This is a genomic window from Pseudomonas sp. DF5 (genome assembly GCF_058148225.1).
On record NZ_JBYVYM010000009.1, the window covers coordinates 1 to 200,039 of the forward strand.

General features: G+C 59.3%; 180 protein-coding genes and 4 pseudogenes. 86 read left to right on the forward strand and 98 right to left on the reverse strand.

The genetic code is table 11. The features are described 5' to 3' along the window. Nucleotides 1–124: 124 nt before the first annotated feature. Entirely contained in the window at nucleotides 125–1,102 is a 978-nt protein-coding gene (locus AC30D7_RS10375) for a hypothetical protein (RefSeq protein WP_490133972.1), read from the reverse strand. Nucleotides 1,103–1,437: 335 nt separating this feature from the next. Here AC30D7_RS10375 and AC30D7_RS10380 point away from each other — a divergent pair, with 335 nt between their 5' ends. Next, entirely contained in the window at nucleotides 1,438–2,154 is a 717-nt protein-coding gene (locus AC30D7_RS10380) for a class I SAM-dependent methyltransferase (RefSeq protein ID WP_490133973.1), read from the forward strand. Between the two features lie 277 nt (nucleotides 2,155–2,431). On the opposite strand, the gene sseB is transcribed toward AC30D7_RS10380, so the two are convergent. The 4 genes and pseudogenes from sseB to AC30D7_RS10400 form a co-directional block, all read right to left on the reverse strand. Then, on the reverse strand, nucleotides 2,432–3,232 hold the full coding sequence (gene sseB / locus AC30D7_RS10385) for an enhanced serine sensitivity protein SseB (RefSeq protein ID WP_490133974.1): 801 nt from the start codon (nucleotides 3,230–3,232) through the stop codon (nucleotides 2,432–2,434). A 437-nt stretch (nucleotides 3,233–3,669) separates the two neighbouring features. Beyond that, nucleotides 3,670–4,149, reverse strand: a pseudogene (locus AC30D7_RS10390) (MaoC family dehydratase); the annotation flags it as partial. Between the two features lie 20 nt (nucleotides 4,150–4,169). Then, on the reverse strand, nucleotides 4,170–5,012 hold the full coding sequence (panB, locus tag AC30D7_RS10395) for a 3-methyl-2-oxobutanoate hydroxymethyltransferase (protein ID WP_490133975.1): 843 nt from the start codon (nucleotides 5,010–5,012) through the stop codon (nucleotides 4,170–4,172). Nucleotides 5,013–5,040: 28 nt separating this feature from the next. Continuing rightward, on the reverse strand, nucleotides 5,041–5,658 hold the full coding sequence (locus AC30D7_RS10400) for a LysE family translocator (RefSeq protein WP_490133976.1): 618 nt from the start codon (nucleotides 5,656–5,658) through the stop codon (nucleotides 5,041–5,043). Between the two features lie 189 nt (nucleotides 5,659–5,847). Here AC30D7_RS10400 and AC30D7_RS10405 point away from each other — a divergent pair, with 189 nt between their 5' ends. The 4 genes from AC30D7_RS10405 to AC30D7_RS10420 all read left to right on the forward strand — a co-directional run bounded on the left by AC30D7_RS10405 (nucleotide 5,848) and on the right by AC30D7_RS10420 (nucleotide 13,220). Further along, nucleotides 5,848–6,300, forward strand: a complete 453-nt coding sequence (locus tag AC30D7_RS10405) for an Lrp/AsnC family transcriptional regulator (RefSeq protein WP_490133977.1) — start codon at nucleotides 5,848–5,850, stop codon at nucleotides 6,298–6,300. A gap of 209 nt (nucleotides 6,301–6,509) precedes the next feature. Then, the gene (locus tag AC30D7_RS10410) at nucleotides 6,510–7,493 is read left to right on the forward strand and encodes a GlxA family transcriptional regulator (RefSeq protein WP_490134105.1); all 984 of its coding nucleotides are present in this window, start codon (nucleotides 6,510–6,512) and stop codon (nucleotides 7,491–7,493) included. 148 nt (nucleotides 7,494–7,641) lie between these two features. Then, entirely contained in the window at nucleotides 7,642–8,799 is a 1,158-nt protein-coding gene (locus AC30D7_RS10415; protein WP_490133978.1) for an HD-GYP domain-containing protein, read from the forward strand. A gap of 32 nt (nucleotides 8,800–8,831) precedes the next feature. Next, on the forward strand, nucleotides 8,832–13,220 hold the full coding sequence (locus AC30D7_RS10420) for a response regulator (protein WP_490133979.1): 4,389 nt from the start codon (nucleotides 8,832–8,834) through the stop codon (nucleotides 13,218–13,220). A 69-nt stretch (nucleotides 13,221–13,289) separates the two neighbouring features. Here the strand turns inward: AC30D7_RS10420 and AC30D7_RS10425 are convergent, their stop codons facing one another. Then, entirely contained in the window at nucleotides 13,290–14,339 is a 1,050-nt protein-coding gene (locus AC30D7_RS10425; protein WP_490133980.1) for a substrate-binding domain-containing protein, read from the reverse strand. A gap of 183 nt (nucleotides 14,340–14,522) precedes the next feature. Here AC30D7_RS10425 and AC30D7_RS10430 point away from each other — a divergent pair, with 183 nt between their 5' ends. The 4 genes from AC30D7_RS10430 to AC30D7_RS10445 are packed head-to-tail and all read left to right on the forward strand — an operon-like array spanning nucleotide 14,523 to nucleotide 18,102. Beyond that, the gene (locus tag AC30D7_RS10430; protein ID WP_490133981.1) at nucleotides 14,523–15,635 is read left to right on the forward strand and encodes a fatty acid desaturase family protein; all 1,113 of its coding nucleotides are present in this window, start codon (nucleotides 14,523–14,525) and stop codon (nucleotides 15,633–15,635) included. Between the two features lie 36 nt (nucleotides 15,636–15,671). Then, a complete protein-coding gene (locus tag AC30D7_RS10435) occupies nucleotides 15,672–15,992 on the forward strand; it encodes a MocE family 2Fe-2S type ferredoxin (RefSeq protein WP_490133982.1) in 321 nt (106 codons plus the stop codon). Between the two features lie 18 nt (nucleotides 15,993–16,010). Next, nucleotides 16,011–17,252: an NAD(P)/FAD-dependent oxidoreductase gene (locus AC30D7_RS10440; RefSeq protein WP_490133983.1), complete on the forward strand. Its 1,242-nt coding sequence runs from the start codon at nucleotides 16,011–16,013 to the stop codon at nucleotides 17,250–17,252. Between the two features lies 1 nt (nucleotide 17,253). Continuing rightward, nucleotides 17,254–18,102, forward strand: a complete 849-nt coding sequence (locus AC30D7_RS10445) for a sugar phosphate isomerase/epimerase family protein (RefSeq protein WP_490133984.1) — start codon at nucleotides 17,254–17,256, stop codon at nucleotides 18,100–18,102. A 120-nt stretch (nucleotides 18,103–18,222) separates the two neighbouring features. On the opposite strand, the gene AC30D7_RS10450 is transcribed toward AC30D7_RS10445, so the two are convergent. Then, complete coding sequence (locus AC30D7_RS10450) at nucleotides 18,223–18,705, reverse strand: cupin domain-containing protein (protein WP_349747333.1); 483 nt, start codon at nucleotides 18,703–18,705, stop codon at nucleotides 18,223–18,225. Nucleotides 18,706–18,875: 170 nt separating this feature from the next. Then, nucleotides 18,876–20,114: an SGNH/GDSL hydrolase family protein gene (locus tag AC30D7_RS10455; protein ID WP_490133985.1), complete on the reverse strand. Its 1,239-nt coding sequence runs from the start codon at nucleotides 20,112–20,114 to the stop codon at nucleotides 18,876–18,878. 108 nt (nucleotides 20,115–20,222) lie between these two features. On the opposite strand from AC30D7_RS10455, the gene AC30D7_RS10460 reads away from it, so the two are divergent. Both AC30D7_RS10460 and AC30D7_RS10465 read left to right on the forward strand, forming a co-directional pair. After that, entirely contained in the window at nucleotides 20,223–21,128 is a 906-nt protein-coding gene (locus AC30D7_RS10460; protein WP_490133986.1) for a LysR family transcriptional regulator, read from the forward strand. A gap of 128 nt (nucleotides 21,129–21,256) precedes the next feature. After that, on the forward strand, nucleotides 21,257–22,207 hold the full coding sequence (locus tag AC30D7_RS10465; protein WP_490134106.1) for a bifunctional helix-turn-helix transcriptional regulator/GNAT family N-acetyltransferase: 951 nt from the start codon (nucleotides 21,257–21,259) through the stop codon (nucleotides 22,205–22,207). On the opposite strand, the gene mug is transcribed toward AC30D7_RS10465, so the two are convergent. Further along, a complete protein-coding gene (mug, locus tag AC30D7_RS10470) occupies nucleotides 22,119–22,658 on the reverse strand; it encodes a G/U mismatch-specific DNA glycosylase (protein WP_490133987.1) in 540 nt (179 codons plus the stop codon). The two genes, AC30D7_RS10465 and mug, sit on opposite strands and share 89 nt — an antisense overlap. Before the next feature lie 8 nt (nucleotides 22,659–22,666). Further along, a complete protein-coding gene (locus tag AC30D7_RS10475) occupies nucleotides 22,667–23,293 on the reverse strand; it encodes a TetR/AcrR family transcriptional regulator (RefSeq protein WP_490133988.1) in 627 nt (208 codons plus the stop codon). A gap of 260 nt (nucleotides 23,294–23,553) precedes the next feature. On the opposite strand from AC30D7_RS10475, the gene AC30D7_RS10480 reads away from it, so the two are divergent. From AC30D7_RS10480 to AC30D7_RS10500, 5 genes are all read left to right on the forward strand, one after another. Next, nucleotides 23,554–24,681 (forward strand): HlyD family secretion protein, encoded by a 1,128-nt coding sequence (locus tag AC30D7_RS10480; RefSeq protein WP_490133989.1) that lies wholly within the window; start codon nucleotides 23,554–23,556, stop codon nucleotides 24,679–24,681. Beyond that, nucleotides 24,681–26,165 (forward strand): DHA2 family efflux MFS transporter permease subunit, encoded by a 1,485-nt coding sequence (locus AC30D7_RS10485; protein ID WP_490133990.1) that lies wholly within the window; start codon nucleotides 24,681–24,683, stop codon nucleotides 26,163–26,165. Before AC30D7_RS10480 ends, AC30D7_RS10485 begins: the two co-directional genes overlap by 1 nt. 19 nt (nucleotides 26,166–26,184) lie before the next feature. Next, the gene (locus AC30D7_RS10490) at nucleotides 26,185–27,675 is read left to right on the forward strand and encodes an efflux transporter outer membrane subunit (RefSeq protein ID WP_490133991.1); all 1,491 of its coding nucleotides are present in this window, start codon (nucleotides 26,185–26,187) and stop codon (nucleotides 27,673–27,675) included. Nucleotides 27,676–27,706: 31 nt separating this feature from the next. Then, nucleotides 27,707–28,657, forward strand: a complete 951-nt coding sequence (locus AC30D7_RS10495; RefSeq protein WP_490133992.1) for an aldo/keto reductase — start codon at nucleotides 27,707–27,709, stop codon at nucleotides 28,655–28,657. 67 nt (nucleotides 28,658–28,724) lie between these two features. After that, entirely contained in the window at nucleotides 28,725–29,669 is a 945-nt protein-coding gene (locus AC30D7_RS10500; RefSeq protein ID WP_490133993.1) for a LysR family transcriptional regulator, read from the forward strand. Between the two features lie 52 nt (nucleotides 29,670–29,721). On the opposite strand, the gene AC30D7_RS10505 is transcribed toward AC30D7_RS10500, so the two are convergent. From AC30D7_RS10505 to AC30D7_RS10515, 3 genes are all read right to left on the reverse strand, one after another. After that, a complete protein-coding gene (locus AC30D7_RS10505) occupies nucleotides 29,722–29,994 on the reverse strand; it encodes a DUF2790 domain-containing protein (protein WP_490133994.1) in 273 nt (90 codons plus the stop codon). Between the two features lie 270 nt (nucleotides 29,995–30,264). Next, nucleotides 30,265–31,980, reverse strand: a complete 1,716-nt coding sequence (locus tag AC30D7_RS10510) for an amidase (protein WP_490133995.1) — start codon at nucleotides 31,978–31,980, stop codon at nucleotides 30,265–30,267. 154 nt (nucleotides 31,981–32,134) lie between these two features. Further along, a complete protein-coding gene (locus AC30D7_RS10515; RefSeq protein ID WP_490133996.1) occupies nucleotides 32,135–33,085 on the reverse strand; it encodes a LysR substrate-binding domain-containing protein in 951 nt (316 codons plus the stop codon). 154 nt (nucleotides 33,086–33,239) lie between these two features. On the opposite strand from AC30D7_RS10515, the gene AC30D7_RS10520 reads away from it, so the two are divergent. Both AC30D7_RS10520 and AC30D7_RS10525 read left to right on the forward strand, forming a co-directional pair. Further along, the gene (locus AC30D7_RS10520; RefSeq protein ID WP_204124017.1) at nucleotides 33,240–33,653 is read left to right on the forward strand and encodes a tautomerase family protein; all 414 of its coding nucleotides are present in this window, start codon (nucleotides 33,240–33,242) and stop codon (nucleotides 33,651–33,653) included. A gap of 4 nt (nucleotides 33,654–33,657) precedes the next feature. After that, nucleotides 33,658–33,735: pseudogene (locus tag AC30D7_RS10525) on the forward strand (dienelactone hydrolase family protein); the annotation flags it as partial. A gap of 140 nt (nucleotides 33,736–33,875) precedes the next feature. On the opposite strand, the gene AC30D7_RS10530 reads toward AC30D7_RS10525, so the two are convergent. The 8 genes from AC30D7_RS10530 to AC30D7_RS10565 form a co-directional block, all read right to left on the reverse strand. After that, complete coding sequence (locus AC30D7_RS10530) at nucleotides 33,876–35,441, reverse strand: amino acid permease (protein WP_490133997.1); 1,566 nt, start codon at nucleotides 35,439–35,441, stop codon at nucleotides 33,876–33,878. A 127-nt stretch (nucleotides 35,442–35,568) separates the two neighbouring features. Then, nucleotides 35,569–36,729, reverse strand: a complete 1,161-nt coding sequence (locus tag AC30D7_RS10535; protein WP_490133998.1) for an iron-containing alcohol dehydrogenase — start codon at nucleotides 36,727–36,729, stop codon at nucleotides 35,569–35,571. A 3-nt stretch (nucleotides 36,730–36,732) separates the two neighbouring features. Further along, nucleotides 36,733–38,124, reverse strand: a complete 1,392-nt coding sequence (locus AC30D7_RS10540; protein WP_490133999.1) for an aldehyde dehydrogenase family protein — start codon at nucleotides 38,122–38,124, stop codon at nucleotides 36,733–36,735. 7 nt (nucleotides 38,125–38,131) lie between these two features. Continuing rightward, a complete protein-coding gene (locus AC30D7_RS10545; RefSeq protein WP_349747343.1) occupies nucleotides 38,132–39,505 on the reverse strand; it encodes a glutamine synthetase family protein in 1,374 nt (457 codons plus the stop codon). A 261-nt stretch (nucleotides 39,506–39,766) separates the two neighbouring features. Continuing rightward, the gene (locus tag AC30D7_RS10550; RefSeq protein ID WP_490134000.1) at nucleotides 39,767–40,129 is read right to left on the reverse strand and encodes a DUF6124 family protein; all 363 of its coding nucleotides are present in this window, start codon (nucleotides 40,127–40,129) and stop codon (nucleotides 39,767–39,769) included. A gap of 454 nt (nucleotides 40,130–40,583) precedes the next feature. Next, on the reverse strand, nucleotides 40,584–42,260 hold the full coding sequence (locus tag AC30D7_RS10555; RefSeq protein WP_490134001.1) for an MFS transporter: 1,677 nt from the start codon (nucleotides 42,258–42,260) through the stop codon (nucleotides 40,584–40,586). A gap of 226 nt (nucleotides 42,261–42,486) precedes the next feature. Then, nucleotides 42,487–42,867, reverse strand: a complete 381-nt coding sequence (locus AC30D7_RS10560) for a RidA family protein (protein WP_019580252.1) — start codon at nucleotides 42,865–42,867, stop codon at nucleotides 42,487–42,489. 119 nt (nucleotides 42,868–42,986) lie between these two features. After that, nucleotides 42,987–44,060, reverse strand: a complete 1,074-nt coding sequence (locus AC30D7_RS10565) for a LacI family DNA-binding transcriptional regulator (RefSeq protein ID WP_490134002.1) — start codon at nucleotides 44,058–44,060, stop codon at nucleotides 42,987–42,989. 138 nt (nucleotides 44,061–44,198) lie between these two features. Here AC30D7_RS10565 and AC30D7_RS10570 point away from each other — a divergent pair, with 138 nt between their 5' ends. The 5 genes from AC30D7_RS10570 to AC30D7_RS10590 all read left to right on the forward strand — a co-directional run bounded on the left by AC30D7_RS10570 (nucleotide 44,199) and on the right by AC30D7_RS10590 (nucleotide 48,758). Next, on the forward strand, nucleotides 44,199–45,122 hold the full coding sequence (locus AC30D7_RS10570) for a TIM barrel protein (RefSeq protein WP_490134003.1): 924 nt from the start codon (nucleotides 44,199–44,201) through the stop codon (nucleotides 45,120–45,122). Between the two features lie 25 nt (nucleotides 45,123–45,147). Next, nucleotides 45,148–46,317 carry a Gfo/Idh/MocA family protein gene (locus AC30D7_RS10575; protein WP_096479998.1) on the forward strand — a complete coding sequence of 390 codons (1,170 nt, stop codon included), beginning with the start codon at nucleotides 45,148–45,150 and terminating at the stop codon, nucleotides 46,315–46,317. A 99-nt stretch (nucleotides 46,318–46,416) separates the two neighbouring features. Then, nucleotides 46,417–47,637 (forward strand): helix-turn-helix domain-containing protein, encoded by a 1,221-nt coding sequence (locus tag AC30D7_RS10580; protein ID WP_490134004.1) that lies wholly within the window; start codon nucleotides 46,417–46,419, stop codon nucleotides 47,635–47,637. A gap of 50 nt (nucleotides 47,638–47,687) precedes the next feature. After that, nucleotides 47,688–48,320: a Vgb family protein gene (locus AC30D7_RS10585; RefSeq protein WP_019580257.1), complete on the forward strand. Its 633-nt coding sequence runs from the start codon at nucleotides 47,688–47,690 to the stop codon at nucleotides 48,318–48,320. Between the two features lie 258 nt (nucleotides 48,321–48,578). Next, nucleotides 48,579–48,758, forward strand: a complete 180-nt coding sequence (locus tag AC30D7_RS10590; protein ID WP_490134005.1) for a hypothetical protein — start codon at nucleotides 48,579–48,581, stop codon at nucleotides 48,756–48,758. Between the two features lie 18 nt (nucleotides 48,759–48,776). Here AC30D7_RS10590 and AC30D7_RS10595 read toward each other — a convergent pair whose 3' ends face one another. Further along, nucleotides 48,777–49,046: a hypothetical protein gene (locus AC30D7_RS10595; RefSeq protein WP_490134006.1), complete on the reverse strand. Its 270-nt coding sequence runs from the start codon at nucleotides 49,044–49,046 to the stop codon at nucleotides 48,777–48,779. 454 nt (nucleotides 49,047–49,500) lie between these two features. Between AC30D7_RS10595 and AC30D7_RS10600 the strand changes: the two genes are divergently transcribed. Beyond that, on the forward strand, nucleotides 49,501–50,592 hold the full coding sequence (locus AC30D7_RS10600) for a hypothetical protein (RefSeq protein WP_490134007.1): 1,092 nt from the start codon (nucleotides 49,501–49,503) through the stop codon (nucleotides 50,590–50,592). Between the two features lie 16 nt (nucleotides 50,593–50,608). Further along, nucleotides 50,609–50,962: a DUF1428 domain-containing protein gene (locus AC30D7_RS10605; RefSeq protein ID WP_490134008.1), complete on the forward strand. Its 354-nt coding sequence runs from the start codon at nucleotides 50,609–50,611 to the stop codon at nucleotides 50,960–50,962. A gap of 13 nt (nucleotides 50,963–50,975) precedes the next feature. On the opposite strand, the gene AC30D7_RS10610 is transcribed toward AC30D7_RS10605, so the two are convergent. Next, a complete protein-coding gene (locus AC30D7_RS10610) occupies nucleotides 50,976–51,170 on the reverse strand; it encodes a hypothetical protein (RefSeq protein ID WP_490134009.1) in 195 nt (64 codons plus the stop codon). 125 nt (nucleotides 51,171–51,295) lie between these two features. Between AC30D7_RS10610 and thpR the strand changes: the two genes are divergently transcribed. Next, nucleotides 51,296–51,835, forward strand: coding sequence for an RNA 2',3'-cyclic phosphodiesterase (thpR, locus tag AC30D7_RS10615; RefSeq protein WP_490134010.1), 540 nt, complete (start codon nucleotides 51,296–51,298; stop codon nucleotides 51,833–51,835). 175 nt (nucleotides 51,836–52,010) lie between these two features. Here the strand turns inward: thpR and AC30D7_RS10620 are convergent, their stop codons facing one another. The 5 genes from AC30D7_RS10620 to AC30D7_RS10640 form a co-directional block, all read right to left on the reverse strand. Further along, complete coding sequence (locus tag AC30D7_RS10620) at nucleotides 52,011–53,108, reverse strand: polyamine ABC transporter substrate-binding protein (RefSeq protein WP_096480001.1); 1,098 nt, start codon at nucleotides 53,106–53,108, stop codon at nucleotides 52,011–52,013. Between the two features lie 218 nt (nucleotides 53,109–53,326). Continuing rightward, nucleotides 53,327–54,211, reverse strand: a complete 885-nt coding sequence (locus tag AC30D7_RS10625; protein WP_490134011.1) for an ABC transporter permease subunit — start codon at nucleotides 54,209–54,211, stop codon at nucleotides 53,327–53,329. Further along, on the reverse strand, nucleotides 54,208–55,089 hold the full coding sequence (locus AC30D7_RS10630) for an ABC transporter permease subunit (RefSeq protein WP_167331203.1): 882 nt from the start codon (nucleotides 55,087–55,089) through the stop codon (nucleotides 54,208–54,210). Before AC30D7_RS10630 ends, AC30D7_RS10625 begins: the two co-directional genes overlap by 4 nt. A gap of 29 nt (nucleotides 55,090–55,118) precedes the next feature. Further along, on the reverse strand, nucleotides 55,119–56,261 hold the full coding sequence (potA, locus tag AC30D7_RS10635; protein WP_018930104.1) for a polyamine ABC transporter ATP-binding protein: 1,143 nt from the start codon (nucleotides 56,259–56,261) through the stop codon (nucleotides 55,119–55,121). Nucleotides 56,262–56,505: 244 nt separating this feature from the next. Further along, the gene (locus AC30D7_RS10640) at nucleotides 56,506–57,267 is read right to left on the reverse strand and encodes a gamma-glutamyl-gamma-aminobutyrate hydrolase family protein (protein WP_086944873.1); all 762 of its coding nucleotides are present in this window, start codon (nucleotides 57,265–57,267) and stop codon (nucleotides 56,506–56,508) included. 279 nt (nucleotides 57,268–57,546) lie between these two features. Here AC30D7_RS10640 and AC30D7_RS10645 point away from each other — a divergent pair, with 279 nt between their 5' ends. From AC30D7_RS10645 to AC30D7_RS10675, 7 genes are all read left to right on the forward strand, one after another. Further along, on the forward strand, nucleotides 57,547–58,923 hold the full coding sequence (locus tag AC30D7_RS10645; RefSeq protein ID WP_018930106.1) for a glutamine synthetase family protein: 1,377 nt from the start codon (nucleotides 57,547–57,549) through the stop codon (nucleotides 58,921–58,923). 209 nt (nucleotides 58,924–59,132) lie between these two features. Further along, nucleotides 59,133–60,623 carry an aldehyde dehydrogenase gene (locus tag AC30D7_RS10650; RefSeq protein ID WP_490134012.1) on the forward strand — a complete coding sequence of 497 codons (1,491 nt, stop codon included), beginning with the start codon at nucleotides 59,133–59,135 and terminating at the stop codon, nucleotides 60,621–60,623. A 52-nt stretch (nucleotides 60,624–60,675) separates the two neighbouring features. Beyond that, a complete protein-coding gene (locus AC30D7_RS10655; RefSeq protein WP_019648644.1) occupies nucleotides 60,676–61,971 on the forward strand; it encodes an NAD(P)/FAD-dependent oxidoreductase in 1,296 nt (431 codons plus the stop codon). 360 nt (nucleotides 61,972–62,331) lie between these two features. Then, nucleotides 62,332–62,880 carry a cupin domain-containing protein gene (locus AC30D7_RS10660; protein WP_008011722.1) on the forward strand — a complete coding sequence of 183 codons (549 nt, stop codon included), beginning with the start codon at nucleotides 62,332–62,334 and terminating at the stop codon, nucleotides 62,878–62,880. A 337-nt stretch (nucleotides 62,881–63,217) separates the two neighbouring features. Then, a complete protein-coding gene (locus AC30D7_RS10665) occupies nucleotides 63,218–64,924 on the forward strand; it encodes a ShlB/FhaC/HecB family hemolysin secretion/activation protein (protein ID WP_490134013.1) in 1,707 nt (568 codons plus the stop codon). Nucleotides 64,925–64,948: 24 nt separating this feature from the next. Then, complete coding sequence (locus AC30D7_RS10670; protein ID WP_490134014.1) at nucleotides 64,949–73,753, forward strand: two-partner secretion domain-containing protein; 8,805 nt, start codon at nucleotides 64,949–64,951, stop codon at nucleotides 73,751–73,753. Then, nucleotides 73,750–74,199 (forward strand): hypothetical protein, encoded by a 450-nt coding sequence (locus tag AC30D7_RS10675; RefSeq protein ID WP_490134015.1) that lies wholly within the window; start codon nucleotides 73,750–73,752, stop codon nucleotides 74,197–74,199. Before AC30D7_RS10670 ends, AC30D7_RS10675 begins: the two co-directional genes overlap by 4 nt. 177 nt (nucleotides 74,200–74,376) lie before the next feature. On the opposite strand, the gene AC30D7_RS10680 is transcribed toward AC30D7_RS10675, so the two are convergent. Both AC30D7_RS10680 and AC30D7_RS10685 read right to left on the reverse strand, forming a co-directional pair. Further along, on the reverse strand, nucleotides 74,377–74,940 hold the full coding sequence (locus AC30D7_RS10680; protein WP_490134016.1) for an RNA 2'-phosphotransferase: 564 nt from the start codon (nucleotides 74,938–74,940) through the stop codon (nucleotides 74,377–74,379). A 78-nt stretch (nucleotides 74,941–75,018) separates the two neighbouring features. Continuing rightward, the gene (locus AC30D7_RS10685; RefSeq protein WP_490134017.1) at nucleotides 75,019–75,291 is read right to left on the reverse strand and encodes a hypothetical protein; all 273 of its coding nucleotides are present in this window, start codon (nucleotides 75,289–75,291) and stop codon (nucleotides 75,019–75,021) included. A 403-nt stretch (nucleotides 75,292–75,694) separates the two neighbouring features. Here AC30D7_RS10685 and AC30D7_RS10690 point away from each other — a divergent pair, with 403 nt between their 5' ends. The 7 genes from AC30D7_RS10690 (at nucleotide 75,695) to AC30D7_RS10720 (ending at nucleotide 85,348) form a co-directional block, all read left to right on the forward strand. Continuing rightward, entirely contained in the window at nucleotides 75,695–79,099 is a 3,405-nt protein-coding gene (locus AC30D7_RS10690) for a DUF637 domain-containing protein (protein WP_490134018.1), read from the forward strand. After that, nucleotides 79,096–79,653 (forward strand): hypothetical protein, encoded by a 558-nt coding sequence (locus AC30D7_RS10695; protein ID WP_490134019.1) that lies wholly within the window; start codon nucleotides 79,096–79,098, stop codon nucleotides 79,651–79,653. Before AC30D7_RS10690 ends, AC30D7_RS10695 begins: the two co-directional genes overlap by 4 nt. A 203-nt stretch (nucleotides 79,654–79,856) precedes the next feature. Further along, the gene (locus AC30D7_RS10700; RefSeq protein ID WP_490134107.1) at nucleotides 79,857–80,519 is read left to right on the forward strand and encodes a transposase; all 663 of its coding nucleotides are present in this window, start codon (nucleotides 79,857–79,859) and stop codon (nucleotides 80,517–80,519) included. A gap of 91 nt (nucleotides 80,520–80,610) precedes the next feature. Further along, nucleotides 80,611–80,928: a hypothetical protein gene (locus AC30D7_RS10705; protein ID WP_490134020.1), complete on the forward strand. Its 318-nt coding sequence runs from the start codon at nucleotides 80,611–80,613 to the stop codon at nucleotides 80,926–80,928. A gap of 918 nt (nucleotides 80,929–81,846) precedes the next feature. Beyond that, the gene (locus AC30D7_RS10710; protein WP_111453411.1) at nucleotides 81,847–82,842 is read left to right on the forward strand and encodes an isocyanide synthase family protein; all 996 of its coding nucleotides are present in this window, start codon (nucleotides 81,847–81,849) and stop codon (nucleotides 82,840–82,842) included. Then, entirely contained in the window at nucleotides 82,842–83,558 is a 717-nt protein-coding gene (locus AC30D7_RS10715) for an HAD family hydrolase (RefSeq protein ID WP_490134021.1), read from the forward strand. The genes AC30D7_RS10710 and AC30D7_RS10715 overlap by 1 nt, the downstream gene beginning before the upstream one ends. A gap of 29 nt (nucleotides 83,559–83,587) precedes the next feature. After that, entirely contained in the window at nucleotides 83,588–85,348 is a 1,761-nt protein-coding gene (locus AC30D7_RS10720) for an isocyanide synthase family protein (protein WP_490134022.1), read from the forward strand. A 72-nt stretch (nucleotides 85,349–85,420) separates the two neighbouring features. Here AC30D7_RS10720 and AC30D7_RS10725 read toward each other — a convergent pair whose 3' ends face one another. Further along, on the reverse strand, nucleotides 85,421–85,714 hold the full coding sequence (locus AC30D7_RS10725) for a fructose-bisphosphate aldolase (protein ID WP_086946169.1): 294 nt from the start codon (nucleotides 85,712–85,714) through the stop codon (nucleotides 85,421–85,423). 509 nt (nucleotides 85,715–86,223) lie between these two features. Here AC30D7_RS10725 and AC30D7_RS10730 point away from each other — a divergent pair. Then, nucleotides 86,224–86,646 (forward strand): HD domain-containing protein, encoded by a 423-nt coding sequence (locus tag AC30D7_RS10730; protein WP_490134023.1) that lies wholly within the window; start codon nucleotides 86,224–86,226, stop codon nucleotides 86,644–86,646. Nucleotides 86,647–87,373: 727 nt separating this feature from the next. Here AC30D7_RS10730 and AC30D7_RS10735 read toward each other — a convergent pair. Continuing rightward, on the reverse strand, nucleotides 87,374–88,789 hold the full coding sequence (locus AC30D7_RS10735) for a purine-cytosine permease family protein (RefSeq protein ID WP_490134024.1): 1,416 nt from the start codon (nucleotides 88,787–88,789) through the stop codon (nucleotides 87,374–87,376). 358 nt (nucleotides 88,790–89,147) lie between these two features. Between AC30D7_RS10735 and AC30D7_RS10740 the strand changes: the two genes are divergently transcribed. After that, nucleotides 89,148–90,059 (forward strand): LysR family transcriptional regulator, encoded by a 912-nt coding sequence (locus tag AC30D7_RS10740; RefSeq protein ID WP_019648652.1) that lies wholly within the window; start codon nucleotides 89,148–89,150, stop codon nucleotides 90,057–90,059. A 15-nt stretch (nucleotides 90,060–90,074) separates the two neighbouring features. On the opposite strand, the gene argE is transcribed toward AC30D7_RS10740, so the two are convergent. The 5 genes from argE to AC30D7_RS10765 form a co-directional block, all read right to left on the reverse strand. Then, the gene (gene argE / locus AC30D7_RS10745; protein ID WP_490134025.1) at nucleotides 90,075–91,226 is read right to left on the reverse strand and encodes an acetylornithine deacetylase; all 1,152 of its coding nucleotides are present in this window, start codon (nucleotides 91,224–91,226) and stop codon (nucleotides 90,075–90,077) included. Beyond that, nucleotides 91,223–91,900 carry a DUF1028 domain-containing protein gene (locus AC30D7_RS10750; protein ID WP_433783114.1) on the reverse strand — a complete coding sequence of 226 codons (678 nt, stop codon included), beginning with the start codon at nucleotides 91,898–91,900 and terminating at the stop codon, nucleotides 91,223–91,225. Before AC30D7_RS10750 ends, argE begins: the two co-directional genes overlap by 4 nt. A gap of 156 nt (nucleotides 91,901–92,056) precedes the next feature. Continuing rightward, nucleotides 92,057–92,473, reverse strand: coding sequence for a RidA family protein (locus tag AC30D7_RS10755; protein ID WP_018930235.1), 417 nt, complete (start codon nucleotides 92,471–92,473; stop codon nucleotides 92,057–92,059). Between the two features lie 24 nt (nucleotides 92,474–92,497). Further along, a complete protein-coding gene (locus AC30D7_RS10760) occupies nucleotides 92,498–93,808 on the reverse strand; it encodes a flavin-containing monooxygenase (RefSeq protein ID WP_490134026.1) in 1,311 nt (436 codons plus the stop codon). 663 nt (nucleotides 93,809–94,471) lie between these two features. Beyond that, nucleotides 94,472–95,266 carry an NAD(P)H-dependent oxidoreductase gene (locus AC30D7_RS10765; protein WP_490134027.1) on the reverse strand — a complete coding sequence of 265 codons (795 nt, stop codon included), beginning with the start codon at nucleotides 95,264–95,266 and terminating at the stop codon, nucleotides 94,472–94,474. A gap of 85 nt (nucleotides 95,267–95,351) precedes the next feature. On the opposite strand from AC30D7_RS10765, the gene AC30D7_RS10770 reads away from it, so the two are divergent. The 5 genes from AC30D7_RS10770 to AC30D7_RS10790 all read left to right on the forward strand — a co-directional run bounded on the left by AC30D7_RS10770 (nucleotide 95,352) and on the right by AC30D7_RS10790 (nucleotide 98,242). Next, entirely contained in the window at nucleotides 95,352–96,245 is an 894-nt protein-coding gene (locus AC30D7_RS10770; RefSeq protein ID WP_490134028.1) for a LysR family transcriptional regulator, read from the forward strand. 93 nt (nucleotides 96,246–96,338) lie between these two features. Continuing rightward, nucleotides 96,339–97,127: a DeoR/GlpR family DNA-binding transcription regulator gene (locus tag AC30D7_RS10775; protein ID WP_490134029.1), complete on the forward strand. Its 789-nt coding sequence runs from the start codon at nucleotides 96,339–96,341 to the stop codon at nucleotides 97,125–97,127. 61 nt (nucleotides 97,128–97,188) lie between these two features. Continuing rightward, entirely contained in the window at nucleotides 97,189–97,425 is a 237-nt protein-coding gene (locus tag AC30D7_RS10780; protein ID WP_490134030.1) for a hypothetical protein, read from the forward strand. A gap of 123 nt (nucleotides 97,426–97,548) precedes the next feature. Continuing rightward, on the forward strand, nucleotides 97,549–97,779 hold the full coding sequence (locus AC30D7_RS10785; protein WP_490134031.1) for a hypothetical protein: 231 nt from the start codon (nucleotides 97,549–97,551) through the stop codon (nucleotides 97,777–97,779). Nucleotides 97,780–97,843: 64 nt separating this feature from the next. Beyond that, nucleotides 97,844–98,242, forward strand: a complete 399-nt coding sequence (locus tag AC30D7_RS10790) for a YfeK family protein (RefSeq protein WP_490134032.1) — start codon at nucleotides 97,844–97,846, stop codon at nucleotides 98,240–98,242. Nucleotides 98,243–98,258: 16 nt separating this feature from the next. Here AC30D7_RS10790 and chrA read toward each other — a convergent pair whose 3' ends face one another. Both chrA and AC30D7_RS10800 read right to left on the reverse strand, forming a co-directional pair. After that, nucleotides 98,259–99,617: a chromate efflux transporter gene (gene chrA / locus AC30D7_RS10795; protein ID WP_490134033.1), complete on the reverse strand. Its 1,359-nt coding sequence runs from the start codon at nucleotides 99,615–99,617 to the stop codon at nucleotides 98,259–98,261. Between the two features lie 35 nt (nucleotides 99,618–99,652). Further along, nucleotides 99,653–100,504 (reverse strand): CAP domain-containing protein, encoded by an 852-nt coding sequence (locus AC30D7_RS10800; RefSeq protein WP_490134034.1) that lies wholly within the window; start codon nucleotides 100,502–100,504, stop codon nucleotides 99,653–99,655. A gap of 183 nt (nucleotides 100,505–100,687) precedes the next feature. On the opposite strand from AC30D7_RS10800, the gene AC30D7_RS10805 reads away from it, so the two are divergent. The 6 genes from AC30D7_RS10805 to AC30D7_RS10830 all read left to right on the forward strand — a co-directional run bounded on the left by AC30D7_RS10805 (nucleotide 100,688) and on the right by AC30D7_RS10830 (nucleotide 109,099). Then, nucleotides 100,688–101,317: a cell wall hydrolase gene (locus AC30D7_RS10805; RefSeq protein ID WP_490134035.1), complete on the forward strand. Its 630-nt coding sequence runs from the start codon at nucleotides 100,688–100,690 to the stop codon at nucleotides 101,315–101,317. Nucleotides 101,318–101,820: 503 nt separating this feature from the next. Further along, entirely contained in the window at nucleotides 101,821–103,668 is a 1,848-nt protein-coding gene (locus tag AC30D7_RS10810; protein ID WP_490134108.1) for a potassium transporter Kup, read from the forward strand. A 71-nt stretch (nucleotides 103,669–103,739) separates the two neighbouring features. Beyond that, entirely contained in the window at nucleotides 103,740–104,621 is an 882-nt protein-coding gene (locus AC30D7_RS10815; RefSeq protein ID WP_490134036.1) for a LysR family transcriptional regulator, read from the forward strand. 228 nt (nucleotides 104,622–104,849) lie between these two features. Further along, the gene (locus AC30D7_RS10820; protein WP_490134037.1) at nucleotides 104,850–106,328 is read left to right on the forward strand and encodes a tyrosinase family protein; all 1,479 of its coding nucleotides are present in this window, start codon (nucleotides 104,850–104,852) and stop codon (nucleotides 106,326–106,328) included. A 10-nt stretch (nucleotides 106,329–106,338) separates the two neighbouring features. Next, nucleotides 106,339–107,115: a copper chaperone gene (locus tag AC30D7_RS10825; protein WP_490134038.1), complete on the forward strand. Its 777-nt coding sequence runs from the start codon at nucleotides 106,339–106,341 to the stop codon at nucleotides 107,113–107,115. Continuing rightward, nucleotides 107,108–109,099, forward strand: a complete 1,992-nt coding sequence (locus AC30D7_RS10830) for a hypothetical protein (RefSeq protein ID WP_490134039.1) — start codon at nucleotides 107,108–107,110, stop codon at nucleotides 109,097–109,099. Before AC30D7_RS10825 ends, AC30D7_RS10830 begins: the two co-directional genes overlap by 8 nt. A 254-nt stretch (nucleotides 109,100–109,353) precedes the next feature. Here the strand turns inward: AC30D7_RS10830 and AC30D7_RS10835 are convergent, their stop codons facing one another. Continuing rightward, the gene (locus tag AC30D7_RS10835; RefSeq protein ID WP_490134040.1) at nucleotides 109,354–110,253 is read right to left on the reverse strand and encodes a DMT family transporter; all 900 of its coding nucleotides are present in this window, start codon (nucleotides 110,251–110,253) and stop codon (nucleotides 109,354–109,356) included. 167 nt (nucleotides 110,254–110,420) lie between these two features. Beyond that, nucleotides 110,421–111,500: an SDR family oxidoreductase gene (locus AC30D7_RS10840; protein ID WP_490134041.1), complete on the reverse strand. Its 1,080-nt coding sequence runs from the start codon at nucleotides 111,498–111,500 to the stop codon at nucleotides 110,421–110,423. Nucleotides 111,501–111,574: 74 nt separating this feature from the next. Here AC30D7_RS10840 and AC30D7_RS10845 point away from each other — a divergent pair, with 74 nt between their 5' ends. Beyond that, nucleotides 111,575–111,964 (forward strand): MerR family transcriptional regulator, encoded by a 390-nt coding sequence (locus AC30D7_RS10845; RefSeq protein ID WP_490134042.1) that lies wholly within the window; start codon nucleotides 111,575–111,577, stop codon nucleotides 111,962–111,964. Between the two features lie 126 nt (nucleotides 111,965–112,090). On the opposite strand, the pseudogene AC30D7_RS10850 reads toward AC30D7_RS10845, so the two are convergent. The 5 genes and pseudogenes from AC30D7_RS10850 to AC30D7_RS10870 form a co-directional block, all read right to left on the reverse strand. Continuing rightward, a pseudogene (locus AC30D7_RS10850) lies at nucleotides 112,091–112,309 on the reverse strand (transposase domain-containing protein); the annotation flags it as partial. Continuing rightward, complete coding sequence (locus AC30D7_RS10855) at nucleotides 112,242–112,538, reverse strand: DUF7660 family protein (protein WP_490134043.1); 297 nt, start codon at nucleotides 112,536–112,538, stop codon at nucleotides 112,242–112,244. The gene AC30D7_RS10855 and the pseudogene AC30D7_RS10850, both read right to left, overlap by 68 nt. A gap of 159 nt (nucleotides 112,539–112,697) precedes the next feature. Next, the gene (locus AC30D7_RS10860) at nucleotides 112,698–113,075 is read right to left on the reverse strand and encodes a c-type cytochrome (RefSeq protein WP_490134044.1); all 378 of its coding nucleotides are present in this window, start codon (nucleotides 113,073–113,075) and stop codon (nucleotides 112,698–112,700) included. Nucleotides 113,076–113,316: 241 nt separating this feature from the next. After that, nucleotides 113,317–113,756, reverse strand: a pseudogene (locus AC30D7_RS10865) (IS5/IS1182 family transposase); the annotation flags it as partial. A 381-nt stretch (nucleotides 113,757–114,137) separates the two neighbouring features. After that, nucleotides 114,138–114,938 carry a GNAT family N-acetyltransferase gene (locus tag AC30D7_RS10870; protein ID WP_490134045.1) on the reverse strand — a complete coding sequence of 267 codons (801 nt, stop codon included), beginning with the start codon at nucleotides 114,936–114,938 and terminating at the stop codon, nucleotides 114,138–114,140. Nucleotides 114,939–115,342: 404 nt separating this feature from the next. On the opposite strand from AC30D7_RS10870, the gene AC30D7_RS10875 reads away from it, so the two are divergent. Continuing rightward, nucleotides 115,343–115,960 (forward strand): hypothetical protein, encoded by a 618-nt coding sequence (locus AC30D7_RS10875; protein WP_490134046.1) that lies wholly within the window; start codon nucleotides 115,343–115,345, stop codon nucleotides 115,958–115,960. Between the two features lie 207 nt (nucleotides 115,961–116,167). Here AC30D7_RS10875 and AC30D7_RS10880 read toward each other — a convergent pair whose 3' ends face one another. Together AC30D7_RS10880 and AC30D7_RS10885 are read right to left on the reverse strand one after the other, a co-directional pair. Further along, complete coding sequence (locus tag AC30D7_RS10880; RefSeq protein ID WP_028940975.1) at nucleotides 116,168–116,653, reverse strand: hypothetical protein; 486 nt, start codon at nucleotides 116,651–116,653, stop codon at nucleotides 116,168–116,170. A gap of 234 nt (nucleotides 116,654–116,887) precedes the next feature. After that, complete coding sequence (locus AC30D7_RS10885; RefSeq protein ID WP_259158138.1) at nucleotides 116,888–117,256, reverse strand: hypothetical protein; 369 nt, start codon at nucleotides 117,254–117,256, stop codon at nucleotides 116,888–116,890. A gap of 260 nt (nucleotides 117,257–117,516) precedes the next feature. Here AC30D7_RS10885 and AC30D7_RS10890 point away from each other — a divergent pair, with 260 nt between their 5' ends. Then, complete coding sequence (locus tag AC30D7_RS10890) at nucleotides 117,517–118,131, forward strand: hypothetical protein (protein ID WP_490134047.1); 615 nt, start codon at nucleotides 117,517–117,519, stop codon at nucleotides 118,129–118,131. 286 nt (nucleotides 118,132–118,417) lie between these two features. Beyond that, entirely contained in the window at nucleotides 118,418–119,467 is a 1,050-nt protein-coding gene (locus tag AC30D7_RS10895; protein WP_490134048.1) for an alpha/beta hydrolase family protein, read from the forward strand. Between the two features lie 136 nt (nucleotides 119,468–119,603). Here AC30D7_RS10895 and AC30D7_RS10900 read toward each other — a convergent pair whose 3' ends face one another. Beyond that, nucleotides 119,604–119,765: a DUF2986 domain-containing protein gene (locus AC30D7_RS10900; protein WP_007942091.1), complete on the reverse strand. Its 162-nt coding sequence runs from the start codon at nucleotides 119,763–119,765 to the stop codon at nucleotides 119,604–119,606. Nucleotides 119,766–119,993: 228 nt separating this feature from the next. Here AC30D7_RS10900 and AC30D7_RS10905 point away from each other — a divergent pair, with 228 nt between their 5' ends. Beyond that, nucleotides 119,994–120,716, forward strand: coding sequence for a tetratricopeptide repeat protein (locus tag AC30D7_RS10905; protein WP_490134049.1), 723 nt, complete (start codon nucleotides 119,994–119,996; stop codon nucleotides 120,714–120,716). Between the two features lie 99 nt (nucleotides 120,717–120,815). Here AC30D7_RS10905 and AC30D7_RS10910 read toward each other — a convergent pair whose 3' ends face one another. The 6 genes from AC30D7_RS10910 to xylA all read right to left on the reverse strand — a co-directional run bounded on the left by AC30D7_RS10910 (nucleotide 120,816) and on the right by xylA (nucleotide 128,085). Beyond that, complete coding sequence (locus tag AC30D7_RS10910; protein ID WP_490134050.1) at nucleotides 120,816–121,214, reverse strand: hypothetical protein; 399 nt, start codon at nucleotides 121,212–121,214, stop codon at nucleotides 120,816–120,818. A gap of 182 nt (nucleotides 121,215–121,396) precedes the next feature. Continuing rightward, complete coding sequence (locus tag AC30D7_RS10915) at nucleotides 121,397–122,692, reverse strand: peptidase MATCAP family protein (RefSeq protein ID WP_490134051.1); 1,296 nt, start codon at nucleotides 122,690–122,692, stop codon at nucleotides 121,397–121,399. 151 nt (nucleotides 122,693–122,843) lie between these two features. After that, nucleotides 122,844–123,980, reverse strand: a complete 1,137-nt coding sequence (locus tag AC30D7_RS10920) for a sugar ABC transporter permease (RefSeq protein ID WP_490134052.1) — start codon at nucleotides 123,978–123,980, stop codon at nucleotides 122,844–122,846. Further along, entirely contained in the window at nucleotides 123,981–125,537 is a 1,557-nt protein-coding gene (xylG, locus tag AC30D7_RS10925) for a D-xylose ABC transporter ATP-binding protein (protein ID WP_490134053.1), read from the reverse strand. Nucleotides 125,538–125,617: 80 nt separating this feature from the next. Continuing rightward, on the reverse strand, nucleotides 125,618–126,619 hold the full coding sequence (gene xylF / locus AC30D7_RS10930) for a D-xylose ABC transporter substrate-binding protein (RefSeq protein ID WP_490134054.1): 1,002 nt from the start codon (nucleotides 126,617–126,619) through the stop codon (nucleotides 125,618–125,620). 149 nt (nucleotides 126,620–126,768) lie between these two features. Further along, nucleotides 126,769–128,085, reverse strand: coding sequence for a xylose isomerase (gene xylA / locus AC30D7_RS10935; protein ID WP_490134055.1), 1,317 nt, complete (start codon nucleotides 128,083–128,085; stop codon nucleotides 126,769–126,771). Nucleotides 128,086–128,259: 174 nt separating this feature from the next. Here xylA and AC30D7_RS10940 point away from each other — a divergent pair, with 174 nt between their 5' ends. Then, a complete protein-coding gene (locus AC30D7_RS10940) occupies nucleotides 128,260–129,435 on the forward strand; it encodes a XylR family transcriptional regulator (RefSeq protein ID WP_490134056.1) in 1,176 nt (391 codons plus the stop codon). 40 nt (nucleotides 129,436–129,475) lie between these two features. On the opposite strand, the gene AC30D7_RS10945 is transcribed toward AC30D7_RS10940, so the two are convergent. After that, nucleotides 129,476–130,330 carry a LysR substrate-binding domain-containing protein gene (locus AC30D7_RS10945; protein ID WP_490134057.1) on the reverse strand — a complete coding sequence of 285 codons (855 nt, stop codon included), beginning with the start codon at nucleotides 130,328–130,330 and terminating at the stop codon, nucleotides 129,476–129,478. A 103-nt stretch (nucleotides 130,331–130,433) separates the two neighbouring features. On the opposite strand from AC30D7_RS10945, the gene AC30D7_RS10950 reads away from it, so the two are divergent. Continuing rightward, complete coding sequence (locus AC30D7_RS10950) at nucleotides 130,434–131,075, forward strand: FMN-dependent NADH-azoreductase (protein WP_490134058.1); 642 nt, start codon at nucleotides 130,434–130,436, stop codon at nucleotides 131,073–131,075. Between the two features lie 4 nt (nucleotides 131,076–131,079). Here the strand turns inward: AC30D7_RS10950 and AC30D7_RS10955 are convergent, their stop codons facing one another. From AC30D7_RS10955 to AC30D7_RS10970, 4 genes are read right to left on the reverse strand one after another with little or no spacing between them, the layout of a single operon-like run. Then, a complete protein-coding gene (locus tag AC30D7_RS10955) occupies nucleotides 131,080–132,270 on the reverse strand; it encodes an MFS transporter (protein WP_490134059.1) in 1,191 nt (396 codons plus the stop codon). 51 nt (nucleotides 132,271–132,321) lie between these two features. Further along, complete coding sequence (locus AC30D7_RS10960; RefSeq protein WP_490134060.1) at nucleotides 132,322–133,020, reverse strand: dienelactone hydrolase family protein; 699 nt, start codon at nucleotides 133,018–133,020, stop codon at nucleotides 132,322–132,324. Between the two features lie 47 nt (nucleotides 133,021–133,067). Then, nucleotides 133,068–133,583 carry an HvfX family Cu-binding RiPP maturation protein gene (locus tag AC30D7_RS10965; RefSeq protein ID WP_490134061.1) on the reverse strand — a complete coding sequence of 172 codons (516 nt, stop codon included), beginning with the start codon at nucleotides 133,581–133,583 and terminating at the stop codon, nucleotides 133,068–133,070. A 53-nt stretch (nucleotides 133,584–133,636) separates the two neighbouring features. Beyond that, nucleotides 133,637–134,278, reverse strand: a complete 642-nt coding sequence (locus AC30D7_RS10970; RefSeq protein WP_490134062.1) for a ferric reductase-like transmembrane domain-containing protein — start codon at nucleotides 134,276–134,278, stop codon at nucleotides 133,637–133,639. Between the two features lie 228 nt (nucleotides 134,279–134,506). Here AC30D7_RS10970 and glsB point away from each other — a divergent pair, with 228 nt between their 5' ends. From glsB to AC30D7_RS10985, 3 genes are all read left to right on the forward strand, one after another. Then, nucleotides 134,507–135,415, forward strand: a complete 909-nt coding sequence (glsB, locus tag AC30D7_RS10975) for a glutaminase B (RefSeq protein WP_018929762.1) — start codon at nucleotides 134,507–134,509, stop codon at nucleotides 135,413–135,415. 74 nt (nucleotides 135,416–135,489) lie between these two features. Beyond that, nucleotides 135,490–136,992: an aldehyde dehydrogenase family protein gene (locus AC30D7_RS10980; RefSeq protein WP_490134063.1), complete on the forward strand. Its 1,503-nt coding sequence runs from the start codon at nucleotides 135,490–135,492 to the stop codon at nucleotides 136,990–136,992. Nucleotides 136,993–137,235: 243 nt separating this feature from the next. Continuing rightward, nucleotides 137,236–137,586: a BON domain-containing protein gene (locus AC30D7_RS10985; RefSeq protein WP_490134064.1), complete on the forward strand. Its 351-nt coding sequence runs from the start codon at nucleotides 137,236–137,238 to the stop codon at nucleotides 137,584–137,586. A gap of 118 nt (nucleotides 137,587–137,704) precedes the next feature. Here the strand turns inward: AC30D7_RS10985 and AC30D7_RS10990 are convergent, their stop codons facing one another. Both AC30D7_RS10990 and cynS read right to left on the reverse strand, forming a co-directional pair. Further along, a complete protein-coding gene (locus AC30D7_RS10990) occupies nucleotides 137,705–138,364 on the reverse strand; it encodes a carbonic anhydrase (RefSeq protein WP_019579449.1) in 660 nt (219 codons plus the stop codon). 163 nt (nucleotides 138,365–138,527) lie between these two features. Next, nucleotides 138,528–138,995 carry a cyanase gene (cynS, locus tag AC30D7_RS10995; RefSeq protein ID WP_490134065.1) on the reverse strand — a complete coding sequence of 156 codons (468 nt, stop codon included), beginning with the start codon at nucleotides 138,993–138,995 and terminating at the stop codon, nucleotides 138,528–138,530. Nucleotides 138,996–139,113: 118 nt separating this feature from the next. On the opposite strand from cynS, the gene cynR reads away from it, so the two are divergent. Beyond that, nucleotides 139,114–139,998, forward strand: a complete 885-nt coding sequence (gene cynR, locus AC30D7_RS11000; protein WP_490134066.1) for a transcriptional regulator CynR — start codon at nucleotides 139,114–139,116, stop codon at nucleotides 139,996–139,998. A 1-nt stretch (nucleotide 139,999) separates the two neighbouring features. Here the strand turns inward: cynR and AC30D7_RS11005 are convergent, their stop codons facing one another. The 4 genes from AC30D7_RS11005 to AC30D7_RS11020 form a co-directional block, all read right to left on the reverse strand. Next, nucleotides 140,000–140,302, reverse strand: a complete 303-nt coding sequence (locus AC30D7_RS11005) for a hypothetical protein (RefSeq protein WP_490134067.1) — start codon at nucleotides 140,300–140,302, stop codon at nucleotides 140,000–140,002. Between the two features lie 150 nt (nucleotides 140,303–140,452). Next, complete coding sequence (locus AC30D7_RS11010; protein WP_028940228.1) at nucleotides 140,453–140,782, reverse strand: hypothetical protein; 330 nt, start codon at nucleotides 140,780–140,782, stop codon at nucleotides 140,453–140,455. A gap of 537 nt (nucleotides 140,783–141,319) precedes the next feature. After that, complete coding sequence (locus AC30D7_RS11015) at nucleotides 141,320–141,859, reverse strand: GNAT family N-acetyltransferase (RefSeq protein ID WP_490134068.1); 540 nt, start codon at nucleotides 141,857–141,859, stop codon at nucleotides 141,320–141,322. 62 nt (nucleotides 141,860–141,921) lie between these two features. After that, entirely contained in the window at nucleotides 141,922–143,871 is a 1,950-nt protein-coding gene (locus tag AC30D7_RS11020; RefSeq protein WP_490134069.1) for a DNA topoisomerase III, read from the reverse strand. Between the two features lie 232 nt (nucleotides 143,872–144,103). Between AC30D7_RS11020 and AC30D7_RS11025 the strand changes: the two genes are divergently transcribed. Next, nucleotides 144,104–144,466 (forward strand): DUF427 domain-containing protein, encoded by a 363-nt coding sequence (locus AC30D7_RS11025; protein ID WP_490134070.1) that lies wholly within the window; start codon nucleotides 144,104–144,106, stop codon nucleotides 144,464–144,466. A gap of 66 nt (nucleotides 144,467–144,532) precedes the next feature. On the opposite strand, the gene AC30D7_RS11030 is transcribed toward AC30D7_RS11025, so the two are convergent. Both AC30D7_RS11030 and AC30D7_RS11035 read right to left on the reverse strand, forming a co-directional pair. Next, nucleotides 144,533–146,155 (reverse strand): MFS transporter, encoded by a 1,623-nt coding sequence (locus tag AC30D7_RS11030; protein WP_490134071.1) that lies wholly within the window; start codon nucleotides 146,153–146,155, stop codon nucleotides 144,533–144,535. A 149-nt stretch (nucleotides 146,156–146,304) separates the two neighbouring features. Beyond that, nucleotides 146,305–147,969, reverse strand: a complete 1,665-nt coding sequence (locus AC30D7_RS11035; protein WP_490134072.1) for a GMC family oxidoreductase — start codon at nucleotides 147,967–147,969, stop codon at nucleotides 146,305–146,307. A 134-nt stretch (nucleotides 147,970–148,103) separates the two neighbouring features. Between AC30D7_RS11035 and AC30D7_RS11040 the strand changes: the two genes are divergently transcribed. After that, the gene (locus tag AC30D7_RS11040; protein ID WP_490134073.1) at nucleotides 148,104–149,000 is read left to right on the forward strand and encodes a LysR family transcriptional regulator; all 897 of its coding nucleotides are present in this window, start codon (nucleotides 148,104–148,106) and stop codon (nucleotides 148,998–149,000) included. A 235-nt stretch (nucleotides 149,001–149,235) separates the two neighbouring features. Here AC30D7_RS11040 and AC30D7_RS11045 read toward each other — a convergent pair whose 3' ends face one another. The 7 genes from AC30D7_RS11045 to AC30D7_RS11075 are packed head-to-tail and all read right to left on the reverse strand — an operon-like array spanning nucleotide 149,236 to nucleotide 155,540. Then, a complete protein-coding gene (locus AC30D7_RS11045; RefSeq protein ID WP_490134074.1) occupies nucleotides 149,236–150,612 on the reverse strand; it encodes a sensor histidine kinase in 1,377 nt (458 codons plus the stop codon). Next, nucleotides 150,609–151,271, reverse strand: a complete 663-nt coding sequence (locus AC30D7_RS11050; protein ID WP_490134075.1) for a response regulator — start codon at nucleotides 151,269–151,271, stop codon at nucleotides 150,609–150,611. The genes AC30D7_RS11045 and AC30D7_RS11050 overlap by 4 nt, the downstream gene beginning before the upstream one ends. Nucleotides 151,272–151,283: 12 nt before the next feature. After that, complete coding sequence (locus AC30D7_RS11055; RefSeq protein ID WP_490134076.1) at nucleotides 151,284–151,928, reverse strand: tetratricopeptide repeat protein; 645 nt, start codon at nucleotides 151,926–151,928, stop codon at nucleotides 151,284–151,286. Further along, the gene (locus AC30D7_RS11060; protein WP_490134077.1) at nucleotides 151,925–152,734 is read right to left on the reverse strand and encodes an SDR family oxidoreductase; all 810 of its coding nucleotides are present in this window, start codon (nucleotides 152,732–152,734) and stop codon (nucleotides 151,925–151,927) included. The genes AC30D7_RS11055 and AC30D7_RS11060 overlap by 4 nt, the downstream gene beginning before the upstream one ends. Beyond that, complete coding sequence (locus tag AC30D7_RS11065) at nucleotides 152,721–153,395, reverse strand: iron-containing redox enzyme family protein (RefSeq protein WP_490134078.1); 675 nt, start codon at nucleotides 153,393–153,395, stop codon at nucleotides 152,721–152,723. Before AC30D7_RS11065 ends, AC30D7_RS11060 begins: the two co-directional genes overlap by 14 nt. After that, nucleotides 153,392–154,873 (reverse strand): AMP-binding protein, encoded by a 1,482-nt coding sequence (locus tag AC30D7_RS11070; RefSeq protein ID WP_490134079.1) that lies wholly within the window; start codon nucleotides 154,871–154,873, stop codon nucleotides 153,392–153,394. Before AC30D7_RS11070 ends, AC30D7_RS11065 begins: the two co-directional genes overlap by 4 nt. Next, the gene (locus AC30D7_RS11075; RefSeq protein WP_490134080.1) at nucleotides 154,863–155,540 is read right to left on the reverse strand and encodes a thermostable hemolysin; all 678 of its coding nucleotides are present in this window, start codon (nucleotides 155,538–155,540) and stop codon (nucleotides 154,863–154,865) included. Before AC30D7_RS11075 ends, AC30D7_RS11070 begins: the two co-directional genes overlap by 11 nt. A gap of 186 nt (nucleotides 155,541–155,726) precedes the next feature. Between AC30D7_RS11075 and AC30D7_RS11080 the strand changes: the two genes are divergently transcribed. Next, nucleotides 155,727–156,299 (forward strand): cytochrome b, encoded by a 573-nt coding sequence (locus AC30D7_RS11080; RefSeq protein WP_064618341.1) that lies wholly within the window; start codon nucleotides 155,727–155,729, stop codon nucleotides 156,297–156,299. A 131-nt stretch (nucleotides 156,300–156,430) separates the two neighbouring features. Here AC30D7_RS11080 and AC30D7_RS11085 read toward each other — a convergent pair whose 3' ends face one another. Beyond that, nucleotides 156,431–158,239 carry a monovalent cation:proton antiporter-2 (CPA2) family protein gene (locus AC30D7_RS11085; RefSeq protein ID WP_490134081.1) on the reverse strand — a complete coding sequence of 603 codons (1,809 nt, stop codon included), beginning with the start codon at nucleotides 158,237–158,239 and terminating at the stop codon, nucleotides 156,431–156,433. A 191-nt stretch (nucleotides 158,240–158,430) separates the two neighbouring features. On the opposite strand from AC30D7_RS11085, the gene AC30D7_RS11090 reads away from it, so the two are divergent. Next, a complete protein-coding gene (locus tag AC30D7_RS11090; RefSeq protein WP_490134082.1) occupies nucleotides 158,431–159,345 on the forward strand; it encodes a LysR family transcriptional regulator in 915 nt (304 codons plus the stop codon). On the opposite strand, the gene AC30D7_RS11095 is transcribed toward AC30D7_RS11090, so the two are convergent. The 4 genes from AC30D7_RS11095 to AC30D7_RS11110 form a co-directional block, all read right to left on the reverse strand. Further along, the gene (locus tag AC30D7_RS11095; protein WP_018929737.1) at nucleotides 159,335–160,111 is read right to left on the reverse strand and encodes a substrate-binding domain-containing protein; all 777 of its coding nucleotides are present in this window, start codon (nucleotides 160,109–160,111) and stop codon (nucleotides 159,335–159,337) included. The two genes, AC30D7_RS11090 and AC30D7_RS11095, sit on opposite strands and share 11 nt — an antisense overlap. Before the next feature lie 32 nt (nucleotides 160,112–160,143). After that, complete coding sequence (locus tag AC30D7_RS11100) at nucleotides 160,144–161,436, reverse strand: MFS transporter (protein WP_019579428.1); 1,293 nt, start codon at nucleotides 161,434–161,436, stop codon at nucleotides 160,144–160,146. A 170-nt stretch (nucleotides 161,437–161,606) separates the two neighbouring features. Further along, entirely contained in the window at nucleotides 161,607–162,680 is a 1,074-nt protein-coding gene (locus tag AC30D7_RS11105) for a diguanylate cyclase domain-containing protein (RefSeq protein ID WP_490134083.1), read from the reverse strand. 216 nt (nucleotides 162,681–162,896) lie between these two features. Further along, nucleotides 162,897–163,358 (reverse strand): hypothetical protein, encoded by a 462-nt coding sequence (locus AC30D7_RS11110; protein ID WP_018929734.1) that lies wholly within the window; start codon nucleotides 163,356–163,358, stop codon nucleotides 162,897–162,899. Nucleotides 163,359–163,934: 576 nt separating this feature from the next. Between AC30D7_RS11110 and AC30D7_RS11115 the strand changes: the two genes are divergently transcribed. Continuing rightward, a complete protein-coding gene (locus AC30D7_RS11115) occupies nucleotides 163,935–164,399 on the forward strand; it encodes a hypothetical protein (protein WP_019648870.1) in 465 nt (154 codons plus the stop codon). Nucleotides 164,400–164,495: 96 nt separating this feature from the next. Continuing rightward, a complete protein-coding gene (locus AC30D7_RS11120; RefSeq protein ID WP_018929733.1) occupies nucleotides 164,496–164,834 on the forward strand; it encodes an FKBP-type peptidyl-prolyl cis-trans isomerase in 339 nt (112 codons plus the stop codon). Nucleotides 164,835–165,158: 324 nt separating this feature from the next. Here the strand turns inward: AC30D7_RS11120 and AC30D7_RS11125 are convergent, their stop codons facing one another. The 4 genes from AC30D7_RS11125 to AC30D7_RS11140 form a co-directional block, all read right to left on the reverse strand. Next, entirely contained in the window at nucleotides 165,159–165,494 is a 336-nt protein-coding gene (locus AC30D7_RS11125) for a hypothetical protein (protein ID WP_490134084.1), read from the reverse strand. A 25-nt stretch (nucleotides 165,495–165,519) separates the two neighbouring features. Beyond that, nucleotides 165,520–165,759: a pyocin S6 family toxin immunity protein gene (locus tag AC30D7_RS11130; RefSeq protein WP_490134085.1), complete on the reverse strand. Its 240-nt coding sequence runs from the start codon at nucleotides 165,757–165,759 to the stop codon at nucleotides 165,520–165,522. 15 nt (nucleotides 165,760–165,774) lie between these two features. Continuing rightward, a complete protein-coding gene (locus AC30D7_RS11135) occupies nucleotides 165,775–166,995 on the reverse strand; it encodes a colicin E3/pyocin S6 family cytotoxin (RefSeq protein ID WP_490134086.1) in 1,221 nt (406 codons plus the stop codon). Nucleotides 166,996–167,370: 375 nt separating this feature from the next. Then, the gene (locus tag AC30D7_RS11140) at nucleotides 167,371–168,489 is read right to left on the reverse strand and encodes a cytochrome P450 (RefSeq protein ID WP_490134087.1); all 1,119 of its coding nucleotides are present in this window, start codon (nucleotides 168,487–168,489) and stop codon (nucleotides 167,371–167,373) included. 81 nt (nucleotides 168,490–168,570) lie between these two features. On the opposite strand from AC30D7_RS11140, the gene AC30D7_RS11145 reads away from it, so the two are divergent. Then, nucleotides 168,571–169,332: an ArsR/SmtB family transcription factor gene (locus AC30D7_RS11145; RefSeq protein ID WP_490134088.1), complete on the forward strand. Its 762-nt coding sequence runs from the start codon at nucleotides 168,571–168,573 to the stop codon at nucleotides 169,330–169,332. Here the strand turns inward: AC30D7_RS11145 and AC30D7_RS11150 are convergent. Continuing rightward, nucleotides 169,329–169,937: a LysE family translocator gene (locus tag AC30D7_RS11150; RefSeq protein ID WP_490134089.1), complete on the reverse strand. Its 609-nt coding sequence runs from the start codon at nucleotides 169,935–169,937 to the stop codon at nucleotides 169,329–169,331. The genes AC30D7_RS11145 and AC30D7_RS11150 overlap by 4 nt on opposite strands. Before the next feature lie 105 nt (nucleotides 169,938–170,042). Between AC30D7_RS11150 and AC30D7_RS11155 the strand changes: the two genes are divergently transcribed. Continuing rightward, nucleotides 170,043–170,966 carry a LysR substrate-binding domain-containing protein gene (locus AC30D7_RS11155; protein WP_490134090.1) on the forward strand — a complete coding sequence of 308 codons (924 nt, stop codon included), beginning with the start codon at nucleotides 170,043–170,045 and terminating at the stop codon, nucleotides 170,964–170,966. Here the strand turns inward: AC30D7_RS11155 and AC30D7_RS11160 are convergent. From AC30D7_RS11160 to AC30D7_RS11185, 6 genes are all read right to left on the reverse strand, one after another. Beyond that, entirely contained in the window at nucleotides 170,956–171,297 is a 342-nt protein-coding gene (locus AC30D7_RS11160) for a hypothetical protein (RefSeq protein ID WP_490134091.1), read from the reverse strand. The genes AC30D7_RS11155 and AC30D7_RS11160 overlap by 11 nt on opposite strands. Before the next feature lie 135 nt (nucleotides 171,298–171,432). Then, nucleotides 171,433–172,452, reverse strand: coding sequence for a branched-chain amino acid aminotransferase (locus AC30D7_RS11165; RefSeq protein WP_018929727.1), 1,020 nt, complete (start codon nucleotides 172,450–172,452; stop codon nucleotides 171,433–171,435). Nucleotides 172,453–172,768: 316 nt separating this feature from the next. Beyond that, entirely contained in the window at nucleotides 172,769–174,154 is a 1,386-nt protein-coding gene (gene lpdA / locus AC30D7_RS11170) for a dihydrolipoyl dehydrogenase (protein ID WP_490134092.1), read from the reverse strand. A 3-nt stretch (nucleotides 174,155–174,157) separates the two neighbouring features. Next, the gene (locus AC30D7_RS11175) at nucleotides 174,158–175,432 is read right to left on the reverse strand and encodes a dihydrolipoamide acetyltransferase family protein (RefSeq protein ID WP_096480052.1); all 1,275 of its coding nucleotides are present in this window, start codon (nucleotides 175,430–175,432) and stop codon (nucleotides 174,158–174,160) included. Continuing rightward, nucleotides 175,433–176,491 carry an alpha-ketoacid dehydrogenase subunit beta gene (locus tag AC30D7_RS11180; protein WP_019579414.1) on the reverse strand — a complete coding sequence of 353 codons (1,059 nt, stop codon included), beginning with the start codon at nucleotides 176,489–176,491 and terminating at the stop codon, nucleotides 175,433–175,435. Nucleotide 176,492: 1 nt separating this feature from the next. Continuing rightward, complete coding sequence (locus AC30D7_RS11185) at nucleotides 176,493–177,728, reverse strand: 3-methyl-2-oxobutanoate dehydrogenase (2-methylpropanoyl-transferring) subunit alpha (protein WP_490134093.1); 1,236 nt, start codon at nucleotides 177,726–177,728, stop codon at nucleotides 176,493–176,495. Between the two features lie 185 nt (nucleotides 177,729–177,913). On the opposite strand from AC30D7_RS11185, the gene bkdR reads away from it, so the two are divergent. Next, entirely contained in the window at nucleotides 177,914–178,402 is a 489-nt protein-coding gene (bkdR, locus tag AC30D7_RS11190; RefSeq protein ID WP_017339472.1) for a Bkd operon transcriptional regulator BkdR, read from the forward strand. A 35-nt stretch (nucleotides 178,403–178,437) separates the two neighbouring features. Here bkdR and AC30D7_RS11195 read toward each other — a convergent pair whose 3' ends face one another. Beyond that, nucleotides 178,438–179,301, reverse strand: a complete 864-nt coding sequence (locus tag AC30D7_RS11195) for an MBL fold metallo-hydrolase (protein WP_490134094.1) — start codon at nucleotides 179,299–179,301, stop codon at nucleotides 178,438–178,440. A gap of 104 nt (nucleotides 179,302–179,405) precedes the next feature. Here AC30D7_RS11195 and AC30D7_RS11200 point away from each other — a divergent pair, with 104 nt between their 5' ends. The 5 genes from AC30D7_RS11200 to nahK all read left to right on the forward strand — a co-directional run bounded on the left by AC30D7_RS11200 (nucleotide 179,406) and on the right by nahK (nucleotide 185,977). Next, nucleotides 179,406–179,741 (forward strand): ArsR/SmtB family transcription factor, encoded by a 336-nt coding sequence (locus AC30D7_RS11200; RefSeq protein ID WP_026331709.1) that lies wholly within the window; start codon nucleotides 179,406–179,408, stop codon nucleotides 179,739–179,741. 42 nt (nucleotides 179,742–179,783) lie between these two features. Continuing rightward, nucleotides 179,784–180,590 (forward strand): sulfite exporter TauE/SafE family protein, encoded by an 807-nt coding sequence (locus tag AC30D7_RS11205; protein WP_490134095.1) that lies wholly within the window; start codon nucleotides 179,784–179,786, stop codon nucleotides 180,588–180,590. Between the two features lie 208 nt (nucleotides 180,591–180,798). Then, on the forward strand, nucleotides 180,799–181,983 hold the full coding sequence (locus AC30D7_RS11210) for a porin (RefSeq protein WP_490134096.1): 1,185 nt from the start codon (nucleotides 180,799–180,801) through the stop codon (nucleotides 181,981–181,983). Nucleotides 181,984–182,247: 264 nt separating this feature from the next. Next, nucleotides 182,248–183,411 (forward strand): nitric oxide-sensing protein NosP, encoded by a 1,164-nt coding sequence (gene nosP, locus AC30D7_RS11215; RefSeq protein WP_490134097.1) that lies wholly within the window; start codon nucleotides 182,248–182,250, stop codon nucleotides 183,409–183,411. Next, nucleotides 183,341–185,977 carry a hybrid sensor histidine kinase/response regulator NahK/ErcS' gene (nahK, locus tag AC30D7_RS11220; protein WP_490134098.1) on the forward strand — a complete coding sequence of 879 codons (2,637 nt, stop codon included), beginning with the start codon at nucleotides 183,341–183,343 and terminating at the stop codon, nucleotides 185,975–185,977. Before nosP ends, nahK begins: the two co-directional genes overlap by 71 nt. Before the next feature lie 144 nt (nucleotides 185,978–186,121). On the opposite strand, the gene AC30D7_RS11225 is transcribed toward nahK, so the two are convergent. From AC30D7_RS11225 to AC30D7_RS11250, 6 genes are all read right to left on the reverse strand, one after another. Further along, nucleotides 186,122–186,787, reverse strand: coding sequence for a response regulator transcription factor (locus tag AC30D7_RS11225; protein ID WP_018929713.1), 666 nt, complete (start codon nucleotides 186,785–186,787; stop codon nucleotides 186,122–186,124). Nucleotides 186,788–186,842: 55 nt separating this feature from the next. Beyond that, complete coding sequence (locus AC30D7_RS11230) at nucleotides 186,843–187,400, reverse strand: PQQ-dependent catabolism-associated CXXCW motif protein (protein WP_490134099.1); 558 nt, start codon at nucleotides 187,398–187,400, stop codon at nucleotides 186,843–186,845. Nucleotides 187,401–187,719: 319 nt separating this feature from the next. Further along, the gene (locus tag AC30D7_RS11235) at nucleotides 187,720–188,511 is read right to left on the reverse strand and encodes an ABC transporter permease (protein ID WP_019579405.1); all 792 of its coding nucleotides are present in this window, start codon (nucleotides 188,509–188,511) and stop codon (nucleotides 187,720–187,722) included. Then, nucleotides 188,508–189,251 (reverse strand): ABC transporter ATP-binding protein, encoded by a 744-nt coding sequence (locus AC30D7_RS11240; protein WP_018929710.1) that lies wholly within the window; start codon nucleotides 189,249–189,251, stop codon nucleotides 188,508–188,510. The genes AC30D7_RS11235 and AC30D7_RS11240 overlap by 4 nt, the downstream gene beginning before the upstream one ends. Next, a complete protein-coding gene (locus AC30D7_RS11245) occupies nucleotides 189,248–190,207 on the reverse strand; it encodes a YVTN family beta-propeller repeat protein (protein ID WP_086946230.1) in 960 nt (319 codons plus the stop codon). The genes AC30D7_RS11240 and AC30D7_RS11245 overlap by 4 nt, the downstream gene beginning before the upstream one ends. Before the next feature lie 33 nt (nucleotides 190,208–190,240). Then, nucleotides 190,241–191,425: an ABC transporter substrate-binding protein gene (locus tag AC30D7_RS11250; protein ID WP_490134100.1), complete on the reverse strand. Its 1,185-nt coding sequence runs from the start codon at nucleotides 191,423–191,425 to the stop codon at nucleotides 190,241–190,243. 250 nt (nucleotides 191,426–191,675) lie between these two features. Here AC30D7_RS11250 and pedF point away from each other — a divergent pair, with 250 nt between their 5' ends. The 8 genes from pedF (at nucleotide 191,676) to pqqB (ending at nucleotide 200,027) form a co-directional block, all read left to right on the forward strand. Further along, entirely contained in the window at nucleotides 191,676–192,137 is a 462-nt protein-coding gene (gene pedF / locus AC30D7_RS11255; protein ID WP_018929707.1) for a cytochrome c-550 PedF, read from the forward strand. Nucleotides 192,138–192,140: 3 nt separating this feature from the next. After that, complete coding sequence (locus tag AC30D7_RS11260) at nucleotides 192,141–193,019, forward strand: substrate-binding periplasmic protein (RefSeq protein ID WP_490134101.1); 879 nt, start codon at nucleotides 192,141–192,143, stop codon at nucleotides 193,017–193,019. After that, nucleotides 193,016–193,765, forward strand: a complete 750-nt coding sequence (locus AC30D7_RS11265) for a quinoprotein dehydrogenase-associated SoxYZ-like carrier (protein ID WP_490134102.1) — start codon at nucleotides 193,016–193,018, stop codon at nucleotides 193,763–193,765. The genes AC30D7_RS11260 and AC30D7_RS11265 overlap by 4 nt, the downstream gene beginning before the upstream one ends. Nucleotides 193,766–193,780: 15 nt before the next feature. Further along, complete coding sequence (locus AC30D7_RS11270; RefSeq protein ID WP_490134103.1) at nucleotides 193,781–194,719, forward strand: quinoprotein relay system zinc metallohydrolase 1; 939 nt, start codon at nucleotides 193,781–193,783, stop codon at nucleotides 194,717–194,719. A gap of 352 nt (nucleotides 194,720–195,071) precedes the next feature. Continuing rightward, nucleotides 195,072–196,847: a PQQ-dependent methanol/ethanol family dehydrogenase gene (locus tag AC30D7_RS11275; RefSeq protein ID WP_230172494.1), complete on the forward strand. Its 1,776-nt coding sequence runs from the start codon at nucleotides 195,072–195,074 to the stop codon at nucleotides 196,845–196,847. A 302-nt stretch (nucleotides 196,848–197,149) separates the two neighbouring features. Then, a complete protein-coding gene (exaC, locus tag AC30D7_RS11280; protein WP_019579394.1) occupies nucleotides 197,150–198,670 on the forward strand; it encodes an acetaldehyde dehydrogenase ExaC in 1,521 nt (506 codons plus the stop codon). A 317-nt stretch (nucleotides 198,671–198,987) separates the two neighbouring features. Then, nucleotides 198,988–199,059, forward strand: coding sequence for a pyrroloquinoline quinone precursor peptide PqqA (gene pqqA / locus AC30D7_RS11285; protein ID WP_081499480.1), 72 nt, complete (start codon nucleotides 198,988–198,990; stop codon nucleotides 199,057–199,059). Between the two features lie 53 nt (nucleotides 199,060–199,112). Further along, a complete protein-coding gene (gene pqqB / locus AC30D7_RS11290; protein WP_490134104.1) occupies nucleotides 199,113–200,027 on the forward strand; it encodes a pyrroloquinoline quinone biosynthesis protein PqqB in 915 nt (304 codons plus the stop codon). Nucleotides 200,028–200,039 lie beyond the last annotated feature (12 nt).

The following is a 200,039-nucleotide window of genomic DNA, read 5'->3' on the forward strand; positions in this document are numbered from 1 at the left end:
TGTGGCGATCGGCTGAAACCGACCCTCAACGGTCGTACACATTTCTCGTCAGCAGCAATTCAGGCTAGCACTGGTGTCGCCGCTGCACTCGGGGCCTTACCTAGAGGCGCATGATGCATCGCCTTCATCGGCCCTTGCGCCGGAAGGAGAACACGGTACCGCTGCAGCCGTTGTCGTCCCGCAGGTAGACGTCGAACGTCTTGCCGACGACGGCGTAGCTGACCGTCACGACGCCCACGTCGTTGGACAGATAATTGCCCGACATCGCCGGCGCGAAATCGATCGCGTCGCGGGCGAACAGGTAGAGATGCTCGTTATAGACGGTGGTGGCGGGCGACAGCGTTTTCAGGTGATCCTCCATTACGCTGTTGAGGGGCTGGCTGATCTCGTACTCTATGCCAGAGTTGTGGGGCTGGCTGATCTCGTACTGCATGCCAGCGTCGCGGTACGGGATCGACAGCAGCACCTTGCCATCGACGCTCAGGCGCGTGGCGAGCGAGGTGTCCAAAGTGACCGTCATGCTGTTGAGCCGGTGCAGGTTCCCGCGTGTCAGGCTCACGTCTGAGACCTCGCCGTGCCCATCCTCGACGACTGAGAAGTTCGATTTCCATCGGCCTTTGTCTCGCCACGACTCCCACACGCCGCTGGGGCAGCCCACGCCGCTGACGCTATCGAGCGCATAAGTGCCGATCGCCTGCGTGAGAATCTCGCGCTTCGAGCCAATGATGATTTCCGAGGTCTGATGCGCGTCAACGGGCAAGCGCCGGTCGCCACGGGCCGATGCCCAGTTGCCGTCGAGCGTGTCGCTGGCCACCTTGCCGGTGAAGGTGCCGGTGCGTTGGCCCGCACTCCCGAACTCGTTCATCGTAAAGGTTCCTGATGGGTCGATCTCGCCGCTCAGGTAGATATCATTGCGCTTGCCGACATGGCGATAGCTTCCCGTCAGCCTGCCGTCGACATTCTTGAGATTCATCGTAAACGCATAGCGATCGCCAATGCGGCCCGCGAAGGTCTTGTGGAAGTACTGAGGGTCGGCCAGCGCCGTGGTGGCGGTCATCCAGGACAGAAGCACGGCGACGATCTGCAGGGCAGGACGAAACATGGAGAGCGCTCGGGATTGAAGGTGGCGCAATTGTGACACTCCGTGCCGATCGGTGACACGCGACCACGCGCTGAAATCACTTGGCTGGAAGAATTCTCAGCCTAGTGATCGTCAGCAATTTCGCACCAGGCTTCGACGGACCGCTCCTAGCCGATTGCTGCCTGTCGTGGGGGAGCAATCGGTCCATCGGGGTGTCGATAAGGCTGAGTCAGCTTAAGCAAAAATCGCGATTGTTTGAGCCATTCATTCCTTACAGGAATGCAGCACATAAAATTAATGAATTTTTATTATTTCTATGTGTGGCGTAGCTTGATTTCAGGACATGGAGAACCGACTTGAAATCATCCCCTCTCAACGCTGCTGAAAAATTTGATATCTCACGAGCCAATGAATACGGCCGACAGAGCCGTATTGCACTGGCAGGATATGACGCCTGCCAAGACTTGGCTGCGTGCATGCTGGCGGCAAGCCTTGGCAATGCAAGCTCGGCAAAAATATTGGTGGTTGGTGCTGGTGGTACGGCACAGGAAATTATTGCCATGGCCAAGCTAGAGCCAGGTTGGCGCTTCACTGCCGTTGATCCATCGGAGCCGATGCTGGAGGCAGCGAAGCAGCAGTTAGAGGCAAACGGCTTGCTTGAAAGAACGGCCATGCATCTTGGGAATGTCGAAGACTTGGCGGCAGACCAGTCATATGACGCAGCCACTCTGATTGGCGTACTCCATCATCTCGAAGGGAATAGTGCCAAGCGACAAATTCTACGATCCATTCGGGCTCATCTGAAGCCGGGTGCACCGCTGATTGTCGCGGGGAATCAATATGCTTATGCCAGCCAGCCATTACTGCTGGCTGCCTGGGGGCAGCGATGGCGGCAGCATGGAGCCAGCCCGGATGAGGTGAAGGTCAAGCTTGGGAAAATTCTTCAGGGCGCTGATCCTCCACATTCCGAGGCGGTGGTTAAAAAACTTTTGCATGACGCCGGATTCGGGGACGTTACCCGATTCTTCAGCAGCCTTTTCTGGGGTGCCTGGCTGACATGCAAAACGCCTTGAACATGGTTGCGAATGGCTGTTTCTGGCCGCTTTTGTTGAAAAAGTCGACCATGGTGCTAGCCGCAGGTGAGTTCTATCTCCGACAGCCTGGCGGTTGAATCGCTGCTCGAGCCTTAGCCATAAAGGAAATAAATCGGAAATAAATCAGTCCCCTCTGCCGAAAGCTCACATGACTGAATGACAAAACGCTCAGGTTTGCCATCTCTCATGACGCCGTCAAACAGGCCAGGCACGATTTCGCAGGCCTGCTCTGCGGTTAGCACGGCGTTGATCTCTGTCACGCTTTGCCAAAGCCAAACAATGAACGCAGCCAGCCTGCCGACTTCCGTTCATAGAAGGGTGCGGTTTGCTTTAGGAAGTAATCGCTCAGGCCTGATTCCCCTTCGTGAACGCGATAGAGGTCAACGGGTTCACCATCCGGAGCGGTATCCCCGGCAACGTTACCGGCTTCGCGCATGACCAGTTCAATATCTCCGTCCGCTTCAATACCAATGATCAGATGAGGCTTTTGATCAGACGATGCGTCATGCATCAACGCCAGAAACGAACGCTTTACGTTGCGATGTTTGGCAAGTAATTGTGTGAGCGAATTGACCATCTTCGACGGATATTGCGACGGCTGTCCGAGCAGCACTTTGGTGTCTTTTTCGACCGTGCGCTGCACCGGCTTTTGGCCGATCTCGTCGCAGAGCAGATGGCGCACTTCCTCCGGGAAAAACTCTTTCCCGTAAGGAGACTTTGGATTGAGGAAAAGAGGGGTGCCCAGTGTGATTTCAAACAGCGATCTGGCTGGGATCTCTATGTAGGACTCTTCGCTATCTATGGATCTTTGTAGTGTTTGCAACGAAGAAAAAAACGGGATGACAGCGGAGCCGTCAGGCTTCTGCCAATGCGCGATGCTGATGTTGCTACCAGCCTCGAGGTTGACTTGACCTTCGCCAGTGCCGGCAGTGCCAAGGACGTAGATCGTGGAATTCAACAGAGTCTTGAAAAAGTCAGGCCGATGGGCCGGTTCATCCGCCGCCAGCCTGAGTGATTTTTCGAGGGTGTTTTCTTGCTTGGTATCCATGATGTCCATCGGTAGTTCCATCAAAACAGACAAAAAGTGAGCGGCAAAGAGCGCGCAGTTTTTCACGCAACTGTGAAAACAGGAAGAACAGGAGGCTAATAAATCTGAAGCATACGGAGAGTCACCCTGAACGGTTTTCCAAGGAGAACTCCTCCATATCAGTGGTGGAATTAAGTGTGGTTCGCCGCGAAGGGCTGCTTCTGGCCGATTACTACCCGATACCAAACAGTAAAACGGTCAATAACCTGGCTTTGCAACGATGAAGATCGCGCTGCTGGTGATGGGGCTGTGGACGGATTGAGGTTCAGGTGTTTGGTTAGTCATCGGGGTGAGCATTGTCATTGATAGGCCCACAAGCGGTAGAACAGAAAGGGAAAAGCGAACGTCACAGATAGTGGCGCTGCAGCAATCGAAGCTTTTATGGCTGGAGGTGGCTCATTAGCGATATCAGAGCGCGCTACCCCGTTTGTAGGATCACCCTCAGCCAGCATCTGCCTCATGATTTCTCGCTCCGTTGGGCCAGGCAAAACACCGCTGGTTTCTCCTTCCAGCACAGTAATACCGTCCTCGTTGGTCATCGTGATAACCGCCGTCGCATGACCTTTTTCATCCACGTCCTTGATGAGCCAATGGCAGGTGACGGTATCCCCTGGATAAACGGGGCGCTTGAAATGGAACGTCATCGCCGAGGCCAGCCAGCCAATCTGGCCACCGATTTCAGTCATCAGGCTGGCTGTCAGCAAGCCATGGGAGACTGGTGCCTTGAAGTGTCGCGCACGCGCGAAACGCGCATCGAAATGCACCGGATTGTAGTCGCGGGAGATCTGCGCGAAACGCTGGATATCTTTCGCCGAGAAGCAGCGGGAGAGGGTGAAGCTATCGCCTGTCTGGAGCCCTTCGGCTGCACGCTGTCTGAAGCTTTTCATTGAAGCGCCTTCTCCTTCGACTAAAAAGAATGCTCGGTCCCTGGAAAATCGCCCGTTTGCACATCGCCGGCGAAGTCGCGGGCGGCACCGAGCAGCACGCCTCGCAGGTCGGCGTATTGCTTGACGAACCTTGGCAGAGGTCCGGTGCGCAACCCCGCCATGTCCTGCCACACCAATACTTGAGCGTCACAACCGCTGCCGGCACCGATGCCGACGGTAGGAATGGCAACGGCGGCGGTGATCTGTGCAGCGACCTCTGCGGGTACCATTTCGATGAGCAGCGCGAAGGCGCCGGCAGCCTTGAAGGCTCGGGCACTGTCGATCAGTCGCTGCGCATCGTCACCTCGTCCTTGAACACGGTAGCCGCCCAGTTGATGTTCGGCCTGCGGTGTGAAGCCGATGTGAGCCATCACCGGAATCCCTGAGCGCGTGAGTTTTTCGACCTGCGGCAGCATCTCGATGTCTCCCTCGATTTTCACCGCATGGGCGCCACCTTCCTTCATGAAACGCACGGCGGTGTGGAAACACTGCTCGGCCGAAGCCTGGTAGGAGCCGAAGGGCAGATCGGCAATCACCAGCGGTCTGCGGGTTGACCGAGTGACGGCGCGTACCAGCGGAATCAGCTCGTCAACCGTGACGGGGAGCGTGGATTCATGGCCGTAGACGTTGTTGGATGCCGAGTCGCCCACCAACAGAACAGGGATGCCGGCTTCTTCGAAGATCGTTGCCGTGTACATGTCGTAGGCCGTCAGCATCGCCCACTTCTGGCCACGTACTTTCATTTGTTGCAGATGAGGGATCCGGATGCGTGCTTGCATATTCGACACTTCGTTGTTGCCATAAGGCGAGAACGTTTCACTCATTATCTTTTCCTCCGAGATGAAATAACGGTCAGCGCAAGATCTGCTCGATCAACAACAGCAGCGCGATGATGATCATGATCGCCCCCGAGAGCCGACTGACCACTTGAGCCGCAACGGGACGTGCCTGCAACACGACTCGAGAGCCGAACCCCACCAGCAAATAAACCACGCCACAACTGAACGCATGGAGCAGGCCTAACGCGATGATCTGCATCGGCACCGGCCAAGAGGCCGTCGGGTCAGTGAACTGAGGCAGTAACGCCAGAAACAGCAGAAAGACCTTGGGGTTGAGGCCGCTCACGCAGACCCCTTTAAAGGTCCAGCGCGCCCAGGAGCCGGATTGCTGGGTTTGCCCCGCGCGAGGAACCGAAGGATGCAGGAGCATGTTGATGCCCAGCCAAAGCAGATACGCAGCCCCGCCGACAGTGAGCACTGAAAGGGCAACGGGGTTGCTCGCAACAAGTCCGCCGACACCGGCCGCCACGACCAGCGTGGCAACCAAATGCCCGAGCAGCAGCCCGGTCACGGCGGGCATCACCACACGCCCGAATAACCCCGCCGATATGGCATACGCCCAATCCGCCCCCGGTGTAATCACGAACAAAAACGACACGGCCCAGAAAGCAGCGAAAACACTAAGGGTCATGATCGCCACCTTCTGATTTCAACGGGTTTTTGCATTTCTCTATCTCTCAGGCAGGGAAGGGCGACCGACTTGTTTCCAAGTGCGGACGACCAACAGCGCTAAAGTTCGAGAAAAAGAATAATTGAAACCGGCTAGAATATTTTCCCTATTATTCCAACGCGGATATTGGTTTGAGGGAGATTCTTCTATATGGACCGAATTGATCTGAAAATTCTTGCCGAGCTTCAGGCCGACGGTCGCCTGTCGGTGACTGAACTGGCGGAGCGGGTCGGTCTCAGCCTGTCCCCCTGCCATCGTCGAGTGCGTGCCCTGGAAGAGTCAGGCGTGATCTTGGGCTATCGCGCACAACTCGCCCCCAATGCACTTGGCCTTAACTTTTCGGCAATGGTGTTTGCGACGCTTCGCGAGGGCGATCATCGGGCGGTTGAAGCATTTGAGGTTGCGCTTCAGGAGATACCCCAGATCGTGGAGGCGCAAAGGCTTTTTGGAGAGCCCGATTACCTGCTCCACGTCGTCACCCGGGATCTGCCAGCTTTCCAGCAGCTTTATGATGAACGCCTCTCCACACTGCCCAACGTCCAGCGCCTGACATCCACCCTGGTGATGAAACGGGTCATTCAGGACCGTTCTCTTCCTCTGTGATTGAACCTGTCTGTTGGGTGGCGCCGGATCGGGCCACAACACCATTTTTGTCGATGACAAAGACCCGCTTCGTCACGGCTTTCAACTGGCTTGATCGGACGCATAATGGTGCTAGGGCTTTTTGCGCTTCTACAGTTAGCATTAGGCTTTATCTACGCAGTAACCGAGTGGGTCGAACATTGATCGAACGACGTCAATTCAGCGGAGGCATGAAGGGGAAAAATCTCCGCTATCTGAATGAAAACCCTGATGAGCCTGTTCGAATGACCCGAGCAGGCTTTGTGCTGCTCGAGCATTTTTCGCTCCCTGCGTTCACCCAGGCACTGGACACCATTGTCACCGCGAATCTCCTACGCCCCAGGTTGTTCTCTTCGCGAACGTTCGGCTTGAATGAGGGCGAGGTCATCAGCGATTTGGGCCTGGTCATCCGGCCGGATGCACGTCTCGATGCTTCAGCCATCCACGACCTGGATCTGCTGGTGATTTGCGGCGGCTACAGGACAGAGCTCAAGGCTAATGATGAGTTCATCAGCCTGTTGCGAATGGCGGCGGACCAGGGTGTCTGTCTGGCCGGGTTGTGGAATGGCGCATGGTTCCTGGGCAGCGCAGGTTTGCTCGATGGCTATCGTTGCGCCATTCACCCCGAACATCGCCCCGCACTCGCGGAAATCTCCAAGGCGACGCAGGTCACCAGCGAGCCCTACGTCATTGATCGCGACCGCCTCACCGCGTCCAGCCCTTCGGGCGCCTTCCATATGGCGCTGGACTGGATCAAGGGCTTGCACGATAAAGCCCTCGTCGAAGGGATCGAGGACATCCTGGCGTTCGAGGAGTCTCGTTATCGGCGCATCAAACCGGCTGAGAACATCTGTGTGAGCGCGCCCTTGCGCGAGGTGGTCAAGCTGATGGACGCCAACCTCGAAGAGCCTCTGGAGCTGGAGCAACTGGCGGCCTATGCCGGTCGTTCCCGGCGGCAACTGGAACGCTTGTTCAAGGAGCAACTCGGTACAACGCCGCAGCGGTATTACATGGAGCTGCGCATCACTGAAGCGCGGCGACTGCTCCAGCATACCGAACTGTCCCAGGTCGACGTGTTGGTGGCCTGTGGCTTCGTGTCGCCCAGCCATTTCAGCAAGTGTTATAGCTCGTACTTCGGGTACAGGCCTTCCAAGGAAAAGCGGCTCGTTAAATAACATATCGAGAAAGTCAAAGCGGCCGCTTTCGACCAGCGGCCAGCATCCGCTAAGTGTTGCCCAGCGATAGCGATAATAAGAGCTACGCTTCCATGCAATGGAGTGGCATCGCGCGGCCTCTCCTCACAGGGCAGGGGAGCCGATAGCCATGGCTAACGAACAAGACGTTTATCCTGCGGCCACTGTTCTGGTGGTCGATGACACGCCGGACAACCTGATGCTGATGACTGACCTGCTCAAGGACAGGTATCGGGTCAAGGCCGCCAACAACGGAGAGAAGGCTCTGCGCGTGCTGCAGGGTGATCCGCTACCGGATTTGATCCTGCTCGATATCATGATGCCAGGGCTATCGGGTCATCAGGTTGCGCAGCAACTGCATAAAGATCCGCGCACTCAGAGTATCCCCATCATCTTTCTCACCGCCCTGGCGTCGATGGAGGATGAAATCCAGGGGTTGGAGTTGGGCGCAGTTGACTACATCACCAAGCCCATCTGTGCGCCGCTGGTTCTGGCGCGGGTGGAAACCCAGCTGAAGATCAAGGCTGCGGCCGACTTCCTTCGCGACCAGAACGACTTCCTCGAGCAGGAAGTTCAGCGCCGCACCCAAGAGGTGATGGCTATCCAGGATGTCACCATCCAGGCCATGGCTTCGCTGGCCGAGACACGTGACAACGAGACTGGCAACCACATCCGTCGTACCCAGCACTACGTCAGGCTGCTGGCCGAACTGCTGCGCGATCACCCGCGCTTCAAGCACTTCCTCAACGAGGAAACCATCCGCCAGTTGTTCAAGTCAGCGCCGCTGCACGACATCGGCAAGATCGGCATTCCCGATCACATCCTGCTTAAGCCGGGGCGTTTCACTCCCGAAGAATTTGAGGTCATGAAGACCCACACCACCTTGGGACGCGATGCGATCCAGCATGCCGAGGATCAGTTGGGCATCTCGGTGGACTTCCTGCGTTTTGCCAAGGAAATCGCCTACAGCCACCAGGAAAAGTGGGATGGGAGCGGTTACCCCGAAGGACTGGCCGCCGACGACATTCCCATCAGTGCCCGGCTGATGGCGGTGGCGGATGTCTACGACGCGCTGATCAGTCGGCGCGTGTACAAGGCTGGAATGCCTCACGAACAGGCGGTGGAGATCATCCGGCAAGGGCGCGGTTCACACTTCGATCCGGACGTCTGTGAAGCGTTCCTCAGCAGTGCCGAGCAGTTTCGTACCATCGCCGAACGCTTTGCCGATAGCGATCAGGATATGGCCAGGCAACTGGCTGCCATTGAGCGCATCGCCCAGGAGCCTTGAGCGGCTAACGCTTGCATAAACGGGGAGCTGCAATGACCAGAGTGTTCGCGCTGCTGGAGCGCCTGTCTTTAAGCCATAAACTGGTCCTGGGCTTTGCCACTCTACTGGCGCTGATTCTGGTGCTCGGAGTGCAAAGTCTGCGTACCCAGGAGTCGCTAAAACGGGACATGCAGCAGCTGTACGGGCAGGAGTTGGTCGGCCTCGCGCAGCTGCACGAGGCGAGGGTGCAGATGCCGCACTGGGTACAGGCCTTGCAGCGCGCCGTCGGCACCAGCAACGGGGAGATTCGTGCCGAAGCGGTTGCACGGTTGCACGATGTTCAGCTGCGCCTTCAGGAAGCCCTGGCCCAGGCTCAGCCGACCCTGTGGCGTCAGGAAAATCAGGTGCGGCTGGCCAAATTCGAGGTGTTGCTGGAGCGGCTGCGACGTGATGGCGAGCAGGCACTGCAACTGGCTGGCCAGGGGCATCAGGAGCAGGCGCTGTTGTTGCTCGACAGCGACGGGTTCCAGAGTCTGGATCAACAGGGTGACGAGCTGCTTGATCAGATGGCCCGGATCAAGGAAGCCTCCATTTATGACACGGCCAAACAGATCGCCGAGTTCGCCGGACGCAGCACCACACTCACCTATGAATTGCTGCTGGGCGGTCTGACGCTGGCACTGTTGATGGCCTGGCTGGTCAGTCGTTCGATTCGCCAGCCGCTCAATCGGGTACGCGCCGCCGTTGACGAATTGGCTGCCGGCCGACTGGACCAGAGCATCCCCCATACCGATCTGCAGAACGAGACCGGCGACCTGGCTCGTGCTATCGCCAAGTTGCAAATTGAGTCCCGGCAACTGGAGCGGCAACGCTGGATCAAGGTTCAGACGGCGCAGCTACAGGCTGATCTGCCGCAAGCGGAAACACCCCACGAACTGGCCCAGGTCTTCCTGCAGCATATGGCGAGCATGCTCGGCATTTGTCGGGGCGTGCTCTACAGCCTGCAGGAAAGTGCCGACAGCTTGCAGCTGGTTGGCAGTTACGCCACCGATCCGCAGCACCCACCCGCGCCGACTGTGGCCCTGGGCGCCGGTCTGCTCGGGCAGTGCGCGATAGACCATGTGCCGCGTGAACTGCAGGGGGTGTTCGGCCACTTGTATTCGCAGCTGGGCGAGGTGTCGGCCACCCATTTATTGTTGCAACCGATTCTGCGCGGTGAGCGCTTGCTCGGTGTGCTCGAACTGGCTGGCTACCAGGCGCCTGGCGAGCGAGAGTTGTCGCTTCTGCAGGAGGCATTGCCACGGTTGGCCGGTGCCATGGCGGTCATGGAGCGCAACCTGGCGGTGCAATCTCTGTTGATCGAGACCCGGCGTCAGGCCGACGAGATGGGCGCGCAGGCGCTGCGGCTGGAGCAGCAATCCAAGGCGCTGGAGGCCCAGCAGAGTGCGTTGCGTTCCACCGAGGCCTGGTATCGCGGGATCATCGAGACGGCGCCGGACGGCATGCTGGTGATCGGTTCCGACGGGGTGATCCTGATGACCAATCCGCAATTGGACAATCTGTTCGGTTACGCCCCGGGGGAACTGATTGGCGAAGCCGTCGAACGACTGGTTCCCGAAGCAGCTCGCGAGCGGCATGTGGCCTTGCGCGATGGCTTCATCGTTCACGGCAGTACTCGGCAGATGGGTGCGAACATGGAGGACCTGAAGGGCGTGCGCAAGGACGGCAGCCAGTTCTCGGTGGAGATCGGCCTGTCGCACTTGCCGACCCTCGAGGGGCGGGGCACCTGCATCTGTGCGTCCGTGCGTGATGTCAGCGAGAGGCGCCAGTTGCAGGCGGCTCTCAAGTCCAGCGAGACGCAGCTGCGCGCTGTGCTCGATAGCAGTCCTGTGGCCATGTTGATCCGTGATGTTCACGATCGACTCAGCTACTGCAACCCAGAGCTTGAAAGCCTGTTCGGCATTGGCCGCGAGCAACTTGGCGAGGTGGATGAAAGTCGCTTTTGGTGCGATGCCCAGGCCCGCGGCAGCTTCATGGCCGCGGCAGCCGAGGGGGAGGTGCTGAATTTCGAAGCCAGCCTGCAACAGGAGGGGGGAAAACGTTTCGATGTGCTGCTCTCGACGGTACCGCTGACCCTTGGCGAGCGGCGTATCAGCGCCAGTTGGTATTACGACATCACCGACCGCAAGGCTGCCGAGGCAGAGGTGCAGCGTGCCCGGGAAATTGCCGAAGAGGCGACACGGGCCAAGAGCGAATTCCTCGCCAACATGAGTCATGAAATCCGCACTCCGATGAATGCCATTATCGGCATGAGCCATCTGGCACTGCGCACTGAACTGAACAACCGGCAACGCAACTACATCGAGAAAGTGCATCGCTCGGCAGAAAACCTGTTGGGGATCATCAACGACATCCTCGACTTCTCCAAGATCGAGGCCGGCAGGATGGATCTGGAACTCATCCCGTTCCATCTGGAGGACGTGCTGGAGAACTTCGCCGGCATGGTTGGCTTGAAGGCCGAGGAAAAAGGCCTGGAGCTGCTTTACAAAACGGTAGCCGACTTGCCCACCGCATTGATCGGCGACCCGATGCGCCTGGGGCAAATCCTGGTGAACCTGGGCAACAACGCCGCGAAGTTCACCGAGCGGGGTGAAATCGTGGTGGGGGTGGAACACCAGGGTGGCGATGAGGGCGAGGTGGAGCTGCATTTCTGGGTGCGCGACACCGGCATCGGCATGAGCGAAGAGCAGTGTCAGAGGATATTCCAGTCCTTCAACCAGGCCGATAGTTCAACCACTCGAAAATACGGAGGGACCGGTCTCGGCCTGGCTATCTCCAAGCGTCTGGTGGAGCTGATGGGCGGGCGCATCTGGGTGCAAAGCGCACTCGGCAGGGGGGCTACCTTTCACTTCTGTGTGAGTTTGGGCGTGCAGACCGACGCGCAACCGCGACGCATGTTTACCGCCGACGAGTTGCTCGGCATCCGCGTGCTGGTGGTGGATGACAATGCCAGTGCCCGAGAAATTCTCTCGGGCATGGCGCACAGCTTCGGTGTCGAAGTGGATGTAGCGGATAGCGGCCGCATGGCCCTGCGCATGCTGGGGGAGGCGGAGCAGAAGTCGTTGCCTTACGACCTGGTGTTGATGGACTGGCGCATGCCGGGTATGGACGGGGTGGAGACGGTACGCCAGATGTACTCTGCCAATCTGGTGCACACGCCTTCGGTAATCATGGTCACCGCGTTCGACCGCGAGGAGGTCCGTGAGCAGGCCGAGCGCCAGGGGCTGCAATTGCCGGTGGTGCTGACCAAACCGGTTACTCCGTCGACCTTGCTGGAAGCCATCGGCACTGTGCTCGGCAGGGTGGCGCGGACCGAAACCCGGGCCAGTGAGCGCAACGTGCAGAGTGCAAGCTACCTGGCCAGCCTGAAGGGCGCGCGCTTGCTGCTGGTGGAAGACAACGAGCTGAACAGGGAACTGGCCTGTGAGTTATTGCAAGGGGCGGGTATTGACCTGGTTCTGGCTAACGATGGTCAGCAGGCACTGGATCTACTGGAGCGTGACACCGACTTTGACGGCGTGCTGATGGATTGTCAGATGCCCGTGTTGGATGGTTACACCGCCACCCGCAGGATTCGTCAGCAGTCGCGATTCGCCGAGTTGCCGGTCATCGCCATGACCGCCAACGCCATGGCTGGCGACCGCGAACGAGCCCTGGCCTGTGGCATGAACGACCATATTTCCAAACCGCTGGACGTGGCCGTCATGTTCGCCACCCTTGCCAGATGGATCAAACCGCACGCTGACCGTCATAGCCTGGCGCCGGTGGTGACTGTGCCCGCAGTCGCTGATTGGTTACCCGCCAGGCTGGAGGGCATCGATTTGGCTGCCGGGTTAGCCACCTGCATGGGCAAGCGCGAGCTTTATCTGCGCCTGTTGCGCAAGTTCCACGCAGCCCAGACGAGCTTCGCCGTGCAGTTCCACGCGGCACTGGCCGACCCTGATGCAACAGCGGCGGCTCGGTTGGCCCATAGCCTGCGCGGCACCGCCGGGAACATTGGGGCCAAGGCCGTTGCCCAGGCTGCTTTGGAGTTGGAGAAGGCTTGCCAGGACGGTGAGCCCGGTGAGCGAGTGCAGGCTCGCTTGGCTGAAGTCGAGCAGCGCCTGACACCGGTATTGGCTGGCTTGGCCCGCCTTGGCGAAACAGCCCCTGTGCCGAGGACGCAGGTTCGGCAGTCCGGGGCGGATCTACAGGGACGGCTCGCCAGGCTCAAGCACCTGCTGGCCGAAAGCGACACCGCTGCCAAGGATATGCTGGATGATTTGCGTGGTTTGTCGCTCGACCAGGATCTGGCCAAGTGCCTGAGCCTTGTGGCGCAGCAGGTCGAACGCTTTGACTTTGACCGTGCACTGGAGTTGTTGCAGTCCGCTGTAGCGGACTAAGGCGACGGTGGCCAGCACGCTGTTGGCTAAAGCCGGAATGCGATTTGCTACGTCGCTGACGGGAAGTGTTCAGCCTCGAGCATTCTCCGAGGTAATGATCTGCAACGGAATATGCACCCGATGCCGGAGCGGATCGAAGTCCGGTGCGGTCTGCAACTCGACCAGTAAATCGATCAACGCCGCCGCCAGCAATCGCGGCTGGGAGTCGATGACCAGGTCGATCAACCCTTGATCCAGGGCTTGTCGCGACAGCTCGGTCGACTCCTGCAGGATGCAACACAGCGACGGCCGTTTCGGCAGCTGTGACAGGGCCCGGATGATGCCGTCGCCGCCACCGCCGACCACGCACAGCCCCCGCAAATCGGCATGGCGGGCGATGAGTTCCAGCGTCGCCTCTTCGGTGACATCGCAGTTGTCCAGGTTGATCACCGCTTCGAGTAGCCGCAACCCCGGTGCGCGCTCCGCCAGGTAACTGCGCAGCCCCTCGACCCGAGCCTGATGACCAAGAAAACGATGGCCGCCGAGCAATACGCCGACGCTGCCTTTGCGTGCACCGCAGGTGTGAGCCAGCAGCCAACCCATGGTGCGCCCGACCTCATGATTATCCTGACCGATGTAAGGTTCTTCTGCCGCCTCATGGATGTCCGACAGCAGGGCGATCACCGGCACGCCCGCCGCTCTGATCTGCGCGATGGCGGCATTGATCTGCGGGTGAGCGAAGCTGACCACCGCCAGGCCATCGCACTGCACCGCCAGTTGTTCGATCTGGGCAATGATCGCGCCGGGTGTGCGATCGAAGACGTATTCGAACTGGCAGCTCAGATTGGCCCCGACCTGACGCTGCGCTGCCTCGGTGATGGCGGCGGCAACGTTGGCATAGAACGCCTGGGCGGTACCGAGCAACAGGATGCCGAATCGATAGCTGGGGCGACGTTCGCGAATGCGCTGGCCGATCAGCCGGGCGGCGAAATAACCGACGGCTTCAGCAGCCTGGAACACTTGCTCGGCGGTGGCCGGGCTGACCGGAGCCCGGGCGTTGAGCACCCGGTCCACGGTGGCGACACTCAAGCGAGCGTGCTCGGCAACGGTGGCGATGGTGGGGCGTTTCTTGTTGTTCATGGTGGGCCCTTGAGTCGCTTTGATAGAAAACTATCAAGCTGCAATGGGCCTGGATGATAGCTTGATAGGGAATGTATTCAAGGGATTGAGGGTGGTTTGTGCGCTCTCTATATTTTCTCCAGCGATGTCATCCCGCATCGAAAGCAAGTGCTTAAAACCATCAAGCTTGCGGAGAACAATAAAATGCCCGAACACAACGCAGCCTTTAAAAAAACCGATAAACCCGTGCCAAGGGATTATCGATTGACCGGTCCCGAAGCCGCCCGAGCGGCGCAAAAAGGTCTGGTGTCGGCAACGTGGTACCAATCGCCCATCTCCCGTAAACGCATGAAAGAATTGATGCAGCGTCGCGATGGCCCAGCCCTGCGTGATACCGCCATCTGGCTGTCGGCGATGGTCGTCACCGGCTTCGGCGGCTACTGGTTCTGGGGCTCCTGGGCCTGCGTTCCGTTCTTCTTCGTCTATGGGCTGCTCTACGGCACCGCGTCCAATGCCCGTTGGCACGAAACGGGTCACGGCACGGCGTTCAAGACCCGGTGGATGAATGATGCGGTCTATCAGCTGTCGAGTTTCATGTTCATGTTCGAACCCCAGGTCTGGCGCTGGAGCCACGCACGGCATCACACCGACACCATTATCGTCGGTCGCGATCCGGAGATCGTCGAGCCGCGTCCGCCGAGCCTGATCATGATGGTGCTGAGTCTGTTCAGAATGCCTTACGCGTTGAAGACGATGGGGTCAGTTTGCCGGCATGCGGTAGGGCGCATGGGTGAAGAAGAGCAGACCTTCATCCCCGAACCCGAATGGCCAAAAGTGGCGCGAGACGCACGCGTCTGGCTGGTCATCTATGGGCTTACCGTGGGCACTGCGCTGTATCTGCAGAGCTGGTTGCCGCTGATGTTGATCGGTCTTCCGACTCTCTATGGCGGTTGGTTGTCTTACCTGTTCGGCCTTTCGCAGCATGTCGGCCTGGCGGAAGACGTACTCGATCACCGCAGCAACTGCCGCACGATTTACATGAACCGACTGCTGCGTTTCCTGTACCTCGATATGAACTATCACCTGGAACATCACATGTATCCGATGGTGCCTTTTCATGCACTGGCGCAGCTTCACGAAGAGATCCGTCACGACTGCCCGCCGCCTTACGGCAACCTGTCCGAGGCCTTCAAGGAAATCATCCCGACTATCTGGAGGCAGCGCAAAGACCCGAGCTATTTCGTCTGTCGTCCTTTGCCACAACGCGCAGCGCCAGCCGCCAACGTCCAGGCAGAACCTCAAGTAACGCCGGCCTGACACCTTCCTGTCTGTACCACTACCAGAGAAAACGCCATGACCGATCAATGGATCGATGTATGTGCCGTGGGCGATATCGATGATGAAGATGTCATTCGTTTCGACCATGGCCCGCACACCTATGCCATCTACCGCTCCGCCAACAGCGAGTTTTTCGCCACGGCGGGCCTATGCACCCACGAGTCCATTCACCTGGCCGATGGCCTGGTGATGGAGCATGTCATCGAGTGCCCCAAGCACAACGGACGTTTCGACTACCGCTCCGGCAAAGCCCTCGGCGCACCGGTGTGCGTCAACCTCAAGACCTATGAAGTCCGGGTCGAGGCGGGGCGTGTGTTGCTCGCCATCACGGTTTAACTGCACGGAGTCTGTGCCATGAGTCCTGCCAATGCTCCACTGGTTATCGTTGGCGCCGGGCATGCCGGTGGTCGCGCGGCCCTGACCTTGCGCGGTGAAGGTTACAGCGGTCGCCTGATCCTGATAGGTGACGAGTTTCACCCGCCCTATGAACGTCCGCCGCTGTCCAAAGGGTTGCTGCAAGGCACGGTCGATCTGGCGGGTTACAGCCTGTGCGATAGCGCTCGGCTCGCTGAACTGGACATCGAACACCTGGCCGGCAACCCGGTAAAAGACCTGGACCCGCAGCAGCATCGTCTGCAATTGGCCGACGGCAGCTGGCTGCATTACGCCCGATTGTTGCTGGCGACGGGAGGGCGTTCGCGCAGACTCGCTTCGGTGCCCGAGCATCTGCGCAATGTGCTTTATCTACGCACCCATGACGAGGCGTTGGCCCTGCGCGCTTCGTTGCAGCCCAACACTCGGCTGGTGATCATCGGTGGCGGCTTCATCGGCCTCGAAGTTGCGGCGACCGCCCGAGTCTTGGGCTGCACGGTGACCTTGCTCGAAGCGGGACCGCGCCTGGCGGGGCGGGTGTTGCCGGAACGGTTGTCCAGCGTTCTGTTGGAACTGCATCGCAGCCAGGGCGTGGACGTGCGGTTGAACGTGGCCATCGAGGCGGTGCAGGGCGCGACTCACGTTGAGTCCGTGCAACTGGTCGACGGCCAGTTGCTGCCCTGTGACCTGGTGGTGGTGGGCATCGGCATGCAACCCAACACCGAATTGGCCATGGCCGCCGGGCTTGAGGTCGGCCAAGGCATTCGCGTCGATGCCCAATTGCGCACCAGCGCGCCGGACATCTTTGCGGCGGGGGATGTCTGTGAATTTCGGCTGCACCCGCAAGGCGGTTTCCAGCGTCAGGAAACCTGGCGCAACGCCGAAACCCAGGGCCGCCATGCCGCCTTGAATCTGTTGGGCGGCGAGTTTCCTTACGAGGTCATTCCCGGTTTCTGGTCCGACCAGTACGACTGGGGATTGCAGACCGTGGGTGTGATCGCAAACACAGAACCCATGGCGAGCCGGACAACCCCAGGTGGCGGATTTCTGTTGTTCTACCTCGATGACGAACAACGTCTGCAAGGCGCTTGCGGCTGGGGCCAGGGCAATAGCGTCGCCAAGGACATCAAGTTGTGCGAACGACTGATCGCTTCCCATAGCGCCCTCTCGGTAGAGGCCCTGGCCGACGCCGAGGTATCGCTCAAACAACTGCTGAGGAACTGACATGCGTGAATTCCTGGTCTTCCAGTCCCTTTGGGCCATGCAAGATCACCGTGGTCAATGCGAGCTTGCGCTGGAAACGCAGCTGGAGAAAATCGCCGCCGCCGGTTTCGACGGAGTCACTGACCATTTCTGGGTGGCGAATCATGCCGCACGCTTGCATGCCGCCGCCAAGGCGCAGGGCCTGCAAATCGAAGGTCAGGTGTTCCCCCGCACCGTGGATGATCTGGCGGCAGCGATCGACGTCGCATCCCGCTACGGCTGCCACCACCTCACGCTGCAAGCCGACGTCCGGCCTCGCACGCTGGCGCAAGCCATCCAGTTGATCGAGGGGTGGCAGCGACTGGCCGAGCAGGTGGACTTTCCGATCCTGCTGGAAACCCACCGTTATCGCCTCACCAGTGACCTGTTGTTCACCCTCGACATTCTCGCTGAAATGCCCGATCTCAAACTGTTGGCCGACTTGTCCCACTATGTCGTGGGCCGCGAATTGCCAGAGCCGGCCGTAGCCGAAGACGACGAACAGATCCAGACCATCCTGCGCCACAGTTGGGGTTTTCACGGCCGTGTCGCCAACAGCGAACAGGTCCAGGTGCCCTTGAGTTTCGCCCAGCATCGACCCTGGCTGGAGCGCTTCCTGGGCTGGTGGCGCTATGGGATCGAGGACTGGCTGGCCCGACCGGACACGCCCACCAGTCTGTCCTTTACCTGTGAACTCGGCCCGCCACCCTATGCCATCACCGGGACTGACGGACGCGATATCGCCGACCGCTGGGCCGAGGCGTTGATGCTTAAGGAATTGATGCGTCAGGTTTGGAGTGACTGCCGGGGGCGACCTCGCGATGGCCTCTGATTGAGGCAGCGGCATGCCATTCCCCAGCAGTCACATACGGAGCTGTTCATTCGTATGAGCCAGGCCAAGGGCGGATACGACTCCGTTGTTCCACCCTTCCTGTGTCTCTGATCAGGGGCACTACATTTTGCGGTTTCTGGGATCATCCGCCGGGTTGAGGTAGGTGATCCCCCAGGGGCCCGTGCCGTGGAGTTGGAGCACGGTTTCCTGTTCTCGACTGGCGCCGTACATCGGCGTGCCGACTGGAATGATCAGAGTGTCACCTGGTCGATAGGCCTTGGCCTGTGCTGCATCGAAGGTGTTGCCGGTGGCAAAGTAGAAGGTGCCGGAGATAACGGTGACGCGTTCGGTCACGGGATGGGTATGCACGCCGATTTTTGTATTGGCTGGCAGCTTCAGGCGCAGGGTGAAGGGCTCGGCGGCTTTCAGGTCACCTTCAATCATCGCAATCATTACGCCGGGGCCCAACGCCGGCGCAGCTGTCCACTTGAGTTCGGATGGTGTGGCAGCAATGAAACCCGCTTCCCCAGCCAAGGCGGCAGGGGACAGGGAGGCTGCGCTGAGCAAGGCCAGCAAAACAGCGGCGACTTTGTGGGCGCTCATCATGGTTTCCTCGTATCTGGGAGCTAGAGCGGGGTCCGCGCGATCAAGTCATATAAGATGACGGTAGCTGAATGGTGGCGCGTGGATATATCCATTGTGAACCAGCGCTATAACGCACAGCTATGGAGTGTGGGCTGGCCCGGGTTGCGGGCGCAGCTGGTTCTGAGCGGCTATATAAGCGTTTTCAGGTCGATATCCTCGGCCATCGCCTTATTGCCGGCATCGCCGGGATGCAAGTGGTCGCCCGAGTCGATAGGCGGCAGTAAGCGACTTGGGTGTTCAGGGTCGCGGGTCATGAAATCAAAGTCGATCACGGCATCGAATGCGTGGCTGGTCCGTATCCAGTCATTAATGGCCTGGCGCAGTTGTTCTTTCTCCGCGCTGTGATAGTTCTTCACGATCGTTCCGTCCAGGGCGCCTTCGACCGGCATCAGGGTTGTTCCAATGATGCGAATGTTGTTCAGGCGCGCTTGATCGATCAGTTGCCGATAGCCCGCAATCAACTGTTCCTTGGCTGGCAGGCGTTCGTTCGGAGCGAAGGAGGAGCCTGGCCAACTGATGTCATTGATGCCGAGCATCACAATCACCGTTTTTACTCCGGGCTTGCCCAGCACATCGCGCTTGAATCGCGCCAGTGCGCTGACACCCATGCCATCTTCGAGCAGGCGAGCCCCGGATATCCCGGCGTTGAGCACCGCGAGCCTCTGCGCGGCCAAGCGTTGAGCGAGGAAGTCCGGCCAGCGTCGATTGCTGTCCAGGGTCGAGCCATTGCCATCGGTAATCGAGTCGCCGAGCACCACCAGGGCACCGGTGTCGAGCGGTGCATCCACCAGGATGTCGCTGAGAAACAGCCGCGCCTCCACCTGCTCGCTGCCTTCCAGTCGCTGAGCATCGACGTGTTTGCCGGGGGCGATAAATGCGGTTTGTTTGCCATCCCAGTGAAAGGTCGTTAACGGCGTGTGCTGCGGCAGATAAAGAGAGATCGCCAGCTCACTGAGCGCCGGCACTGCCAGTTCTATCGGATCACTGATCCGCGTTTCACCCGCGGCGAGGGTGACCTGTTCCTGATCGTTGAACTTCAGGCTGTGCCCGGAGCCTGCGCGAATCTGATCGACGCCCTCAGTGAAGGCGATACGCGCGGCACCGATGACCAGCGGTTGCTTGCCATATTCGTTGGAAACCACCACCCGTACCCGGCTTCCGCCGCTGCTGATGCGCACTCTCTGGTGAAGGGTGCTGTCGGTCAGCGCTTCCGGAATTCGCGTGGGCAGCGGCAGTTCGTTGCCCCAGGTGGGTTGAGGGCTGGCCATCCAGGTGGAGACCCAGTTTTCCGCCGCCATGACAGGGCTTGCGGCAAGCAGTGCAGCCAAGGCGAGAGGCAACGGTATTCTTGAGTGAAGGGCTTTCATTCAGGTGTCTCCTTGAGGGTAATGGATCAAGAAGGCCAGATTGGTCTATTCAAAATACGTGTGGTAGAAGAGGGAACTGCATACAGCCCATTCCAGAATCGAATGCCAATGGACAGTCTTAAAGCGATGCACTGTTTTGTCCGCGCCATTGAGCTCGGAAGCCTGTCATCTGCCGCGCGTGAGTTAGGCAGTACTCAGCCCACCGTCAGCAAACTGGTCGCGGCGCTGGAAAAGCAATTGGGAGCCCGTTTGTTGATTCGTGGCTCCACCGGGTTGACGCCTACCGAACAGGGAAAGCGTTTCTACGAGCGTGCCAAAGGCGTGCTGGAAGAGTACGGCGAGGCCGTTGCGGATGTGCGTGGTCTGACCGAACGCCCCGAAGGTTTTCTGCGCGTCAACGTTCCGGTCAGCCTCGGTGTGTTGCGGTTGAATGCGTTGCTGTTGTCGTTCATGGAGCAGTACCCGACCATCGAAGTTGAGCTGATCCTCAATGATCGCTTCGTCGACCTCACTGAGGAAAACGTCGACCTGGCTCTGCGCCTGGGGGGCAGCCTGCCGCCGAACGCCGTCGCCCGACGCATAGCGACTTCACCGCGCTATCTGGTGGCCGCACCTGAATACCTGCGCAACCATTCTCCATTGAAAAGCCCGGCGGACTTGAGCGAACACAACTTCCTGCGTTTTGCGTGGTTGACCGCGGGCGACCGTCTGGAGCTCAACGGCCCTCATGGTGAGCAGGTCAGTGTCACGACCCAGGGGCGCTATCGAACCAACAGTTCATTGGCCATTCGCGACGGGCTTCTGCAGGGCGCGGGGCTGTGTATCACGCCGGCCTGGCTGGTCAGCGACCTGCTTGAAAGCGGGCAGTTGGTCCGGGTGCTGCCCGACTGGAGCGGCCCACCGAACGACGCTTTTCTGATCTATCCCGAACGCCGCTACCGCCCGCTGCGCACGCGTTTATTGATGCAGTATCTGGCCGAACGGGTAGGGCAGTTGCCTGGTTTCTTGCCTTGACGGAGCACCCTTGATTTGACGGGTATTTGGTTGTGCTATACAACTAAATACACATTCTGTTCGAGGTGCTTGCCGTGACCCATGCCCAGTCAGACCTGATCAACCAGGTCCGTTCAGCGTCGCGCCTCATGGTGCGCGAGTTGGGGTTCATGCAAACCACGCTGGCGGCGACGGACTATTCGCCTTCGTTTGTTCACACGATCGTGGAGATTGGGGATCGGGGTTCGCTGACGGCGGGGGAGCTTGTGGAGCTTCTCGGCCTGGAAAAATCCACCGTGAGCCGGATGGTGCGCAAGCTCATTGAGGCCGGTGAGATCGAAGAAATTCCACACGAGGAGGATGCGCGCTCCAAGAAGCTGCGACTCACGGTGCAGGGCAAGAAAACCCTGCGAGCCATTGATTCGTTCGCCAGGCAACAGGTGGACGCTGCCTTGGTTTATCTGACGAATGAGCAACAACAAGCGGTGAGTGAGGGCATCGCCAACTATGCCGGTGCCCTGCAAGCCCATCGACTCGGTACAGCGCCGCAGCCCCCCGCGCAGCTGGATATCGCTCGGGGCTACCGGCCCGGAATCATCGGCCGCATTGTGCAAATGCACGCGGACTACTACGCAAGGCATTCGAACTTCGGTCAGCCGTTCGAGAGCCTGGTTGCATCAGACATGGCGGAGTTGATGGGGCGTTTGCACAATCCACGCAACGAGGTTTGGGTGGCGCTGGATGGCCAGCGAATTGTCGGTTCCATCGCGATCGACGGTGAAGGCGAGGGCGGCGAAGCGATTCTGCGCTGTTTCATTCTGGATGACTCGGCGCGAGGCAAGGGCGCAGGCAAACGCTTGCTGGCTGAAGCCATGAAATTCTGTGACGAACAGGGCTTTTGCGCGACGCGGTTGTGGACGTTCAAAGGCCTGGATGTGGCTCGCAAACTGTATGAAGACTTTGGCTTCAAGTTGGAACAGGAGCAGGAGGGCCAGCAGTGGGGCGCAACGGTTATCGAACAGTGTTTTGTCCGACCTGGCCCGGTTGCTGGGCCGCTAAATGGAGTTGGCGATACGCATCCACCAATTGAGCTTGCGTGAATGCGCGATTTCGCCCGCTGGGATTGGGCAGGACCCAGACCGAGGCATCACCAAAAGTTTTTGACTGAAGCCCCCACGCAATTTCCCGTTGACCGGACAACGCGCTGTACGCAGCTTTGCCGAGAAACGCCACAAAGCGTGGCGCATGGTGCGCGATTTTTTGTTCAAAATCCGCGGCGGCAGCGGTGAATTCATGCACGGACAGCTGATCCGCTCGCGCCGTAGGCCGTTCAACCACTGCGGTTAGTCCACACTGATACTGCAAGATCGTCCGATCGTTTTCCGGGCGCACCTCTGTAGGCGTAAAACCGGCGAGATGGAGTGTGCGCCAGAAGCGATTGCCTCGACCCGCAAAATGATGGCCCAGGGCGGCGGCAGTCACGCCCGGATTAATGCCACAAAAAATCACCGCAAGCCGTTCGGTGAGGATGTCTTCGAGTCCTTCACCCACCCTACACCTCACACACCGCAAATCACGTTGACCGCATTGCGGGCAAGCTCCGTCAATTCCGCGCGGGATTTGCCCGCCCGCGCCCGTATCGAAATGCTATGCAACAGGGATGACGCGAGTACGGCGAGGGCGGCTGGGTCGACATCGTCTTTCAACTCACCGGCGCTGACTGCCGCGCGCAGACGTGTTTCCAGATCGGCATCGAGCCGGCTGAGCCGGTCCGAAAGAACCTCTCGTATTGCAGAGTCCTCAACGGCTTCGGTCGTCGCCGTGCCGATCGCAAAGCAGCCACGCGGTTGCCCCTCGCCCGAGAAGTAGATCGACAACTGCCCCTCATAGAAGCCCATCAGCGCCTGCTCCAAAGTCAGGTCTTTGTCTGTAAGCGCCTCATGCATGGCAGCGGAGGCAGTCTCCCAATACTGCTCGAGCGCCTTGATGTAGAGCGCGTGCTTGTCACCGAATGCCGCATAGAGGCTTGGGCGATTCATGCCGGCGGCGGTGGCGATGCTGTCCAGGGAAGCGCCGGAATATCCAGTGCTCCAGAAAACCCCAAGTGCCTGTTGCAGCGCTGTCTGCGGGTCATATGCGCGGGGGCGGCCTCGGCCTTTGCCCTCTGTAATCTTTTTTTGTGCCATGTCGTACAAAATCCTTGTGTGGGGATGGACTGCTCTATATTCTTACATCATCGCACAAAATTAAGGAACCAGAAGTTCCTGAACGTCAGGTTTGTTGTAGCTGAGCTCGAACTGGGTGTTGCGGCGACGAAACCGGTGCGGTGGAGCGATCCTCCCTGACCGTGCACGGGTTTGCTTTCTCACAGCAATTTTTGCCATCAGGGCCGCAGGCGATTCTCGCAGGTGCTGGCCCGATTTCCCGGTTAAAGGTGTATTCGATCATGACTAAACAGTTCGACATCCCGGCTACGCAGACCTTCGAGCACGCAAGGCCTGATGCGCCCATCAAAAAACCGTTCAAGCAGAAATTTCGGCCCTTGTTGATTGTCGGTTTGCCGGTGCTCTTCGCAGCGCTGGGCTATGCCCGCTATCAAGCAGGCGAGGCGTTCATTTCGACCGATAACGCTTACGCCCGAGTGGCGAAGGCGTCGATCAATGCGCGTATTTCCGGACAAGTCGTCGAAATCGCCGTCGAGGACAACCAACCGGTTCACAAAGGCCAGATGCTGTTTCGGATCGACCCGAAACCGTTCCAGATCGCGGTTGACCGTGCGCAAGCACAGCTGAGCGTGGCGCAGCTGCGCATCGATGGGCTCAAGGCCGGTTACCGCCAGCAGCAGGCTGAACTGCAATCGGCCAAAGAGTCGGCCGATTTCGATCAGCGCGAGTTTGCCCGCAAAAAAGCGCTGGTCGCTACCGAGTTCGTCTCGCGGGCGATTTACGAGCGCGCCGACACCGACCTTAAAGTTGCCCGGCAACGCATCGCGTCGATCGAGCAACAGATCGCCAGCACGGTTGTCGCGTTGAACGGTAACCCCGACATCGAAGCCGATAACCACCCGACGGTTCGTGAGGCGAGGGCGCAGCTGGATGAGGCGCAGCTCTACCTCTCATATACGACGGTATATGCGCCGGACGATGGCATCGTGGCCAAAGTCGACGATCTGCAGGTTGGCAACTATGTCAGCAACGGTGCGCCGGCTTTTGCGCTGCTGTCCGATCGGCAGATTTGGGTCGAGGCCAACTTCCGCGAAACGCAGGTGACCCACATGCGTCCCGGCCAGGAAGCAACCATCAGCATCGACACCTATCCCGATCACGTTTTCAAAGCCCACGTGACCAGCATGAGCCCCGGTGCCGGATCGGACTTCGCCTTGCTGCCGCCTGAAAATGCGACCGGCAACTGGGTCAAGGTTGTCCAGCGGGTACCGGTGCGCCTTGAACTCGACGAGGCCGACCCTGCGTTTCCGCTTTTTTCGGGCACCAGCGCCACGGTCGAGGTCGATACCGGGTATCACACGCCATGGTGGCATCCGCTCAAGGCGCTGTTGACCGCAGGTAACTTCTGATGAACGCCAACATTGCCAGACCTCAAGGTGCGGGAACATTGAGGTTCGCCGCGCTGCTCGCCACTTATATGCAGTCGGCGAACCTGCCTTTGCCCAATGCGGTACTCAGGTTTATCCAAGGCAGCCTGTCGATGACTGACGACCAGGCAGGCTGGGTATTCACCTCGTACCTCGCGGCGAGCGCCATCACGATGCCGATTGCGCAGTGGCTGGCCGGGCGTTATGGCTTGAAGCGGGTTTATCAGGCCGCGTTAGCCTTCTTCGTTCTGGGCTTGCTGCTCGCCACGGTTGCGACGACTCCGCTGGAGTTCGTCGGTGCGCGGATTATCCAGGGCCTGGCGAGTGGCGTGCTGGCGCCGTTGTCGATGGCGATTTCAATGGAGACGTTGCCACTGGAGAAGCGTGCGAAATTTGGCGCGACATGGACGGCAATCGTGCTCTTCGGAATCGTCAGCGGCCCGAGCATCGGTGGTTGGGTCAGCGAGCATTTCGGCTGGCGGCCGATCTTCTACATCAGCCTTCCGTTGTCGGCATTCATCTTCCTGGTGATGGCGCTTTTGCTTGCCGAGAAGAAGGCCGAGCAACGTCCGTCGTTCGATTTCTTCGGCTTCGGCAGCTTCACGCTGGCGTTGATCAGCCTGCAAATGTTGCTCGACCGCGGCGAGCGCCTGGACTGGTTTGCCTCGACCGAAATCTGGCTGGAGGCGGCGGGCTGCGCGTTGGGGCTGTACCTGTTTGCCGTGCATCTGTTGAGCAAGAAGGTGCATTTCCTCAACAAGCGTCTGTTCAAGGACCGCAACTTCGTACTGTCGACGATTATCTTTTTCGCCGTGGGTTTCGTGCTGTTGTCGACCATGGCACTGACGTCGCCGATGCTGGACGAGATCCTCGGCTACCCACCTGATGCGACAGGTTCGCTGACGATACCGCGTGGTGTGGGGCTGGTAGGGGCTTTCCTGCTGATGGGCCGTGTTCCCGAGCGTTTCGACCGTCGGTTGTTCGTGGCGATTGGCGTGGCCGTGGTGATTTACGCCAACTGGCTGATGCTCGGTTATTCGCCGTTGATGGACTGGTCGCCGGTGGCGATTGCCGGGGCGATCCAGGGGATTGGCATCGGCATCTTGATGCCGTCGCTCACCAAGATCGCGTTCAGCACACTCGACCCCAAGTTACGCCCGGAAGGCACCGGTTTTTTCAATCTGTCGCGTGTTTACGGGAGCACCCTCGGCGTTGCGATTGTGCAGATTTTCTTCTTCAACAATACGCAAGCGATGCACCTGGCACTGGTCAGCCATCTGACGCCTTATCGCGCCGCTGCGCATGCCGCGCCGATGTCCTTGCGAGCACTGGCGGGGCTCAACGAAATGATCACCGGCCAGGCGGCTTTTATCGCGGTGATCGACCAATTCAAGCTGTTGATGGTGGCGATGCTGGTGGTCAGTCCACTGGTTGTCTTTCTTCGCAAGCCCGTTCCGACCAACTAGTTTTCGTGGAGTTTGCCCAATGAAATCCAATGCACGCTTCATCAACAGACAGACGTTAAAAACCACGTTCGGTGCGGTGTCGGTTCTTGCGTTCCTGACGGCCTGCACCGTCGGCCCCGACTATCAAATGCAGCCACCGAGCCTGTCGCAGCATTACGACCAACAGGCCGAGCAGCGTCTCGGCCAGGGCGGCAACCGGCCTGGCGAGCAACAGATCAACCTCGGCCAAAAGGTCAGCGGTGACTGGTGGACGGCCTTCCATTCGCAGAAGCTCGACCAGGTTGTGCGTCGCGCCATCGAGGGCAATCTAGAGCTCGTGGCGGCGGATGCAACGATCCGGCAAGCGGCGTCGTCCGTCGCGGCGGCGGAGGGGGCGCTTTATCCGCAGGTCGATTTTGGCGCCCAGGCAGGGCGTCAGCGGGTACACAACGCAAAAGAGCCTTCGATCTCCAATTTCTACGCGATCGGGCCGCGGGTCGGTTTCGACCTTGATGCGTTCGGCGGTAACAAGCGGCGGGTCGAGCAGCAGCAAGCGTTTGCCGATCTTCAGAAGCATCGATACGAAGCGGCGTACCTGACCCTGACGGGGAATGTCGCCAGCCAGGCATTGTTGGTGGCGTCTGCCAATGCGCAGATGGCAGCCGTCGAAAAGCTGCTCGCCAATGACGCCAAGAACCTCGACCTGGTGCGCAGGGCACACGCCAGCGGCGTCACCACGCAGATCGACGTTTCGCTGGCCGAGACCCGGCTCGCCCAGGACCGCACACTGTTGCCGCCCCTCGCCCAGCAGCGTGATGCCGCGCGCCATGCGCTGTCGATTCTCACCGGCAAAGGCCCTGGCGACTGGATCGCGCCGGACTTCGATTTTGCCGAGTTCGTATTGCCGGCCAACGTGCCGGTGAGTGTGCCTTCGGAAATGGCCCACGGCCGACCGGACGTCCTGCAAGCAGAGGCGGAACTGCACATGGCCAGCGCGGCAGTCGGTGTCGCGACCGCGAACCTCTATCCCCATGTAACGCTGTCCGCCTCGCTGGTACAGGCCGCTTCCGGCAATGGCGGTGCCGCGCTCTGGGGTTTGGCTGCAGGGTTGGCGGGGCCGATCTTTGACGGCGGAACGCTCAAGGCTGAACGTCAGGCTGCCGTCGACGGCTACAAGGCGACGCTCGCCGGCTATCAGCAGACGGTCATTCAGTCGTTCGGCCAGGTCGCGGACTCGTTGCAGGCAATCAATCATGACGCCGAGCAAAACCAGGCGCAGGAAGACGCGTTTCGCGCTGCAGAAACCAGTTTTCGGTTGAACCAGCAAGCCTACGCGCAGGGCGAGAACAGCATTCTTCAGGTGCTGGAAGCGGAACGTGCCTTTGAGCAAGCGTTGCTGGGACGAATCCAGGTGAAGACCGCGCAGTATCTCGACACGGTGCAACTGTATGTAGCCCTCGGCGGTAATTCCGTCGGTGCGTTTGAGCAACGGGTTGCCAGTCGCGAAGCACAGAACCCTTCGTATCAATAACGGCTACGGCCCCGAACATTGGAGTCAAGAGATGTCTTACGAAGCTTTTCACGATGCACTTCGCGATACCCGGTTTGCGCTGAACCACGGCTCAGGTGAAATGCCGGCCGTTGGGTTTGGCACGCTGTTCAGTGATCTCAGCGTCACCACACAAGCGGTCAAGGACGCGCTGGAAGCGGGCTTTCGCCATTTCGATTGTGCAGAGCGCTATCGCAATGAGGAAAGTGTCGGCGTTGCGATAAAAGAGGTGCTGGAGGCGGGCAAAATCCGCCGGGAAGACGTGTTCATTACCACTAAACTGTGGAACACCAACCATCGTCCCGAACGCGTCAAACCTGCCTTCGAGGCCAGTTGCCGCCGCCTCCAAGTGGACGCTATCGACTGCTACCTGATCCATACGCCGTTTGCCTTTCAACCCGGTGAGAATCAGGACCCGAGAGACGAACAGGGTCGCGTCATCTACGATTCCGGCGTGACACTGATCGAGACCTGGAGAGCACTTGAACGCCTGGTGGATGAAGGCCGCTGCAAGTCCATCGGCTTGTCTGATATCACGCTGGAAACGTTAAAAGAGATTGTGGCAGTGGCCCGGATCAAACCTGCCGTGGTGCAGGTCGAGTCCCACCCTTATCTGCCGGAATGGGAACTGCTTGAGTTCTGCAAACAGCATGGAATCGTCCTCCTGGCGTTCGCGCCACTGGGCCATGGCATGGAGCCGAAAGTGTTGGAAGATTCGGTGATTACAGGGATCGCCAAGCGCTTGCAGAAGACTCCGGCTCAAGTGGCATTGGCCTGGTCTGTACAACGGGGCGTTGCTTTTTTGACCACGTCCGCTACACCAAGTCATATCAAGGAAAACCTGGATATTTCCACCCTGCCGCATAGGGCGATGCTTGAGATCAAGGAAGATATTACGACCAGGGTACGATTCAACTCGGTCGTGGAAACCGGTGTGCCTGGATTTATCCCACGGAAGAAGTGACACACGACGAGGAGGGCGGTCTTCTGTAAGGCCGCCCTCTGTCATCCACGCCCTTGAGGTGAAAACGATGGACGTTTTCCAAACCATGCGGTTTTTCATGGCTGTTGCCCAGAGCGGCAGTTTTACGGCGGCAGCCGAGCTATTGGACACCACGACAACCAACGTCTCCAAAGCCGTTTCCAGTCTGGAGGCCCGGCTTCAAACCCGTCTGATTAACCGCACCACCCGACGCCTGGCGTTGACCGAAGCGGGTGTGCGCTATTTGCAACGATGCGAGAAAATTCTGGAGGAGGTACGTGAAGCCGAGGAGGAAGCAGGGACCGCTCACACCCGGCCCGTGGGCAGGCTGAAAATTCACGCCATGTCAGCCATCGGTAATCATTACGTGATCGATGCCATTGCCAAATACAGAGAGACTCATCCCTCGGTCATGTTTGATTTGACGCTGACCAATCGGCTACCTGACTTGCTCGAGGAAGGGTATGACATGTCGATTGTTTTAGCGCGGGATCTGCCCGATTCGGGGTTTGTCGCTCAGCGGCTTGGCATCACTTACAGCATTCTCTGCGCTTCGCCTGCTTATCTGAAGAAACGCGGGATCCCGGATTCTCCGGGTTCTCTTGGTACACATGATTGCTTGAGGATTGTTAATACGGTAATGCCGGTCGAACACTGGGCATTTGAGGGGCCTGAAGGTGCGGAGTCAATCAACGTCCCATTGTCTCCCTTTCACATCAATACGGCTGATGGAATGACCGTTGCGATAACAAACGGGATGGGCATCGGTATTCAGCCGATTGCTTCTGCGGTCAATGGCCTCAGGGCCGGGACGTTAGTGCGCGTGTTGCCGGAGTATCGGCTTGAAGAGTTGAATCTATTTGCAATCTACCCATCACGAAAATTCGTGGATGCGAAGACAAAGACTTGGGTGGAGTTTCTTAAACATCACATCCCGGGCATGTTGACATCCGATGAAAAAATCGTAGGTTCGGGAAGAAATATCAGTTATTGAGTGGGTTGCACCGCAGGCAAGGAGTGTCGACCCTCCATCGTCCGCACGGTACTCAACCGTTTGAACATCCAGTGCCCATCACTTGATATTGCATGACATGCCGTTGATTGTGAGAGTCTTCATAGGTCATTTGCACCGGAACCGGTTTGCACTCGTCCGGAATCTCTGAGAGGTAAATGACTTTCTTAATGTCGAGCTTCGTTTCGTACGTGTAGATCTCAACAGGTGTTTTGCTGGTCGCGTTAGTTGAATGGCCATCGTCTGCAAAGGCGTGTGCGCCTATACCGGCAAGTGCCAGAAGAACCGCAATTTTTAAAGTTTTCATTATCTTCACCGTATCGTCCAAGGTTTACTCTGGGGCCGAGATGATCGTAAAACTCATCTCGGTTTTTCGAGTGGCTACCTCGTGAGCTAATGGATACTGACGCTATTGGCTCACTGGGTAGAGACGATGTTAGGTGTTTGAGCTTCTTTCAAATAGCAGCCGACTGGACAAACACTGTTGCCGGAATTCGCATGAATGGGCCAAAGATCGCAGACTCCTACAGGGCATGGGTACGGGTGTACTCAACCTCTTCAGGAACCTGCGATCTTTCTATTTTTGGCTACCCGACAAGGGCGGGGTGCGCGGTGGGATCAAGCGTTTCGTCCCCGTCGACTCGAACGCCGAAGCCAGGCGAAGCAGCGTTGAATCGTCATAGGCGCGACCGGCAAATGTCAGCCCGACGGGCATGCCGATGTCCGGCATGACGCCCATCGGCACCGTGACCGTTGGAACGCCCAGGTGGCGGATGGCGAGATTGCCGTTGGCAACCCATACCCCGTTACTCCACGCGATGTCCGCAGACGTCGGATCGACATCGGCATTCGCCGGCCCAACGTCGGCTACCGTAGGGAAAATCACCGCGTCGAGCCCCAGCCGATCCATCCATTCCTCCAGATCGATTCGACGGGTCAGCTCCAGTGCACGCAGTCCATCCGGCAGCGTGTCGATCTGGTCCCACGGTGTAATGCCGCGTTCGGCCATCCGCACATACTCGTCCATGCCTGCGGCAAGATCACCCTCGCGGTTGGGCAGCGTCCCCGGGTCGTGGGGGAAAATCAGCGGCCCGTTCACGTCGACCAGGCGATTGAGTTTTGGATCGCCGTTGGCTCGCAGAAAATCATCGAACGCCCAGGCCGTCAGATCCCACAACTCATGGTGCAGGAACTCTTTGGACACCAGCCCGCGGTTAAACACCGTCGGTGCGCCAGGACGATCGCCCTCGCAATTGGTGACCAGCGGGAAATCGACTTCGAGCACTTCAGCACCGGCCGCTTCGAGTGCCTTGCGCGCCTGCTCCCAAAGCCCGATCACGGAAGGGCGGGTGTTGATGCGCTGGCCCGTCGGCCCACCGATGCCAGGCGCATCGCTGGTGCCCGCGTCGGGATCGGCGTTGATGTACATGCGAGGCACGCCGAAGCGCTTTCCGTTGAGCGTATCGCTTTTCGCGGCCAGCGATCCGTAGGAAGCGGGGCGCACCGAAGCGACACTCGGAATCGGCACCCAAGGTTGCATCCGCCATAGATCACCGCGTGTGTCGGGATCATCGGCCACCACCACATCGAGCACTTCGAGCAAGTCCGCCATTGTCCGGGCAAACGGCACCACCACGTCCATCGTCGGCGTCAACGGCCAGTTGCCGCGCACCGAGATCACCCCGCGCGAAGGCGTATAAGCACACAAGCCATTGTTTGAAGCAGGGCCACGTCCGCTCGACCAGGTTTCTTCCGCCAGGCCAAACGCCGAGAAACTGGCGGCGGTTGCCGTACCGGCGCCGTTCGATGAGCCCGAGGCGAAAGGGGCGGTGAGGTAGCCGGCGTTGTAAGGACTCTCCGCACGGCCATATACCCCGCGCTGCATGCCGCCGTTGGCCATCGGCGGCATATTGGTCTTGCCCAGGCAGATCGCCCCGGCGGCGCGAAGCCGTTCGATGGTGAACGCATCGCGATGAGCGATCAGGTTGGCGAAGGCAGGACTTCCAGAAGCTGCGGTCAGCCCCTTCACCAGATAACTGTCCTTGGCCGTGTAGGGAATGCCATCGAGCGGCCCCAGCGTCTCGCCCCTGGCCCGACGAGCATCGGACGCCTGCGCTTCCTTGAGCGCATCGGGGTTGCGCACCACCACCGCATTGAGGGCGGTGGGCGTGTCAGCGCCGTCGTAGGCGTCGATCCGGGCGAGATAAGCCTGCACAAGCTCAACCGCCGTGGTCCGGCCGGATTCGAGCGCAGCACGCAGCTCGGCAATGGAAACCTCGGTGACCTCGATCATGCTGTTACCACCGGCTGTTGATGGGGGGCGCGGTGGATGTTTCCATTGCGCTGGATTTTGGGCTCAGAGACATCATTTCTCTCAAAATGGGGTTTCATATCGGTTCTCGTTGTACTGCATTGCGCGACAGTATCGGAGAACTTATGGCCCTCTGTCATTCGCCGAACACCTCTGCGCTCTGAAAGTGATGAGGTGGCGTGAAGGGTTGACCGTTGAGAGATCCCGGGAAACTGTCTTGTTTGGCCTGGCACGCCAGCCAGGTGCAGAACAGGTCCAGCTTCTTGTTGGGTTCCGGACTTCGCTTGGCGATATAGGCGTAGTGACTTTGGTGGAAACCAAACGGTGCCAGCAAACGGCCAAGACGAATGTCATCGGCCACCAGATGCCACGGGGCGACACAAATCCCCAGGCCGGCAATCGCCGCCTCCAAGGTGAAATAGTAGTGTTCAAACTCCACGCCGGCCGGCGCGGTAGCCTGATATCCAATGGCATCACTCCAGCTGGTCCAGGCATCCGGACGCGTTTTTGTATGGAGCAGTGGATGCAAGAAAATGGAATCTAACTCAGTCAGTTGGATACGCGCGGATAACGCGGGTGACAACACGATGCCCAACCTTTCAGGAAACAGCAGGAGGGTATTCTTTTGACCCTCAACAGCCCCCTGTTCGGCAGTGATCATCACGTCATACCGGTCTCGGTCCGGATCGGTGGCGTGGACAAAGGAGTTCAAGCGAATCTTGATATCAGGGTACTGCGCATTGAAATCGAAAAGACGGGGTATCAACCACTTGACCGTAAACGTGCTGAAGCAAGACACGTCCAGAATACCCGTCGCGGTATCTCTGATTCGGCCTACAGCCGCCTCGATCCGATCCAGCGCAGCCGTCAATTCCGGCAGGAGTTCTTTCCCGGCAGCGGTGAGTTGCGGTTTGTTTTTCGGACCCTCGAACAGTTCCACCCCGAGACTCAGCTCTAACTGGCGTACCTGGCGACTCACTGCTCCGGGCGTGACAGAAAGCTCATCGGCGGCAGACGTCATTTTGCCCAGCCGGGCAGCGGCCTCGAAAGAGCGGAGTGCATTCAATGGGGGGAGACGACGTTTCATCAAGTGACTTTAACTCAATTACTTCGGGCGCATAAATCGATTTCAAACCCCATCCCAGTTTCGCAGAATCACCCCGCTGTCCGCATGCCTGGTGACCTGTTCGGTGTTGCCGGAGTGGTAGGCATCTATCCAAAATAAATTGAGAGAGTCTCACATGCCATTCGTTCGAACAGCCGTCATCAAAGGCACTGACCCGCAGCAACGCCAGCGCATCGTCGACGGCATACACCAAGCGCTAGTAGATAGCATTGGTATGCCCCAGGATGAACTGTTCAATCTGGTGGTGGACTACGATCCGGAACAATTTTTTTACAGCCGTACCTTTAATGGCGTTGCGCGCTCCGACCATTTGATCGTGATTGAAATAACGATGCGTAGAGGTCGCAGCGACGCGATGAAGCGGGAGCTATACAAAAAAATTGCAGACAATCTTGGCGCTCAAGCACAGGTACGCCCGCAAGACCTTTTCATCTTCATGCATGAAAATGACTATTCAGACTGGTCGGTGGGCTCGGGCAAGTTTGCAATGGAGCTGGTGCAACAACTCGGCAATACCTCTGCCGTGTAAGTCATATGACGCCACCACTGGGAAGGTCGGCATCACCGGCTTCTGTTATGGCGGCAGGGTCGCTTATGCGGCGGCCCTGGCCCTTTTACAGCCGTCAGCCAAAAACTTGTGGGAGCGGGCTTGCTCGCCAAAGCGGTGTGTCAGGCAACCTCAATGTTGACTGTGACGCCGTCTTCGCGAGCAAGCCCGCTCCCACAGGTCCCGTGTCTTGACTGACTGGCATTAACTTCCAGCCTGTTTATTCAACGCCTCTTCGACAGCCGCGATTTCTGCCTGACGCTTGATGATCATGTCGCCCACGGGCGGGCCCTGGAAGCGTCGTTTTTCGAAGCTGAACCAGATGATGGCCGTCAGAATCAGAAAGCCGATGGTGATGTACAGCGCCCAATCGTTCGGCGGCTGGATACCGATAGCGAAGATCAGCACCATCGAGAGGACCGAGAGGATGGCGAACAACGAGTAAAACGCTCGCCCCATGTTCCACGGTCCCATGGTCGGCCACTTCGAGGTTCCGTAGGTGAACAGGCCCAGCACGATGGGGATGATGAACGAGAAGAACAGGAAGATCACCGTGCAGGAAACCACAATCGTGTACACCGGCGTTTCGCCGATCGACACCAGCGACGATCCCCAGACGAACAGCACCGCGAGGATGGAGCCGGTCCAGATCGCTGCCACCGGGCTGCGATGGCTTGGCGAAACCGTGGCCAGCGCCTTCGAGAAGGGCAGGCCGCCGTCACGGGAGAACGCGAAGATCATGCGCGAAACCGAGGTCACGGTCGCCAGCCCGCAGAGGAACTGCGAGATGAAAATCGCCACGTAAAGCGCCATTTTGATCGCCGGGTTCACCTGGGTGTCCATCGCCCAGAAGAACACATTCCAACCCTGCTTCGCCGCTTCATCCATGTTCGGCAACATCAGTACAAACGAGCAGAGCATGACCCAGCCGAATATCAACGACCAGGCCACCGACGTAACCATGCCGATCGGCACCGACACGGCAGCCTTGTGGGTCTCTTCAGAAGTGTGCGCGGAGGCGTCATAGCCGGTGATGGTGTAGATCGGCAGGAGCAGGCCGAGCATGAACACCCAGCCGCTCGACACTTGTGGCCAGACGTTGCCGCCCGCCGCGCCGGAGTAGTTGCTGAAGGTCACCAGGCGGACGAATTCATAGCTGGGCGCGGCGATCAGGCAGACGATGGTCAGCGCGGTTGCCGTGGCGAAGATCAGATAGCCTGAGAAGTCGGTGAGCTTGGCGGTCAGGCCGATGCCGAAGTGGTTACACAAGGCCTGGATGCCGGTCAGGATCGCCAGGAAAACGATCCGTGTGGGGATTGTGTCTTGCATGCCCAGGGCCGGTCCGAAGGCTCCGAAAAAGAAGTAATAGGTACCGACGTTGATCGCGCCGAGCACCGTGATCAATCCCAGCAGGTTGAACCAGGCTGTCAGCCAGCCGGTGAAGCGGTTACCGAGAATCGAGCCCCAGTGATAGAGGCCGCCGGCGGTGGGGTAGGCCGAGGAAATCTGCGCCATGGCCAAGGCGAAAACCCCGGAGATCAGGCAGCCCAGTGGCCAGCCGATGCCGATGGCCGCACCGCCTGCACCCGAAGTGCCCTGTGCCAGCGAGTTGATGCCACCGGAGAGGATGCAGATGATCGAAAAGGAAATGGCGAAGTTGGAGAAAACGCCCATGCGTCGCGAGAGTTGCTGGGCATAGCCCATGTTGTGCAACACCTTGAGGTCGTCGTCTTGTGGCGCGGTCGCGCCGGGTTGGCTTACAGGACTCATAATGTGTGCCTTGTCAGGTTTGATACACATCCATCCGCGTTGTGCGTTGCCGGATGGGACTGTCTTCAACCCCCTGTCTTACTGCTCCTGCGTCTAATGGATAAAACCCATCCATGTTGTGGCCGTTCTAAAGACGGCCGTGATAAGCCGCTTCGAAAATTTCTGCCGCGCCATTTCGTGTCAATGGCAGCGGATTACCGCCGGCGCAGGGGTCGACAATCGCCATGTCGGCGATCAGGTCGGCCTGCTGATCATCCACCCCCAGCTCCACCAGCGTATGCGGCACGCCGATGTCCTTGCGCAGCTTGAGGACGAAGGCCATAAAGCTGTCGAAGCCCGGGGAGGGCAGGCGCAGATACGCCGCCAGACGGGTGATGCGCTCCTCAATGGCCGGGCGATTGAACTTCAGCACATAGGGCATGAACGTCGCATTGGTCATGCCGTGGTGGGTGTCATACAGGGCGCCCACCGGATGCGAGAGGGCGTGCATTCCTCCCAGACCTTTCTGGAACGCGGTGGCGCCCATCGCCGCCGCCGCCAGCATTTGCGCGCGCGCGTCGAGGTCGGAAGGGGTGTGCACCGCCCGCACCAGGGCATTGGCCACCAGGCGCATGCCTTCCACCGCGATGCCTTCGGCCATGGGATGAAAACCGGGAGCGCAGTACGATTCCAGACAATGGGAAAACGCATCCATGCCGGTGCCGGCGGTGACCTTGGCCGGCATGCCGACGGTAAGGGCGGGGTCGCTGATGACCACCTTCGGCATCATCTTCGGGTGGAAAATGATGCGTTTGGTGTGCGTGTGCTCGTCGATGATCACCGCCGCACGGCCGACCTCGGAGCCGGTGCCCGCGGTGGTTGGCACCGCGATGACCGGGGCGATGCGGCTTTCGTCGGCGCGTGTCCAGTAGTCGCCGATGTCTTCGAAATCCCACACCGGTCGGGTCTGGCCGCTCATGAACGCGATGAGCTTGCCCATGTCCAGGCCGCTGCCACCGCCGAACGCCACCACGCCGTCATGGTTGCCGGCACGCCAGGCGTCGAGCCCACCGGCCAGGTTGGCTTCAACCGGATTGGGCTTGAGGTCGCAAAACAGCGCGACACCGAGGCCGGCGGCGCGCAAGGATTCCAGCGCCGCCGTAGTGATCGGGGTGCGCGCCAGGCCGCTGTCGGTGACCAGCAGTGGTCGTTGGATACCTTGGCTGCGGCAGACTTCCGCCAGTTCGGCGATACGGCCGACACCGAAGCGGATGCTCGTGGGGTAGTTCCAGTTCGCGGTCAGGCTCATGGCTCAGATCTCATGGCGCAAGTGGAAGGATTTGGCTCGGGTCAGGTGCTCATAGCCAAGGCGCGACAGCGTTACGCCGCGCCCGCTGTTCTTCACCCCGGTCCAGGCCAGGGCCGGGTCCAGGTAATCGCAGCGGTTCATGAACACGGTGCCGGTGGCGATCTCGTTGCCGATACGTTCGGCGGCGGTCAGGTCTTGCGTCCAGATCGAGGCGCTGAGCCCGAACTCGCTGTCGTTCATCAAGGCAATGGCTTCGTCGTCGCTGGCCACCGGCATGATGCCCACCACCGGGCCGAAGCTTTCCTCGCGCATCACCGCCATTTGATGGGTGACGTCCACCAACACCTGCGGCGCGAGGTAGGCGCTGCCCGGCGGGCCGGCAGCGAAGTCCTTTGGATCGATCAACGCCCTGGCCCCTTGTGCCAGTGCATCGGCGATTTGCTTGCGAACGAACTCAGCGGCACCCGGTGTGACCATTGGCCCGAGGGTGGTGGCTTCGTCCAGCGGGTTGCCCAGCACGTATTGGCGGGTCAGGGCAGCGAAACGCTCGACAAAATCCGGGTAGATTTTTTTATCGACATAAATACGTTCGACGGCGCAGCAGCTCTGCCCGGAGTTGAAGAAACTGCCGTCCACCAGATTTTCCACCGCATGCTCAAGGTTGGCGTCTGCCCGGACGTAGGCCGGGTCTTTGCCGCCAAGCTCCAGCCCCACGCCGAGGAAACGTCCGACGGCCGCGTGTTCCATGGCCTCGCCGCCGCTGACAGAACCGGTGAAGTTCACCTGCTGCACCCGTCCGGAGGTAATGATCGCCGCCGCATAGACATGACTGAGCAGCAGGTTATGGAACAGTCCTTCGGGCAGATGGGCGCGACGAAAGGCTTCGGCGAAACGCTCCCCGACCAGCAGCGTTTGCGTGGCATGTTTGAGGATCACGCTGTTGCCCGCCATCAGCGCCGGAATGATCGTATTCACCGCCGTCAGGTAGGGGTAATTCCACGGCGCGACGACCAGCACCGTACCCAGCGGTTCGCGTTTGATATACCGCCGAAAACCCGCGACAGGCGTGGGCTCTACCGCTGCCAACGCTTCAGGCGCAATGGCGATCATATGCCGGGCACGTTCTTCGAAACCGCGCAGTTCGCCAGCGCCGAAGCGTATCGGGCGGCCCATTTGCCAGGCCAGCTCCGGCACGATCTCGTCCTTCATCGCCAGCATCGCGTCCACGGCAGCGCTGCAAAAGGCGGCGCGTTCGCTCAGTGGCCGGCGCTTCCATTGCGCCTGGGCGGTTTCGGCGGCGATCAGGGCTTGCTCGATCTGCGCCGCATCGGCACGGCGGCGTTCGGCATAGACCCGGCCGTCGACCGGGGAGATGAGTTGAACGGTCTCAGTCATGGCGTGCTCAATAGCGCTCGAAGCCGCGCTGCAGTTCCCAGTCGGTTATCCGTCGGTCGTACTCTTTCTGTTCCCAGTCGGCGGTGTGCACGTAGTGGTCGATCACTTCATCACCGAACGCCTCGCGCAACATGCTCGACGCCTTGAGCGCGGCGCAGGCCTCGCGCAGGGTTTTCGACACTTCAGGCAAATGCTCATCGACGTAGGCATCGCCCTCGAACGGCGCTGCGAGTTCGAGCTTCTCGTCGATCCCGGCCAGGCCTGCGGCGATCAACGCGGCGAAGGCTAGATAGGGGTTGAGGTCGGCACCGCCGATGCGGCATTCGATGCGGATGGATTTGCTGCCCTCGGCGCACAAACGAAAGCCGGCGGTGCGATTGTCCCGACTCCAGACCGCCCGCGTCGGCGCGAAGGTGCCGGCCTGAAAGCGTTTGTACGAATTGATGTAGGGCGCAAGAAAGCAGGTGACGTCGTTGGCGTATTTGAGCTGCCCGGCGACCCACGAGCGCATCAGCTTCGACATGCCGAACTCGGCCTTGGGGTCGAAGAACAGCGATTTTTTGCCGTTCTTGTCCCACAGCGAATTGTGGATATGGCTACTGGAACCGGCCGCGTCATAGCGCCACTTGGCCATGAACGTGATCGCCTTGCCTTGCAGTTGCGCGATCTCTTTGCAGGCGTGCTTGATGATGACGTGGTGGTCGGCCATGGTCATGGCGTCGGCATAACGAATGTTGATCTCTTCCTGCCCCGGCCCCCATTCGCCCTTGGAATTTTCCACGGGAATGCCGCAGGCCTGCAGGTGTTTGCGAATCGCCCGCAGCACCGGTTCTTCGCGGGTGGTCTGCAGGATGTTGTAATCCTCAATGTAATGGCCGGCGGTCTTCGGCTGGTGATAGTTGCGCTCGTGGATCGCCTGGTAGCTCTCGTCGAACAGATAGAACTCCAGCTCAGAGGCAAACATGCCGGTATAGCCACGCTCGCGCAGGCGCTCGACCTGTTTTTTCAGGATCGCTCGCGGGCTGTGGGGCAGGTCTTTTCTGTGGTGATGATCGAGCACATCGCACAGCACCAGCGCCGTGCATTCCAGCCACGGCACGCGTCGCAACGTGGACATGTCGGGTTTGAGCACAAAGTCGCCATAGCCTTTGCTCCAACTGGCAGCGGCGTATCCCGGCACCGGTTCCATGTCGATGTCGTCGGCCAGCAGGTAATTGCAGCAGTGGGTTTCTTCGTGGCCGCTGTCGATGAAAAACTCGACCTGGAAACGCTTGCCGACCAGTCGCCCCTGCATATCGACCATGCACACCAGCACGGTATCGATTTCGCCGGAGGCAGCGGCGCGTTTAAGTGCTTCGAAACTGAGAAGGGGCTCGGTCATCGCGTCAGTCCTGCGTGAATGATCTGGACCTGTCTGAAATAGCTGTTGCAGACGCTCTCCAGAAAAAACCAAAACCTGCAGACGCGAGCATCGTGAGCAATGAGCTGTTGAAAGCTTAGCCTACTGCGGGTATGCGCGAGTTTCGGTGAGCGCGGCTTTACCTGTGGGAGCGGGCTTGCTCGCGAAAGCGGTATGTCAGGCGACATCAATGTTGACTGTGCCGCCGTCTTCGCGAGCAAGCCCGCTCCCACATTGCATTAGTTATTCCTTCGGTTCGACGTGATCCAGCGCCTGGTTCACCGCCAGTTCACCGAGCATGACCACTTGCGCAATGCCCAGCAGGGTTTTGCGATGTGAGGTCTCCAGCAGCGCCGCGAAATTGCTGAGCATTTCGGTGGCCGAGCCGAGAGTTTCGCTGGCGTTAGCCAGCAAGGATTCGGTGTTGTACTTCGGATTGGCGAGGTACATGGGCTCGGGTTCGTGGGTGGAGGCCATGATCTGGGCGGCCGGGTTGAGGTAGTGGTCGAGGGCGCGTTCGGCGGCTTCGTGGAATTTCTTTGAATCGGGGGATTCGTAGGGGGATGTCGGGTCTGTGACCGGCGGATTGGGCGTAGGTTTGAACATGGATGAAACTCCTGGGAAAACTATTAGAGGAGCCATCACCCTTTGCTACCAAACGAAGGGTGGCGGCCATGCACAGGTTGGTAGACCGGTCCAGGAACCCGGCGCGCCCGAAGGAGCCCTACGCATGACCACCATAAAAACAGAGGTGAAAAAAAAACCTCTGCAAAAGGCGGCGCTATGCGCCTGGAAATACCGGGCTACCAAACCCGATCACTGTTTTTCAGTGACCGGGAAACGATAAAACCCGAGCCCAAAGCGCACAAGCCGGCGGATTCTGGCGTAGTCGTAGGCAATGACGCAAGGCGTTGTAGCCTTGATGAAGTAACACCGGGTGTCTTTAAACGCGCAGCTTAAACATCGTCGGTGTCGGTGGTGATTCGCCCCGTCAGGAAAGGACTGACGGGGCGTTTTTATTGCGTGGGGTGCAAATCTATCGCTGCTCGACCCTGAACGCTTACGTGTGATGAATCTCCCGATCCTTGGTTTCCGGCAGGAAGAAAGTGCCAAGGATGGCCGTCATCACGGCGATGACGATCGGGTACCACAGCCCGTAGTAGATATCACCAGTGGCCGCGACCATGGCGAATGCCACCGTGGGCAGGAAGCCGCCGAACCAGCCATTGCCGATGTGGTAGGGCAGCGACATCGAGGTGTAGCGGATGCGCGCCGGGAAGAGCTCTACCAGCCAGGCGGCGATCGGGCCGTAGACCATGGTCACGTAGATCACCAGGATGGTCAGGAGCAGCAACACCATCGGATAGTTGGTCTTGGCCGGGTCGGCCTTCTCGGGGTAGCCGGCGTCCTTGAGGGCGGTGCCGAGGGTGGCGACGAAGGCGTCATTGCGAGTCTTGAAGTCAGCGGCGGGCATGCCGGTGCCTTCGAAACTCGGGATCACCTTGTCACCGATGCGCACCTGCGCGACGGCGCCAGGCGCGGCTTTCTCGTTTTTGTAGGGGATGGCCTTCTTCGCCAGCACAGTCTTGGCGAGGTCGCAGGAACTGGTGAATTTGGCCTTGCCCACCGGGTCGAACTGGAACGAGCACTGGCCGGGATCGGCGACCACCGTGACCGGATTCTTCGCCTGCGCGGCAAACACGTCGGGGTTACCGAACTCGGTCAGCGCATGGAAGATCGGGAAGTAGGTCACGGCTGCGAGGATGCACCCGGCCATGACGATGCCCTTGCGGCCGATGCGGTCGGACAGGCTGCCGAACAGGATGAAGAACGGCGTGCCGATCAGCAGCGAGCCGGCAATCAAAAAGTTGGCGGTCTGCGGGTCAATCTTCAGCGTCTGCAGCAGGAAGAACAGCGCGTAGAACTGCCCGGTGTACCAGACGACGGCCTGGCCAGCCGTGCCGCCGAGCAAAGCCATGATCACAATCTTGAGGTTGTCCCAGCGGGCGAAGGATTCGGTCAGCGGTGCCTTGGAAGACTTGCCTTCTTCTTTCATCTTCTTGAACACCGGCGACTCGGCGAGTTGCAAGCGAATGTAGACCGAGACGATCAACAGCAGGATCGACAGCAGGAAGGGAATCCGCCAGCCCCAGGCCTCGAAGGCTTCGGTGCCGAGCAGGGTGCGGCAGGCGAGGATCACCAGCAACGACAGAAACAGACCGAGGGTCGCGGTGGTCTGAATCCATGAAGTGAAATAGCCGCGCTTGCCTTTGGGCGCATGCTCGGCCACATAAGTCGCTGCGCCACCGTACTCACCACCCAGGGCCAGGCCTTGCAGCAGACGCAGGGTGATCAGGATGACCGGTGCCGCCACGCCGATGGTCGCGTAGCCAGGCAGAAAACCCACGACGGCGGTGGAAACACCCATGATCACAATGGTAATGAGGAACGTGTGCTTGCGCCCGATCATGTCGCCCAGGCGGCCGAACACGATGGCGCCGAAGGGCCGCACCGCGAAGCCTGCGGCGAACGCGAGCAGGGCGAAGATAAAGGATGTTGTTTCATTGACCCCGGCGAAGAAGTGCTTGGCGATGATTGCCGCGAGGGAGCCGTAAAGATAAAAGTCGTACCACTCGAAAACGGTGCCCAGGGACGAAGCGAAAATGACCTTGCGCTCCTCCCTGGTGATCCCGCGGTTGGGCGTGCTGCCCGTGGCTGTAGTGTCAATCGTGGCCATGAGTCTTCTCCGTCTTGCTCTTGTTGAAGGCCGGAGTACCTCATCAACGTTGCCGCACCCAGGCCCTAGGGCTGATGTCGTCGGATTACCAATTGCGCGAATAATGGAAACAGGGCTGACGGCCTCGCATTGCTGCATGGTTTCTTGAAGCATAATCGGCTTCGCGCAGATATCCACTCGCCAACGTGCCCGGCGGGGGCCACTCCCACCGGGCACATTCGCGGATTTAGCCTTTGGCCGCCATCGCGGTGACTTCCACGCGCATGCCTTCGACCGCCAAAGCGGCCACGCCAACGGCGGCGCGAACCGGCCAGGGCTTGGCGAAGAAACGCTGGTAGACCTCGTTAAACGCGGCGCGGTCGGCCATGTCGGTGAGGTAGATGGTCAGATGCAGCACCCGGTCCATCGAACTGCCGGCGTTCTCCAGCGCGACCTTGAGCGCCTGCAAAGTGCACTCGCTCTGCAGGGTGATGTCGCCCAGCTCCAGGCTGCCGTCGGCGCGGGTAGGAATTTGAGTGGAGACCAGCAGGCCGCCGAAACCGGCGACGTCGGAGGAGATGGATTCCGCGTCGGGATCGGGGAGGAAAGTGATGTCGTGGTTTGCCATGGGGGTCTCTTGTTTGTGGGGGTGAAGGGGGGCTGGGGCATTCAATGGTGCGACGCCTTTTTTGCGCGGCCAGTTTACAGCCTCATCGTCAGGCCGTTCGTTCTGTTGTGTATCACCTGCTAAACACTTTCAGCCACATCAATCTGCAACGAAAGCATGCACTTCGCTGCGCTGTCCGACGCTGGATCTATCGCGGCATCCACCATGGCCCTGACCGCCGTTTGCGCCAGCGCCTCGACAGGGTGTGACAGCACGGCTTGAACGATGCCGTCACGCAGGGCTGCCCGGGTGATGGGGGTCAGGTCGTGGCACACCACGACGGGTAGCGCGATGTGCTGGGCTTTCAGTTCGCGCAAGGCGTTGATGACCCCTTCGATACCGCCACCTGCCACATACAGGCCGACCAGGTCGGGCTGGCTGGTGAGCAGGTCGAGCGTGCCGGCATAGGCGAATTCCTCGTCCTCCAGAGTCAGGCGCGTAGCCAGCAATTCCCAGTCCTGGGGTTGTTCCGACAGGAAGGAGCGAAAACTCATTTCACACAGTTCCTGGCACTGAAAGCGCTGGGTGCCGACCATCACGGCCACTGGCCCCGGTTGCGCTGCCAGGTGCTTGATGAACCAGCCGGCGGTGCGGCCCATGGCACGGTTGTCGACGCCGACATAACCGGCGCCGGCCGAGGCGCTCAGCTCGGACACCAGGGCGACCACGGGAATGCCGGCCGCTCGCAATTGCGCCATGGCCTCGCGAACAGCCGGATGGTCGGCGGCCACCACGCCCAAGGCATCGACTTCGCCTTGCAACTTGAGGATGCGTTCTGCGGTGGCGGCCGGGGCCAGGTCGTCGATGTAGTGGATCAGCACTCGAACCTGGGCCCGCACGCTGGCCGTCGCCGCCTCAGCCAAGGCCTTGGCCAGCCCCTGATAAAACGCCACGCCACGCTTTTGCAGCAGAAACCCCAAACGCACGGTCGGGCGCTGCTGCAGCACTCGTTGTTCGATCACATTACGCCCGTAGAAGCCCAGTCGGGCGGCAGCCTCGGCAATGCGTTGCGCGGTATCGGCGCGCACGTTGGCCCGCAGGTTCATCACCCGGTCCACAGTGGACAGGCTCACCCCGGCGGCCAGTGCCACGTCTTCCATGGTTGAACGACGACCGATCGGGTTGTCGGCTTTTGACGATGAATGCTCTGACATGAAATGAAAGCCTATCTGAAACTTTTGACGGGTTTTGACAGGTATCGCCGACCGACTATAGCAGCCATAGACCTGCCCGCCTTAGGATTTCTCCCAGCGAAACATCGCTACCCATAACAATAATCACCGGAGCCTGACATGACCCTCCACATCTCCACCGCGCCTTGTTGCTGGGGCGTCGACGACGTCAATAATCCTCATCTGCCGGCGTGGCAACAGGTTCTTGGCGAAGCGGCGCAAGCGGGGTATCGCGGCATCGAATTGGGGCCATACGGTTACCTGCCACTGGACGCCGACGCGGTGGGCTCGGTGCTGGTCGAACACGGCCTGCATGTGGTGGCTGGCACGGTATTCGACAATCTGGTCGCCCCCGCCAACCTGCCCAGCCTGCTGAATCAAACCCGCAATATCTGCGCATTGCTCAAGCAGTTGCCGGCAATTCCCCTGGAGCCGGGGCAACGTTTCGCCATGCCGTGTCTGGTGGTCATCGATTGGGGGCATGAGGAGCGTGACTACGCCGCTGGCCACTCTGACCGCGCGCCGCGCCTGGCGCCCGATGCCTGGCGGGGCATGATGACCCACATCCGCGCCATCGCCGAGTTGGCGTGGACGGAATTCGGTGTGCGCACGGTGATTCATCCGCACGCCGGGGGCTACATCGAGTTCGCCGACGAGTTGGCCCGACTGGTCGAAGACATCCCCTACGAAGTGGCCGGCCTGTGCCTGGACACCGGCCATCTGTACTACGCCGGCATGGACCCGGTGCAGACCCTGCGCCAGTACGCGGACCGCGTGGATTACCTGCATTTCAAAGACATCGATCAGGCCGTGTTCGATCAAGTGCTGGGCGAACACATCACCTTCTTCGCCGCGTGCGCAAGAGGCGTGATGTGCCCGATCGGCCAGGGTGTCATCGACTACGGCGCCTTGCGCGAGCTGATCACCGAGATCGGTTACCAGGGTTACATCACGGTCGAGCAAGAGCGTGATCCACGTAACGCCCATGGCAGCCTGCGCGACGTGGCTGCCAGCCGTGACTACCTGTCCCGGGCGGGTTTCTGATTTCTCTCATGCGAAGGACATTTCGATGATCAATGGCAGCAAGCGAATTCCTCAACCAATCCGCTGGGCGATGGTGGGCGGCGGGCGTGACAGTCAGATCGGCTACATCCATCGTTCGGCGGCCCTGCGTGACCAGTCGTTTGCACTGGTGGCCGGTGCCTTCGACTTGGACCCGCAACGCGGTCGCGACTTTGGTGTGCAACTGGGGGTCGACCCCGAGCGTTGCTACGCCGACTATCGCAGCCTGATTGAGGGCGAAGCCGGGCGGGCGGATGGTATCCAGGCTATTTCCGTGGCGACGCCCAATGGCACTCACTTTGAAATCACCAAGGCCGCTCTGGAAGCGGGGCTGCATGTGGTCTGTGAAAAGCCGCTGTGCTTCACCCTCGAGGAGGCGCAAACCCTGCGCGAAATCGCGTTGTCGCGAAACCGGGTGGTGGGGGTGACCTACGGCTATGCCGGGCACCAGTTGATCGAGCAGGCGCGGGAAATGATCGCCCAGGGTGAGTTGGGTGAGGTGCGCATGGTGCACATGCAGTTTGCCCATGGCTTCCACTGTGAGGCGGTCGAGGCGCAGAGCGAGGCGACCAAATGGCGGGTCGATCCGCGCCTCGCTGGCCCCAGTTATGTGCTGGGAGACGTTGGCACTCATCCGCTGTACCTGTCGGAAGTCATGCTGCCCGAGCTCAAGATCAAACGGCTGTTGTGCACACGCCAGAGCTTTGTCAAAAGCCGCGCACCACTCGAGGACAACGCCTACACACTGATGGAATACGAAGGCGGGGCCATGGGCAGTGTGTGGTCGAGCGCGGTGAACGCCGGATCCATGCATGGCCAGAAAATTCGGGTGATCGGCTCCAGGGCCAGCCTTGAATGGTGGGATGAGCGGCCGAACCAGCTGTCATTCGAAGTCCAGGGTAAACCTGCCCAGGTGCTGGAGCGCGGGATGGGCTATCTGCATCCCCATGCGTTGCTTGATGACCGGATCGGTGCCGGGCACCCGGAAGGGCTGTTCGATGCCTGGGCCAACCTCTATTACCGTTTCGCCTTGGCCATGGACGCCGCCAACCGTGGTGATCATGAACAACTGGCAACGCTGCGTTATCCAGACATCAATGCCGGTGTCGAAGGCGTGCGTTGGGTCGAGCGCTGCGTCCATTCCGCGGACCTGGGTGGGGTGTGGGTCGATTACTGAGTAACGGGTGCCCCTGGCAGATCGGCGTGCGGCTTAGCAGTCGTGAGATAGACTGATCAGCGGACATCGGACGGTGGGGTCACCAGTGGCGCAATTCCCATGGACTCGCTGATCACCGCAGCAGCGCGTGCGCTTGCGGCGGGTGATCCGCTCGGCGCGCTGAACCGCATCGCCCTGCGCAACGACGCACCTGCACTTGCCCTTCGTGGCATCGCGATGGCGCAACTGGGTGACCTTGTGCGAGCGAAGGCGCTGGTGCGAAGTGCCGCGCGGGCGTTCGGTGCGAAGGAGGCCTTGGCCCGCGCGCGGTGTGTGGTCGCCGAAGCCGAGATCGCGCTCGCCTCCCGTGATCTGAACTGGCCGGTGAAGGTACTCGACGCCGCGCGGGCGACGCTTCAGGCACACGGCGATTGGGTCAACGCCGCCCATGCGCGCTATCTCGAGATTCGCCGCTTGCTGCTGATCGGGCATCTCGACGAGGCCGAGGGCCGTCTCGCCGAACTCGACCCGACGCCATTGCTGCCCGCGTCGAGGGCCGCTTACGAACTGGTTCTGGCGGGCATCGCGATGCGTCGTCTGCAAACGAAAGCGGCGCGTGCTGCACTTGTTCGGGCCGAGCATGCCGCGCAGCACGCGGGCATTGCGGCACTCACCGCCGAGGTCGAAAGCGCCTCGCATATCCTCGATACGCCAGCGGCGCGGCTGATTATCGGCGGGCAGGAACAGCCGCTGCTGCTCGATGAAATTGAAGCGCTATTGGCATCTCCCACGCTGGTGGTGGACGCCTGTCGATACATTGTGCGCGATGCAGACTCGTCAGTATCACTCGCCAGGCGACCGGTGCTGTTTGCGCTCGCCCGGGCGCTGGGCGAAGCGTGGCCCGCCGACGTGCCAAGGGAAACGCTGATTGCGCGAGCCTTTCGGATGAAGCACGTGGATGAGTCCCATCGCGCACGGTTGCGCGTCGAACTTGGGCGGCTGCGCAGGGCGCTGCACCTGATCGCCGACGTGGTCGCGACCCCGCGAGGGTTTGCGCTGGTGCCACGCATTGCGCCTGACGTCGCGGTGTTGGCGCGGCCTGTCGAAGAGCAGCATGCGACGCTGCTCGCCTTTCTCGCTGACGGCGAGTCGTGGTCGAGTTCGGCCCTGGCGTTGGCGCTCGGCGCCAGTCAGCGCACCGTGCAACGAGCCCTCGACACGCTGGCGGCGACCGGCAAGGTGCAGTCATTCGGTCATGGTCGGGCTCGTCGCTGGATGTTCCCGCCGGTTCCGGGATTCGCGACGGGATTGTTACTCACGGCGTTGCTGCCCAGTGATTAGCATCCTCATCACTACCCCAGTGATCGCAGTCAGTAAACGAGGAGCAAGACATGAAACATTCAACGGCTGAAATCATCCGCGAATACGGGCCTTTTCCAGGCATCGACCATGTGCATGGTGTCACCCATGACGGTCAGCGTGTCTGGTTTGCCTCCGGCGACAAACTCAACGCCCTGGACCCGGCCAGCGGCAAGACCCTGAAATCGATCGATGTCGCCGCCCACGCCGGCACAGCCTTCGACGGCCAGCACCTGTTTCAGATCGCCGAGGATCGCATCCAGAAAATCGACCCGCAGACCGGCCGCGTGATCTCCACCATCCCCGCGCCCGGTGGCGGTGGTGACTCAGGGCTGGCGTGGGCCGAAGGCACGCTCTGGGTCGGTGAGTACCGCGAGCGCAAGATTCATCAGGTCGATCCCCAGACCGGAGCGGTGCTGCGCACCCTGGAGTCCAATCGCTTCGTCACCGGAGTGACCTGGGTCGAGGGCGATCTGTGGCACGGCACCTGGGAAGGTGACGAGAGCGAGCTGCGACGAGTCGATCCGGCCACGGGCGAGGTGTTGGAGAGCGTCCAGATGCCGGCTGGCGTCGGCGTGTCGGGGCTGGAGTTCGATGGCCACGACCGGTTTTTCTGTGGCGGTGGCAACAGCGGGAAGGTGAGGGCTGTGCGCCGGCCTGAATGAAAGGCTGCGACTATAAAACGGCTTTGTATCAGAGCGCTTGCAGAGGCGGCGAGTGTGACTGCCGCCTTTGGGACCGTGCCCTATGGGGGAACTTGGAAATAGCCGATTGGTCCGCTCCCTGAAAAATCTGTGGAATATGAGTCATTTACGATACAACCATTACCCATTCTTTACACTGGAACGGTGCTCAAACCCCCGCAAACACTGTCTGAAAGGGCGAGAAAGGTTGTTTTTCTCGCCTAAACAGAGAGTGACGTAATGAAGTTGAACAAAGTTGTAAAAGCGGCGGTGGTCTTCGCCTTGTTGTCGTCCCTGTCGGGCTGCTGGATGTTCTTCCCGCCAGGTGGTGGTGGTGGTGGTGGTGGTGGTGGTGGTGGTGGTGGTGGTGGTGGCCATCATGGAGGTTTCGGCGGTGGGCCCGGTGGCGGACCACGCTGACCCGCATCGCTCAGTGTTTCAAAAGGTGAACGCTTGCGCCGAGCGTGACGAACGCTGAGTCATCTCGGTTTCCAGCAGATGCTCAACCAGCACATCATTCAAAAAACGGAACTGATCGTTGAGCCCGACCACTTCGTTACTGAAGTGGTTGGTGGCTGCCGGCATCAGCAAGGTCTCGAATTGTTTGTCGAACACCAGCGCGACGGCTTTGCGAGAGACGACCTGCTGCGAATAATAGTTGCTGCCGAACACCGGAAAGCTCACGGCGAGGCTGACGGTATAAATCATGATGTCGGCTCCTCGGTTTGATCGATATCCAGCACGAAGCGGGAAAACAGGGTCAGGGTGATGGCCGTCAGGGCCAGGCAAGTCAGGAGATGGATCAACATGGTGTGCCCCTCCGATGCGGGGTTTGAGTGGCGATGAATTGATCCTGCGCCTGACGGTTTTTTTGCGGAAGGCATTCGCGGCGATGGTGAATATCGACGTGGATGATGGTGGTGATTTGCGCTGATCTTGAGGGCCTCTTCGCGAGCAAGCCCGTTCCCACACTGGATCTGCTGTGTGCACGAATCTTGTGTCCGACAGTGATCCAATGTGGAAGCGGGCTTGCTCGCGAAGGTATTTTTGAAGGCGCCATCAGCTTCCTGACGGACGGCCACCGCCCCCGACCTATACTCAAATCAACATGCTACTTAGCGTCGGACACTCCGTTCGGCGAAGTCTGTAGGACACCGCGATCTTGAACCTGCGCTCGCTGATCGCCGCTGTGTTGGTGGTACTGGCGGGATGCGTCACGCCCGCACGTGCCCCGGTAGTGGTGGCGCCGCCGGTGGTGGTTTCCCAGAGCACTTGGCAGCAGGTGGACCGAGAAATCATCGCCGCTTCCCAGCAGGCCACCGAACAGGCCCGGGTGTATGCCCGCGGGTCCATGGAACATTGGCGCACGCGGGTTTACGAACAGACCGAAGAAGTCTTCATTCCGTGGTTCAGCAGCTATTGGACCCAGGAATGGCTGTCGATGAAGGTCAGCTGGTACACCATCACTGCCGCGGGCGAGCAGGATGCGTCGGCCAAACGCCTGGCCGCCTATCTGTTGGAGGAATATCACCGGCAAGTGCTGGAGCCGGTGGCGGTGGAGATCGATCCCGACGAGATTCTCGGGCAAGCGACAGAGTTTTACGTGCAGACCCTTGGCCAGCAACTTCAGGTCATTTCCCAGCGTCATGGCGTGCCGATGGCGCAGCTCAACGACCGTATCCAGAAAATTCCGGCAATTTCACTCGGCCCGCCGCCCGCGCGCGACGCGTCGTTGTATCAGGTGGTGCACAGCGAACGGCTGACTACGCTGCCGGCCTATGCGGCATTGATCGACAAGATTCACACGGCGGGCGGCGAAAAGGGGATCGCCTCGACGGACGCCGGCATGGCGCCAGTGGCCAGGCGTGCCAGCCAGCGAATGGAAGCCGAAATGGCGCCGCGAGGTGCGGCCAGTGCCGTGGCGGCAGCAGCGGGGAAACTGGCCGGGGCGTTGATTTCCCTGGGAGTGGCGGGGGTGCGTGCGGTTATTCAAGCCAACGACCGGCCCGATAGCGAGGCGCTGATCCGCAGCAGCCTTGGCGATTCATTCGACAAGGCGTGGCTGAAACTGGTGCAGAACCCCACCACCGGCGTCATGGCCGGAACGCTGTACATGGCCGGGCAGATCGAGGGCAGCCTGGCGCAAACCGCCGAGCGATCGGTCGAGCCATCGGTCGAACCGTCGGTCGGCGTGGGCACGGAAACTGTCGATTGGAGCCACGCTGGATCGACTACCCAGCAGATCAACCCATAACCCGAGGAGAACGATCATGGCTTACGTTGATGGTTTTGTTGCAGCAGTGCCCACTGCCAACCGTGAAAAATTCAAGCAACACGCGCAAACCGCCGCCACGATTTTCAAGGAAAGCGGCGCGCTCAGCCTCGCCGAATGCTGGGGCGATGATGTGCCCGATGGCAAAGTGACGTCGTTTCCCATGGCGGTAAAGCTCAAGGAAGACGAGACCGTGGTGTTTTCCTGGATCGTCTGGCCCGACAAGGCCACCCGTGACGCCGGCATGGCGAAACTGATGAGCGATCCGCGGATGCAACCGGACGTCAATCCGATGCCGTTCGACGGCCAGCGGGCGATTTTTGGCGGTTTCGAAATGCTCGTCAAAGCCTGAAGGGGTGGCAGGATCACTCCGGTGTCGGGGTGATCCTGCAGCTTTTGCGATTGCGAATCTCGCTGTTCGACGGCCGCTCCTTGATGAACTCGAAGCGCGGCTCGCCCTCGTTGTAATGAACCAGCCAGCCCCATTCCAGCTCGGACTCATCCTGGCCGGGCTTCGGTGGTACGGCCCACCATGGCTCTTTGCTGATGACCTGACGCATGGCGTCCTCCCGTCAATTCGGTTGCTTCAACTATAACGCGCATGCCGACAGGCGCCAGAAATGGGCTTGCTGGCGTGGTATCTCTTTGTAAAATCAAAGGGTCCCCGAGCATTGAGGTGCCAGACATGAGCGATGAAACCCGCGAGCCGTTCAAACGGCTGTTCTTCGCCCTGAACTGCGCCCCCGAACAGCGTCGGGCCATCGCCCAATGGCGCGCCGCGCTGGGGCTCAACATAGGGCGCCCGGTGCCGGCGGAAAACTTTCACCTGACCCTGCTGTTTCTCGGTTCGGTCGGCATGGCGCAGATAGCGGGTGTCTGCAAGGCCGCCGCCAATATCCGCACGTCCGGCGTGCCGTTGACGGTGGTGCTGGATCGGCTGGAGGTCTGGCGTCGCTCCGGGGTATTGCTGCTGGCACCCGCGCAGGCGGCACCGGAGTTGCTGCGCCTGGTGTATGCGCTGGAGCAGGCCATGCTGCCGTTCGGTTTTGAAGACACCCATCGGGAATTTCGCCCGCATTTGACCCTGATGCGCGACTACCGGGCGCCAGTCCCCGAATCCGCGACGCCGCCGGAGTTTTACCTGCGCGCCGATCGCTTCAGCCTGTTCGAGTCCCATAAAGGCCGGTACATCGCGCTGGCCGAGTGGCCGCTGGTCACTTCATAAGCCCACAAAAAAAGGCGCCCGAGGGCGCCTGAATTCACCTTAACCGAGGAAGCCAGGTGAAGCCGTTCTTCAGAGAGGAGTGCAGCGGTGGTAAGGCGCTGCGTGAACGGAAAAGGGAAAGCTGTAATGGATGATCGTTCCCACGCGGAGCATGGGGACGATCAGTGAGGCGGGATTACTTGCCCAGCTTCACCCGCGTCCAGCCCCGGGTCATGATCCGCTGGGTGGCGATCGGCATGTCAGGAATGGCATACAACGTCGCCATCACCGCTTGCGGCGGGTACGACCCCGGGTCGTCGCGAATCGCTTCATCCACCAACGGCGTGGCCGCCGCGTTGGCATTGCTGTAGCCGATGCTGTTGGTGACTTCGGCAATGATGTCCGGGCGCATCAGGAAGTTCATGAACAGGTAGGCGTTGTCGACGTTGGCGGCGTCCCGTGGGATGGCGACCATGTCGTAAAAGCTACCGGCGCCTTCTTTCGGGATGCTGTACTCGATCTTGACCTTGTCGCCAGCTTCCTGGGCGCGGGCCTTGGCTTGCAGCACATCGCCGGAGTAACCGACGGCGACGCAGATGTTGCCGTTGGCCAGGTCGGAGATGTATTTCGACGAATGGAAGTAGGCCACCGACGGTCGAATCTTCATGAACAACGCTTCGGCTTCGGCGATTTGCGCCTTGTCCCGGGAGTTCACCGGGTAGCCCAGATAGTGCAGGGCAGCCGGAAGCATTTCCGTCGGCGAATCCAGAAAGCTGATGCCGCAGGCTTTGAGCTTGGCGGCGTTTTCCGGTTTGAACAGCAAGTCCCAGGAGTTCACCGGCGCATTGGTGCCGAGCACTTCCTTGACCTTGGCCGGGTTGTAGCCGATGCCGATCGAACCCCACATGTACGGGAAGGCGTGGCCGTTATCCGGGTCGCTGGCCGAGGCGTTTTTCAGCAGTACCGGGTTGAGGTTTTTCCAGTTGGGCAGCTTCGATTTGTCCAGTTCCTGGTAGACCCCGGCCTTGATCTGCTTGGCCAGGAAACTGTTGGACGGCACCACGATGTCATAGCCCGATTTTCCCGCCAGCAGCCGTGCCTCAAGGGTTTCGTTACTGTCGAACACATCGTAGGTCACGCGGATGCCGGTCTCGTCTTCGAACTTCTTGACGGTGTCCGGAGCGATGTAATCCGACCAGTTGTAGACGCGCAGTACCTTGTCATTGGCCTGGGCGCCAGCGGTGATTGCGCCCAATAAGGACAGTGTCAGCAGAGTCCTGCCAAACATTTTCATCGGTACAACTCCATTCTTTTTATTCAAATCACATAAAACAAAAAAGCGGTGAACACAAAACCAGTGGCTAGCGGACTTACCTGTGGCGAGGGAGCTTGCTCCCGCTGGGCTGCGTAGCGGCCCCAAAATTCTGGCAACCCATACCTATTTGTGAGTGCTGCGCACTCAAGCGCGAGCAAGCTCGCTCGCCACAGGTCAGTGCTCACTTGACAGTGGCGCTAGACCGTTGCTTCTACCAATTGCTTTTTCGGTTGTTGCCAGGACTCGCTGGCCGTCTGGTCCATCGCTTCCTGAATCGCTCGTTTGCGGGTGGCTTCGGCCCTGCGGCTGAAATACCAGACCATGAACGTGACGATCGACACCGCCAGCAGAATCAGGCTGGCCACGGCATTGATCTCAGGCTTCACGCCCAGACGCACCGCCGAGAACACTTCCATCGGCAGGGTCGTCGACCCTGGCCCCGACACAAAGCTCGCCAACACCAAATCATCCAGCGACAAGGCAAACGACATCATGCCGCCGGCCGCCAGTGATGGCGCGATCATTGGAATGGTGATCAGGAAGAACACCTTGAGCGGCCGTGCACCGAGGTCCATGGCGGCTTCTTCGATGGACAAATCCAGCTCACGCAAGCGCGCCGATACCACCACCGCCACATAGGCTGCACAGAATGTGGTGTGGGCGATCCAGATGGTGACGATGCCGCGTTCCTGCGGCCAGCCGATCATCTGCGCCATGGCCACGAACAGCAGCAACAGCGACAGACCGGTGATCACTTCCGGCATCACCAGCGGCGCCGTCACCAAACCGCCGAACAGCGTACGGCCCTTGAAGCGCGTCACGCGGGTCAGCACAAACGCCGCCAACGTGCCGAGCGCCACCGCGGCAATCGCCGTGTAGCAGGCGATTTCCAGCGAGCGCACCACCGAGCCCATCAGTTGCGTGTTGTCGAGCAGGCCGACGTACCACTTCACCGACCAGCCGCCCCACACCGTCACCAGCTTCGAGGCGTTGAACGAGTAGATCACCAGAATCAGCATCGGCAGGTAGATAAACGACAGGCCGAGCACCAACATCAATCGTGAAAATCCGAAACGGTTCATCCCCGTCCCTCCATCTCTTTGGCCTGGCTACGGTTGAACAGCAGAATCGGCACAATCAGGATCGCCAGCATCACCACCGCCAGGGCGGACGCCACCGGCCAGTCGCGGTTGTTGAAGAACTCCTGCCACAGCACGCGGCCGATCATCAGGGTTTCCGGGCCGCCCAACAGCTCCGGAATCACGAACTCACCGACCACCGGAATGAACACCAGCATGCAACCGGCGATGATCCCGTTCTTGGCCAGCGGCACCGTGATTTTCCAGAAGTTGTTGAAGTTGCTCGAGCCCAGGTCTGACGCGGCTTCCAGCAGGCTGCCATCGTGCTTCACCAGGTTGGCGTACAGCGGCAGGACCATGAACGGCAGGTACGCGTAAACCACCCCGATGTACACGGCGGTGTTGGTGTTGAGGATCTCGATCGGCTGCGACGTGAGCCCGGTCCACATCAGGAACGCGTTGAGCAAACCGTTGTTGCTGAGGATGCCCATCCACGCATACACGCGGATCAGGATCGCGGTCCAGGTCGGCATCATGATCAACAGCAGCAAGACGTTTTGCGCTTCCTTGCTGGCCTTGGTGATCGCATAAGCCATCGGGAAACCGATCACCAGGCACATCAGTGTGCTTAAAAACGCGACCTTCAACGAGCCGAAGTAAGCCGAGATGTACAACTCATCTTCAGTCAGCAGCGAGTAGTTGCCGAGGTTCAGCAGCAGCTGAAATTTCTGTTCGGCGAAGGTGTAAATCTCGGAGTAGGGCGGAATGGCCAGGGCTGCTTCCGAGAAGCTGATCTTCATTACCAGGAAGAACGGCAACAGGAAAAACAGGCACAGCCACAGGAATGGAATGCCGATGACCATTTTGCGGCCACTGGGCACCAGGCGCAGGAACTGCTGATTGAAGGTTCTCATGAGCGCAGTACCACGCCGCTGTCGTCTTCCCACCACACGTAGACCTGATCGTCCCAGGTCGGGCGTGCGCCACGGCGTTCGGCGTTGGCCATGAACGACTGGACGATCTTGCCGCCAGGCAGCTCCACATAAAACACCGAGTGGCCACCGAGATAGGCGATGTCATGCACCTTGCCTTCGGACCAGTTGTAGCGGGTCTCGGGCTTGAGGGTGCTGACCAGCATTTTTTCCGGGCGGATGGCGTAGGTGATCGACTTGTCCTGCACCGAGGTACTCACGCCGTGGCCGACGTAAATCTTCTGCGCAAGGTCCGGGCTGTGAATGATCGCGTGACCTTCCAGGTCTTCCACAACGGTGCCGTCGAAGGCGTTCACGTTACCGATGAACTCGCAGACCATGCGGCTGACCGGCGCTTCATAAATGTCGACCGGGCTGCCGATCTGGGCGATCCAGCCCAGGTGCATGATCGCGATGCGCTCGGCCATGGTCATGGCTTCTTCCTGGTCGTGGGTCACCATCACGCAGGTCACGCCGACGCGCTCGATGATTTCCACCAGCTCCAGTTGCATCTGCGAACGCAGCTTTTTATCCAGTGCGCCCATCGGTTCATCGAGCAACAACAGCTTCGGCCGCTTGGCCAACGAACGCGCCAGTGCCACACGCTGACGCTGACCGCCGGACAACTGATGCGGCTTGCGTTTGGCGTATTGGGTCATGTGCACCAGGCGCAGCATTTCTTCGACACGGGCGTCGATTTCGCTGGCGGGCAAACGGTCCTGCTTGAGGCCGAAGGCGATGTTCTGCGCCACCGTCATGTGCGGGAACAGCGCATAGGACTGGAACATCATGTTGATCGGCCGTTCGTAGGGCGGCATGTCGGTGATGTCGACACCGTCGAGCAGAATCCGCCCTTCGGTCGGGCGCTCGAAGCCGGCGAGCATGCGCAGCAGCGTCGATTTGCCCGAGCCGGAACCACCGAGCAAGGCGAAGATTTCGCCTTGATGGATTTCCAGGGACACATCGTCCACGGCGGTGGTTTCGTCGAATTTCTTGGTGACGCGGTCGACTTTCACCAGCACCTTTTTCGGTGCCTGGTGACCATCAAGAGCCTTCCTGTAGATGCTGGAGGCGTTTGCCATATGAAACTCCCAACAGGTTTCAGTCGTCGGGCCAACACGGCCTGACTTAAGAGTGGATTGCAAACCCGGGCCGGGCGATGCCATTGAATTCAACGCTTACCGCTCGGGCTTATTCGGCACCGCCGTCCTGGCTGCCTGGTCGTACTTGTTGTTATTGCGGTTCATCTATTACGTGAGCCACCGGCGCGCAAAGGCACGCCCGCCAGACTCACGGGGGCAGTCAATCGATTAGAAATGTTTGAAGTCAGCGCGTATTACGCAGCGCCGCCCGTTGTCGGCACGCCTCGCCAAACGCCTGGAAAATACTCAAGTAAGGAGGATTCGAAAGCACCTGCCATTCCGGGTGCCATTGCACGCCGACGGCGAAGGTTTTGCTGTGCTCGACGGAGATCGCCTCGATCAAACCGTCCGGCGCGATCGCCTCAGCGCGCAGGCCGGGTGCGAGTCGGTCGATGCCCTGGCTGTGAATCGAATTGACCTGGAACACCTGCGGCAGGTCCAGTGCTTCGAACACACCGCCCGGTTGCACAGTCACCGCATGGGCCGCTGCGTACTGCACGGCCAGATCGGGACTGTCCGCTTCCCGGTGATCGAGCATGCCGGGCAGTTCGTGCACCTTCTGATGCAGGCTGCCGCCGAACGCCACGTTCATTTCCTGAAAGCCCCGGCAGATGCCGAGCACCGGAACACCGGCGGCGATGGCTGCGCGCAATAAGGGCAGGGTGGTGGCGTCCCGTTGCGGATCGTGATCCGTACCGGGAGCACTGGCCGGGCCTTGATAGTGGAAGGGCTCCACATTCGATGGCGAGCCGGTCAGCAGCAGACCGTCGAGCTGCGCGAGCAGCGCGTCGGTTTCGGTCAGGTCGCCTAAGGAAGGAATGACCACTGGCAGCCCCAATGCCGCGACGCTGACAGCACGCAAGTACTTGTCGCCGCTGACGTGGTAGGGGTGCAGGCCAATCTGTTTGACGCACGCAGTAACGCCGATCAATGGCTTGAATGCCATTTTTATCACCTCGAAGTTTCACACTTGAACGAGCTTTTCCGGAGCTTAGCCTTGTTGATTTTAATTAACAACTCTCATGTAAAAAATTCTAAACGCCGAACGTCCGATGCTGAGGATCTACGCGGTGCTCAAGCCTGATGTGGCACTCTGACGCCCAAAAAAGGCCAGAAAATAAAGGCTGAAAGGCCATGTGTTCGCTATTGACTTCACTTTGCCGTTCGGGTTGACTGGCTCTCGCAAGTGAAGTGAACATAATAATTAACAGCTAATAGGTGCATCATGTCGGTCCCTCTGCGTGCCGTTCAACTCAACGAAGCAAACGCATTCCTTAAGCAACATCCTGAGGTTTTGTACGTCGACCTTCTGATTGCGGATATGAACGGTGTGGTGCGCGGCAAGCGCATCGAGCGCACCAGTCTTCACAAGGTCTACGAAAAAGGCATCAACCTGCCGGCGTCACTGTTTGCCCTGGACATCAACGGTTCCACGGTGGAAAGCACCGGCCTGGGTCTGGACATCGGCGACTCGGATCGCATCTGCTATCCCATCCCCGATACCCTCAGCATCGAACCCTGGCAGAAGCGTCCGACCGCGCAGTTGCTGATGACCATGCACGAGCTCGAAGGCCAGCCGTTCTTCGCCGACCCGCGCGAAGTGCTGCGTCAGGTGGTAAGCAAGTTCGATGACATGGGCCTGACCATTTGCGCGGCGTTCGAACTGGAGTTCTACCTGATCGACCAGGACAACGTGAACGGTCGTCCGCAGTCGCCACGCTCGCCGGTGTCGGGCAAGCGTCCGCACTCGACGCAGGTGTACCTGATCGACGATCTGGACGAATACGTCGACTGCCTGCAAGACATCCTCGAAGGCGCGAAAGAGCAGGGCATCCCGGCTGACGCAATCGTCAAGGAAAGCGCCCCGGCGCAATTCGAAGTCAACCTGCATCACGTCTCCGACCCTATAAAGGCCTGCGACTACGCGGTGCTGCTCAAGCGTCTGGTGAAGAACATCGCCTACGACCACGAGATGGACACCACGTTTATGGCCAAGCCATATCCGGGTCAGGCGGGCAACGGTTTGCACGTGCACATTTCGATTCTCGACAAACAAGGCAACAACATTTTCGCCAGCGAGGATCCCGAGCAGAACGCCGCGCTGCGACATGCGATCGGCGGTGTGCTCGAGACCCTGCCCGCGCAGATGGCGTTCCTCTGCCCGAACGTCAACTCCTACCGTCGCTTCGGCGCGCAGTTCTACGTACCGAACTCGCCAAGCTGGGGCATCGACAACCGTACCGTGGCGGTGCGCGTGCCCACCGGTTCGGCGGATGCCGTGCGCATCGAGCATCGTGTCGCCGGCGCCGATGCCAACCCGTACCTGCTGATGGCTTCGGTACTGGCCGGTATTCACCACGGCCTGACCAACGAAATCGAACCGGGTGCCCCGGTGGAAGGCAACAGCTACGAGCAGAACGAGCAAAGCCTGCCGAACAACCTGCGCGATGCACTGCGCGAACTGGACGACAGCGAAGTCATGGCGCGCTACATCGACCCGCTGTACATCGACGTGTTCGTGGCGTGCAAGGAAAGCGAGCTGGCCGAGTTCGAGAACTCCATTTCAGACCTTGAGTACAACTGGTACCTGCACACGGTTTGATGGGCCTGAACGGTGGGTCAATGCCATTGATGTCGAATGTGAGGCCCCCTTCGTGGGCAAGCCTCGCTCCTACAGGGATGATGCGTCCCTTGTAGGAGCGAGGCTTGCCCGCGAAGGCACCAGCACAGCCACCATCGAGATCACCTGACACACGACATTCGCCAGCACAAATAGAACGATCAACTATTCCTCTGCGTAGAGTCACAACCATGACAAACACTCGCAGCGACTGGGAGCAACGCTTCCAGTCCTTGACACTAGAAGGCCGCGCATTCATCGACGGCCAATACTGCCCGGCACTCAGCGGCGACACCTTCGAATGCATCAGCCCGGTCGATGGCCGCTTTCTGGCGAACATCGCCAGCACCGACGAAGCCGACGCTAACGCGGCAGTCGCCGTCGCGCGCCGTGCATTTGAATCCGGCATCTGGGCGCGGTTGGCACCGACAGAACGCAAGCGCATCTTGATTCGTTTCGCGGACTTGATTCTGGCCAACCAGGAAGAACTGGCGCTGCTGGAAACCCTCGACATGGGTAAACCGATCAGCGATTCCATGGCCATCGACATTCCAGCGGCCGCCAACGCGATCCGCTGGAGCGCCGAAGCCATCGACAAAATCTACGACGAAGTCGCCGCCACGCCGCACGACCAATTGGGCCTCATCACCCGTGAACCCGCAGGTGTGGTCGCCGCGATCGTGCCGTGGAACTTCCCGCTGATCATGGCCAGCTGGAAGTTCGCCCCAGCCTTGGCGGCAGGCAACTCGTTCATCCTCAAGCCTTCGGAAAAATCACCGCTGACGGCGATCCGCATCGCGCAACTGGCCCTCGACGCCGGCATCCCCAAAGGCGTGTTCAACGTGTTGCCGGGCTTCGGTCACACCGTCGGCAAGGCGCTGGCGTTGCACATGGACGTCGACGTGCTGGCCTTCACTGGCTCCACCGCGATTGCCAAGCAACTGATGATCTACGCCGGGCAAAGCAACATGAAACGCGTCTGGCTGGAAGCGGGCGGCAAGAGCCCGAACGTGGTGTTCGCCGATGCGCCGGACTTGCGCGCAGCAGCTCGGGCAGCGGCCAGTGCGATAGCCTTCAATCAGGGCGAAGTCTGCACCGCCGGCTCGCGCTTGCTGGTGGAACGCTCGATCCGCGAGCAGTTCATTCCGCTGCTGCTGGAAGCGCTGCAAGCCTGGAAGCCAGGCCATGCGCTCGACCCTGAAACCACCGTCGGCGCCGTCGTCGACCAGCGCCAATTGGACAATGTGCTGCGCTACATCCAGGTCGGCAAAGACCAGGGCGCGCAACTGATTGCTGGCGGCAATCGTGCCCTCGAAGGCACCGGTGGCCTGTACGTGGAGCCAGCGATTTTCGACGGCGTGACCAATGCCATGACCATCGCCCGGGAAGAAATCTTCGGCCCGGTGCTGTCGTTGATCACCTTTGACACCGCTGAAGAAGCCCTGCAGATCGCCAACGACAGCATCTTCGGCCTCGCCGCTGGTGTGTGGACCAGCAATCTCAGCAAGGCCCACACCTTCGCTCGCGGCTTGCGCGCGGGCAGCGTCTGGGTCAACCAGTACGACGGCGGCGACATGACCGCGCCGTTCGGCGGGTTCAAGCAGTCGGGTAACGGTCGGGACAAATCGCTGCACGCGTTCGACAAGTACACCGAACTCAAAGCGACCTGGATCAAGCTCTAACACTTTTACAGCGGCGGTCGCCGGCATAGGCCGGCGGCCCTCGGAGAAATGTATGAAACACAGCTCTACACAAAATCATGTAAACAGCTATTACGCCGCAACCCGCAACCAGACCGGCGATTACCCGGTGCTTGAAGAACTGGTGGAATGCGATGTCTGCGTGATCGGCGCTGGCTACACCGGGCTGTCCTCGGCGCTGTTCCTCAGCGAAGCGGGCTATAGCGTAACGGTACTGGAAGCCGCCAAAGTCGGCTTCGGCGCCAGCGGTCGCAACGGCGGTCAGCTGGTCAACTCCTACAGCCGCGACGTCGATGTGATCGAAGAGCGCTACGGCGACAAGACTGCCGAAGTGCTCGGCAGCATGATCTTCGAAGGCGCCGACATCATCCGTTCGCGCATCAAGGAATACGACATCAAATGCGACTACCGCCCCGGCGGCATCTTCGCAGCGCTGAACAAGAAGCAGCTCAATGGCCTGGCCGAGCAGAAGCGTAACTGGGAACGCTACGGCAACAACAACCTGAAAATGCTCGACGCCTCGGACATCCAGCGCGAAGTCGGTTGCGACAACTACGTCGGCGGCCTGCTGGACATGCAGGGTGGCCACATCCACCCGCTGAACCTGGCCCTGGGCGAAGCCGCTGCGATCATTCGCCTGGGCGGCAAAATCTACGAACAATCCGCCGCCGTGGACATCTCCTACGGCGAACCGATCACCGTGCGCACCGCCAAAGGCGTGGTGCGGGCCAAGTACCTGCTGATCGCCGGCAACGCCTACCTGCCCCAAGACCTCGACAACCGCGTGACCCGCAAAAGCATGCCTTGCGGTTCGCAAATCGTCGTCACCGAGCCGTTGTCGGAAAAGGTCGCCCGCAGCCTGATCACCAATAACTACTGCGTCGAAGACTGCAATTACCTGCTCGACTACTACCGCCTCACCGCCGACAACCGCCTGCTGTACGGCGGCGGCGTGGTCTACGGCGCCCGCGAGCCGGACGACATCGAACAACTGATCCGCCCGAAGATCCTCAAGACCTTCCCGCAATTGAAGGACGTGAAAATCGACTACCGCTGGACCGGCAACTTCCTGCTGACCATGTCCCGCATGCCGCAATTCGGCCGCATCGAGAAAAACGCCTATTACATGCAAGGCTACAGTGGCCACGGCGTCACTTGCTCGCACCTGGCCGGCAAACTGATCTCGGAAATGATCCGCGGCGACGCCGAACGCTTCGATGCCTTCGCCTCCCTGCCACACATGCCGATGCTCGGCGGCCGCACCTTCCAGGCCCCACTCACCGCCATGGGCGCGGCGTATTACGCGTTGCGAGACCGCTTCGGCATCTAGCTGTAACCTTACCGGCGGCCTCCGCCGGCCAAGGCTACGCATCACCCCTGTGGCGAGGGAGCTTGCTCCCGCTGGGGCGCGAAGCGGCCCCGCTTTTTGCCATTAATGCAATCCATGCGGGACAAACCTTCGTGGCGAGGGGGCAAGCCCCTCGCCACAGTTTCTAAACCAGAACTGACTGACATCAGAAACCGACAGCTTTTTTGCCAGCCGTTTATCGAACCTGCTGAGCAACACCCACAAACGTGATTTAATACCCGCCTTCCACGGTTCCGGGACGGGAAACGGCGTAATCCGCGGCCACCAGTCGCCCGCCACCCACCCCCATTACCCCTTAAGTAGTGCTCACATAAGGCTGTCATGGACACGGGCTCACGACTCAAATTAGTACGCGAAAGCTACAAACTGTCCCAGCGCGAGCTGGCCCGGCGTAGCGGCGTCACCAATGCCACCATCTCCCTGATCGAACAGAATCGCGTCAGTCCCTCCGTCAGCTCCCTCAAAAAACTGCTCGAAGGCATCCCCATGTCTTTGGCGGACTTCTTCACCTTCGATCAGCCGCCGCGCGAGCATCAGTACGTGTTTCGCGCCAATGAACAGCCGGACCTCGGGCGTCATGGGCTGCGGTTGTTGCTGATTGGCGCTTCGGTGCCGAGTCGGCAGATGCGGCTGTTGCGCGAGCAATACGCGCCTGGAGCGAGCTCTGGGGAAGAGCCAATCGTGCATGCTGAGGGGGAGGAGTGTGGGCTCGTAACCCGTGGCACGGTTGAGTTGACGGTGGATGGGCAGATTAGTGTGTTGAATGCCGGGGATGGGTATTACTTTCCGACGACACTGCCGCATCGGTTTCGCAATATTGGGGCAGATGAGGCTGAAATCATCAGCGCCAACACCCCGGCTAACTTCTGATACCTAAAGCAGACATTAAACCTGTAGCAGTCGATAGCAGCCGTTCATGGTCGCTATCAATGAAACCCGGACAGAGTCCGGGTTTTTTATTGCTTAAAAAAAGATCCTGCCGTTTGGCACTTGGCTTTTTCTCTGTGGACTACAGCGCCTTGGTGTTGTGAGCATTTTTCTACACCACATCAGGAAACGTCCTGCGCTCTCGTCGGAAGCGCCCGATTTAGCCATTACAAGTTGTCCCTTAACCTCCGTCGAATGGATCCATTCATTGACGCCAGAATAATGGCCATCTAATATCGCGCCACCATTGTGCCATTACTCTCCATTCGAGGGATCGAACATGTACCCACCCGCCCTCGTGGCGAGGTTGTGCCTGGCTTTGCTGTGCCTTTCTCCGCTGAATCTTGCTCACGCCGCCCCCACCCCCGGTGAAACCGATCTGATCCGCGAACGTCAGGATCGCTTGCTCGACGAGCAGCGTCGGCGTCTTGAGGAGCTCAAGGAATTACCCGGCAAGGCAGCCAAACCCGCGCCTCCGACAGCCCCGGCCGACACCCGTTGTTTCCCCATCAAGGACATCGAGCTCAAAGGCGCCGACAGTCTTTCGGACGGCGAGAAAAATCGCCTGCTCAAGCCTTACATCGGTCAGTGCCTGGGCGTCACGCAGCTCAACGAGTTGCTGAAAGTCATCACCGATCTGTACATCGAGAAGGGCCTGGTCACCAGCCGGGCCTACTTGCCGCAGCAGGATTTGTCCGGTGGGCATTTGAAGGTGCTGGTGGTCGAGGGCAGGCTTGAAGGGTTGAAGGGCGCGGAGGGCAGCAAGCTGTCGGACCGTGAATTGGGAATGGCTTTTCCTGGCAAGAGTGGTGACTTGGTCAATCTGCGGGAAATCGAGCAGATGGTGGATCAGCTGAACCGTTTGCCGTCGAATCAGGCGCAGATGGAATTGTCGCCGGGCAAGAACGTCGGTGGCAGTGAAGTGCTGGTCAAGAACACGCCGCAGAAGCCGTGGCGTGCCGGGTTGTCGCGCAGTAACGACGGCCAGCGCAGCACCGGCGAGCAGCAGTGGGGCACGACGTTCGATTGGGACAGCCCGCTGGGCCTGGCCGATCAGTTGATGCTGCGTGGTGGTCACGATGCGATGAGCGATCACCAGCACACCTCCAACAACGCGCTGCTCAATTACAGCGTGCCGTGGGGCTGGTGGAACTTCAGTTACACCTACAGCCAGAGCGAATACCGCTCGCAAGCCCAGGCCAACGGTTTCAATTTCAAGCAGACCGGCGACAGCGAAAACCATCAGCTGCGCGCCGAGCGGGTGATCCATCGCGACGCCCTGAGCAAGACGTCGCTCAGTACCGGCCTCTCGTACCTGCGCACCAACAACTTCATCGAAGACAGCAAGCTCAAGCTGAGCAGCAACCGCATCAGCGAAGCGCAGTTCGGCATCAACCACGGTCGGCGGGTCGGCAGTGCCTTCGTCAACCTCGACCTGGGCATGCAACAAGGCATCGGCGCGTTCGACGCCCAGGGTAACGGTGATCCGGGCCCCGGCGAGCCGAACGCGCGTTACCGCAAATACACCGCCACCGCGAGCTATCTGCAGCCGTTCAAGCTGTGGGGCGAGTCCTTCAGTTTCAGCAGCCTGATGACCGGCCAGCGCAGTGAAGACGTGCTGTTCAGCCCGCAGCGCACCAGCCTCGGCGGGCAGTCGTCGATTCGCGGTTACAAGGACCAGTCGTTGTCCGGCGACAGCGGCGGCTACTGGCGCAACGACCTGCGCTGGAGTCGTCCGGTGACGCTGGAATGGCTGCGCCCGGTGTTCGCTGAATACGGCACCAGCCTGGGTTACGACCAGGGCGTGATCCGTGGCGACCGCTACAACGGCGATCAGCACGGGCGCATGTCCAGCGACTCCGTGGAGCTGTTCGCCCGGGGTCAGCATGTGGCCGCCAGCGTGACTTTTGCCCATTCCCTGGAACGCCCTGACGTGCTGACCGAACGCGAAGCGCCGATCTATTTCCGCGTGGATTTCTTTCTCTAAATTCTGCTTTAACGAGATTCGATCATGGATGTTCGCCAACTGGCCTTTCTGGCCGGCCAGCCCGCTGCTGCCTTAAAAAACCGTGAACACTCCTGGGGCATGCCCAAGCGCGGGCTGGCGTTCCTGTTGGCCAACGTCATGTTCTGGCAGCCGATATGGGCCCAGGCCGACGGGATCGTGGTGGCCACGCCCGGCACCAGCCTCGGGCAGGCGGGCAATGGCGTGCCGATCATCCAGATCGCCACGCCCAACGGCACGGGCCTGTCGCATAACCAGTTTCACGACTACAACGTCGGCACCCAGGGCGTCATCCTCAACAACGTCGCCGCGCAGACCGGCGCCACCCAGTTGGGTGGGATCATCGTCGGCAACCCGAACCTGACCAACGGGGTCGCCGCGCAAACCATCCTCAACGAAGTGGTCGGCGGCAGCCCCAGCCAGTTGCGCGGTTACACCGAAGTGGCGGGGCAGTCGGCACGGGTCATCGTCGCCAACCCCTACGGCATCAGCTGCAACGGCTGCGGCTTCATCAACACCCCGCGCGTGACCCTGACCACCGGCAAACCGGTGCTGGACAACGGTCGTCTCGATCGCTTCCAGGTCGATCAGGGCAGCGTCACCATCGACGGCGCCGGGCTGAACGCCAACAACGTCGACCGCTTCGAAATCATCACCCGCAGCGCGAAGATCAATGCCGAGATTCAGGCGAAGAACCTGACCATCGTTGCCGGTCGCAACGACGTCAACGCCGACAGCCTCAACGCCACTGCTCGCGCCGATGACGGCAGTGCCAAACCACAACTGGCGATCGACTCTTCCGCGTTGGGCGGCATGTACGCCGGGGCGATCAAACTGGTCGGCACCGAGGCCGGGGTCGGGGTGAAACTCGACGGCAACCTGGCCGCCAGCGGTGGTGATATCCAGCTCGATGCCAACGGCCATCTCAGCCTGGCGCAAACCTCGGCCGCAGGCGCCGTCAATGTCAAAGCCGCCAGTCTCGATGCGCGTGGCCCGGTCTACGCCGGCACCGCCGTCAACGTGCAAACCCAAGGCAATCTGACCAACCAGCAAACCCTCGCCGCCCGGGACAGCATCGCGCTGACGGCCGGTGGTGTATTGACCAACTACGGCATCATCGAAGCCGGGGTCAACGCCGATACCAGCCGCAATGCCAGCGGTGATGTGAACCTGAATGCGCAGAATTTCACCAACACTGGCAAGAGCGTGGTGGCCAGCCGCAACCTGACGGTCAATACCGCGCAGACGTTGAATAATCAGGGGGGCACATTGAGCGCCGCGCAAACCGCCAACATCACCGCCGGGACCCTGGACAACCAGAACAGCGGTCGGGTGTTGAGCAGCGGTGCACTGAACGTTACGGCCAATCAAGTCTTCAACACCAACGGGGTGATCACCAGTACCGGTAATCTCAGCGCCACCCTCGGCCACCTGAACAACCGCACTGGCGAACTCTCGAGTCTGGCCACCGCGACGCTGCGCATGGCCACTCTGGATAACGTGGCAGGGCTGGTGAACGCCGGCCAGACCTTGAGCATCACCGCCACGGGGGCGGTGAACAACCAGGGCGGCAAACTGGCCAGCCTCGACAGCCTGAGCCTCAACGCCGGTCAGGTCGATAACAGCAGCAAAGGCCGGATCGCCAGCAACAAGGCCCTGACAGTCAGTGTCAGCAGCCTCGACCAACACGATGGCGGGCAGCTCACCAGTAACACGTCGCTGACCCTGGACCTGAATCACGGCGAGCTGAATAACCAGAACGGTTTGATCAATGCCCCGGCACTGGTGCTGAAAAACCTCGCCCAGGTGAACAACCGCAACGGCGAAATATCCAGTGCCCAGGCGTTCACGCTGGCGGCCGACAGCCTCGACAACAGCAACGGCAAACTGCTCGGCAATCAGGCCGTGACCCTGCGCGTGCAGCAGGCGCTGACCAACATCAAAGGCTTGATCGCGGCGGCCAACGTCGATGTGCAGGCCGGTAGCCTGAACAACAACGGCGGCACCCTGACCAGTCGCACCGGCCTCGAACTTCGGGTTACCGGCCAGCTCGACAATCAGGACCAAGGACTGATCAACGCCACCCAAAACCTGAACATCAACGCGGCGAGTTTGAACAATCAGAACGGTAGCTCGTTGCTCGGCAGCGCCATTACCATCGACTTCAGCGGCGTCATGGGCGACCTGAACAACGCCAACGGCCTGATCACCACCACCGGTCAACTGAGCATCCGCAACCTGCGGGACTTGAACAACCGCAGCGGTGAACTCTCCAGCAGCCAAAGCTACACCCTGACGGGCCGTAACCTGGACAACAGCGACGGCAAACTCATCAGTCGTCAGCAACTGGACCTCACCGCCGATACCACCACTAACCTCCATGGACTGATTTCCGGTTGGCAAAGCCTGAGCCTTCTAGGCGGCAGCCTCGACAACCGTAATGAGGGCACCTTGTCGAGCCGCGACGGTGACGTGCTGGTGGACCTCACCGGTGCCGTGCGTAACAGCAACGCCGGCGCTCTGGTCAGTCACGGCACGCTGAAGGTCACGGCGGCCAGCCTCGACAACAGCGACAACGGCATTCTTTCCAGTGCCGGTGCGCAAACCTTGGTCATTGCCGGAACACTGAATAACGCCCAGGGCGGTTTGATCGACAGCGGCGCCGCTCTGGATATTCAGGCCCAAACCCTCAGTAACGCCAATGCAACCATCAATGCCCAGCAGGACATCAGCTTCACCGGCACCGTTCTGAACAACAGCGCCGGTACCTTCGCGGGCAAGGGCGCGATCACCCTCGATCTGCTCGGCACCCTGACCAATACCAGCGGAAAACTGGCGAGCAACGGCCCGCTGGTGATTCAGCGCGCGCGGCAGATCGACAACCAGGGCGGCCAGCTTGCAAGCCAGGGTTTGCTGAACCTGTTGACCGGTGGCCTCGATAACCGCAATGGCGGCACTGTCGCGGCCACTGATTGGTTGACGCTCACGGCCAATGGCGTCGTACAGAACAGCGCCAACGGTCAGATCTTCAGCAGCAACGCCGGCCTGACGCTCAACGCCGCCAGCCTCGATAACGCCAAGGGCACCCTGCAAAGCCAGGGCGACTTGACGGTGAAAACCAGCGGCGCCATCGATAACCAGAGCGGGCGCATTGTCGCCAAGGGCGGAAACCTCGACATCACCGCCGCCAGCCTCGACAGCCGCGGCGGTGTGCTCTCCAGCCTGAAAGGCGCCTTCAGCAGCCACATCACTGGCGTACTGCGCAACGGCTATGACCTGAACAACAATCGTCAGGGCGGGATCATTCAGGCCCAGAGCCTGAACCTCAAGGCACTGGCCGGCCTCGACAACTACGGCGGGCGGATCACCGCGCAAACCGGTGACGCCATCGTCGACACCGGCACCAACGGCAACTTCGACAACCGCAATGGCGGCCTCTACGCCAAGGGCCGGGTCAGCGTCACCGGCAATAACTTCGACAACAGCGGCGACAACGACGGGCAGATCGGCGGGCAACAGATCGACCTGAGCCTGCGCGGCGCATTGAACAACCGCCTGGGCATCATCGAAAGTGAAAGCACGCTGACCATCACCGCCGCCAGCCTCGACAACCAGACCGGTCAACTTCGCGCACTGGGCGACAATGGTAAAACCGCGTTCGCCATCGGGGGCCTGTTCGACAACCGCAATGGCACCGTGGAATCCGCCAACACCAACCTGACCCTCACTGCCGGTAGTTTGCTGAACGTCAGCGGCAACGTGCTGCACGTCGGTACCGGTATTTTCGACATCGCCACCGGTCAACTCGGCAGCGCCGGCGGCAACTTCATCACCCGTGGCGGCCTGACCCTCACTGCCGACAGCTGGACCAACAGCAGCGTGATCCAGGCCGATCGCCTGACCGTCAACGTCAACAGCCTCAATCAGACATCCGGCGGCCAATTGTTGGCGGTCAGCCAATTGACCGGCAACGGCGGCAATTGGAATAACGATGGCTTGATCGCCAGCGATGGCAAACTCAATCTGACCCTCTGGGGCAACTACAGCGGCAATGGTCGCACCAGCAGCCTCGGTGATCTGACACTCAAAGCCAATCAACTGACCCTCAACGCGGCGACCAGCATCGCCGGTGGTGGCAACACCACGGTTAACATCAATGGCGAGTTGAACAACCAGGGCCGTTTGACCTCCAGCGGCGACCTGATTATCAGCGCCGCCAACCTTAACAACTACGGCACGATCGGTTCCGGTAAAGACCTGACCCTCACCACCGGCGCACTGCTCAACAGCCGCGGCCTGATTTCCAGTGGCGGCGATATGCGGCTGCTGCTGTCCAGCTTCACCAACGCCTATGGCCAGGTCTATGGCCTGAGCAACGTGCACATTGGCCGGGACCGCGACAGCGGCAAGGCCGACTTGCTGGACAACCGTTCCGGCGATATCTACAGCGCGCAGGACCTGACCATCAATGCCCTGACCGTGAACAACGTACGGGACATTCTGGAATACACCGCGCATGAGAAAAGCTCGGTGGTTATCACCGAGCTGGATTGCAATCTGATCCCGATTGCGGGGTGCGACTTCCGTAGCGGATCGCGTCGTAACGGCCATTGGGAGATTGCCGAGACCGACCGCCTGAAGGTCTCTGACAGCAGTGCGGCCGCGAGTCTGACCAGCGGCGGCGACATGACGATCAACGCTCAGGCGTTGAACAACACCAGCAGCACCATCGCGTCCACAGGCAACATCACCGTCACTGCCGACACGATCAATAACACCGGCCTGCAAGAGCAGGACATCATCACCAAGCGCACTTTCTGGAACTACGTCGACCAAATCTTCGCCACGGTGCCCGCGGCGGCGGCTTTCAACGATAAAAACAGTCCGACACCCTCGGCCACTGTCGAGTCGGATCTGAGCTATTTCATCAGCCTGCTGGGCGGCGGCATGCTGACCGAAAGCACCACCACGGTAGCGGGCTCCGGCAGTTCCTATGATGCGGTGATCCAGGCCGGCGGCAGCATTTCACTCAACGCGACGCAAACCATCGACAACAGTGTGGTGCGTCCTTATTACAGCTACGTCGCTGCTGGAAAGACCAACACTGACACGGGGGCCGGCAACGGCTACTCCACGCCGGTAACTATCAACGCGCAACTGTCGCCGGATCTGGCCCAGCAACAAGTCAACCCGCTCACGCTTCCCGGCTTCAACCTGCCCACCAGCCAGAACGGTCTGTTCCGTCTGAGCCAGGAAGGCAGCAGCGCCCCGACCTCGACCGGCCCGCAGAGCTGGACGCTTAGCGGCGGCAAAGTCACCGCCGGTGCATCGTCTACGCCGGTCACCCTCAACCGTGTCCAAGGTCTGCCAAGCAACGCCGGCAAATCCCAACCGCACAAATACCTGATCGAAACCAACCCGGTACTCACCGACCTCAAGCAATTCATGAGTTCGGACTACCTGCTGTCCGGCCTGGGCTACAACCCCGACCAGAGCGCCAAGCGCCTGGGCGACGGCCTCTACGAGCAGAAACTGATCCAGCAAGCCGTGGTCGCCCGCACCGGCCAGCGCTTCATCGACGGCCAGACCTCGGACGAGGCGGTTTTCAAGTACCTGATGAACAACGCCATCGCCAGCAAGAGCCAACTCAACCTGAGCCTCGGTGTAACCCTCACGTCACAGCAAGTCGCGGCCCTGACCCACGACATCGTCTGGCTCGAAGAACACGAAGTGAACGGCGAAAAAGTCCTGGTGCCGGTGCTGTACCTGGCCAACGCTAACAACCGCCTGGCGGCCAACGGCGCGCTGATCCAGGGCCACGACGTGACCCTGATCGCCGACAAGGACCTGCACAACGCCGGCACCCTGCGCGCCAGCCAGAACCTGGAGGCGACGGCCAAGAATGATTTGGTGAGCAGCGGGTTGGTGGAGGCGGGGGAACGGTTGAACTTGCTCGCCACCAATAACCTGACCAACAAGGCGGGGGGCATCATTGCCGGGCGAGACGTGACGCTCAAGGCCACGAACGGCGACGTCGTCAACGAACGCACGGTGACCTCCCACGACAGCAGCGTCGGCGACTACAGCCACGCGCGCGACTTCGTGGACAGCGCCGCCCGCATCGAGGCCGCGAACAAACTGGTGATCAACGCCGGGCGCGACGTTCTCAACACCGGCGGTGTGTTGAAAAGCGGTGGCGACATGACCATCGATGCCAAGCGCGACGTCAGCATCACCGCCGTGGAAGAGCGCAAGTCCGAAAGCCGTACCGACTTCCTTGACTCAAGCCTCACCCAGCACGGTGCCAGCGTCAGCGCGGGCGGTAGCCTGACGGTCAACTCCGGCGGCGACGTGACCGTGGTGGCGAGCAAGCTCGACGCCAAGGGCGACGTGACGATCGACGCCAAGGGCGACCTGCTGTTCGCCACCGCCGCCGACGAACAACACAGCTACTTCAAGGACAAAAAGGAAACCCGCCAGGAAGACCACGTCAGCCAGATCGGCACCACACTGGAGGCCGGCGGCAAACTCACCCTCAAGTCCGGCAAGGACATGACGCTGGTTGCCAGCGATATCAGCGCCGGTAAAGAAGCCTACCTGCACGCCGACGGCGACCTGCAACTGCTGGCTGCACAGGACCGCGACTACACGCTGTACGACATGAAAAAAAGCGGCAGCTGGGGCAGTAAAAAGACCCAGCACGATGAAGTGACGCAGATCACCCACATCGGTACGCAGATCAAGTCCGGTGGCGACCTGACGTTGTCCAGTGGTGGGGATCAGCGGTATCAGGTGGCGAAGCTGGAGAGTGGCAAGGACATCACGCTGGACAGTGGCGGGGCGATCATCTTTGAAGGGGTGAAAGACCTGCATGACGAGAGCCATACCAAGAGTGATGGCGACGCCTTTTGGACCTCATCGAAAGGCAAGGGCAATACCGACGAGACATTGCGCCAGACCCAGATGATTGCCAAAGGCAACATCACGATCAAGGCGGTGGAAGGTCTGCGAATCGACCTCAAAGAGGTGAATCAGCAAAGCGTCAGTCAGACCATTGATGCGATGGTCAAAGCAGACCCGCAACTGGCCTGGCTGAAGCAAGCCGAAGCACGGGGCGATGTTGATTGGAAGCTGGTCAAGGAAATCCATGAGTCGTTCAAGTACCAGAACTCGGGACTTGGCCCGGCTTCGCAACTCATCATTGCGATTGTCATGGCAGCCTTTGTCGGCCCTGCGGCACTGAGTGCTTTTGCCAGCATGGGGACCATCGGAGCCGCAGGCCTTGCTGCAGTGGCTTCTGGTGCGGCAACGAATGCGGCCACCAGCTTTATCAACAATGGTGGGAATCTTGGAGCGGTGTTCCAAGACGTGACGTCCTCGGAAGCGCTCAAAGGGTATGTGATTTCGGGTGTGACGGCTGGTCTGACGGCTGGTTTCTTTAAGGACATTCTGAAAACAACGACCAATCCGCTTACAAACAAAGTAACCATTGATCTCAGCAGCCTGGAAGGGATTGGTCGGTTTGGCGTAAATCAGGTATTGCAGGGCGGAACGTCCGCGTTGCTGGGCAAGGCGCTGGGCCAAGAGGGTAGCGTCAGTGATGTGCTGAAAACAGCACTGTTCAACACTTTGGCGGCAGCCAGCTTTAACGCTGTAGGTGACTTCACCAAGGGAGTAGCCGACGGTTCCCCGACTAAAGTCGTCATTCACGCCATGGTGGGTGGGCTGCTCTCAGAGGTAACAGGTGGTGATTTTGCAACCGGAGCCTTGGCGGCTGGCGCGAATGAGGCGCTCATCGTAGACCTGAACAAACTGGTTGGTGGCAATCCTGACCTGCTGTCGATGGCGTCGCAGATCGTGGGGGTGCTAGCGGCATCAACGACAGGCGATGTTGATGCGGGGACTTTGCAGACTGGGGCTTGGGTTGCCAACAATGCGACGCTGTACAACTTTCAGGCCCATTTTGATGAGTTTCAGGAAAAGTACGAAGCTTGCTCAAAGGATTCGAGCGGAGTTGGATGTTCAACGATATTAAAGATGGTGGGGGAGCGGTCTCAGAATCTCGGCAACGTTATTCTTAATACCGATGCTGATTCAAATGCAGTTAGCTACACGTTGCTGGATGAGTCGAGTAAACCATGGATGATCATGGAACCCGCGGAATACAACGCCTGGGTGACGCTTCCTACGGAGATGCAGGACGCTTTCAAATACTCGACTCAGTGGCAGCTTGATCTGTCCTCAACATTGCTTTACGCAAACAAGGGGGAAGGTGCCAAGGCTCTAGAAAGCTACGGTATGATGTTGAGCGAACCTGAGTATTGGGGCCAAATGGCCGTCGCCCTAATGCTCTCGGCAGCAGGCGGGGTTGGAGCGTTTAGGGGCATCGGCGGAACTGGTGCCGTTGCCAATGCAGAAAGAGGAGTGTTGGCTGAGGCAAATTTTGCTCAGAATACAATCAGATCTGACCGATCCTTTAGCCCTGATGGAGTAAAGCTTTACTCGGCTTTGGCAGGTAAACCTATAAAGACAGTAGAAGATTTAGCTGGTGCGTTGAAGATCGGAGCCATTACTCCAAATCAACTCCCGCTTGACTATGTGGAAATTAATGGAACTCGGCTTATTTTGAATACGAGAACCTCGACAGCACTTGAACAAGCAGGAATTCCTAGAAGTCAGTGGTTTGGGCGAAATCAGACTAATGTTGAAGCCTATCCAGGTAAAACATTTAATGATCTTGCAAAAGATCAACTAAAGAATAACCATCTGCCGTCGACCGGGGCAGATCAACTGAAATCGGTACGTCCATGAAAATAAGTCAACCGAAGCTGGTGCTCAATCCTTATGAATGGTTGCCAGGATTTGGCGAGTCAAAAGTCTCCTTCCGCTCTGTTGGAGTGGATCTCGTACTTGATGTCGAGTATGAGAAAGATGTTTTTGACGCTGATGGTAATGAGGAACTGTCAATTGTTAGACGAGAGATGGTTTTTAAAAATGCCCACTCCTTTATTAAGCTTCCATTTCCGGGAAGCATTATTTTCAATTTTTTGGGTGACGCAAGTGAATTTGGGTTGGGGGAGTTGACTGAGTTTAGAGAGTCTGAGTTTGTACGAAACAGTTTGGATTCTTGGCGTTTGTTAACAAGTCTTGAACCGCCAAGGTTGAGGCACTTTAGTATTCAGTTTTTAGCGGAGAATATAGCTTTTCATGTGCTGGCTGAAGAGGTCTTTTTGTCAGGTGAGTTGTCGGTTATATAGTTATTTAAAGGGCGATTGTGGTTAGGTGCTAGTTGGGGTGTTAATGTTTTGAAAGCGGTAAATCTTAAAGGTGTGCCTCCTGGGCCTTTTTATTGGTTTGGCATGATATTTGGCAGTGGCTGTAGCGATTATATTCACTGAAAAATTATCGCTGCTTTTTTACGTCTTGCAGAGCTGTCAAGGTGGGTAGGGTTGGTTCTCGTGCAGAAAAATCAAAGGGACATGCTCTGTCAACCAAACACCATTTTCAGCTTGAAAGAATTTGAAGCCTTGTTGGTGCATTCGCAGGGCTTCAATCTTCAGTACTACAGGAGTTCCATAGCGTTGTCCGACAGCGATAGCGGTTGGTATGTCATGCGACAGATGCACATAGTGGCGTGAGCCGGCAATCAGTCCTTGTCGATGAATTGACTCTAGGAAGCGTATTGCAGTGCCATGGTAGAGAAAGTCTGGAGGGGCTTTCTCAATGTGCTGAAGGCTAACGGTGGGCGTTGAGTGCCCCTGTACTGCACGAATACGCAGTCCGTCATCGGAAATACTGAAGCGTCTTTTATCGCTGCTGCTAACAACTGCTTGAATGAGCGTCAGATCTAAAATTAGCCCTTCTTTAGCGGCGCCTGCGATCAATGAGTCAATATTACCCCAACCTTCGCTATCCAATTGTAAACCTATAGCGTGTGGTTCATGCCTGAGGACATAACTAAGGAACTTGCTGGTTTCATTGATCTGTTTGGTTTTCATGCGATTTCCAGTTAAAAGTGTGGCAGATTATTTTATTCATGACATGAAGTGGACAACCCGCAGGTCGCCCATTTCCATTTACTCCGCAGCTTGCGCCCGCAACCGCCTACCAATCACATCCATCAAATCACAACCATCGCGCAACGGTATGGCCAGCAGTTTGGAAAAGTCTGAAAGCACCACCGTGTCACAACCAATCTCGGCACGAAAGGCGATGTTCTCCAGTACCTGAGTGACCGCGCGAATGCGGTAATCCGCCATCGCGCGCAGGACGTCGAGTGGCGCTTGGGTATCAATAAGCAGAGAAGCCGGGACCAGGTCGATTCCGGTGAGGGGCATGTATCTATCCATAGTTGAAGCCTCGTTTAGTTTGCTGAGACTGCCAGCCGATCGTCGCCAAACGAAATGGGGTGGCAGCTGTACGCAGGTTGGCGAACCGGAAACGAGTAACCGGCAGACCCGAAGGTCTCCCGCGCACAACTGCCATAAAAACAGTTTTGCGGATGCGGAGGCGCCTGCAAATAAGCAGACAGCTCTCGCACTCGTTCGTCAGGTCGCCAAACCCGGTCGCCATGTGGACGACGGGCGGACTATAAGCCTCATCGTTCCAGCGGTGCAAGGTGCCCGATTCTGAGGTTGGCGTAGGATCTTTACGATCAACCGCGTCCAAGGTCTGCCAAGCAACGCCGGCAAATCCCAACCGCACAAATACCTGATCGAAACCAACCCAGTACTCACCGACCTCAAGCAATTCATGAGTTCGGACTACCTGCTGTCCGGCCTGGGCTACAACCCCGACCAGAGCGCCAAGCGCCTGGGCGACGGCCTCTACGAGCAGAAACTGATCCAGCAAGCCGTGGTCGCCCGCACCGGCCAGCGCTTCATCGACGGCCAGACCTCGGACGAGGCGGTTTTCAAGTACCTGATGAACAACGCCATCGCCAGCAAGAGCCAACTCAACCTGAGCCTCGGTGTAACCCTCACGTCACAGCAAGTCGCGGCCCTGACCCACGACATCGTCTGGCTCGAAGAACACGAAGTGAACGGCGAAAAAGTCCTGGTGCCGGTGCTGTACCTGGCCAACGCCAACAACCGCCTCGCCGCCAACGGCGCGCTGATCCAGGGCAGCGACGTGACCCTGATCGCCGGCAAAGACCTGAACAACGCCGGCACCCTGCGCGCCAGCCAGAACCTGGAGGCGACGGCCAAGAATGATTTGGTGAGCAGCGGGTTGGTGGAGGCGGGGGAACGGTTGAACTTGCTCGCCACCAATAACCTGACCAACAAGGCGGGGGGGATCATTGCCGGGCGGGACGTGACGCTCAAGGCCACGAACGGCGACGTCGTCAACGAGCGCACGGTGACCTCCCACGACAGCAGCGTCGGCGACTACAGCCATGCGCGCGACTTCGTGGACAGCGCCGCCCGCATCGAGGCCGCGAACAAACTGGTGATCAACGCCGGGCGCGACGTCCTCAATAGCGGCGGTGTGCTGAAAAGCGGTGGCGACATGACCATCGATGCCAAGCGCGACGTCAGCATCACCGCCGTGGAAGAGCGCAAGTCCGAAAGCCGTACCGACTTCCTTGACTCAAGCCTCACCCAGCACGGTGCCAGCGTCAGCGCGGGCGGTAGCCTGACGGTCAACTCCGGCGGCGACGTGACCGTGGTGGCGAGCAAGCTCGACGCCAAGGGCGACGTGACGATCGACGCCAAGGGCGACCTGCTGTTCGCCACCGCCGCCGACGAACAACACAGCTACTTCAAGGACAAAAAGGAAACCCGCCAGGAAGACCACGTCAGCCAGATCGGCACCACGCTGGAGGCCGGCGGCAAACTCACCCTCAAGTCCGGCAAGGACATGACGCTGGTTGCCAGCGACATCAGCGCCGGCAAAGAAGCTTATCTGCATGCCGACGGCGACCTGCAACTGCTGGCTGCACAGGACCGCGACTACACGCTGTACGACATGAAAAAAAGCGGCAGCTGGGGCAGTAAAAAGACCCAGCACGATGAAGTGACGCAGATCACCCACATTGGTACGCAGATCAAGTCCGGTGGTGACCTGACGCTGTCCAGTGGTGGAGATCAGCGGTATCAGGTGGCGAAGCTGGAGAGTGGCAAGGACATCACGCTGGACAGTGGTGGGGCGATTGTTTTCGAAGGGGTGAAAGACCTGCATGACGAGAGCCATACCAAGAGCGATGGCGACGCCTTCTGGACCTCATCGAAAGGCAAGGGCAATACCGACGAGACACTGCGCCAGACCCAGATGATTGCCAAAGGCAACATCACGATCAAGGCCGTCGAAGGTCTGCGAATCGACCTCAAAGAGGTGAATCAGCAAAGCGTCAGTCAGACCATTGATGCGATGGTCAAAGCAGACCCGCAACTGGCCTGGCTGAAGCAAGCCGAAGCACGGGGGGATGTGGACTGGAAGCTGGTCAAGGAAATCCACGAGTCGTTCAAGTATGAAACCTCGGGGCTTGGGCCGGCTTCTCAGATGATCATTGCGATTGTCATGGCCGCTATTGTCGGCCCCGCCGCGCTGAGTGCTTTTGCCAGCATGGGGACCATCGGAGCCGCAGGCCTTGCCGCGGTGGCTACGGGTGCTGCGACGAATGCGACGACCAGTTTTATTAACAATGGTGGGAATCTTGGGGCGGTATTCAAGGATGTGACGTCCTCGGATGCGCTTAAAGGCTATGTGATATCAGGTGTGACGGCCGGATTAACGGCTGGTGTCTTTGACGGCATTTTGAAAACAACGACTAACCCGGTAACAGGGAAAGTAGTCACTGACCTCAGCAGCCTGGAGGGGATTGGTCGGTTTGCCGGTAACCAGCTACTGCAAAATGGTACATCTACTGTCTTGAGTAATGCGCTCGGCCAAAACGCCAGCTTCGGTGATGCGGTGAAAGGAGCCCTGCTCAGTACCCTCAATGCTGCCGCGTTCAATGCGGTAGGTGATTTTGCTTTGAAACAGGGGTGGGCAGATGGTAGTCCGCAAAAAATAGCGTTGCATGCAGTTGTTGGCGGTTTATTGAATGAAGCTGCCGGCGGAGATTTCAAAACTGGCGCTTTGGCTGCGGGTGCTAATGAGGCGCTGATTGACCAACTGGCTGTGTTGGTGAAAAACGATAGCAATTTGTTGTCGATGTCTTCACAGCTGGTGGGAGTGGCTGCGGCGGCCGTGAGCAATGGCAACGTTCAACAAGGCTCGACCATCGCACGGGATGCTACCAACTATAATTACTTGCTACACCATGAAGTGGTGGAAATGCTCGATGAGCAGGCCAAGTGTAAATCGGATTCCTGCAGAGATAATGTGCGGGAAAAATATGCATCCTTGGACGAGCAGCGAAATAAGGAGCTCAGCAGTCTTTGTCAGACGAATATCAGTGCATGTAACGAAATATCCGCGCAACTCCAGGCTGACGAGCCAAAAAATCGCCAGCTTGCTGAGCAGCTTCGACACAATGGAGACATCGGCGCTGCTGTCAACGTAGGATGGATCATTGCGGAAAATAACCAAGCCGCTCAGAACATCATTACAACCGAGGTGGTTGTTCAGCGCGACGGTCCTGAGGCTGGTTTCTGGTCACAGGCGGCGGAAACGTTGGCTGGCATTGCTGGAACGGGAAAGCTGGGGAAATCGGAGGCATCGGGCACAAAAGTGACAGTGGCTGATGAAACACCTGCCACTTCTGCTACAACGCGGGTAGGATTGCGAGAGGATCTTGCAGGACAAGCAGATATTCCGCGCAATCTCGTTGAGAATCCCTCTAGCATCTGGGGGAAATCGATTGACGATATTAAGCAGTCATTTACGATGGATGGAGCAACTGCAACTATCTCAACGAAAGCTAAATCGTCAGGTAATGCCCAAGTGTACAAAATCGATGGTAGTGCTACTGGGATTAAAGAGATTCAATATAGTCCGTCGACTGTTGATAGCGTAAATCAGTCGACTCATATTGGTGAGTACTACAAAATCACTTATGGAGATGGGAGTAAGATTAAAGTGGTTGATCCTGCGGCGTATAGGCCGAAATTTTATGAGGGTAAGCCTATTTATGATGTAAATACAGTTTACTTGAATCCACAGGGTCAAAAAGTAATGTTTAACCCTGCTAACAATACGTGGGTGCCAAAATGACCCTGTCTAAAGAGTTTTCAATATCGTGGGTGGCACCAATTGTGCCATCTGTGTCACTTGCAGGAATACCGTTGCATGTCGATGCGGATGTATTGAAGTGCGTGTTGTTAGGGTATTTGGTTGATGAGAGTAACTCTCTATACCAATTCGATGGCTCTCCAGTGCTTCGTTTAAAGTTTTATAGTTTGGACGAAAGCGGAAGTGGTGGCTATTCTTTTGCTCTGGCGGATGTAAGTGTTGTTAATGATTTAAATAAATTTATCCCTGCTTTATCAGTTGTGATTAAAAGTGGTGAGGTGTGCGCTGTTAAAGTTTATGATTTTAGCTTTTCTGGTGAGCAGGCTCAAAGTTTAATTTATAAGGGTACCTTGCCGGAAAGTATTGGTTTGGGTGGTTTGGTTTCGGATTTATTGCCATTTACAACTTTGGAGTTTGACGAGGCTGAAGAGTGGTTTTATACCGACGAAAACTATGGTGGGCTTGAAGTTACCGGCTGGGGAGTTTCTCTGGAAGATCATCCCAATCAAGTTATTACTGCTTTATGTGTGATATAGGAAAAAAGGAAAAACGGGGACAGACCACGTTTATCCTGAGAATGGCGGAGAATGGGGGCAGACTACATTTTTCTGTGTCGCACTTTAGCGATCTGAAATAGTGTGAAATAGATAGGTAGATTGTTTTTCATAGAATTGACTAGGCTATTGGCATCATTAATTGTGAACGGATTCACCATATGCCACGCAGAGCACGTCTCTTGATGCCAGGTGTCCCCTTGCATCTGATTCAACGAGGAAATAATAGATCAGTTTGCTTTTTTTCAGAGGATGATTACCTTTTTTATTTAGAGCTGCTTGCTGAACAGGCCAACAAAAATTCGTGTGAAATTCACGCATGGTGTCTTATGACTAATCATGTCCATTTGTTGATTAGCCCTCATGAGCACAGTAGTACCAGTTTGCTTATGAAAGGAATAGGGCAACGATATGTGCAATACATAAATCGTACATATGGACGTAGTGGGACTTTATGGGAAGGACGCTTCCGTTCGTGCCTTGTTCAAAGTGATAGTTATGTATTGGCCTGTTATCGCTACATTGAGATGAATCCTGTCAGAGCCAAAATGGTGACGCATCCTGCGGAATATCGTTGGTCGAGTTATCGTGCTAACGCACAATCAGAGTTTTCGCATCTCATTACCCCGCATGCTCAGTACCTATCGCTTGGGGACACAGATGTATCGACTGCTGAAGTCTATCGCGAGCTTTTTAGAAGCGAGTTGGAGATAGGATTGGTTGACCAGATTCGGGCTGCCACCAATGGCAACTATGTACTTGGTGGTTCGCGATTTGCAGCCGAAATTGAAGCTATAATTGGGCGACGAGCTCGGCGGGGATGCCCGGGCAGACCGAAAAAGCACTAGATTTTTTAGATGGAAAACGTGGTCTGTCCCCGTTTATATGTCCCCGTTTATACCCGTTTATATACCCGTTTATACTCTTGGGATTGATTTAATGAAAGATTTCGGACTGATGGGTATTAAGCTGGAGCCGACCCTGCTCTGGGGGGGCACGCCTCTATTTAGCTTGGATGATGCGATTAAACTGTTGGGGTTTTGCGAGCAAAATGACGCCGCAGTGCTCGGAATTGAAGGCTTTAAAATAGCAGGAGGCAAAAGAGTTCCTGATATGGACTGTATTGCTGACTTTTCCACTCTGGTTGCTGTAGCCGGGAGAGAATTTCCGACAGCATCCAGAGAAGCAGCTAAATTGTTTATTGAATCGATCGCAGATAGCGATGTGTTTTTGGAGTTTGTTCTAGTCAAAACTTAATAAAGCAAGAGAGGGCGGATCTAATTGTTTGTTATGTCCCATCTTCAATAAATATTGCGACAAGAAAGTGGGCGGATTTATTTATTTGGTTGTGGTGCGCGCCCCAAAAAATAGATCTGTCCCGGGGAATAAACGGGGACAAATAAACGGGGGCAGACCACGTTTTTTGGGAGCAGGGCAGTGCTCTTTCGATTAAACGTGGTCTGTCCCTGATTTCCCCGGCGATTTAGTCCAAAGCATGCGGACTAATGGTTGGAAAGGTGATCCAGTTGACGTTGTTAAAATGCCTGATGGCAAGCTGACTAGCATGGATAACACTCGAATCGCCGCAGCCAGAGAGGCAGGGATCGATGTTAAAGCTAGCGTTCGTGGATTTACTAAAGGGGACGGATTTATTTGTCTGGCTTGTCAGAAAATAAATCCGTCCCCTTTGTTCGGTCCCCTTTGTTCGGAAGAAAAAGTGCATTTCCCAGGAAGCGTCCCGGAGATGGTTATTAAATCAATTCCGACGGTTGATTCAAGAGATAAACGGGGACAGACCACGTTTATCGAGGGTTGGATACTGCTCCTTCAATTTATTTGTGGTCTGTCCTTCGTCTCAGGAGGAGGGATTTCTAACTCGGGGTGAAAACGGGGACAGACCAGATTTATCGAGGGCTGGATAATGCTCCTTCAATTTAATCGTGTTCTGTCCCCGTTTCCTTCTCCCGTTTCCTTCTTGTGTGGCCGCAGTATGGCCTTGCCAGCCTGGACGTTGCATGAGCCTGTGTGAGGGTTTTCGGTGATTTTGGTGCCGTAATATTCCGGATTGCCACGATTGACAGCCCTCACAACTTGTAGGAATTTAGCCGCCCGCAGGTAAGGGATATCTGCTGATGGCCAAAAGATGGCCGTTGTTCACCACACAAGGGATTGTCTATGCAAGGTTCAAACACCGTTGCTCAACAGGTGTGCGGTCAGCTGGTGCACGAGCATCAGAACACCCCACACATGAACATTGCCGAGCAAATCCTTGAATGCCTGTTTCGCCGTCGTAGCCTCGCCCCGGGGCAGGATCACGAACTGTCGTCGCAGGTGCTGGAACCCCATCTGACCAAGGTCATGCAGGCGGTCGAGAGCGGTCGCAAGATTGAAATGGTCTTGCCAGCCTTTCCCGGCAAGTCGCCCAGCCGCAAGAAAACCCTCAGCCATCTGCCTGATCTTGCGGAACATCATGCAATCGACGAGTTACATCGCCTGTGCAAGGAGATCCAGGAGATCTACGCACCGGGCGCGCTGATTCATATCTGCTCCGATGGCTATGTGTTCTCTGACTTGGTGCATGTTCCCGATGCGGACGTTAAGGCCTACACCGACGCTATCCAGGACTACGCCGAACAGCACTATCCCGGCACGTTCGCCCATTTCGACCTCCAGGATGCCTACCCTCAGCTGGATTGTCTGGACGCCATGCGTGAAGAGATGATGATCGAGCACGGTCAGTCATTGATCTTGTTGCAGCAGCGCTTCAAGGATGATCCGCACATGATGTTGATGTACTGCGGCATCCATCGCTTTCTTTCCGAGGATTACTCGGGACTGAAAGTATTCGCTGGCATGAGCCTCAACGCAGTGAAGAAGGTCGCCAAACCGGCCTCGCAGCGGGTGATCCAGCGCAGTGAAGCCTGGGGTGCGCTGTTGCAGGCGCGTTACCCGCATTGCCTGCGCCTGTCGATTCACCCGCAATTGGCGGTCTCGACGAAGATCGGTATCCGGTTGGTGCCAACCAGTGACCTGTGGCGTACGCCCTGGCATTCGGTGGCCATCAAGCGACGGGGTGTGGTCACGCTCGAAAAACGCAGCAATGTCGATGAGCGCTATCACCGCCTGGTGTTCCGCAAGGGGCGTCCTTGTCACTACGCCAGTGCTCAATGATGACGTCTCGGTTATGGGTCGAAGCCGTACTCTTCGATTTGGACGGGACTCTGGTCGATACCTTGCCCGATATCACCTGGTGCTTGAACCAAGTGCTGCTCGAACACGGTTGCCCGGGGCTGACCTCGGAAACAGTGCGCGGATACATCGGCGGCGGCACCACGGCGATGAGCGAGCGGGTCGCCGCGCAGTTCGGCATAGTCGATGCGGTCGCCTTGCACCAGCGCTATGTGGCGCTCTATCAGCACAACCTGGTTCAATTTTCCCGTCCATTCAGCGGTGTCTTGGAATTGCTCGAAGGCTGCCGACAGTTACAGCTACCGCTGGCTATCGTGACCAACAAGGCCGAGGAAATGGCGTTGCAGGTTTCCAGAACGTTGCTGCCGCAGAATGCTTTCGGGCCAATTCTGGGGCATCGCGCAGGCAGGTCGCTCAAACCGCAACCGGATGTGGCATGGGAAGCCGCCCGGCGGTTGTCGGTTGATCCGCACCACTGCTTGTTCGTCGGTGACACGGAGATCGATCTGCAAACCGCGCGTGCCGCAGGCATGCACTCGGCGGCGGTCACTTGGGGCTATGGCCTGACACCTGACTTGCAGGCCCAGGCCCCGAACCTGTGCTGTGAACACCCGGCCGAATTGCTGCGCAGTTTGCGGCAAGCCTGCGGGGCTGCGCATGCGTTTACCGAGCATGGCGACACCGTCAAATCCTATTGATACACACACACCCTCAAGGAAATTGTTCTATGGAACATAGAGACGCCTGGATCGCTGCCGTCAGCGATTTGCTGGCCGGTTATCTGCTCAAAGGCACGGATGATTGTTTCGACACACAAGGCCGGGCGCATCTGGCGCTTCGATTGGGGCACTGCTTCGATCAGGGCCTGCCGGTGCGTCTGGTTTTGCCAGGCTTTCCCTGCAAGTCGCCAAACGCCAGCGACCAGACCTTCGGCGTGCTGCCGGACTACGGCGAGGTCATGGCCATCGAGCGCCTCGACCAACTCGGCCAAGCCATCGCCGCGTTGCACGCACCGGGCTGCGTGGTGTCGATCCTCAGCGACGGCACGACCTTCAATGACATCGTCGGCGTGGCCGACGACGTTCGCGCCGCTTACAACCGGGCGTTGCGTGAACTGTGCACCACCCACACGATTGAGTGGGTCAGCATGGAAGACCTGTTTCCCCAGGCCCAAAGTGCCGAGTCGGTTCGCGCCAGCCTGATCAAGCAGGCCCGTCTACCGTGGAAAAACCTTGGTGACCTGATCGAGCAGAGCCGCGACGATGAGTCCCTCAGCCGGGCGCATGACAACCTCTGCAGTCACCTCTACAACGACCTGCGTCTGTGCCGCGAAGAAGGGCAGAGCGAGGACGAGTACCTGCAACAAATCAACTTCAAAGCCTATCAAATGATGTATCGCGGGCACGCATTGAACGCGGCGGTGGACCGTTTCTTTGGCGATGACATTCGCCTGTCGGTCCATCAATACAACAATGCCGGCCCCAAATTCACCTTCGGCCTGGCCGAAGGGCTGACCCGCGCGGACAGCCCTTGGCATGCCGTGCCGGTGTGCAACCTGGATGGCGGCCAAACCCTTCGCGCCCGCGCCCAGGTCGACCTCGACCACCATGTGCTGGTCACCTATGAGGGGCGGCCATGGCTCTACCATCAAGCAGAAAACCCGCAGGCCCAAGGCTTCGAGTACGAACTGCAAAAACTTCCGCTGTTTGGCCTGGTGGTGCGAGACCCGTTGGGGCTGGGTTTTGAACGACTGTCCACCGGCCTGCTGGAAGCTCTGGTGGAAACCTTCGGTTTCGTCTGCCTCAAAGGCTGCCGTTTCGACGACCAGGATAGCTTTGCTCGCAGCTGCGAACGTTTCGGCACGCTCTACGAATGGGCCTTCGGTGCCGTTCACGTGGTCAAGCCTGCGGACAAACCCCAAGGTGTGGTGCACTCGCTGGAGAAAACACCGTTGCACTGGGACCTGAACATGCTGCCCGACAGCGACGCACAAGTTCAACGCAACCCGAAATTCTGCGCCAGCAAATTCATGCTGTACTGCAAGACCGCGCCGCAGCCGGGCGAGGGCCAGACCACCATCGTCGACAGCCGCAACGTACTGCGCAAAGTCGGGCAGCAAGTCGCCCGACAATGGCAGGGCGTGAACATCACCTACTACACCAAAATGACCTACTTCGGCGGCTCGCCGCGCATGTACAGCCTGGTGGACCACCACCCCCGCAGCGGCGAGCTCATCCTGCGCTACCAAGAGGGCACCGACTCGACATTGCAGACCTTGAGCCAGTCAGTGCAGGACCATGACGAGCAGGCTCAACAGGCGTTGCTGGAACAGGTCAATGCGCTGGTTTATGACCCGGAGTGTTTGATTGCTCATCAATGGAGTGAGGGGGATCTGGTGCTGATTGATAACTATCGGACGTTGCATGGGCGGCTGCCGATGTCGGCGGGTTCTTCATCGCGGGAGTTGTGGCGGGTGCAGGTTTACTGATTGTTGTTGTCAGAGTCGGAGCAGGAAGCAGAAAAACCGCAGTAATGCGGTTTTTCTACGACTGAAATTAAGTCACTGACCCTTGGGCGTATCAAACCCACGCTGCTCAATCACCCGAAACACATCGCTCACATCCTGAACCATGATCCGGGCGATGTTGGTGACGGTGTTGATGTCGTGTTCGGCGTAGTCGGGGAGGCTGGTGCAGGCCATGAGGTTGAGGTATTTGAGGACGGCGTTTAGGCGTTCGCTGAGGCAGCTGTGGAGTTCGCGTATCGGAGCGTCGGCGTCGATGAGGAGGACGGGGTGGTCGGTGGCGAAGTGGGACATTGGGGAGTAGTGGCGGAGCGGTTTGTTCATAGTCATAAGGTTGAACTCTTCAAAGGAAAATGAAGTGCCACCTTTCTGCTGCGAAACAAATGGGTGGCAGCTATGTGCGGGTTCGCAGACCGGAGAAGAGACAAAACCGGCAGACCCGAGGGTCTCCCACACACAGCCGCCATAAAACGTAACGGCGGCAAATTTTGCCACAGTTGTCATTTAACGGTGTGTGTCATCTTCTGCAGGGCTGCGAAACCCTATCGCTGAATTCGCTCAGCGACAGACCCACTCTAGGCAGTGATTTTGGTAGCCGCAACCGGGCTGTAGGACCACGCGCGGTCACTGTGGCGAGGGGGCTTGCCCCCGTTCGGTGGCGCAGCCGCCGCAAAACCGGGCGCTGCGGTGTGTCTGAGGAAACGGGCTAGCAGGGTTTGGGGCTGCTTCGCAGCCCAACGGGAGCAAGCTCCCTCGCCACAAAGGGCAAATTCCTACATATTTTGCAGACTTCAAAATCCTGACCGCGACGTCACGGCATTTAACCCAAGGAGAACCCCATGAGTCAGTCACTGGAACGCGCCATTGCCATCGCCGCCGCGGCGCATGAAGGGCAGGTGGACAAGGGCGGGGCGCCTTACATCCTGCATCCGCTGAAAGTCATGCTGCGGGTGAACACGCTGGAAGAGCGCATCGTCGCGGTGCTGCATGACGTGGTCGAGGACTGCGGCGTCAGCCTCGACGATCTGCGCAAGGAAGGCTTCAGCGAAGTGGTGCTGACGGCGATTGCGTCGGTAACCAAGGTGCCGGGTGAGTCCTACGAGGCGTTCGTCGAGCGCGCGGCACAGAACCCGATCGGGCGGGTGGTGAAGCTGGCGGATCTGGAAGAGAACAGCGACTTGTCGCGCATTGCCCAGCCGTCCTGGGACGATCTGGAGCGCGTTGAGAAGTATCGGCGGGCGATGGGGGTGTTGCGTTCGTAGCGGGTATTGGCAACGCGGGCGTTGCGGACGTCAGAATCAAAAGACCGGCAACCCTTAAGCGGATCGGGACTCGGTAGTTATTTTGTGCCCTGACAACCTCGCGAGCGGTCTTAACGTGATTCGACTCTGTCTGTCGACTGCCATTGCCTGACCATTGGATTTACGGATGAAACCAACGATGCGACTCCCGTTCCATACCAAGAAAATCATTGCCATAACAGCCATGTTCCTGTCTCTCTCTGGTTGTGTCGGGGTGGTGGTTACAACGCCGGAACCGGAAAGAGAACGCATTCCCCTGACCTATCAGAAAACAGATGGCGACCTGACTACGCGGGCGTGGTGTGGCGTAACGTTATGGGCGGTGATTGTACCTGTCCCCTTGAAGTTGCCCGTCTGCAAGCTTCACGAGGGGCAGTCTTTAACATCATCCTTTTCTGCTTGCGGTCCACTGATGACCCTGGGACCTATCTCTCAGGGTTATAAGGGAAATGCCCTATGTGGGACATTTCACGGGTGGTGAACATGACGGTAGGAGATACCGGGGGACAGTCCAAGATTTCTCCATTCAACGATTTTTTGAAATCGTGGACTGTCATGTGCTGAAGATCAAAAGATCGCAGCCTTCGGCAGCTCTACCGGGAGAAGTGGAATAGCTTGCCGGCGATGGCGTTTTTGAGGACGTCTTCGCCGGCAAGCCTGGCTCCTATAGGGTTTTGCGGTGCTTCGGTTATAGGCTGTTGGCCAGTTTCCCAGTCGCCAACCGGCGCTTGTAGGCGCTGTCGCGGTTGGCCAGCCAGTAATACAGCGGAGAGCTAATCAACAACCCCACCACCCAAGACAAATCCGCCCCATTGATGTGCGCCGAGATCGGCCCGACATACAACGGCGTGTTCATGAACGGAATCTGCACCGCAATCCCTATCGCATACGCCAACAACGCCTGCGGGTTGTATCGGCCATAGATTCCGCCATCGACCTGGAAGATCGAATCAATGTCGTACTGACCTTTATGAATGGCATAGAAGTCGATCAGGTTGATCGCGGTCCAGGGCACCAGCACCACGAGCAACACCAACACCATGTCGACGAAGTGGCCGATGAAGTCGGCTGATGCACCGACGGCGGCGAAGCAGCAGGCGGCGAGGACGATGACCGAGAGGACGGCGCGGCTCTTGGCGGTGGGGATCCAGCGATAGGCGAAGGTTTGCACCAGGGTGATCAGTGACAGTACAGCGCCGTAGAGGTTGAGGGCGTTGTGGCTGATGACGCTGAGCAGGAACAGCACCAGCATCAGCGGGCCGATGGAGCCGGTGGCGAGTTTGACCGCGTCCATGGTGTCCATGCCGACGGGGGTGGCGAGGACTGCGACGGCGCCGAAGATGAACGACAGGCTGGAGCCGAGGGCCGAGCCGAGGTAAGTGGTCCAGAAAGTAGCGGCGACGGGCACGTCTTCCGGCAGGTAGCGCGAGTAGTCGGACACGTAAGGGGCGAAGGCGATTTGCCAGAGCGCGGCCAACGATACGGTGGCCAGCCAACCGGAAATATTGAAGCTGCCGCGGGTAAGGAAGTCGGCGGTTTGCACGTGGGTGAGGATGTAGCCGAAGCCCAGCACGATGCCGATGCCCAGCACCCAGGTGCCGATGCGGTTGAGCACGTGGATGAAGCGGTAGCCGATGATGCCGATGATGCCCGACCCGAGCGCGCCGATGACGATGCCCACTGGCACCGGCACGCTGTCGACCACGCCGTGCAGGGACTTGCCGGCGAGGACGATGTTGGAGGCGAAGAAACCGATGTACATGATACCGGCGATCAGCACCACCAGCAGGGCGCCGAGGGAGCCGAACTGGGCGCGGCTCTGGATCATTTGTGGAATGCCCATCTGCGGGCCTTGCGCCGAGTGCAGGGCCATCAGCACGCCGCCGACCAGGTGGCCGACCAGAATGGCGACGATGCCCCACACCAGGTTCAGCTGAAACAGTTGCACGCCGAGGGCGCCGGTGACGATGGGCAACGGCGCGATGTTGCCGCCGAACCAGAGGGTGAACAGGTCTCTTACCTTTCCGTGGCGATCTTCCGGGGGGACGTATCCAATCGTGTGTTTTTCGATGAGCGGAGCGGAGGGTGTTGTTGCGGTGGACATGGTGAACTCCAAGGCAAGGATGAGTACGTGGACGTACTTCGGTGAGCGCCGCGCGAGCGACGCTTTTCTTGTTGGAGCGATGATGTGCAATGCATCGGGATAGATAAATTAGTAAGTTTGTTGCTTCAGGCCTTAAAAAATATATGCCCGGGGTTTTGGTGTGTCGGGTATGTTCAGCCTTGAACGTGTGCCCGGTTTTACGGCGGCTGCGCCGCCACAGAATCGCGCGTCGACCCGATACCTGTAGGAGCGAGGCTTGCCCGCGAAGGCGGCGTATCAGCCGACAACGATGTTGAATGTCAGCGCGTCTTCGCGGGCAAGCCTCGCTCCTACAATGTTGTGTTCTCTGGAGGTCTGCATGGCCGCTTACAACCTGCGACAGCTCAAGTATTTCGTCACCACCGCCGATTGCGGCAGCGTGGCGGAGGCTTCGCGCAAGCTTTATATCGCGCAGCCGTCGGTGTCGACGGCGATCAAGCACCTTGAAGAAAGTTTTGGCGTGCAGCTGTTTATCCGGCATCACGCCCAGGGTGTTTCGCTGACGCCGAGCGGGTCGCGGTTTTATCGCAAGGCGCTGGAGCTGCTGCGGGTCGCCCATGAGTTTGAACAGAACGCGCTGGCGGACAACGACGTGGTGGCGGGGCAGATCGATATTGGCTGTTTTGAAACGGTGGCGCCGCTGTACCTGCCGCGTTTGATCGCTGGTTTCAAAGAGCGCTGGCCGGGTGTGGAGATCCGTATTCGCGATGGCGAGCAGCAGGAACTGGTGCAGGCACTGACCGCCGGCAGCATTGACCTGGCGATGCTGTTCGAACACGATCTGGACAGCACGATTGAGACAGTGCCCCTGATGCCGCCGCAGCAACCCTACGCCTTGCTGCCGGCGGACCATCGCTTTGCGCAACAGGCGAAAGTGTCGCTGAATGACCTGGTGCTGGAGCCGATGATATTGCTGGACGTGGTGCCGAGCCGGACCTACTTCGTGAGCATCTTTGAAGAGCGCGGACTGACGCCACACATCGTGTTCAGCTCACCTTCGATCGAGATGGTGCGAGGGATGGTCGGGCGCGGTTTTGGCTTTTCGATTCTGGTCACCAAACCGTTTTCCGAATACACCTATGACGGGCAGAAAGTCGTGTGCATACCGCTGGCCGAAACCGTGACCGGTTCGGGTCTGTCGGCGGCATGGTTGAGAAGGTCGCAGCTGACCAAACCGGTACAGCTGTTCGTGGATTACTGCCAGGAAGAACTGGCCCGACTGTATACCTGAGCGTCGGGCCAACCATCAGCGGCTGATTGATAACAGCATCCGTTGCAGCATTTCATCGCAGCCGTTCAATTGTTCGAGGCTGACAAATTCGTCCGGCTTATGACCCTGATCCATGCTGCCCGGACCGCACACCACTGTCGCAATTCCCGCCGCGTCAAACAGACCGCCCTCGGTGCCAAATGCCACCGTACCGAACTCCCCAGAACCGGAAAATGCCGCGATCAGCTCAGCGGCTTCGCTGTGCGCATCGGTCGCCAAACCGGGATAGGCCGACAATTCACTGAAGCGGATTTCACTCTGATCACTCACGGCGCGCATGCGCGGTAGCACTTGTTGCTCGGCGTAGGTCTGCAATTCCTGCGCAACGAGGCCAGGGTCTTGTGAGGGCAGGGCGCGGATTTCAAAGTCGAAGCGGCAATCGGCGGGGACGATGTTCAAGGCCTTGCCGCCGGAGATGACGCCGGTTTGCACGGTGCTGAACGGCGGATCGAAACGGGCGTCGTGATGCTCCGGTGCCTTGAGCCGGTGGCCAATCCGCCCCAGTTCGCCGATCAGTTCGGCGGCGTATTCAATCGCATTGACCCCGAGTGGCGCGTACGCCGAATGGCAGGCTTCGCCATGAATGTCGCAGCGCATCGCCAGCTTGCCCTTGTGGCCGAGCACCGGTTTGAGCTCGGTCGGTTCGCCGATGATGCAGAGCATCGGTTTGACCGGGCGCTGTTCGAGGGCCTTCAAAAGCGAACGAACGCCGAGACAGCCGACTTCCTCATCGTAGGACAGCGCGATGTGCACCGGCAGTCGCAGCGAGGCTTGCACCAGTGAAGGGACGAGGGCAAGTACACAGGCGATGTAGCCTTTCATGTCCGCAGTGCCGCGGCCGTACAGTTTGCCGTCATGCTCGGTGAGCTTGAAGGGCGCAACCGTCCATGGCTGGCCGTCGACGGGCACCACATCGGTGTGCCCCGACAACACGATGCCCGGCTGATCCGCCGGGCCAATGGTGGCGAACAGATTGGCCTTGCTGCGCTCGTCGTTGTAGATCAGTTCGCAAGGTACTTCGAAGCGGGCGAGGTAGTCGCGGACGAACTCGATCAGCTGCAGATTTGATTCGCAGCTGGTGGTGTCGAACGCCACCAAGGCTTTCAGCAAATCGCGGCTGTGGCTCATCGGTCGTCTCCGGCGACACCGTAGCCTGGGGACTTGTCGGGGGCGAGGGCGCGGTCGATGTAGTCCTTGACCTGTGGGCGATAGGCGTCCCACAGCTTTTGCAATTGCGTGATCGGGTCGTGATCGGCCCAATCGACCCGCAGGTTGATGATCGGCCAGGTCAGTTCGCCGACCACCACCATCGCCGCCGAATGCACCGGCCCGGCTTCGCCACCCGTGGCGATGGCGGCGTTCATTGCAGCGAGCAAGCGGTCGGCCAGTTGCCCCTCGCCATGCTCGAATGCCTCGACCATGGCCGAGATCACGGCACGGTCCGCGAGCATATTGCCGGCGGCCACGCATTGCTCACCCGACACGGCATTGTGGTTGCCCAGGGTTTCTGAACCGCTGAAATGCGCGGTGCGGCCGAGGTGGTCAATCGCCGTGATTTGTCGGTATTGGCTGTAGCCGTTGCGGGTCAATGCCTTGTCCAGCGCCTCGGCAGGTGCGAGGCCTTGTTCCATGAGGGCGAGGGTTTCCGGGCCGAGGGATGGCAGGGTGATATTTTGTGTGGAGACCGCGCCGACACCGGGCAATAGCCAGGGGCAGCGGGCGCCGACGGCGATGCTTGAGGAACTGATTGCAATGCCGAACTGACCGGTTTCGGGGCAACGTGCGGCGATGGAGAAGGTCATGGTTTTGCTCCTTGGTTGGCCTTGGCGAAGTTGTTGTCTGTGCGGGCGTCTTCGCGAGCAAGCTTCGCTCCTACAGATGATCAGGGTCGTTCATGAAACAGCGATCTACTGTAGGAGCGAAGCTTGCTCGCGAAAGCCGCGACTCGGTCTACCTGCTTACTCAGGAATCACCGCAATCACATCAATCTCCATCAGCCACTGCGGCTGCCCCAGTGCCGACACCACCAACCCGGTGGAAATCGGAAACACCCCTTTGAGCCACTTGCCCACTTCACGATAAACCGGCTCGCGGTAACGCGGGTCGATCAGGTAAGTGGTGGTTTTGACGATGTGGCTGAGGTCGCTGCCAGCTTCTTCCAGCAACTGTTTGACGTTGCGCATGGCTTGCTCGGTTTGCGCACGCGGGTCGCCGAGGCCCACCAGGTTGCCTTCGAAATCGGTGCCGACCTGGCCGCGAACATAAACGGTGTTGCCGGCCCGCACGGCCTGGCACAGGTCATTGTCCAGGCTCTGGTTCGGGTAGGTTTCCTTGGTGTTGAACATGCGAATACGGGTATGGGTTGGCGTGGACATCTGAGGCTCCTGAAGAACTATTCGTTAAGCGCTGACGGTGGTTTTATGCGCGACGGGGGCGGTTTCAGCTTCGCGTTGCAGGGCATCGCGGTAGTCGTGGTATGAGCGCTGAATGGCGATCTGATCAGCCACGTACTTGGCGTCGTGCCAAACACCCCAGATGAACGAAGAGCCGCGACGGGACTGCCACGGCAGGCCGAGGAAATACACCCCAGGCTCGCTCGACACTCCGCGCTGATGCTGCGGCTTGCCGTTGTCGTCGAAGGCGTTGACCTTCAGCCAGCTGTAATCCGTGGCAAACCCGGTGGCCCAGATGATCGACGTCACACCAGCCCTGGCCAGGTCGAGTTCAAGAATCGGGTTAGTGACGCAATCCGGATCCGGGAAGGTATGCCGCGCCTCAGGTTCTTGCGGCAGGTCCAGGCCATTGCGCTCGACGTAGGCGTCGGCGGCATTGAGCAGCGCCAGGTAGTTCTCATCGCCGCGTGCCAGGTTGTCGGCAAGGTTGGGCTGGAACGTCGCCACGCTGCCATTGAACGATTGGGTCAGACCCACCAGCGTCATTCCGCGATGGGCCAGCTCGCGGAAGTCCACGGTACGACCGCCATGGGCGCCGCTCACCGCGATGGTCACGTGCTCCCGGCCGGGCTTCATCGCCGCCTGATCCCACTCACCGAGCACGCCCAGCCACCAGCAGAAATCACGGTTGCGATAGGCGCGAGGAGGACGATCGTGGGCGCCGACCGAGAGGTAAACCTGCTTGCCGGCACGCTGCAATTCATCGGCGATCTGCACCCCGGACGAGCCGGCGCCCACCACCAGCACAGCGCCCTCGGGCAGTTGCTGCGGGTTGCGGTAGTCGGCGGAGTGGATTTGGGTGAATGGCTGATCTTTCGGTGCGATCGGCGGAATAACCGGGCGCTGGAAGGGGCCGGTGGCGGCCACTACGCGGTTGGCCTCGATCACGCCTTCGGAGGTTTCAATGGTGAAGCCTGGACGACCGACATTGCGTTCGACTTTCTTCACGTCCACGCCGGTGCGGATGGGGGCGTTGAACTTCTTCGCGTAGGCTTCGAAATAATCCGCCACCCGTTCTTTCGGGGCAAAGCCGTCGGGGCTGAGATCGTCGAACTCAAGGCCTGGAAACCGATCGTGCCAGGCCGGACCATTAGCCACCAACGAGTCCCAGCGGCCGGTGCGCCAGCGCTCGGCGATACGGCTGCGCTCCAGCACCAGGTGAGGCACGCCGAGTTTGCTCAGGTGTTCACTCATGGCCACGCCAGCCTGGCCGGCACCCACAATCAGCGTGTCTGTTTTTGTTATTTCAGTGGTCATGTCTTTACCCTTCGAAGTTGGAATCAGGTCGGTTGTGGCCTGCCATTTCTTGGGTCAAGACTAGGGATCACCCCTGGATCGGTAAAATATTATTAAGTTGGTATTTGAATACAAATAACCGATGCAGAGCCTGCAAAGAGGTGTTGGAGACGGTACGGAAGTCCGTCCCCACCTCGTTAGTATTTTTCCATTTACCCATCATTCCCCTTGAAAACAATCAGTCTAAAAACCCCGACCCAGGCCTCGAAGGGTTTGCTATTCTGAGGTTGTAGGTGAAGACGCAGACTGATGCGCAAAGGGATAGCGAGGAGGCGTGGGGCGCGCTCCCAAGGGTACACGGTTAGAAAGATCTCCGCGCTGAGATCCAGCCCTTATGCCGTGTGAGGCAGAACAGCCCAAAGCTAAAAATCCTGTTCTGTGAGAGGCCCGATAAATCTCGTAAGCCAGAGACCAGCGCTGGCCACCTACATCGAATTCCAAAGCCCGCCTTGTGCGGGCTTTTTCGTATCCGCCGTAGCAGCTGTAGCAGCTGTCGAGCTTGCGAGGCTGCGTTCGGCTGTGAAGCAGTCGTGAATCCGGCTGACGCGGTCTGCCTGATACACCGCGAGTTCTGGTTTGACGACTGCTGCGCAGCCGAACGCAGCCTCGCAGGCTCGACAGCTGCTACAACGAGTGTGTTGCCTGTTTGATGTGAGCCGCAAAGCCCGTCTGGTCTGCAGCAATCTCATCATGCAACGTGAGTTGCGGGATGTCATACGCCCCTGAATTTTGCGCCCGGAAAGCAATCGGCGCGGTTTCCCAGAGGTCATCCAGCCGTTGGCCGAGCGCCTCACAAGTTGCTGAAAATCTCGCCTCATCCATTCGGCTGGTCCGATAGATCACGAACGGTGGCAGCACGTCGAAGCCGGGGTAGAACAGTACGCCATGCTGGATCGGGAATAGCACATCGTCGATCGGCCCATTGATGCCCCGTGGGCTGTAATGAGATTCCCAGCCTCCGGTGGTGACGATCAGCATCGCCCGTTTGCCCGCCAGCGTGCCTTCCCCGTAACGGTCGCCCCAGCGCGCATCGGAATGCTCCCCTACGCCGTAGGCAAAACCATAGGCATAGACGCGTTCCACCCAGCCTTTGAGGATCGCCGGCATCGAGAACCACCACAGCGGAAACTGCAGAATGACGGTATCGGCCCAGAGCAGTTTTTCCTGTTCGAGGACGATGTCCTGCCGTTGCCGGCCTTCTTTGAAGGCACGCTTGGAGTCTTGCGACGGATCGAACCGTGCGTCGGCAGGCCGGCCGAAACTGTCATCGGCGTCCAGCGAGGCTTTCCAGTCCATCGCATACAAATCGGAAACCTGTACCTGGTGGCCGGCAGCTTCCAGGCGTTTGACGGCAAAGTCCTTGAGCGAACCGTTTAGCGATTTGGGTTCGGGATGGGCGTAAACGAGCAGAACATTCATGGCTGAGTCTCCGTTGTCAGAAGCCAGCAGAATCAGGCCTTACCCGGTATATTGGAAATGAATAACCAATATGCCAGGTATTGTCATGAATAATCTGCGACGTCTGGACATCAACCTGCTGCTGACGCTTGATGTCCTGCTCTCGGAACACAACGTGACCCGTGCGGCGCAACGTCTGAATCTGTCGCAACCTTCGGTGAGCGTTCATCTCGCCAAACTGAGGGATATTTTCAACGATCCACTATTACTGCCGGGGCCACGGGGCATGCGGCCCACGGCTCGGGCGGATGAGTTGCGCGAGCCGTTGCGCCAGGCTCTGGAAGCCCTGGAGCGCGCGGTGTCGCCCGCCAGCCCTTTCAATCCGGCCGAGGCACTGCAGACGTGGAACATCATGGCGTCGGACTACGGCGAGTCGACCATCATCTTGCCCGCGTTGGCCGGGCTGCGTTCGGCTGCACCCGGTACGCGTCTGGCGGTGTTTGACCTGATGCCGTCACAACTGGCCAAACAAGCGGAGCAGGGGGCAATCGACCTGGCGTTTCATACCACCGAGGATGCTCCCCCAGGCTTGCGACGTCGTGCATTGTTTACCGAACGCTATGTGTTGGTGGGGCGTACTGGCCATCCGCTGTTGAGAAAGCGACCGACACTCGCGCAGTTCTGCGAACTCGACCACGTCATCGTATCCCGGGATGGCGGAGGCTTTCAGGGTGTCACCGATCAGGCGCTTTCTCAGCTGGGCATGACGCGCCGAGTGGTGCTTTCGCTCCCCCATTTTCTGTTTGTCCCGTCGGTGGTGGAGAGCACCGACATGGTCGCGATGCTGCCAGCGCGCCTGGTTCGCGATACGCACGCCTTGACCATGGTCGAGCCTCCCCTTGAAGTGCCGGGATACGAGATGTCGATGCTCTGGCCCGAGCGCGCTCATCGCGACCCTGCGCATAGGTGGTTACGTGAGTTCATTGTGAATGCGTTGTGAGGAACATCAGCTGACCACAATCCTGTGGGAGCGCCTTGTGTTCATTGAGGTGTTTGGCTAATCTCGCACAAACACGCAAAAACAGGCATAACCATGCACGCCGAGCATTCCTCCGCCGAACTCCCCCAACTTCGCCGCCAAAAAATCCTGCTGATCCTCGAACGTGATGGCAAGGTCATGGCTTCCGAGCTGAGTCAGCATTTCGCCGTATCCGAAGACACCATTCGCCGGGACCTGTCGGAGCTGGCCAGCGCCGGGCTGGTGCAGCGGGTGCATGGCGGGGCGTTGCCGCGTCCCAAGGACACGGGCAAGGATTACTTCACTCGGGTCAGCGAAACCGACGAGGTGAAAACCCGGTTGGCGCAACTTGCCGCGCGCCGGGTCAAAGACGGCCAGATCGTGATGTTCGATTCCGGGAGCACCACGCTGCAGATCGCACGCTCGCTGCCCGCTGACATTGTCATCACGGCCGTCACCGCTTCGCCGATGATTGCGATCACCTTGACCGAATACAAAGGCATCACGGTGATCGTCGCCGGTGGTCAGCTCAACCCTGCGACGATGTCTTCCAGCGGGCATGAAACCCTGCGGTTGATCGAGGGCATCAAGGCCGACCTGGTGTTCACCGGGGTCTGTGCCATTCATCCGGAAGTCGGCCTCAGTTCGCTGCATTTCGATGAGGTGCCGGTGAAACAGGCGATGCTCGCCAGCGCCTCTCACGTGATTGCCGTGACCACCGCGGACAAACTGGGTGCCGTGGAGCCCTTTGTGGTTGCGCCTTGTGCCCGTGTGCACACGCTGATCACCGAACGTCATGTGGCCTCGGGCAATCTTGAGGACTATCAAAGACTGGGGATCGAGGTGGTGCAGGCAGACGCCTGAGCGTCATCGCGCCTGGCGCTGCATGGGTTACGCTGATAGCAACAACGGGAGGAATGCAGTCATGACTGAGCGTCATATAACCCACTCGGAAACGCTGTCGAACGGATGCACGATTGAAGTTAAAGCCGAGATTTTGAGGGACGGCTCGCTGAAGATGTTCATGGGGGTCTATTGGCCGGACGGCTCGCCCATCGTCGAGGACAAACACCCCTCGCCGCATCTGCTGGACATGGAAGCGGCGATGGAGTGGGCCATCGAAAAAGCCAAAACCATCGGTAACAGCCAGAGAACGCTTTAAGGCCCGGCGATAACGGAATCATTGACCGGCTTGAAGGTCGTAATTATGGGTTTGAACGCACTGCGATCGATTCGCCGCTAGCGTCACCTCATCCCCGTAGTTCTGACCTTTTAGGACGTTAAAATGAAGCGCACCGCGATAATGACCCTGGCCATTGCAAGTACTCTCCTGCTGGGAGGTTGCTTTCCTTACTGGGAAGAGGGGGACAGGTACGATCGGGATCACCGTGAATACCGTCGCGACCATGACCGTGGCTATTATTACCGTGATGATCGTGGGTACGACCGGGATTACGATCGTCGCGATGATCGCCGTCGGCACCGCGACCGTGAAGACCATCAGGGCGATGATTGACGCTCGATCGCCAGGCTTCAGAGCGGGGGCATTACCGCTCTGAACCTCCTCCTGAGGAATAATCATGCGAATGCTGACTGGGCATATTATTGCACCCCTCACTCAATGGTTGATGGCTGCGGGTATCGGCCTGACCGCCGTGGCGTTCAATGCACAGGCACAAACCTCACCTCAAGCCACTCAGGAAATCAACAGCTTGCTGGACTTTGTCGAGCACAGTGAATGCCGGTTTGTGCGCAACGGCAGCGAATACGCCGGCCCTCAAGCCCGAGCGCATCTGGAGAAGAAGTTGGAGTACCTTGAAGAACAGGACAGGGTGAACAGTGCCGAAGACTTCATTGAGCTGGCGGCCACCCAAAGCAGCATGAGTGGCCGCGCCTATGAAGTGCGCTGTCCGGCAGGCATACAACCGGCCAACCTCTGGTTGAAGACCGAGCTACAGCGGCAACGGAAACTTCATTGATGGTCTTGTCGGCGCGCTAGCGCAGCAGATGCACCGCCAACCCGATCAACCCGCAGCCCATCAGTACCTCGATCACCCCCCGCTTGAAGCGGAACAAGGCGATGGCCGCTGCAATGGCGATCAGCGCCGAAGGCCAGTCGAGTTGGCCACTGAAGCCCTTGGGCCAGAGCACGTGGTAGCCGAAGAAACAGGCCAGATTGAGGATCACGCCGACCACCGCTGCGGTTATCGCGGTCAGGGGGGCGGTAAGCCTGAGTTCGTTGTGCGTCGACTCCACCAACGGGCCGCCGGCGAGGATGAACAGGAACGATGGCAGGAAGGTGAACCAGGTGACCAGCGTGGCGGCGAGGGCGCCGGCCAGGAACAGTTGATCCGCGCCGAACACTTGATGCACATAGGCACCGACAAAACCGACGAAGGCCACCACCATGATCAACGGCCCTGGGGTGGTTTCGCCGAGTGCCAGGCCATCGATCATTTGCGTGGGCGTCAGCCAGCCATAGTGGCCGACAGCGCCCTGATACACATAAGGCAGCACGGCATACGCGCCACCGAATGTCAGTAACGCCGCTTTGGTAAAGAACCAGCCCATCTGGGTCAGGGTGCCGTCCCAGCCGAACATCGCGGTGAGAATTCCCATCGGTAACGCCCATAGGACCGCGCCCACCAGTAACAGGCGCAGGAATTTGAAACTGCTGAAACGGGCGTGTTCGGGAGTGGGGGTATCGTCATCGATCAGGGCCGGGCCGAAGGACTTTTTCGCCGCGCTGTGGCCCCCGGTCCGGAACCGTTCAGGCGCCAGGCGTCCGCCGAAGTAACCGATGATCGCGGCGCCCAGCACAATCAACGGGAACGGTACATTGAACACGAAGATGGCCGTGAACGACGCTGCGGCGATGCCCCACAGCCAGTTGTTCTTCAATGCCCGTGAGCCGATCCGGTGGGCCGCCTGCACCACAATCGCGGTCACGGCCGGCTTGATCCCATAAAAAAGCCCGGCCACCGCCGGCACTTCGCCAAAGGCGATGTACACCCACGACAACCCGATCAGAATGAACAGCGACGGCAGCACAAAGAGCCCGCCGGCAATCAGGCCGCCCCACGTGCGGTGCATCAGCCAACCGATATAGGTCGCCAGCTGCTGAGCCTCCGGTCCGGGCAGCAACATGCAGTAGTTGAGGGCGTGCAGAAAGCGCCGCTCCGAGATCCAGCGTCGGCGCTCCACCAACTCCTGGTGCATGATCGAGATCTGTCCGGCCGGCCCGCCGAAGCTGATGAAGCCGAGCTTCAGCCAGAACAGAAACGCTTCCCGCAGGCTGATCGCCTCGGGCTTCGACAGTGCCTGTTCGACGGTCGAAGAGGGGGCCTTATTCAAATGGCGATTCCTTTTTCAACGGATTATTCAGGCCATTACGGCGTGCCAAACATCGCCGTCCAGTAAATACCGGCGTCACTCTTCGGGTCCACCGCATAAGCTGCACCCAATTCGCGAAATTGTGGGTTCATCAGGTTGGCGCAGTGCCCCGGGCTGGCTAGCCAGCCATCGACCACCTTGCGCACCGTGTCCTGCCCTGCGGCAATGTTCTCACCAACCTGCTGACCGGCGTAACCCGCCAGTTCAGCCCGATCACCCGGTGTGCGGCCGTCGCGGTCCTTGTGATCGAAAAAGTTTTGGTTGGCCATGGCCCGGCTGTGGGTCTCGGCGGCTGACCCGAGCGTGGCGTTCCAGGCCAGCGGCGTGGTGGCGGCGAAGGATTGGGCACCACATTGGCGCGCCTGCTTGCGGGCGCTGTTCATCGCTTCGAGCAGTTTCTGGCCCTCCACCTGCCAGTCGCCCAAGCGCCCCGTCAACAGCGGGCGCGCCAGCACGATGCGCCACTCGCGGCCCTCCCGGCTGACGCCGATATCGACAAATTGCGGGTCCAGCACCACCCGGCAGAAGCTCTCCTGAATCGCCTTCATCGCGGCTGGCGCGTCACGCGGGCCGGACAAGCTGATCGCCTGCACGTTAACCATCGGATATGCCGCGCGGGCCAGTGCCTGCTGCAAGTCGCCGATGCTATTGGCGGACAGCACCAGGCGCGGATCGCTGGCCAGCGGTGGCAACTCCGACGACGCCTGACCGGCACAGCGCTGCACCTGGCTGCGGTAAACATTGATCGACTCGACCAGTTGCTGTTCATCGGCTGCCGACGCGATGACGCTGAACACCAACCCGAATGACAACACGCCAAGATGCAAAACGGATGACAGGCTGCGCATGAAAATCTCCCCCTGAACGGACTGCGCTCATGATGCGCGAATACACCCCTCCGGATGCAATGCCTTTTCGCATCCAAATGCAGTTTATTGCCTGCCTGTCGGTATGAATTCCGGCTACTACAATCAATCCAGGTCTGCGATGGTTTTGTTGCTCACGAAGGTTTCAATCAGAAGGGTCTGTACATGCGATTCAAAGGGGTAGCCACCTGCTTCGCAATCATCCTTCTGTGCGGCCAGGTGTGGGCGACGGATCAGACGGATCAAGAGCAAAAAAAGGAAGTGGCCGAAGAGAAGGCGCAGGTTCTGGAGCAGAAAGCAGCGGAGAAGGGCAGTGAAGTTCCAGTGCCCAAATCCGAGGTCATTACCCCCTCTGAAGTGCAGGCGGTCGATCCGGCCGGCGCCGCGCCGCTGGACGATGCCATTACATGCCTTGCACGCAGCATCTACTGGGAGGCCAAAGGGGTGACGGGTGCCGATATGGAGGGCGTCGCCAGTGTGGTCATGAACCGGCTGGGCCATGAAGGCTTTCCGGATACGGTGTGCGCCGTGGTCAAACAAGGTTCTGAAAAGCATGCCTGCCAGTTTTCCTGGTGGTGCGACGGGCGTGCGGATCAGGTAAAGGAGGACGACGAATATGCCCTCGCCAAGGAAATTGCGCGCAAGGCACTCAACAAGCAGCTCACGGATCGCACCCATGGAGCCTTGTATTTCCACGATAGAACGGTGAAACCCGATTGGGCGAAGGAGTACATCAAGACCGGCGAGACCCGGAAGTTTTTGTTCTATAAGCCTCATGGCGAGACGGCGCGATAGGTGCGAATCGCTTTACACCACCGATCCCCGGACGCAACTAGCGGGCAACACCAGGTAGCTCGTGCTTCCAGCTACGGTGGATTTCGCCATGAAGGTGAGCAGGTACGGTCACTTTTTCGAGAAGCGTTCTACCGTATATTTTTACGGTTTCTTTACGGTAGGCATTTCTTCCGGCGACGATACTTGCCGCGTTTTTTTGATCATCAACAGGCCTGCACATTCGTCCCGGTTGACCCGAGGTGTTCAGCGTTGTCTCTTCGGCTCAGCAACCTTTTGTCGTACCTCGCAGGTACGCTGAGCGAACGGTATGACGACGCATGGGCTAATCTCATTAGCAAGCTGTTGGGTCTTATGGCAGTTGAGTCGAAGCGTTTACCCGGTGACCCCGCAAACCCTCTTGCTCGAAGGTGGCATGCCATTCCTTTCCTTCAATCTCAGAGAAGCTTCCCGTGAGCGAAACAGCGATCCCTGCCCATGAAAATTCCCACGCCAAAACATCTGGAATGGGCTTGCTCGTCGGCGCGGTCGGCGTGGTTTATGGGGACATTGGCACCAGCCCCCTTTACACCCTGAAGGAAGTGTTCGCCGGCCACTATGGCGTCCAGGCCAATCACGACGGTGTGCTGGGCATTCTGTCGTTGATTTTCTGGTCGCTGATCTGGGTTGTCTCGATCAAGTACGTGCTGTTTATCCTGCGCGCCGACAACCAGGGCGAGGGTGGCATCATGGCCTTGACGGCACTGGCACGTCGGGCCTCGGCGCCGTATCCGAAAATGAGCAGGATCCTGGTGTTGCTCGGGTTGTTTGGCGCCGCGCTGTTTTACGGGGACAGCATGATCACCCCGGCCATCTCGGTGCTCTCCGCGGTTGAAGGTCTACAACTTGCGTACGAGGGCATCGGGCATTGGGTCGTTCCGCTGTCCGTTATCGTTCTGGTAGCACTTTTCCTGATCCAGAAACATGGCACGGCGCGCATCGGCATTATGTTCGGCCCGGTCATGGTGCTGTGGTTCGTGGTATTGGGGATTCTCGGTACCTACGGCATTCTGCAACGCCCGGAAGTGCTGCAAGCACTCAATCCTGCATGGGCCGTGCGATTTTTCGTGGTTCATCCGGGCATTGGCATCGCCATTCTGGGCGCCGTGGTATTGGCATTGACCGGTGCTGAAGCGCTGTATGCCGACATGGGCCATTTTGGTCGCAAACCGATTGCCCGTGCCTGGTTCATGCTGGTGTTGCCTGGCTTGGTGCTCAATTACTTTGGCCAGGGCGCGTTGATCCTCGGGAACCCGGAAGCGGTACGTAACCCGTTCTATCTATTGGCACCCGACTGGGCGCTGCTGCCGATGGTCGCGCTGTCGACACTGGCCACCATCATCGCCTCCCAAGCGGTGATTTCCGGGGCGTTCTCCCTGACTCGCCAGGCCATTCAGCTGGGTTACGTGCCGCGTATGTTTATCCAGCACACCTCCAGTCAGGAGCAGGGGCAGATTTACATTGGAATCGTGAACTGGGCGCTGATGGTCGGCGTCGTGTTGCTGGTCATCGGCTTTGAATCGTCCAGTGCGCTGGCAGCGGCGTACGGCGTAGCGGTGACGGGGACCATGTTGATCACGACCATTCTGTCTTCGGCCGTGGTCCTGCTGCTGTGGAAAACACCGCGTTGGCTGGCGATTCCGGTACTGTTGGGTTTTCTCATGGTCGACAGCCTGTACTTCGCCGCCAACGCGACGAAGATCTTGCAGGGCGGTGCGTTCCCGGTGATTGCCGGTATTGCCCTGTTCATTTTGATGACCACCTGGAAACGCGGCCGCAAGATCATTGTCGAGCGACTGGACGAAACTGCTCTGCCATTGCCGTTGTTCATCAGCAGTATCCGCGCGCAACCACCCTATCGCGTGCAAGGTACGGCGGTATTTCTGACGGCCAGATCCGATGCTGTCCCCCATGCCTTGTTGCACAACCTGTTGCATAACCAGGTGCTGCACGAGCAAGTGGTGTTGCTCACCGTGGTGTCAGAAGACCGTCCGCGGGTGTCCGACGATCAGCGATTCGAAGTCGAGTCCTTTGGTGAAGGGTTCTTCCGGGTCAATCTGCACTTCGGCTTTATAGAGGAGCCCGATGTGCCGCTGGCACTGAGCCTGTGCCATTTGAAAGAGCTGGATTTCAGCCCGATGCGCACCACCTATTTCCTAAGCCGGGAGACAGTCATCCCGACCAAGCGCATCGGCATGGCCCGGTGGCGCGAAAGCCTGTTCGCGTTCTTGCTGAAGAACGCCAACAGCAACCTCAAATACTTCAAGTTGCCGCTCAATCGTGTGATCGAGCTGGGTACGCAGGTTGAGATGTAGCCACTCATCCTTGTGGGAGCGAGCCTGCTCGCGAAGATTGAAATGACGGATCCACTGATGGAGCAATGGCTTTGGAGTTTCTCAACGACATGGCGCTGTTCGTCGAGGTTGTGAAGGCGCGCAGTTTCCGTCGCGCGGCTGAGGCGATGGGTATGCCGAACTCAACATTGTCGCGCCGGATAAGTGGCCTGGAGAAAGAAATCGGGCTCAGGCTTTTGCATCGCACCACGCGCAAGATCGAGCTGACCGAAGCAGGGCAGTTGTACTTCGATCGCTGCAAGCGCATCGTCGAAGAAGCCCGGCTCGCGCACGAGCAGCTCGGCGAAATGCTGGCCCGGCCCAGCGGTGTACTGCGGGCCTCGTTGCCGGTGGATTTCGCCAATATCTATCTGGCGCCACTGATAGCGGAGTTTGCCCGGCTGTACCCCGGCATCAGCTTCGAGTTCGACCTGACCCCGCGTCAGGTAGATCTGGTGAGTGAGCCGATTGACGTGGTCATCCGCATGGGGGAGCTCGCGAACTCGAACCTGATCGCCCGCAAGCTCGCCAGTTTGCGCCGCGGTCTTTATGCCTCACCCCGTTATCTCGAACAGTACGGCGATCCCGTCCAGCCCTCGGACCTGACTCACCACGAATGTCTGCGTCTTCGCGGGAGCCGTGCCGAGCGCTGGACACTCTCCGGTAGTGAAGGGGAGGAGTCGGTTGAGGTGGGCGGTCGATTTGAACTCAACAGTGTGGGAATGATCCGGCGTCTGGCGACGCTGGATATGGGGGTCGCGTTACTGGCCGAAGGCATCGTTGCGCAAGACCTCGCCGATGGCACGCTGCGCAGAGTCTTGCCACAGTGGCAGGCTTCGCCCGTCTCTGTTTACGCTCTCACCGAGACGCGACTGTTACCGGCGAAAACCCAACGGTTTATCGAGTTTCTGCGTGAGCAACTGCAGGATGCTTAGCGGGTGGTAACTGCCTTTCATCGCTTGCGGCAAATATCAGGTGAATTCGCCATGACAATTTTGCCGGGCTTCTATACTGAATCTCGCAGAGGCGCGCATCACCGCAACTCAGCGAGCCTCGTGAGCGCAGTTCCGCCCTGAACATGACGTCGCGAACTGCAAAGGATTGCAATCGGTGTGACGACACAGTCGCCACACCGGCGAAATGTTGCAAGGGAGGGTGCGGTCATGAGTACGGCTCGACAAGATGTCGCAACACTCGGTTCCGGATGGAACAAGGTTCTGCTCAACTATGCGCTGGCGATGCGCGAGCTGGACAAGCTGCCGATCACCGATCACAACAGTTGGAAATTCCTGGGCGCCATCCACGGGTTCGATCGGCAATTGTGGATTGACGAAAACGTGCTGGGTGTGGACGACCCGATTCCAAAGGATCTGACCAACTATACCTACGGCAGTCAGTGCCAGCACGGCAGCTGGTATTTCCTTTCCTGGCACCGCGGTTATGTGTATGCATTCGAGGCGATCGTCGCCGCGAAAGTGAAGGAACTGACCGGCGACGAATGGGCGCTTCCGTACTGGAACTACCTCAACAGCGGCAACCCGGATGCGCGGCGTGTTCCAGATGCTTTCCTGGAAAAAACCTTGCCCGACGGCAGCCCGAACCCGCTCAGCAAATATCCCCGTCGACAAGGACTTACCAAGCTGCGGCCAGGTCCACGCGATGCGTTCAGCCTCGCCGCGATGGAGGAGAACGATTTCCAGGTCGGCAATGATGGCAGCATCGGATTCGGCGGCGGAGTCACCGGCGATTTCGTTCAGTTCGCCCGCTGGACCGGCGATCTGGAGAACAACCCGCACAATACGGTCCATCGTCTCATCGGCGGTGACCAGGGATTCATGGCCAATCCGTATCTCGCGGGCCTGGACCCGATCTTCTGGTTGCACCATTGCAACATCGACCGGCTCTGGGAGGCGTGGATGAGCACGCCGGGCAAGACGATGGTTCGTGATCCGCGCTGGCTCAACGGCCCGGCTGACCGTTCCTTCATCATGCCGGTGCCCGGCGGCACTGCTGGAATGAAGTTCTCCGGCCGCGACACACTGAAGGATGGCAAATTGCACCGTAGCTATGCGGACTTGCGCATCGGCACCGGTGTAACACCTGGAGCAGAAGCTGTGGCACGGGTCAAAATGGGTGCACCGGATCAACAAAGCATCGAGCCAATCGGTGCCAATGCGGCGGCGGTCAGGGTTGGCGGGGCGCCGGTGCGCACGCAGGTCGACCTCGACCAGCAAGCCACCACCGCCGGCATCGCCGCGATGGGCGCGATGGAGCCGGGCAAGGAGGTGACCCGGCTTTACCTGGCGCTTGAATCGGTGCGCGGCTCCGCGCCTTCTCCTCTGTTGGAGGTGTACGTCAATCTGCCGGAAGGCGTCGATCCGCAACTCCACCCCGAGTGCCATGCCGGCAGCCTTACGTTGTTTGGCCTGAACGTTGCTTCGCGGCCAGACGGCGGCCACGGCGGTAACGGGCTTGGCTATACGATCGATATCACCGACCTGGCCCAGCGACTGACGGATGCTGGCGACTTCGATCCGAACCATCTGCGGGTAACCCTCGTTCCGGGCGAGCAGATATCGGAAGCCAAGCCCGTGACCGTGGACCGAATCAGTGTTCTCAAGCGAAGTGGCGTCGTGAGTTGAGTAGCCGCTCATGGAGCCAGGCTCGGTAATGCGCAGCTTCACCCAGGCACCCTGGCCGTTGCTGTTCGCGACGGCTGGGCTCGGTCTGGCCCTTGGCATTTACAACGCCGGGCACGCTGCGCATCCAACCTTCTGCAGCTCGGTGACGGGGCTGTCTATCGTGACGCTTTGGCCCACCGCGCTGGAGGCCGAGTTCGCCCTCAATCCACTGAACCGCCTGCTGGCTGACTGGGCGCTGATGCTTGTTGCGATGATGCCACCGCTGCTGGCGATGCCGCTCATGCATGTCTGGCGCTCCAGTCTGCCGCGCAGGCGCCTGCGTGCATCGGCAGGGTTCTTGCTCGGTTACGGTGCGCTATGGATGGCCGCCGGGCCGATCCTGACCGTTCTCGCTTTGTTGTTGCAGCTCACCGTCGCAGACGCGGCCCTCGCCGGGGCACTGCTGATTGCGATGTTGTGGAGTGCCAGCCCGTGGCACCGCGCGGCGCTCAATCGCGGCCACCGGATGCAGCGGATCGGTCTGTTTGGTTGGGCGGGCGACAGGGACTGCCTGATCTTCGGCATGACGCATGGGCTCTGGTGCATTGCGTCGTGCTGGGCGTGGATGCTGGTGCCACTGCTTGGCGGCGCGTGGCACATTCCGATCATGCTGTTTGCAGGCGCAATGATGCTGGCTGAGCGCCTGACGCCTGCTGATCGGCCGCGCTGGCGTTGGCCGGCGATTTTCCCCCGACTTGATCTCGTCTCTGTCCTCGTTGCGCGAAAGGCGGCGCGCCCGCATGACTAGGCGGGCCTGCCTGGCGATCGGGGTCAGCACGCTGACTCCGACCTCAAACCAGACGCTGCGCTTTGCGTACCTGGACGGTGCCGTGCTCGCCGCCCGTTCAATAGGCGACTGGGCGCTCCGCTCGGGCTTCGGCACCAGCAACGTAAGAATCGTCGACGACGGCCTCGCTGGCGATATTCCAGTCACCCGAGAACGGGTGCAGCAAGCGGTCGATGAACTGTTCCCGAGCGACGCCGAGGTGGTCGAGCAGTTGATCCTGGCGTTTTGCGGTCATGGCCTCACCGATGCGAATATCGGCTCGATCTCGTGGCTGTTCAGCGATTCCCTGCGCCTGAAGTACCGTGTTCTGGCCGACTTGTTCTACACCGAGTTGTTGCTGCATGGCGTGCAGCGCATCACGCTGATTACCGATGCATGCCGCGAAGCGCCGAAGAATATCGACCTGATGCGCCTCGATGCCGTGCGCGGGATCGTCGTGCAGGGCACACAAGTCGACAGCCCCAGGTTTGATCGCCTGGCCTCCTGCCAGGACGGGCAGCTCGGCTATATGGTGTCTGATCCGATGTCCGGTGCTCCGGGCAAGTGTGTGTTTTCTGGCGTGATCGCCGACGCGCTCTGGGGCATCGAGCCGGCCGCCATCATCGACGGTGTGATCACCACGGAGACCCTGGGCAAGTGCGTGCGGTCGCGCACCACCGAGCGAGCGAAAGAGTATCGCCTGAAACTCAACCCGCAGTGCCTGGTCGATCCGGAACCAGCCGTGCTCTATAACGCCGCCAATCCACTACAGGGCGCCGCCGAATTGCAGCCCTGGCCGCGTACGGGGAATGCCACCACTCTGGGCGCGGTCGAGGCGGGTGGCGCACCGGGTGCCGCCGAGCAAATTCTTGAACGGGTGCACACCGACACGGACTTCCGCGAGCAGATACTCGGCACCGGTTTTGGCTTCAAGGGGCGCGATCTGGCGGTGCCCGCCGACCACTTCATCACCATCCCCGACGACAGTAAGGATCTGCTTCAGGATCTGTTCGAACTGCGGCACCAGAACACTCACACACCTGAAAAAACGCAAAAGGTACAGTCACTGGTTCAGCGGCTGGAGGCAGATGCGGCTGCCGATGTCCGCAAGACTGCGGCTGGAGAGGTTCGGCGCAGGCTGGAACAGGTCAACGATCCAGGCCAGGCGAACGTGATCGTCTGGGGCGGTCAAGCGAAGCTTTTGTCCCGGGAGCCGATTGAGCGACTGGGCGCAATGCCCGGGTTCAATACCTTCCGCATCAAGGGCGATCCGCAGGGGATGCCGGCGTTGGTCGAGTTGGCCGATGGCACATTTATACCGGTTGTTCCTTACGATGACCTGTACGCCGTCGTGGCGCCCAGCAACGCCGGTGACGTTTTCCTGGCCTATGGCACGCGCAATGCTCCAGAGAGCTATCAAGGGATGCTCGGTGCAATCGACGATTTCGCCGCCGGCCGGCTCCAGGCCGACAGCATCGACCGACTCGCTGCCGAACTGCGCAACCAAAAGCACGCGGATCCCATGCTGGGTGTGATCTGTGCCTACCTGTATCGCGCCGTTGCCGACTACGACAGCATCCGTCGCATGGCGTATTTTTATGTTACCCATGGCCAACCGGTGCCCTTTGACATCGCGCTACTCGGGGCGATGCAAGTGACCCGAGAAGTGAACGGTGCTCTGCAGCTACACGTGCCGACTGTAAAAGCGCGGCAACCCCGACCGGATGCGCCCGCGCTCCCTGACTACGTCATGCAAGCGACCCCGGCCGTGCAGGCCTGGATCGGTGGGCGATGCCCGTGGTTGGGACTGGGGTGGGACTATGTCAAAGACCCGCGCCCGGAATGGGCTGTGCTTGTTGAAGGACTTGCTGATTATGTTGGGATGGTTCGCCGTAGTGGGGCGACGGTGTTGCCTGATAAGGCTGCGTATGAGCTTGCGGCGGTTTGGAATCTGCAGCCGCGTTGAGGTGGTTTTGGTGGGTTTCCTTAGGTCGTCTATGTTGTGTTTTTAACTTCGGGTTTTGGGGGGAGGGGGTATAGACGTGATAGGTAGGAATCGACCAAACGTGGCGGAAGGCTTCGCTGAAGCCTGGCTTGATTTCTCCAGCGGTTGAATCCACAACCCATAGCGGCTGGTGGCGACTGGCAGAGGGGGGGTGTCAGTCGCTCAAAACACGTAAAAACCACTGATTGCTAAAGTAATCAGTGTCCGAAAATAGCTCACTCGGTCGAAGGAACGGATGCTTTGCTGCCCAAGCGGATTAGTTCATTGGAGAAACACAGGCCGACGATGATCAGTGCCGCTCCCGCGTACAGGCTTTCGCGCGGTACTTCATTGAGCGCCACAAACGCGAGCAGCGCCGCGAACAGTGGCTCGGTCAGCTCCAGCGCTTGCACTTGGGATGGCTTGAGATACTCGATGGCCTTGGTGGTGCAGAAAAAGCCCAGGATTGTCGGCAGCGTGGCCAGCGCCAGCAGTGCGGCGATCGCAAGCGGCGACAACTCGCCGATCGCAAAACCATCGGCCGCAGCCGGCATCAGCAGATACAGGCTGCCAAAGAACAACAATTGTCGAGTGAAATGCAGCCCACCCGACACTCCCATACGCTTCATGGCAACCGAAAAGGCTCCATAGCCGGAGCCAGCCATGGAGGCGAGCGCAGCACCTTGCAGGGTAAAGCCCTGCTGCAGGTCGCCGCCGAAGATCACCGAGATCCCAGCGATAGCTAGTGCGGCACCAACGGTAGCGTTCGCGGTGATGGCATCCTTGAGGAAAATGCGCCCCAGAATGATCGAGGAAATTGAGGCACTGGCCATCAACACCACCACCACACCTGCCGCAGCGTAGTGTCGATAGGCGGACGTTTCGAAATGGAACAGCACAAAGATGCCAAGGAATGCGCAGATAGCCGCCTGAGTCCATTTGGTCGACGCCGCCGGGCGCTTGAGGAAAAACAGTAAGATCGAGAGAAGCACGCAACCCAGTACGGTCTTGATGACAGCGACACTGCTAGCGGTGAAACCATTACTCATGAGTACTTTGCTGAGTACACCGATCGTTGCGTTCAGTGCCGCAGCGGAGAGTGCAAATATGACGCCTTTGCTGAAAGTAGATTGCATTGATGACGATCCCTGTCGCTGAATTGTCGTTCGATAGAGTGCCGCCCTGCATCGACGGCGCTAAGTTTGAGGATACGAAGGTCCCACCAACCCCACTGTTTATTGTGGCATAAGCTGGATCGCCCAGTAGGATGCTATTCGCCTTCTTGTCACCGCCAAGGGAGAAGTCAGAGGGCCTGGCCCTTGGCTATGCAATATGAGTTGACGAACGTTGCAGTGTGCTGCAAAGACTGACGTATATCCGGTTTGACTATTCCATTCTTGTCGGCAAATTGCTCGACCGTCGCTGTATCAAAACGAGTGGTCTGGATAAAGTCCAAGGCTTCGGGTTTTGTATTCAAAAACCACGCGACGGGAGGAATACTCAGTAGCAACCTCAGCAATCGGAGTGAAATGTAATGCTTGGGAGACTTTAAGCCCAAAGGTTGTGCCACCTGTACCAGGAGTTCTCGCAAGTTGGGAGTTTGGTCATCAAGCACCAGCAGTTCCTGACCCACCATGGCAGGATCAAAAGCACAAACCGCCACCAGTTCAACCAGGTAATCCACGGTGACCAGTGGCAGCCAGTGCTCGGCGGTACCGGGCACTGCAGTCAACTTTCCCTGCACAAGGTTGCGTATCAACTCCACCAGTGGCTGACCGTCAAGGATATGCCCCGTGCGGCTGTGGCCACAAACCGTCGCGGGGTGGACAACGGTAATCTCCCCGCCCTTGGCGGACATGACCTCCAGGGTCGCAAAATGCGCCTCCAGCTTGCTCCCCTCGTAACCACCGACATGCCGGTAGACGGCAGGCCAATTCGTTAGCTCCGGATAAAGAGGATCAATTCCGATGCGTTGCAGATGTTCATGATTTTTCAGCATGTAGCCGCCGATCATCACTAACCGGCTTTTTTGCTCAGCCGCCAACAGCGCCACGCACTTTGCCCCTTCTACATTCACCGCACGTGAGTGCTCCACTGAAAGCCCCCATGCGAAGTGGGCACCCAGGTGGAATATGACTCTGGCGCGCCTCAGCACTTCTCGGTCAGCAAGACTCAGCCCGAGGTTGACCCGTTCCAGATCGCCAGCTACGGCAAATACCCGGGCTGCGCACCCCCCCAATTTATCAACTTGCTCCCGCAGTGCAGCTAGTCGCTCTGGTCGACGCATCAACACCCGAATGGTGTGACCTTTTGCACTCAGGTTCGCCACCAAATGTTGACCGACGAAGCCAGTCCCGCCCGTGACAAAGCACTCCACGTTCATTTCCCTGTTCCTTGTTTAAGGTGAGAAAACAAGCGTAAACTATCGACCAAACTCTATAGTCAAGCGGTGTTTTCATGAAAATCGGCGAACTCGAGGCCTGCAGCGGCGCCAGCCGCCATACGCTGCGTTACTACGAGCAAATCGGCCTGATCTCATCGGTGCGGCAAACTAACAACTATCGCGTTTACACAACGCAAACTCTGCAGGATCTGGACTTTATCCAGCGCGCGCAAAGCATGGGGTTTTCCCTGGGGGAGATAGGCGAGATTCTGGATGCGCAGCGGAACAAGCTGATTGATTGTGCTGACGGCGCTAAGCTAATTGAAAAAAAGATGGCAGAGATCAAACAGAAAATCGCCAACCTCCAAAGCATTTATCGGTATCTGGATGAAGAGCGTGCAAACCTCGAAGCCAGTGCTGCCAAGCAACTTGAGCTTCAGCAGCTGAACAATTCTTCCAACTGAACTGTCAGCATCTGGGAAATGGAATCTGCAGCCTGCTTCCAGTTTCAAGCCCATCGCTTACGCATTTTCTAAAACCTTGTGGCTAGGCCCTGGACAGTAAGCGTCCGTCCAAAAGACCTTGCGTGGTTAAACGGGCGCCCATCTATGCGGCAGCAACTCGATAATCTCACTCAGTCGCGTGAGCACGCCCTTTGAATACGCATACGGATCATGACCGTTAAGCCGTGTCGACGAGTTCAAACTCATAATCGCAGTCGCCGAACAGCAATGGCTGGGCTCACTCATAAAATTTACCAGCCAGCAAAATGGCCGCACAGCGTTGCCATACGTTTGATCTACTGGCACTCACTGGGGAATTGCGTGAGCTGGCAGTCGCCCACGCTGCGGCAGCATCAAGAAAGGTATCAATAGAGCCGTTTTCCCATCCCAACGCCCCCGGTCCATAGGGAGACGACGGAGAGGTCTCCTCCAGCAAACGTTCCTCGGCGAAATCCATACCTAGAGCCTCAATGAAGCCGATGAATGATTGTTCGTCGTCTACGGTTTTCAGTAGCTCATCAAGATTTATGGACATGGTGACCTTGGAAGTGCGTGATAGGTGATAGCGAAGGAGTAAATTCTCACTATGCTGCTATGTGCCAGCGAGAGGTCGACTGGCTTACCGGCATTACCCCACAAGCCCTCAAACTTGAAATGTCTTTTAGACTTCAGTGCCTACCTCTCATCTCAAAAATCATCGATTTTTTGAAATCACACCACTCATGTATTGATTTAAATCGCGCAGATCTTCAATCCTCCATGAGTACGGCGATAGCTTTACACCATTCTCTCGCAATGTTTTTGGAATCAAGTCCCCATTTGGATGAAGTATTATCGATGATACAATTACGCCCGGATAATCATTTAATCGTTTTTTGAAAGCGGATGTTGTTAGATCAGGTGTAGGAGGATTGCTTTTATTGGCCAATGGTCCTGTTGCTTTGAGATCTATTCCGTGGCACATGGTGCATCGCTTTAAATAGAGATTTTTTCCATTAATATTATCTGCGAAGGATAGTGATGTTTGAATTAACGATAAAATTCCTAGCGAAGCGATGAATAATATTTTCATTGTTTTTTATCTTCCTTGATGGGATCAGCGTTCACTGGACGCGATTTGATGCGCGGGAAAGATATCAGCCATCGTGTTGGCACGGACAGTCATTTTTGATGCCCATTGAATCAAGTCGTTTTCCAGGCGCATCCCGGGGCCGCTTCTGGCCCAGAGTGTGTAAAAACGCTCATGGCCTCATCGTCTTGGATCATCGACGTTATTGGCGGAACGATCACAAGGCAAATGCTGCGTGTCGTATCAGTCGTGACCTCAGGAAGTGCGTTGCACCCATCCACTGGTTGAGCGTCCCGAAGGGATGCTCAACCGTCCGTTTTCGGACTTGCATCATCTCCGGGGCTTTGCTCAGCCGAAGCTGCATTGCCTCCAATACGGCTTCATGGCGCAGCCTTGGCAATTCGAACTCCAGTAACGGTGTAACTTCAGGCCTTTTTCAACGCTGGAAAAACGCCAAATCAATACCTCTCCAGCCGGACAAATGTATTCATTTTTTGAAGCGTCGTAGATGAAGACATCATTGTTGAAACGCCCATCGGCTTTGGCTGCTGAGGTCATCGGCTTGGGCACGTAGGCGGTGATATTTGCATCGTGACAAGCCAGGATTTGTTCGCTTTTGAAGTAACCTCGATCAGCCACTACCGACAGCGTTTCTGACGCCATCGCCTCGCGGGCCTGCTTGGCCTAGCCGTAGATGTAGATCTCTGCGCAAATCAGCATGAGCAGATGTTGCGTCATCATAGCCAAAATGCGTGCCGCAGGACGGGCACATGCCAAACGAAGAGCAACCAACGTCGTCGTATGGAGGCTCTTCAAGCCCGGCGTATCCACAAACCGGACAAAGATATGAAACGTTGCCTGCAATCATCCAGCTCCCAGATTTCTAGCCTCTAGCCCAGTTTGTCGGCGTGCCTGCTGATCTCTGGAATTTTATGCTGATTCTGAGCAACTGATGTCTGACCTGACCTAGGCTGAGTAGGGCAAAACATTCCGGAGTGGAAACGGCTAACAAGGGTTTTGACACACTCTGGGCCAAGAGTGGACGGTCGTGTTCAGCCGTTTATCTTAGTCAGCTGCGAGGCGGTACAGTGCTTGGGCATGAGATGTCGTCAACCCGGCACGTTGCAGATTTCGGCGACTTTGGGAGCTGGCCAGCGCGGTCGCGGCGATCAAGTGACAGCCATGCTTCTTCGCTTGCTCAATTCGATGAGATATCAGTGCTCCATGGTAGCCAAGGCCCCGGGCATCCTTTCGGGTGGCAGCCGTTCCAAGGTAGGCAATGCCATTACTGGCCAAATACATTGAGGCTCCTGCCACGACTTTCCCATCAGCCTTCAGGACGCAGATTTTCAGACGTTCGCTCGACGTCTGCTCTGCGAAGGATGCTTGATTCAGCAATTGGTACTCTGGTTTGGTATGAAAACCACCCGCATGCACATCTGCGAACTGAGCAAGCGTTGTTGACGTGACTTCCTCGATTTCGAATGAGTGGCGACTCAATACCACCTTCTCGATGGCACACGCGAATTGCAAGTGAGTCCAGCCCCTCAAACGCTCAAGCTGCGCTTCGCCCACAAGTGAGTACTGCCCCAACGCGGAAGGTTTCCCGATAAGGGGAGTTACGACCGAATGTTCCGCTGAATCTTTGAGCAACTTCAACAGTGCCTGGGGATCACGGGCGCTGTCGCCGTAGATGCGGTTGAACATTGGGCTAGGTGATGCGTTCACCTGAAAGCACGGAAAGTCTCCGTTGGAAAAAACACGTGCGCCATAAGGATTTCCACTTATCCCTGCCAAGTTCTGAACACGCGAACGCAAATACTCGCTTTCTGCGGCCTCAATCTGATGTGCCAGTTCAACATCCATGTAAGTCGTCCTTTTTTGAAGATTTCCAAGGGAGGGAAAGCGCATCGAACAATACGCTTGCGTCCAAGTACGTACCAGTAGTTGGCTCTGCTTCACCGTCAGCTAAGGGTCGATTGCTGTCTATCGCGACCGGCTGAAAACGATCAGGTAGCTGCCGCCTGAGCTTTTGTGGTCGTTGTCGAATGGATCCTGTGAGCTACGCTCTAAGGCAAGCTGCTTTTCTGACGAGGTGATGTGCCGAACTCGAGCATAGCCCTTCGCCATTTCCTGCCAAATAGGGGTCATAGCAGTTACAGCAGCCTTGCCAGGAATTAGTCTCATCAGAAAGGGTCGGTTACGCCCAACTTAGTGGCTACAGAGTTCGAACCTGGTTTCATCGTTGTCATGACAAGGAGAAAGTAACGATGCCGATGCCACAATTCAATCTCCATTTTCGTCAAGGTTCCTACCTTGGCAATCTTCCACCTCGGCACGAACTACGGCAACTTGGCGTATGCAATGCTTTGTGCTACGACTGGATTCGGACACGCCTCGCTGGTGGAGAGCCAAATTACAATGAACTTGATATTTTCAATCCCGAGTCCACCAGTCTGCCTCAATATATTTTTTCGCTCCAGAGAGGTTATAAAGCTTTTCGTGAAGTAGGTAAGACAAATGAGCAGGCGATGGAGCAGATAGCTAAAGGCGATGGTCTTGGCTTTCGATATTGGAGCCAGATGTATCTAATGACTTTTGGGAATGCACTGTGGCAGGATATTGCCCGTGTGAGTGATCAGTTCAACAGTTATGCACATATCATGTGGTCTGGACCAAGAGGTGGCCATGCGTTCGCGATAAAAACAACAGTGCCATGCTTATTGTTTGACCCCAACTTTGGTGAGGCAGAATGTGCAAGCCTTGACCAATTAGGAATCGCCTTTGCCAGTTTGATTGATGAAGTGCCTGTTTATAATCAAAAGCTCGGGCCGAATCTTACAATTGCCACCTACACAGGAGTTCCCAGGAAGCCAGGTGCACATTGACGATCGACCCGACGCTCGCGTTACCCGCACGTTGTTGATCAGCTTGCATCCATCTGCTCCTGGAGGCGATGAGCTGCGCAGTTACCTTGGGTGGCGCTCGATTTGAATTGGTCGGGACGGAGAAGGGCTATCAAGCCGGTGACCTCACTTTGCCCTCTGGACCGACCGCTTTTGGCCGATCTCTGCCTGTCACGACCCGCGGTAAATTTAGGTATGAATAATTTTTTCGGGGCTCTCCAGGGCTGCAAGGAAGTCGTGTTCACCCTCAGCTCCCCACCATGGGATAGATATAACGCCGCCGAGGTCTCTTAGCTGCCGCAGTAGCTCCAACAATGAGTAGATCTGATCTTGTCCCCACTGAGCCCCCATCCGATAGTCCAATGTGAGGCTATTAGTGAAAACGTAAACACCAAGGTCAGGTATTTGACCCCGGGTGCCGTACAGCCCACCGAGAACGACGTGGAATGCCTCTGCTGCTCCTGAGCTTACAAGCAAAGCATCCTGAGGGCCGGAGAATGGCTTCCCACTTTGGGATGCTTTGATCCAAAGGTAGCCGCCGTCAACAGTGACATTTTTCGCGCCATGATCGAACAGATATTGAAATGCCTGCGGTACAAACGACGAATCTGAATACGTCACCACAACCTCAGGGAGCGATCCATCGTTAGTTGCAAAGTATTCGGAAAAATTCACGTGGCGTGCCTATCGTTTGCAAGGGACGAGGCATTTCCGATGAGCCGATGCCCCCTAGATGATTGTGAGGTGTTGGCCAAGGTTGAGCCAATCTGTCGTTATTAACCCAACTGAAAACTGATTGCGAGCGGATGGTCAATGCTTTGGGCGGGAAGGGATGGCTCTGAGGGGTAGCTTTCGACCCATAGCAGTCATCTGTACCGCATTGATCGACAGAAATGTCCACCGCCAATCCTAAAATCGTGATGGTGGCTCTTTTCCGGCCTTGATATGCGAAAAGACCTGATCTGGATCTGCTTGGCACCAATATCTGAACAGAAGGCGAGGTTCGGTATTTCCGAAATATTGATCCACGATGCTCTCGGGCGGCACGGTCAATTTAGGTTCTGGCCATTGCTGCGCTAAAACACCTATTGGTTTGTCAGACGAAAAAATAATCCAAGTAGCCTTGCCTCCATTGATACCAGGTAAGTAGCCCGCATCTTGTATCACTTCGATTAAGGCACGCAGCGTTGCTGATGGATCGAGTGTGATCGACGTCGCATGGCCTCCCAGATCGTCTCCTGCATGAACGCTATCTCGATCAATGGCAACTTCCAACATGACTACTCCTTTTTACCGCTGTGCTGTCACTGGATCGCCCAGCGTAGAGACATCAGCGGCTACCTGTCCACAGTCTGCTCTTGGCCGACTGCTGCCTCTTGCCAGACGCAGGGAATAGGGAACGAGCCTTAAAAAGAAACTTCTCCGTTCTCTACCCACTTACATTATTCAAGCTTCAGCCAGAGCCGCCGACAATGGCTGTTTACATTTTTAAATTCGACTAACGGCTCCCGCCTGTAATACTCAATGGACGACCCCCGATGCTCAAATGCTTACTACCACTTGCTGTTGTCTTGTCCCTGGCTGGCTGCTCAAGCAATTCACAAAATCAATACATCGATCAGGTCCAGTCCAGCAATACACCAATCGCTCATTCATTCCAGGAAGCCATTCACCAGGCACCGGTCACTCCTCTGCCGATCAATCGTGGCCTGTTTCCGGTGCGATGGGAGATCAGCCCAGCAGAGCCACGCGTTGTCATGGGGACGCAGCAAGGCAACTATCGACTGTTCAACTTCCGTTTGCTCAAGGGCCAGACCTACATGATCAACGTCAGCTCAATGTGCAACAACATGTGCATGGGGTTTGCGAAAAGTGCTCTGAAACCCAAAGCAGTGGTGCTCGATGCACAAGGTAATATCGTGGCCGATAATTTGGTCGGCCCCAATGCTCTGGCAATTGAATGGTCCGGCGTCGCGCCCGCCGATGGCACTTACTTTTTGCTGATCGCTGCGGATAACCGAGCCCCGGGGGAGCAGGTTTCAATCATCAATACACCGATAGCAGGCTACCCAGGTGTGAATATGCCGATAGGTATGACAAGTGCGCCTTTCGGCAAAGTCATCGCTTATGTCGAATTTCCAAACGAGCCATAAGAGGGGGCATGGGCCAATTTTTTCAGGGGTATACCAAAGGGTTGGCCTTGAATCGCTATTGGTTTCTGGCATCAGTCAAGACACGCGGAAAAGGGGATGTTCAGCCTTCTCCCTAAAAAACCGCGAACAGAGTTAACGGTGAAATTTATGCCCATGGGTTCGATTGTGGGCTTTAATGTCCGTGCCCACTATGCAGCCACGTTAGCTTCGAGTCCGTACGAAGGTGGATGCGCCTGACGGCGGATTCAGGTGGCTGTGCATTTGTCCAACCAAGGAAGAAACGACATTGAAAATAGCTTTTGGCGCCCTGTTGTTGACCTGTCTGACTACTCTCGCACTCGCTGACGAGAACCCTGTCGGCTTCCGATCTTCCACACTGGCGGACTCGCAGAATGACCGTGCGCTGGAGATGGTCGTCTGGTACCCCAGTGCAACTACCGCCGCCACGCAAATGATTGGCGATGATGCGGTGTTCGTCGGGGCTTCTGCCGTTCGTGACGCGCCGCCCGCTGCCGGCAAGCATCCCTTGTTGGTGCTCTCCCACGGGTACAGAGGTAACTGGAGCAACCAAATCTGGCTTGCCAGTGCTCTGGCCCATAGGGGTTACATCGTCGCCGCAATCAATCACCCGGGCACCACCACTCATGACCGTAGCCCTCAAGCGGCGGCGCAGTTATGGCAGCGGCCCGTTGATGTGCGTCGAGCCATTGATAGCGTCACGACTCAACCTGAAAAATTCGGCTCGGTCGCCAATGACCGAATTGCAGTAGTGGGCCATTCAATCGGCGGCATGACCGCCCTGGAGATCGCCGGTGCTCGTTTCGATCCAGACCGCTTCGCCCATGACTGCAAAGCCCACCCGCAGTTAGCGAGTTGCACCGTCTACGGAAAGATAAACCCTGCAAGCACCTCAAAATCAAAGGCCGCGTTGGCCGCCGATTTGCGCGATAAGCGCGTCACTGCTGTGGTTACATTGGACATTGGCCTTTCACGGGGCATGACCGATGAAAGCCTGGCGGCGCTGCCGGTACCAACGCTGGTGATCGCTGCCGGCGTACCGTCGCACGACCTTCCTGCTGAACTGGAGTCTGCCAACCTGGCCAAACGCTTGCCTGCGGCGTCAAGTCGTTACGTCGAAATCAGCGACGCAAGCCATTTCAGCTTCTTGTCGATATGCAAACCTGGCGCGCAGGAAATGCTCGAAGACGATGTACCAGGCGATGGCATCATTTGTCTGGATGGCGACAGCGGTCGCCCACGTGGGGTGATTCAACAGCAGATCACATCGCTGATAGCAGAGTTTCTTAAGGCATCCTACAAAGAAGCAAGTTTGTAAACTCGTGGTATGGGAACCGCTGCAGCTCAACAAAAAAACCGCTGTAGCAGTTTTGGCGCCCGCGCAATCTGTCAGATCGGTTGGGCAGGGATGAGCGCTCTGGGTTGGAAGCTATCAGTCGCGAGGGTTACGTAAATCAGCTCTCAGCGGAAATGATTGAGTCCTGACTGGCTTCAGCTGCCAGCTTCAATCGGTCAGCTTTACTAATGTATTTAGTCTTGCTTTTCGGTGCCAATTTGGCACTGGCCTTTTTGGCGTTAGCCTTTAACAGCTGATTTATTTTTTTACGGCGATTCATATTTTTTGCTCGGTTTGTCAGTGCTTGAATGATACCAGCTTAAAATTTCAGGTAAAAATTGATACCGGTGCGGCGGCCTGCGAATTCCACTCCGTCCGCAATGGCCGTTGCGGCGGGAACTTCAGGGTACTGGTCAGGTCAATGGGGGCCCTGTGTCGCAGATGCCGAGCAGTGCTGGTGGCCTGTTTTACGACAGTGCCGTCCGAGATCAGCTGAGTCCGCCCCCTGATGCCAACCAAGATTTCTCTGCCGAGCCTCCTCCTGGCGTTCTGCGTCGTCACGTCGCTTTGTTCGGTTGCTGCCGAGCGAAGGGCGCCCTCGCAAAGCAACAGCGCATCAACCACCCTGATCGAAACCGCATCGCGGCAGTATGGAGATGGCCAGTTGGACCAAGCCGCTGCCACGCTGGAGCGTGCTCTGCATATCCAGCCGAACAATCCCGCGACGCTGCATTATCTCGGTGTGTTGCGTCTTCAGCAGGGGCAGTACCAACAGGCTGAAACGTTGGCGGTGCGCTCGAACATGAGGGTTGGTAGCAACGTAGCGTTACGCAATCGCAACTTCCAATTGATCCAGGCGGCGCAGCAGGCCAACGCTTCGAGCACCTCACCCAACGCCAAAGAGGACCAGGTTGCAGTACAGAAGGGGCTCGAGGAGGAGGCTCAAAGGCTCCGCGAAGCAGAAATGGCCGCTGCTGAACAAGCCGCTCCGGATACTGGGCGCGATGCTGGCAATTTCGCTCGCGCAATGCCCGAAGGAGAATTGCAATCGGCTTCCGCCGAGCCAGCGCCCACGTACGATGAAGTTGAGATTCCCCGCGGCCATTGGCCGCCTCCGGGTAAATGCCGAATCTGGTTTCCTGATCGCCCGCCCGGGCATCAGCCCCCACCTGGCAAATGCAAGAAGCTACGGCATCGGGTTCCGTTGGGTGCCTATCTGGTACACGGTTGAGCGACGGTCCAGCTTCGACCGTCGCGTCGCATTGAATGGTCAGCAACCTGATGGGTGAGCACTGCTATCAGGCCTGCGGATTAATCTCGTGGCGTCGCATTAGCGACGATAGTAGCGGTGATCGTCCTCGTAGCGGTGCCGCATGGGCCGATCATCGTGGCGCTCCCAATACCGATGGCGTTCAGCTTCTCGACGGGCTTGCTCTCTGCGCCACTGTTCTCTGCGCCAGTCGTCTCGGCGCCAATCGTCTCTACGATCGTGCCAACGGCCGTCATGCCAGTATCGGTCGTCATGGGCCAGCAAGGGGCCTGGCTGTTTGCCAGCCCTACTGGCCAAGGTTGGCCAAGGGTTGTCGGCGGCCTCGACCGGAGCCTGAACGGCCGCCACTTCAGTTGCGAAAACAGGGGTTGAGGTCTTCATTTGTGTTGCTGATGCAGAGCCCACTGCCGCGAGCGCGAACAGGCCGAAGAGCACCATCCGTGGGTCATGGAATTTCATGAGCGAAGACAACCTCTGATTGAAAAGTGGACATGTGGCCATCTGGCTGCGGGAAGCCTGCGAGTCGCGCTTACCGGGCGGATGTGCCTATCCACATAGACCGATAAATAGAGAAAAGTTCTAGGATGGCGCTGCTTAAATAGCCGACGATCTTATTGTTCGGTTTGTTTGAGGTTTGCTAGCTAGGTGTACGCCTCTGGTCCCATCGCGCTGGCATCGGTTTCGTGTTCGTCTGCAAATGCCATGAGCACCTCCAGATCAAGCACATCCAACTTTATCCGGGAGATAAAAGCGGAGAAGGCCAGGTTGGCGGCAAGTAGACGCAGATCGGAAGCCCAGGCCGGTACATGGATCGGTCCCTGGAGCCAGCCGGACTCGAAAAGTGGAGCCAGGCGTACGGTATCACCCAGACTGAGGCGCCCCGCAAACAAATGGCCCACCAATTCCGGTCGGTTGTCGCGGATCGCGATGCGCAGCAGAGTATGAACGCCGAGCAAACCGGTCAGGTAGGCGGCATCCTTGGTAAACGCCGAACCGCCATGCAGGTTGGCGCCGCGGAAAACCCGCTGGGTTGAGCGGAATGACTCCTCCTGCGACTGACCAGCAGCCAGAAACCCTTCGAATACCTGGATGAAATCGGCGCCATCCAGCGCTTGCTGGACCGCAAGCACGCGCAAGGCAAGGCGACGCAAGCGGTTGATGTCCATGCTGCCGGTGAACAGTTCTGCCAGGGTGGCAATACCCTCCTGAGTCTGAGTCGTGCGTGGTGCTCCCAGGCCCAGGCTTTTGAGGTTGGGCTGGAGCGCGCCGTTTTGTGCTGTGGCGACATGCACGAAGGCTTCGTGCTGCAATAACTGATTCTTGTCCAACTCCGAGAAGAGGGCGCTGGCGCGCAGGCGTATGCGGCTCGCCCCGGCGATCGCCTTGGCGGCCAGGGTCGGGTCGAGCAAGACCTTGATCCGGCCCGCGCCGAAGAAGCGGTCCAGTTCCGGCTGCATCCAGGCGGCGAAGGCCTCGGCCGGGATCTCGGCCTGACTCGATGGAATGCGGGCACCGCCCAGAAGGGCGTCGGTGGTCTTGAGAAAGAAATGGGCTGCATCCAGCATGCTCAGTTTCTGGCTCGGATAATAGAAGTCCGGACGCCGGTAAAGCGCTGACGAATATTGAGTAAAGGCGGGAGTGCCAATGGCACCCAGCATGCGTCCAGCCGTGGCATAACTACGCGCGGTCATGGCGAGGTAGTTCCCGGCCGGATGCCCCTCATCGCAACGGCCAATAAAGGCTTCCAGGGCGGCGATGTCGGTGCTGTGCTCGCGTGGGCGCAATTCGACTCTGGGCAGTTCTGCTTTCCCGCCGCGCCACTGCGCCAGGAAGACTTCCTCGACGCCATCCGGCCAAGACAGGGCATCCAGCACGCGGATCTTGCGCGCCAGACCGGGCAGAGCTGCGTCAAGTTCAGACAGTGGGGCGGCGCTCATGGAGATCCCCTTGATAGGCAAGGTTCATTCGAAAAAGCTTAGTCGTTACCGACGGATTGCGTTGTAAGTTGCAACGGGTGCGTTACGACCGTCACGACGACTGACATCTCGCCAGAAGCAGACGGTCGTGGATAACTTCATCCGCAGCGGATCAGCGTCGTCCGGTCCGGGTGCTCACATCTACCCACACGGCCAACACCAGAATGCTGCCCTTGACGATCATCTGCCAATAACTGTCGACGTCGAGCATGGACATGCCGTTGTCCAGGCTGGTGATGACCAGCGCGCCGAGGAGGGCGCCGTAGACAGTACCGGAGCCGCCGCGCATGGAGGTGCCGCCGATGAAGCAGGCGGCGATGGCGTCGAGTTCGCCCATGCTACCGGCCGAGGGCGAACCGGCGGCCAGGCGCGCGGTGTTGACCACGCCGGCGAGGGCGCACATCACGCCCATGATCCCGAAAATCCAGAGCTTCACGGCCTGCACATTGATACCGGACAGGCGCGTCGCTTCCATGTTGCTGCCCACGGAATAGACGCGTCGGCCGAAAACGGTCTGACTGGCCACGTAGCTGAACCCGCCCAGCAGGATCAGCAGAAGCAGGACCGGCACGGGGATGCCGTCATAACTGTTGAGGGTCTGGACGAAGCCGGCCAGCACCGCGCCGATCAACAGCACGCGTACTCCGTCACGCACCAGTGAATGTGCCGCCAGGCCGTGAAGGGCGCGATTGCGCCGTTGTTTCCAGGTCAGGAACAACGTCAGTGCGAACAGCAGAACGCCCAGGCCCGTGCCGATCGTGTGTGGCAAATAACCCTGGCCAATGTAGACGAGCTCCGGCGACACCGGGGCGATGGTCGTGCCGCCGGTAATCCCCAGCAAAATGCCCCGGAAAGCCAGCATGCCCCCCAGCCCCACGATGAAAGACGGAATGCGCAGGTAGGCAGCCATGTAGCCGTTGGCGAGGCCGATCAGCAGTCCGCACAGGACGACAAGGCTCAGGTTCGCCAGCAGCGGTATGTGGTAAATAACGTCGAGAATGGCCGCGACGCCACCGAGCAGGCCCAGCAATGAGCCGACCGACAAATCGATCTCGCCGCTGATGATGACCAGCACCATGCCGCAGGCGAGAATCCCGGTAATGGACATCTGGCGCAGCAGATTGGAGAGGTTGCGCGGTGTCAGGAATCCGCCCTCGGTCTGCCAGCTGAAGAACAGCCAGATAAACGCCACGGCAAACACCAGCGCGAGCATCTTGTAGCGTGTGAAGAGTTGTTTGACCTGATTCATTTACGCGGATTTCCGATCTTTATTGTTATGGCTGTCAGGCTGGCTGAGTGCGGCGGCGAGCAGCTGTTCCTGAGTGAGTTCATGGTTGATGAAGTCGCCCTGCAACCGGCCTTCGCCGATCACCAGTACGCGGTCGGAAACGCCGAGCACTTCGGCCAGCTCCGAAGACACCATGATGATCGACACGCCTTCGGCCGCCAGCGCCCCCATCAATTTGTAGATCTCGTACTTGGCGCCGACATCCACCCCCCGGGTGGGCTCATCGAGAATCAGCACCCGGGGTTTGGTCAGCAGCATCTTCGCCAATACGGCTTTTTGTTGATTGCCGCCGGACAGACTGGTGATCGGCAGGAACGGGCTCGCGGTCTTGAGGTGCAGGCGCGAAATTTCTCGATCGATGCTGCCCAGTTCGGCTTCGGCATCGATGCGGGTCAGTCTCGAGTAACTGTCCAGCACGGCCAGGGTGATGTTCTGGCCGACTCCCAAGTCTGGAATGATGCCCTGGCGCTTGCGGTCCTCGGGCACCAGGCACAGGCCGGCACGGATTGACTTGAGCGGCGTGCGGGTGTCGATGAGTTGGCCGTTCAGCCAGACTTCACCTTCGTGGCGACCGGGGTAGGCGCCGAACAGCGCGGTCACCAGCTCGGTGCGGCCTGCACCGACCAGCCCGGCGATGCCGAGGATTTCCCCGCGTTTGAGGCTGAACGAAATATCGTCGACCCGTTTGCGCCTGGGGTTGTCGACGTCGTAGCAGGTGATGTGGCGGGCTTCGAAAATCACCTCGCCAATGTCGTGTGGCTCGGTGGGGTAGAGGTTGCTCATTTCCCGTCCGACCATCTGGGTGATGATCTGTGGAATGTCCATGTCCGCCATGGCGGTCGTGGCGATGTGTTTGCCGTCCCGGATCACCGAAATGGTGTCGCACACGGCGGCCACTTCATCGAGCTTGTGGGAGATGTAGACACAGGCAACACCCTTGGCCTTGAGGTCGCGGATGATGTCCAGCAACACCTCGATTTCCGAACGGGTCAGGGCCGATGAAGGCTCGTCGAGGATCAGCAGGCGCGCCTGCTTGTTCAGTGCCTTGGCGATTTCCACCAGTTGCTGATAGCCGCCGCCGTACTGCGAGACTGGCAGCGATACGTTCATGTCCGGCACTTTCAGTTCACGCATCAGGGCTTCGGCGCGGTGGATCATCGCCGGGTAATTCATCCGTCCGCCAGGCAGCGTCAGTTCATGGCCCATGAAAATGTTCTCGGCCACCGACAGGTCGGGAACCAGCGTCAGTTCCTGGTGAATGATGACGATACCGGCGGCTTCCGTTTCACTGATCGATTGCGCCTTGAGCGGTTGACCGTCCCAGAGGATCTCACCGTCCCAGGTGCCATGGGGGTACACCGCGGAAAGGATCTTCATCAGCGTGGACTTGCCGGCGCCATTCTCGCCGCACAACCCAACGCACTCACCCGGCTTGACCTTGATATCGATGCCGTTGAGCGCTTTGACACCGCCGAAGGTTTTGACGATACCGTTCATTTGCAGCAGATAGTCGGACATGGCAGAGACTCATAAGCGGCAGGTACGAAGCTGGTCCCGCAGGAGCGAGCTCCTGCAGGGGGGGCATTACGGGGTGATGATCACTTTCCGGCTATCTGCGCCTTGGTGTAGAACCCGTCCTGTTCCAGCAGGTCGATGTTGTCCTTGGTCAACGGAGTCGGAGTGAGCAGGATGGTGTCGACTTTTTTGCTGCCGTTGTCGTACTGCGAGCTGTAGGCGGGTTTCTCGTTACGCGCCAGTTGCACCGAGAGCTTGGCGGCTTCGGAGGCGATGAGTTTAAGCGGTTTGTACACGGTCATGGTTTGAGTGCCGGCGATCACTCGCTTGACCGCTGCGAGGTCCGCGTCCTGCCCCGAAATCGGCACCTTGCCGGCCAGTTGCTGAGCGGCCAGGGCCTGGATAGCGCCGCCTGCCGTGGCGTCGTTGGAGGCGACGATGCCGTCGATTTTGTTGTCGTTGCGGGTCAAGGCGTTTTCAACAATGCTCAGCGCTTCGGTAGGGTTCCATTCCTTCACCCATTGTTGGCCGACGATCTTGATATCACCCTTGTCGATGGCCGGTTGCAGCACTTTCATCTGACCTTCGCGCAGGACTTTTGCGTTGTTGTCGGTGGGCGCACCGCCGAGCAGAAAGTAATTGCCCTTGGGCGCTGCGTGCAGCACGCCGCTGGCCTGCATCTCGCCGACCTTTTCGTTATCGAAGGAAATGTAGGCGTCGATATCCGCGTTGAGTATCAGACGGTCATAGGACACGACCTTGATTCCGGCTTTCTTCGCTTCGGCCACTGCATTGGTCAGGACCGTGGCGTTGAACGGCACGATGACGATGACATCGACGCCACGGGAAATGAGGTTTTCGATTTGCGAAATCTGCTTTTGCTCGTTGGCATCGGCCGACTGTACGAAGACCTTGGCGTCCATTTTCTCCGCCGCCGCAACGAAGTAATCGCGGTCACGTGACCAGCGTTCCAACCGCAGATCATCAATGGAGAAACCGATTTTCGGATGGGCAGCATCGGCCAATACCGGCAGCGAAAGCAACGCCAGGGCGCCAGCAAACAGCGTGCGTTTTACGTTCTTCATGGTGGTGCGTCCTTTTATTTTTGTTTGAAAGACACTGCCTGACGATGAGTATCGGGCTGGTGGAACTGTAGAGAATCTGCAGACGCAGCGGACACAGATTTGTCGTGCGAATGTCACAGCGTCGTTGCGCCCGCAGACCCCGTTGGCGATCAGCGATAGATAAACCGGTTGACGAGGTTTTCGAGCATCTCCTGCCTGCCGCTGACGGCCTGCGGATTCAGCTCGTTGGCGAATGCGTGTTCGGCCAATGACTGGAGGTTAAACTCACCCGCCAGCACCGCCTGCCCGAACGGCTGCTGCCAGCCCGCGTAGCGTTGATCCTTGAACAGCTGAAGCTGGTCGTTCTGCACCATGGCGGCTGCCCGCTCCAGGGACAGGGCTAAGACGTCCATTGCGCCGACGTGACCATGGAACAGATCGATCTCATCGAGGCTCTGGCGGCGAACCTTGGAGTCGAAGTTGAACCCGCCATTCTTGAACCCGCCGGCCTTGAGAACTTCATAGGTGACCAGGGTCATTTCTTCGACGCTGTTGGGGAATTGATCGGTGTCCCAGCCGTTTTGCGGATCTCCGCGGTTGGCGTCGATGCTGCCGAAAATCCCCAGCGAGACGGCCGTCGCAACCTCGTGATGAAAGCTATGACCGGCCAGGGTCGCGTGGTTGGCCTCGATGTTGACCTTGATTTCCTTTTCCAGGCCGAACTGCTGGAGAAAGCCAAACACGGTGGCGCTGTCGTAATCGTATTGGTGCTTGGTCGGCTCCTGCGGCTTGGGCTCGATCAGCAGGTCGCCCTTGAAACCGATCTTGTACTTGTGCTCGACCACCATGCGCATGAAGCGGCCCAGTTGTTCGCGTTCACGTTTCAAGTCGGTGTTGAGCAGGGTTTCGTAGCCTTCGCGACCGCCCCACAACACGTAGTTGGACCCTTTAAGGCGTTGGGTCGCGTTCATGGCGCTGAATACCTGGGCGGCGGCGCAGGCGAACACTTCGGGGTCCGGGTTGCTGGCGGCGCCTGCGGCAAAGCGCGGGTTGCTGAAGCAGTTGGCAGTTCCCCACAGCAGCTTGATCCCGCTTTCTTCCTGGTGTCGCTCCAGGTGATCAATCATTTGCGCGAAGTGGTTGCGGTACTCCTTCAGCGAATGGCCTTCCGGGGCGACATCCGTGTCGTGGAAGCAGTAATAGTCGATACCCAATTTGGAGAAGAACTCGAACGCGGCCGCCGCCTTGCCTATGGCCAGCTCCATCGGGTCGCCGGCGTGTTGCCACGGGCGCTTGAAAGTACCTGCACCGAACACATCGGAACCCGGCCAGACGAAGGTGTGCCAATAACAGGCGGCCATGCGCAGGTGTTCGCGCATGGGTTTGCCGAGGATGATTTTGTCGGCGTCGTAGTGACGGAAGGCGAGGGGAGAATCGCTGGCGGGGCCTTCGTAGCGAATCCGGTCGACATCGGGGAAGTACGGCATTGGCAATGTCCTTGTTGTTCTTGGCGGTGTCCCGATACTAGCAACGGCCCCGTGCCTGCTGATTATGAAAATCACCAACAGCGGGTGCGATTTTGCGTATTGAGATTCGCCGTCTGCACGCCTAGTCTGTGCAAACCGCCTCTATGACAAGGGCCCGGAACAAGCCTGAAAACAATGAAAACCCTACCGCCTGTTCACCGCATCGCACTGTTGTTCAACGGGAGCAAGATCTATGACCGCGGCATCATCAGCGGCATCGGCAACTACCTGAGCAGCACCCGCGCGTCCTGGGACCTGTTCCTGGAAGAGGACTTTCTCTGTCGGTTGAAAGGGATCGAGCGCTGGCAAGGTGACGGAATCATTGCCGACTTCGACGATCCGCTGATTGGCGAGGCGCTGGCCAGCATCAAGTTGCCCGTGGTGGCGGTGGGTGGTTCTTATCAGGATGAGCGGGCCTATCCGAAAGGGATCCCGTACGTCGCTACCGACAATAACGCACTGATCACACTGGCTTACACGCACTTGATCGAGGCAGGGCTGCAGCGTTTTGCCTGCTTCAGCCTGCCTGAAGCGCAGGCAAATCGTTGGGCTCAGGAGCGGGAAAAATCCTTTCGACAACTGATGCAACGTGACGGCTTGCACGCCGAGGTCTATCGCGGCATGGGTACCAGCGCACCGCTCTGGGACAGCGCCGTCGAACAACTGATCGCCTGGCTCCAAAGCCTGCCCAAGCCCATTGGCATCATCGCCGTCAGTGACGCCCGCGCCCGGCAGTTGCTGCAAGCCTGCCTGACCGCCGGAATCGCCGTACCGGAGCAGGTGGCGTTGATCGGCATCGACAACGACCCCCTGACACGCTGCCTGACCCGGGTCCCCCTGAGCTCGGTCATCCAGGGCACCGAAACCATGGGCCGCACCGCCGCGCAACTGCTACACCAGATGCTGCACGGCAAGCCGTCCACGGGCACGCACATCCTGATCCCGCCTGATGCGATCAACGTGCAGGTGTCGAGTTTGCACCAACCTTTGGGCAACCCCTACGTCATGCAAGCGCTGCTGTTTATCCGCCAATATGCCTGCCAGGGCATCAAGACGGCGCAAGTGGCGGCTTATGTCGGCGTGTCGCGCTCATCGCTGGAGTCGCACTTTCGCACTGAGCGAGGCTGCAGCGTGCACGACGAGATTCTGCGTTTCAAACTGGCGGCGGCCACCAGCGGGCTGGAAAATACCGATACAGCGATTGCGGATGTTGCCCGTAATTGCGGTTTCAAATCCGCTCAATATCTACACACGGTGTTCCGTCGCGAGTTTGGATGTACGCCCCGTGAATACCAGCAAGGCGCCAGATAGTGATGTGGGGTGCAATTGTTCAGAGCCCTCAAAATGATTCTTAAGTCCTGCGCATGGAGCAATACTCCACAATGAGTTGAGTGACGGCTGCCACAATTACCTGATCCGCTTCAGGTGCGCTGAACAACCGAAACTGCGCATCCGGCAAATCCGGCAATCCTTGTTCTGCGCCAAGAGCCGCCAGTCCTTGCCCCAACTGGCTGACCGGCATGGGCGCTACCGCGAAGCCAGCCAGCGCCGCTGCTCGCAATCCCGCCGTGCTGCTGCACAACATTGCGGTTCGTTGGGTGATCCCCGCCCGAGCCAGTTGTGTCAGGGCCACCTCGCGATAAGGGCACGGCTCGGGGAACAGGGCCAGCGGCAACGGCGTCGGTAACTCGGTGACGGGCTGCGCCGACCAGGCCCACACCAGCGGTTCTTGCCACAGCAGCAGCCCCGCGTCGCTGGTTTCGCACAGCGAACCGATGACCAACTCCAGATGTCCTTGTTTCATCAAGGCCAGCAATGTGCCCGGAATGCCCACTTGCACATCGATCTCCATCCCCGGGTACTGCGCCGCGAAATCCTGAAAAGTCCGCATTAATCGCGACTCGACAAAGTCTTCGGATACCCCGATCCGCAGCCGTCCGTGAAACGGCGTTCGTGTCAGTTCTGCCCAGGCATCACGGTTCAGCGCAAGGATGGTGCGCGCATAAGCCACCAGGCGTTCGCCATCGGGCGTCAGTTGTTGGGAACGGGTGGTACGCCTCAACAGGGGTTTACCAATCTGTTCTTCCAGTCGCCGCACGTGCCCACTGACCGCGGATTGGGTCAGGTGCAGTTTCTCGGCTGCACGGCTGAAGCCTTCTTCATCGACGACCGTGACAAATGTCTTGAGTAGCAGAGCATCGAACATAGTTTGATATGTGATTAATTGGCTATTTATTTACGATTTATATTCCAAATGAAACTATGTTGCAATGTTTGCCGCCCCCATCTCCCATTACCCGAGGCGTGCCATGACTACTCTTCTGCATATCGAATGTTCCCCACGCAAGCAGCGCTCGGCCTCCCTGGAGGTCGCTCGCAGCTTCATTGCGCGCTATCAGGAAAACACCCCGGACAGCGAAATCATCACCCTCGACCTTTGGAACATGGCGTTGCCGGAGTTCAATGATCTGGCCATGGACGCCAAATACGCCGGACTCAATGGCACGCCCTTGACCCCGGCACAACAAGACGCCTGGAACACCTTGAAAGATCTGGCCGCGCACCTGCACAGCGCGGATGTTCTGGTGATGTCCGTGCCACTGTGGAATTTCAGCATCCCGTACAAACTCAAGCACTTCATCGATCTGGTGTCGCAGAAAGACATCCTGTTCAGCTTCGACCCGGAGCGCGGTCTGGAAGGCATGCTGCACAACAAAACCGCTGTGGTGATGTATGCCCGCGGCCTGGATTTTTCGGCGCAGTCGATCACCCCGGCAGAGCGCTTCGACTTCCAGAAGCCCTACGTGGAAGCCTGGCTGAAATTTATCGGCGTGACGGATGTGCACTCGGTGATTGTGGAGAAAACCATCCTGGGGGAAGACGTTGACCTCAGCGCGCGTGAAGCCGCGACTCAGCAGGCCAGGGGATTGGCGGATCGGCTTGGTCGCTGAGGCTTCAGGTGTTCTTGCGCAGCACAAGCAACAGCAACGCTGCAGCCGCCAGCACCGCCCCGGCGATGAAAGTGCTGGCGGAACCCGAGGTTTCCCATAGCGCGCCAGCCAGCACGCTGGCGATCAGCAGGCACACGCCGCTGATCAGATTGAACAGGCCGAACGCTGTGCCCCTGAGATGTTCGGGTGCGGTGTCGGCGATCAGCGTCGCGAGAATGCCCTGGCTGAACCCCATATGCAGACCCCACAAGGCCACGCCCGCCAGCATGGTCGTGATGGAATCCGCTTGCGCCAGCAGCAGGTCCGCGAGGATCAGCAAACCCATGCCGACACACAACAATTTGGTGCGGCTGATCCGGTCGGACAACCAGCCGGCCGGGTAGGCGGACACCGCATACAGCAGCGACATGACCACCATCACCATCGGCACCCAAGTGGCCGTCAGGCCTGTCTGCTGCGCTTTCAAGACCAGAAAGGCCTCGCTGAAACGGGCCAGCGTGAAGAGCCCTCCGACGATCACCACCCACCAGTAACCCCGGGAAAACTCCCGCAGTACCTTCCAGTGGATAGGCGAGCGAAAGGTGTGTTTCCCGGCGACATCGGTAGGTTCTTTGACGCCACCGACAATCAGCGCCACCGATATCACCGCCGGGATCACCGCAAACCACAACACCAGATGGATCTGCCCGAGCCAGAGCATCAGCACGATCGCCAGAACCGGACCCAGAATCGCCCCCACGGTGTCCATCGACTGGCGCAAGCCAAAGCAGGCACCACGGATTTCGGCAGGGGCGACATCGGCGACCAGCGCATCGCGTGGCGCGCCACGAATGCCTTTGCCGATGCGATCCAGAAAACGCGCGGTGAATACCACATCAACCGAGTGCGCGAGGGGAAACAGCGGCTTCGACAACGCCGCCAGACCGTAGCCCATCAACAGCAGGCCTTTACGCCGGCCGATAAAGTCGCTGATGGCGCCGGAGAATATCTTGACCAGCATCGCGGTCGCCTCGGCGATGCCCTCGATCACCCCGACGGTCAAGGCGCTGGCGCCCAGGGTGGTAACCAGAAACACCGGCAGCAGGCTGTGTACCAGCTCGGAAGACAGGTCCATGAACAGGCTGACAAAACCCAGGGCCCAGACCGTGGAGGGAATACGCAGTGAGGCCGGTCTGGGTTTTGACAGGTTGTCCATGCTGGTTTCCGGGGTTGAATCTTACCGATTGTTCATGTCGACGATCAGCCCTTAAAGATTCTGACTCAAGAAGAGCAACGTATTGCCATGCGCCTCGACCGCTGCCCGCTGGTTGTAACTGTCGCGGTGCGAGCAGTTGAAGCCGTGTTCGGCCCCCGGATACACCTCGATATCGACGTCGTCGTTGAACTCGAAACGCTCGGCGATTTGCTTCACGGCGTCGATGGGGATGTGGCTGTCCTGTTCGCCGAAGTGCATCAGCAGCGGCACTTTGATTTCACCGGCCCGATCCAGTTGGTTCTGAATGCCGCCGCCGTAGTAGGCGATCGCCACGTCGACGAAACCGTTGGCCGCGGTGTTGTACGACAGCATGCCGCCGAAGCAGAAACCGATGGAGGCGATCCTGCCGTCCAGCCCGGTATGTGTCTTCAGAGTGTCGATGGCCAGTTTGATGTCGGCCTGGGCCTTGGTGATGTCGGTGGCGTTCATTAATTCGACAGCGCGTTTCCAGCCGGCTTCGTCGTAGCCCAGTTCGATACGGTGGCCGTGGCGCCAGAACAGATCCGGCGCTATGACCAGATAGCCGTCGGCGGCGTATTGCTCGGCAACCGAGCGAATGTGTTCGTTGACCCCGAAGATTTCCTGAATCAGCACGATCCCCGGCCCTTTACGGGTGTGGGGGATGGCCAGGTAAGCGCCGAAGGTGCCTTCAGGGCTGCTGATTTCGATCCATTGGCTGGTTACGCTCATGATGGCTCCTTTACACAAGTTGGATGAGGTATCGAGGCGCTGGCGTCTCAGCGGTGACTGCGCCGCAAGAAGAGTCGAGCCAACAACGCGTCCATGCTGAGTTTGCCGGCCCCCGAGAACAACAACGGCATGAGGGCTACGAGGTAGATCAACGGCAGCTTGAAGTTGCCGTGGCCTTTATTGCTGATGGCATAACCCTGGGCAAGTTCACTCAATGTAGACCAATCGGCCGGCCAGTGAACGGCAGCGGTCGCAACGACCGTGACCACCACCAGAATAATCGCCGAGAGCCGTGTCCCAAGGCCTGCCAGCAAGGTGAGGGCGCAGATCAGTTCGGCCCACATCGCCAGTTCCCAGTTCAGCGTTGCGGGAACGTGGTTGAAGGGAAACGGGAAGCGGTCCTGGATGTCGGCGAACCAGTTCTGGCCGTTCCATTTTTCCAGGCCTGACTCGAAAAACTCCCAGGCCAGAAACAGCCGCAGGGTGAGGGGGGCGATCCAGTTGCCGACACGGTCGAGGTTCAGGTGCAGGCCTTGGATGGCCGACGAAAGTGAAGTGTTCATGGGTTTGATCTCCGTGAGTTTGATCGTTGGCAGGCAATAACTCGTAGCAGCTGCTACGGGGTGTTGCTGGTCAGGGGATAGGCGCGGGGCAGGCTACGTTTGTACTTCTTCGCAATCTTGCCCAGCAGCCGAATGGCGACCGCTGAAAACATCAGGTCGAACGGCAGGACGTACCAGGCACTGAGAGGGATGCGTTTGAAGTTGGAATAGGTGAACACCGCCGCGATCACCCACATACCGCTGGTGTGCAGGGCTTTCCAGGCTTTGGGGCCGATCAGGCGTGCCGTGGTTTTGAATGAGGTCAATGCCATCAACAGAATGAACAGGTAACCGACCGAACCCGGAATATTGCCGACGGTGGTGCGACCGGGCCAGAACTCGGGGTTCAACTGGCCGTAGCTATAAATCAGGATGGCGTGGACCAGGTGGGAAAACGCGAAGGCCAGGCCGATGAAGCGTCGTTCGCGCACCAGCGATCGGCTGAAAGGCGAGGGCACCAGCACCGCCAGGGCCGATGCGGTAAACGCCGCGAGAAACAACACAAACGAAGTGCGTGCGGTGGCGCGAATGGCGCTGCGGGTGGCTTCCACCAGGTCTGGGTTGAGCAGCAGAATCAGGCCGGTCATCAACAGCACCAGCATGGCCAGCAGGCCAAACAGCGACCAGCCATGGTAACGGGGGACTTGGGTCATCATGACAACACTCCTGAGCAAGGGCCGACCCGATTTGCCGGTGGTCAGCGGACGACAGAAGTGTTGCAATCAGCTGTATTGGCGATATGTCTGAAAGGCCCCCCGGTGCAAGTTGGTGTATCCCGGGCGGTGAAAGATACATTCCCATACAAAACTGTGATTCAGCGCCGCCCAGCGGCGTCTAGCGACAGTGTCCCCGCAATCCCATGGGGCGAGACTTCGGAACCCGGCATGCAAGCGCTGTTGAACGAGATCCTTGACGCAGTCCGACCGTTGATCGGTCAGGGCAAAGTGGCTGACTACATTCCCGCCCTCGGCGAGGTACCGGGCAATCAATTGGGCATTGCCGTGTATGGCAATGACGGCGAGTTGTTTTGCGCGGGGGACGCCGACACGCCGTTCTCGGTGCAGAGTATTTCCAAGGTGTTCAGCCTGGTGCAGGCCATCGAACACTCCGGCGAAGCGATTTGGGAACGCCTGGGCCACGAGCCATCCGGCCAGCCGTTCAACTCGCTGGTGCAGCTGGAATTCGAGCGCGGGCGCCCGCGCAATCCCTTCATCAATGCCGGTGCGCTGGTGATCTGCGACATCAATCAATCGCGCTTTGCCGCGCCGGCATTGTCGATGCGCGATTTTGTCCGGCGCTTGTCCGGCAACCCGAACATCATGGTGGACGGCAAGGTCGCCGAATCCGAATACCAGCACCGCGCGCGTAACGCGGCGATGGCGTATCTGATGCAGTCGTTCGGCAACTTCCATAACGATGTCGAGGCGGTGCTGCGCAGCTACTTCAGCCATTGCGCGCTGCGCATGAGTTGCGTGGACCTGGCCCGGGCGTTCTGCTTCCTGGCCAACGACGGTTTCTGCAAACACAGCGGCGCACAGATCCTCAGCGCCCGCCAGACCCAGCAAGTCAACTCGATCATGGCCACCAGCGGGCTGTACGACGAAGCGGGCAACTTTGCCTATCGCGTCGGTCTGCCGGGCAAGAGCGGCGTGGGCGGAGGGATCGTCGCGGTGGTGCCGGGGCAGTTCACTGTGTGCGTCTGGTCCCCGGAGTTGAACGCTGCCGGTAACTCGCTCGCTGGCATGGCGGCGCTGGAATTATTGAGTCAGCGAATTGGCTGGTCGGTGTTCTAGAGCGGTACGGGCATGACGCTGCGGGAAATTTGCTATACATTTTCCGACCGCCCCCTGCATGGTGAAACCGCTTCATGTCTCTTGCGCTCGAACGTCTAGTCGCTGGCACGCCGATCCCTTTTGCCGGTAATCGTGTCACTGTCGTCAGCCCCGAACTGGCGGCGCGCTTTCAGCCCGGCGACCATCTGCTGGTGGAGCAGGTCAGCGGCGAGTTGTTGCTGATCCCTGTGGTGGATCAGCAAGCGGCGACGGTCGCCATCGAGCGCGCCGAGGCGGCGTTTGCCGCTATGTCCAGCGTTTCGGATCAAGCCATCAGCGAGTTCTTCGATCGCTTCGCGCAACGCCTGGAAACCCCGGAATGCTGGGCCTTGATTGCGGCCGCCAACCTGGCCGACATCGAGCGAGCCAAGGCGCGCGGGCGCTCCACCACGCGATTGCTGGCTGATGAGCGCATGCGCCGCGACATGATCGCAGGCCTACGGGCCTGGCGCGATGCTCCAGCTACCCGCGGCCAAGTCGTAAGTTGCGTCGAGCACGACGGCTGGAAAGTCGAACAGGTGGTTTCGCCGCTGGGTATCGTCGCTTTTGTGTTCGAAGGCCGGCCGAATGTCTTCGCCGACGCCGCCGGTGTATTGCGCACTGGCAACACCGCGGTGCTGCGTATTGGTAGCGACGCGTTGGGCACCGCTCAGGCCATCGTTACCCATGCACTGAATCCGGCACTGGCCGATGCCGGGTTGCCGAGCGGTGCGGTGTCGCTGGTCGAAAGCGTCAATCACGCGGCTGGCTGGGCAATGTTCGCCGACCGGCGCCTGTCGCTGGCCGTGGCCCGTGGTTCGGGGCGTGCGGTCAGCCAGTTGGGCAGCATCGCGCAACAGGCCGGCACCGCCGTCAGCCTGCACGGCACCGGTGGCGCCTGGCTGATCGCGGACAAAGACGCCGATGCCCAGCGCTTCGCCGCCGTGGTGCGCAATTCACTGGACCGCAAAGTCTGCAACACCCTGAACGTTTGCCTGATCCACCGCGACCGAGCTGCCGAACTGGTGCCGCTGTTTCTCGATGCACTGCAACAGGCCGGCACCGCTCGGGGCCAGGGCTGCAAACTGCACATCGTCGAGGGCAGCGAGCAGCATTTGCCGAGCGATTGGCGCACCGCGAGCGTCGAGGTGTACCGCGCTGAAGGCTATCAGACCGAAGCACAGGCCGAACCGCTTCCCGAGGAGCAATTGGGCCGCGAATGGGAGTGGGAAGAAACCCCGGAAGTCAGCCTGAAGATTGTCGATGACCTGGATCAGGCCATTGCCTTGTTCAACCGCTACAGCCCGCAATTCACCGTGTCGCTGATCAGTGAAGATGCCCAGGCGCAGGCGCGTTTCTACAACGCGGTCAACGCGCCTTTTGTCGGCAACGGGATCACCCGTTGGGTCGATGGGCAGTACGCGCTGAACAAGCCGGAACTGGGGCTTTCGAACTGGGAGAGCGGTCGTCTTTTTGCGCGCAGCGCGATTCTCTCGGGTGATGGCGTGTTCACGATCCGCAGCCGCATGACCCAGACGAGCCTGTCAGTCAAACGCTGAGACGCGCAAACCTGTGGGAGCGTGGCTTGCCCGCGAAAGCGGTGTGTCAGGCGACATCAATGTTGACTGACACTCCCTCTTCGCGGGCAAGCCACGCTCCCACAGGAATTTCGTCGCTCTTATTAACTTACCGGCATCAGGGACAGCCCTCTGACCGCGGGCACGGACACACTATACTTATTGTGTGTCCGTGCCTGCGCGGGGACGGACAGCGCATCTGATTACGTGTGAGAGGATTGCGCCATGAAACTTCATGACATCCAACATTACTCCCATGGTCTGGAAACGGTCGTTCACGACACGTGGATTACCACCCGGGTGAAGTCGGCCCTGGCCTTGGCCGATACCACTCTTGGCCTGAATGTCCATGTCAAAACCCATGCGGGCACGGTGGCATTGAGCGGTCGCGTCAATACCCATAGACAGTGTGAGCACGCTGTTGCTCTGGCCCGTTCGGTTCCTGGTGTCGTCAACATCGATGCCAGCGAATTGCTCACTCATGTGTTCACCCCAGGCAGTTTTCCAGAAGCGCCCAACGCTGAAGACACACCTGAACGTCGGCCACAATCGTCAGCCAAGACGGACGACAAATAACCAGGGCGACCGTGTGAGTGACACATTCCCGGCCGGGAAACGAGGACGGGCGCAGTAGCGCGCCTGTCCACTTTGTAACGCTGCGCCAAGCCTGGTGCAGCTTGTGCGGTCGACACCTTCAGGCGGCTTCGACCGTTTTGCCGTGCACGGCGCAAGTGCCGGGGTGTTCGGCCAGCGACACGAAGCTGTGACTGCCGGCATCCAGGGCGTCGACCGAGCCGGTTTCGATGTCATAGACCCAGCCATGCAGGTTCAACAGGCCTTTTTCCAGGGCCAGGCGCACGCTCGGGTGGGTCTGGATATTCGCCAGTTGGGCGATGACGTTTTCCCGCACCATCGAACTGACCTTGGCCGCGTCGCTGGCATGAGGGCGGGATTCGTTGATCACCTTGGCCGACTCGGCGTGCTGCAACCAGCCGCTGACAGCGGGCAGGTGATCCATGCATTTGCACTGGGCAATAGCGGTCATGGCGCCACAGTCCGAATGCCCGCAGATCACGATGTCCGTCACGCCCAATACCGCGACCGCATATTCCACCGTGGCCGACACGCCGCCCGGATGCGGGCTGTAAGAGGGCACGATATTGCCGGCGTTGCGCACCACGAACAGTTCGCCGGGTTCTTGCTGGGTCAGCAGCTCCGGTACCACGCGGCTGTCGGAACAGGTGATGAACAAGGTGCCGGGATGTTGGGTGGTGGCCAGGTGTTTGAACAGGTCGGTACGTTGCGGAAACGCTTCTTTCTGAAACTTCAATAAACCTTCGATGAGCGCTTTCATGGCGGACTTCCTTGCATTGAATGAGGGGGGAGTGCCGGTGAATCAAGACACAGAACCTGTAGGAGCGAGGCTTGCCCGCGAAGAACGATGACGCGTAATGCTTGAAAAACCGCGGTGCATTCTTCGCGGGCAAGCCTCGCTCCTACAGGTTGACTGGGTTGTTTCAGAACGGACGCAGCGGCAGGAACTTGCCGTCCAGGGTAATCACGGCGCGGGAGCCGCCTTCCGGGTCTTCGACCTTTTTCAGGTCCAGCTTGAAGTTGATCGCGCTGATGATGCCGTCGCCGAACTGCTCGTGAACCAGGGCTTTGAGCGTGGTGCCGTAGATCTGGATCATTTCGTAGAAACGGTAGATGGTCGGGTCGGTTGGAACCCCCGACAGGCTGCCGCGCAGCGGGATGATTTGCAGGCGGGCCACGGAGTCGGCGTCCAGTTCGAGTTTCTCGCCGATCACTTTGGCGGCGGCTTCCGGCAGCGGATGTTGGCCGAGCAGGGCGGCGGTGACGTAGGCCAGGCCCAGGCCGGTGCCGTCGGTCAGATCCTGCCAGGACAGATGCTTGCGCGCCTTGGCATCGAGGATCGAAGTGGTCAGGGCCAGACTTGGGTCCTGGTAAGTGTGGGACTGTTGCATGGTGTGACTCCTATCGGTTGTGGCTGGAAAGTGGAGCCATCTTCGGTTGGTTAATCCATAGCGTCCAAGACCGATATACAATGCTTTGCATAAGTCCTTCCTATAGATGATGAGCCCCATGCTGCTCCGACATTTGCGCTACCTGCTGGCGGTCGCCGACCACGGCGGCTTCACCCGTGCCGCCGAGGCGTTGCACGTCTCCCAACCAACGCTGTCCCAGCAGATCCGGCAACTGGAGGAAACCCTGGGTGTCAGCCTGTTCGACCGCACCTCGCGCACGGTCAAACCGACCGACGCGGGGCAGGCCTATATCGAATGCGCCCGGCGGGTGCTGGTGGAACTGGAGGCGGGCAAACGTGCGCTGCATGACGTGAAGGACTTGTCTCGCGGCACCTTGCGGCTGGCCATGACGCCAACCTTCATGGCGTATCTGGTGGGGCCGCTGGTGCGCGATTACGTGGCAAAGTTTCCGAACATCCATCTGCAGATTTTCGAGTTGTCGATGGATGACATCGAGGCCGGGCTGCTCGATGACTCGCTGGACATTGCCATTGCCTTCACCCCGGTGAGGAGCCCGGATATCGAGTGCCTGCCGGCGTTTGTCGAGACTCTGGGCGTGATGGTCGGGCACCGTCATCCGTTGTACGAACAGCAGATCCCGCTATCACCCAAGGAGATGGCGCAATTGGAATTCGCATTGCTGACGCCGGACTTCATCACCCGATCCTCAGTCGACGAGTATTTTCGGCAACAAAGCATCACGCCCAAGGTGGCGATCGAGGTGAATTCGGTGAGTACGTTGCTGGAGGTCATTCGCCACACGCCGATGGCTACCATCCTCCCGGAGCCCATCGCCACGGCGGAACGGGCATTGCGCCGAATTGAATTACAGGGCGAGGCACCCCGGCGCGACGCGGCATTGCTGCGCAGGAAGAACAACTACCACAGTGCTGCGTCAGTGGCGTTCGCGAACCTGGTGATGGCAAGCAGCGCCAGCGTGTAGATCAATCATCCACGGACTGGCAGATGCCATTGCCGCCTTTCTTGCTGGTATAAGTCACGGCTACCGTGTCGTCATCCGCGATGCTGATCGAGATCGTCACGTCGGACCCCTTGGCCTCGAAAAGACGATCGTTGATCATTTTGGTCTGGGCTTCTTTGCTGTTGATCATCACCGGACCATCCTGGTCGGCGTGGACCATGATGTTCCCGGGGCAGTCCACATCGAAGGCGGGAACGCCGGGAACACTGTTCGCATGGGCTGCACTCGCCAATGCCAGTAGCATGAATGTCAGGGTTGTTTTCATCGCAGACCTCCAGCAGATAAACCGATGTCCAGCGCACTGTTAACCATAGCCCTGTTCTTTTGACCCGGTGCGAAGTTAGAGGTGCAGACGCAAGAAACAAAAAAGGCCCCGCTCGATAACCGAGCGGGGCCTTCTTGTATTTGGGCGAGATCAGTACAACCGATCAATCACCCGAACTTCATTCTGGTTCTGCATCGAGGCCCAGGCCTGCTTCAGCGTTTGCAGCACGTTGCCGATGAAGTCCTTGTCGGCCGCGGCTTTCTTGCCGACATAACCCTGGCCGCGACGGTACATCTTCAGACGGGCCAGCAGGTTCTGGTTGTTCTTGTCGAACTCTTCTTCGTGGGCATGGGGCGAAAGGCAGTCGATATGGACCTGGCCCGATTTGCTGATCCACAGAATATGGCTGTCTTGGCTGTCTTTTTGCGCAGCGAACAAGCGAGCCAGTTCATCGATAGTAGGTTGATTGTTCAGATTCATAGTAAGCCCCTTGACCATTTGGTGATCTTTCAAAGTTGATTCGCTAATACAGGTAGCCCATCGGTTAGTTGATCCCTGGCACCGAAACCAGGACGTCAGCGGTCGACCGTCAATACGACGGGGTCGCGCATCTGTTGCATGTAGTCGTGTTGAATAACTGCTACGCAATAGCGTCACAACGAAGAGAAGCAGCGAAAACCTGGAGGCCACTGCCGACGTTTTCAGGGTCGGCCACAAGCTTCATGAGGATTGATCGCTAGCGTTTCTCGCCCTTGTACTGGACGTTCAGGCCAGGTCAGCTTCTTCAATCTGCCTTGTGGGCAGCGTGTATCCGGGAAAAACAGCTCGGCGGTCAGACGAACTTGCTCAAACGTGTTGCCTGTACTCCCGATCGGGGAGACGTCTGCATCATGCAAGGGCAAATCGGAGGCGTCAACGGTTTTGTAGTGATTATTTTTGTTCACTACATATTGTCGGACAAAGTGGTTTTGGAATTAGAAAGTCAGCGTGGCCAGCGCTTGGAGTCTTCGGCAGCGCTTACCCGGGCCCCGGAGGCGTTGCCGAAGGCTGCGATCTTTCAAAGCGGTAAACGGTGCATGGATAACCGTCAATCGGCAGTTGATGCACGGTGAACGCTCCGCCCGTGAGATCGGGCATCACCCTGGCCCAGAACAGCCGCGCAGGCTGGTTGGCATCGATGTGGAAAATCTGCCATTGACCAGGAAACAGGCTCAAGAGGGCAGAGACGACAAACTTCGCGACACCTTGGCCACGAAAGCGTCGACTGACGAAAAAGTAGCCGATGTTGTATTCGGCGCCGACGATATGGGTTTCGTCATCCACGGTCACGAACCCCGCCAGTTCGCCGTCGACCTTGATCAGAAACGGCCGGGTTGCCGGGTTGCGCCAGTAATCCAGTTTGGGCTGGACGTTGAATAAGCCATGTTCCCCGAGCTTCAGCGGCAACCATTCGCTGAAGTCGTACACGTAGAACTGCATCAGGTTTTCGATGATCTCCAGTTCGTCGCGCTGGGCGGCGTGCAGTTCTATCGAGGGCTGGCTCCTGATTGTCGCCATGATCGTACCTTCGGTGTCTTAACTGACATTGAAGAACACTAGACCATTTCGATTCGCTGCCCTCAAACCTTGCCCGCCGGTTTCGCCGCGCGCTTGGTTCCAGTCGAAGGCTTGCGTTTGGCGGGTTTGCGTTTGTTTTTCCACGGTGTGGCACCACGCCCGGCCGGGCTTGCCGGCCCGCTGATGGTCAGGTTCAGGCCGGCGCAGCGTGCCACTTGCTTGCTCATCCACGCGGCCTGTTTGGTGACGAATTCTTCCAGGCTCATTTCACCGCTCTGCACCATGTCCAGCGCCTGTTCCCAGATCGCCGTGGTACCAGGATCGGCAATCGCGCGCGGCACCGCATCGATCAGGCTGAAAGCCGCCGGCGTCGCGGCCAGGGCCTTGCCGTTCTTGATCAGATAACCGCGGTCGAGCAGGCCTTGGATGATCGAGGCGCGTGTGGCTTCGGTGCCGATGCCGGTGGTGTCCTTGAGCTTTTGCTTGAGCAGCGGATCTTCCACCAGTTTGGCGACGTTTTTCATCGCCTTGATCAGATCGCCTTCAGTGAACGGCTTGGGCGGCTGGGTCCAGAGGTCCTTGAGCTTCACGTCAGCCACCGCGCAGTCACGCCCTTCGGCCAGTGTCGGCAGTGTTTGCGGTGCCGGCGCTTCGCGGCCCTTGGCGGGCGCGAGGGCTTCGGGCAGGGCGCGTTTCCAGCCGGGCTCGACAATCTGCTTGCCCACGGCACGCAAGGCTTCACCGGCACAGTCGAAATCGGCCTGGGTCCGGTCGTATTCATGATTGGGCAGGAACTGCGCCAGGTAACGCGCACGAATCAGGGTGTAGACCGCCCGTTGCTTGCCCACCAGTCGATCGAGATTCTTCGCCGCGGCGGTCGGAATGATGCCGTGGTGCGCGCTGACCTTGGCATCGTTCCAGGCCCGCGAGCGGCGTTGCGGCTCCAGATAATCGTGCAAGGCGTTCAGGGCCGGATCGGCTTGCCGGAGCGCCGCCAGAATACCCGGCGCTTCGCTGTGCTGACTCAGGGGCAGGTAGCCGCAGTCGCTGCGCGGGTAGGTGATGACTTTGTGGGTTTCATACAGGGCCTGGGCGATATCGAGGGTTTCCTGGGCGCCGAGCCCGAGTTTTTTCGAGCAGACTTCCTGCAAGGTGCCCAGGTCGAACGGCAGCGGCGCGACTTCGCGCATGCGCTCGGTACGCAGCTTGATCACCCGAGCGCTCGCCGCGTTGCCAATGGCCGCAGCCGCCTGCCGGGCCAGCGCCTGATTCAGGCAGCGATCCTGATCGTCGCAGGCGTCCGATGCTGCACGCCATTGGGCCATGAATGCCGTGCCATCGTGCAGCAGTTGCACGTCGATGGCCCAGTAGGCCACCGGGACGAAATCGGCAATGCTGCGGTCGCGGTCCACCACCAGGCGCAAGGTCGGCGTCTGTACCCGACCGACCGGCAACACGCCCTGATAGCCGGACTGACGCCCCAGCAGGGTGAACAACCGACTCATGTTCATCCCGATCAACCAGTCGGCCCGGGAGCGCCCCAACGCCGAATGATAGAGGCTGAACGTCTCGGCCCCCGGCTTGAGCGCCGCCAATGCCTTGCGAATCGACGCATCGTCCAGTGCCGACAACCACAGCCGCTGGATCGGCCCGCGATAACGGCAATGCTCCACCAATTCCCGGGCGATCATTTCGCCCTCGCGGTCGGCGTCGGTGGCAATCACCAGTTCACTGGCCTCGCCGAGCAGGCGTTTGACCGCCTTGTACTGACTGGCCGTGCGCGGCTTGACGGTCATTTTCCATTTTTCGGGAATAATCGGCAGATCCGCCAGCACCCAACGCTTGTAGCGCGCGTCGTAGGCATCCGGCGGCGCGGTTTCCAGCAGGTGGCCGATGCACCAGGTCACCGTGACGTCTGTTCCCAACCAGCAGCCGTCGCCCCGACGCCGGGCGCCGAGCACGGCCGCGATGTCTTTGGCCTGGGAAGGTTTTTCACAGAGGTACAGCCGCATAACCACCATCGTCGATCAGGGTTCGAGAGGTGCACAGAATGGCGGGTGATGAGCGATGGAGCAATCTTTATCTGTATGGATGTACAGCTTGAGCTGTTGCTGTTGATGACAGCGGTCAATCTGGCGACTGAAGCACGCTCCGTTCGGCTGCGAAATATTCGCGAGACCCGGAACATGGGGTATACCTGATGGGGCGCAAACACAGCTCAACAGCAACAGAGGAACCGACCTCATGAAAGTCCCAGGTCCCGGTAACCCCATCTCCATCGTCCCTCAACCCGGTTGCGTGGTGGTGAAGTTCCATGGCATTCAAGTGGCGTCGTCCACTCGGGCGCTGGTCATGCATGAGACCAATTATCCTCCGGTGTACTACATCCCGCGGGAGGACATCGCCGAACAGTATTTCGCCCGCACCGACCACACCAGCTACTGCCCGTACAAGGGCGATGCTAGCTATTACAGCCTGCAGATCCCCGGGCATGAAAGTGCCAATGCGGTATGGAGTTATGAGCACCCCAAGGTGTCGGTTGCGCAGATTGGCGGGTATGTGGCGTTCTATCCTGACGAAGTGACGTTTGAGGTGCTCAAGACCTGATGTGCAGAAAACATTTTGTGGCGAGGGGGCTTGCACCCTCGCCACAAACTAACCTCCCGTTAGCGCTCAGTTTTTATCGAGGTCCACGTTCTTCGTCTCCCGCAAACACATCATCCCCACCACCAGGCTCACCCCGGTAATCACCACCGGGTACCACAGCCCGTAGAAAATATCCCCGGTGTACACCACCAGGGCAAACGACACCGTCGGCAGGAAACCGCCGAACCAGCCGTTGCCGATGTGATAGGGCAGGGACATCGAGGTGTAGCGGATGCGGGTCGGGAACAGTTCGACCATCAGCGCCGCCAGCGGGCCGTAGCACATGGCGGAGATGATGATCAGCGCGACGATCAACACCACGATCATCGGTTTATTGATCAGCTGGATGTCGGCTTTTGACGGATACCCGGCCAGGGTCACTGCGCCACGCAGGGCCGCTTCGTCAAAGCCGTCGAGCTTCACGTCACCGACGCTCACCTGCACACCGCTGCCGGTCGGGGCCGCTTCGCTGTTGTACGGCAGGCCCTGTTTGACCAGGAAGGTTTTGACCTTGTCGCACGGGCTATCAAATTTCGCCTTGCCCACCGGGTCGAACTGGAAGGTGCAGGTGGCCGGGTCGGCCAGTACGGTGATCGGTGCCTGACGGCTGGCCTGGTCGATGGCCGGGTTGGCGTAGTGGGCGATGGACTTGAAGATCGGAAAGTACAGTGCAGTCGCCAGCAGCAGGCCGATCATCAGCACCGGTTTGCGCCCGACTTTATCCGACAGCCAGCCGAAGAAAATGAAGAACGGTGCGCCAATGATCACGCTGACAATCAGCAGACTGTTGGCCAGGGCCGGGTCCATTTTCAGGAACTGCGTGAGGAAGAACAGCACATAGAACTGCGCGGCATAGAAGGTCACCGCTTGCCCGGCGTTGATGCTGAACAGGGCGATCAGCACCACTTTAAGGTTGTCCCATTTGCCGAAGGAATCGCGCAGCGGCGACTTGCAGAGTTTGCCTTCCTCTTTCATTTTCACGAACGCAGGCGACTCGTGCAGGCTCAGGCGAATCCAGGTGGAGATGCCCAGCAGCACGATTGAAAACAGAAACGGAATGCGCCAGCCCCAGACTTCAAACTGGTCGCCGGTGAAGTAACGGCAGCCGAGCACCACCAGCAGCGACAGCAGCAAGCCGAGGGTGGCGGTGGATTGAATCCAGCTGGTGTGGAAGCCGCGTTTGCCGATCGGTGCGTGTTCGGCGACGTAAGTCGCAGCGCCGCCATACTCACCGCCCAGCGCCAGACCTTGAAGCATGCGCAGCACCACGAGGACGATCGGCGCGGCGATGCCAATACTCGCGTAGGTTGGCAGCAAGCCGACGCAAAAGGTTGCAAGGCCCATGAGGACGATGGTCGCGAGGAACGTGTATTTACGCCCGATCATGTCCCCCAGGCGTCCGAACACCAACGCACCGAACGGCCGCACGATGAAGCCGGCGGCGAAGGCCATCAGCGCGAAGATGAACGCCGTGGTGTCGTTGACCCCGGCAAAGAACTGTTTGCTGATCACCGCCGCGAGGGCGCCGTAGAGGAAAAAGTCATACCACTCGAACACCGTCCCCAGGGACGAGGCGAAGATGACTTTCTGGGTTTCCTGACTGGTGCCCGCGCTGCGGACGGCTTCCAGGGGCTGAACATGTTCTGACATATCGGTATCCCTCACAGTGATTGTTTTTGTTGTTCCACTGTCGGCGCCAGCCTTGTGGCGGGTGCCGCGTTTATCCATAAAGCGGGGTGTACGTCGATCTTTGTAGGAGCGAAGCTTGCTCGCGAAGGCGTCAGACCTGACACACCGCGTCATCGTTCTTCGCGGGCAAGCCTCGCTCCTACAGTGGGCTTCTGCGGGTTGAGGCTCCTTGTGTCTGGACTGAGGATCAGTTGCGCGGCTTTCTCGGCGATCATCAATGTCGGCGAGCAGGTGTTGCCCGAGGTGATGCGCGGCATGATCGAGGCGTCGGCGATGCGCAGGCCGGGGATTCCATGCACGCGCAGCTCAGCGTCGACTACCGCGTCCGCGTCGTTGCCCATCCGGCAGGTGCCCACCGGGTGGAAAATGGTGGTGCCGATCCGGGCGGCGGCTTCGTGCAATTGCTCTTCGCTCTGCAAACTGTCGCCGGGCAGGTATTCCACCGGTTTGAACGCTTGCAGGGCGGGGGCGCGAACGATGCGGCGGGTCAGGCGGATCGCGTCGGCTGCCACTCGCAAGTCTTCGGGATGGCTCAGGTAATTGGGCTGAATCAGCGGCGCTTCTCGCGGGTCGGCAGAGCGAATGTCTATGCGCCCACGGCTTTGCGGGCGCAGATCACAGACCGATGCGGTGAAGGCGGGGAAGGCGTGCAGCGGCTCGCCGAAACGCTCCAGCGACAGGGGTTGCACGTGGTATTCGAGGTTCGCCGAGGTCTGTTCCGGCCCCGAGCGGGCGAAGGCGCCGAGTTGGCTTGGCGCCATCGACAATGGGCCGCTGCGGTCATACAGATAACGCAGACCCATGCCCATCTTGCCCCACAGCGTGCCGGCGATCTGGTTCAGGGTGCGGGCGTTTTCCAGTTTGTAGATCAGCCGCAGTTGCAGGTGGTCCTGCAGGTTGCCGCCCACGCCGGGCAGTTCATGGGCAACGCCGATACCGAGTTGTTGCAGCAGCGGGCGAGGGCCGATGCCGGAACGCTGGAGGATGCCGGGTGAACCGACGGAGCCGGCGCACAGGATGATTTCCTTGCGCGCCTTGAAGGTTTTCGCCTGATCTTGCCAACGGGCGCTGATCGCCGAGGCACGGCCGTTTTCCAACAGCACGCGGTCGACTTCAACATCGGTCAGCACCGTGAGATTGGCGCGGTGGCGGACCGGTTTGAGAAACGCCTTGGCCGCGTTCCAGCGCACCCCGGCTTTTTGGTTGACCTGGAAATAACCGCAACCTTCGTTGTCGCCCCGGTTGAAGTCATCGATGCTGGCAATGCCGCTTTGTTCGGCAGCAGTGCGGAAGGCATCGAGAATCGGCCACGACAGACGTTGCCGCTCGATCCGCCATTCGCCAGCGGCGCCGTGAAATTCCGAGTTACCGGCAAAATGGTTTTCGCTCTGTTTGAACAGCGGCAGCACGTCTTGCCAGCCCCAGCCGGGATTGCCCTCGGCTGCCCAGCCATCATAGTCGCCAGCCTGGCCGCGCATGTAGATCATGCCGTTGATCGAGGAACAGCCGCCAAGCACCTTGCCTCGCGGGTAGCTCAGGGCGCGGCCTTGCAGGCCCGGTTGCGACTCGGTCTTGAAACACCAGTCGGTGCGCGGGTTGCCGATGCAGAACAGGTAACCCACCGGGATGTGAATCCACGGGTAGTTGTCGCGGCCGCCGGCTTCGAGCAGCAACACGCGGTGTTGCGGGTTGGCCGACAGTCGATTGGCCAGCAAACACCCGGCCGGCCCGGCGCCGACCACGATGTAATCGTATTCATCAAGGGAAGTCTGCATCCCTGACCTCGTATTGTTGTTCTTGTTGTCGGTCATCCTAGTTGTTAGCTTTCGTTAAAAGAATGTTAGTTTTTGCGCAGCTGCTGTGCGTTTTTAAACAGCCGTTAGTAACGGCATAACGTCAAGGATGGTTCATGTTCGACTGGAATGACCTGCGGTTTTTTCTTGAATTGCAGCGCAGCGGCCGCTTGCTGACCGCCGCCCGCCGCTTGAACACCACCCACGCCACCGTGGCCCGGCACATCGAGGCCATCGAAAAAAGCCTCGGCACCGCGCTGTTCGTCCAGCATGCCCAGGGCTACGAATTGACCCCGGCCGGCGAAGCGCTGCTCAAGCATGCTGAGGCCATGGAAAACGTCGCGTTGCTGGCCCAGGAAGAAATCACCCAATCCACCGCGCCGCTGGGCAAGATCCGCGTCGGGGTGACGGAGGGGCTGGGCATCATGTTCCTCGCCAGCCGCATGAACGGGTTGTTCGAACGCTATCCGGGGTTGGAAGTGGAACTGGTGGCGGTGCCGCGCTTCGTCAGCATCCTCAACCGTGAAGCGGAGATCAGCATTCACCTCGAACGCCCGGCCGCCGACATGCTGGTCACCCGCAAACTCACCGACTATCGACTGGCGCTCTACGCCAGCCAGGCCTATCTGGACCGCTCGCCACCGCTGCGCAGCCGCGAAGACCTCGGCCGCCACGCGTGGATCGGCTACGTCGATGATTTGCTGTTCAGCCAGGAACTGATGTTCCTCAACAGCTTTTGCCGCAACCCCCAGGTGGTGTTTCACAGCACCAGCGTCATCGCCCAACAACAGGCCGCACGCTCGGGCCTGGGGATCGCCGTGCTGCCGTGCTACATGGCCAGCGCCGATTCTGAACTGGTGCCGTTGCTGCCGGACGAAAGCATCCAGCGCAGCTATTGGATCAGTACGCGGCGCGAGCTGCACAAATCGGTGCGGCTGCGGGTGTTGTGGGATTACGTGGTGGAGTTGTGTGAGCGTGAGCAGGCTCTGCTGCGAGGCTCCATTCCTCTGTAGGAACGAGCGGTGCGGCGATCCGACTTGCCTGCGAAGGCGTCAGGTCTGGCACACCGCGTTATCGTTCTTCGCGGGCTAGCCTCGCTCGGGTAATGGAATCTTGAGTCAGTGAGAAACCTGTGGCGAGGGAGCTTGCTCCCGCTTGAGTGCGTAGCACTCACAAAAATCGGCGATTGTTCAGATTTTGGGGTCGCTACGTAGCCCAGCGGGAGCAAGCTCCCTCGTCACAGAGTGTTCAATGGTGCGGGTCAACAGGGATCGACAGCGTCGCTCGCAACCCGCCTTCCGGTGGGTTGACCAGGGTAATCCGCCCACCCAGCTGCGTCGCGATGGTGTTGACGATGGCCAGTCCCAAGCCTGCGCCGCCGGTGTTTCCGCGGCTGTAGAAGCGTTCGAACAATCGTGCGCGATCCGCTTCGTCGATACCCGGTCCCTGGTCCTGGACGCTCAAATTGTAGAACCCGTCGTCCTGGCACAGTTGCACGGTGATGACGCCATGCTCCGGCGAAAAATTCGCCGCGTTGGTGACCAGGTTGTTCAGGGCGATATCGATGGCGCCGGCATCGGCGAGGACTTTGAAAGGCCGGTCCTCGGCGTCGAAAGCCAGTTCCAGGTTCCTGCTCAGTAACCAGGGAGTGAGCTGGGCCAGGCTGGCGCGCACGGTTTCACTCAGGTCGATGCTGTGCAGCACCGGCACCACGGCCTTGGGTTCGAGACGGGCCATGGTCAGCAACTGATTGACCAGACGGCTGGCGCGATCGACCCCGGCAATCAGAAATGCCAGGGACTCACGACGTTCCTGTTCCGTGCCGGCCTCCAGCAGGTTTTGCGCATGCACCCGCAACACGGCCAGTGGCGTGCGTAATTCGTGGGCGGCGTCGGCGATGAAGCGTCGCTCACGGCCCAGCACCTCTTGAATTTGCGCGAGCATGCGATTGAGCGCCGCTTGCATCGGTTCCAGTTCGCTGGGCAACGGGGTCAGTTGCAACGGCTCCAGAGAACCGCTGTGCCGTGCCCGCAAGGTTGCTGCCATATCGGCCAGGGGTTTGAGTCCCCAACCAATGGCCAGCCAGACCATGGCCGCCAGTATCAGACTGCCCAACACATTGGGCCATAGGGTGTGACGCACGATCCGGTCGACCAGGTCCGCACGCACATCATCCCGTTCACCGACCCAGATGCGCAGGTCATTTTGTTTGTCTTCGAGCACGAACACCCGCCAATGACGGTTGTTCAAATCCACCACATCGCTGAAACCATGCGTTGTCGGCGGCGCGGTGAAGGAGGGCGCGCTGGCAGTGTGCACCAGCACTTCGCCCTTGCGATTCCACACCTGAAAGGCAATTTTGCCTTCATAGGGGTGACCATCGACGCCCGGCACCGCTTCACTCAAGGCCTTGTTGAACGCTTGATACAGTTCGGCGTGTTCTTGGCTGGCCAGCGGCATGCGCATCACACCCTGCAGCAGTCGGGCGTTCTGCGCCAGTTGGGCATCGTAGACTTCGGCAATTTCGTGATTGCTGTCGTGCAGGTTGAACACACTGATGATTGCCAGCCCCGTCAGCATCAGGCCGATGATCAGCGTCAGGGTGCGATGCCGGATAGACGTCATCGACGCTCCTCCACCAGATAACCCACCCCACGAATGGTGCGGATCAGATCGGTGGAGAATTTCTTGCGCAGGTGATGGATGTGCACTTCCAGGGTGTTGCTTTCGGCTTCTTCGTTCCAGCCGTAAAGCAGTTGCATCAAGTGATCGCGGGTCATGACCCGGCCCGGAGGCGAGAGCAATTCATGGAGCAGTTGATATTCCTTGGGCGTCAGCGCCACCGGCTCGCCCTGATAACTGACTTGCTGGGTGCCGGGGTTCAGGCTGATGCCGGCGTGTTCGATCAGCACTTGCGCGCGACCGGCACTGCGGCGCAACAAGGCCCGCAGGCGAGCCTTGAGTTCGGCCAGGTCGAAGGGCTTGATCAGGTAATCGTCGGCGCCGGCATCCAGCCCGGCGATGCGGTCTTCGGTGGCGTCCCGGGCGGTGAGGATCAGCACCGGCAGGTTCGAGCCGCTGGCACGCAAGCGGCGCAACACTTCCAGACCGTCCATGCGCGGCAGGCCGAGGTCGAGCACCGCCACATCGAAGGTTTCGCTGAGCAGTGAATGCAAGGCGTTGCTGCCGTCCTGCAGCCAGTCAACGGTGTAACCCTCACGGCCCAGCGCCTGATGAATGCCCTCGCCAAGGGCCACGTCATCCTCGATCAGTAATAAGCGCACACGGGACTCCTGTCAGTCGAGTTTCTTGTTTACGTCACCCAGTAATGCTTCGATCTCTTTGCGACGCCCGGCGTCGGCGCTTTCCCGGCCAGGACGGGGCGCGGCGTGCAGGGCTTTTTGCAGTGCATCCCGAGCTTCACCATAGCGCTTTTGACGGTAAAGGTGATCACCCCAGAAGTACAGACTGTCGATGCCGGTCGGGTTCAGCTCCAGAGCCTGCTTCAACAGCTGTTCGGCCTTGTCGGCATCGCCGAAACCGATAGGCCAGCCGGGCACTCGATCATACAGCGCCGCGAGGCTGGTGTAGGCCGAGCCTTGCAGGGCCTTGGGATCGATGGTCAGGGCTTTTTCCAGATCGACTTTGGCTGCCTTGGCCTTGCTCAGGGCACCGAGGCCACCCTGGGCTCCGGCCCAACTGCTGGTGACGATACCGGACCAGATCCACGCTTCAGCCAGGGACTGGCGTTCCCGGGTAAACGCGGAAGCCTGGGCTGCAAGTTTTTCGAAGGCGGCGCTGCGCTGTTCGGCGGGCAATTCGTACTGGATGTGCGCCCAGCTTTGTTGAATGGCGTTGAGGCGCTGCTGATCGGCGGCTTCCAGCGCCCAGACGCTTTGGCTCAGCACGGCGAGCAACAAGCAGGTGAGAAATTTCTTCATGGTTTGAGGCTCTCCTTATCGGGCTTCTGACTCAGGCGACGGATCAGCGGCAATTGCTTGCGCAAGCCACGGTCCACCAGATGCGGCAACAGACTGTTCAGGCGCACGAAAAAGCGTTCCGGCCAGCCCAGGTACAAGTCGCGACGGTCGCCGGCAATGGCGTGGATGACCGCTGAAGCGACGGTTTGCGGGTCGTCGACATTGGCTTTGAGCGCATCGTTCAGCGCTTGGGCCGCCGCGCTGTTCATGCTGGTATGGGTTGCCCGGGGAGCGACATAGAGCACGTTGATCCGGGTATCGGCCAGTTCCCGGCGCAGGGCTTCGGAGAAACCGCGCAGGGCAAACTTGGTGGCGCAATAGCTGGCGTAACCGGGGTAGCCGATGGAACCGTAGGTCGAACCGACGTTCACCACCATGGCACTCTCGGCCTGCTTGAGCAGCGGCAGCAACAGCCTGGTCAGGCAGATCGGCGCGCTGACGTTCACTGCGAGCATGGCGTTGATCTCGCTGTCATCGAGCTGTTCGAGCATGGCGAAGTGATTGACGCCTGCGGCATTGATCAGCAGGTTGATGTCGCCGATGGCCTCGGCCGCCGCCAGCACTTTGCGCCGGTCATCAGGCAGGGTCAGGTCCGCCCCGACCCAGCGCAACTGCTCCGGGTAGCGCTCGAGCAAGGGCTCCAACGACGCTCGATGCCGGGCCACGGCCAATACATGGGCGCCGCTGGCACACAGGGTGCTGGCGATGGCCAGGCCGATGCCGCCGCTGGCGCCGGTCAATACCACGCGTGCCTCAGACGGGCGCATGCAGATTCTCCCCATCACGCGGCAGGCCCCGGAACATGTCGGTGTAGAGCGTGTACACGACCTTCGAGGCATGAATCACCGCAGCCTGGTCGGCCGGGTCTTCGAGCAGGTTCATCAAGCGGCGGTAGGTCTGCATGTGTTCGATATCCAATGAGCCGTGGGAGCTCAGGTAGCTGAAGGCGGTTTCCGGCAGCACCAGGCGTTCGCGGATGCTGGCGGCCGCGTGGGTGGCCAGGGCAATGCTGGTGCCTTCCAGCACGTTGACCATGCCGAACAGGCCCACCGGGTTGTCCCGGGCAATCAGGTCGTAGAGGAAACTGACCATCAACTCGATCGGCAGCGATGGACGACCGTCACGCACGGCGTCTTTGTCACCGCCACAGGCCGCGATATCGTCGAGCACCCACTGTTCGTGACCGTATTCGTCTTCGATGTACTCGCACACCGCTTTGCGCAACCATTCCAGACGCTGCGGCAGACGTGCGCCGCACGCCATCATCAACGGCACGGTATGGCGCACATGGTAGTAAGCCTGGGTGAGGAAGGCGCGGTAGCTGTCCAGGCTCACGTTGCCTTGAAGGGCATCGCGGATGATCGGCAGATTGAACAGCTCGTGGCGTTCCTGATGAGTGGCTTCTTGCAGGGTGTCGAAAAAACTCATGGTGCAGATACCTCGGGGAAAACGGATTCAGTGAGCTGCGCCCGATAACGCTCGACGATGGCGTCGCGGCGCGGTCGGCCATTGGCGGTCAGCAGGCCGTTGGCGGGGGTGAAGGGTTGATCGAGACGGGTCCAGTGATGAACCTGGGCGTAATCGGGCAATACCTCATTGGCCTCGGCTACGGCGGTGGCCAGCTCTTCATCAGTGCAGTCCGGCCGATGGGGCCAGAGCAGAGCGTGGTTGCTTGGCATCGCTTCGCCGTAGACGAACGCCTGAGCGATGTGGCGACGCTGGGTGAGTTCGGCCTCGACCCATTCCGGATTGACGTTGCGGCCGAAACTGGTGATGAACTGATGCTTCTTGCGCCCGTTGAGGTAGAGAAAACCTTCCGGGTCGAACTCGCCGAGATCGCCGGTCGGCCACCATTCATTGTGGTAGGGCGCTTGCCCCAGATAACCGAGCAGGGTCGAGCCCTTGACCAGCACTTCGCCGTCGTCGGCCAGGCGAATTTCGACATGGGGCAGGGGCCGGCCGACGCTGCCGGGGCGGTGTGCTCCGGGGCGATTGAGGCACACCACCGACGTGCACTCCGACAACCCGTAACCCTCGTACACCGGCATGCCGATGCGTTGGGCACGGTGCAGCAGCTCTTCGGAAACCCGCGCACCGCCCACGGCGGCAAAGCGCAACGATTGGGGGTTGAACGCTTTCTGCTCGGCGGCACTGACCAGCATCAGCAGCAACTGTGGCACCAGGATCAAACTCTCGGGCGCGCGGGAGGCCAGACACCCCAGCAGCCGCGGTACATCGACACCGCTGGCGCCCTGAATACCCAGGGTTTTCTGGCTCGGCACGCTGAGGGTCGCGCCGGCATACAGCGCGGCATAGCAGCCTAGGTTTTCCAGCAGAATCGCCAGGGGCAGCAGCGCCAGGTGATGCCGCGGATCGGTGGGCTTGCTCGCTTGATCCAGTTCACGGGCCACCCGCAAAAGGCTTTCGGCGCTCAGGCACACGCCTTTGGGCGTGCCGGTGGTGCCTGAGGTGAAGGTCAGTTTGGCGGTGCCTTCGGGTATCAGGTTCGGGCCGCTGAAGGTGCGATGCCAGAATTCACCGTTTTTTTCGTAGCCCGCCGCTTGCAGTTCGGCCTCCAGTTCCGGTTCGGCAATCACCAGTTCGGCCTGGCTCTGTTGCAGGCAATGATTGCGTTGCGCCGGGCTGAAGAAGGGCGGCAACGTCAGGCAGGTCAGCCCTTCGAACAGGACGGCCAGGTCCCAGAGCATCGCCTCGGAGCCATTATCCAGGGCCAACGCGACCACCTTGACGTGCTCATCGCGCAGTCGCTGTTGGCGATCCGTGACCTCGGCATACAGCGTGGCGTAGTCCAGTTTCAACTGATCGCCCCATAGGGCGACGGCGTTGCCTTTGTGTTCGGCGTGCTGGCGCAGGGTTTGTTTGAAACGCTCCATTTCAGGCGACATGGCTGGACTCCTCAAGGGACGTTGGCAGCCCCAGGCGATTGAACAGGCCGATGTTGCGCAGATGAATGAAACCGGCGCGGATGTTGCCGACGTGCACCCATGGCTGGCTCTCGTAATAACTGCCCCAGTGGTGACGGTCCTCTCCCAGCCGCTCGGGGTCGGCGGCGCAGAGCGTCACCGGCTTCAAACCCAGGCGATGAAAACTGTTTACCAGCCCGATGTTGCCGGTGAACGCCACCCATTCCAGCCCGCCCATGGCCAACAGGTAGGTGATGGCGATGATGCTCAGCCGCGCACTGCCGGTATCGCTGGCGGCGAGGTTACCGACCTCGACAATCCCGACCCGGTCTACCGGTTGGCCGGCAGCGGCGCTGATCAGCGGATCGATCGGCTCGTCCAGGTAACGCTCCAGAAACAACGGTTCGGTACTGGCCAGTCGCATCCCGGCCACCGCACACAGCGTGTCGGACTCATCGCTCAGGCCGAACAGTTGCGGCATGAAATGGCGGATATCGGCGCCATGGGCTTTTCGGAAACGCTGCTGGATAAAAGCTTCGAAGACGGGTCGCTGGGCATCGTCCGGCAAGGCCCTGGCCAGGCTCATCTGCGAGGTTTCGGCTTGACCGAAGTGCAGGGGCAGGGGGATGTTCCAGTCAAAATCGTGCATGGGTAAGAACGCCTCCCCTAGTCAGTTTGGGGGGAGTATTGAAGGCGATTCTTAACGAAGTCTGAAGGCGGTCTTCAGATTGTCTTAAGACTGGACAGGCAGGGTGGCGCCGGTCGGTTCGACGAAACCGGATCCAGGCTGCACGAAATGAATCGGCAGCCACCACCGATCTACACGAGGCTCTGTATGACCCGAGATTCAGCAGTACACCGGTATGGAAAACTCTCGATCACCTTGCACTGGCTGATGTTGGCGCTGTTCGTCGGCGTTTATGGCTGCATCGAGATCAAAGGGCTACTGCCCCGTGGAAGTGATTTGAGGGGCCTTTTCCTGGGGCTTCACGGCTTATTCGGATTGAGCATTTTTGCGTTGGTCTGGGTTCGCCTGCTCGGGCGTCTCACGCCCCGGCCACCGATTACCCCGGCCCTGTCAACCTGGCAGACCGGCGTCTCGCACCTCATGCACCTGGCGCTGTATGTGCTGATGATTGCAACACCGCTATTGGCCTGGTTGATGCTGGCCGCCGGCGGCAAGCCGATGCCGTATTTCGATTTCTTCCTGCCGGCGCCGGTGGCGGTTGATCCCGTGCTGGCCAAGCAATTCAAGCATTGGCATGAGTGGCTCGGCAGTGCCGGTTACTGGCTGATCGGTTTGCACGCGGCGGCGGGGTTGGTCCATCACTACTGGGTTCGCGACAACACGCTCACGCGCATGCTGCCCAAGGGCTTTGGTGCGGGTGTCAACGAGCGTCAGCGATAAAACTCCCGGAGTTGCCTGGTGTACCGCGTTATCGTTCATCGCGGGCAAGCCCGCTCCCACAGGGATTTGTGGTGCTACATAGCTCCACTGTGGGAGCGAGGCTTGCCCGCGAAGAGGCCCTCACCGTCACCTCAAACCTTACCCGCTTCCTCTTCCAGCTGATCCGACTCAAACAACTTCGCCAGTTCCGCCCGCGCTTCCTGCGCCGTCTGCATCACCTTGGCCGCATCGTCATACACCGCGTGCTGAGCCTCCAGCACCTGTTCGTCGTGATGGGTAAAGCGCTTGATCCGCGCATCCGCCTGGGCTTGGGTCAGCCCAAGGCCAACCAGGGTGCGCCGGGTCATTTCCAGGCTGGAGTAATAAGTTTCCCGCACCGCCTGCGCCCCCACATCCACCAACCGGTGCACATGCTGACGGTTACGGGCGCGAGCGATGATTTTGATGTGCGGATAAAGCTTGTGCACCAACTCGGCCGTCTTGATGTTGGTCTCTGGATCATCGGTGGCGATCACAAAGTACTCTGCTTGCTCGACCTTGGCCGCGCTGAGGATTTCCGGGCGCATCGGGTCGCCGTAGAACAGCGGCACGCCGCCGAAGCTGCGGGACAGTTCGATGGTTTCCACCGACGTGTCGAGGGCGATGAACTTGATGTTCTGCGCCCGCAGAATCCGCGCCACGATCTGCCCCATACGGCCCATGCCCGCAATGACCACGCGGGGCGAGTCGGCGTCGATTTCGCGGAACTTCTGCGGCACCTCCACCGGTTGCACCTTGGGTTTGACCAGCCGTGCGCAGGCCAGCAGCAGCAGCGGCGTCAGCGCCATCGACAGGGTGATGGTCAGCACCAGCAAGTCGTACAGATGCGGCTCGAACAAACCCTGATCCCGGCCGATCTTGAACACCACGAAGGCAAACTCACCACCGGCCGCCAGCACGATCCCCAAACGAATCGCATTGACCTTGCCCAAGCCTCCAGCCAGTCGACCGACCACAAACAGCAGCGGTAGCTTGATGGCGATCAGCAGCAGGGTCAGCCCCAGCACCGCCAATGGCATGCTTAGAAGCAGGCTCAAATTCGCGCTCATGCCGACGCTGATAAAAAACAGCCCCAGCAGCAGGCCCTTGAACGGCTCGATCTGTGCTTCCAGTTCGTGGCGGTATTCGGAGTCCGCCAGCAGCAAACCGGCGAGGAACGCGCCGAGTGCCATGGACACGCCGGCCAGGTCCATCAGCCACGCGGTGCCGATGACCACCAGCAAAGCCGTGGCGGTGGACACTTCCGGCAGACCAGTCTTGGCCACCACGCGAAATACCGGACGCAACAGATAGCGCCCGCCGATCACCACCACCGCAATACTGCCCAGCACCCGCAAGCCATGGTTCACATCTGCGGCGGCGCTGCTGGTGTGATCACCGCCGGCCAGCAGTGGCACCATCGCGATCAACGGGATCGCGGCGATGTCCTGGAACAGCAAAATCGCGAACGCCAACCGCCCATGGGGGCTGGTCAATTCCTTGCGCTCGGCCAGGCTCTGCAAACCAAACGCGGTGGACGACAATGCCAGGCCCAGGCCCAACACGATGGCACTGTTCAGGGACTGGCCGAACACGAACAACGCCAGCACGCCAATCACTGAACCCGTCAGCAACACCTGCGCCAGACCCACGCCGAACACCGATCTGCGCATCACCCACAAGCGTCGTGGCGACAGCTCAAGGCCGATGATGAACAGCAACAACACCACCCCGAGTTCGGAAATATGAAGAACGCTTTGCGGGTTGCCAATCAAGCCCAGCACCGACGGCCCGATGATCACCCCGGCAAACAGATAACCGAGCACTGCCCCCAATTGCAGGCGCTTGGCCAGGGGGACGGTGAGCACCGCCGCGAATAAAAAGACGACAGCGGCTTGTAACAGGTTGCCTTCGTGGGGCATGCGAAACTCCAGAAACTCGAAACAGCGGGGCGCACAGGATAAAGGCTGGAGCCGGATGCGTCAGCCATGAACGAAAACGTTTGGGCCTCGCGATGGCCGTTTTGCAGGCACCCAGATGTCGTTACATTTAGCATCAATTAGTGATACTCATAGGATAAGCTGATCAATCCGTTCGTTCTCGAGTGCGTACCATGGCCATTAACTTCGACCTTAACGATCTGCAAGCCTTTCGCGCCGTGGTGGAGCAGGGCAGCTTTCGCAAGGCCGCGGACACCGTACGCATCTCCCAACCAGCCCTCAGCCGGCGGATCGAAAAGCTCGAAGACGCTCTGGGCGTGAAATTGTTCGAGCGCACCACTCGCCGGGTCAGCCTGACTCAGGCCGGGCGTGGTTTCATGCCCAGCGTCGAGCGCCTGCTGGATGACCTGGACGTGGCGCTACTGGGTATCAGCGAAGTCGCCTCGACCCGGCTTGGGCATGTCACCGTCGCCTGTGTGCCGTCGGCGGCGTACTACTTCATGCCGCGCGTGATCGCCCACTACCATCGGCAATTTCCGCGGATCAAGGTCAAGGTGCTCGATTCCAGCGCCCACGAGGTATTGAGTGCCGTGGTCAACGGTGAAGCGGATTTTGGCCTGAGCTTCATGGGCACCCTGGAGGCCGAAGTCGATTTCGAGCCGCTGGTGCAGGAAGGTTATGTGGTGGCGTGCAGACGAGATCACCCCCTTGCAGGACGCAGCAGCGTGACATGGGATGAGTTTTATCAGCAGGATTACATCTCGCTGGACAAGACTTCGGGCAATCGCTTTTTGCTGGATCAAGCGCTGACTGGCGTGGTGCCGCAGCGGCCGAGCATCTGCGAAACCCGTCATGTGACGACCATGATCGGTCTGGTGGAGGCCGGGTTGGGCGTGGCTGCCGTGCCATTGATGGCGATGCCGGCGGCGGACCACCCAATTCTGACGCGGGTACCGTTGACCGATCCGCAGGTAATGCGCAGTGTTGGTTTGATCAAGCGCCGGGGTCGTACGTTAACCCCGGCGGCATTGGCTTTGGAGCGCCTGGTGGTGGAAATGAAAATCCAGCAACCTTCGGTCAGTGGCTGACTGAGTCCAGCCCCGTCGCTTTTACGTCCGGCTGGGCTGCGCTGGAGGCCAGGTACTCAAGCAGCGCCTTGGCCTCGGCCGGGTGTTGCGCATTGACCGGAATACCGGCGGCGAAACGGGTGACCGATTGCACCGATTCCGGAATTTTCGCCACAAAACTCACCCCAGGCACCGGTAGCAATTCGCTGACCTGCTGGAAGCCCAGTTGATAATCGCCGGTGGCAACCACCGAGCCCACCGGGATTTTCGGAATCATCTTCGATTTGGGTTTGAGCTGGTTTTCGATGCCCAGACGCTTGAACAGTTGATCCTCGATATACACGCCGCTGGCACTGTCGGAGTAGGCGACTGACTTGGCGTCAAGCAAGGTTTTTTTCAGGCCTTCCACCGAGCTGATGTCCGGCTTCGGCGCACCTTCACGCACCACCATGCCGATCCGCGAATCCGCCAGTTCGACCCGTGAAGCGGGATCGACTTTGCCTTGCTTGATCAGGTCGTCGAGGGCATAGCCGACCATGATGACTACGTCGGCTTTCTCACCGCGGGCCAGGCGATTGGGAATCGCTTCCGGTGCTTTTCCCATGGATGGACCGAGGGCGGTGTCCAGGGTGTTGCCGCTAGACTCGGCGAATTTCGGACCGAGGATTTTGTAGGCCGCCGTGAAACCACCGGACGTCATTACACGGATTTCTTCAGCCTGGGCGATCGAACTCAGACCGAGACTGGCCACCAGGGCCAGGGCGGTAAAGTTGAAAAACCTTTTCATCAAATAGCTCTCGCAGTTAGAGGTTGGGTGGTTCACGACACGGCCGGTTGCAGGCGGCCAGAGGCACGGCGATAGAGAAACAGCGTCGCGCACAGGGCACAGAACGCGGCGAAACTCATCCAGTAACCGGGTGCGGCCTTATCGCCGGTGTACTGGATCAGGAAGGTCGATATGGCCGGTGTGAAACCGCCGAACACCGCCGTCGCCAGGCTATAAGCCAAAGAGAAACCTGCGACCCGAACCTCGACCGGCATGATTTCCGTCAGCGCGGCGATCATCGCGCCGTTGTACAAGCCATAAATGAACGACAGCCACAGCAGCACCAACAGCATGTTGATGAAACTCGGTGCTTGCACCAGATAGGTCAGCGCCGGGTAGGCCGTGGCTAACGTCAGCAACGCCATGGCGATCAGTACCGGGCGACGACCGATGCGATCCGAAAGCGCGCCGCCAATCGGCAACCAGAAAAAATTCGAAACGCCCACCAGCAAGGTCACCAACAGCGCATCGGAGGTATTGAGGTGCAGCACGGTTTTGCCGAAGGTCGGCGCGTACACGGTGATCAGATAGAACGCGGTAGTGGTCAGGGCGACCATCATCATCCCGGCGAACACGATGACCCAGTTCTGTCCCAGGGTGCGGAACACGTCGCCCATGCTTGGCCGGTGTTTACGGGCGGCGAACTCTTCGGTTTCTTCCAGGTTACGGCGCAGGAAGAAGATGAAAGGCACGATCATGCAGCCGACGAAAAACGGAATCCGCCATCCCCAATCGGCAATCATCGTCGGCGCCATCCATTGGTTCAGACCATAGCCCAAAGCCGCCGCGACGATGATCGCCACTTGCTGGCTCGCGGATTGCCAACTGGTGAAGAAACCTTTGTTGCCGGGAGTGGCGATCTCCGCGAGGTACACCGATACACCGCCCAGTTCCGCACCGGCCGAGAAGCCTTGCAGCAATCGGCCGATCAGCACGATGGCCGGGGCGAACAGCCCGATGGTTTCGTATCCGGGCACCAGCACAATCAGAATCGTACCGCTGGCCATGATCGACAGGGTGACGATCAGCCCCTTGCGGCGCCCCACGTCATCGATGTAAGCGCCCAGTATCACGGCGCCCAACGGACGCATCAGGAAGCCGGCGCCGAACACCGCGAACGTCATCATCAGGGACGCAAACTCGCTGCTGGCAGGGAAAAATACGGCAGCGATCTGCGTGGCATAGAAGCCGAAAAGGAAGAAATCGAATTGCTCGAGGAAGTTGCCCGAGGTCACTCGGAAAATCGCACTGGTCCGGGAGCGACCGGAATGGATTGATGCTGTCATTGACGTGTACTCCACCGCTTTTATGACGTGCACTGCCTGGACGCGGTGCACGGTTCTTATTGGGGTGGATAGTGGAGCAGGGGCATCGATATGTTAATTGCATAGTTGGTATGCATTGATGCGTGAAGCGAATCAATGTTGCCGACCCAGAGACTCGGCGTTTACCCAGGCTATTCGCTGTGAACGCGTATCGGGCTGATGTTCCCCAACCGATACTGATTATTGCCGCTGCGCTTGGCCTCATACATCGCCAGGTCGGCAATGTGGATCAACCGGTCCATGCTCGGTGCATGGTCCGGGAACACCGCAACCCCAAGGCTGCTGCCGATGTGGCGCTGGTCGTTGCCGATGGTCACAGGCGGTGCAAGCTCGATGAAGATTTTCTGGCAGATGCTGCGGGCTTCGTCTTGCAGGCTGTTGCCTTGGGGGAGGCCTTGGAGGATGACCACGAACTCGTCGCCGCCAATCCGGGCGACGGTGTCGGTTGAACGCAGGATTTTCTTCAGGCGTGTCGCGGTGGTGATCAGCACGCGGTCGCCGGCGGCATGGCCGTAGTGGTCGTTGATCGCCTTGAACCCATTGAGGTCGACAAACACCAGCGCCACCCGTGTGGCACTGAGGCGGGCGTGTTCCAGGGCAGCGGACAGGCGCTCTTCGAGCACCAGGCGATTGGGCAGGCCAGTCAACGGGTCGTAATGGGCCAGGTGTTGCAGGTAACTGGCGGAAGCTTTTTCTTCGGTGATGTCGCGTACAACGCCCATCATCTTGATCGTTGCGTCATGGTCGTTCTTGACCACATTGCCGGTTTCCCGCAGCCAGCGGATGCTGCCGTCCGGCCAGACCACGCGGTATTCCTCGTCGTGGTTTTCGCCGGTCTCCAGGCAGCGCAGTTCACCGGCGCGGACCTTGACCCGGTCGTCCGGGTGCACGCAGGCACAGAACAACGCGTAGGAGGGCGTCACCTCGCCGATCTTGAACCCGAACATGCCGTAGATCGCATCCGACCAATAGAGCTTGTCGGTATCGACCTCCCAGTCCCAGGTGCCGATGCGGGCGAAGTATTGGCTGCGTTTGAAGCGTTCGGCGTCGCCTTCCTGGTGGATGCTTTGTCCCTCAGTGAGGCTGTCGATCAGCGCACGACACTCGGCCAACTGCTTTTGCAACGAACGATCGCGCCAGATCAGCGCGACGATCAGGGCAAGGGTCAGTGAGCCGATGGTGACGTCGGTCCAGAGCTGACTCATTGAGAAATTGCGCTCATGGCGTATCGAACCGTGGGGGAGGTGGCGGGTATATTAAGGCTCTGTACGAAAAACTGCCTGCATGTCGATCATGCTGCGTTAAAAACAGGCTCGGAATGCTCATTTACAACCCGTAAACTCCGCTTCATCGCCTGTTTTTGCCTTGCCTGATCGACACTCGGCGACTTTTCGTACAGACCCTGGCAAGCAGGAGGTGGGTCAGTTCACCACTGACGGTTGCGTCGCGACCGAGACGGTGAAGGTCACGACAACCAGCACGACGAGTACCCAGAACATCACCATGACTGTCAGCATGACGACCTTCAGGCTTTGATAAAGCCAGCGCAACCAATGGCCTTCGGGTTTTGCTTCTGAGCGGGTTCTGAGTACGCCTTTCAAATAGAAGCCGAGGAGGGCCAGCAGTGCGCCGTCAATCAACAGCGCAGGCAGGCCGGCTTCGGGGAAAATGCTTCCCCACCGATAGAATGACGACCGGCTCAGGAACACCACATAACAAATGAGGCTGCCGTAGGGGATGGCTCTCCACCATTTACCGGCCAGCGCTCCGACCATCAGGCACATAATCACCATGAACGGGTTGAAGAGAATATTGATCATCCACTCCAGTACGTTGGGGAAGTAGCCCGGGGAATGGATGCTGCGCCAGATGTGTTCAAACATTGTTCAGGCTCCTGCCTTCTATGGAGTAAGTGGTGCTTCGGTGCTTCCGTGCCGCTGCACGGTATCGGCGTATTGTCGGGTTACATAAGTCCTGTTGTGTAAATTAGGGTCTGTACGAAAAGTCGCCGAGTGGCGATCAGGCAGTTTTCGTATAGTGCCCAGTTCACGACCACTGCCGGATGCAGAGCGAAATGGTTGCCAATAGCCTGCATTTCAGGAAAGCGGTGAATTGCTGGAAGTGCTGACGCGGGATGATTGATGGGCGTGTGGCAATAGACCGTCCAACATTTTGGGGGCAGATCAGGTTGCCTTCGTGGGGCACGGGAAACTCCAAAAACTCGATACGGCGGGGGCGCACAGGATAAAGGCTGCGACGAGACGCGTCGGCCATGAACGTACGACGTTGTTGGCTGACACACCGTTATCGTGAGCAGGCTCGCGATGGCGATCTCACTATTACGCCAGTGCCACTTCAAACCGTCTGAAACAATCAGCTACGGCGGGCTGATTGATATTGTCCACCGTTCGAGTAAAACGCATAGGGTGTTTGAGTGACTGGATGTCAGGAGCGACTCGTTGGAAAAGAAACCCCTCTACCGCAAGATTAACACTCGTACCTGGGGTGTTCGGCTGAATGATTACTCGGGTGAGTACCGTCATCAGCGCCATACCAAAGCCGAAACCCACAGTGAGTCGTCACGCGGTTCGATGCATGGCACTCGTCGGCATGGATTCGATTACACACCATTGTTCCGGTTCCTGCTGTCCCGCGTCGGCCGGCAATGGGATGAGGTTTTTAGCGAAGCGGTGGCTCGCCTGGATCGACCTGAGCCGGTGTTCTGGATGGTTGCCCTGCATGAAAAGGACAGGCAGGAGCAGGTGCGGCTGGGGGAGTCGAGCTATTTCAGCGGTTTGTATGTCGATGATCAGGGCTGTCTGCAGATCGTCAATCCTGAACTGACGGCTGAGTACATGACCCCTTTCTGCCCTTGTTGCACCCACACCTTTAACGGCATTCCTTTTGGCCAACCCAAGGAGTGAACGGATTAATCGACCCGGCTTGCCAATAGCCCGCATTTCTGGGAAAACGGCGCCCATCAAGCCCGCTCGGGCAAGCGCACAGATAGAGTGAATGTCATGAATGATGAGTTGCAGGTAATCGACCTTGAAGTGGGCGACGGCAAAGCTGCCGTCAAAGGCGCGCTGATCACCACCCAATATCGCGGGTGGCTGGAAGACGGCACCGAATTCGATTCTTCCTACAGTCGGGGCAAGCCTTTTCAGTGCGTGATTGGCACGGGGCGGGTAATCAAGGGCTGGGACCAGGGAATCATGGGCATGCAGGTCGGCGGTAAGCGCAAGTTGCTGGTGCCGGCGCACCTAGCCTACGGCGAGCGCTCGATGGGGGCGATTACGCCGAATTCGAATCTGATTTTCGAAATTGAATTGCTGGAAGTGCTGACGCGGGATGATTGATGGGCGAGTGAATTGAAATGATTAACCCCGCTGTCTCTGAGAGGAGAGCGCGGTTTTTTTGCTATCTGTGGCGAGGGGGCTTGCCCCCGTTGGGTTGCGCAGCGACCCCAAATCCAATCCATCGCGTTTTCTCAGGACTGACCGCATACGCTGATTTTACGACTGCTGCGCAGCCGAACGGGGCGATGCGGAGTTCCGACAAGCCCCCTCGCCACGGATGCTCATTCCAACAACTATTTTTGCTGAAGGCTTGATCGGCTATTACTGCGGATCGATGTTATCCAGCGCCCGGTTCACGGCCAGTTCCCTTTGCGGGTGGGCAAGTCAGGTGAATGCCTCAATATCATCAAGGGTGTCCGCCACAGTTCCTTCCAGGGAGGGGAATTTTTCCTTCACCTTCTCAAGGGCCGGGATGACAGCACCCACATCCAGTTCAGCATGTCTGCGGGCTATGTGACCGAGCGCGGTGATGGCAGATGCTGCAACTGATTCGGACTCACTCTCGAGGTACTTCAGACAGGTGTCCTGAGCCCAGGACTTGTCTTGTTCATTCAGGCCAATAGAAATCAATGCGGCGACAACGCTGGTTTCTACGTTGCTAGCTAGAAGCCTCGTCGCTTCCTCGTGGCTCATTGATGGGTCTTGGTAGAGAAGGCTCACTTTTTAACTCCCATCTCAGTTGTACCTACTCTCGCACCCCTATGAAGAGATCCAGTTCGGTCGGTAACTGCTCATTGAGAGCTATAGCGATTTGTTGGATTTGCTCGCCGGTTAGTAACCATTCTCCATCCGCGCTTTCTTCAAGACTTTTCCACCCAAGAACACCCATTACCGCGACTTCAAACTCAGGTCGAACTGTAAAGTCGTATTTTAAGGAATCATCTTCGTCATCATCTTTTAAAAAACCACTAATCCATAAAAACATAAATAGCCTCTTAATTTATTTTGGGGTGGTTCTGCCGGGTTTTGCGGGGTCTATCTGTTCACCAGTTTCGTGGTTAAACTCGCCAAGATGCTTACCTTGACTGTCATACTTTTCTATTGCGCCTGTCTTACTGTCCCATTCATATATTCGCCCCTTTCGGTCTTTCCACCGGCTGCGCTTACTCCCCCCGCCCTGAACACTGCTTTTTGATTTAACAGGAAGGGCATCTGGAAATGCAGGCAATGCCAACGGCGGCCGGTGGTACTTTATATCGCCGCCAGCAGATCTTGAAACCACAACATACAGCGGCTGCACACCGGAATCAGCCGGAAATACAAGAATGAAGTCCTTGTACTCAGGCGGGTAGATCGGGTTGACGATGATGTTATCTGCCTGCTCGGTAGGCGGATAAATCCAGATCGGAGGCGCTTGTGGTGCCGCCTCTAGCGGGGGAATTCCTGAGGTGCTGGATGGGTCAACAGCTGGTGTCCATATCAGGGTTATCCCATCGCCAAAGTCAGCTACATGCTGAGAACCCTGACTTTTGAACCGGACGACAGGAATCATTTCCCAGTCGCGGCGCTTCTGGGTGTTGTAGCCATAACCCTTCAAGGTGCCATCAGCTTGTTGCTCGACATGCAGTCGAACCCGTGTTCTACCTTCATTGAGCGATTTGAGCTGTTCTTCTGTGTACAGGGAGCTGTCGCCTAAGCTCGACGGCCACAGCAATGCAACCATTCCGGCCAATGCGCCAGCAGCAACACCAGCCGTCACGACACCTGCACCACCAGCCGCACCCGTTCCAGTGCCAGTAGTGCCAACTCCACCCAGAAGTAGCGTCCCCAGCGCAGCAGGTAACGCCCCGGCACTGATTTTTTTGAGCGGAATGTTTCCCGCTGTATCCCTTTCGCGGCCACCCAGCAGGGAGAATTTTCCGTAGTCGGTCAGTTTCTCGACAGGGACGAACCCTGCTGGGCTGTCGTGGTTGATTACGCCGTCGGGGAGGTTGCAGCTTTTGGCGAACACACAACCTATGGAGTTGGATTGGCCCAGCTGTCGGGGCTGCCTGATAAAGCGGTCTTCATATGCCTGCTGTCGGGCTAACATGTCGTCATAGGATTTTTGTCTGGCTTCGCGCCCTGCCAGTTCAGTGGCGGTCATGTAGCGGCTGGTGATGTGGTGCCCGTCGCCCGACGGTGGGTTTTGAACCCGAGGTATGTCTGTTTTTCGAGCCATGAGCGTCCTTGTTTCATCTTTTGAAAGCGATGCGGACGCTATATCAAAGGGCATTGGATAGATGTAGGACTGGTCTGAAACTCTGGCCGTTGTTACAAATGCCGCTTGTCGCCATGCACTTAGCTCAGACGGGAAAAACCGCCATCTCTTCTAACAGATATGGCGGGTTTTTTGGTTTTGTGGCGAGGGGGCTCATGGCAACAACTGTTTTTGCTGGAAGGCCTGATCCGCTGTTACCGCGATACAAGGTGATGTGGCCTGTCGCGCACGCCAGAAATGATGCGTTGTTTGTCAGGCCGTCATCGTGGGCAAGCCCACCCCTTCAAGTCTAAACATACAAACGGGCTTGCTCGCGAAGAACGATGACACGGTCTGTCAGGCGTTCGGTAGATCAGTGAACAAAGGAATGCGCCCGTTAAGGGAAGGGCGGTAGTGCCAGGTCAACCGATCCAAAGCCGGTTTCATCATCAGGATCTGAGTCAGCGTCGCGCGGGCGATGCTCAAGGCCAGCACCTGCCCCGGGCATTGATGACGGCCGGCGCCGAAGGTGAAGCTGCGGCGGTTTGGGCGCTCGAGCAGGAACGTATCGGGATCGTCATTAAGCTGCGGATCACGATTGGCCGAGGCCAGCAGCACCAGAATCACGTCGCCGGGGTTCAGGTTCACGCCGTCGATTTCGCACGGTGCGGCGACGAAGCGGCGGGTGTTCTGCACCGGAGGATCGAAGCGCTGCACTTCGGCGATCAGGTCGTTGACTTGAGTCGAGTCGATCTGCGGGTTTCGGCTCAACGCCAGTAGCGCATTGCCGATCAGCCCGGCGGTGGCGTCGTAGGTCTGGGAGAACAGGCCAATCAGGTTGGCGATCAAGGTGTGCGGGTCGGTCGAGGTGGCGAAGCGCTGCCTGATACCGGCGAGCAGGGTGCTTCGATTGTTCGGATCAGCCAGAAGCTCGATGAAATATCCCTTCAGCTGTTCTGCCGCAACATGGGCAGCGTCCAGTTGGGCCTGGTCGCTGAGGGGTGACAGGCAGGCGACGAAGTCAGCGGTCAGCTCGCTGATGGCCCGGCCCTGAGCCGGAGAAAAGCCCAGCAACGCCGCCACTACACAGACCGGCCCGCGAAACATCGCCGTGTACAACCCATCGGCTCCAGGGGTAATCAACCGAGCGCTGACCCGTGAGTTGACGTCGTTCACATCAATCAGCGCCAGCTCCGGCTCAATCGCCGCCCTCGGACAACGCTGCCGCTCACCCTCGTTCATCCGCATCAGCTGACCGAACACCTTGCCGGCCATGCCTTGAGCAATTGCCTTGGGCACCGGCTCATGCGCCGGCCGCACATGGCAATCCGGATGCGCCAGCACGGCAGCAACCGCTCGGGCGCTGCAGGCCACCCACAGTTTCAGTCCCTGATGAAAAACCAATCCACCCTCGGCACGCAGTTGCGCGTAGTAGGGGTAAGGGTCGGCGTGAGTCGCAGCGATGATCGGGTCCATGGGTCGCAGCCTTATCGATGGTTGAAAAGTGTTGCTACTATCACCAGTCCGAAAGGGCCTTGATTCGTCCGGGAGCGAAATATGAACGCAGAACAACATGACGTTGGCGTCTCTCAAGTGGCCGCAGCGATTGCAGAGCCTGCGCGGACGAAAATCCTCTGTTCGCTGATGGATGGCCACGCCCGCACCAGCACCGAGCTGGCGGCGGTTGCCGAAGTCAGCGCCTCGACCGCCAGCGCGCACTTGGCAAAACTCAAGGAGCTGGCGCTGGTGCGTTTGCATGTTCAGGGCCGCCACCGCTATTACAGCCTCGCGGACAAACGCGTGGCCCAGGCACTCGAAGCACTGATGGTGATCGGCCAGAACGCCGCACCGACGTTCAACCCGCGCACCCCGGACCGCCTGCAATTCGCCCGCACCTGCTACGACCACATGGCCGGCACGCTGGCGGTGGTGCTGCATGACCGGATGATCGACGCGGGGTGGTTGCTGCAAACCGATGAGGCTTATCGATTGAGCGACAGCGGTGAAGCGTTGTTCGAAGGATTGGGCATCGACGTCATAGACCTCGGTACTTTGCGCCGCCGCTTTGCCTGCCCGTGCCTGGACTGGAGCATGCGCCGGCCGCATCTGGGTGGCGCCTTGGGCGCGGCGTTGCTGCAAACGGCGATCAAACGCCAATGGGTGACGCAGGATCTGGACAGTCGGGCGCTGACGTTGACAGCGCTGGGGCGCAAGGAACTCAGTCGCCGGTTCGCCTTTGAACTGCCGGTTCAGGGAACGACAGCGCCAGTCTCATCCACCGAGAACAGGCGCCGCGTGATCGCCAGTCCTGCGACTTAGCGACTGGTCGAGGCCATGAGTACGCCAAAACCGGCGAAGGTCACGCCCGAAACTTTCGCGGTCAGCCATGAACCTTTCGGGCTCGACAACCAGCCTTTGGCGGAATTGGCGAGCAAGGCATAGCTGCCGTGCACCAGGATTACCAGTACGCCGTAGGAGGCGACCAGCTTGATGAACTGGCTGTAGAAGTGCGCCGAAGTGTCGATGAATTGCGGGAACACCGCCAGAAAGAAAAACACCGCCTTGGGGTTCAACAGCTGCATCGAAGCCGCTTCAAAGAAACGATAACCCGGGCTTGAGGGGCGCGTTTCAAGCAGCGCGCTGAAACGATCCGAGCGCCAGCTTTTGTAGCCCAAGTACAACAAATAGGCGGCCCCTGCGTATTTCAATGCGGTAAAGGCATTCGCGGAGGTGCTGAGTATCAGGCCAACACTGGTGGCGCTGATGGCGGCGACCACAAACGCCCCCGACGCGATTCCCAGAATGCCCGGCACGGCCCCCCTCCAACCGTGGCGCACCGCGTTGGACAGGGTCAGGACCACACCAGGTCCCGGGCTCAAAATGGTCAGGGTGGCGAAGAGTACAAAGAGTCCGTAACTGTTCATGGCTTGCTCCGTCAGGTGGCATTGGCTGCGTGCTGGCAGATTGGCGTGGCGAGGAGGGCGTGACAAACGCTTTAATTACAGCGCATAGGTGACTAAATTAGACGCATGAATCCACTACCGCCTCTTAATGCTGTTCGCGCCTTCGCCGTTGCTGCTCGTCATCAGAGCTTCAGCCTGGCGGCCGAAGAGCTGCATGTCAGCCACAGTGCCGTCAGCCGGCATATCAAATTGCTCGAGGAATACCTGGGGGTGCTGCTGTTCGAGCGACGTATCCGTCAATCGGTGCTGACGCCGGCCGGCCAGCGCTTCTATGAACAGGTCAGCGCCGGGCTGTCGCAGATCGCCAACGCCGCCGCTGCGCTCAAGCAACATGCCTCGCAACCTACCGTGAAGATCAATGTGCGTCCGTCCTTCGCCATGCTTTGGCTGACGCCCAGGCTGGCGGACTTCGTTGCGCAGCACCCGGGCATCGAGCCGCAGGTGATCACCCAGACCCAGGCCCCCGATCAGGCACGCGACGGGTTCGATATCGTCATTCGCCGTGGTCGTGACGATTGGGCTCCTGCGATTGAGGCGCGAGCACTCTTCGAAGACGAACTGTTGCTGGTCGCGGCGCCATCGCTGATCGAGCGCCTGCCACTTGAAGACCTCACGTCCCTGAGTCGGCATACATTACTGACCGCCAAGGCACGTCGCGAAGACTGGCACAATTGGGCCATGCACTTCGGTCAATCCCAGTCAGCCACTCAGGTCACCCGGCAGTTTGATCATATGCACCTGGTGCTTCAGGCCGCTGTGGATGGACAGGGCATTGCCCTGTGCCCGACCTCTTTGTTGGGCAGCCATATCTCGAGCGGACGCCTGATCTGCCCGTTACCCGAGTTGCGCATGCCGTTGCCGCGTTATTACTACGGTGTTGCGCCGGACGTGACGGCGCACACGCGGATCTTTGTAGAGTGGTTGTTTGCCCGGATCGCTCGGGATGAGCTGAGTTGGCAGACACCTCGTGCCGTGACCGCTACGCCCTGAAGTCCCAGACGATCTCCACCACCCGCACCGCGAGCACCAGGTAAACCAGACCCAGGATGATCTGGAACGCCGTGTGATACGGCAACTTGGACAGCCGACGCAAGCCGTCGCTGACACTGAGCAGCATCAGCAGTGCTGACGTTGCAATCAATCCCCAGCCGGCGAGGTTTGAGGCGAGCATTCCCATAAACAGTTGATGACCGCCGTGCAACGCGTTGGTGCCCGCCGCGAATAGCAGGGCGCATACCAGCAGGTTCTTGATGTTGTCGAACACTTGCGTGGTGAAATCTGTCTCCAGCAAGGCCAGATACTTTCGCCAGAATTTACTCATGGTTTTAGTGGCACCTATTGATGGCGGTTGCACGTGGCAAGTCTAGTGACGTTTTCCACGAAGCGCGGACGAAAAAAAGCCCGGCCTTCAATGTGAAGGCCGGGCCTTTGTGTTCAAACGGGCAATCGCGTCAAATCAAACCTTGACGATCCAGCCCGCTGGCGCTTCGATGTCGCCGGTCTGTACACCGGTCAGCTCTTTGTAGAGCTTCTGGGTGACCGGGCCGACTTCGGTTTCGCTATGGAATACGTGCAGCTTGTCGTTGTAACTGATGCCGCCGATCGGGGTGATCACCGCGGCAGTACCGCAAGCACCGGCTTCCTTGAAGTCGGACAGCTTGTCGATGAACACGTCACCTTCGACCACTTCCAGGCCCAGACGGGTCTTGGCCAGTTCGATCAACGACAGACGGGTAATGCCCGGCAACACCGAAGGGGAATTCGGGGTGACGAACTTGTTGTCGTGGGTGATCCCGAAGAAGTTGGCCGAGCCGACTTCTTCGATTTTGGTGTGGGTCATCGGGTCCAGATAGATGGCGTCAGCGAAGTGCGCCTTCTTGGCCTGGGAGCCTGGCATCAGGCTGGCGGCGTAGTTGCCACCGACCTTGGCCGCGCCGGTGCCTTGTGGGGCGGCACGGTCGTAGCTGGAGATCTGGAAGTTGTGCGGGGTCAGGCCGCCCTTGAAGTAGGCGCCGACCGGGATGCAGAAGATCGAGAAGATGAACTCGGGTGCGGTACGCACGCCGATGTTGTCACCCACGCCGATCACGAACGGACGCAGGTACAGCGCGCCGCCAGTGCCGTAAGGCGGAATGAAACGCTCGTTGGCGCGGACCACGTCCTTGCACGCTTCGATGAACTGTTCGGTGGACACTTGCGGCATCAGCAGGCGCGCGCAGCTGCGTTGCATGCGTGCGGCGTTCTGGTCCGGGCGGAACAGGTTGATCGAACCGTCCTTGCAACGGTAGGCCTTCAGGCCTTCGAAGCACTGCTGGCCATAGTGAAGGGCAGTGGAGCCTTCGCTGATGTGCAGCACGTTATCTTCGGTCAGGGTGCCTTTGTCCCACTCGCCATTACGCCAGTGCGACAGATAGCGCTTGTCTGTCTTGATGTAGTCAAAACCCAGCTTGTCCCAATTGATGCTTTCGTTACCCATGACACCCTCTATCACTTAACAACCGTCGAAACGGTTCAAGGCTTCTGACATTTTTCTGGATGGGGACAACAATACTTCATTCCGGGCCTAAATCGCAGCCCGGACTATCGGGTGATTGGCAGATTTCTTAGCCTGCTCATGAAACTTGCCGCCGATCTTTCATAATTCGAAACCCTGTGGCGAGGGAGCTTGCTCCCGTTCCGGTGCGCAGCACTGGTAAAACCGGACACTGCGGTGCATCAGGCAGATCGCAGTGACGCGGTTGGGGCCGCTTCGCAGCCCAGCGGGAGCAAGCTCCCTCGCCACAGTTGAGCGGTTACAAATGCAGCGCGTGGCCCAACGCACGCAACGCCGCTTCCTGCACCGCCTCACCAAGCGTCGGATGCGCGTGGATGGTGCCGGCGATGTCTTCCAGCCGGGCGCCCATTTCCAGGCTCTGACCGAACGCCGTCGACAACTCCGAAACACCCACACCCACCGCCTGCCAGCCAACAATCAGATGATTGTCACGCCGCGCCACGACCCGCACGAAGCCGCTTTTCGACTCCAGTGTCATCGCCCGGCCATTGGCGGCGAACGGGAAGCTGGACACGATGCAGTCCAGCCCCGCAGCCTTGGCCTCGTCCGGGGTCTTGCCGACCACTACCAGTTCCGGGTCGGTGAAACACACGGCGGCAATGGCGGTCGGGTTGAATTCGCGGTGTTTGCCGCTGATCAGTTCGGCAACCATCTCGCCCTGGGCCATGGCCCGGTGGGCGAGCATCGGTTCGCCGCTCAGGTCGCCGATGGCGTAGACGTTGCGCATGCTGGTCTGGCAACGGTTGTCGATCTTGATCGCCGAACCGTTCATGTCCAGGTTCAAGGCTTCGAGGTTCCAGCCCTGGGTGTTGGGTTTGCGACCGACGGCCACCAGCACCTGATCGGTTGCAAGATTCAGGATGTCACCGTTCGGGTCGCGAACTTGAAGGGAATTTCTTTGTGAATCAAAACCTTCAACGCTGTGCTTCAAGTAAAGCTTCACATCAAGTTGTTTGAGTGCTTCGTGCACCGGATGGGTCAGTTCGGCATCGTAAGCCGGCAGAATACGATCCTGCGCCTCGACCACGCTGACCTCGGCGCCGAGCTTGCGGTAAGCAATCCCCAGCTCCAGACCGATGTAACCGCCACCGACCACGACCAGCCGTTTCGGCACGCTTTTCGGCGCCAGGGCTTCGGTGGAGGAGATGATCGGCCCGCCAATCGGCAGCATTGGCAGGTTGACGCTTGTCGAACCGGTGGCCAGCACCAGGTGTTCGCACTGAATCCGCGTGTCGCCGACTTCAACGGTTTTACCGTCGATCACTTTCGCCCAGCCGTGGATGACCTGGACCTTGTGTTTCTTTAATAGCGCCGAGACGCCAGTGGTCAGGCGATCGACGATGCCGTCCTTCCACTCGACGCTTTTGCCGATGTCCAGGGTCGGCGCCGATACGTTGATGCCCAGCGCCGAGTATTGGCTGTGGTGCTGTGTCTGGTGGAACTGTTCGGCGACGTGGATCAACGCCTTGGACGGAATGCAGCCGATGTTCAGGCAGGTGCCGCCCAACGATTGGCCTTCCACCAGAATGGTCGAAATGCCCAACTGACCGGCACGGATCGCCGTTACATAGCCGCCAGGGCCGCCGCCGATGATCAGCAGCGTAGTATTTAGAGTCTGTTGCATTCCTTACTCCACAAACAGCGTTGCGGGTTGTTCGAGCAAGCCACGGATGGCCTGGATGAAGAGCGCCGCGTCCATGCCATCGACCACGCGGTGATCGAAAGAGCTGGAGAGGTTCATCATCTTGCGGATCACGATCTGGCCTTTGATCACCATTGGCCGTTCGACGATTTTGTTCACGCCGACGATCGCCACTTCCGGCAGGTTCAGCACCGGCGTGCTGACGATGCCGCCCAATGCGCCGAGGCTGGTCAGGGTGATGGTCGAGCCGGACAGCTCATCGCGACTGGCCTTGCCAGTGCGTGCAGCCGTCGCCAAACGGGAGATTTCCGCGGCGTTGTCCCACAGGCTGCGGGCTTCGGCGTGACGCACTACCGGCACCATCAAACCGATGTCGGCTTGCGTGGCGACGCCCACATGCACTGCGCCGAGGCGGGTGATGACCTGGGCCTCGTCGTCGTAACGGGCGTTGATCTGCGGGAAGTCGCGCAGGGCCACGACCAGGGCGCGCACCAGGAACGGCAGCAAGGTCAGCTTGCCACGGGTCGCGCCGTGTTTTTCGTTCAGGTGCGCACGCAATTCTTCGACGGCGGTGACATCGATTTCTTCAACGTAACTGAAGTGGGCGGCACGCTGGGTGGCGTCCTGCATACGCTGGGCGATCTTGCGGCGCATGCCGATCACCGGGATTTGCTGTTCGTCGTTGCGCTGGGCGTAAGCGGCGGTGGCCGTCGATGCGTTCGACTGACCCTGAGCCAGATAGGCTTCGAGGTCTTCGTGCAGAATCCGCCCGGCAGGGCCGCTGCCACGCACCAGGCGCAATTGAATGCCCAGGTCCAACGCATGTTTGCGCACGGCCGGGGAGGCCAGCGGACGTTCATCGGCTTCACGCGCGACCATCGGTCCTTGGCAAGCGGCAGCCGGACGCGGGGCCGCTGCAGCCGGTGTACTTTCTACGACGGCTTCAACTTTCGACGCCGCTACAGGTGCTTCTTTAATAACAGCTGCTGGCGCAGTCGATTCCTTAACGTTGCCCGCGCCTTCGACTTCAATGCTGATCAGCACACTGCCGACCGCCATGACTTCGCCTGGCTGTCCGCCCAGTGCAATCACCTTGCCGTGCACCGGCGAGGGGATGTCGACCATCGCCTTGTCGGTCATGACATCGGCCAGCACCTGATCTTCTACGACCATGTCGCCGACCTTGACGTGCCACTGAGACAATTCAACTTCTGCAATGCCTTCGCCAATGTCCGGCATTTTAATAACGTGCGTGCCCATTCAGACCTCCATGACCCGTTTCAAAGCCGCGCCCACACGGGACGGGCCAGGGAAATACGCCCACTCTTGCGCGTGCGGGTAGGGGGTGTCCCAACCGGTGACGCGCTCGATTGGCGCTTCCAGGTGGTGGAAGCAATGCTCTTGCACCAGCGCGACCAGTTCGGCACCGAAACCGCAGGTGCGGGTGGCTTCGTGCACCACCACGCAACGTCCGGTTTTCTTCACCGACTTGACGATGGTTTCCAGGTCCAGCGGCCACAGGCTGCGCAGGTCGATGACTTCGGCGTCGACGCCGGTTTCTTCAGCGGCGACTTGCGAGACATAGACGGTGGTGCCGTAAGTGAGCACGGTCACGTCCTTGCCCGGACGGGTGATGGCGGCAACGTCCAGCGGCACGGTGTAGTAACCGTCCGGCACTTGCGCGGCGGGGTGCTTCGACCAAGGGGTTACCGGGCGGTCGTGGTGACCGTCGAACGGGCCGTTGTACAGGCGTTTCGGCTCGAGGAAGATCACCGGGTCATCGTTTTCGATGGAGGCGATCAGCAGGCCCTTGGCGTCGTAAGGGTTGGATGGCATCACGGTGCGCAAGCCGCAGACCTGGGTGAACATCGCCTCGATGCTCTGGCTGTGAGTCTGGCCGCCATAGATGCCGCCGCCGCAAGGCATGCGCAGGGTCATCGGCGCGGTGAACTCACCGGCCGAGCGATAACGCAAGCGCGCCGCTTCGGAAATGATCTGGTCCGATGCCGGGTATACGTAGTCGGCGAACTGGATCTCGGCCACCGGCCGCAAACCGTAAGCACCCATGCCCACGGCGACGCCGACGATGCCACTCTCGGAGATCGGCGCATCGAACACGCGGGAGGTGCCGTACTTGGTCTGCAGGCCTTCGGTGCAACGGAACACACCACCGAAATAGCCGACGTCCTGGCCGAACACCACGACGTTATCGTCACGCTCAAGCATCACATCCATGGCCGAGCGCAGGGCCTGGATCATGGTCATGGTGGTCGTGGTCATGGCGGTTTCCAACTGAATATTATTGTTGTGATCGTTCATGTCAGATCCCCAACTCCTGACGCTGGCGCTTCAAGTGCTCCGGCATCTCTTTGTAGACGTCTTCGAACATGGTCGCGGCGCTCGGAATCTGGCCGCCGGCGAGGGTGCCGTACTGCTCGGCTTCTTTCTGTGCGGCGATTACTTCGGCTTCCAGTTCGGCGCTGACGGCGGTGTGTTCCTCTTCGGACCAGTGACCGATTTTGATCAGGTGCTGCTTGAGGCGCGCAATCGGGTCACCCAACGGGAAGTGACTCCAATCGTCGGCAGGACGGTATTTGGAAGGATCATCGGAGGTCGAGTGCGGGCCGGCACGGTAGGTGACCCATTCGATCATGGTCGGACCGAGGTTGCGCCGCGCGCGTTCGGCAGCCCAGGCGGATGCAGCGTAGACCGCGTAGAAATCGTTGCCATCGACCCGCAGGGAGGCGATGCCGCAACCGACGCCGCGTCCGGCAAAGGTGGTGGCTTCACCGCCGGCAATCGCCTGGAACGTGGAGATCGCCCACTGGTTGTTGACCACATTGAGGATCACTGGCGCACGGTACACGTGGGCGAAGGTGAGGGCGGTGTGGAAGTCCGATTCAGCAGTGGCACCGTCGCCGATCCACGCCGAGGCGATTTTGGTGTCGCCCTTGATCGCCGACGCCATGCCCCAGCCCACCGCCTGGACGAATTGGGTGGCGAGGTTGCCGGAGATGGTGAAGAAACCGGCTTCCTTGACCGAGTACATGATTGGCAACTGACGGCCCTTGAGCGGATCGCGCTCGTTGGACAGCAGTTGGCAGATCAGGTCCACCAGCGGCACTTCGCGGGCCATCAGGATGCTTTGCTGACGGTAGGTGGGGAAACACATGTCGTCGATGTTCAGGGCCAGGGCCTGGGCGCTGCCGATGGCTTCTTCGCCGAGGCTCTGCATGTAGAACGACATTTTTTTCTGGCGCTGGGCGACCACCATGCGGTTGTCGTAGATCCGCGTCTTGAGCATGGCGCGCATGCCTTTGCGCAGGATCTCGACGGGTACGCCTTCAGCCCATGGGCCGAGGGCATTGCCCTGGTCGTCGAGCACGCGAATCAGGCCTTTGGCCAGATCAGCGGTATCGGCCGGTTCTACGTCGATTGGGGGTTTGCGCACCGTGCCGGCATCGGTCAGATGCAGGTAGGAGAAGTCGGTTTTGCAGCCGGGACGGCCCGAAGGTTCGGGAACGTGCAGGCGCAGCGGTTCGTACGCTTGGTTCATGGCTTCTACGCTCGATCTTGTGAATTTCTTGTAGTGAGCTGGCAGTCATTCTTCGGTAAAAGAATTCTTGTCCTACAACAATCATAGGCCGGCCCAAGAAGAATATTTCTCTGTGTTTCGTTGCGCTGGAGATCATTTGAGGATAAAAAATCTGCATAAACATAAAAAACAGGTGTTTTTGTCTCATGCGCAAACTGGACCGTACCGACATCGGTATTCTCAACAGCCTTCAGGAGAACGCGCGCATCACCAACGCCGACCTCGCGCGCTCGGTGAACCTGTCGCCCACGCCGTGCTTCAATCGGGTCAAGGCGATGGAAGAATTAGGGCTGATTCGCGAGCAGGTGACGTTGCTGGATGCCGACTTGCTGGGGCTGCATGTGAATGTGTTCATTCACGTCAGCCTGGAGAAGCAGGTGGAAGAAGCCTTGCAGCATTTCGAAGAGGCGATTTCGGATCGCCCGGAAGTGATGGAGTGCTATCTGATGGCCGGCGACCCGGACTATTTGATCCGCGTGCTGGTGCCGACCATCCAGTCGCTGGAGCGCTTCATGATGGACTTTCTGACCAAGGTGCCGGGGGTGGCGAACATTCGTTCGAGTTTTGCGCTCAAGCAAGTGCGCTACAAGACGGCGCTGCCGTTGCCGGCGAATGGTCTGACTCTGGCCAACTGATCGTTCCCACGCGTGGGAACGATCGATGGCGTGGGTCAGAGTTGGTTCAGGGGGATTTTCAGGTAGGTCACGCCATTGTCTTCCGCGGGCGGCAAATTCCCCGCCCGCACATTCACTTGAATCGCCGGCAGCAACAGCGTCGGCATGCACAAACCGGCGTCACGCTGAGTGCGCATCGCGACGAAGGAGGCTTCGTCGACGCCGTCGTGAATATGAATGTTGCTTTTGCGCTGCTCGCCAACCGTACTCTGGCATTGCGGGGCGCGGCCCTCGGGCGGGTAATCGTGGCAAACGAAGAGACGCACACTGGCGGGGAAGGCCAGCAGTTTGCGGATCGAGGCGAACATCTGATTGGCGTTGCCGCCGGGGAAGTCGCAACGTGCGGTGCCGACATCCGGCATGAACAACGTGTCGCCCACCAGAATCACATCGCCGTCGATCAAATAAGCCATGTCTGCCGGAGTATGCCCTGGCACATGCAGGGCCGTGGCCTTGAGGTTGCCGATGCGGAATGACTCGTCCGGCGCGAACAGGTGATCGAACTGCGAACCGTCGACCCTGAATCCCGGTTCAAGATTGAACAGTGTCTTGAACACGCCCTGAACCTTGCTGATCGACTGACCAATCGCAATCTTGCCCCCCAGTTCCCGACGCAGGTACGGCGCGGCCGACAGGTGATCGGCATGGGCATGGGTTTCCAGCAGCCATTGCACCTGCAACTGGTGTTGGCGAACGAAGGCGATGATCTTGTCAGCCTGGACGGTCGAGGTGCGACCGGCGGCACCGTCGTAATCGAGCACCGGGTCGACAATCGCGCAGTGTCCGCCATCGTGCTCGTAAATCACGTAGCTGTAGGTCTTTGATGCGGGGTCGAGGAAGGCTTCAATCAAGGCAGACATGGACGCGAACCTGTGAAAAGGGGCGGGAAGGCAATAACCGGTTGCAACACTTTATGTTTAAACATAATGTCCGCAGCTTAAGTGACGTCGAAGGCATCCTGCAAATGCAATCCAGTCTGACCGAATGTGAAGTCGCCCAACTCAGGGCCTCGGCCTCCAAGGCGTGCGCGCTGCTCAAGGCCTTGGCCAACGAGGACCGCTTATTGATTCTCTGCCAGCTGACCCAGGGCGAGCGCAACGTCGGCGAGCTGGAGAAAATGACCGGCGTGCGCCAGCCCACACTGTCCCAACAGCTGGGCATCCTGCGCGACGAGGGATTGGTCGCGACCCGTCGTGAAGGCAAGTACATATTCTATGGTTTAGCCAGTCACGAAGTGATTCAGGTGATGAAGACGCTGTCCGGGCTGTACTGCGGAGCGGTGCTGAAAAGCTGGGGCTGAACCCGGCGCCGTGTCGACAGGAACGACTGAAGAGAAAACTCTATGTTGCTGGCAAGTTTTTTTGGCCTGGTCATGGGCCTGGTGCTCGGCTTGACCGGAGCCGGTGGCGGTATTCTTGCGGTGCCGGCCTTGGTACTCGGGCTGGGTCTGAGCATGACCCAAGCGGCGCCCGTCGCGTTGTTCGCGGTGGGCAGTGCGGCGGCGATCGGTGCGATCGACGGTCTGCGCCATGGCCTGGTGCGCTATCGCGCGGCGCTGTTGATTGCTTTGCTCGGCGCGGTGTTCTCGCCGGTGGGTATCTACTTCGCTCATCAGTTGCCGGAAAAGATCCTGAAAATCCTGTTCAGCCTGCTGATGGTCATGGTGGCCTGGCGGATGCTGCGCCCGGAAAAGCTCGATGCCGGCCCGAGCGATCATGGCCACGCTAACTGGGGCCAGAAAAACTGCATGCTCGATCAACAGACCGGGCGTTTTTCCTGGACCGCCAAATGCACCGCGACCCTTGCCGCGCTCGGCGCGGTAACCGGTGTCGTCTCGGGGTTGCTCGGGGTCGGTGGCGGGTTTCTGATAGTGCCTGCGTTCAAGCAACTGACCGATGTGCAGATGCGCGGGATCGTCGCTACGTCGTTGATGGTGATCAGCCTGATCTCGGTGATCGGGGTGATTGGCGCGTTTCACGCCGGGGTGCGGATCGATGGTTTGGGCGTGTCGTTCATTGTCGCCAGCATCGTCGGGATGATCCTCGGCCGAAAACTCTGCGCGCGGGTGCCGGTCCGAGGGTTGCAGATCGGCTTTGCCAGCGTCTGCGTGGTGGTAGCCGTTTACATGCTGTTTAGAGCGCTCGCCTAGCGCGCACCGGTTCCTGTGGACGCCTGTGTGGCCCGCAGGCTTACACCCTAAGTTCCGGGCCTGGCCGACGGGCGGTCTTACACCGAATTTGCCGCGCGCTACCGGCCACTCCAAAGCACCTGACAACCGCCCCCAAGGCAGCGTATGACGCCGCCTGTCCGCTTTCGATAATCGCCTCCGACATCAAGTCCCCGTAGCGGAGCGCGTCATGCACAACAATAAGAATCTCAAGCATCGTTTCTTGCCGGCTTTCATCGTTAGTCTGTCATCCCTGGGCCTGAGCTCGATGGCCCAGGCCGAGATCATGCTGTACGACAAGGACCAGACCACATTCTCCACCGATGGCTACATCAACGCCTTCTACGTCAACAGCGACGTGGACCGGGCCGGCGATCAGTACGACCGGCGCCAGGCGCGGGTGAAGATGGGTTTTTTGCCTAACTATCTGGGCTTCAACATGGGCAAGCAGGTCGATGACCTCAAGCTCGGCGCCCGGGCCTCGTTCTGGGTGACCATCAACGACAGCGAAACCAACGGCACCGACACCGCCATCGACGTGCGGCAGTTCTACGGTACGGTGGCCAACCCGGAGTGGGGCGAGGTGCTGATCGGCAAGGATTTCGGCTTGTTTGCCCGCTCCAACATCCTGCTCGACGAATTGCTGGCCGGTTACGGTCAGGTCAGCGATACGTTGGGCCTGGTGGACGGCGGCGGGGTGTCGTTCGGCAATATCGGCAGCGGCTATCCGTACCCGTTCCCGACGTCGCAGATTACCTATCGCACCCCAATGATGGACGGCTTGCGGGTCGCGGTGGGGATCATGGACCCGGTCGACACCAACGACAGCAGCGCAACCGGCAAGGCCTACCAGAAGAACCCGCGTACCGAGAGCGAGATCACCTATCAGTTCGACCTCGGCGGAGCGAAGATTTACAGCTGGCTCAACGGCAGCTACCAGACCTCGGACAACACCGACTCCAACGTCGAGTCCGTCACCTCCAAAGGTGTCGGTTACGGTGTGCAGGCGAAGATGGGCGGGCTGTCGCTGACCGGTTCCGGTTTCCAGGCCAAAGGCATTAACCCGTTCTTCACCAACAATGCCGGTGAACCGACCCTGCGTAATGTCGACAGCAACGGTTACCTGTTGCAGGGCTCCTACAAACTGGGCAAGAACCGCCTGGCCTTGTCTTACGGCAAGACCAAGGACGACGGTAACGGCGTGGTCGGCAGCGGCGCTGATTACGAAACCCGCGGCGTTGCGCTGTTCCATGACGTCAACGACAACCTCAAGCTGGTGGCTGAGTACAACCAGTTCGAAATCAACGGCCACGACACCAGTGCCCAGAATGAGAACACCGATACGTTTGCGGTGGGGGCGGTGCTCACTTGGTAGGAGCTGACTAACCACTACTTGTGGCGAGGGAGCTTGCTCCCGTTGGGTCGCGCAGCGGCCCCGATCCTGGTCGCGCATCGGCCAGTATTCGGGGGACTGCTTCGCAGTCCAGCGGGAGCAAGCTCCCTCGCCACAATTGCGCTAGTCACCCATTGATCAGCCCACCATTCTCATCCCATCGAACCACCCACCCGCTACCCAAGTAGCATTCGTCGCCGCCCGCAGGCTTCGTACACTCGAGCCTCATACAGGCGAGGGGCGACGATGCAGCAGGTTCAGAGCGACGGTGTGGTCAGTGCCATGTCCCAGGCCATCGATGCCCAGCAAGCGGCGCAGGATCTGGCGCGACAACTCTTGCACCCGCATCTGGGCTTCGTGCTGTTCTTCTGTTCCGCCGAGTACGACTTGCAGGCGCTGGGGCAGGCGTTGCAGCAGAGTTTCGGCGGCATTCGGCTAGTGGGCTGCACCAGTGCCGGCGAAATCACCCCCCAAGGTTATGGCCGCAGCTGCGTGACAGCGGTGGGCTTCGATCATCGGCACTTTTCCATCGCCATCGAACTGATCGATGAGATGGAGCATTTCAGCCTGATCGATGCCCAGCAAATGGTCGAGCGCCTGGTCAGCGGTTGTCGCAGCAATACCCTGGCGCCGATCAAGGGCAACAGCTTTGCCCTGACCCTGCTCGATGGCTTGTCCAGTCGTGAAGAAATGGTGCTTGCTGCCTTGAGCGCGGCTTTGGGCGATATTCCGCATTTCGGCGGTTCGGCTGGCGACGACAATTACCTGACCCACACCCATGTGTATTTCGGCGGCGAGTTTCACAGCGGCGCGGCGGTGGTGGTGCTGGTCAATACCTGGCTGGACTTCGAAGTCTTCACCACCCACCACATCCTGCCCAGGGCCGAAAAACTGGTGGTCACCGCTGCCGACAGCACTTCGCGCCGGGTATTCGAGCTCAACGCCGAACCGGCCGCCGAGGAGTACGCCCGGCATATCGGCGTGGCGGTGGCCGACCTCGATTACCGGACCTTTGCCGCACACCCGTTGGCGGTGCGGATCAACGATCAGTATTACGTGCGGGCGATCCAGCAGGTTCATCCAGACCTGAGCCTGAGTTTCTACTGTGCGGTGGAAAACGGCATCGTCCTCACCGTCATGAAACCCGGCCCGATGCTGCCGAATCTGCAAGGCCTGTTCGAGGGCTTGCGCGAGCGTCTCGGGGACTTGTTGCTGACCATCGGCTGTGACTGTTTTCTCAGGCGTCTGGAACTGGAAGACGCCGGCAGTCTCGAGCAGATCGGAGCGTTCCTGCGGGACCAACAGGTGATGGGTTTCAACACCTACGGAGAACAGTTCAATGGCATGCACATCAACCAGACCTTCACCGGGGTTGCCATTGCCCGAGGACGCGCCCCTGGACAGCGCTGACCTTCAGGCGCAAATCGCCAGCCTGCGGCACGAAAACCAAAAATTGCAGCGCATCAATGACGCGCTGATCGAACGCATCGAGTCCGGAATCACCCGGGGCAACGACCCGTATGCGGCGTTCCAGCATTCGGTGGTGCTGGCCGAACAGGTGCGTGAGCGCACCGACGCCCTGAACCAGGCCATGGCCGAACTCAAGGCTGGCAACCATTTGCTCAGCGAAGCGCGGCTACGGGCCGAAACCGCCCATCAACACTTGATCGACGCCATCGAAAGCATCTCCGACGCCTTTGTGCTGTTCGATGCCGAGCAGCGGATTGTGCTGTTCAACAGCCGTTTCAAGGCGTTTTGGGGCAACAGCCGGGTGCGAATCAATGCCGGCATGCGCCTGCGCGAGGTCAAACGGTTGATGACCTCGACCGGGCTGTTCAGCGAAGAGCCCCGGTCGCATGTCGACGAAAGCCTGCTCTATCGCCTGCACAATGGCCGTTGGCTGCAAGTCAGCGAGCGGCCGACCCAGGAAGGCGGGCGAGTGATCCTGTTCACCGACATCACCGACGTCAAACTCAGCGAAACCCTGCGCCGTGAGCAGGCCGTGGCGCAAAAGTCGCACCTGTTGCAACGGGCGGTCGACAACCTGTCCCAAGGGGTGGCGATGGTCAACGCCGAGGGCATTCTGGAACTGTGGAACCGGCGTTTCCTGGAACTCAGCGGTCTGGCTCCGGTGGCGGCCCACCGGCCGTTCGCCGAAGTGATCGCCGACAGCGAATTGAACCTGCTGACTCCGGCCAGTCGCGATGCCAACGGCCGGTATGTGCAGGAATGCGAGCAGCGCCTCTGCGATGGCCGGGTGCTGGAAATCCGTACCCATCCATTGCCCACCGGCGGTTTCGTCAATACCTTCACCGACATTACCGAACGCTACCGGCACGCCGAAGCCCTCAGCGAAAGCGAGCGCTGGATTCGCTTGATCACCGACCATGTGCCGGCGCTGATCGCCTACCTGAATGCCGATCTGGTCTACGAATTCACCAACAAAGTCTATGAAGAATGGTACTGCTGGCCCCGGGGCGTGATGCTCGGGCAGAGCCTGCGCGAAGTGCACAGCGAGCAGCACTATCAGCGCCTCGAGGCCTACGTGGCTCGTGCCCTGGCCGGCGAGAGCGTGACGTTCGAGTTCGCCGAAACCAACATCAACAATCAGGAGCGCTACATGCTGCGCTCCTACGTGCCCAATCGCCTGGCCAGCGGGGAAGTGGTGGGGATTTTCGTGCTGATCCGCGACATCACCGAGCGCCGCCGCACCGCCGAGGCGCTGCATCAGGCCTATCAGAACCTTGAGTTGCGGGTGCGTGAACGCACCACCGAACTGACCACCCTCAATGACCAATTGCTGCGCGAAATCGACGAGCGCCGCCGCGTGGAATCACGCTTGCGTGAGGCCAAGCTCGAGGCCGAGCAGGCCAACCTGTCGAAGACCAAATTTCTTGCCGCCGTCAGCCACGACCTGTTGCAACCGCTCAATGCCGCGCGGCTGTTTACCAGTGCGTTGTTGGAACGCCGGGAGCCGACGGCCAACGAAAATCTGGTGCGCAACGTCAGCAATTCCCTGGAAGACGTGGAAAACCTGTTGGGCACACTGGTGGATATTTCCAAACTGGATGCCGGGGTGATCAAGGCCGACATTGCGCCGTTCGCCCTCAGCGAATTGCTGGAAAACCTCGCCGCCGAATACACCCAAGTGGCTCGCAGTGAAGGCCTCGAACTGCATTTCATCCCGTGTTCGGCGCTGGTGCGCAGCGACATTCAATTGCTCGCGCGGATCCTGCGAAACCTGCTGAGCAACGCCATTCGCTATACCTACAGCGGGCGGGTGGTGCTCGGTTGTCGGCGTCATCACCAGCGGCTGACCATCGAAGTCTGGGACAGCGGCATGGGCATTGCCGAAAACCGTCTGGAGGAGATTTTTCAGGAGTTCAAACGCGGTGACGTACAGCGCCCCGATCAAGATCGCGGCTTGGGGCTGGGCCTGGCGATCGTCGAGAAAATCGCGCGTATTCTTGGCCACCGGATTCACGTGCGTTCATGGCCGGGCAAGGGCTCGATGTTTTCCGTCGAAGTGCCTTTGAGCGCCACGGCGCCGAAGGCATTGCCGAGTTTGTTGATGAGTGAACCGATGCTCGAGCGCCTGCGCGGTGCACGGGTGTGGGTGCTGGACAACGACGCGGCAATTTGTGCCGGGATGCGCACCTTGCTCGAAGGTTGGGGCTGCCGGGTGGTCACGGCGCTGTCGGAGGAGGATCTGGCGCGGCAAGTGGATAATTATCACGCCGAAGCAGACCTGTTGATCGCCGACTATCACCTGGATGACGAGCAGAACGGTGTCGACGCCGTGGCCCGCATCAACGCTCGCCGCGCCTCGGCGATCCCGGCGATGATGATCACCGCCAACTACAGCAACGAACTCAAACAACAGATCCGCGAACTGGGCCACACCCTGATGCACAAACCGGTGCGGCCGATGAAGCTCAAGACGGCGATGAGTCATCTGCTCGGCCCATCCAGATAACACCGAACCTGTGGCGAGGGAGCTTGCTCCCGCTGGGGCGCGAAGCGGCCCTTTACAAACCACCGAGTCGCCTGGATTGACGACTGCTTCGCAGCCGAGCGGGAGCAAGCTCCCTCGCCACAGGTCAGCTTTCAAACCGGGCAGTTACCGCCGAAGATACGACCCGAAATCAATATCCCCGGCACTCAATATCGCCTGCACCCGGTTGTGCACATTGAGTTTGCGCAAGATCGCCGAGACGTGGGCCTTGACCGTGGTTTCGGCGATTTCCAGGGTATAGGCGATCTGTTTGTTCGACTCGCCCTTGGTCATGCGTTCAAGCACCAGCAGCTGTTTGCGGGTCAGCGCCTGGAGCAGCTCCGGCGGGAAGCTCGGAGTCTCGCTCATGCGCCGGCTGGCACCGCTTTTTTGCGTGCGGATGATGTCCGGCGGCAGGTACACATTGCCATTGAGAATCTGCTGGATGGCCTCGGTCATCTGCACCCGTGGCGAGGACTTGGTGATGAACCCCACCGCGCCATAGGTGATGGCTTGCAGCACGATCTGCTTGTCCTGTTCGGCCGAGACGATCACCACCGGAATGGTCGGCGCCTCGTTGCGCAGGTTGATCAGGCCATTGAGGCCGTGCATGCCGGGCATGTTCAGGTCGAGAAGGATCAGGTCCAGGTCGTCGTGTTCCTGGGTCAGGGCCAGGGCGCTGTCGAGGTCGGCGGTTTCCATGACCTCGCTGCCGGGGAAACCGTCGCTGATGACGTTATGAATGGCTTCGCGAAACAGCGGGTGATCGTCGGCAATCAGGATTTTGTACATGGCCTTTCACCTCATTATTTTTGTCAGGGTGTGGCAACAACACGCAGCGCTCAAGTCAGGGAAAAGGCTCGGGCTTCGCCTGTGTCACGGGCAGATTCGCCGCTTGCCAGGCATCCAGTCCGTCGCGGTACCAATACAGTGTTTTATAGCCCATGGAAGCAGCGCGTTTTACCGCGTTCCAGCTCAACCAGCAATCGGAGCGGCAGTAAAAGACCAACGGTCGGGCCTGGTCGCCCGCCGTCAATTGCTGCAAGTAGCGCGCGAAATATGCCTGCCAGGACGGCGTCAGGTCACCGTCCCCGGTATTGGCCAGCCAATGGCTGCCGGGCAGGTTTTCGTGGGGCTGGTCTTCAATGAAACGGCCCCGTAGCCATTGTCGACGGTAGACGTCGATCAGCACCGGCCGGGGTGTCTGCTTGAGCAGGTCTTGCAGGGCGGGCGTGTCGATGATGCTCGCGCCCTGGAGCTGAGTCGGGGTCGGGCTGCGGTACAGGCCAATGCGATAACCGTCGGCGGAGAACAGCGCTGTTTCGGCCTGCGCGGTGCCCAGCAACAGGCTCAGCGACAGCGCAGCGAGAGAAGGGCGCAACAGAACACGTCGGGCACGCGGCATAGGGGTCAGTCCTTATAGTTATGAACCCATTACATGCCAGTAGCGGTGCGTTGTGAATGCGACGATAGACAGGTAAACCAGTACTAAAGTAGTAATTTTGACCTGTTCAACACAAAACTCCCACAGGGGATTAGTGTTGTCAGTTGGTTTTGCGCAAGGCCGCTTGCTCCCACACTGAATAGCATGTGAAAACAAAACATGTGAACACCTCAGACCTGTGGGAGCTGGCTTGCCTGCGATGAGGCCCTCACATCCAGCACTGATGTTGGCTGACACACCGCCATCGCGGGCAAGCCCGCTCTCACAGGGACTAGTGTTGTTAGCCGGATTTTCGCAAGGCCGCATGTTGCGGGTTGAAGGTGAGCACGGCGAGCAGGGCGAACACCAGCGTCAGCCCCGCGCACACCGCCAGCGCCAACGGGTTGAAGCGTTCGTACAGCGCGAACCGCACCAGCTCCACCGCATGGGTGAACGGGTTCAAGGCGCACAGCCAATACAGCCACTCGCTGGAATCGCGCATTTTCCACAGCGGATACAGCGCCGACGACAGGAAAAACAGCGGGAAGATCACGAAATTCATCACCCCGGCAAAGTTCTCCAGTTGGCGAATCGCATTGGACAGCAACAGGCCCAGCGCACTGAGCATCAACGCCACCAGCAGCAACGCCGGCAACGCCAGCAACAGGCCCATGGCCGGCGGTTGCACGCCGTACAGCCAGGCAATCGCGAGGAAGGCGTACACCTGCAACAACGAAATCAGCGACGTCGCCAGTAATTTGCTGCACAGCAGAAAGGTCCGGGGCAGGGGGCTGGTCAGCAGCACGCGCATGCTGCCCATCTCCCGGTCATACACCATCGACAACGAACCTTGCATGCCGTTGAACAGCAGGATCATGCAGGCAAGGCCTGGGATGATGTAAACCTCATAGGGAATGTAGGTGTCGTAGGGTTCGATGATCGCGATGCCCAGTGCCGCGCGGAACCCGGCAGCGAACACCAGCAGCCACAGCAACGGCCGCACCAGCGCACTGAGAAACCGCGTGCGCTGCAACACGAAGCGCAGCCATTCGCGCAGCACGATGCCGCTGAAACATTGCCAGTAAGCGTTCATCTGCTGACTGCTCCTGAAGGGGCCGAGGTGGTCAGGCGAGCGAAGGCCGAATCGAGGTCGCCGCCATGTTCCAGGCTCAGCGCATCAGCTTGTCCGCTGGCGACCAAACGGCCTTGATGCAGGATCAGCAAGTCGTCGCTGGGCTGCACTTCATCCAGCAAATGAGTGGTCCAGAGCACGCTGATGGTTTGCTCGCGGCACAGGCTGCGGATGTGCTGATTGAGCGCCAGGCGACTGGCCGGGTCGAGGCCGACGCTGGCCTCGTCAAGCAACAACAGGCGTGGTTCGTGCAGCAACGCGCGGGCGATTTCCACCCGCCGGCGATGGCCGCCATTGAGTTCGCGGACCCGCTCGCGACGGCGCTCGGTCAGGGCCTGACGCGCCAGCTCAGCGTCGACCCGCAGCCCGGTCTGGCGTCGGGACAGACCATGCAGCGCGGCGTGATAACGCAGGTTCTGCTCGACGCTGAGATCCAGATCCAGCGTGCTTTGCTGAAACACCACCCCTAATTGCTTGAGCGCCGGGCGTGCCGCGTCGCGCAACGAGCATCCGCCGACGCGGATATCACCGCGTTGCAGATCATAGAGGCGGGTGAGCAGGGCGATCAGGGTGGATTTGCCCGCGCCATTGGGCCCAAGCAGCGCCGCAAAACGCCCGGGTGCCAGGCTGAAACTCACTTGGCGCAAGGCCTCGCGTGGGCCGTAGGCGAAACTCAGGTCGCTGACCTCAAGGGCGTTCATGGCGTGACCACCACGCCCCACGGATAGCGCCCGACCTTCACCGATTTGCTGACTTTGAGGGTGTCGACGTCGATCACCGACACATCGCCACTGACGCCATTGGTGGCCAGCAATTGCCGTTGATCCGGGGTGAACGCCATCTGCCAGACCCGTCGGCCCACCAGCAGGTAATCAACAATCTCGAAGGTCTTGGCGTCGATCACTGCCACATGGTTGGCCGGGCCGAGGGCGACGAAGCCGTACTTGCCGTCGGCGCTGAGCTTGATGCCGACAGGCTGGACTTTGTCCGGGTGCACGCCTTTGATCTGGAAACTCAGGGTCTTGAGGATCTTGCGGCTGGCGACATCGAGAATCGTCACCGTGCCACCGATTTCCGCCGAGGCCCAGAGCTGCGAGCCATCGGGATTGAATTCGACGAAACGCGGTCGTTGATCCACCAGCGTATTGTCGGCCAGGGTCTGGGTGCTGGTGTCGATCCAGTGCAGCATGTTGGTGGTTTCGCTGGTGTTCACCGCCCATTTGCCATCGGGGCTGACGGCCATGCCTTCGGGCTCGACGCCGACGTTGATCTGCCCGAGCACCTTGGAGGTTTCGGTGTCGATCACCGTCACCAGCGCATCGTCTTCGTTGGAGACATACAACCAGCGATTGTTGGGGTGCAGGGCGAATTGTTCGGGGTCTTTGCCCGAAGGCAGTTCCTTGATGATCTTGCGCGTGGCGACGTCCATCACCTGGACCCGGTCCGAATCGCTGGCGCAGATGTACAGCAGCTTGTTGTCGTGGGACAGCAACAGGCCGCGCGGGCGCTGGCCGACGGGCAGGGTGTCGGTGACTTGCAGGGTCTGCATGTCGATCAGGCTCAGGCTGTTGTCCTTTTCGTTGGAGACCCAGGCGGTGCTGGCCGCCGCATGCCCGGCGGCGAGCAGTAGAGCGCATGAAAGCAGGGTGCGGCGCATGGCAGATTCCTTATTGTTGTGGTGGTAGGGCTTTCAGGGAAAGCGGCAACTGACCTCGGCTTTGTCGTAACCCAGGCTGTCCATTTCGTTGAAGGGGTGCAGGAAGCCGTCTTGCGGCGACGTACTGACCAGCGCCCGGGGCTGCACGATGGGGATCGGCTGGCGCAACTGACCGTTCCACGGCCGATAACTGAGCTTGCGGCCCTTGAAGCCGTCCAGCGGCAATTGCTCGCTGATTTCAAGCGTACGGATCGCCATGGCATCGGCTTGACGCAGTTTGCCCACCGCGCTGGCAATGCTGCGCACCGCCATCCACGCGGCGAAATCCCGATCGTTCATCCAGCGCCCGGCCAGGGCTTCGAAGCGTTTTTGCAACTGCGCGGCACCGTAGGTTTCCACGGTCTTGTGCCAGCCCACCGGGGTCAGGCCCTGGGTGCCGGCGACCGGCCGTGGGTACCAGGTCTGGTAGGGCACGTACTCGCCGAAATCGCCGCGTTCATCGGCCACCAGCACCACGTCGTACTCGGCGGTTTGGGTGAACAGCGGCATGTCGGCCTGGGCGCTGCGCCGTTGATCGTTATCGAAGCTCCAGGCTTTCTCCGCCACCAGTTGCAGGCCGAAGCGTTTTGCCGCCCGGCGCAGGGCGGCGGCGTAGGCTTGATCGTCGGCGGTCGGGCCGACGATCAGCAGCGCCCGTTGCCATTTGCGCAGCACCAGAAACTGCGCCAACGCATCGGCCAGCATCGCCCGGCTCGGCAGGCTGTGCAGCACGTTCGGCAGGCAATCGGTAGTGCGCAGGCTGTCATCGGGGCTGCCGGCATTGAACAGCAGGCTGTCGGGTAGCACAGCGCTGAGTCGGCGCAGGTTTTCCGCCGGAGCATTCACCACAAACAGGCGCAGGCCTTGTTCGTGTTGGGCTTTGGCGGCTTCGAGCAAGGCGTCGGGGTTGTCGACATTGGCGCTGACCAGGCTGTAGCTGTGATTGAGGAAACGCCCGGTACTGTTGCTGTCGATGATCGCCAGTTCCGCGCCCCGCAGGCCGGCATCGGTCGGTTCAGGAATAACGTTCGACAGCAATGGCCCGGGATCGGGGCGATACCCCAGGTAGCCGATCCGCACCTGCAACGGTGCATCCGCCGCCTGACTCTGGGTCGCCAACCCGGCGGCGCAGGCAATCGCCAGCAGGTAGATCAAGGCATAAGGGGCGAGCTGGCGCATAAGGCACTCCATCACAGGTAGCGCCAGCATAGGAACCCCGGTCGGTCGGGGAAATATGCAGAAAGTATCGATGGGCCAGTACCAAGGTAGTAACGGCGTGGGAAACACTTGGGCGGCTCACCACAAGCCCTACTACCAAGGGAGTAGGTCGCGACCACCAAAGCAGCATAGGGCTGGTGCGACGGGGTTTCTAAGATGGCTGCCATAGCCTCTGTAAAGAGGTTTTGCGTGCAATCTTGAGGGCATAACAATGACAACAAAACGCAACGCCTTGCTCGTCGCCGGACTGCTGGCCGGCTTCATCAGCGCAGGTTCCGTCTGGGCCCACGGCAACGTGGTACCCCAGGCCGTCGAAACCAAGGGACTGACCCCGATCAAGGATGCCGGTGTGCAGGTCGATGCCGATGGTTGGGCGGCGGTGAACCCGTATCGTTCCTCTCCGGAGCACGATAAAGCGTTGGAGATCGGCTCTTCGGCCTACAACCAGAACTGCGCGGCCTGTCATGGCCTGGAAGCCAAGTCCGGCGGCATCGCCCCTGACTTGCGCAAGCTCGACGTCGCCGAAGCCGGTGACGAGTGGTTCGTCGAACGGGTGCGCCATGGCGCCGTGCGTGATGGCCGAGTGTACATGCCGAAGATGGCTGACTATTTGAGTCAGGAAGCCTTGTGGGCGGTACGCACCTACCTGGACAGCGTGCACGTCGAGGAGTGACCCATGCGCCTGCTCGCGGTGTTGATCAGCGCTGTGTGGTTGTGCTGCCAGGCAGCGCAGGCACAGGTCCGGACCTATGACGAAATGATCGCCGCCGCCGAGCTGAAAGTCGCGGTCTACAAGGACTTCGCGCCCTACAGTTTCGAGGACGCCGGCCAGCCTCGCGGAGTCGATGTCGAACTCGCCCAGGCCTTGGCCAAGGCCATGGGGGTAAGCCTTAAACTGATCTGGGCACCCGCCGGAGAGAAGCTCGACGACGACCTGCGCGATTACATCTGGCGGGCCAGTCAGCTGCACAATCAGCAACTGGCCGACCTGATGATGCGCGTGCCCTACGACCGCGATTACTCACAGAAACGCAATGAGCTGGGCGAACTGGAGAACGGCCATGTGGTGATGTTCGGGCCGTACCAGACCGAGCAATGGCAGGTGGCGTATGACCGTCGTCGACTGGACTCGGTGGCGAGCGTCGCGGTGTTCCAGCAGCACCCGATCGGCGTCGAAGTCGACAGCGTGCCGTCGTTCTACCTGACTTCGGTGTTCAACGGCATGCTTGCCGCCAAGACCCACCATTACCCCGGTGTGCCCCAGGCGTTTGCCGCGATGAAGGCCGGTGAAGTCGACGCGGTGATGGCCATGCGCGGCGAGATCGACTGGCAGGTGCATCAGGCCGCCGATCCGCAAGTGGCGCTGGCGGAAAACGCCTATCCGAACATGGGCAAGCAACGCTGGGAGATCGGCATGGCGGTGCATGAAAGCAACCGGCAATTGGCCTATGCCGTGGAGGAGGCGCTGGAAGCGTTGATTCGCGAGGGCACGCTCAAAAGTATTTATGCCCATTACGGCCTGCGCTATGACGTGCCCGAGATGTATCAACAATGAACTGGCGCGCGCGTTGGCTGTTGGCCTGCTGGTTGCCCTTGGCCGCGCAGGCGGTTGAGGTCGATCCGGTGCCGTCGGTGATGTGGGCGTTCTATCACAAGCAGATGCTTGGCGACGCACCGTTCGTGTTCGACGAGCGGGTCAAGCTGCTGGCACCGCCGTTCGCCGAAGACGCCCGGCAAGTGCCGTTGGAAATCGACGCTCGGGCGTTCAAGGGCGAAGTGGTGCGAATCCTTGCCTGGGCCGAACTCAACCCGCTGCCGAAAATCGTCGACTTCGAGCCTTTGACCGGTGTGCTGCCCTGGCTGTCGATCCGCATCCGCGTTGAACAGGCCACGCCATTGCGCGCGGCGGTGTTGACTCGCGACGGGCTGTGGCATGTCGGCTCGACCCTGATCGACGCGGCGGGCGGCGGTTGCACGGCGCCGAGCGTGGTGCGCACCCAGCCGGGCTGGGAAGAACACATCGGCGAAGTGCTCGGCGGTCGTTATCCCCGTGGTGAGTTCAGTCGCGTGCGTTTGCAAGTGGCGCATCCGATGGACAACGGCATGGTCAGCGGCATCCCGGAATTTTTCCTCAACCAGGCCGAGCTGCGGGATCAAAACGGTCAATTGTTGGCTCGTCTGGAGCTGTTCCCGGCGGTCAGCGAGAACCCCAACCTGGCTTTTGACATCGAAGGTGCGGGGCAGACGCGCCTGATACTGCGCGACAACAGCGGCAATCAATTCGATGCGGCCATACCCTGACCCAAGGAGCGTGTGATGCGCTGGATGCTGTTGTTGTTCATCTGTGTGAGCCTGCCGACCCTGGCCGATCCCGATTACGCACTCAAGCCCCGACAGATTGCCGAAGACACCTGGCTGCTTGAGGGCAGCACCGATAACTTCGCCAAGAACAACGGCGGCAACATCGTCAACACCGCGTTCATCGTCACCGGGCAAGGGGTGGTGGTGATCGACACCGGGCCATCGAAGCGCTACGGCGAGGCCCTGCGCAAAGCGATTGCCGCAACCACCGATAAGCCGGTGATCCAGGTGTTGCTGACCCATCACCATCCCGACCATGTGCTGGGCAATCAGGCCTTCACCGACGTGCCGATCGGCGCACTGGCCGGCACCACCGAGCTGTTGCATCAACAGGGTGATGCGATGGCCGAGAACATGTATCGACTGGTGGGTGACTGGATGCGCGGCACCGAAGTGGTGTTGCCGACGCAGACGCTGACGCCAGGCGTGCAAAGTTTTGGGAACCACGATTTGCGGCTGCTGAGTCTGGGTGGGCACACCGGCGCGGATCTGGCTATTCTCGACCAGAAAACCGGCGTGCTGTTTGCCGGGGATCTGGTGTTTTATCAGCGGGCCCTGACCACGCCGAACAGCCCGGGGTTGTCGGTGTGGCTGGCGGATATCGCCACGCTTCAGGGCCTGCCGTGGACGCTGATTGTCCCCGGTCATGGCCCCGTGGCAACGGACAGCAAACCGTTCGAGCAAATGCGCGATTACCTCTCCTGGCTCGATCAACTCATGCGCGACGGTGCGGCGAACGGCAGCGACATGGCCGAGATGATCCGCAGCCCCATTCCTGAACGTTTCGCCGGGATCAGCCTGAGCCGCTATGAGCTGATCCGTAGCGTCAGCCATTTGTACCCGCGCTATGAGCGCGCGCGGATGACGCGGGTGGATTCCGGCAAGGATCAGTAGTCCATCTCAGATACGACGCATCCTTTGTAGCAGCTGGCGAAGCCTGCGTTCGGCTGCGCAGCAGTCGTGAATCCGGCCGACACGTTCTGCCTGATGTACTGCAAGCTCTGGTTTTACGACTGCTGCGCAGCCGAACGCAGCCTCGCGGGCTCGGCAGCTGCTACAGCCGAACGTAGGCTCCGCCAGCTGCTACAAATGGTGAGCCTTCGTTGGTTGGCATCATCCGACCCGCTACCAAGGAACTAGAAATCTCCGCATTGCGGGCAATTGTTGCAAGGGCGGCGGCGCCCAAGAATCTGCACCAGACCGGGAAAATTTCCCGGGTATAACAAAAACCGCAGAGGTAGCCGTCATGACCCAACCCGCACGTCGCCAACCCTTCGTCTTGAGCGTGCTGCTCAGTGCCATGCTGTTGTCTGGCCAGGCAATGGCCGCAGTCTCCGATCAAGACATCCTCCAGGATCCGAAGAATCCGGAACAGGTCGTCACCAATGGCCTGGGCGTCCAGGGTCAGCGCTACAGCCCGCTGGACACCCTCAATGTCGACAACGTGAAAGACTTGCGCCCGGTCTGGGCCTTTTCGTTCGGCGGTGAAAAACAGCGCGGTCAGCAAGCGCAGCCAATGATCAAGGACGGCGTGATGTACATGACCGGCTCCTACTCACGGGTGTTCGCGGTGGATGCGCGCACCGGGCGCAAGCTCTGGCAATACGACGCGCGCCTGCCGGATGACATCCGTCCGTGCTGTGACGTGATCAACCGCGGGGTTGCGCTGTATGGCGACCTGGTGATCTTCGGCACCCTTGACGCCAAGCTTGTGGCCCTGAACAAGGACACCGGCAAAGTGGTGTGGAGCAAGAAAGTCGCCGACCACAAGGAAGGCTATTCCATCAGCGCCGCGCCCCTGGTGATCAACGGCAAACTGATCACTGGCGTGGCAGGTGGCGAGTTCGGGGTGGTGGGCAAGATCGAAGCCTACGACCCGAAAAACGGTGATCTGCTGTGGACCCGGCCAACCGTCGAAGGCCACATGGGTTACGTCTACAAAGACGGCAAGGCCGTAGAGAACGGCATCTCCGGCGGCGAAGCGGGCAAGACCTGGCCGGGCGATCTGTGGAAAACCGGAGGCGCGGCGCCGTGGCTGGGCGGCTACTACGACCCGGAAACCAATCTGCTGCTGTTCGGCACCGGCAACCCGGCACCCTGGAACTCGCACCTGCGCCCTGGCGACAACCTTTACTCGTCCTCGCGCCTGGCGCTGAACCCGGACGACGGCACGATCAAATGGCATTTCCAGAGCACCCCGCACGATGGCTGGGACTATGACGGCGTGAACGAACTGGTGTCGTTCAACTACAACGAAGGCGGCAAGGAAATCAAAGCCGCAGCCACTGCGGACCGTAACGGTTTCTTCTACGTGCTGGATCGCACCAACGGCAAATTCATCCGCGGCTTCCCGTTCGTGGACAAGATCACCTGGGCCAGTGGCCTGGATAAAAACGGTCGGCCGATCTACAACGAAGACAGCCGTCCGGGTGCACCGGGCTCCGAGGCCAAAGGCAGTTCGGTGTTTGTAGCGCCGGCGTTCCTCGGCGCGAAAAACTGGATGCCGATGGCCTACAACCGCGACACCGGCCTGTTCTATGTGCCGTCCAACGAGTGGGGCATGGACATCTGGAACGAAGGCATCGCCTATAAAAAAGGCGCGGCGTTCCTCGGCGCCGGTTTCACCATCAAGCCATTGAATGAAGACTACATCGGCGTGCTGCGCGCCATCGACCCGAAAACCGGCAAGGAAGTCTGGCGCCACAAGAACTTCGCGCCGTTGTGGGGCGGGGTGCTGACCACCAAGGGCAACCTGGTGTTCACCGGTACGCCGGAAGGTTTCCTACAAGCGTTCAACGCCAAGACCGGCGAGAAAGTCTGGGAATTCCAGACCGGCTCCGGCGTGCTCGGCTCGCCCATCACCTGGGAAATGGATGGCGAACAATACGTTTCGGTGCTCTCCGGCTGGGGCGGCGCGGTACCGCTGTGGGGCGGCGAAGTGGCCAAGCGCGTCAAGGACTTCAACCAGGGCGGCATGCTGTGGACCTTCAAGCTGCCGAAGGACCTGGTTGCCAAGCACTAACCCTGGCAACCACAACCTGAGTGGCGATGAATGACCTGTGGCGAGGGAGCTTGCTCCCGCTGGGCTGCGAAGCCGCCCCCAACGTTCCCGGCCCCAACCGAGTCGTTTGGATTTACGACTGCTTCGCAGCCGAACGGGAGCAAGCTCCCTCGCCACAAAAGCCCGCTGACACAGCGGCGCCTTCTACTACCAAATAACGAGAGTCCCCCTGCCAACGGCGCATTCGTCTGACAGGCGGGGCTCTCTACTATCGGTTCATCGCCTGTTGGCCTGACAGGCATCGACCCAGACAGAGGCCCATCATGATCTACGCACAACCTGGAACACCCGGCGCCATCGTTTCCTTCAAACCACGCTACGGCAACTTCATCGGCGGCGAGTTCGTCGCCCCGGTCAATGGCGAGTACTTCACCAATACCTCACCGGTCACCGGTGAAGTGATCGCCGAATTCCCGCGCTCCAGCGCCGCCGACATCGACAAGGCTCTCGACGCCGCCCATGCCGCCGCTGATGCCTGGGGCAAAACCTCGGCGCAGGACCGCTCGCTGGTGCTGCTGAAAATCGCTGACCGCATCGAACAGAACCTGGAAATCCTCGCCGTCACCGAAACCTGGGACAACGGCAAGGCCGTGCGCGAAACCCTCAACGCTGACGTGCCGCTGGCCGCCGACCACTTCCGTTACTTCGCCGGTTGCATCCGCGCTCAAGAGGGCGGTGCCGCTGAAATCAACGAACTGACTACCGCCTATCATTTCCACGAACCACTGGGCGTGGTCGGGCAGATCATTCCGTGGAACTTCCCGCTGCTGATGGCCGCGTGGAAACTCGCCCCGGCCCTGGCTGCCGGCAACTGCATCGTGCTCAAACCCGCCGAGCAAACACCGCTGTCGATCATGGTGTTCGCCGAGCTGATCGCCGATTTGCTGCCAGCCGGCGTGCTGAACATCGTCCAGGGCTTCGGTCGCGAAGCCGGTGAAGCGCTGGCCACCAGCAAGCGCATCGCCAAGATCGCCTTCACCGGCTCCACCCCGGTGGGCGCGCACATCATGCATTGCGCTGCCGAGAACATCATTCCAAGCACCGTTGAGCTGGGCGGCAAGTCGCCGAACATCTTCTTCGAAGACATCATGAACGCCGAACCGCAGTTCATCGAAAAAGCCGCCGAAGGCCTGGTGCTGGCGTTCTTCAACCAGGGCGAAGTCTGCACTTGTCCGTCGCGGGCACTGGTGCAGGAATCGATCTACGAGCCGTTCATGGCCGAGGTGATGAAGAAGATCGTCAAGATCAAGCGCGGCAACCCGCTGGACACCGAGACCATGGTCGGCGCCCAGGCGTCCGAGCAGCAATACGACAAGATCCTCTCGTACCTGAAAATCGCCCAGGAGGAGGGCGCCGAGCTGCTCACTGGCGGCGCGGCCGAGCGGCTGGAAGGCGACTTGTCCAGCGGCTATTACATCCAGCCGACGCTGCTCAAGGGCCACAACAAAATGCGCGTGTTCCAGGAAGAAATCTTCGGCCCGGTGGTGGGTGTCACCACCTTCAAGGACGAAGCCGAAGCCCTGGCGATCGCCAACGACAGCGAGTTCGGCCTCGGTGCCGGCCTGTGGACCCGCGACATCAACCGCGCCTACCGCATGGGCCGGGCGATCAAGGCCGGGCGCGTCTGGACCAACTGCTACCACCTGTACCCGGCCCACGCCGCGTTCGGTGGCTACAAGAAGTCCGGTGTCGGCCGTGAGAACCACAAGATGATGCTCGACCATTACCAACAGACCAAAAACCTGCTGGTGAGCTACGACATCAATCCGCTGGGGTTCTTCTGATCCGACCTGAAACCGGGTGATGGCCTTCGCGGGCAAGCCTCGCTCCTACAGGTTATGTGTTGGCCGTGAGGTCCGCGCATCCCTGTAGGAGCGAGGCTTGCCCGCGAAGGCGTCGTCACATTCAACACATTCGTTGACTGACATTCCGCTATCGCGGGCAAACCCGCTCCCACAGGATTTTGTGTGGTGCTTAAGATCTGCGCGCCCCCCCTACCAACGCACGCCGCCACCTCCTTCGAAAGTAGCATTCGGGTACTCGGCGCCCCGTGCATTAATGACGTTACCGGAATCGTCCGGCACAAGAAGAGGAATGACCCATGTGGCATAAACCCGCGTTTACCGATCTGCGCATTGGCTTCGAAGTGACGATGTATTTCGCCAACCGTTGATTGATCGCCCGGTCAGCCGTCGCGTTGGCCGGGCCTGCTTTCTGGAGCCTGCCATGCACATCCGCGTTCTCGGTTCCGCCGCCGGCGGCGGTTTTCCGCAATGGAACTGCAACTGCCGTCAATGCGCGGCGATGCGCCGCGGCACCCTGCACGCGCAACGCCGCACGCAGTCGTCCATTGCCCTGAGCGACGACGGTGTGGAATGGATACTCTGCAATGCGTCACCAGACATCCGCGCCCAACTCGAAAGCTTCCCGACACTGCAACCGGCCAGGCGGCTGCGTGACACGGCGATTGCCGGCGTGGTCCTGCTGGACAGTCAGATCGATCATTGCACCGGCCTGTTGAGCCTGCGCGAAGGCTGCCCGCATTCGGTCTGGTGTACCGAGCGGGTGCATGAAGACCTGAGCAGCGGCTTCCCGTTGTTCAGCATGCTCAAGCATTGGAACGGTGGTTTGCAGTGGCAACCGATCGAACTGGACCGTGAGCCGTTCAGCATCGCAGCCTGCCAACACCTGCAATTTCGCGCCATTCCATTGGTCAGCAACGCGCCGCCGTATTCCCCCAACCGTGGCAACCCGCAGCCGGGGGACACCGTCGGCCTGTTCATCGAAGACCTGCGCAACGGTGCATCGGTGTTCTATGCGCCGGGTCTGGGGCAGATCGACGACGAGGTATTGAGCTGGATGCAGCGCGCCGATTGCCTGCTGCTGGACGGCACGCTGTGGCGCGACGATGAAATGCGCGTATGTGAAGTCGGCCAGAGCCTGGGCCGCGAAATGGGCCACCTGCCACAAAGCGGTCCCGGCGGGATGCTCGAAGTGCTGGAGGGCTTCAATCGCCAGCGCAAGGTGCTGATCCATATCAACAACACCAACCCGATCCTCGATGAAGACTCGGCCGAACGTGCATTGCTGGAGCGGCGCGGGATTGAAGTGGCTTATGACGGCATGGACATTGTGTTGTAGCTGACGGCCCTA

What these genes read in the sequence shown, in the direction of transcription:
- nosP (WP_490134097.1), top strand. Translation starts at nt 182,248, where the DNA reads ATGCAGCAGGTTCAGAGCGACGGTGTGGTCAGTGCCATGTCCCAGGCC.
- AC30D7_RS10595 (WP_490134006.1), bottom strand. Translation starts at nt 49,046, where the DNA reads ATGATTTATACCGTCAGCCTCGCCGTGAGCTTTCCGGTGTTCGGCAGC.
- pqqB (WP_490134104.1), top strand. Translation starts at nt 199,113, where the DNA reads ATGCACATCCGCGTTCTCGGTTCCGCCGCCGGCGGCGGTTTTCCGCAA.
- AC30D7_RS10435 (WP_490133982.1), top strand. Translation starts at nt 15,672, where the DNA reads ATGACCGATCAATGGATCGATGTATGTGCCGTGGGCGATATCGATGAT.
- AC30D7_RS10420 (WP_490133979.1), top strand. Translation starts at nt 8,832, where the DNA reads ATGACCAGAGTGTTCGCGCTGCTGGAGCGCCTGTCTTTAAGCCATAAA.
- exaC (WP_019579394.1), top strand. Translation starts at nt 197,150, where the DNA reads ATGATCTACGCACAACCTGGAACACCCGGCGCCATCGTTTCCTTCAAA.
- AC30D7_RS11045 (WP_490134074.1), bottom strand. Translation starts at nt 150,612, where the DNA reads ATGACGTCTATCCGGCATCGCACCCTGACGCTGATCATCGGCCTGATG.
- AC30D7_RS11040 (WP_490134073.1), top strand. Translation starts at nt 148,104, where the DNA reads ATGTTCGACTGGAATGACCTGCGGTTTTTTCTTGAATTGCAGCGCAGC.
- AC30D7_RS11185 (WP_490134093.1), bottom strand. Translation starts at nt 177,728, where the DNA reads ATGAACCAAGCGTACGAACCGCTGCGCCTGCACGTTCCCGAACCTTCG.
- AC30D7_RS10965 (WP_490134061.1), bottom strand. Translation starts at nt 133,583, where the DNA reads ATGAACACTTCACTTTCGTCGGCCATCCAAGGCCTGCACCTGAACCTC.
- AC30D7_RS10450 (WP_349747333.1), bottom strand. Translation starts at nt 18,705, where the DNA reads ATGAGCGCCCACAAAGTCGCCGCTGTTTTGCTGGCCTTGCTCAGCGCA.
- AC30D7_RS10730 (WP_490134023.1), top strand. Translation starts at nt 86,224, where the DNA reads ATGAGTCAGTCACTGGAACGCGCCATTGCCATCGCCGCCGCGGCGCAT.
- AC30D7_RS10485 (WP_490133990.1), top strand. Translation starts at nt 24,681, where the DNA reads ATGAACGCCAACATTGCCAGACCTCAAGGTGCGGGAACATTGAGGTTC.
- AC30D7_RS10605 (WP_490134008.1), top strand. Translation starts at nt 50,609, where the DNA reads ATGGCTTACGTTGATGGTTTTGTTGCAGCAGTGCCCACTGCCAACCGT.
- AC30D7_RS11085 (WP_490134081.1), bottom strand. Translation starts at nt 158,239, where the DNA reads ATGCCCCACGAAGGCAACCTGTTACAAGCCGCTGTCGTCTTTTTATTC.
- xylF (WP_490134054.1), bottom strand. Translation starts at nt 126,619, where the DNA reads ATGAAGAACGTAAAACGCACGCTGTTTGCTGGCGCCCTGGCGTTGCTT.
- AC30D7_RS10565 (WP_490134002.1), bottom strand. Translation starts at nt 44,060, where the DNA reads ATGTCAGAGCATTCATCGTCAAAAGCCGACAACCCGATCGGTCGTCGT.
- AC30D7_RS10610 (WP_490134009.1), bottom strand. Translation starts at nt 51,170, where the DNA reads ATGCGTCAGGTCATCAGCAAAGAGCCATGGTGGGCCGTACCACCGAAG.
- AC30D7_RS10875 (WP_490134046.1), top strand. Translation starts at nt 115,343, where the DNA reads ATGCCGATGCCACAATTCAATCTCCATTTTCGTCAAGGTTCCTACCTT.
- AC30D7_RS11165 (WP_018929727.1), bottom strand. Translation starts at nt 172,452, where the DNA reads ATGGGTAACGAAAGCATCAATTGGGACAAGCTGGGTTTTGACTACATC.
- AC30D7_RS10800 (WP_490134034.1), bottom strand. Translation starts at nt 100,504, where the DNA reads ATGCGCAGCCTGTCATCCGTTTTGCATCTTGGCGTGTTGTCATTCGGG.
- AC30D7_RS10535 (WP_490133998.1), bottom strand. Translation starts at nt 36,729, where the DNA reads ATGAGCCTGACCGCGAACTGGAACTACCCCACGAGCATCCGCTTCGGT.
- AC30D7_RS10750 (WP_433783114.1), bottom strand. Translation starts at nt 91,900, where the DNA reads ATGACCTTCTCCATCGCCGCACGTTGCCCCGAAACCGGTCAGTTCGGC.
- AC30D7_RS10695 (WP_490134019.1), top strand. Translation starts at nt 79,096, where the DNA reads ATGACCCTGTCTAAAGAGTTTTCAATATCGTGGGTGGCACCAATTGTG.
- panB (WP_490133975.1), bottom strand. Translation starts at nt 5,012, where the DNA reads ATGAGTGAAACGTTCTCGCCTTATGGCAACAACGAAGTGTCGAATATG.
- AC30D7_RS10500 (WP_490133993.1), top strand. Translation starts at nt 28,725, where the DNA reads ATGGACGTTTTCCAAACCATGCGGTTTTTCATGGCTGTTGCCCAGAGC.
- AC30D7_RS10515 (WP_490133996.1), bottom strand. Translation starts at nt 33,085, where the DNA reads ATGAAACGTCGTCTCCCCCCATTGAATGCACTCCGCTCTTTCGAGGCC.
- AC30D7_RS10455 (WP_490133985.1), bottom strand. Translation starts at nt 20,114, where the DNA reads ATGAAAGCCCTTCACTCAAGAATACCGTTGCCTCTCGCCTTGGCTGCA.
- AC30D7_RS10645 (WP_018930106.1), top strand. Translation starts at nt 57,547, where the DNA reads ATGTCGGTCCCTCTGCGTGCCGTTCAACTCAACGAAGCAAACGCATTC.
- AC30D7_RS10410 (WP_490134105.1), top strand. Translation starts at nt 6,510, where the DNA reads ATGAAGGGGAAAAATCTCCGCTATCTGAATGAAAACCCTGATGAGCCT.
- pedF (WP_018929707.1), top strand. Translation starts at nt 191,676, where the DNA reads ATGACAACAAAACGCAACGCCTTGCTCGTCGCCGGACTGCTGGCCGGC.
- AC30D7_RS11200 (WP_026331709.1), top strand. Translation starts at nt 179,406, where the DNA reads ATGCAATCCAGTCTGACCGAATGTGAAGTCGCCCAACTCAGGGCCTCG.
- AC30D7_RS11105 (WP_490134083.1), bottom strand. Translation starts at nt 162,680, where the DNA reads ATGAGTCAGCTCTGGACCGACGTCACCATCGGCTCACTGACCCTTGCC.
- xylA (WP_490134055.1), bottom strand. Translation starts at nt 128,085, where the DNA reads ATGCCGTACTTCCCCGATGTCGACCGGATTCGCTACGAAGGCCCCGCC.
- AC30D7_RS10710 (WP_111453411.1), top strand. Translation starts at nt 81,847, where the DNA reads ATGCAAGGTTCAAACACCGTTGCTCAACAGGTGTGCGGTCAGCTGGTG.
- AC30D7_RS11140 (WP_490134087.1), bottom strand. Translation starts at nt 168,489, where the DNA reads ATGGACCCGATCATCGCTGCGACTCACGCCGACCCTTACCCCTACTAC.
- AC30D7_RS11015 (WP_490134068.1), bottom strand. Translation starts at nt 141,859, where the DNA reads ATGGCGACAATCAGGAGCCAGCCCTCGATAGAACTGCACGCCGCCCAG.
- AC30D7_RS10825 (WP_490134038.1), top strand. Translation starts at nt 106,339, where the DNA reads ATGGAGCCAGGCTCGGTAATGCGCAGCTTCACCCAGGCACCCTGGCCG.
- AC30D7_RS10790 (WP_490134032.1), top strand. Translation starts at nt 97,844, where the DNA reads ATGCGAATGCTGACTGGGCATATTATTGCACCCCTCACTCAATGGTTG.
- AC30D7_RS11250 (WP_490134100.1), bottom strand. Translation starts at nt 191,425, where the DNA reads ATGCGCCAGCTCGCCCCTTATGCCTTGATCTACCTGCTGGCGATTGCC.
- AC30D7_RS10675 (WP_490134015.1), top strand. Translation starts at nt 73,750, where the DNA reads ATGAAAATAAGTCAACCGAAGCTGGTGCTCAATCCTTATGAATGGTTG.
- thpR (WP_490134010.1), top strand. Translation starts at nt 51,296, where the DNA reads ATGAGCGATGAAACCCGCGAGCCGTTCAAACGGCTGTTCTTCGCCCTG.
- AC30D7_RS10830 (WP_490134039.1), top strand. Translation starts at nt 107,108, where the DNA reads ATGACTAGGCGGGCCTGCCTGGCGATCGGGGTCAGCACGCTGACTCCG.
- AC30D7_RS11010 (WP_028940228.1), bottom strand. Translation starts at nt 140,782, where the DNA reads ATGAATCTGAACAATCAACCTACTATCGATGAACTGGCTCGCTTGTTC.
- AC30D7_RS10460 (WP_490133986.1), top strand. Translation starts at nt 20,223, where the DNA reads ATGGACAGTCTTAAAGCGATGCACTGTTTTGTCCGCGCCATTGAGCTC.
- AC30D7_RS10545 (WP_349747343.1), bottom strand. Translation starts at nt 39,505, where the DNA reads ATGACCGAGCCCCTTCTCAGTTTCGAAGCACTTAAACGCGCCGCTGCC.
- AC30D7_RS11100 (WP_019579428.1), bottom strand. Translation starts at nt 161,436, where the DNA reads ATGACAGCATCAATCCATTCCGGTCGCTCCCGGACCAGTGCGATTTTC.
- AC30D7_RS11155 (WP_490134090.1), top strand. Translation starts at nt 170,043, where the DNA reads ATGAATCCACTACCGCCTCTTAATGCTGTTCGCGCCTTCGCCGTTGCT.
- sseB (WP_490133974.1), bottom strand. Translation starts at nt 3,232, where the DNA reads ATGGACATCATGGATACCAAGCAAGAAAACACCCTCGAAAAATCACTC.
- AC30D7_RS10760 (WP_490134026.1), bottom strand. Translation starts at nt 93,808, where the DNA reads ATGACCACTGAAATAACAAAAACAGACACGCTGATTGTGGGTGCCGGC.
- AC30D7_RS10855 (WP_490134043.1), bottom strand. Translation starts at nt 112,538, where the DNA reads ATGTCCATAAATCTTGATGAGCTACTGAAAACCGTAGACGACGAACAA.
- AC30D7_RS10505 (WP_490133994.1), bottom strand. Translation starts at nt 29,994, where the DNA reads ATGAAAACTTTAAAAATTGCGGTTCTTCTGGCACTTGCCGGTATAGGC.
- AC30D7_RS10770 (WP_490134028.1), top strand. Translation starts at nt 95,352, where the DNA reads ATGAATAATCTGCGACGTCTGGACATCAACCTGCTGCTGACGCTTGAT.
- cynR (WP_490134066.1), top strand. Translation starts at nt 139,114, where the DNA reads ATGCTGCTCCGACATTTGCGCTACCTGCTGGCGGTCGCCGACCACGGC.
- argE (WP_490134025.1), bottom strand. Translation starts at nt 91,226, where the DNA reads ATGAGCCACAGCCGCGATTTGCTGAAAGCCTTGGTGGCGTTCGACACC.
- AC30D7_RS11175 (WP_096480052.1), bottom strand. Translation starts at nt 175,432, where the DNA reads ATGGGCACGCACGTTATTAAAATGCCGGACATTGGCGAAGGCATTGCA.
- AC30D7_RS10625 (WP_490134011.1), bottom strand. Translation starts at nt 54,211, where the DNA reads ATGAACCGTTTCGGATTTTCACGATTGATGTTGGTGCTCGGCCTGTCG.
- AC30D7_RS10425 (WP_490133980.1), bottom strand. Translation starts at nt 14,339, where the DNA reads ATGAACAACAAGAAACGCCCCACCATCGCCACCGTTGCCGAGCACGCT.
- AC30D7_RS10685 (WP_490134017.1), bottom strand. Translation starts at nt 75,291, where the DNA reads ATGGATAGATACATGCCCCTCACCGGAATCGACCTGGTCCCGGCTTCT.
- lpdA (WP_490134092.1), bottom strand. Translation starts at nt 174,154, where the DNA reads ATGCAACAGACTCTAAATACTACGCTGCTGATCATCGGCGGCGGCCCT.
- AC30D7_RS10680 (WP_490134016.1), bottom strand. Translation starts at nt 74,940, where the DNA reads ATGAAAACCAAACAGATCAATGAAACCAGCAAGTTCCTTAGTTATGTC.
- AC30D7_RS10400 (WP_490133976.1), bottom strand. Translation starts at nt 5,658, where the DNA reads ATGACCCTTAGTGTTTTCGCTGCTTTCTGGGCCGTGTCGTTTTTGTTC.
- AC30D7_RS11110 (WP_018929734.1), bottom strand. Translation starts at nt 163,358, where the DNA reads ATGTTTGAACACATCTGGCGCAGCATCCATTCCCCGGGCTACTTCCCC.
- AC30D7_RS10755 (WP_018930235.1), bottom strand. Translation starts at nt 92,473, where the DNA reads ATGTCCACGCCAACCCATACCCGTATTCGCATGTTCAACACCAAGGAA.
- AC30D7_RS10810 (WP_490134108.1), top strand. Translation starts at nt 101,821, where the DNA reads ATGGGCTTGCTCGTCGGCGCGGTCGGCGTGGTTTATGGGGACATTGGC.
- AC30D7_RS11055 (WP_490134076.1), bottom strand. Translation starts at nt 151,928, where the DNA reads ATGAAGAAATTTCTCACCTGCTTGTTGCTCGCCGTGCTGAGCCAAAGC.
- AC30D7_RS10490 (WP_490133991.1), top strand. Translation starts at nt 26,185, where the DNA reads ATGAAATCCAATGCACGCTTCATCAACAGACAGACGTTAAAAACCACG.
- AC30D7_RS11030 (WP_490134071.1), bottom strand. Translation starts at nt 146,155, where the DNA reads ATGTCAGAACATGTTCAGCCCCTGGAAGCCGTCCGCAGCGCGGGCACC.
- AC30D7_RS10405 (WP_490133977.1), top strand. Translation starts at nt 5,848, where the DNA reads ATGGACCGAATTGATCTGAAAATTCTTGCCGAGCTTCAGGCCGACGGT.
- AC30D7_RS10985 (WP_490134064.1), top strand. Translation starts at nt 137,236, where the DNA reads ATGAAACTTCATGACATCCAACATTACTCCCATGGTCTGGAAACGGTC.
- AC30D7_RS10785 (WP_490134031.1), top strand. Translation starts at nt 97,549, where the DNA reads ATGAAGCGCACCGCGATAATGACCCTGGCCATTGCAAGTACTCTCCTG.
- AC30D7_RS11210 (WP_490134096.1), top strand. Translation starts at nt 180,799, where the DNA reads ATGCACAACAATAAGAATCTCAAGCATCGTTTCTTGCCGGCTTTCATC.
- AC30D7_RS10430 (WP_490133981.1), top strand. Translation starts at nt 14,523, where the DNA reads ATGCCCGAACACAACGCAGCCTTTAAAAAAACCGATAAACCCGTGCCA.
- AC30D7_RS10950 (WP_490134058.1), top strand. Translation starts at nt 130,434, where the DNA reads ATGACTACTCTTCTGCATATCGAATGTTCCCCACGCAAGCAGCGCTCG.
- AC30D7_RS11075 (WP_490134080.1), bottom strand. Translation starts at nt 155,540, where the DNA reads ATGCACGATTTTGACTGGAACATCCCCCTGCCCCTGCACTTCGGTCAA.
- AC30D7_RS10920 (WP_490134052.1), bottom strand. Translation starts at nt 123,980, where the DNA reads ATGAATCAGGTCAAACAACTCTTCACACGCTACAAGATGCTCGCGCTG.
- AC30D7_RS10955 (WP_490134059.1), bottom strand. Translation starts at nt 132,270, where the DNA reads ATGGACAACCTGTCAAAACCCAGACCGGCCTCACTGCGTATTCCCTCC.
- AC30D7_RS10415 (WP_490133978.1), top strand. Translation starts at nt 7,642, where the DNA reads ATGGCTAACGAACAAGACGTTTATCCTGCGGCCACTGTTCTGGTGGTC.
- AC30D7_RS11265 (WP_490134102.1), top strand. Translation starts at nt 193,016, where the DNA reads ATGAACTGGCGCGCGCGTTGGCTGTTGGCCTGCTGGTTGCCCTTGGCC.
- AC30D7_RS11275 (WP_230172494.1), top strand. Translation starts at nt 195,072, where the DNA reads ATGACCCAACCCGCACGTCGCCAACCCTTCGTCTTGAGCGTGCTGCTC.
- AC30D7_RS10475 (WP_490133988.1), bottom strand. Translation starts at nt 23,293, where the DNA reads ATGGCACAAAAAAAGATTACAGAGGGCAAAGGCCGAGGCCGCCCCCGC.
- potA (WP_018930104.1), bottom strand. Translation starts at nt 56,261, where the DNA reads ATGGCAAACGCCTCCAGCATCTACAGGAAGGCTCTTGATGGTCACCAG.
- AC30D7_RS11145 (WP_490134088.1), top strand. Translation starts at nt 168,571, where the DNA reads ATGAACGCAGAACAACATGACGTTGGCGTCTCTCAAGTGGCCGCAGCG.
- AC30D7_RS10670 (WP_490134014.1), top strand. Translation starts at nt 64,949, where the DNA reads ATGGATGTTCGCCAACTGGCCTTTCTGGCCGGCCAGCCCGCTGCTGCC.
- AC30D7_RS10530 (WP_490133997.1), bottom strand. Translation starts at nt 35,441, where the DNA reads ATGAGTCCTGTAAGCCAACCCGGCGCGACCGCGCCACAAGACGACGAC.
- bkdR (WP_017339472.1), top strand. Translation starts at nt 177,914, where the DNA reads ATGCGCAAACTGGACCGTACCGACATCGGTATTCTCAACAGCCTTCAG.
- AC30D7_RS10510 (WP_490133995.1), bottom strand. Translation starts at nt 31,980, where the DNA reads ATGATCGAGGTCACCGAGGTTTCCATTGCCGAGCTGCGTGCTGCGCTC.
- glsB (WP_018929762.1), top strand. Translation starts at nt 134,507, where the DNA reads ATGCAAGCGCTGTTGAACGAGATCCTTGACGCAGTCCGACCGTTGATC.
- AC30D7_RS11270 (WP_490134103.1), top strand. Translation starts at nt 193,781, where the DNA reads ATGCGCTGGATGCTGTTGTTGTTCATCTGTGTGAGCCTGCCGACCCTG.
- AC30D7_RS10900 (WP_007942091.1), bottom strand. Translation starts at nt 119,765, where the DNA reads ATGAATCGCCGTAAAAAAATAAATCAGCTGTTAAAGGCTAACGCCAAA.
- AC30D7_RS10820 (WP_490134037.1), top strand. Translation starts at nt 104,850, where the DNA reads ATGAGTACGGCTCGACAAGATGTCGCAACACTCGGTTCCGGATGGAAC.
- AC30D7_RS10640 (WP_086944873.1), bottom strand. Translation starts at nt 57,267, where the DNA reads ATGGCATTCAAGCCATTGATCGGCGTTACTGCGTGCGTCAAACAGATT.
- AC30D7_RS10860 (WP_490134044.1), bottom strand. Translation starts at nt 113,075, where the DNA reads ATGAAAATATTATTCATCGCTTCGCTAGGAATTTTATCGTTAATTCAA.
- AC30D7_RS11225 (WP_018929713.1), bottom strand. Translation starts at nt 186,787, where the DNA reads ATGTACAAAATCCTGATTGCCGACGATCACCCGCTGTTTCGCGAAGCC.
- AC30D7_RS11135 (WP_490134086.1), bottom strand. Translation starts at nt 166,995, where the DNA reads ATGGCTCGAAAAACAGACATACCTCGGGTTCAAAACCCACCGTCGGGC.
- AC30D7_RS10650 (WP_490134012.1), top strand. Translation starts at nt 59,133, where the DNA reads ATGACAAACACTCGCAGCGACTGGGAGCAACGCTTCCAGTCCTTGACA.
- AC30D7_RS10915 (WP_490134051.1), bottom strand. Translation starts at nt 122,692, where the DNA reads ATGAGCGCCGCCCCACTGTCTGAACTTGACGCAGCTCTGCCCGGTCTG.
- AC30D7_RS11245 (WP_086946230.1), bottom strand. Translation starts at nt 190,207, where the DNA reads ATGCGCCGCACCCTGCTTTCATGCGCTCTACTGCTCGCCGCCGGGCAT.
- AC30D7_RS10495 (WP_490133992.1), top strand. Translation starts at nt 27,707, where the DNA reads ATGTCTTACGAAGCTTTTCACGATGCACTTCGCGATACCCGGTTTGCG.
- AC30D7_RS10870 (WP_490134045.1), bottom strand. Translation starts at nt 114,938, where the DNA reads ATGGATGTTGAACTGGCACATCAGATTGAGGCCGCAGAAAGCGAGTAT.
- AC30D7_RS10775 (WP_490134029.1), top strand. Translation starts at nt 96,339, where the DNA reads ATGCACGCCGAGCATTCCTCCGCCGAACTCCCCCAACTTCGCCGCCAA.
- AC30D7_RS10540 (WP_490133999.1), bottom strand. Translation starts at nt 38,124, where the DNA reads ATGACTGAGACCGTTCAACTCATCTCCCCGGTCGACGGCCGGGTCTAT.
- AC30D7_RS11070 (WP_490134079.1), bottom strand. Translation starts at nt 154,873, where the DNA reads ATGTCGCCTGAAATGGAGCGTTTCAAACAAACCCTGCGCCAGCACGCC.
- AC30D7_RS11025 (WP_490134070.1), top strand. Translation starts at nt 144,104, where the DNA reads ATGAAAGTCCCAGGTCCCGGTAACCCCATCTCCATCGTCCCTCAACCC.
- AC30D7_RS10840 (WP_490134041.1), bottom strand. Translation starts at nt 111,500, where the DNA reads ATGAACGTGGAGTGCTTTGTCACGGGCGGGACTGGCTTCGTCGGTCAA.
- AC30D7_RS10715 (WP_490134021.1), top strand. Translation starts at nt 82,842, where the DNA reads ATGACGTCTCGGTTATGGGTCGAAGCCGTACTCTTCGATTTGGACGGG.
- AC30D7_RS11065 (WP_490134078.1), bottom strand. Translation starts at nt 153,395, where the DNA reads ATGAGTTTTTTCGACACCCTGCAAGAAGCCACTCATCAGGAACGCCAC.
- cynS (WP_490134065.1), bottom strand. Translation starts at nt 138,995, where the DNA reads ATGCAACAGTCCCACACTTACCAGGACCCAAGTCTGGCCCTGACCACT.
- AC30D7_RS10440 (WP_490133983.1), top strand. Translation starts at nt 16,011, where the DNA reads ATGAGTCCTGCCAATGCTCCACTGGTTATCGTTGGCGCCGGGCATGCC.
- AC30D7_RS10520 (WP_204124017.1), top strand. Translation starts at nt 33,240, where the DNA reads ATGCCATTCGTTCGAACAGCCGTCATCAAAGGCACTGACCCGCAGCAA.
- AC30D7_RS11160 (WP_490134091.1), bottom strand. Translation starts at nt 171,297, where the DNA reads ATGAGTAAATTCTGGCGAAAGTATCTGGCCTTGCTGGAGACAGATTTC.
- AC30D7_RS10375 (WP_490133972.1), bottom strand. Translation starts at nt 1,102, where the DNA reads ATGTTTCGTCCTGCCCTGCAGATCGTCGCCGTGCTTCTGTCCTGGATG.
- AC30D7_RS11095 (WP_018929737.1), bottom strand. Translation starts at nt 160,111, where the DNA reads ATGAAAAGGTTTTTCAACTTTACCGCCCTGGCCCTGGTGGCCAGTCTC.
- AC30D7_RS10885 (WP_259158138.1), bottom strand. Translation starts at nt 117,256, where the DNA reads ATGTTGGAAGTTGCCATTGATCGAGATAGCGTTCATGCAGGAGACGAT.
- AC30D7_RS11150 (WP_490134089.1), bottom strand. Translation starts at nt 169,937, where the DNA reads ATGAACAGTTACGGACTCTTTGTACTCTTCGCCACCCTGACCATTTTG.
- AC30D7_RS10970 (WP_490134062.1), bottom strand. Translation starts at nt 134,278, where the DNA reads ATGATGACCCAAGTCCCCCGTTACCATGGCTGGTCGCTGTTTGGCCTG.
- AC30D7_RS11260 (WP_490134101.1), top strand. Translation starts at nt 192,141, where the DNA reads ATGCGCCTGCTCGCGGTGTTGATCAGCGCTGTGTGGTTGTGCTGCCAG.
- AC30D7_RS11120 (WP_018929733.1), top strand. Translation starts at nt 164,496, where the DNA reads ATGAATGATGAGTTGCAGGTAATCGACCTTGAAGTGGGCGACGGCAAA.
- AC30D7_RS11090 (WP_490134082.1), top strand. Translation starts at nt 158,431, where the DNA reads ATGGCCATTAACTTCGACCTTAACGATCTGCAAGCCTTTCGCGCCGTG.
- AC30D7_RS10560 (WP_019580252.1), bottom strand. Translation starts at nt 42,867, where the DNA reads ATGGCAAACCACGACATCACTTTCCTCCCCGATCCCGACGCGGAATCC.
- AC30D7_RS10905 (WP_490134049.1), top strand. Translation starts at nt 119,994, where the DNA reads ATGCCAACCAAGATTTCTCTGCCGAGCCTCCTCCTGGCGTTCTGCGTC.
- AC30D7_RS10890 (WP_490134047.1), top strand. Translation starts at nt 117,517, where the DNA reads ATGCTCAAATGCTTACTACCACTTGCTGTTGTCTTGTCCCTGGCTGGC.
- AC30D7_RS10805 (WP_490134035.1), top strand. Translation starts at nt 100,688, where the DNA reads ATGCGATTCAAAGGGGTAGCCACCTGCTTCGCAATCATCCTTCTGTGC.
- AC30D7_RS11205 (WP_490134095.1), top strand. Translation starts at nt 179,784, where the DNA reads ATGTTGCTGGCAAGTTTTTTTGGCCTGGTCATGGGCCTGGTGCTCGGC.
- xylG (WP_490134053.1), bottom strand. Translation starts at nt 125,537, where the DNA reads ATGTCCGACTATCTGCTGCAAATGAACGGTATCGTCAAAACCTTCGGC.
- AC30D7_RS10910 (WP_490134050.1), bottom strand. Translation starts at nt 121,214, where the DNA reads ATGAAATTCCATGACCCACGGATGGTGCTCTTCGGCCTGTTCGCGCTC.
- AC30D7_RS10945 (WP_490134057.1), bottom strand. Translation starts at nt 130,330, where the DNA reads ATGTTCGATGCTCTGCTACTCAAGACATTTGTCACGGTCGTCGATGAA.
- AC30D7_RS10445 (WP_490133984.1), top strand. Translation starts at nt 17,254, where the DNA reads ATGCGTGAATTCCTGGTCTTCCAGTCCCTTTGGGCCATGCAAGATCAC.
- AC30D7_RS11130 (WP_490134085.1), bottom strand. Translation starts at nt 165,759, where the DNA reads ATGTTTTTATGGATTAGTGGTTTTTTAAAAGATGATGACGAAGATGAT.
- AC30D7_RS10465 (WP_490134106.1), top strand. Translation starts at nt 21,257, where the DNA reads ATGGTGCGCGAGTTGGGGTTCATGCAAACCACGCTGGCGGCGACGGAC.
- AC30D7_RS10740 (WP_019648652.1), top strand. Translation starts at nt 89,148, where the DNA reads ATGGCCGCTTACAACCTGCGACAGCTCAAGTATTTCGTCACCACCGCC.
- AC30D7_RS10705 (WP_490134020.1), top strand. Translation starts at nt 80,611, where the DNA reads ATGAAAGATTTCGGACTGATGGGTATTAAGCTGGAGCCGACCCTGCTC.
- AC30D7_RS10590 (WP_490134005.1), top strand. Translation starts at nt 48,579, where the DNA reads ATGAAGTTGAACAAAGTTGTAAAAGCGGCGGTGGTCTTCGCCTTGTTG.
- AC30D7_RS10575 (WP_096479998.1), top strand. Translation starts at nt 45,148, where the DNA reads ATGATCAATGGCAGCAAGCGAATTCCTCAACCAATCCGCTGGGCGATG.
- AC30D7_RS10655 (WP_019648644.1), top strand. Translation starts at nt 60,676, where the DNA reads ATGAAACACAGCTCTACACAAAATCATGTAAACAGCTATTACGCCGCA.
- AC30D7_RS10725 (WP_086946169.1), bottom strand. Translation starts at nt 85,714, where the DNA reads ATGACTATGAACAAACCGCTCCGCCACTACTCCCCAATGTCCCACTTC.
- AC30D7_RS10735 (WP_490134024.1), bottom strand. Translation starts at nt 88,789, where the DNA reads ATGTCCACCGCAACAACACCCTCCGCTCCGCTCATCGAAAAACACACG.
- AC30D7_RS10980 (WP_490134063.1), top strand. Translation starts at nt 135,490, where the DNA reads ATGTCTCTTGCGCTCGAACGTCTAGTCGCTGGCACGCCGATCCCTTTT.
- AC30D7_RS11230 (WP_490134099.1), bottom strand. Translation starts at nt 187,400, where the DNA reads ATGCCGCGTGCCCGACGTGTTCTGTTGCGCCCTTCTCTCGCTGCGCTG.
- AC30D7_RS10765 (WP_490134027.1), bottom strand. Translation starts at nt 95,266, where the DNA reads ATGAATGTTCTGCTCGTTTACGCCCATCCCGAACCCAAATCGCTAAAC.
- AC30D7_RS10570 (WP_490134003.1), top strand. Translation starts at nt 44,199, where the DNA reads ATGACCCTCCACATCTCCACCGCGCCTTGTTGCTGGGGCGTCGACGAC.
- AC30D7_RS10700 (WP_490134107.1), top strand. Translation starts at nt 79,857, where the DNA reads ATGCCAGGTGTCCCCTTGCATCTGATTCAACGAGGAAATAATAGATCA.
- AC30D7_RS10990 (WP_019579449.1), bottom strand. Translation starts at nt 138,364, where the DNA reads ATGAAAGCGCTCATCGAAGGTTTATTGAAGTTTCAGAAAGAAGCGTTT.
- AC30D7_RS10550 (WP_490134000.1), bottom strand. Translation starts at nt 40,129, where the DNA reads ATGTTCAAACCTACGCCCAATCCGCCGGTCACAGACCCGACATCCCCC.
- AC30D7_RS10620 (WP_096480001.1), bottom strand. Translation starts at nt 53,108, where the DNA reads ATGAAAATGTTTGGCAGGACTCTGCTGACACTGTCCTTATTGGGCGCA.
- AC30D7_RS11180 (WP_019579414.1), bottom strand. Translation starts at nt 176,491, where the DNA reads ATGAACGATCACAACAATAATATTCAGTTGGAAACCGCCATGACCACG.
- AC30D7_RS11235 (WP_019579405.1), bottom strand. Translation starts at nt 188,511, where the DNA reads ATGAACGCTTACTGGCAATGTTTCAGCGGCATCGTGCTGCGCGAATGG.
- AC30D7_RS10665 (WP_490134013.1), top strand. Translation starts at nt 63,218, where the DNA reads ATGTACCCACCCGCCCTCGTGGCGAGGTTGTGCCTGGCTTTGCTGTGC.
- AC30D7_RS10585 (WP_019580257.1), top strand. Translation starts at nt 47,688, where the DNA reads ATGAAACATTCAACGGCTGAAATCATCCGCGAATACGGGCCTTTTCCA.
- AC30D7_RS11060 (WP_490134077.1), bottom strand. Translation starts at nt 152,734, where the DNA reads ATGCGCCCGTCTGAGGCACGCGTGGTATTGACCGGCGCCAGCGGCGGC.
- AC30D7_RS10845 (WP_490134042.1), top strand. Translation starts at nt 111,575, where the DNA reads ATGAAAATCGGCGAACTCGAGGCCTGCAGCGGCGCCAGCCGCCATACG.
- AC30D7_RS11195 (WP_490134094.1), bottom strand. Translation starts at nt 179,301, where the DNA reads ATGTCTGCCTTGATTGAAGCCTTCCTCGACCCCGCATCAAAGACCTAC.
- AC30D7_RS10720 (WP_490134022.1), top strand. Translation starts at nt 83,588, where the DNA reads ATGGAACATAGAGACGCCTGGATCGCTGCCGTCAGCGATTTGCTGGCC.
- AC30D7_RS11035 (WP_490134072.1), bottom strand. Translation starts at nt 147,969, where the DNA reads ATGCAGACTTCCCTTGATGAATACGATTACATCGTGGTCGGCGCCGGG.
- AC30D7_RS10555 (WP_490134001.1), bottom strand. Translation starts at nt 42,260, where the DNA reads ATGGCCACGATTGACACTACAGCCACGGGCAGCACGCCCAACCGCGGG.
- AC30D7_RS10780 (WP_490134030.1), top strand. Translation starts at nt 97,189, where the DNA reads ATGACTGAGCGTCATATAACCCACTCGGAAACGCTGTCGAACGGATGC.
- AC30D7_RS10960 (WP_490134060.1), bottom strand. Translation starts at nt 133,020, where the DNA reads ATGAGCGTAACCAGCCAATGGATCGAAATCAGCAGCCCTGAAGGCACC.
- AC30D7_RS10940 (WP_490134056.1), top strand. Translation starts at nt 128,260, where the DNA reads ATGAAAACCCTACCGCCTGTTCACCGCATCGCACTGTTGTTCAACGGG.
- AC30D7_RS10690 (WP_490134018.1), top strand. Translation starts at nt 75,695, where the DNA reads ATGAGTTCGGACTACCTGCTGTCCGGCCTGGGCTACAACCCCGACCAG.
- AC30D7_RS11005 (WP_490134067.1), bottom strand. Translation starts at nt 140,302, where the DNA reads ATGAAAACAACCCTGACATTCATGCTACTGGCATTGGCGAGTGCAGCC.
- AC30D7_RS10835 (WP_490134040.1), bottom strand. Translation starts at nt 110,253, where the DNA reads ATGCAATCTACTTTCAGCAAAGGCGTCATATTTGCACTCTCCGCTGCG.
- AC30D7_RS11020 (WP_490134069.1), bottom strand. Translation starts at nt 143,871, where the DNA reads ATGCGGCTGTACCTCTGTGAAAAACCTTCCCAGGCCAAAGACATCGCG.
- AC30D7_RS11080 (WP_064618341.1), top strand. Translation starts at nt 155,727, where the DNA reads ATGACCCGAGATTCAGCAGTACACCGGTATGGAAAACTCTCGATCACC.
- AC30D7_RS10480 (WP_490133989.1), top strand. Translation starts at nt 23,554, where the DNA reads ATGACTAAACAGTTCGACATCCCGGCTACGCAGACCTTCGAGCACGCA.
- AC30D7_RS11240 (WP_018929710.1), bottom strand. Translation starts at nt 189,251, where the DNA reads ATGAACGCCCTTGAGGTCAGCGACCTGAGTTTCGCCTACGGCCCACGC.
- AC30D7_RS10660 (WP_008011722.1), top strand. Translation starts at nt 62,332, where the DNA reads ATGGACACGGGCTCACGACTCAAATTAGTACGCGAAAGCTACAAACTG.
- AC30D7_RS10580 (WP_490134004.1), top strand. Translation starts at nt 46,417, where the DNA reads ATGGACTCGCTGATCACCGCAGCAGCGCGTGCGCTTGCGGCGGGTGAT.
- nahK (WP_490134098.1), top strand. Translation starts at nt 183,341, where the DNA reads ATGGCATGCACATCAACCAGACCTTCACCGGGGTTGCCATTGCCCGAG.